A 228,093-nucleotide genomic window follows, 5' to 3' on the forward strand; every position below is an offset into this window, starting at 1 on the left:
GAACGCGTCCATCGCGCGCCACGCGAAGGCGACGCGGCCGCGGAGTTCGACCGCGTGGGCGGGCAGCTCGACGTGCTCGTACGCCGCGCGCTGCTTGACGGCGTCCCCGGCACCGACCGTGTACCACGCCGTCGGCCCGAAGTCGCGGTGGCGAGTGGTGTGGTCGGTCGGCTCCAGCACACCGTCGGCGACATCGCCGAGGGGGAAGTAGGCGACCGGGTACCGGCCGGGTTCGTGCAGGAGCACCACGTCTTCGCTGTCGGCGATCCACGTTCCGCCGAACCGCACGCGCATCCGGCGGCGCAGCGGCTCGGCGAACGGCATCCGCTCGGGCAGCGGATCCGGGACGAGGAACCGCCCGACCGCGCCGGGTGCGAGCGGTCCTTGCTGCCAGGACAGGCCCATCGGTTCCTTCCTTTCCACTTCGCCGGACACCCCACTCTGCTGCACGCGCCACGCGGGACGCATCCGCCAGTGGCTAGCCACTCGGCGAGGTACGGTGGGCCGGTGCGGATGCCGTCGGACTCGTCCGGTGCACGGCGCGGAGCGGAACTGGTCGGCCGGCGCGCCGAATGCGCGGTGCTCGACGCACTCGCAGCCGACGTTCGCGCGGGCCGCAGCCGCACATTGGTGGTGCACGGCGAACCCGGTATCGGCAAGACCGCGCTGCTGGGGCATCTCGCCGGCGCGCCGGGCTGTCGCGTGGTGGCAGGTGGCGGCGTCCAGTCGGAAATGGAGGTCGCCTACGCCGGGCTGCACCAGGTGTGCGCGCCGCTGCTCCGCCACCTCGGCGAGCTGCCGGAACCGCAACGCGCGGCACTGGGCGCGGTGTTCGGGATCAGCGCCGGGCCGGCACCCGATCGGCTGCTGGTGAGCCTTGCCGTGCTGAGCCTGTTCTCCGCGGCCGCCGAGCACGGGCCGCTGCTCTGCCTCATCGACGACCAGCAGTGGCTCGACCGCACGTCGGCGCAGGTCCTCGCGTTCGTGGCGCGAAGGCTCGGCGCCGAAGCCGTCGGGTTGGTGTTCGCGACTCGCGACGCCGGTGGTGACCTCGCGAAGCTGCCGCGCCTGCGCGTCGACGGCCTGCGCCCGGCCGACGCCCGGGCCCTGCTCGACGAGGTGCTCCCGGGCCCGATCGACGCCCGCGTGCGCGACCAGCTCGTGGCCGAGACCGACGGCAACCCGCTCGCGCTCCTGGAACTCCCCCTCGGCCTGACTCCGGCCGAGCTGGCCGGCGGGTTCGGGCTCCCCGGCGCGACGCCGTTGCCGGGCAGCATCGAAGAGGCCTTCGGCCGGCGATACCGCGCGCTCACCGCGCCCGCTCGGCTCGTGCTGCTCACCGCGGCGAGTGATCCGTCGGGTGATCCCGCGCTCGTCCACCGCGCGATCGCCGGACTCGGGATCGAAGCCGGCGCCGCGACGATGGCGCACGAAGCGGGATTGGCCGTCTTCGGTACCCGGATCCGGTTCCGCCACCCCCTCGCGCGCTCCGCCGTCTACCGCTCGGCCACCCCGGCCGACCGGCTCCGCGTGCACCGCGCACTCGCCGATGCCACCGACCCGCGGGCCGACCCCGACCGCCGCGCCTGGCACCGCGCTCGGGCCGCACCCGGGCCCGACGAGGAAGTGGCCGCCGAACTGGAAAGGTCGGCGAATCGCGCCCGGGTCCGCGCCGGCCTCGCCGCGGCGGCCGCGTTCCTGCAGCAGGCGGCCCACCTGACTCCCGCCCCCGAACGACGAGTGGGTCGAGCGCTGTCCGCCGCGCACGCCGAACTGGCGGCCGGCGCGCTCGAGGCGACCGTCGACCTGCTCCTCCTCGCCGAGGCCGGGCCATCGACCGACTTCCAGCAGGCGGAGGCCGGCCTCATCCGGGCGCAGCTGGCCTTCGTCACGAACCGCGGCAGCGACGCGCCCCTCCTGCTGGTGAACGCCGCCCGGCGGCTCGAATCGGTCGACCCTGAACTGTCGCGGGCGACCTACCTGGAAGCCCTGTATGCCGCGATCTTCGCCGGGCGCCTCGCCGGCCGGGGCGGGGACCTGCTGGAAGTCGCGCAGGCCGCGGGCGACGCGCCGCCCCCACGACACGAACGACGCGCGCCTGACCTCCTGCTCGACGGCCTGGCGGCGACCATCAGGCACGGTTGTGCGGCCGGGTTCCCGGTCCTGCGTGAAGCGCTGCGGGGGTTCGATTCCGGCCTGACCGTCGAGGAGGAGCTCCACTGGCTGTATCTGGCGAGCATCGTCGCGCTGCGGATCTGGGACGACGGCGCGTGGGACGCGCTGTCGGCCCGCCATCTCCACCTCGCGCGCGACACCGGCGCGCTGAGCGAGCTCCCCCTGGCGCTGACGTCGCGCTCGTACCTGCTGCTGTTCTCCGGTGACCTCGTCGCCGTGGCATCGCTGAGCGACGAGGTCCGCGCCATCGAGGAGCTGACAGGGAGCAACCTCGCCCCCTACGGCGCGCTGGGCCTGGCCGCGTTCCGCGGCGACGAGACGGTGGCGCGAATCGTGATCCGAGACGCCGTCGGCGACGTGACCAGCCGCGGCGAAGGGGTCGGGATCACGTTCGCGGAATGGGCGACGGCCGTGCTGGGCAACGGCCTCGGCCACTACGCCGAAGCGTTCGAAGCCGCGCTGCGCGCCGTCGAATACGACCACGATCCCGGGCAGCTGGTCTGGGTGCTGCCCGAACTGATCGAGGCCGCCGTGCGCAGCGATCACCACGACCTCGCGCTCGACGCACATGCGCGCCTGGCCACCATGACGAGCGCCGCCCGCACCGACTGGGCGCTGGGCATGCAGCTGCGCGGCGAAGCCTTGCTGTCCAAAGGAAAAGTGGCCGGGGACCTCTACCGAGAGTCGCTCGAGCACCTCGCCCGCACGCGGATGCGCGTCCAGCTCGCCCGGACCCACTTGCTCTACGGCGAATGGCTGCGCCGCGTTCGCCGGCACCTCGACGCGCGCGAACACCTGCGCACCGCCCACACCCAGCTCGACGCCATGGGCATCGGCGCCTTCGCGGACCGGGCCGCGCGCGAACTGCGCGCCGCGGGCAGCCCCGTCCGCAAGCGCGTCGACGCCTGCCGCTTCGACGAGCTGACCGCCCAGGAAGCCCAGATCGCCGCCATGGCCCGCGACGGCCTGTCGAACCCGGAAATCGCGACGCGGCTGTTCATCAGCGCCCGCACCGTGCAGTACCACCTGCGCAAGGTGTTCACCAAACTCGGCGTCACCTCCCGCAGCCAGCTCGTCCAGGCGCTACCGCACTGAACTCCGCCGAGTGCACGGACGCGCAAGACCCCCCGATGCCTGGTCCGAGGGCGGTGCGTGACGTCTCTTGACGGCCGCCTCCCGGGCAAACCGAAGGCCGGGTCCGACGCAGCGCCCCGGATCCGGCCGCCGGTCGGTCAGACGGCGACCGGTACGGCCGTGACCGGGGCGTTCCAGCCGATCTCGTGGCCGGTCAGCCAAGCCGCCTTCTCCGGCTTGGCGAACAGCTTCATCGCCACCGGGAAGAGCAGGTCCCGCAGGACCCGGCCGAAGGCGCTCGCCGTTTTGCGGTTGTTGGTGCGTTCGGTGTCCTTCATGACGCGGTCGATGCGCGGGCGGCGCAGGGACTCGAACGCGGCGAACGCTTCGTCCGCAGTCGGCAGGTCGCGCAGGCAGCGGGCCACCTCCACGGCGTCCTCGAGGGACAAGGACGCGCCCTGGCCAGAGCTCGACGACGGCGCGTGTGCCGCGTCGCCGATGAGCGCGATGCGGCCGCGGTGCCAGGTCGGGACGTGCGGGAGGTACTCGGAAGCCGCCGTGAGCACCAGTTCCCGCGGTGCGACCGCGTCGATGATCGACGGGACCGCAGAATTGTCGGCCGCGGCGAGTTCGCGGAACCGGCGCAGCCATTCGGCATTTGGCGTTTGCTTCATCTGCGCGACGGTCAGCGGCTCGGCGCTGGGCAGGTTGATCCACCAGAGGGCGTCGCCGTCGTCGAAGACCTGGTAACCGAAGAAGGCGTGCTTGCCGAACACCATGTGCGTCTCGCCGTGGGTCGAAGGCAGGCCGGTGTCGCGGGCCCAGCCGCCCGCGCTGTTGAGGCCGACGAAGCTCGGCTCCGGGGCGTTCGGGTCGAGCTGGGTGCGCACGGTCGAGCGGATGCCGTCCGCGCCGATGAGCACGTCCGCCCGGGCGCCGGCGCCGTCCGCGAAGTACGCGGTCACGCCGTCGGGGTCCTGCTCCGCGCGGACCAGCCGTTTGCCGTGCTCGTACCGGATTCCGCGCGACGTGGCCTCGTCGTAGATGTTGCGGTACAGCTCGGCCCGAGCCACCGTGCGCGCTCCCTCGACGGGAAAGGTCGCCAACCTTTTGCCGGTCCCGCTGCGTAACACCATGCTCGTCATCGGGACACCGATGTCGTCGACGATGTGGCCGGCGTCGAGCACCTCGAGCGCGCGCCGGCCGTTGGGCGCGATCGACAGGCCGGCGCCGACACCGTCGGCCGTCCGCTCGTGGGCCTCGTGGACGACTGCTTCGATGCCGGCCCGCTGCAGGGCCATCGCGGCCACCGGGCCCGCGATCCCGCCGCCGATGATCAAGGCCGTCGTCACCTTGCCGGTCATGTCACTTCTCCTCGTAGAACTCGCGCCACATGCGGCCGTAGCCGCCGGGCTGGTTGATTTCCCCGATGAACCGCCGGACGAAGTCCAGCTCCGTGGTCAGCATCGCGACCCGGAACTCCTCCTCGATCAGGAACAGCCGGCTGACGCCCTCGGCCAGCGAGCGGTCGATGACGCCCCGCGCTTCGGCGATCTGCTCGGCCAGCTCGTCCGCGCGGATACGCAGCCGCGGCACGACCTCACTCGGCGGCAGTCCGGCGACCAGCGACAACGCGGCGATGAAGCTCGGGTACTCGCGCTGCGGCTGCTCGATCAGCTCGCACAACCAGTCGTGCAGTTCGGCGCGGCCGGCGTCGGTGAGCGCGTAGACCGTGCGCTCCGGCCGGGAGCCGTCCCGCTCGGTTTCCCACGGGGCGACGAAGCCCGCCTTGGCCAGCTGCTGCACGACCATGTAGAGCGAGCCGTGGTTGTACTTGATGGACCGCTCGTCGCCGTTCGACTTCAGGGTCCGCCCCAGCTCGTAGGGGTGCATCGGCTGCCGGCTCAGGTACGCCAGCACCGCCAGCCCGAGCAGGTTGGACACCTTCCGCCGGGTCGCCATCTCATCCTCCGCAGGTCTGTTCCGATCCGTACGAGTACTATCCAGGATCGACTAGTCAGGGTCAACTAATTGATACCAACTAGCTGGACGGGCAGCAGCTGATAAGACGAGGTTGAGGCGGAAGAGCAAGTGTGGCGACGTGGGTGTCGAGCGCGCTTGCGCCGTGGACGCAGCCGCGCAGGGCTGCCCGGATGATCACCGGGGCGCCGACGCGGTCGAAGCCGTCGTCGGCGCCCCGGCCGTCGGGTTGGCACCCTGCTCGTCCGGTCACCGGACCCGAGGAAACGCGTCGCACCGTGGGCGGGAGCGAGCTGCTCGTTCGCGCCGTGGCCGAGACCGGCGTATACGGACCGGCCGCGGCGCCTCGGGAATCAGCGACGAGCGGGGGAACCGTCCACAGTGCTCGGTGGTCCGGGCCGGTCAGGAAGCCGTGGTCGAACGGCTGAGCTCCTCCCAGGCGCCGGCGTCGGCGAGCACGGCTTCGTGGTGGTTGCGCAGCCCCTCGAGCGCGTCTTCGCCGAGGAGGAAGTGCAGCGGCGGGTTCTCGGCGTCGAGCACCTCGAGGATCGCCGCGGCGCCCTTCGCGGGGTCGTTCGGCTCCTGCCCCACCACGCTCTTGACCATCCGCCGCAGCTCGCCCGAGGTCGCGTCGTAGGCCGGGTTCTCCGGGGTCCACTGCAGACTCGTGCTGAACTGGGTGCGGAACATCCCCGGCTCCACCACCACGACCCGGATGCCCAGCGGGGAAAGCTCGATCGACAGCGCCTCACCCAGTGCCACGAGCGCGTGCTTGGTGGCGTTGTAGCCGCTCAGGCCCGGGAAGGTCATCACGCCGCCGAGCGAGCTCATCACCACGATCGTCCCGCTCCCCTGCTCGCGCATCACGGGGAGGACGGCCTGGGTCAGTTCCACCGCACCGAAGTAGTTGACGTCGAACATGCTGCGCAGGTGTTCGACCGAGGTTTCCTCGACAGCACCGATGACGCTGATCCCGGCGTTGTTCACCAGAACGTCGATGCGGCCGAACACGGCCAGCGTCGCGTCCACCGCGGCGCGGATGGATGCGGGGTCGGTGACGTCCATCGCCGCGGTGCTGATCCGGTCGCCGCCCGCCTGCGCGAGGTCGGCGAGGGTCTCCGGGCGGCGCGCGGTGGCCATCACCTGGTCACCGGCGGCCAGTGCGGCCCGCACGAGCTCCCGGCCGAAGCCGCTCGAGCAGCCCGAGATCAGCCAGACGCGGCCCGGTGTGTCGTTCGTCATTCCCATGCCTTTCACGTTGGTGTTTACCGAGGTCAATGGTCGTCTCACCACCTCCGAGCCGTCCAACACCGGTTACCTGTCGTAGTTGTAGGCTTTTCCTGTGACCCCTGATCTTCGGCAGCTGAGGTATTTCGTCGCTGTCGCGGAGGAGTCCAGCTATACGCGTGCCGCCGAACGGCTCATGATCAGCCAGCAGTCGTTGTCCCAGCAGATGACGCTCCTGGAACGCATTCTCGGCGTGAAGCTCCTCGACCGCGACACCCGGGGCACCAGCCTGACGGCGGTCGGCGCGTTGTTCCTCCCCGAGGCTCGCGCGGTGCTCACCCGGGCCGACGAAGCGTTCGACGTCGTGGCGCGGGCCGCGCGAGGTGAGGCAGGCAGCCTCTGCCTGGCTTTCCTCGCCACCACCACGAACTACCTGCTGCCTCCGGTGGTGCGGGCCGTCCGGCAACGGCTCCCGGAACTCCGGCTGACCACGGAAGAGACGTCGATCGCCCTGCTGGTCGAGGGGCTGCGGAAAGGCCACTACGACGTCGCGTTCACCCGGCCGCCGCTCGTGAGCGGCCTGGAAACCCGGACGCTCGTCAGTGAGCCGGTGTGCGCCGTGCTGCCCGAAGGGCACCCGCTGGCCGATCGCGCCGAGCTGAGCCTCGCCGAACTGGCCGGCGAACGCTGGGTGCTGACCCCGCGCAGTTCCTGGGAACCGTGGCACGAGGCGTTCGACAAATCCTTCCAGGCGGCCGGATTCGTCCCCGATGTGGTCCACCGGGACGCGAGCGTCCAAGCGCTGCTCGCACTCGTCACCGCCGGAGTCGGCATCACGCGGCTCGCCCGATCGGCGGGCAGCCTGCGCCGCACCGGCGTGGTGTTCGTGCCGATCACCGGAGAATTCGTGTCGACCGAGATGGTCTGGTTGTCGGGCAACAACTCCGCGGCGTTGCGAGCGCTGCTGGACGTCGTCACCGAGGTGGCCGCCTCGACCGACTTCACCCAGGCGGGCTGACTGTCCGGCTCCGAACGCAGGGAAACCGGCGAGGGGCGCTCAAGCCACTGTGGACGGTCGCGCGAGCGCGCCGTCGGTGTGTGCGGTTTTCGCAGGAGGCCGCGTCAGGCGATGGCCGCGTATGCGCTGACGTGCTCGACGTGCATCCGCACGAGCAGCATGCCGGGAACGCTGTTGCGTTCGCCGAACTCGACGGCGCGCTCCTGGCCCATGTACCGCGCGGCGATGTTCGTCGCCCAGGTGCGCAGTTGTCCGGGGTCCTCGGAAATCTCCGTGTGTCCCCACAGCACCGCGTGGGAGTACGGGGGTATTTCGTCGTCGATGCACATCGCGGCGCGTCCGTCGCGGGTGAGGTCGTGGGCCTTCGCGGTCACGTTCTCCGTGGTGAAGACGAGGTCGTCACCGTCGAGGAGGAACCACACGGGTGCGATGTGGGGGCCGCCGTCCGCCCGTACGGTGGCCAGCTTGCCGGTGCGCGTACCTTTCGCGATGAACGCCTTCCACTCGTTCTCTTCCATTTTGGTCATGCCGTTCAGCATCCGTCCGCGCCGCAGCCGAAGCAAGGCGGCCGGCGCCACGGCCGAAGACCTCCCCGTGCCGCCGGAGCCGCCATAAACTGGTCTCTCGGCGGGAGCGAGCCGGCGACGCCGGAGAGCTGGTGGACGGAGGCGATCGGGTGCTGCTGGGCCGGCATCGGGAGCGCGCAACGCTCGACAGGCTGGTCGAAGCCGTGCGAGCGGGGCGGGGTCGCGCACTGCTGGTGGTCGGCGAACCCGGCGTGGGCAAGACGGCGCTGCTGCAGTACGTGGCCGCACACGCCGGCGAGTGCCGGGTGCTACGCACGGCCGGGGTCCAGGCCGAGATGGAGCTGCCGTTCGCGGGCCTGCACCAGCTGTGCGTGCCGCTGCTGGACCGGCTAGATCGCCTTCCGGCCCCGCAGCGTCAGGCGCTGGGCATCGCCTTCGGCCTGACCGAGGGTCCGGCCCCGGACCGGCTCCTCGTCGGGCTCGCCGTGCTGGGGCTGCTGGCGGAGGCCGGTGCCGAGCGCCCGCTGCTGTGCCTCGTCGACGACCTGCAGTGGCTGGATCGCGCTTCGACCCACGCGCTGGCGGTCGCGGCACGCCGGTTGTTCGCGGATTCCGTGGGCCTGGTCTTCGCGACGCGAAACCGGGAGCCGGGCGCCGTGCTGGTCGGGCTCACCGAACTGCCCGTCCCGGGATTGCCGGCCGGCGACGCTCGGGCGCTGCTGCGGGCGGCGCTGCCGGGACCGGTGGACGAGCGCGTGGTGGAGCAGATCGTGGCGGACACCGGGGGGAATCCCCTGGCGTTGCTGGAGCTTCCGCGGAACCTGCCGCCGACCGAGCTGGCCGGCGGGTTCGGGCTGCCGGCCGGCCGGGTGCTGCCGGGCGGGGTCGAGCCAGCGTTCCGCCACCGGGTCGCACGGCTGCCGGAAGCGTCGCGGCGGCTGCTGCTGGTCGCGGCGGCCGACCCGCTCGGCGACGCGGTACTGGTGTGGGACGCCGCCGCACGGCTGGGGGTGGGCGTGGACGCGGCGGTCCCGGCCGTGGCCGCGGGGCTCGTCGAGTTCGGCGCGCGGGTTTCGTTCCGCCATCCGCTCGTGCGCTCGGCGATCTACGACGGCGCCACCGAGCGGCAACGGCGGCGGGCGCACCGGGCGCTGGCCGAGTGCACGGACCCCACGTCCGACCCGGATCGCCGGGCCTGGCACCGCGCCCGGGCCGTCACCGGGCCGGACGACGAGGTTGCGGCCGAGCTGGAACAGTCGGCGAGCCGCGCGCAGGCACGCGGCGGTCTGCCCGCCGCCGCGGCGTTCCTGGCTCGGGCGGTCGAGCTCACCCGCGACCCGGCGAGGCGGGCCGAGCGCGCGCTCGCCTCCGCGCGGGCAGCACTCGACGCGGGCGCCCCCGAAACGGCGCTCGGCCTCTTGTCGGTGGCGCAGGCCGGCCACCTCGGCGACCTGCACCACGCGAAGGTCAACCTGCTCCGGGCGGAGGTGGCGTTCGCGGTCAGCCGCGGCGCGGAGGCGCCGATGCTGCTGTTGAAGACGGCTCAGCAGCTCGAGTCGTTCGACGCGCGCCTGGCCAGGGACACCTACCTGGAAGCCCTGTCCGCGGCGCGGTTCGCGCTCCACCTCGCCGTCGGCGGTTCTGTCGTGGAAGTGGCGGAGGCGGCTCGACGCGCTCCCGCGGCACCGAAACCGCCCGTCCCGGCGGACCTGCTCCTCGACGGCCTGGCCGCTCGTGACACGGGAGAGCTCGCCGCCGGCAGCCACCTGCTGAAGCGCGCACTGCGCGGGTTCTGCGACGCCGCCGACGCCGGCGCGGACGACTTGCGCTGGCTCTGGCTGGCCGGCACGACGGCGCCCGATCTGTGGGACTACCGGAGCTGGGAGCGGCTCGCGACGCACCACGTCGAGCGAGCTCGCGCGGCCGGGGCGCTCACCACGCTGCCCTTGGCCGTGACCTCGCGGGTGGCGGTGCACGTGGTCCTGGGCGAGCTGGCCGAGGCGGCCCCGCTGGTGGGCGAGATCGACGTCCTCGCCTACGCGATCGGAGTCGGGCTCGCGCCTTACGCAGCGGTCATGCTGGCCGCCTGGCAGGGCCGGGCGGAGGAGACCGCGCGGCTGGTCGCCGCCACCCGCGGTGAAGTGCTGGCCCGGGGGGAAGGCGCCGGAGCACAGATTTACGCCTGGGCGGAGGCGCTGCTGGGCAACAGCCTGGGCCGCTATGGCGACGTGGTGGCCGCGACCGACCTCGTCGAGCGCGAGCCACTGCTGGTCGGCGCCGGTCTGTGGATGATGGCCGAACGCATCGAAGCGACAGTCCGAAATGGACAGCCGCGGACGGCCGCCAAGGCGTTGCAGCGGCTGTCCGCGCACACCCGGGTCAGCGGCACGGATTGGGCGCTCGGCATCGAGGCGCGGTGCCGGGCCCTGGGCACCGACGGCACGGTCGCGGAGGACAACTACCGGGAGGCGATCCACCGCCTCGGCCGGACGCGGGTGCGCGGCGAACTGGCGCGAGCCCACCTGCTGTACGGCGAGTGGCTGCGGCGCGGCCGGCGGCGACGCGCGGCGCGCGAACAGTTGCGCACCGCGCACGACCTGTTCACGGAGATGGGGATGACCGCGTTCGCCCGCCGGGCGGAGCGTGAGCTGCTCCCCGGTGGGGACCTGCCGCGCCGGCGCGTCGCCGGAGGAGGTCAGGAGCTCACCGCGCAGGAGGCACAGATCTCCTGGCTGGTGCGCGAAGGCCTGTCGAACGCCGAGATCGGGACGCGGTTGTTCCTCAGCCCGCGCACGGTGGAATGGCACCTGGGCAAGGTGTTCGGCAAACTCGGCGTCACGTCGCGCAAGCAACTGCGCGCCTTGCCGCGGCCGGCGGAACCCGGGTACGCCCCAGGGACGGCCGGGGTGTCACCCGGGTTCGGGTCCGACCGGCCCGGTCCACCGTGAGGGCATGACTTCCACGCCCAAGCTGCACACGGCGTCGCGAACTTCAGCCCCGGACGCCACCGAAACCACCACGGCGCTCGTCGTGAACGGAGAACCGCGGGTGGTGGTCGCCGACACGCGCGTCACCCTGCTCGACGCCCTGCGCGACCGACTGGGTCTCACCGGCACCAAGAAGGGCTGCGACCAGGGCGCGTGCGGTGCGTGCACGATCCACGTCGACGGACGGCGGGTGCTGTCCTGCCTGATGCTGGTGGCGCAGTGCGAAGGCCGCGAAGTGACCACCATCGAAGGACTGGCCCGGGACGGGCGCCCGCACCCGGTGCAGGACGCGTTCGTCCGCCACGACGGGTTCCAGTGCGGCTACTGCACGCCCGGCCAGATCATGTCGGCGGTGGCGCTGCTGGCCGAGGGCCGCGCGGGCACCGACGAGGACGTCCGCGAGTTCATGAGCGGGAACCTCTGCCGCTGCGCCGCGTACCCCCACATCGTGGCCGCGATCCGTGAAGTGGCGGACACCGGAGGCACCGATGCGCACCTTTGAGTACGTCCGGGCGTCCGGCGTCGCCGACGCACTCGCGGCCGCGCAGCACGCCGGCTCTGCCTACCTCGCCGGCGGCACCACCCAGCTCGACCTGATGAAGGACGGCGTCCTCGCGCCCGAGCGGCTGGTCGACATCACCCGGTTGCCGCTGCGCGGGATCGTGCGCACCGGCCAGGCGCTGTACGTCGGCGCGCTGACCACGATGGAGGAGCTGGCAGCGGACCCGATTGTCGTCCGGCGGCTGCCCGTGGTGCGCGAAGCGCTCCTGCTCGGAGCCTCCGTGCAGCTGCGCAACGCGGCCACGGTCGGGGGCAACCTGTTGCAGCGCACGCGGTGCCGGTACTTCCGCGACCCGGCGGTCACCGCTTGCAACAAGCGGGCGCCGGGCTCCGGCTGCGCCGCCGTCACCGGACCCGCCCGGATGCACGCCATCCTCGGCGTGAGCGAGCGGTGCATCGCCCTGCACGCGTCCGACCTCGCCGTCGCCCTCGTGGCGCTGGACGCCTCGGTGCACGTCGAGGCCACCGGGGGCGCGCGCAGCGTGCCGTTCACGGAGTTCTACACCGAGGCGGGCACGGCACCGGAGACCGAAAACGTGCTGGCGCCCGGAGAACTGATCACCGCCGTCGAAATCCCGCTCCTGCCGGAGACCGCGCGCTCGGGCTACCTGAAAGTACGCGATCGGGTGTCGTACGAATTCGCGCTCGTCTCGGTGGCGGCCGCACTCGAGGTCGAGGACGAGGTCGTGCGCACCGCGCGGATCGGACTGGGTGGTGTGGGCTCGAAACCGTGGCGGTCCACAGCGGCCGAGGACGCGCTGCGCGGCTCACCGGCGAGCGTCGAAAAGTTCCGCGAGGCCGCGGCGGCCGCGGTCAGCGGGGCGTGGACCGTGCCGGGCACCGCGTTCAAAGTCGAGCTGGCCCAGCGAGCGCTGGTCCGGCAGCTCCTGACGGTTTCGGAGAGTTCCCCATGACCACCACCCCAGCACTGCCGTTCATCGGCACCGGACTGAGCCGCGTCGACGGGCCCCGCAAGGTCAGTGGCCAGGCGCCGTACTCGTCGGACTTCAGCGCACCCGGGCAGGCACACGCCGCCCTGGTGCAGAGCACCATCGCGGCGGGACGGATCACCGCGATCGACACCGCCGCCGCCGAATCGGCGCCCGGCGTCGTGAAGGTGTTCACCCACTTGAACGTGCCCGCGCTGGTGCGGGGACCGATGACCCCGCTGGGGACGTCACCGCCGGCACCGTTGCAGGACGACCGCGTGCTGCACCACGGGCAGCACGTCGCGCTCGCGGTCGCGGAGACCCGGGAACAGGCGACCGCCGCGACCGCGCTGGTACGGGTCGAGTACGCGGCCGAAAAACCGATCCTCGACCCGGACGATCCGCGCGCGGTCACCGTCGACAACCCCTGGGGCCTGGACCACGAGCGCGGAGACCTCGATGCGGGTCTGGCCGCAGCGCACGTGACAGTGGAGACCGAGTACACGACGTCGGACAACACGAACAACCCGCTCGGCCTGTTCGCCACTCTCGCCGAATGGGACGGCGACCGGCTCACGGTGCACGATTCGACGCAGTGGCCGTCGATGGTGCGCGAGACGCTCGCGGCGGTCTTCGGCGTGCCGGAAGAGTCGGTGCGGGTGCTCAGCCCCTTCGTGGGTGGCGGGTTCGGCGCCGGGCTGCGGGCGTGGCCACACGTGATCCTCGCCGTGCTGGCGGCCCGCGAACTGGGCCGTCCGGTGAAGCTCGTGCTGACGCGGCCGCAGATGTTCACCTCGGTCGGCCACCGGCCCCGAGGCGCCCAGTGGGTGCGGCTCGGCGCGAGCGCCGACGGCCGGCTGCTGGCGCTCGAGCACCGCAGCCGTTCCCTGCTGGCAGCCGAGGACGACGACTACGAACCGTTCGCGGCCGGATCGGCCGTTGCCTACGCCTGCCCGAACGTGCGGACCACGGACCAGCAGGTGCGGGCGAACCTGCCGGCCCCGGTCTCGATGCGGGCACCGGCCGAGGCGCAGGGGAACTTCGCGCTCGAATCGGCGATGGACGAGCTGGCGGTGGCACTGCGCATGGACCCCGTGGACCTGCGGCTGCGCAACTACGCCGAGGTGCACCCCGGGCTCGACCTGCCGTGGTCCGAGAAATCGCTGCGCGACTGCTACACCGTGGGCGCCGAGCGGTTCGGGTGGTCCCGGCGCGCCGCCGAGCCCCGGTCCTCGCGCGACGGGCACTGGCTGGTCGGGCAAGGCATGGCCGGCGTCAGTTATCCCTGGTACCAGGCGCCGTGCCGGGCTCGCGCGACCGTCACGGCCGACGAGCGAGCCACCGTCAGCAGCGCGGCGATCGACATCGGCACCGGGACGTACACCGTGATGACCCAGCTGGCGGCCGAACTGCTCGGCCTGCCAGCCGATCGAGTGCGCTTCGACCTCGGCGACACGGACCTGCCGAAAGCACCGCAGGCGGGCGGCTCCGGCCTCACCGGCGCGCTGGGCTCGGCCGTCCACGACGCCTGTGCGCGGCTGCGCGCAGCCGTGCTCGACCTCGTCCGCGACGACGCCGCGTCGCCGCTGCGCGGTCGCGATCCCGCGGACGTGGTCGCGGCGGACGGCCGGATCCACCTTCGCGACGAACCGGGGCGCGGCGAGAGCTACGCCGCGGTGCTGGCCCGCCACGGACTGCCGGAGCTGACCGCCGAGGGGAGCAGCACTCCGGCCGATCCGCGGCGGCTGGGGATGGCCCCCGCGGGCGCGTTCGGCGCCCACTTCGCCGAAGTCCGGGTCGACGAGGATCTGGGCCTGATCCGGGTGACGCGCGTGGTGTCGGTCGTCGACGGTGGCCGGATCCTCAACGAGAAGACGGCCACCAGCCAGATCATCGGCGGCGTCATCGGGGCAATCGGCATGGCGTTGTTCGAGGACACCATCACCGATCCCACGACCGGCCGCATCGCGAACGCGACGTTCGGCGACTACCTGGTCCCCGTGCACGCGGACATCCCCGACATCGACGTGACCTTCGTCGGCGAGCCCGACCGCATGAACCCCATCGGCACCAAGGGAGTCGGCGAGGTCGGACTGGTGGGCGTGGCGGCCGCGGTCGCCAACGCCGTGCACCACGCGACCGGCATCCGCGTGCGGTCCCTGCCGATCACCCTGGACGCACTGCTCTGACGAGAACGGGCGGACGAGTCACGGCATCGAGGCCGTCCCGATCAGCTCGCGGTCAGCAGCGCAATGCGCTCCTGCACAGTGGCGGCAGCCTCCACAACGGACTCCACCAGCCGCGCGCGACGGCGCTCGAAGCGCATCGGGGTCGTCGAGATGCTGTGCGCCGCGACGGCCTGGCCGGCGGCGTTCCTGACGGGCGCTGACACGCACCGGATCTCCGGGGTGATCTCCCCAGGTCCAGCGCGTAACCCTGGCTGCGGATGGCGGCCTTGCGATCGCGCCGGCGCACCTTGCCGGGCACGGTGGACGGGACGGCTGATGGCGCCGGGACCACGGGCGCGCGCTCGGTCAGCCCCGGGCCGGCGCGGGGTTCGCTGTGGCGGTTGGTGGTCCGCCACCGCGACAACGGCGCCCTGACCGGCAGCCGACCGGCGAAGCAACCGCCGGTCGCTCGCCGGCGAGCTCAGCTCCCGCCGCCATGGTCAGGTTGGTGAGGACAAGCCCGGATCAGTCAGGGAAGCAGGGTCTCCGCGAGCCGCTTCGCCACCCGGAAGGGCTGGGCGTCCTGCGAAACCACCGACCTGACGGCTGCGCCCTCCAGCAGGAGCATCAGCTCGTCAGCGCGGTCCGCGCCGAGGCGCTTGAGCTGAGTGTCCAGGTAGCCGTGCAGTGCGGTCTTGTGGTGGCGGACCACTTCCCGGACCGGGTCCGCGGGATCGGGGAATTCCGAGGTCGCGTTGAGGAACGCGCAGCCGCGGTACCCGTCGCGGGACAGCCATGCTTCGTACGCGTCGAACACCGCCAGCACGCGCTCGCGTGGCTCGTCGTGCTCGGCCGTGATGGCGTCGATCTGCTCCTGCCACCGCCGGTCGCGCTCGCGCAGGTAAGCGACGACCAGGCGGCTCTTCGAGCCGAAGTTGCCGTACAGCGCGGCCTTCGTCACGCCCGCCTCGGCCGCCACCGCGTCGACGCCCACGGCGTGGATGCCGTCGCGGTAGAACAGCGTCGACGCCGCTTTGAGCACCTTCGCTCCGGCGTCGCCTGGGCGGGTCCTTCCCACGTTGCCCTCCATACCGGTCGGTTTACCCGATGAACTGTGGTGATGATACCACCGCTTGACAGCAGACAGACCTGTCTGTTGGGTAGGGCCATGGTGACCGGGACGGAGGGCAAGACCGGCCGGTGGTGGCCCACCGCCGCGGTCGGCGCGGGGGTGATCGCCCTGTGCTACGGGTTCGCGCGCTACGCCTACGGGCTCTTCGTACCGCGGTTCAGCGAGACGTTCGGGCTCACGACCGTCGCCGTCGGGGTGCTCGGTGGCCTGTCCACCGCGGGCTACGGCCTCGGACTGCTCGGGTCACCGAGAACGTCGGCGTGGTCCGCGCGCGGCACCGTGCTGCTGGCCGGAGCCGCGGCCACCGCGGGGCTCGCGCTCATGGCCGTGGCGCCGAACGTCGCGGTGTTCGGCGCCGGGATCGTCATCGCCGGCGGCAGTGCCGGTCTCGTGTCGCCCGGTGTCGCCCAGCTCATCGGCGAGACCGCCGGCCGGCGCGTCCGTGCCCGGGCGCAGACCTGGGCCAACACCGGCACCGGGCTCGGACTCGCGGCATCGGCGTTCACTCCCCTGCTCCTCTTGGGCTGGCCCGCGATCTGGGCGGCGTTCGCCGTGCTCGGCGCGGCGCTGACGCTGATCGCCTGGCGGACCCTGCCGCGAACCGACCCCGCCGAAGTGGTCACCGGCTCGGCTCACGGCGTGCTGCCGCTGGTGCTCAACTCCGTCCTCATCGGAGTGACGAGCGCGCCCTACTGGACGTTTTCGAGCTCCCGGCTCACCGAATCCGGCCTGAGCCCGGTTGCCGCGACCTGGTGCTGGTTCACCATCGGCGTCGCCGGGCTGCTCGGCGGCTCGGCGGGCCGGGTCGCCGAACGCGTCGGGCTGCGAGCCGCCAACCTCGCCACGTGGACCCTCGCCGCGGCCGGCATCGCCGTTCTCGCCCTGCCCGATCCCGGGCTTCCCGGAGCACTGGTGTCCGGCGCGCTCTTCGGGTGCACGTACATGGCGCTGACCGGGCTGTGCATCCTGTGGGCCTCCCGCGTCTTCCCCACGCGACCCGCCCGCGGCGTCACGTGGTCCTTCCTCGGCCTCGGCATCGGCCAGACGGCTGCCTCCCCTCTGGCCGGCGCCACGGCCTCCGCGATCGGCCTCGCCGCGGTGTTCGGTTTGACCGGCCTGGTGGCGCTGATCGCGTGGAGTCAAGTCCATCCCCGCGCCGCACCGCCCGAGCACCGCGGTGTCAGACGACTCCGGCGGTGATCAGCTGTTCCCAGATCACGCTCTGGTCGACGACTTCCACGCCGAGCTTCTCGGCCTTGGTCAGCTTGCTCGCCCCGACGTCGGCGCCCGTGATGAGCAGGTCGGTGCTCGCGGAGACCGACGAGGCGGTGGCGGCGCCGGCCGTTTCGCAGAGCCGCTGGAAGGTCGGGCGAGCCACTTTCTCCCCGGAACGCGGGTCGCTGATCGCGCCGGTGATCACGACCGACTTGCCGGCCAGGGGCGCGCCCGCGACGACGGCGGGCGGGAGGTCCTCCTCGAGCACGTCCAGGGAGACGCCGCGCTGGCGCAGCCGTTCCAGTTCGGGGCGCAGGCGCGTGAGGTGCTCGATCAGCGACGCGGCGACCTTCGGCCCGATGTCCTCCACGGCCACGAGCCCGTCGACACCGGCCTCGGCGACCTCCTCCAGCGAGCCGAACCCGGCTCGGCACAGCCGCGCGGCGGTGCCTTCGGAGGCCATCGGGATCGCGAGCCCGATCAGCGCCCGGCGCAGCCCGACCCGGCGGCCGGCGTCGATCGACTCGATCATGCGCGTGGCCGAGACCTCGCCGATGCGGTCGAACTCCAGCAGCCGCTCCTTGGTCAGCTGGTAGAAGTCCGACGGGCGCTCCAAGATCCCTGTCTCCGCCAGGCGTTCGATCCACACCCCACCGATCGCGTCGATGTCCGCGGCCGCCCGCGAGGCCCAGTGGATCAGCCGCCGCACGGTCTGGGCCGGGCAGGCGACGTTGGTGCAGAAGAGTTCGCGGCTGTTGCCCTGTTCGGTCAGCGGCTGCCCGCACGACGGACACCGCGTGGGCGCGACGACGTCCCGCTCCGCCCCCGTGCGCTTCGACGCATCGAGTACGCCCGCGACGAACGGGATCACGTCCCCGGCACGCCGCACCAGCACGGTGTCGCCGATCTTGATGCCCCGGGCGCGGATCACCTCCTGGTTGGCCAACGTCGCGCGCGTGACCGTCGTCCCGCCCACGAACACCGGCTCGAGCCAGGCGACCGGGGCGATCTTGCCCGTCTTGCCGACGTCCCAGACCACATCAGCCAGTACGGTCGTCTTCTCCTCGGCGGCGAACTTGAACGCCAGCGCCCCGCGCGGTGAGCTCGACCGGGTTCCGGCGGCGGCGTAGGCATCGCGGTCGGCCAGCCGCAGCACGGCACCGTCCAGGTCGTAGTCCAGGTCGTTGCGCTGCCGCTCGATCTGTGTGATCACCGTCTGCGCAGCGTCGGCGCCGGAGCAGCGCCGCATGTCTGCCGCGGTGAACCCGAGCGCCCGCAGACCGTGTTCCAGGTCGGGATCCGCGCCCTTGGGGTCGGTGTCCAGGTCGAAGGCGAAAAACCGCAGCCGCCGTTCGGCGACGGTGGCCGGATCCTTCGCCCGCAGGGTGCCGGCCGCGGCGTTACGCGGATTGATCAGCGGCTTGTCCGGGTGCGCGGCGTTGTAGGCCGCGAACGTCGAACGCAGCATCACCGCCTCGCCCCGCACCTCCACCCGGCCCGGCGCGTCGACCCGCTCCGGAATCGCGTCGGTCAAGGCCCGCACCAGCACCGTCACGTCGTCTCCGGTCGTCCCGTCGCCGCGGGTGACCGCGCGCCAGCCGCCCCTGCTCGTAGACCAGGGCCAGCGACAGCCCGTCGAGCTTCGGCATCACCACCGGCTGGCCGGTAAACCGGTCGAAGAAGGCCGCGACCTGCTCGGGCCGCGTCGCCTTCTCCAGTGAGAGCGTCGGGCGCGAATGCCGGATCGGCGCGTGCAGTACCGCCGGCGCACCCACCTGCTCCAGCGGATTCGGGTCCGGCGCCAGCTCCGGGTTCGCCTCGATCAACCCGCGCAGCTCGTCCTCGACCGCGTCGTACTCCGCGTCTGCCAGCAGCGGCGAACCGTGGTAATAGGCGTCGCGCAGCACCACGACCTGATCAGCGAGTTCCTGAATCCGCTCCCGAGCATCCACGAGCCGGAACGCTACCCGCGCCCACCGACAAATCCGTCCCGTGCACGGGTTCCGGCGCACGTCGGTGCGGTACCGGGACGTCAGCGCGGACCTGGTGCGCCCGACGACCGGCCGGGACACCACCGGCCGTCGGGCGGGTCTTGGGAGCCGGTCAGCTCGCCGCGGACAGCGTCGTCAGTTCCAGCCACATCCGGCGGTCGAGCAGGAGGTCGATGTCGGCCCAAAGCTCGCGTACGACATCGCGCCGGCACGACGGGGTGTCCTCGATCCGCTGGCGCAGCAGGGCGATGTGCTGGTCCACAGCGGCGAGGTCCGGGCACGGATACTGCGTACCGGTGTGCCCGGTGACCGTGGTGAGGTCCTCAGGGTCGGGGACCCGAGGAGACAGCTCGTTGTTCGATGCCATGAGAACAGCGTCGCATCGTCGCCGCCCGAGCACATTGCCGCCAGCGGCCGTTGCGCGCTCGTTGCTGGCGGGAATACCCGGGTACCCGTCAGCGGGTATCGCCCGTACCGGCTGGCGGCCGCTCACCGGGTACGGCTGGCTGCAATACGGCCCCGAGAATACGGCCTCGAGCCGTCATGATCCATTGTGGACCACGCCGCGGTCGCCGGGGCAGGGTATAGGGGGACGGTGGAGGGGGGAAGGAGCCGCGATGATCACGGACCCCACGCTCGTCCGGATCGGCGAGGCGGTGCAACTCGGGCACGGAGGCGGACGGGAAGCCGCTCGCCTCGCGTTCGCGCGGATCTGGGCCGAGATCGGTGGCGAGCGGGGAGACCCCCTGCACCGTTGCACGCTCGCGCACGCGATGGCCGATGTGCAGGATGACGTTCGTCAGGAGCTGCTCTGGGACCAGCGCGCGCTGGCGGCCGCCGGCCTGCTGACCGATGCGCGAGTGGCGCAGGCCGGAGTGCCGCTTCCGGTGGCCGCGTTGTACCCGTCGCTGCACCTGAACCTGAGCGAGTGCCACCGCAAGCTCGGCGACCTCGACCGAGCTCGTGAGCACCTCCGCCAGGCGCAGGCCACGATCGGCGCGCTGGGCGACGACGAGTACGGACAGCTGATCAGGCAAGGCCTGGAGCGGATCGCCGCTCGGCTGCGCTGACCTTCAGGACCGAGTCCGGGAAGGGCCGAGCAGATCCCAGCGATTTCCGGCGATGTCGCGGAAGACGACGACCTGACCGTACGGTTCCACCCGGGGCTCGGTGACGAACTCGACCCCGGCGGCTCGCATGCGCCGGTAGCTCACGTCGAAATCGTCGACCCGCAGGAAGAAGCCGACGCGTCCGGCGTGCTGCTCGCCGATCGCCTCGGCTTGGCGGTCACCGTCGGCGCGAGCGAGGAGGATGCCGGTCTCCCCACCTGGCGGGCGGACGATCACCCACCGCTTGGGACGGCCGTCGTTGGTGCGCGACGGTGCGTCTTCGGCCAGTTCGAAGCCCAGTGCGTGGGTGAAGAAGGCGATCGCTTCGTCGTAGTCCTCGACGAGGATCGCGGTGAGCTGCAAGTACGCCATGGAGGTGATCCTGGCCGGGTCCGTTCCCGGATCGGGTGCAGCAACCCGGGCGTGTCGCCGCTGCGCCTGACCAGCCACGACCGACGGCTGGATCACTGGGCCGGCCCACTCGCGAGAGCGACGCCGGCGGTCCGGCCGTCCGGGACTTCAGGAGCCACCCTGTCGGTCGGCGCCGGTCATGCCCGTCTTCGTCCGGCCGCACCTGACCATCGGGTCGATCCGGATCCGGCCGCCCGTCCGACTGCGGGCCACGCCCCTCGCCACGAGCCCGGCCGCGTGCTCGCGCTGCAGGTCAGGGACCCGTGCTCGGAATTCATGCGTACGTCGGCGCCCTGGCCGTCGCGTCCGGCGGCCCGGCATGGCAAGATTCCCGGGTGACCGGAGGTTCCGATTCCGAGATCGTCCTGGCCCCCCTGGACGAGCAGGCTCTGCCGCAGCTGCTCGACGTCGCGGTCAAGGGCGCCGATCCGCTCGACGTGATGCCGGAGGTGGACGGCCCACCGGGCTGGACACCCGAGCGGCGTGAGGCGTTCCTGCAGTTCCACCGGCGGCGCTCACTCAACCCGGACACTGCGACCGAGACCGCCTGGACCATCCAGGTCGGCGGCACCATCGTCGGCGCCGCGCGGCTGCACCCCGTCCACCGCGGCAGGTCGGTCGAGATCGAGGCCAGAGTCTGGGTCGCCCGCTGGGCCCGGGGCCGCGGGATCGGCAAGTGGGTCACCGAAACCCTGATCGACGCGGCCCGCGAAGGCAACGGCGGCCGGTACGTCGCTTCGACGTCCACGGACAACAAGGCGGCGCAGCGCCTGATGAAGTCGGTCGGCGCGAACATCGAACTACGCGGCGACGACGTCGATTCACACCTGGACATCTAGCTTTTGAGGGTCCTGCCGCCTTCCGGGGCCACGACGGGAACAGCCAGGTCACCGAGCGAGCCGGGCCGCCTGGCCGCGCCGGGCAGTAATCTTCGGCAGTGGACAGCCACAACCCACCACACCAGCAGTTCTTTCGAGAAGAACAGCGCGGCGGGGCCTACGCGCCGCTGAGCGACAGCGCCCCACACACCGGCATGCCGCGGAACGGACCGGCACGGCGCGCCCTCGTGCCCGGCTACGTCACGATCTTGCGACCGGGACGGCGCCGGCCGTGGACCGCCGCCTGGTCCGAAGAGCGCGGTGGCGAGTTCCTGGACACGTTCGACGCCAAGACGCTCGAAGAGGCGTTGCGGTGGTCGTTCGGCCAGACGACCGAGGTGTTCATCCAGGAGTCGACGGGCGAACTCACGCGGGCCGAGCGATGGCCGGAGATGGGCTGAGTGCCGATCGCGGCCCGCAGGTGACCGCAATGGGACCAGCCGGCAGACCGGTGGGTGAAGCCGCGATCGCGGGTATGGCCGGCCGCGGTCGGCCATACCCGCGCATACGGTTACCCGCCGAAGGTCTTCGTCGCCGGGTGAGTGGCCAGCGCGGCCTGGTTGAACGTGACGGCCACCCCGTGCCCCCGCAGGCGGGAGGCGCGCTGGTCGATCTTCCAGCCGTCGATCCGGACGCCGATGTCCCGGTGCCGGATCTGGTCGCCGGCCAGCTGTACCCGGGTGGAGCTCGACTCGCCGCCGGCCAGGTTCAGGTAGTTGTCGCTGAACGTGGCCGGCAGGATGCGGTCACCGGTGCGGGTGTCGTAGACCTGCAGGTGCAGCATCAGCGCCACGGCTCGCCCGATGTTTTCGACGTCCACCGTCAGCTCGAGGCCGTCGCGCCCGCTTTTCGCGCCGGCCACGACGGAAACGGCGGCCGCCGGCGCGTCGTTCAGGCTCACGAAACCCGCGGGCCGCGCCGGGTTCTCGATCCAGTAGAAATTGCGGACGAGTTCCGCGCCGTGCGAATCCTTGAACGAGAGCCGGACGAAGGCGACGTCGGAGGGCGCGCCGGCCAACTGTGGAGCGATGGTGCCGAGCACGGTGTGGTCGGCCGCAGCCGCCCCGCCGACGGGCAGGGATGCACGGGCGAACGCCGTCCCGTCCAGGTCGTGGAGCGTGACGGCGACGGTGCCCTGCACCGCCGTGCGGGTGTGGTTGGCCACCACCACGTCGAGGGTCTGGCTGTTCAGGATCACGTTGACCCGCCGGCACGCGTGCCGAACCGCGTAGAACGACGAATGCGCCTCGAGATCGTGGCTGTACATCTGCCAGACGAAGCTGGGCTGTGCGGGATTCGTCATCCACATGATGACGCCGGTGCGCGGGTACGGCTTACCCGGTGCGGCAGTGCCCATGTTCGCGGTGTGCGCCTCGTAGATCGCCTTGATGCACTCGTAGTTCATCAGCTGGGACTTGCGCGCGAAGTCCGGGAGGTTGCGCAGTTCGCCGTAGCGCTGCGCGGTGAGCTGCAGGTAACCCGCGCCACCGCCGTTGCCGCCGTTGCCGTTGACGTCGCGGTCGGCCCAGGAGTCGTCCGGGCGCTCCCACGACGCCTCGGGGAGCATCTTCTTGATGAACTCCAGCGTCGGGATGGAGTACGAGCCGACCTCGTTGTGGAACGGCGGCCAGTGCGTGCCGTCGTTGAGGGAGAAGTGGGTGCTCGGGGTGACCCAGTGGTACGGCCCGCCCGAGCTGTACCCGGCGATCGCGTCTTTGCCGGTGTCGCCGGCCGAACTCGTCAGCGCGGCCCGCTGCGGGTCGAGTTCAGCGACCAGCGCGTCCAAACCGTCGATCAGCGGCTGAGGCGGCGGACCCTCGTTGCCGCCGCACCAGAGCAGGACCGACGGGTGGTTGCGGAACCGCACGATGCAGTCGCGGATGTTGTCCAGGTCGCGGGCGACGTTCGCCGGCGGCGGGCCTTCGGTCGAGCAGAAGAAGTCCTGCCAGACGAGGATGCCGTACTCGTCGCACGCGTCGAAGAAGTCCTCGGTGCTGCTTTGGCCGTTCCAGTTCCGGATCAGGTTGAGGTTGGCGTCGTGGTGCAGCCGCACCTGTTCGCGCAGCCGCTCCCGAGGGATGCGCTTGAGCGCCTCGTCCAGACCCCAGTTGCCGCCCATCACCAGGATCGGCTGGTTGTTGACGGTGATCGCCAGGCACTCGACCGGGGAGCCGGACGGTGACTGGATCGGCCTGGTGTACTCGATCCGCCGGACGCCGAAGTCCACCGTCCGCTCGTCGTGGACCTGGCCACCGGACTCGACGCCGATCGTCAGCCGGTAGCGGTAGGGGTCGCCGTAACCGTTGGGCCACCACAGCTTCGGGCGGGTCAGCCGCAGGGCGGCGAGGTCTTTCGGCGTCAGCGTGATCGAGGACGAGCCGGGAGGCACGGTGACGGTCCGCGCGAAGTCGTGACCGTCGAGGGACCCCTTCACCAGCACGGCTTTCGCCCCGTCGAACGCGCTGTCGAGGGTGAGGTCGACGGTGATGTCGGCCGTGCGCAGATCGGCCGAGAGCGTGGGGTCGACGTGCACGTCGGTCAGCCGGACCGGACCGGTGGTGGACCAGGTGACCGGTTGCCAGATGCCGAGGTCCCGGTCGGGGATGGTGGGCAGCCAGTCCCAGCCGGCCGTGCAGAAGAACGTCGGCCCGTTCTTCAAGGTGATGCCCGTCTTGCCGCCGTTGCGCCCGCCGCGGGTCACACCGCTGGCGTAGCTCGGCAACGACGGCTGTTCGGCGTAATCCAGTTTCCCGACCAGCACCGCCAGATGAGCCGCGCCGTCCGCCTTCGCGACGATGTCCGTGACGTCGAAGACCCCGCGTTTGAACGCGCCCTCGACGGTGCCCACTTCGGTGCCGTTGAGCCAGATGGTGCCCAGGTAGTTGATGCCGTCGAACTGCAGCCAGAACCGCTGGTCCGGGATCAGCCGCGGCACGGGGAACGCGACCCGGTACCAGTAGCCGGTGTCCTTGAGGGTGTCCGGGATCGTATCGGTCACGATGCGGCCATACAACGGATCCGGGTACTCGCCGTTGGCGATCATGCTCGTGAGCGGCGTGCCCGGCACGACGGCCGGCTTCAAGCCGTCGATGCTCTGCGCACTGGCCAGCCGGCCCCCAGGGGCCGTCGTGCTGTCGGCCGCCGTGAAGGTCCAGCCGCTGGTGATTTCGTCGCCGTCGAGGTGGAGGGGATTCTTGCCCGCGGTGCCGCCCGGCGCCGCTGCGGCGACGCCGGACAGACCGAGCGCGCCGAGAACACCACCACCGGCGACGGCGATTCCGCCGGACAGGAAACGTCTGCGATTCAACTGGGTCACGTCGCTCCCGATGTTTCTTGACAACGTTGTCAGCCCTGATCTGAATTCCAATGCTCGTCAGGCGTCGGTTCCCTTGTCAAGCGACCTTGGGAGGTTTTGCGCTCGCGGCGAAATCTTGTCGAGTGGACAAACCCGGTCGGCAAACAGGAAGTCGAACCGGCATTTCTTCACCCCGCGTGATGTGCCCGCCAATTGCGAAATACCCGGTGGACTCGCGTTCCACTGTGGACTTCACCCGAAGGCCGGCACCACGCTGTCGCCCGCGCGGAACGGGGCGGCAGCGTGCGGGGGACCCGCCGGTGCCTGCCCGAGGTCGGATGGCCGGTCAGCCGGCGAGCACGGCCTTCATGATCTTGACGATGACGAGAACCATCGCGACGGCCAGGTAGGTGCGCAGCGCACCCATCCCGATCTTGCCCCCGGTCGCCATCGCCGGCCGGGTCAGCTCGGTGAGCGGCGGCATCAGCCAGTCCTCGCGTCCGGTCCGGTCGACGGGCGCGGCCGCCGTGCCGCTACGCCGGCCCCGCAGCGCGTAACCGCCCGCCGCCACGCCTGCCCCCGCGCAGGCGGCGACGATCCGCACGATCTGCCCCGCGGCGCCGCCGGGGTAGAGCACCGCGACGGTCAGCACGATCGACAGGGTGACCAGGACGTCCACCACCACCGAGGTGAACACGGTGGTGGCACGGCCGTTGACCCGGGGCCCGGCACCTGCCGGTCGTTGCAGAGCAGCAGCAGGAACACCGTCGCCGAGGCAGTAGCAGCCTGGCGAGGGTCTGCACTCCTTCGGTCACCAGCCCCAGCGGCGAGCCGGGGATGAGCACGATCGTCGCGGCAAGGGCGATGAGCCCGGCGTAGACGGCGCAGAAACCCTCGGCCCGCTTGATTCCGCGGTGCAGGGAGTGCTTGAGCCCCAGCACGTCGCCCAACGCGTAGGGGCTGGACAGCGACAGCGCGAACGCGCCGATGATCGAGGCGTCCAGCAACGCGACGGCGAACAGCGCCCCGACGGTCTTGCCCGCGTACGCAGCCAGGCCCTTGGCGAGGCCGGTGCTGTCGGTGAAGTTCCCGAAGTCCTTCGTCCCGGCGAACGCCGCCGCGCTGAAGCCGGTGATCGCCGTGGCGCCGACGACCACGATCACGATGCCGATCCACAGATCGGCCTTCTCGTACCGCAGGAACCGCGGGGTGATCCACTTGCCGATCACGTAGGACTGCCAGAAGAACGGCTGCCACGACGCCACGATGGTGCCGACGATGCCGATCACCAGCAGCATCAGCGCCGCCATCCCGTTCGAGCCGCCGGGCAGCGACGGCACGGAGAAGCCGCGGGCCAGCTGCCCGCGGGTGCGCGGCCACGGAGATCGGGATCAGCAGGAGCGAACCGAGGCAGAAGAGCACCGCGGCGCGATCGAAGCGGCGGAACGACCCGGTGAACGCCGCCGCGATGATCACCGCGGCGGTGTCGGCGCTGCGGGCAAAGGGCCTACCGGATGCCGGCGAAGATCGAAGACAGCGGAACGAGTACGCGAGAACGGGGTCGACTTCGACCCGGACTACTGCTGCCTGGCACTGCCCTCACCTCCACCCGCCACGGGCGACGGCCGGCCACCGGCGCCGAATACATGACACGGACGCCCGCCCGCGGTCGAAATAAAAGCGGCGCACCCCACACGTCGTAAGAGCTTTGGCACTGCCCGGCGTGTCCCGTCTCCCGACGGGAAGCCACTTCGGGTCAACCCCTTAGCCCGGGGAAACCTGTCCTGACCTTGGGCGTCTCTCGACGTCGTCAGATCAGTGGCCTGTGTCCGGACCTAACGAGGTGCCTGTCGAAACCTCGGTCAGCGTAGGTCCCGAACCCGATCCGGCAAACGTGACAGCGCGTACACAACGCCATTCTGTTCGAACGTCTCGGACAAACACGGCAAAGGGATGCCCCGATTCTTTTCCAATGTTCTCTTCGCGACGAATTGACGCCGTAAGGCGGACGTCTACCCGAGGGTTGTCGGTAAGTGCGGTGGCATGGTCACCGTCTCTTCGACAGCGCGGATGCATCAAGCCTCGACGTATAGAACGTTATACAGTGTTCTGGCTCGCCGCCGGCAGAGGTGGTCTTGCCCGAGCGGCACGTGCCCCCACCGCCGCATCCACGACTCCGGTCAGCATCAATCGACGTGACGCAGGGCCGGCCACAGCTGCGACCAGTCGCCGTGGGGTTGCCGGCAGAGGTAGATGTCCGGATCGCCGGCCCGGTGCCACGCGAACCAGGCGATGGTTTCGACGACGAACCGGGCCGCGGCCGGAAGGTCCGGCACCGCGCGCAGCGCACGGGAACGGATCCGCCGGCTCAGGTAGTCAGCGAGGGTGGCCAGCAGCGCCCTGCGGCGTTGCACGAAGTAGTACTGGGCCAATTCGGGCAGGTCGGGGCACACCGCTCGACCAGGGCCAGCAGCCGCCGGTCGCGTTCGACGAACCCGTACAGTTCGTCGACGAGGGCGCCGAACTCCTCGGCGACCGCCGGGGATCGCGGCCGGCGGCCTGCCGCCGCGGTCATAGGTGGGAAAACTCTCCTGATCGGTGGCCCAGCCCTCGACCAGGGCCACGATCTCCTCCGGGGTCGGCGTGGGCACCGGCGTGTCCAGAGCAGCCATCGACTCCGGCTGGATCAGGCGAAGCAAAGCCAAGTACAGCAGCGCTCCTTGCACTCGGCGTAGGTGTAGATCACACCGTGGCTGAGCCCCAGGGCGGCCGACACGTCGGACACCCCGGCGGCCTTTTTCAGCAACACCGTCGCCGCGGCTTCGGCGATCTCCCCACCGGCCGCGCGAGCACCCGTCCTCGCACTCCACCAGTTATTGAGTGACTGACTCAGTCAGTCAACACCAGGCTCGCGAATCGCGGGACGGAGTGTGACGGGAAGTCCGCGAGGTTCGTGGCGGCCCACCGCTCACTCGGACGGGTAACATTCACCGGCCGGATGCGTCGGCCGGGCGGGCACACGCAGCTGACCGATCTTGGCCCGCGGAAGGTTATTCTGGGCGCGCAGTCGTGAAGGAGTCCGCGGTGCTGAGTGACGACGAAGTGCAGGAACTGGGCAGACTTGAACGCGCCCTGCGGGCCGAGGATCCGGGTCTCGATCGCCGGCTCGCACGGATGCGGCGCGGCGGGCCTGCCTCGCTGCACGTGGTGCTCGCGCTCTCGGCCGTGGTCGCCGCCGCGGTTGCCCTCGTGGCCGTCGGCGACCTGCTCGGCGTGACCGCGTGCCTGGTCGCCGGGTTGCTGCTCACTGCGACGGTGCCCGCACTGGGAGTAGCCTGGTGGGCGCGCCGCTATTACTGCCGGTATTGCGCAGGGAAATGGCCGGCGCCTGCCGATTCGTGCCCACGGTGTGCTCGCCCCACTGCCGCTTGACCCATTCCACTGGGCCGATTTCGCTGGGCCGATTTCGCTCAGCGCGCCGATTCCGCGATGCCGGACTACCCTCCCGAGGTGTCACACATGACACCGGCGCGGAGCCGGTGAGTCGCGGAAGGAGTGGTGATGGTACACACAGAAAAAGCCGCCACGGTCGAAGCGACGGCTGCCCGCGAAGATCCGGGTGCACACATCGCCGACCCCGCCCCGCTGGGTCTTGCCGCCTTCGCGATGACGACTTTCGTGCTCAGCGTGTTCAACGCCGGACTGATCCAGAATACCGCCCTGGAAGCCGTCGTGCTTCCCTTGGCGTTGTTCTACGGTGGACTGACCCAATTCCTGGCCGGAATGTGGGAGTTCCGCAAGGGCAACACTTTCGGCGCGCTGGCGTTCAGCTCGTTCGCGGCCTTCTGGATGGCCTTCGCCGCCTACGTGAAGTTCGTCGAGCCCGCGCTCGGGGCGGGCGCGGCGACAGCGACCGGCTTGTTCCTGCTGGCGTGGACGATCTTCACGGCCTACATGACCGTGGCCGCTGCTCGGGTCAACGGCGCCGTCATGGCCGTGTTCGTCTTCCTGACACTGACCTTCCTGTTCCTGACGATCGGGGAACTGGCGGGTGCACCGACCATGGCGCAGGTGGGTGGCTGGCTCGGTCTCGTGACGGCCGTACTCGCGTGGTATGCCTCTTTTGCCGGGGTGGTCAACTTCACCTGGAAGCGGACACTGCTGCCGCTGTTCCCGCTGTCGCCGGCGACGCACCACTGAAAGACGTCACAACGCCCAAAGGGGAGCTATGCCGCATATCGCGCGGTCAGCTCCCCTTTGGCCATTCTGCTGAAGGCCGTGATCCCGGCGGAAATGACCATCGAGCACAAGGTCACCTTTTCGAAGCGCAGAGGCCGGGCACGAAAGGGAAACGGATACTGACCTCCGACGCGGTTCAGGGCACCATCCACGACAGCACAGGCGTGGACTGCAGGTAGACCAGCACGCACATCACCGCGAGGAAGAGCACGCTCCAGAGGAACACCCGGCGGAAAAGGTCACCCTCCCGCCCGGACATGCTCACCGCCGCCGCGGCGATGGCGAGGTTCTGCGGGCTGATCATCTTGCCGAGCACCCCGCCGGACGAGTTCGCGGCAGCGAGCAGGGTGGCGCTGAGTTCGGCCTTCTGCGCGGCGACCACTTGCAGCGCGCCGAACAACGAGTTCGACGACGTGTCCGAGCCGGTCACGGCGACACCGAGCCAGCCGAGAATCGGTGAAATGAGCGCGAAAATCCCGCCGGCACCCGCCATCCACGTACCGAGCGTCGTCGTCTGCCCGCTCGCGTTCATGACGTAGGCGAGCGCGAGCACGGCCATCACGGTCACGATCGCCGGAGCCAGCTGCCGATACGTGGCGAAGTAGATGCGCAGCGCGGTCGCGGGCCGGATGCGGATCACGGGGATGGTCAGCAGGCCGGCGATGATGAGCAGCGTGCCGGCCGCGGCGAGCCAGTCGAACTTGAACATCGGCAGTGTCGACACCTTCCCGCTCGCGGAGGTGATGTGCAGCCCCGGCCAGGCGAACGTGCGCGTGACACTGGCCAGCGCGTGCTGGATCGCCGGGATCTGCGCGAGACCGAACACCACGATGATGATCAGGTAGGGCGAGTAGGCGCGGAACACCTCGGCACCGCTGTCGCGACGGCCGACGCCGGTGCCACCATCGCCACCTGTGCCCGAGGAACGGTCGCGGGCCGGCCGGGGACCCTGGCGGTCGACCGTGGCCGTCGAAGTCGCCGCGCCCGCGCCGCTGCGGGTGACCTCGGGGGTACCGGCCTCGCTGAACCCCTCGACCGGCCGCCAGACCCGCAGGAACAGCACGATCGCGCCCGCGCTCAGCAGCGACGCGACGATGTCGGTGAGCGGCGCGCTCACGTAGTTGGAGATCGCGAACTGCGCCACGGCGAAAACGACCCCGCAGATCAGCGCGGCGGGCCAGGTCTGCCGGATGCCGCGGGTGCCGTCGATGATGAACACGAGCGCGAGCGGGACGACGAACCCGAGCAGCGGGGTCTGGCGCCCGACCATCGCGGACAGGTCGTGCAGCGGGAGGCCGGTGACGGTGGCCAGCGTCGTGATCGGCACCGCGAGCGCGCCGAAGGCGACGGGTGCGGTGTTGGCCACGAGCGCGACCACCGCGGCCTTCAGGGGTCGGAAGCCCAGCGCGATCAGCATGACGCTGGTGATGGCGACCGGGGTGCCGAACCCGGCCAGCGCCTCGAGCAGCGCCCCGAAGGAGAACGCGACGATCACACCCTGGATCCGCTGGTCGTCGCTGACCCGGGCGAACGAGCGGCGCAACACGTCGAAGTGTCCGGTCTCGACGGTCATGTTGTAGATCCAGATCGCGTTGATGACGATCCACAGGATGGGGAAGAACCCGAACGCGGCACCTTCGGCGGCCGAGAGGAACGCCGGGCCCGCGGGCATCGGGTAGACGAAGATCGCCACCCCGAGCGCGACCGCGAGTGAGATCAGCGCCGCGAGCCACGCCGTCATCCGGAGGATGCCGAGCAGGACGAACAACACGATCAGCGGGATGGCCGCCACGAGCGACGACCACGCGAGCGAACCCGCGACGGGATCGAGAATTTGCTGGTACATGCGTCACCTCACCGTTGAGGACGACAACCTGGGTGTGCCGGCTCAGGTCCCGGAGCGGGACCGTCCGACCGCGTCCGCCGGCAGGCCGCGGATCGAGGCGTCGAGAACCTCGACGGTGTGGGCGACCCTCAGCTGCGCACCGAGCCGCTCGGCGGAGGCGGCCAGCTGCATCAGGCAGCCCGGGTTGGCCGTCACCAGCAGGGGTGCTCCGGTGGCGAGAACGTTGCGTGCCTTGCGATCCCCGAGCTCCCCCGCGGCCTCGGGCTGAAGGATGTTGTAGATCCCCGCGGAACCGCAGCACAGTTCGGCTTCGGCGATCTCCCGCAGCTGGAGGTCCGAGATCTCACGCAAGAGCGCGCGGGGCTGCGCGCGGATGGCCTGCGCGTGCCCGAGGTGACAGGCGTCGTGGTATGCGACCATGACCGGCAGCGGGTGACGGGTGGCCACCGTTCCCCGCTCCACGAGAAATTCCGTGATGTCACGGACGTTCTCCGCGAATCCACGCGCGCGCTCGGCGTAGGCCGGATCGTCGGCGAGCAGGTCCGCGTACTCCTTCATCGCCGAACCGCACCCAGCGGCGTTGACCACGACCCGCTCGACCCCGGTGGCCTCGAAGGTGTCGATCAGCTTGCGGGCGAAGGACTGCGCCTCGTCCTCACGGCCGTTGTGGACACTCAGCGCACCGCAGCACCCCTGCCCGGCCGGCGCGATCACGTCGAAGCCTTCCGCGGTCAGCACGCGGGCGGTCGCCGCGTTGACGCCCGGGAAGAACTCCCGCTGCACGCACCCCAGGAGCAGGCCGACGGTGCCCCGCTTCGCACCCTGGGCGGGGAGGCGTTCCGGCACCTGCTCGAACGGCTCGAGTTCCGGTGCGAGCGATTCCAGCGCCGCCAGCGTCGGGAATGTCCGGCGCAGCAGGCTGCCGCGCCGCAACCAGCGGCTGAGGCCGGTGGCTTGGTAGGCCCGCAGCGGACCGCGCAGAGCGTGCAACCGCTTGGCGTACGGGAAGACGCTGAAGATCGCGCGGCGCAGCAGCCGGTCGCGGGCAGGGCGGTGGTGCCGCCGCTCCACCTGCGCACGGGTGGCTTCGATGAGCTTGTCGTACTGCACCCCGGACGGGCACGCGGTCACGCACGCCATGCACCCGAGGCAGGCGTCGAAGTGCTGCACCATCTCGGGTGTCATCGGCTCGCCGCCGAGCCCCATTTCCATCAGGTAGATCCGCCCGCGCGGCGAGTCCATCTCCTCGCCCCACAACGTGTAGGTGGGGCAGGTCGGCAGGCAGAACCCGCAGTGCACGCAGTCACCGACGAGCTCCGCCGACGGCGGGTGGTGGTCATCGAAGGCAGGTTCGGCCATCTAGATCCCTCCGGCGAAGCGACCGGGAGCGAGCCGGTGCTCGGGGTCGAACTGGTCTTTGACCCGGCGCATCAAAGTGACGCCCCGCACGGGCCCCCACGGGTCGAGCGCGGCCTTGACCGCCGGCGGAGCGTCCAGCACGACGACGTCCCCGCCCCAGACGGCCGACCGGTCGCGCAAGGCCTGGACGAGTTCGGCGACCGCAGCCGGGTCGGCGGTCCCCGGCACCGCGGCATACAGAAGACCGACGCCTGCCGAACCACGAACCGGAACCGGCAGCCCGTGCCGCCGCGCCTGCTCGTCGAGCGCGTTCAACAAGGCCGGTAATCCGGTGATCTGGTGCGTGAGGCGCAGCGCCACATCTCCTCGCTGCCACGGGGCTCGGCCCCACCACTCCGGCGCGGTTTCCTGTGCTTCCGCGCCGTTGCCGAGCAGGTCGAGGAACTTCTCGACCCGGCCGGCGACTCCCTGCGGGATGCCCTCGACGAGCACCGCGAGCGCCCCCGTCGCGCCGGCCGGGCGGTCGAGTTCGACCGCGTTCGGCACCAGCTGGGCGTGCAGCACTCGCCGCAGCCGCTCGTACGCGACGCCGACCGAGTCCACCGGTATCACGACCCAGCGGGCCACCACCGGCTGCGGGTGCAGCCGGAACACCGCCTCGGTGACCAGTCCGAGTGTCCCCCAGGAACCGGCGAACAGCTTGCCCAGGTCGTAGCCCGCGACGTTCTTCACGACCTTTCCGCCGGCCTTCGCCACCACGCCGTCGGCCCGGACGACCGTGATGCCGATGAGCAGGTCGCGCACCGCGCCGTGGGAGAACCGCAGCGGCCCCGACGCGGCGGTCGCGATGAGCCCGCCCACCGTTCCGGCACCGGCCGCACCGGGCGGCAGGACCGGATCGACCGCGAGCCGCTGCCCTGCGGGGGCGAGGCGCTCCTGCAGCGCCGCGAGGCGGAGGCCGGCGTCCACGTGGACGACGAGATCCCCGGCGCTGTGCTCGACGACGCGGTCCATGCGGCCGGTGTCCACGACCAGGTCCGCCTTCGCGGGCCGCTGCCCCCAGCCGAGTTTCGTCCCCGAGCCGCGGACGACGACGGCCAGGCGGCTGCCGGCGGCGATCCGCATGACGTCCGCCGCTTCCGCGGTGCTGCCGGGCGCCGCGACGAACGCCGGCGCGATGCCGTCGACCTCGTCCCCCGCTTCCGCGGGCCGGGCGTGTTTTGCGGTCGCCGCGCAGAGCGCGTCGAGCACCTCCGCCTCGGTCCGGGTCATCAGAAGACCTCGGCGATTCCGGCTTCCTGCAAGGGATGCGCGCCCTTGTGCCGGCCCGGCACCTCACCGCAGAGGCGCGGGGTCGGGAACACCTTGCCGGGATTGGCGAGTCCGCCCGGGTCGAAGGCACAGCGCACCAGCTGCATGGTGTCGAGGTCCTCCTCGGTGAACATCCGCGGCATGAACTTCGCCTTGTCCGATCCGACGCCGTGCTCTCCGGTGATCGAGCCACCGTGCTCGATGCAGAGGTCCAGGATCGCCCCCGAGACCTCCTCCGCGCGCTCGGCTTCGCCGGGCACCCCGTCGTCGAAGAGCACGAGCGGGTGCAGGTTGCCGTCTCCGGCGTGGAAGACGTTGGCGACCCGGACACCGCTGGTGCGCGACAGCTCGGCCATCCGGCTCAGCACCTCGGGCAACGCGGTGCGCGGGATGACGCCGTCCTGGACGATGTAGTCGGGGCTGATCCGCCCGACGGCGGCGAACGCCGACTTGCGCCCTTTCCAGAACAGCGCGCGCTCCACGTCGTCCTTCGCGATGCGGATTTCGAAGGCCCGGTGTGCGCCGCAGTGCCGCTCGACCTCTTCGAATTGCCGCTCGACCTCGTCGGCCGGTCCGTCCAGCTCCACGATCAGCACCGCACCCGCACCACCGGGGTAGTCGCAGTGCACGGCGGCTTCGGCCGCCTCGATCGCCAGCGCGTCCATCATCTCGATGGCCGCGGGCACGACTCCGGCACCGATGATCTCCGAAACCGCCGCGCCGGCGTCGTCGGTGCCCGGGAACGCCGCGAGCAGCGTGCGGACCGCTTCCGGCAGCCGGGTGAGGCGCACCGTCACCTCGGTGGCAACGCCGAGCGTCCCTTCCGAACCCACGATGGCCCCGAGCAGGTCGTACCCGGTCGGATCCGGCGCCTTGCCGCCGAGTCGCACGGCCTCGCCGTCGGTGGTCACGAAGGTGATCCCGGTGACGTGGTTGGTGGTGAACCCGTACTTCAGGCAGTGCGCACCTCCCGAGTTCTCCGCGACGTTGCCACCGATCGAGCACACCTGTTGGCTCGAGGGATCCGGCGCGTAGTAGTACCCCTCGGGGTTCGCGGCCCGGGAGACGTCCAGGTTGATCACCCCTGGCTCGACGACCGCGCGCTGGTTCTCCCGGTCGATCTCGATGATGTGGCGCATCCGCGAGGTGACGATGAGGACCCCGTCGGCGCGCGGCAGCGCACCACCGGAAAGGCCCGTGCCGGACCCGCGCGCGACGAACGGCACGCCGGCCTCCGCGCAGGCGCGCACCGTCTCCACGACGGCGGCCGTATCTTGAACGAGCACGGCCAGCGCGGGCATGACCTTGTAGTGCGCGAGGCCGTCACATTCGTAGGTACGCAGGCGCTGGTGATCGTCGATGACCGAATCGGGACCCAGCGCCGCCCGCAGGCGCTCGGCCAGCGCCGCGATCCCTGGTCGCACGTCTTGTGGCTCGTAGGTCGTCATGCGCGCCCTCCCAGCCCGCTTGACTGCGAATACGGACGGCTTTCCGCGCTACGGAAAGTACACTCTGCCTTCCGGAACCGTAAGACCCTCCGGAAGGCAAGTCAACTCGGGACGCCACCGACCCGTTCCCGCGCGAGCCCCGCCGCGCCGGCGTCTGCCTGGCGGTGGTGGTTGCCCGCGGCCGGCGAGCAGCATCACCCGGCGGCCTGGCGCCGACGGAAACCGGCTGGTGGGCAGGCGTGCGCTACCCGATGACGCGCCGGATGCCGGGGCGGGCGGTGATCACGACCGAGCCGCCGCAGCTCCAGCACTCGACGGCTGCCCCCGGTGGCGTCCGCCCGGCGACCTCGCACCTGGCGCATTCCCATGCGGTGAGGACGACGTACTCCATCGAACCGTCGTCGTCGGACTTGGCTTCCACGAGGCTCCACCGGTTTCTTGATCAGCATTGGTTCGACGCCCGCAACGGCAGCCAATGCAAGTTGACGAAAGATAACGAACCGATATACCTTACGTCAAGCCGGAACGTGGTTTTTCGTTGCCCTTGACATTCCCGCGCGACCTGCGAATACGCTGCGAACAGCGCGATCCCGTTCGAGTCGCTGCGTGGGGTTTGTGCCGCCCTGGTCTCGGGAGTGGCCGAACGTCCGGGCGAACCGGCCCAGACCGTCACGGAAAGTAGCCCGCAAGCAGGGCGATGTCGCGGCGCCACCGGCCGCGGAGTCGGGCGTGAGCGCGCGTGGCCGGAGCCGTCGAGGCTTGTCACCCGGGGCGGGATACAGGTCGCGCGACTACGACAAAGGCATTGTGCAGAATTTCAGATTTCTCGACGAACTCGGGTTTTGCGTAATCGAGGCGTCGGTTTTTCCACCGGCCGCCGCCGATCTGACCAGGAGCTTCATCGGTTGCCGACCCGAGAACGGCGGGCGAACCTGATGAACGGCCGGCAACCAGAGGAGAGTTCGCATGCCAGAAATCGTGTTCAGCGTCGACCAAACGAAATCCATGCGCGATCAGGCGGTGCCGGGCCACAACCGGTGGCACCCGGACGTGCCGGTCGCCGCCATGGTCCGTCCCGGGCAGGAGTTCCGCGTGGAGTGCCGGGAATGGACCGACGCGCAGCTCGGCAACAACGATTCGGCCAACGACGTACGCGACGTCGACCTGAACCGCTGCCACATGCTCAGCGGGCCCATCGGCGTCGAGGGTGCCCAGCCCGGTGACCTGCTCGTCGTGGACATCCTCGACCTCGGCCCGGTTCCTCAGGAGGTCGGCGACGCGCCGGGGCAGGGCTGGGGCTACACCGGGGTGTTCGCGAAGGCCAACGGCGGCGGATTCCTGACCGACTACTTCCCCGACGCTTACAAGGCGATCTGGGACTTCCACGGTCAGCAGGCCACCTCGAGGCACCTGCCGGGCATCCGCTACACCGGCATCACCCACCCCGGCCTGTTCGGCACCGCGCCTTCCGCCGAACTGCTCCAGCGGTGGAACCGCAGGGAGCAGGCGCTGGTGGACCGCGAGCCCGACCGCGTACCGCCGCTGGGCCTGCCGCCGTTGCTCGAAGGGACACTCGCCGGAACGGCCGACGGGTCGACCGCCGACCGGATCGCCCGCGAGGGCGCCCGTACGGTGCCGGCGAGGGAGAACGGCGGGAACCACGACATCAAGAACTTCACCCGGGGGTCGCGGGTCTTCTACCCCGTGTACGTGGACGACGCCAAGTTCTCCGGCGGCGACCTGCACTTCAGCCAGGGCGACGGCGAAATCACCTTCTGCGGCGCCATCGAGATGGGCGGATTCATCGACTTCCACGTCGACCTCATCAAAGGCGGCATGGAGAAGTACGGCATCACCACGAATCCGGTGTTCATGCCGGGAAACGTCGAACCCCGGTATTCCGAGTTCCTGTCCTTCGTCGGCGTCTCGGTGGACCGCGAGACCGACGAGAACCTTTACCTCGACGCGACCGTGGCCTACCGCAACGCCGCCCTCAACGCGGTGGAGTACTTCAAGAAGTGGGGCTTCACGGGCGAGCAGGCCTACCTGCTGCTCGGGTCTGCGCCCATCGAAGGCCGCATCAGCGGCATCGTGGACATCCCCAATGCGTGTTGCACACTCTACGTACCCACGGAGATCTTCGACTTCGACGTGCGCCCCACGAGTGAAGGGCCGGTGAGTGCCGATCGCGGCCAGTGCGCGGTCACGTCCTGACCGTCACAGCGACGCCGACCTTTCTTCGGTTGTCAACGGAGAGCGGGGAAACGCCCGGCTGGCAGTCCAAGTCGGGCGTTTCCCTGGTGCTGCGCTGCACGGGCCCGCGGGGCTCGACGAACGTCACCGGTCGCGCGGAACCGGTTCGGACGCTGTTCGCACTCGCGGGACGCATCCACCGCGACGTCGGCAATCACCGTCCGGTTCCGCATTGCCGGGTGGGTCGCCGCGGTACGGTGCCCGGGCACGTTCCGTCACCTGACGGAACCCAGAGTAAGGGAACGTGACTGCTCGGCGTCGTGCTGCGGTCATGACCGCGCCGCTCCGCGATGCGCAGATGATGTGGCACAGTCGCATCCCGGTGCGTACCGACACCGATTTCCCGGATATCCCTGACCTGCCGGTATTCGCAATGGGCGAGGAGAAGCAGCGACACGTCGAGCCGTCGGCGGCCCCGGCATGAGGGCCTTGGTTGGTTGCCGGGATTGTGGTCCCCCCTGCGGGTCTGCTTGGTGGGTCCGGGCTGGAAAGCCGGGCCGCATGCTGTCCCAGCCGCCGGGTCCGGCACGGAACGGGGCGCCGCTGCCGTTCATCCAGGTCGACCGGCCCGTCGACCCTGACCATTCGACGCGGACCCGTGCAGCCCGCTCGCCAGGGACCGAGCCGCCGCCGTCGTGGCCGACCCACCCGACGACATCCGCGCGAAGATACGAAACAGCCCACCTGACTTCGGCTACTCGTGGACCGACCACGGCGGTGCGCTCGTCTCGGCATCGAAGCCGATCGACAGCCCGAAGACCCTCGCCGAACTGTCGGTAGAGAATGGCGAACTCGACCCGTGGACCGAGACGCCGATCGCCGGCCTCCCCGCAGTCATCTACCACGTCTTCCTGTTCACCGACGAGTGCTCCGGCTCCGCCCAGGTCACCGACGATCAGATGCCCGCCTTCGAACTGTGCGGGTGGCGGTGGGCTGGTGGTGCGGGACGCTGGCCAGGTCTAGCCGGCCTGTCTCGCCGTGGCGCCGGGAGCGGTTGACTCCTTTGCTGGCGCATTGGCGGGAGATGCCCATCTCACCAGCGACATGGGCGAGCGGGCGGGTCTGGCAACGCGCAACGAGAGCGGCCCTCGACAGACAGCGGGCATTGTGGTGCATGGCTCGACGGACGAGAGGCTCGCACTTCTTCGTCCTGCCGCCGAAAGACCCGCCCCATGCTCAGGCCCCGCCAGCCGACACCAATGTCCTGACCCGCAACGGCTAAGAGTTGCCGGCTGCGGGCGCCGGAGGCGGGAAGCGGGTAAGGCGCACGCCGGGGATGAGGTGCGTGCCGGCTGCGTCGAGGGCGACCCACACCGAGCGGGGTCGCAGGCCCGGCTCCATGTCCAGCACGGTGCCGCGATCACCCGCGTACTGGCCACTGACGACCTCCACCGAGCTTCCGGTGGGGAAGTGCCGGTGATCGTCGTCCCGCCCGGCGGTCTCGGACGGCTTGTCCATGAGCGAATGCCCGATCAGGGGGCGAACGGCGGTGGTGCCAGCGCTTCGGAGACCGCGCGCGCGACCCGGGTGGTCAGATCGGGGTCGGCGAGATCCGGCAACATCCGGTCGACGGGCGTCAGGCTCGCGAGTGCGTGGGCGGTGGCGCGATGCACGCCGAACCGCTCGATCGCCGCGCCGTCGGCCTCGCTGACCGGCGCCGTTCCGAGCGCACGCACCAATCCCGGGAGTGCCAGCAGGTGCGCGACCGGATCGCCCGCAGCCAGGACTTCGGAGATCACGTCGACGCCGGCGTCGAGGTCGAGGTCGGCTGCGGCGCCGGCGAGGTCGATCACCGCGTCGACGTCCCGGGCGATGACCGACAGCGGAAACGCTCGCGCGTCCTCGGTGCGCCACGAAGAGATGTCGCCGACGCCGCACGCCATGAGCAATGGCAACAGCACCGGCACCGCCGGACTGCCGGTGACCACAACCCTGGCGTTGAAGGGCGCGACGGCACGACGACGCAGCGAGACGAGTGTCATCGCGACGAGTGCGATGGCACGGGTGTCCTGCTCGGTGATGATCCGGCTGCAGCCTTCCCGCGCCAGATCACGTTGCACGGCACGGGCGCGCCCCGGCTCCGTCCGGGCGAGGAAGATCGTGCTTATTCCGGCGGGCAGTGCGCGGATGGCCGCGGCGAGGTCCTCCTCGTCGCGTGCGGCGACGGCAACGGCCTGGGGGTTCAGCGCTGTGTGTGCACGCAACAGCCCCGCATCGGATTCGAGCTCGGCCAGCACCGCGCCGGCCTCGTGTGCCCGCATCCAGCCCGAGGCGCTGCCGTCACCGACGATCGCCAGCCCGGACGCGGTCGCCACCGTGCCACTCGTCATTCGCTGAGTGCTGCTCGGTCGTCGGCCGGCGCAGCCAGTACGTCGGGCCGCACCAACCCGGCGGTGTCGACGTCGTGCTCACCGGCGAGGTGCAACAGGTCCGCGAGCCGGCCGCGGTGGAGATCCGCCTCGTCCGGCTGCCCAGCTTCCGCCGCGGCGATCGACGCATCCTGCGCCGCGACGATCCCGCGCCGCAGCTCGCCGACGAACTGACTCTCCACCGTCGTTCCCGTCCTGCCCAGCTCTTCAAACACATAATGTTGTCAATTTCGTATTTTTGCAACTCTTCGGCAGTGTGACGCCTACCAAATCCGGCACGGCCAACGGTCGGCACGGGATCCGGCGAGGAGCGCCGCGGTGATGCGATTGACCAGGGAACGGGCCGCAGGGTGGTCCAGATGCCAATCAGGCGCGGCCTCGGCTGCGAGCACGTTCGCAACGGTGCCGTAAACCTCCGAACCGCAGGTCAGCTGACCGCTCCGGGCCGCGGCCGACAACACCCCGGCTGCGGCGTACGGGGCGGCGTGGGCATCGCCGCGCGTGATGACCACAGGACCGGTCGCCGCCCGCGGGGCGACACCGCCGAGCACATCGATGATCACGTCCGCGTGGGCTGCGGAACCGGGCGCTGAGCCGGCCGCGTTCCACAGCACCAGATCACCCACACCCGAGGCGACGAGCAGCCCCGCCAGGGCCGGCAGCTGCCGGGAGCCGACCGCGAGCACCTTGTTGTCACGCGCGACTCCACCACGGCCGGCGAGGGCTGCTTGCGCGGCCGCGGCGAGGGCGATGGCCATGGCGTCGTGGTCGGTCACGACGCAGCCGCCACCCCATCGCCGTGACCGGCGCTGGATGTCCTCGGACCGGGCTGGTTCGGCGTGCGTGAGAAAGACACACCGGTAGTCGCGCGCTACAGCCTGCACCCGGGTCGCGAGCTCGTCGCCGCCGTCTTCCCCGACCGGGCACACGTCGACCTGAAGCCCGGTGAGGTAGCGGAGCAGGTTGGCGTAGCCCGTGAGCACGAGCGCGAGCGTGGCAGTGCCGTCGACCACGGTGAGGGCGGAGCCGTCCGAGACGACGGCGATCGCCCGCTTCGCGTCGCCACGACCGGCACGCCTCCCCGGGAAATTCACGGCCTCATGTTGTGCATGGTTGAAGAATTTTGCAACTTCTACACACCTTAAGTGCGGCACGCCTGCGAGGTCGAGACCGCTGTCGGCGTCGAAGCGGTTCGAGCTGGTGATGGCGCAAGGTTCGCTGAGCCGTGCCCGCTCACGTCGGCAGCGCGACATCGACGAGGTTGGCGGCGCGCACCCACTCGGACTCGCGGTCGCCAGCTGTCGCTTCCGCTTGCACCGGCATGCACTCCGGCTCGGTGTACGCATCGAAAACGGACGAGCCGGCGACCACGCCGCGCCGGCACAAGCGACCTGCGGCGTCCCCGCGCCGCCCGCCCGGCCGCTACTGCCCTGGTCCCCCGCAAACGACTTCGCATCGGCGACCACCACTACCGCCCCGGCTCCTGCTCGAGACTGCTCACGCCAGGTCAAGCCCCCAACCCCGGCGCCATGACGCCGAGGGCGCGCCGCCCGCAGCGCAAACCCTCGGCCGGGGTAACCCCGCGGGGACAGCAACCGGCGTGCGGCGCAGGCCGCCACCGCCGGGCGCGACCCGGCGAAGCTCCCCACTCGAGTCACACTTTTGCTAGGATTAGAAAATTCGCAACAGTGCAACTGCTGTGCCGGGTGCCAAGATGGTGTGGACGGGGAGGACGATCGACGGCATGACCACGACGGCGGCGTCGCGTGGGCAGCGGCGAGCGCGTGAGGAGCGAACCGGGTGAGCAGGCCCCTGTACCAGTTGAAAGCCGAGTTCTTCAAGACACTGGGGCACCCGGCGCGGATCCGAGTCCTGGAATTGCTCAGTCAGCGCGAGCACGCCGTCGCCGAGATGCTGCCGGAAGTCGGAGTCGAGCCCGCGAACCTCTCCCAGCAACTGGCGGTACTTCGCCGGGCCGGCCTCGTGACCACCCGTAAAGAAGGCTCCACCGTTTTCTACTCGCTGACGAGCCCTTACGTCGCCGAGCTGCTGGCAGTGGCCCGCCGGATCCTGACCGGCGTCCTGTCGGGACAGATCGAGCTCCTGGAGGATCTGCGCACACCGGCCGCCGATCGTTGACGCCTGGACCGTCGCCGTTCCCACGGGGAAGCACGGCCTGCACTGTGCGAGCAGGATGACGTCACCGCCGGTTCGGCCATGCTGGTCATCGCGGCACCCGTTCGCGCAGGATGGCTTCGGCGCCGCGGGCGAGCTCGAGTTCTTCCCGGGTCCGCACGATCAGCACGGGTGCCGCCGAGCCCGGCGCGCTGATGACCCGGTCGGCGTCGGTGCGCTCCAACGGGGCCACGCGCAGGCCCAGTACGCCGAGACCGGCGGTGACAGCGGCAACCACCTCCGGCTGGTACTCGGCCACTCCGCCGGTGAACACGAGGGCATCGAGCCGATCGAGGTTCGTCGCCAGGGCGCCGATCTCCCGCCGCAGCCGGTGCACGTAGACCTCGACGGCCAGTTTCGCGTCCGGATCGCCGGCCGCGGCCGCGACCAGCGCCGAACCCAGATCACCGCTACCGCCGCACATGCCCGCGATCCCGGACCGCTGGTAGAGCGCCTCGCTCATCTCCTCCGGCCCCATCGGCGCCGTCTTCATCACGTGCAGCAGCAGCCCCGGGTCGATCGAGCCCGATCGGGTGGCCATCGCAGGCCCCTCCAGCGGCGTGAACCCCATCGACGTGTCAGCGCTCGCGCCGTCACGCACGGCAGTGACCGACACGCCCGCGCCGACATGCGCACACACCAGCTGCAGATCCGTTGCCACCTTTCCCAGCAGGACCGCGGCGCGGCGCACCACGTAACCGCACGACAAGCCGTGGAACCCGTAACGGCGCAACCGGCCCTGCCGCGTCCACGCACGCGGCAGCGGGTAATGCGCGGCGGCAGCGGGCAGGCCCGAGTGGAACGCGGTGTCAAAGCACGCCACCACCGGCACACCGGGCAACAGAGCCCGCACCGCGCGGGCCACCGACAACGACGCGGGCTGGTGCAGCGGCGCGAGCGGCACGAGCCGCTCCAGGTTCGCCAGCAGGTCGTCGGTCACCAGCGCCGGCGCCTTCTGCGAGCCGCCGTGGACGAAACGAACCGCGACCGCGTCCGGGCGCGCCCAGCGGTGCACCGCATCCAAGACCAGCCGCGGTTCGGTCAGCTGCCACGCCGTCCAACCCACGGCGATGCCGTCTTCGACCAAGGCGGCTTTCAGGTTCGACGAACCAGGATTAAGGGTCAGGACTCGCACGGTCACTCCTCAGTCCGATCAGCCGGGTAGACGGGCAAACGGATCAGTGCTGTCACTTGCTCCAAGTGCACGCGAACGTCGTCGACGGCCACGCGCCTCGCGACGCGGTGCGCTTTCCGTCCTCAGCAGACTCTTCGATCCGCGCCTGATCGTCCGGCCAGGCGGCGACGTTTGGCGGCCGGGAACCGGGCGGCAGTCCCGGCATGCTCACTCCTCTCCCCCGCTTTCGATCCGGAAGCCAGGAAACGCCGTCGCGTGGATCGGCCGACGCGGCCGGACTGCCCGAAGGCGAAGGTCTAAGGTCCCGCGTCACACCACGCGGACAACCGGACGTACCCAGCCATCGAGCACCTCGGCTTTGGCCTTGAAACCGGTTTCATCCCGCGCTCGGTAGCGCGCCGGCCGTCACTGTCCGATGGACGGGAAACCGCACAACCCCCGGGACAGGGCAGGAAGTCCCTTTGCGGCGGTGACGAAATCAACCCCGAGACGCGCCCTCCGCTCCTAGTGCCGCCGGTGCACCGCCATCGATCCTGGAGCTCCACGCGCACCCTGAGGAGGATCGATGACGCAACAGCAAGCACGGGCGCAAGACCTGCTCGGCGACCGGTTCGCCCCGCACCCGCACTTCTCGCTCGTGCGCCACACGATCGTCGACGCGCCGGTCAAGGACACCTACGCCGCGGCCCGGGACCTCGACCTCACCGACATCCACAGTGGACTGCTGACCGCGGCAGAGCGGCTGCGCGAACTGCCCCAGCGCTGGCGCGGCACCCGGCACGGCCCGCCGCGGCAGCCGACCCGCCTGACGGTGGACGACCTCGACAGCGGATCGGACTGGACGCTGCTCGGCGAGCACCCCGGCACCGAGTTCGCGGTCGGCGTCGCCGGGAAGTTCTGGCGGCCCGTCATCACCCTGCGGCGGGTCGAACCGGAGGACTTCGAGAAATTCAGCGAACCCGGTTACGGCAAGCTGGTCATCACCTTCGGCGTCCGTCCCTACGGGGTCCACCGCAGTCTGCTGACGATCGACTCCCGCGTGCAGCTCACCGATCCGCAGAGCTGGCTGAAGTTCCGCCGGTACTGGCGCGTCGCCTACCCGTTCGCCCGAATGGCCCAGACCACCCTGGTGCGCACCATCGACCGGGAGGCACGCGAGCGGTCGCTGGCCACCTACAGCCGCGACGACTGAGCCGTCGGTTCGGGCCGGTCTCCGCCACGATTCCGGCGGGCGAACCGGCTCAGCGGTCGCCGTGGCTTCGGCCTCCGCGACGGGCGGGGCGGCTGCCCGTACCGAGACCCACGCAGGCTTCCGCGCGAGCGCCGGACGACTCAGGAGCGCGACCGCTTCGCAAGCTCGGAGTACCACTCCCGCTGCCACCGCCCGGCGCGGTACCGGTTGAGGGCTAACGCGGCGCCGCCGTAAACCAGCGCGAGCGCCAGGCACGTGACGAAGTACAACCCGATCGCCGCACAGACCGCGTTGACCACCGCAGCGACGGCGGACAGGGGCGCGGCGACGGGGGCGCCCGAGCGGTCCAGCCAGATCGGGACCTGATCGCCGCGCCGGCTGCCGGCGGGGGCGTCCACGAGTCCGAAGTGGCGCTCACCGCCGGGGCCGGACCACATCGCGTCGGCAGGCGCCGGAGGGCGGGCCTCGCCGCTGCGGCCCGCGACGGAGTCCGGCGGGCCGTCGGCGAGCAACGTCGCCGTCGCCGGCCGGCGTTCGCCGAGCTCGCGCGCTGACTGCTGCTTCTGTGCGACGGAGAAGGCGGAGCCGGCCGTCGCCAAGGCCGGGACCGCCGCGAGCGTCAGCAGGACCACCAGGAGCAGCAGGCCCGCCTGCACCCGGTCCGACGTCCGCGCCACCGAGCCACGGCCGGGCACCAGCAGGTGCCGCCACCGCGGCCGGCGGTTCGCCGGCGGGTTCACGTCTCGCACCTCCCCTTTGCCCGGGCGTGCTCCCTCCAGCTTGGGCCGCGGTCCGGGCCGGTCGAAGAGCCGTTGTACCCGGCGCGACGGGCCGCCGGTCCTCACGGCCGAGGCCGGAGGCGGCTCATCCGAGGACCGAAGCCCCTTGGCGGGCCGGCGCCGCGGCCGTCAAGGTCGAACCGGGCGCTCACGAACGGAGAACCACCATGGAGACGCGTGACATCATGTCCACGCCGGTGCTCGCGGTGACGCCGTCCGCGTCGCTCGCGGAGGCCGCGCGCGAGATGCTCTGCCGCGGGTTCACCAGCCTCCCCGTGGTCGACGCCGGTGGCAGGCTCGTCGGTGTCGTGGACGAAGCCGACCTCGTGCGGGCCGGTTTCCCGGACCCGGCCCGGGAGCTCGGTAACGCCGACCGCCGTGCCACGCCGGCGGCCGGCTCCGACACTGTCGAAGCCGTCATGCACACCCCCGGCGTGGCCGTGCCCGCCGACCTCGATCCGGCCGAGCTCGCCCGTCGCATGACGGACGCGGGTGTACGCGCGCTGCCCGTCGTGGAGCACGAGCTGCTGGTCGGAGTGGTGACGTTCCAGGACGTACTGCGCGTCCTGCCCGCCGCCGGGCAACCCTGAGCCCGCCGATCGGCGGGCCGGGACGGCAGCGTGCTCGGGCGACGCAGGGGAGCACCATCGCCCCGCACGTCCGGCGGCGCCCCGAACGCGACGCCAAGACCCTTGGCCGGGCGCCGCCGTGGCCGGTCCACTTCGGACATGGAACTCACCCGATGGCGTGGCAGCGCAGCAGTGTTCCCGCTTCCGAAGCGCACCGACCGAGCCCCTCGCGGAATTCCGGGACGCGCCGAACGGCCCGGTCTGCGCCCACGGCGATCCGGACACCGGGCTGATCACCCGCGTCGGCCGACCTCCTCGTCGTCGGCGCCACGGCGCGCGGCCTGGTCTGGCAGCGTCTCCCAGGCGTGCGTGCACCGCTCCCGCTGTCCCGTGGTGGTCTCGTGATCCCCGAGGATGCCCGCAGCCCGGCACCGGCGCGGTGTGCCGGCTGCTCAGGCGTTGGCGCCCGGCCACCGCCACTCCCGCACTTCCGGCAGGTCTTCCCCGTGCTCGGTGATCCACCGGCGATGCCGGTCCTGCGCCTGGGTCATCCGCTGGCGCAGCACGCCGGCGGTGGAGACAAGTCCCGGGACGCGGTCGAGCACGTCGATCACGAGCTGGAATCGGTCCATGCGGTTGAGCACCAGCATGTCGAACGGCGTTGTCGTGGTGCCGTGCTCGGTGTAGCCACGGACGTGGAGTTCGGCGTGGTTGGTGCGGCGGTAGGCCAGCCGGTGGATGAGCCATGGGTAGCCGTGGTAGGCGAAGATGACCGGCCGGTCCGGGGTGAACAGGGCGTCGAACTCGCGGTCGCCCAGCCCGTGCGGGTGTTCAGCGGCCGGTTGCAGCCGCATGAGGTCCACGACGTTCACGACCCGCACGGCGAGGTCGGGCAGCTCGGTTCGCAGGATCGACGCGGCCGCGAGGACCTCCAGTGTCGGGGCATCCCCGGCGCAGGCGAGCACGACGTCGGGCTCGCGGTCGAGGTGCGTGCTCGCCCACTCCCAGATCCCCACACCACGCGCGCAGTGCAGCGCGGCTTCCTGCGGGTCGAGCCAGTCCGGCGTCTCGTTCTTGCCCGCCACGATCACGTTCACGTAGTCACGACTGCGCAAGCAGTGCGCGGCGACCTCCAGCAGCGTGTTGGTGTCCGGCGGCAAGTACACGCGCACGACCTCCGGGCTCTTGTTCGCCACGTGGTCGACGAACCCGGGGTCCTGGTGGGAGAAACCGTTGTGGTCCTGCCGCCACACGTGCGACGTGAGCAGGTAGTTCAGCGACGCCACCGGCCGCCGCCACGGGACAGCGCGGTGGGTGCGCAGCCACTTGACGTGCTGGTTGGCCATCGAGTCGACGATGTGCACGAACGCCTCGTAACACGAAAACAGGCCGTGGCGGCCGCTGAGCAGGTACCCCTCGAGCCAGCCCTGGCACAGGTGCTCCGAGAGCACCTCCAGCACGCGGCCGTCGGGTGCCAGGTGCTCGTCGGGCGCAGCGAGGGGCAGCTGCCACGCTTTTGCCGTGACGTCATACACGGCGTCGAGCCGGTTGGACGCCGTCTCGTCCGGCCCGAACAACCGGAAGTTCGCGCTCTCGGCGTTGCGCCGGAACACCTCACGCAGGAAGCGGCCCAGCGCCCGCGTCGGCTCCGCGGACGTCGCACCCGGTTCGACCACCGGCATCGCGTGCTCGGCGAGGCCGGGGAGGTCGAGCGGACGCAGCAGCACGCCGCCGTTGGCGTGCGGGTTCGCGCCCATGCGCCGGTCGCCTCGGGGAATCAACGCCGTGACCGCCGCGGTGGGGCGGCCCCGCTCGTCGAACAGCTCGTCGGGCCGGTAGGACCGCAGCCACTCCTCCAGCGCCCGCAGGTGCTCCGGGTCCTCCCGCACCCGCGCGAGCGGCACCTGGTGCGCGCGCCAGGTGCCCTCCACCTGTCGTCCGTCCACTGTGGCCGGTCCGGTCCAGCCTTTCGGTGAGCGCAGCACGATCATCGGCCAGGGCCGCGCCCGGCGACCGCGGCGCAGCACCGCCAGATCGGCGACCACGGCGTCGAGCGCGGCCGCCATCGCCTGGTGCATCACCGCGGGTTCGGCGCCCTCCACGTACGTGGGGGCCCAGCCGGCGCCGCGCAGCAACGCGTCCAGCTCGGCCGGCGGGATCCGGGACAACAGCGTGGGGTTGGCGATCTTGTAGCCGTTGAGGTGCAGGATCGGCAGCACCGCGCCGTCCCGGCCCGGGTCGAGGAACCGGCTCGCCTGCCAGCTCGTGGCCAGCGGGCCCGTCTCGGCCTCACCGTCGCCGACCACGCACGCGACGAGCAAGCCGGGGTTGTCGAACGCGGCACCGAAAGCATGGGCGAGCGAGTAGCCGAGCTCACCGCCTTCGTGGATCGACCCCGGCACGTGGGGGGAAACGTGACTCGGTACGCCACCTGGGAAGGAGAACTGCCGGAAGAGCCGGCGCATGCCTTCCTCGTCACGCGGAACTTCGGGCCACAGCTCGGAGTACGTTCCTTCAAGCCACGTGTGTGCCCGGAGGGCAGGTCCGCCGTGCCCGGGACCGGTCACGAACATCGCGTCGAGGTCGTGGGTGAGGATGGCGCGGTTGAGGTGGGCGTAGACGAAGTTCAGTCCCGGCGAGGTCCCCCAGTGCCCGAGCAGGCGCGGTTTGACCTGTCCAGCCACGAGCGGTTCCCGCAGCAGCGGGTTGCCCATCAGATAGATCTGCCCCGCCGCGAGGTAGTTGGCCGCCCGCCACTGCGCGTCGAGCTGAGCCAGCTCGACCGGGGACAGCGCTGCCGCCGTGGTGTCGAGAGCCGTCATCGCTTCGACTCCGGCCGCACCACCAGCACCGGGCACGAAGCGTGCTGGATCAGCGCCTGGCTCGTGGAGCCGAGGAGCATCCCGGCGAACCCGCCGCGCCCGCGGCTGCCGACGACCACCAGCTGGGCCCGCTCGGACTCGGCGAGCAGCGTGTGCTGCGGCCGGTCCCGGACCAGTGCCCGGCGGACCTCGACGTCGGGGAACTTCTCCTGCCAGCCCGCCAGCCGCTGCGCCAGGAGCCGCTCCTCCGTCGGCGCGATCGATTCCGGCTGCGGCATCAACCGGGCGGTGCCGGCGGTCGAGTCGTACGTGACGTCGTTCCACGCGTGCACCGCGACGAGCGGGACACCGCGGAAAGCGGCTTCTTCGAACGCCACCGCGATGGCGGCTTCGCTGTTCGGGGTGCAGTCGACGCCGGCCACGACGGGGCCGTCCGGCACGCCCGGACTTTCGCCGTGCCGGCCGCGGACCACCGCCACCGGGCAGTCGGCGTGGCTCGCGACAGTGGCCGCCGTGGCACCGACGAGCATGCCGGCGAACCCGCCGGTCCCGCTCCGGCCGACCACCACCATCCGGACGCGCCGCGACCGGTCGAGCAGACCGGCAGGCGCGGCTGTGTTGAGCACCTCCGTGCGCACGGCCAGCGACCCGTCGATCGAGAGCGCCAGCTCCCGCGCCTTCACGACGATGCGGTCACCCTCCTGCCGGAGCTGCTCGACGAGCACCTCGCTCCCCGCCAGCCCACTGCCGTAGTAGAGGGCCGGCACCTGCAGGCAATGCAGGACCTCCAGTTCAAGTGCCCGCCCGGACACGAGCCGCGCGGCCCAGCGCACCGCGTCGTCCGCGCCTTGCGATCCGTCGGCTCCGACCACGACCGTGGTGCTGGTGCGCGTTGTCATGACCACCGGTCCTCTCCGGCCGAGACGGTTTCCGCGCCGACGACGCCGGGCACGGCGAGCGCGAGCAAGGTGGCGACGTGCCGATCGGTCTCGTCGTCGAAGCGGTCGGCGATCCGCACCAGCCCCTCGTGGACCTCGACCTGCCAGCGGCCCGTCCCGCCGTAGATCTCCAGCCGGTGCCGCACATCCGCCGCGATCGCCGAGTCCGCACGCGCCAGGATCCGCACCACGTCGCCGCGCGTGACGATCCCGACCACACGGCTGCCATCGACGATCGGCATCGCCCGGATCCTCGCGTCGACCAGCGCCTGGCACAGGTCGGCCACATCGGTGCCGGAGGACATCGCGGTGACCGGCGCGGTCATCACCTGCGCCACCGTCGTGTCGACCGGTACGGGGGGTTCGGGGCGCAGGTACGCCGACCGCGCGTCGGCCGGGATCCGGCCACGGATCAGGTCCGCTTCGGTGACGATGCCGACGAGACGTTCGTCTTCGTCGACCACCGGCAACGCGGTGAAACCATGCCCGGACAGCACTTCGGCGGCCTCCTTGGCCGGAGCCCACGGGTGGACCGTCACCACCGGCGCGGACATCAGGTCTCGTGCACGCATCGGGTTCTCCTTTTCCCGTGGAGTGCACTGAAAATAGGCAACCGGCGGGGCCCGACACGCCGGTCCGGAGTCACCCGTGCCGAGGACCAACGTCCTCACCCGCGCCGCGGCACGAGCGTCCGCAGCTGCTCGCGACGCGCTGTCGAGCCGATGCAGGCAGCCCTCGGATTCGAGTGCCTCCGGGCCTGCCGCGAGACGAATTCCGTTCCCACCTCACGCTGGTGTTGCGCGGATCGCTGCGGGCTCCGTCGGCAGGGTGTCGACCGGGCTGGTGGCTCCCGGGAGGGCCGAAGCGTGTCGACCGGGACTGGGGTTTTGGCTGGGGCAATCGGGAGCCGGCAGCGCCGTGACGGCGGATTTGGCATGCTGGGCGGGAGGGCACGGGCCGGCGGCTGCACCACCGCCACCGGCCGCAGAGGCGGTGCCACCGCACGGCCGGGGGAGGTGACGGCGACAGCGATGAGTGAGCTACAGGAACAGATCCAGCGTCACCTCGATACGCTCGTCGGCACCGGTGCGGAGACCGGCCTGCAGGTCGCGGTCTATCGGGATGGCGTGCCGATCGTCGACGCGGTAGCGGGCACGGCCGACCCCGTCACCGGGCGGCCGCTCACCTCCAGGACACCGATCTTCAGCTTCTCCACGGGCAAGAACGTGGCGGCCACGCTCGCCCATCTGCTCGTCGCGCGTGGTTTCCTCGGTTACGACAGCCCGCTCACGGACCTCTGGCCCGAGTTCGGTGCGCACGGCAAGGCCCGCGCGACGCTGCGACACGTGCTGACCCACACGGCGGGTCTTCCGGCCCTGCCGCGCGAGATCACCCCCCGCGAGCTTCCCGACTGGTCCGGGGTGTGCGCCTCGCTGGCCGCCGCCGAGCCGCGGTGGCGGCCCGGCACCGCCATGGGCTATCACGCCTACACCTTCGGCTTTCTCATCGGCGAGCTGGCCCGCCGCGCGACCGGGCGGCCCCCGTGCGACCTGCTGCGCAGGTGGATCACCGCGCCGCTGGGGATCGAGGGGCAGCTCTACTTCGCCGCTCCGGAGGAAGCGCTGCCGAGGTTGGCGCGTCTGGAGCAGGCGCGCGGATGGCCGGCCGGCCCGGACGATGGTGACGCGATCCTGGCACCGTGGGAAAGCCGGCCGAGTGCCGAGTTCGACAACAACGACGAGATCCTGGGCGCCGACATACCGTCGGTCGGCATCGCCACCGCGCGCGGCCTTGCCGCGATGTACAACGCCGTCCTGCAGGGCGAGCTCGTGGACTCCGCGCAGCTGGCGGAACTGTCCGCGCTCGCGTTCGAGGGTACGGACCAGGTTTTCGGGCCTCCGGTGCGGATGGCGCTGGGCTTCCCGATCGGCCGGATCGGCGCTCCTGCCTGGGAGAACTCCGTGGCGTTCGGCTGGCCGGGCGGGGGCGGGAGTTACGCCTACGCGGATCCCGCGCACGGAGTCACCTTCGCGCTGACGAAAACCCGGCTGGTGCCGGACTTCGACACCGCGCTGTCGGTCACCTCCATCCTGGCCGGCCACCTCCCCGGGACCAGCTGACCCTTCCCCGGACGCGCCGGGGCGGAATCCGGAACGAGCACAAGGAGAAGATCATGTCCAGTCAGCCGGCCGTCGATTCGACCGCGCCGCACACCAGCCTCTGTCGCCCGTTCTCCTCGCCGGGCGCCGGCCCGACGCCGTGGGAAGCGACGGAGGGGGCACTGCGCCGGATCCAGAAGTTCCAGCTGTGCACGGTGCGCCGGGACGGGCGCCCCCACGTGACGCCGGTGCTGGCGATCTGGGCCTTCGGCGCGATGTGGTTCCCCACCGGAGACAGCGAGCAGAAAGCCAGGAACCTCAGCGTCAACCCCCGCTGCGCGCTGACCACCGGAACCGACACCCTGACCGGCGTGGACCACATCGTCGAAGGCACTGCGAGCCTGGTCACCGACGAAGCCACCAGGAACGCCGTGGCGACCGCGTTCGAACAAGCCTACGGCTGGCACCTCACCCGCGAGGACGGAACCTGGTACCAACTCGGCGACGCCGTGCGGACCGGCAACGTTCAGCTCTACCGGGTCCAGCCGGACAAGGGGTTCGCCTTCGCCATCGGCAGCGAGTCGTCCCAGACCCGCTACCAGTGGAGCTGAGGCGAGCCGGGCTCACCCCGAGCGCGCCGCACGACGGCCGAGCAGCCACCCCAGCACACCCGCCACCACGCCGGCGATGCCCGGCACGAGGGCCTTGCGCCCCAACGGAACCACCACCGTCCGCGCAACATCGAGCTGGGCGGGCTCCGGTGCCCCGGCACCGGTGATCAGACCTTTCAACCGGCCGGCGAACTCCGCGATGAGCGTCGCGCTCACCTCCGCGATCAGGCTGCGGCCGAATTGGGCCGCCCGGCCGCTGATCGCCATGTCCGTCACCAGGTCGACGCGCGTGCCCGAGCCCGTTGCCCGCAACGTCGCGGTGATGGTCGCAGCCGCGGTCCCGCTGCCGCGTTCTTCCCGGCCCCGCGCCTGGATCACCGCGCGGTGGTCCAGCTCGTCGCGCTCCAGGAACCGGGCGTTGCCGCGGTACTTCGCCGTGATGGGCCCGATCTTCGTGGACAGCCCGCCCCGGTATTCACCCTCCACGACGTCGTCGAGGTGCGCGCCCGGCAGGCACGGCGCGACTTTCCGCAGATCCTGCAGCAGCCGCCACGTCTCGTCGATCGGCAGGGGGACCTCGAAGGTGTTCTCCAGCTTCATGACTGCTCCCGCGATCCCGTGCCCGCGGGCCAGTAGGGCACCGCGGCCAGCGTGGTGCTGTGCATCTCGGCGACGATCGGGCCCCCGGCCTCCGATTCGGCTTTCACCCGTTTCCATTCCGGATCGGCCTGGAACGCCGCCCACGCCGCGGACTTCGCTTCCGCGTCGGCGAACCGGAGCAGGTAGACGAGCCGGCCGTCGTCCGTAGCGTCGGTCCAGAAACCCACGACCTCGAGGCCGTGCTTGGCGAACAACGGCAAGGTGTGCTCGGCGAACCGGGCGTGCAGCGCGGCGGCGCGGCCCGGCGCGGCCACGTACTCACGCAGTTCGTGCAGCATCGGTGTCTCCTTCCGCTCGCCGGACGGCCTCGGCGACCGCCCGGGCGAGCAAGGTTCCGGCCACGTCCCGGCGGTACGCGGCCGTGGCGTGCAAGTCGCCGCTGGGCCGGACGTCGTCGCGGGCGGCGTCCGCCGCGCGGGCGGCGACCGTGGCCGTGGGCGCGGCGTCGATCAGCTCCGCTTCCGCGGGGCGGCACCGGTGCGGGATCTCGTCGACCCCGCTGAAGCACACCCGCGCGTCGGCGATGCGGCCCTCGGCGCGGCGAACCTGGACGGCGACACCGACGAGGGCGAAGTCGCCACGCCTGCGGCCGATCTCCACCACGGCCGCGCCGCTGCCGGGTGCCGCGCGAGGGAACCGGATCCCGGTCAGCAGCTCGTCCGCAGCCAGCGCCGTGGTCAGGTGGGTGCGGAAGAAGTCGGCGGCGGCGATCTCGCGGATTCCGCACGGACCGTGTGCCACCAGCTTCGCGTCCAGTGCCATGGCCACTGCGGGCAGCTCGGCGGCCGCATCGGCGTGGGCGAGACTGCCGCCGACCGTGCCGCGGTTGCGGATCGGCGGGTGTGCGATGTTCGGCAGCGCGGCCGCCAGCAGCGGGGTGTGCGCGGCGACGGCCGCCGAGTGCTCCGCCTGCGCCTGGCGCACCATCGCGCCGACCACCAGCTCCCCGGGCGTCCGGCGGATCTCGGTGAGGCTCGCGAGCCCGCCGATGTCGATCACGTGCTCGGGCCGCGCCAGCCGGAAGTTCAGCAGCGGCACCAGGCTCTGTCCGCCGGCGAGGACCTTGGCCTCGTCCGCTTTCGCGGCGAGCAGCGCCACGGCCTCCGCGACGGTCTCGGGGCGGTGCAGGGTGAAGTCGACCGGCTTCACGACAGTTCCAGCAGGGCCGCCGCGGTGCCGCCGAGGATCAGCGACCGCTCGTCCGGCTTCAGGTTGGCGGTCTCCACGACCGCACGCGGCGTGAGATCGCCGATCGGGAACGGGTAGTCCGAGCCGAGCAGGACCCGCCCGGCACCGGTCTTCGCCACCAGGAACTCCACAGTGGACGGATCGAACAGCACGCTGTCGAAATACAGGTGGCCGAACGATTCCACCGGGTCCGCCGTGGAATCCCGGTGCAGCAGGTGGTTGCGGGTGAGCCGGCCGAGCACGTACGGCAGGGCCGCGCCGCCGTGCGCGACGATGACCTTCACCCCCGGGTAGCGGGCCGGGATGCCCGCGTAGAGCAGACGAGCCAGCGTGACGGTGGTGTCCTCGAGCCGGGCGAGGCCGTTGACGAGCCCGAAATCGGTGTAGCGCTCGCTCGCGCCACCGAACCCGGGGTGCAGGAACACGATCGCGCCGCTCACGTCCGCAGCCTCCCAGAACGGCGTGAACGCCGGATCGTCGAGTTCGCGGCCGCCGGCCCGCGTGGCGATCATGACACCGGGCACGCCCGCCGCGCGCTGTGCGGTCAGCGCGGCCGCCGCCCGCGCGGGGTCCTGCAACGGCACGGTGCCCAGCGGCAGCAGCCGGTCGTCCTCGCAGGCCTGCTCGACGATCGCGGCGGTGAGGTGCTCCGCCCAGTCGGCGCCCTCGGCGGCGGGCAGCTGGTAGCCGAACACGTCGAGCCAGCCGCCGACGAGCTGGCGCTCGATGCGCTGCTCGCCGAGCCACGCGCCGCGTTGGGCCAGATCGGTGAGTCCGGGTGACACGGGCCTGGTCGGGGGTCCGTCCACGAAGGACACGACGTGGCTCTCGCCGTGCGGTTCGACCCGGACGTTCGGGAACCGGGTGCGCCCGGCGGCCAGGTCGGCCAGCAGCGCGGCCGGCACCAAATGGGCGTGGACGTCGATGGTGGTCATGGGGTCTCCAAAGAATCGTGCAGCGCGTGCCACACATCGCTGGGCTTGATCGGCAGGGACGTGATCGGTGGCGCGCCGGTCGGGGCGAGAGCGTCGTTGACCGCGCTCGCCACGGCGGCGGGTGCGCCCATGTAGCCCGCCTCGCCCGCGCCCTTCTGCCCGAGCGTGGTGTACGGCGAGGGCGTGCAGTGCTCGGTGTCCACGATGTGCGGCACCTCGTGCGTGCTGGGCAGCAGGTAGTCCATGAAGGACTGGGTGAGCGGCTGGCCCTCCTCGCTGAAGGCGAACTGCTCGTACAACGCGACGCCGATGCCGTGCGCGGTGCCGCCGTAGACCATGCCGCGCACCACGTCGGGGTTGATCACCGTGCCGCAGTCGTGGGCCAGGTAGTACGCGTCGAGGTCGACGTGGCCGGTGCCGGGGTCGAGCACGGCGAGCACCACGTGGGTCTCGAACGAGTAGCACGGGTAGAGCTGCACGCGCCCGTCCGGCGAGGTGAGCGTGCCCGAGCGGGGCGTGTGCGCGACGTGCACGACCTCGAGGCCCGGCTGCATTCCCTGGGGCATGAGGTGTTGCTTGCGGTGGGCGATGGCGACGAGTTCGTGCCAGCCGAGCCGCCGGGACGGGTCGGCGCGCACGGTGAAGTCACCGCCGTCGTAGTCCAGCTCGGTCTCGGCCACGTCGAGGTTGTGCGCGGCGATGCGGCGAAGCGCGGCCTTCAGCTCGTCGGCCGCCCCGCGGATCGCCGCGCCCAGCACGATGGTCATCCGGCTGCCGACCGGGCTCTGCGACGGCATGCCGGTCAGCGAGTCCGCCCGGATCACCGCGATCGTCGCCGGGTCGCGGCCCAGCTCCTCCCCCACCAGCGTGGCGACCATCGTGTCGTGGCTCTGCCCCGCCGAGGACAGGGACACCACGGCGGTGACCGCGCCCGCGCCGTCGACCCGCAGCCGGCAGGCCTCCGGGAACGTGGTCTTGTCGTTGCCCGGGTGCATGATGTTCTCGAAGATCGCGTTGCCGCCACCGGGTTCCAGGCAGGTCGCGAGCCCGATCCCCGCCAGCTTGCCCTCGGCGCGGATCGCGTCGCGGCGGCGCACCAGCCCCGGCAGGTCGGCCAGGGCGATCGCCTTGTCCAGCACCGCCGGGTAGTCGCCGGAGTCGTACTCGGTGCCGCTCGGGATCCGGTACGGGAATTGCTCGGGCCGGATGAAGTTGCGCCGCCGGAGCTCGAAGCGATCCATCCCGAGCACGCGGGCGGCCGCGTCCACGGCGGACTCGATGGCGTAGTTCGTCGGCGCCTGCCCGAAGCCGCGGACTGCGACCTGGCCGGTCTTGTTGGTGGTGACGGCGGTCGCCGTGTAGGCGGCGACCGGGATGCGGTACGGGCCGACGATCGCGCCGATCGGCTTGGCCAGCTGCAGCGGCGAGCGGCCGGGGTAGGCGCCCTCGTCGTCGATCACCGCGATCCGGATGCCGGTGAACTCACCGGCACCGGTGAACGCCAGCTCCACGTCGAAGCTCCGGTCCGGGCCGTGGAAGTCTCCGCCGTGCATGTTCTCGGCGCGGTCCTCGATGAACTTCACCGGCCGGTGCAGCAGCCGCGACAGGTGCCCGGCGAGCACCGCGTGCTTGATGCCGCGCTTCACGCCGTAGCTGCCGCCGACGTCCACGTCGAAGTGCACGCGCACTTGGTTGCCGGGGATCCGCAGGGCCGAGGCGAGCTGGTCGGGGAACTGCGGCATCTGGATGGAGGCCCACACGTCGAGCAGGTCGCGGTCGGCGTCCCAGCTCGCAACCACCCCGAAGGTCTCGAGCGGAACGGTGGAGTTGCGGTTCCACCGGACCCGGGTGCGCACGGTGTGGTCGGCGTGCTCGAACGCCTCGGCGACCGCACCCCACGTGAACTCGCGGTGGGCCATCACGTTCGTGCCCTGGTCCGGGTGCACCAGCGGCGAGCCCGGCTCGATCGCCCGCTCGGGGTCCATGACGGCGGGCAGCTGGTCGTAGTCGACCACCACGAGGTCGGCGCCGTCCTCCGCGACGGCACGCGAGGTGGCGACGACCGCGGCGATCCACTCCCCCGCGTACCGCGTCTGCTCCACGGCGAGCGGCCGCCAGTCCACGCCCTCCAGGTCGAGGTACTGGCGCAGCGGATCGGTCTCCTTGGCCAGCTCCGCCCCGGTCAGCACGGTGACCACGCCCTCGAGCGCGAGGGCCTCGCTCGCGTCGATGCCGGTGATCCGCGCGTGCGGGTGCGGGCTGGTGACCAGTCCGATGTGGAGGGTGCCGGGCGGGGTGATGTCGGCGACGTAGCGGCCGGCACCGCGCACGAACCGGCGGTCCTCGCGGATGCGGCCGGGTTTCGAGACCCACCGGTGATCAGTCATGCGCGACCGCCTCCTCGGCCTGGCGGCCCGCGGCGAGCGCGACGGCCTCGCGGATCTGCACGTACCCGGTGCAGCGGCAGATGTTGCCGCCCAGCGCCTCGTCCACCTCCTCCTTGCTGGGGTGCGGGGTGCGGTCCAGCAGGGCCTGGCACGAGAGCACCATCCCGGGGGTGCAGAACCCGCACTGCAGCGCGTGCGTGGCGCAGAACGCCTCCTGCACCGGGCTCAGCGCTTCGCCGTGGCCCGCGCCCTCGATGGTGGTGACGACGTGGTCGTCGGCCTGCGCCGCGAGCACGATGCACGAACGCACGGGCGCGCCGTCCAGCAGCACCGTGCAAGCCCCGCAGACCCCGTGCTCGCAGCCCAGGTGCGTGCCCGTCAGGCCCAGCTCGTCGCGCAGGAAATCCGCGAGGCTCGTGCGCGCCGAGACGACGCCGCGGCGCGACTCGCCGTTCACCACGAGGTCGATCTCATGCCTGCTGCCCACTGCGGCCACCTCCTTCTCCCACTTCGGCGAGGAACCCACGCGTCAGGCGCGTGAACTCCCGGGGGTTTTCCAGGACGGACAGGTGCCCGGCGTCCGGTACCACGGCGAACCGCGCCTTCGGTATCCGCTCGGCGATCCGGTCACTCAGCTCACGCGGCGTCTTCGCGTCCCGCTCGCCCCACAGCACCAGGGCCGGCGCCGTGATGCCGGCGAGCACGTGGTCGAGCCGGGCACCGAAGCAGGTCTCGGCGGACGCCGCGTACGCGGCGGGCCGCATACCCGCGATGGCGGACCGGACCGACTCGGCGGTGTCCGGCAGCGGGTCGACGGTGAAGGTGCTCGACACGTAGAACTCCGCCAGCGCGGCCATGTCACCGACCCGGCTCGCGAGCCCGGACGCCTTCACCCGCGCCGGTTCCGGGTCCAGCTCGGCGAAGCTGTCGGCGATCACCAGCGCCGTGACGCGTTCCGGGTGCCGGGCCGCGTAGCCGATGGCCTGTACACCGCCCATCGACAGCCCGACCAGCGTCACCTGGTTCAGTCCCGCGTCGGCGCGCACGCGCTCCACATCGGACACCCAGTCGCCGACCGAGAGCGGCGCGGCCCACGCGGAGCCGCCGTGCCCGCGGGTGTCGGGGACGAGCACCCGGTGCTCGGCGGCCAGCGCCTGCGCGCACGCCGTCCACAGCCGGTGGTCGGTGCCGAGGCTGTGTAGCAACAGCACACCGGCCCGAGCGGCACCGCCGGAGTCGAGGTAGGTCAAGGCGGGCGTGCCGCCCGTGGTCCGGGTGCCGAAACCGTCGATCACTCCTGCGTTCCTCCCACCTGCGGGGTCATCTGGTCGAGCACCCGCGTGCGCAGCTCCGCCAGCTCCTCGGGCGTCGGGTCGGCGGGCAGCGTGATGTCGTCGCACAGGTGCCCGGGCGGGCGCAGCACCAGCACGCGGTCGCCGATGGTCAGCGCCTCGGTGATGGAGTGGGTGATCACCACGCCGGTCTTGCCGTTGTCGCGCACCAGGTCCACGAACTCCTGGCGCAGGGCGACCGCCGTCACCTCGTCGAGCGCCGAGAACGACTCGTCGCACAGGATGATCTCGGGGGCCACGGCGAACGCGCGGGCGAGCGCGACGCGCTGGCGCTGCCCGCCCGAGAGCGTGTGCGGGTAGCCGTCTTCCTTCCCTTCGAGGCCGAGCCTGCGCAGCCAGTCCCTGGCCCGCGAGTCCCATTCCTGCTTCGGCACACCGGCGAACTTCATGCCCGCGCAGACGTTGTGCAGCACGGTGCGCCAGGGCAGCAGCCGCGGGTCCTGGAACACCACGGCCATCCGGCCGCGGAACCAGCCGAAGTCGGCGAACGGGTCGTGCTCGAACACCCGCACGGAGCCGCCGGTCGCTTCGGTGAGGCCGAGGGTGAGGCCGAACGTGGTCGACTTGCCGCAGCCGGTCACGCCGACGATCGCGACGATCTCGCCCTCGCGGATGGTGAAGCTCAGGTCGTGCATCGCGTGGTGGCCGGGGAACACCTTGTCCACGTGGTCGAACTCGATGACGACGGGCTTCTCGAGCTGGGTGGTCATCACTTCAGTCCTTTCCGGACGCGAGGATGGGCTTGGCCTGCCCGCGCTCGCCCACCGCGGGCCGGTAGCGCAGCACCCGGTTCTCGATCAGCTCGATCACGCCTTGCAGCACGAGCATGCAGACCGCCAGCAGCAGAGTCCACGAGATCACCGAGGCCATGTCGAAGAGCTGTTGCGCCGTCAGCAGTTCCGCGCCGACGCCGATGGTCGCGCCGACCAGTTCGGCGATGAGCACCATGCGGATCCCGAGGCCGAGGTTCACCTTCCACGCGGTGAGGATCCCCGGGGTGATCGCGGGCAGCGTGATCTCCCGGAACAGCGCCCACCGGGTCGGGCGGAAGGAGCAGGCCATGTCCCGCAGGTCCGCCGGGATCGCGCGGTAGGAGTCGTGGACCTGCATTGCGAACCCGGGCAGGGTCACCAGCACCATCACGAACCAGACGCGGATCTCCACGTCGGCGAACCAGATGACCGCGATGATCACCCAGGACAGCGAAGGGATGCCCTGCACGAACCGCACCAACGGCAGGCAGAACCGCGACACCAGGTCGTTCACGCCCATCAGCACGCCGAGCACGGCGCCGGCCGCGAACGAGCTCGCGAGTCCGATGAGGACACGCGCGAGCGTCGTGCCCAGGCCCAGCAAGGAATCCGGGGTGCTGAGAATCGCGCCGAGTTCCTTGAGCACGCTCGGGATCGTGGGCACGGCGTAGGCCGGGGTGAACCGGGACACGATCGCCCACACGCCGAGCAGCACCACGATCAGCACGAGCACGCCGGGATCGAGCAGCCGGCGCACGCCGCGCCGGTTCGCGGCCGGCGCGACCGCGGAGGCTTCCAGTGAGGTCGAGGACGCGGCTGGGGACAAGGGGGGAGCGGACATCACAACTCCTGGTAGACGAGGTTCGCGGGCGGCGTGTCGGTGAGGTAGCCGGTCTCCCGGCCCGCCTCGAGCACCGCTTCGATGCCGGTGGCCAGTTGGGCGGCGGGTGCGAGGTGCAGGCGCAACCGGCTCGGGTCCTCGATGAGCTTGGCCAGCGGCCCGGCCTTGCCGCGGGGCGTCGCCTTGGCGATGATCGCCGCGGCCGCGTCCGGGTTGGCGGTGGTCCACTGCGCGGCCGTCGAGTAGATCCGGTACAGCGTGGCGACCGCGCCGGGGTTCGCCTTCGCCCAGTCGCTGTGCGCGGCCAGCCCCAGGTACGGGATCTGCCCGGTGCCGAACCGGCGCTGCCACTCGCCGAGACCGATGTCCAGGGTGCGGATGTCCGGCCTGGTGGCGACCAGTGACGAGTAGGCGGGTTCCCAGATCTCGACCGCGTTCGCCCGCCCGATCAGGGCCATCGTGGACAGCCCGGCGGTGGTCTGGTTGATCAGCTCGGCGTCGTGCAGGTCGAGGCCGCCCTGTCGGGCGAACCATTCGAACATCGCGTGGTTCGTGGTGCCCGTGGCCGCAGCGAGGCTGTGCCCGCGCAGGTCGGTGAGGGTGTGGAGGCTCGGATCCGACGTCACGACGGCGGTGAAGTAGTCGAACAGGTTGAACAGGTAGGTCACGTCGACCTGGCGTTCGCGGCGCAGCGCCTCGGACAGCAGCGCCGCGCTCGCACCGACCTGGTAGTGGCCGGAGGCGAACTCGGTGTTGTAGTTGTCCGGTGTCGCGTAGGCGAAGTCGATGTGCAGGCCGTGCGCGTCGTCGAAGCGCTTCGCCTTGATCACCGCAGGCAGGAACGCGCCGAGCGACGGTGCCCGGAATGCCAGCACGGTGATCGTCTGTTTGCCGTTGACGGTGTGCAGGCCTTGCGGTGCGCCGCACGCGGTGGTCAGCAGGGCAGCTGCACCGCCGGCGAGCGCGGCTCGTCTGCTCACGGGTTTTCCGGGCAGGCTGAAGGAAACGTGCCTCATTGCACGTCCTTTCGTGGTGTCTCAGTTCTGGGTGGCCCCTCGGCCGGTGACCAGCACGGCCGGCCCGCCCAGCGCGGCGGAGACGCCGACCGCGGCCTCGACGGTCGCCGAGCGCAGCAACTCGAACCGGTCGTCGCCGAAGCGCTGCTCGGGCAGGCACACCCCGACCGAGGCGATGACCTGGCCGGTGTGGTCACGGATGGGCGAGGCGAGCCCGCCGACCCCTTCGCGGTAGCTGCCCCGGTTGGTGGCGTAGCCGTCGACGCGCACCTGGTTCAGCAGGGCGCGCAACGCCGCGGGATCGGTCGGGGACTTGGCGGTGTACTGCGGCAGCGGGCCACTGAGCACCTCGGTGATCTCGGCCTCGCTCTGGTACGCCAGCAACGCACGCCCCGTGGCGACGCACGTCGCCGGGCAGCGCCTGCCGACGTGCGACACGGCGATGATCGGGTGCAGGCTGTCGAGCTTCTCGACGTAGACCACGTCGCCGTGTTCGTAGACGCCGAGGTGGATGGTCTCTCCCGTGGCCTCGTTGAGCGCCTTGAGGTACGGGCTCGCGGTGGCTCGCAGGTCGAGGTTCTTCGCCCACAGGCTGCCGAGCTCGAAACAGCGCACGCCCGCCGAGTAGAGCGAACTGCGCTGGTCCTGCGTCACGTAACCGCGGTGCTGCAACGTGGCCAGCAGCCGGTGCACCGTGGCCTTCGGCCCGCCCACCCGCTCGGCGATGGCCGTGAGGCCTTGCGGGCTGCCCGCACCCACGAGGAACTCGATGATGTCGAGACCCCGATCGAGCTGAGCACTGCCCGGATCGGAGTTGGACCGCTGTTCCATGTTTGGACCGTAGGTGGAACACCTGGTCCGCGTCAACCCGCTTCGCCGTCGCTCGCGGGAGGTTGCGCGAGCCCGTGCGTCTCGCCGGCAAGGTGCGGCGGCGCGTCAGGGCGGTGTCGGGGAAACGTCAGGCGGCAGGCCGACGGTGGTCGCATGATGAACAACAGCAAGTCTTCGACCACAACGCAGTGGACCGGCCTGGTGCCGGTCGACGACACGGCCCTGGCCGTCACCGACACCGGTGGTCCGGGTCTCCCCCTCGTTTACCTCAACGGCCAGTTCGCCACCCAGGGCTACTGGCGGCGGGTGCTGGCCGAACTCGGCTCCGAGTTCCGGCACATCACCTACGACGAGCGGGCGCGCGGCAAGTCCAAGCGTTCGGCGGACTACTCCTTCGCGGTCGCCGTCCGCGACGTCGACGCCGTTCTCGCCGCTCGGGAGGTGGACCGGGCGCTCGTGGTCGGCTGGTCCTACGGAGCGTTCGTCGCGGCGCACTGGGCCAGCCGGAACCCGGACCGTGCGCTGGGCGCGGTCTTCGTCGAAGGCGCCGAACCCTACGACTGGCTCGACGAGGCCATGGAACAGCGCATCCGCAGGCTGTTCAAGCGCATGGGCTGGTTCCTGCCGCTGCTGTGCCCGACCGGCCTGGCCCCGCGGATGAGCGCCGCCCAGCAGGCAGAAAGCAACATCGAACTCGGCAAGCTCTCCCGCGAACGTGAACTCGGCCCCGCGCTGGACCGCCTCACTGTCCCGGCGCGGTACGTGCTCGGGTCCGGAACATCGTTCGGCGGTAAGGGCGACGAGCAGGAACGCATCCGCGCCGGCGTCGGCGAGGTGACCGACCGCAACCCGACCACCAAGGTCAGTGACAAGGTCTCGAGCAACCACGGTGCGATCCTGCGCAAGGACTTCCGGGCCGTCGCCGACGCCGTCTGCGAAGTCGCCGCCCTCGATCGCGCAGGTCGATGACGACCCGCCGGTCGGCGACGCGACCGACCGGCCGGCGCACTCGCGGACGACGACGGGCCCTCCCGGGAGTCAAGACGAGGCCGATCGCCTCGCGGGATCGCTGAGCTCCACAGCACCCCGGACCCCACCGGCGCCGTGATCGTGGCAGACCACGACTCCGGCGTCCTTTTCGGACAGACGCCGCCTGCGGCTTACGGCGGCCGGCTCCCGCGTCATGGTCGTGTGCTGGCCTGGGCCGGTTCTCGGGTGGCAAGCTTGGTCCGGCAGTGGGCGAGCGCCGCACCCGGCCCCTTCGATGTCAGGCCGGCCCGTAGGCACGCGACCGGAAGAGTTGCGAAGCCGCACCCCGTCCTCCTCCACCGTGATCGCGACTTGATCGCGTCAGGCGAGCCGGCGTCGGTTGGTGCGTGGCTACCGCCTCGAAACCCGCGAGAAGCCGCAGGGCGGCGGGCGCAGCGTGAACCGGTTCCGCGCTCTGCCCGGCCCGGAAGGTGTTCTTGACGCGAACCTGACGCCCGGGTCCCGCGGCCGTACCGCGCCCCGGGCTAGAGTTCCCGCGGTGCCGGCCAGGCCGTCGGCCGCGGCGACGAGGAGGGGTTCCCTGATGGAGGTCGATTACCGGCGGGCCGTCGCGCGGGTGCTGGAGGCGGTGGCGCCCTGCGTCGGCGCCGGGAAGGTTGCCGATTACATCCCGGAGCTGGCCACAGTGGACCCGCGGCAGTTCGGGTTCGCGGTGGCCACCACCGACGGGCAGGTGCACTGCGCCGGTGACGCGGACACCAGGTTCTCGATGCAGAGCATCTCGAAGGTGTTCACCCTCGCTCTGGTGCTGTACCGCGACGGCGAGACCATCTGGCGGCGAGTGGGCAGGGAGCCGTCCGGCAGCCCGTTCAACTCCCTCATCCAGCTCGAGCTCGAACGGGGAATCCCGAGAAACCCCTACATCAACCCCGGCGCGATCGTGGTCACCGACCAGCTGCTGGCCGACGGCGGCGACGGGTTCGCGACCCTGCACCGCCTGCTGCGCACCGAAACCGGCAATCCGGACCTGGACGTCGACGACGTCGTCGCGGCGTCCGAAGCAGGTGCCGGCCACCGCAACCGCGCCCTGGCCCACCTCATGGCCGGCTTCGGGAACATGGTCAATCCCGTCGACGACGCTCTCGAGCACTACTTCCGCCAGTGTTCGGTCGCCATCACCTGCCGCGAACTCGCCCACGCCGGCCTGCTCCTGGCCCGCCACGGCATCCGCGCGGACGGGACCAGGCTGCTGGCCCGCTCCGACGTCCGGCACCTCATCGCGCTGATGATGACCTGCGGAACCTACGACGCCGCCGGCGAATTCGCCTACCGCGTCGGCTTGCCTTGCAAGAGCGGTGTCGGAGGCGGCATTCTCGCCATCGTCCCCGACCACTGCGCCGTCGCTGCCTGGGGACCGGGCCTGGACGACCACGGCAACTCCGTCTCCGCCACCGCCGCGCTCGCGGCTTTCGCCGACATCACCGGCCACAGCGTCTTCTGACCGCGGCGCTGGTGTGGCGGATGCCGGGCGTGCGGCTCTTCGACGACGGCCGCGCGCTCCCGGAGAAGACGCTCGTCCCGATCGACGACGACATGCGCGCCACGTGACCTCTTGGTCGCGGGCCGGGCGTCGGCTTTTTCACGCCGAGCGGTGAAACCGGAGAGGTCACAGCGTCCCCCGTGCTCGCACGCGGACCGCGCCGGCACCGGCGTCCACGACGACGCCCCGTTTGTTCATCCCGCGTTCACGCCGGCGGCGTCCAATAAGAGTCTTCGCAGACCGGTGCATCCAAAGCGCACCGGCTGGAGGCGGCCATGCACGAACAGACGATGGACGTGATCGCGTCCGGGCAACTGGATACCCAGTCCGCACATCTGAAGACCCGGCCGGCGCGGCACTACCCCGCGATCGACCCGTCGGTGGTGCGGGACCCGGTCGCGCACGTGCGCTCGCGCTTCGCCGGCGCGCGGATCCACGCTTACCCGCCCATCCTCGTCGAGCGTGCAGCGAGGTCCGCGCTGGAGCGGCCGGCCGAATGTCACGAGAGGTAGCCGGCACGAACTGGTGCAGCGCCGGCTGCGGTTGAGTGCGCCTCGTCGCCGGGGTGGCACGTCGGCCTGCCGGGTGATTCGCCACCCGGCAGGGAGGGCCGCGCCCGGGTTGTGCGAAAAACCCGGCGTGGCGGACTGCGGGATGGGGATGGCACAGGGCCCGATCGCGCGGTGTGGGAGCCCGGCCGGTGCACAGCGCAATGCGCTACGCACGGGCCGGGTGCCCAGGAAGGGCGGCCCGTTCTCGAACCAGGCGTCACCCGCGCCGAGTGAACCGTGGACTGTGTGCACCGCGGCCGAGTTCCTTCCAGGCCGACAAACCTGGCCGTCCCGCCGCAGCGGGCGGCACCGGCCGCCACTGGCCTGCCGCCCCGAATTCGCCAGTTGTCCTTCGGCAGGCAGCCCGCGGACAGCCAGACCGCGCAGGGGTGGTCGTCGGTGTCGCTGCGGCCCGCCTCTACCGCGAGGACGTGGTCCGTCCACGGGTGAAGCCCGCCGGCGGGTACCGGTTCCGCCAGGACCGGGATGGGCGAGTCCACGACGACGGCGCCGGCCGGGCCGCAGCCGAGTGTGTGGATGGCGGCCACCACCGCGGGGGCGCGCCCGGCGAATAGCTGACCGGGAGCAGGCCGGAGACGAAGACGCTGGAGCCGGCCGCGCGGGCACGGACGGCCTCCGATCCGGCCGTGGTTCAGCGAGCCTGCAGCCCGCCGCCGGGAGTCCCGCCTCCGTGGCACCGACTTCGGCACGGCGGACGGTGGCAGGGGGCCCGGCTGCGCCCGAGGTCGGGTTGCGGGTCGGGCCGCGGACGGCCTACGCGGGTTTGCCGGCGTCGATCCAGCGGCGGAAGACGGCGACCTGCTCGTCGGGCCATGCTTCGTCGCACGGCATCGTGCCGGCTTCGAGCCGGTCGAGGATGGCGTCGGCGTTGGCCGAAACGTCGTCGAGGGACCAGAGGTCGAAGGCGAAAGTCATCGCGTCGCGGTCCTGCTCGCGAAACAGTGGCTTGATGTCCTGCTCGAAGTGCATCGGCTAGTCCTCCCTTGCGGTTGTGCCTGCCTTGTCGCCGCCGTTCGCGGAGCGACCGGCGGTGTCGCAGAAGTCCGAGGCGTCGCGCACCGCGTTCGTCGAGCAGCACCCCGGCGGATTCCCCGATGCGGTACGAGGCCGTCGTCTTCGTGGCAGAGCCCGAACTTCCCTGCAGCACAGTGAACACCTCCGTGTCGGACGAGTGGTGAAGGCGCAGGCGACAAGGAAGCCCGAGCACCCACCCCTCTTCCCGGGACCGACGGACACACCACCCGGCCGGGTGGTGAGCGGTGGCGAGGCACCGCTTTTGGCCAGGACCGGGTTAGCATGGCGAATTCGCCTGGGGAGGAGGGGGTCGGTGACCATGTACCAGCTGGTGCTTTCCGCGGACGCGCAGCGGTGGACGATTCGGCTGCACGAGGACGTCACGGTGTTCACGTGCACCCCGCCGGCCGGGGCCCACGCCGTGGCCCAATCGCTCCCCCGGGTTTGGGACGGTCGCGGGCTCGGTCTGCCCGCGCACGAGGTGCCGACGTTCGCCACAGCGCTCGGAGCGGTCATGAAGCAGCCCGTGTTCTGGCGGGCCTACCGTCGCGCCGACCAGCGTCACGCGCAGCCCTGGGCCGAACCCCACGTCGACCCCGATGACGGGTTCGTCTACGTGTGCGGGCCGTGCCGGGACTCCTCCGAGAACGTCGGCTACCGACCGGTGAACAGCTTCACGATCGCCCTCGCGAACGTGCGTGCACTGCGGATCCGGATGGCCGCGCACCTGAGCGACCGTTTGGTCACTGCCTGATCGCCGGCAGGACAGCCGAGGCTGGGCACAGTTCGCTGACGGTGAACCGCGGAATCGGGCGCGCGGCGAAACGCGTTTGAAAGACATGAACAACGACAAGGCGGAGCCGGACGCACTGGACGCGTACTCGGCAATCGTCACCTCCGTCGCCGCGCAGCTCACGCCGCGCGTCGCGGCCTTGAGCATCCGGTCGCGGGCCGGAGAAGCCGCCGGGTCGGCCGTCGTCCTGACCGGCGAATCCCACCTGATCACCAATTCCCACGTCGTCTCCGGCGGCACTCACGGCACCGCGGAGTTCGCCGACGGCACTGTCGCGCGGTTCGACGTCGTCGGCCGCGATCCCCTCTCCGACATCGCCGTGATCCGCGCCGACCGGAAAATCCCCGCCCCGCCGGACTACGGCGACGCCGACAACCTCCTCGTCGGCTCCCTCGTCGTCGCCGTCGGCAACCCGCTCGGCCTCGCCGGCACCGTTACCGCGGGCGTGGTCAGTGCCCTCGGCCGCAGCATGCCGGCGCGCACCCGCACCGCCGCACGGCTGATCGAGGACGTCATCCAAACCGACGCCGCGCTGAACCCCGGGAACTCCGGCGGCGCACTGGCCGACAGCCACGGCCGGATCATCGGCATCAGCACCGCCGTCGCCGGCTTCGGCCTCGGGCTGGCCGTCCCGATCAACGCCACCACGCACCGGATCATCCACGCGCTGATGCACGACGGCAGAGTCCGCCGCGCGTACCTCGGGCTGGTGACCACTCCGGCACCCCTGACACCGGGTCAAGCCGAACGATTCGGCCAGCGCACCGCGATGCGCATCGTCGAGGTGGTGGAAGACAGCCCCGCCGCGCGCAGCGGACTGAAAGCGGCCGATTTGGTCCTCGCCGTCGACGGAGCCGCGCTCGGCAGCGCCCAATCACTCCAGAAACGCCTGTTCTCCGAGGCGATCGGGCAGCAGATGGAGGTCACCGTGCTCCGCAACGGCGCCCTCGTCGACGTGATCGCGGTACCGGCCGAACTCTCGGACTGACCAGGAGAGCACCGGAACCCTCGGTGAAGGAACCTTTGCGATGTTCCGGCGCAGCAACGGTTTCTCCCAGAGTTCGCACCGCTCGGTCCACGAAAGATCGAGCAGTCGGGCGGCTCCCCTTGGGCCCCGACGCCCGCCCGACTGCTCGCCAGCCATTCTCGGGCAGACAACCGGCAGGCGACAGAGACGAAGGTCCTCACCCACCAATCTGTGGGCTCGTGAATAGTTCTCCGCGGGCGAAATCCGCGCAGTCCCCCGAATCGCATTGCCGGCACCGGGTTCGGATTCGTCCGTGGTCTCGACGCTGCCGACGATGTGGCCGGACGGTGAGCGGCGGGGTGGCCGCGGTCGCCGCGACGGCCTCCGCCGGCTCCGGCGCGGACCTTCGCCCGACCCGGTCACGGTGCGTGCCGGCCTGCGGGGCGGGATTCCTCGCCGTGGTGGAGTTCGCTGATCCAGCCGCACACCCTCGCGCACATCGCCGGCTCGGTCCCGCGGGCGTGGCCGACGAGGCGATCGCCCGACCACCGCATGGCGGCGACGACGCCGGGCCGAACCGGAGTCAGGCCGATCCTCCAGAGATCGCCCCTCGCTCGCCTTGCCATTCGGCCGTGGCCCAGCGACCGCTGGACGGCCGGCGGATGACGGTCCACTCCGGCTCACCGGCCAACTGGTCCACGGCCCGCGGCAGCGACCTCCGCCGGGGGCGCCCGTGCGCCGGGGCGGTGTTGTTGTCAACGCTCATCCGAGTTTCCTCGGTTCACACATTTTCACGTCGCGCCGCGAACTCTGACAGGTCGGCGCGCCCGCGGGACTCGCCTCGCGGGCGCAACGGTGCGGCAGTGCACGATCACGACCCGTTGGTTCGTCTGCTGTTCACCCGATCGGCGTGTCATGAAGGGCTCGTGGACCGTGCAGGCAAGGCTGCACCGGACCGGAGGCGGCGACGCACAAGCATGAACTCGCGCACGTCCGAGCAACCGGACACCCGGCTAGCGCATCCGGACGACCCGCACCCCGGCCGGGCCGCGCAAGCCCCGGGGGTCAGTCTCATTCACCCGCGTGCACTCATCCGGCAGGAGACAGCGATGCCAGTGACAGCCTCGAGCGAAACAGCCACCAAGAGCGACGTTCGCCCGTTCGCGATCGACGTTGCCTGGGCCGTCTGGGCGCAGCCGCAGACCTTCGCGGAGAAGGTCCGGGCGCCCTTCAGGTCGCTGCGGTGAGCGCGATGGCCACGTTGCCGGTCGAGGGCGAGCTCCCGGACTTCGACGGCGCCACCGCGTGGCTCAACTCCGAACCGCTGACGCCGGACGGCCTGCGCGGCAAGGTGGTCGTGGTCCAGTTCTGCACCTTCTCCTGCGTCAACTGGCTGCGCACGCTGCCCTATGTGCGGGCGTGGGCCGAGAAGTACCGTGACGACGGACTGGTTCTGATCGGCGCCCATTCGCCGGAGTTCCCCTTCGAGCACGATGTGGAGAAGGTCCGGTCTGCCCTCGACGGGATGGGCGTCACCCATCCGATCGCGGTCGACAACGACTTCGCGGTCTGGCGCGCGTTCGACAACGCGTACTGGCCCGCCTTCTACTTCGCCGACACCGAAGGGAGGCTCCGGCACCACCACTTCGGCGAGGAGAACTACGAACGCTCGGAACGGGTCATCCAGCAGCTGCTCGCCGGCGCGGGCAACGACGATGTCGACGAGAACCTCGTCTCGGTCGAGCCGAGCGGCGTGTATCTCGCCGCGGACTGGGACACGCTGAGGTCCCCGGAGACCTACGTCGGCTACGGCCGGGCGAGGGGCTTTGCGTCACCTGGACCCGTCGAACCCGACCACGGCCGGGTTTACGCCGAGCCGTCGAACCTCGCGCTCAACCACTGGGCGCTCTCCGGCGACTGGACGGTGGGCAGCACCGTCACGACTCCCAACGAGCACGCGGCCGGATCGTGTTCCGCTTTCTCGCGCGGGACCTCAACCTCGTGCTGGGCTCCTCAGCGGACGGCGAGCCCACGCGCTTCGTGGTGACGATCGACGGGAAGCCACCGCAGGGTGCCCATGGGCTCGACGTCGACGAACGGGGTGCCGGCGCCATCCTCGAGGAGCGGCTCTACCAGCTCATCCGCCAGGACGGTCCGATCATCGAGCGCACCTTCGAGATCACCTTCGCCGACGCCCGCGCCCAGGCCTACGTGTTCACCTTCGGCTAGCCACGTCCACCGGCATCGCGTTCCGACCGCGACGCCGAGATCACGGCGCGTGCAGCGCGGACTTCATCTCCGCCAGGTAGGAGTTGTAGTCGGCCTGCGCGAGCACGGGATGGCTCCACGCGGGAGCCCACTTCGCCGGGTCCCAGACGGCGGCGTCGTTGGCGACGTCGGTGCGGATGGACGTATGGTTGGTGATCTTCACGACCGCTTCCTGCCCGGCCTTGGACACCATCCAGTCGTCGAAGAGCCGGGCGGCGTTCGGGTGCGGTGAGTTTTTCACGATGTCGATCAGGCTCAACGAGGCGGGCAGCGGCGCGGCATTGGCGAAATCCAGCTCCGCGGGTGTCTTCCGCTTGAGCGCGGAGGCCTTGTAGCCGTACGCGGTTGCCGCGACGAGCGGTTCGCCGGCCTGGACGTTGGTCAACGACGCAGTGTGGCTCTGCACGAAGCGAGGCGAGTTCTGCCCCAGCGCCTTCAGCAGTGCGAGCGCTTTGTCGTGTCCCATCGAGATGATGAGGCTGTCGTACCAGTTCACCGCATACGGGTCGATCGAGAACTGCCCCTTCCACTGCGGTCGGGTCAGGTCCTCCCACGACTTCGGTGCCGTCAGGCCGCGCTGGCGCACCACGGTCGGGTTCCACGACAACACCGTGGTGAGCACGTACACCACACCTTGGTAGCCGTTCGGCAGCGTCAGGCCCGCGGGCAGTGCCGGCGCGTCCTTCGGCTGGTACGGCTGCAGCGCCCCGGCTTGGACCAGCTGGGCGATCTGCGGCCCTTCGCCGGAGACGACATCGGCGTTGTACTTTCCGCCGCGCTGCTCGGTGATGATGCGCTGCGGCAGTTCGGACGCACTGGGGCGCAAGGCATTCACCTTGACCCGAGGATAGCTCTTGGTGAACTCCGCGATGATGGGCTGCACGTCGGTGTCCGCGAACGTCGTGTACCAGACGACGCCCCCCTCCTTCGCCGCGGCAGCCGCGAGCTGGTCCGGGGTCAGCTTGTCCGCCGCCGCCTGCGCGGCGGAGTCGTCGGCTTCGCCCGTGCCGCAGCCGGCGACGCCTCCGAGCGCGAGCAGCGCGGTGAACACGGTGGTGAGCGGCCGCCGGATCGAACGCCAAACGTTCATTGCCGTTCCCTTCGGTGAGGGCGGCCCGTCGGTCGGCAAGGGCGGCAGCCCACCTCGTCGTGACTGCGGAAGCGGTGCGCCTCAGTATGGACTGATGGTAGGACTATTTGTCAACCAGCCCGAAAGCGTCCTGGAGGGCGTCGACATCGATGGCCTGGCGGTCCCGGCATGCAGACCGCGAAGGCTGCGCGGCCTGAGCGAGCAGGTCGGCGTCGCGGGACCCGGCCACGTCGAAGATCGCCTTCACCGGTTACAGCGCGGCTGCCCGCGCGAATCCACCACCGCGGTCCGCCTCCCCGGAGCCCGGCGTAGAGCCCCCGGTCACCTTCGCCCACCTGCACATACGTGCTGTCCTCAGTGCGGCGAAGCTCAGCCGAGCAGAGCCGCCGTTGAAGCACGGGCCCGGCAAAATTTTGCCCACCACCGATCACGTCCCAGCGTGGCGGGCGGAAACAGCGTTCGGTGAACTCCGCGAACACCGCTTTCCGGTGCGCCACGGTTTAACGTCGATCCGTAAGGCGGCTGCCGGTTCCCAGGGTCCGCACCGGAGGGTGCGGCGAGGCGGCCGCGACTCGTCCCGAGGACAGCGGAGGGAGGTCGTGTGACCAGTCCCAGTCCGCCGGCCGACCTCGAGGCTCGAGCCGCGGTGTCCCCGGCGGCGCGCCGCCTTCCCGCGCGGACCCGGCTGGCCGTCGTGGCCGCCCGGTGCGCCGCCGCTGCCTCCCGCCGGCTCGGGCTGGGCTCCGGGGGTGTCATCGGCGGCCGGATCGCGCTCGCCGTGGACCCCCGCGCGTTGCAGCGCCTCAGCCACGGCCGCACCGTCGTGCTGGTGACCGGCACGAACGGCAAGACGACCACGGCCCTGATGCTCAGCCGGGTGCTGCAGTCGCTCGGCGACGTCGCGTCCAACGGCGATGGCGCGAACATGCCCGGCGGCGTGGCGGCAGCGCTGGCCGCGAAACCGGATGCGCCCGTGGCGGTGCTGGAGGTCGACGAGACGTACGTCCCCGCGGTCGCCGCCCAGATCCGCCCGACGTGCCTGGTGCTGCTCAACCTCAGCCGCGACCAGCTCGACCGGGTCGGCGAAGTGCGGAAAATCGAGCGCGAACTCCGCGCCATCGCCGCGGCTCTGCCGGAGTCGACCGTGGTGGCCAACTGTGACGATCCCCTTGTCGCCTCCGCAGCTCTTGCTTCGTCGCGCCCGCTGTGGGTCGGCGCGGGACAACGCTGGCACGACGACGCCGTGGCCTGTGCTCGCTGCGGCCGAACCGTGCAGCGTTGCGCCACCGAGTGGCGTTGTGCGTGCGGATTCTCCAGGCCTGCTCCACAGTGGACGCTCACCGGCGATGCGCTGCGCGGCGCCGGGGGAACGTCGTTCACCCTCGACTTGCTCCTGCCGGGGCGGGCGAACGCCGCCAACGCGGCCATCGCGGTCGCCACCGCCGAACGCCTCGGCGTGGCACCGGAAGTCGCCCTCGCCCGATTGCGCGCGATCGGGGACGTCGCGGGCCGCTACCGGCGCGCCGACCACGAGGGCCACGCGGTGCGCATGCTGCTGGCGAAAAACCCCGCCGGCTGGCGGGAGACCCTGCCACTGCTCGATCCGCACACACCGGTCGTGATCGCCGTCAACAGCGGCGAAGCCGACGGACGCGACACCTCCTGGCTGTGGGACGTGCCCTTCGAACAGCTGGCCGGCCGCCCCGTCATCGCGGCCGGCGAACGCGCGACCGACGTCGCCGTGCGCCTCACCTACGCCGAAGTGCGGCACACGCTCTGCCGCCGCCCGCTCGCCGCGGTCACGGCCCTGCCACCCGGCCCCGTCGAGCTCATCGCCAACTACACCGCCTTCCGCGACGCACACCACCAGCTCGGCCATGGCTGACTCCGGTGTGGCCATCGGCCTCGTCCTGCCCGACGTCCTCGGCACCTACAGCGACGGCGGCAACGCCCAGGTCCTCCAACGCCGCCTGCAATGGCGCGGGATCCCCGCCACCGTGATCGACCTCCGCCACGACGACGCCATCCCCGCGAGCCTCGACGTGTACCTGCTCGGTGGCGGTGAAGACGACGCGCAAGCACTCGCCGTCGACCACCTGCGCACCCACCCGGGCCTGCAGCGGGCCGCCGCCCAGGGCGCCGTCGTGTTCGGTGTCTGCGCGGGTTTCCAGGTCCTCGGCACCGAATTCACCACCTCCGACCGCACAACGCACACCGGACTGGGGCTGCTGAACGCGACCACCACCCCCGGACGGCGGCGCGCGATCGGCGAGATCATCGTGGACGTGGCGCCGCCGGTCGGCCCGGAGCCGCTCACGGGCTTCGAGAACCACCTCGGGCGCACCCGGGTGGGCGCCGGTAGCCGGCCCATCGGGACGGTGCGCGCCGGCGTCGGAAACGGCGACGGCAGCGAAGGAGCCGCTACCGGGCGAGTGCTGGGGACCTACCTGCACGGCCCCGTCCTCGCCCGCAACCCCGCGCTGGCCGACCTGATGCTCGGCTGGGCCCTCGGCGGGCCGCCGGCCGCACTGGACCTACCCGAGGTCACTGCGCTGCGGGCGGAACGCCTGCGCGCAGCCAAACACGGCCGGGGGAAGTAACGACCGGGCCGGACGGGTTGCTCCGGCGGCGGGCACCCGGGCGTTCGCCGGGTCGCCGATGTTCAGCTCCAAGGTCAGCGCCCGCCCCGATGATGTAGCACCCGGCTACATCATGGCGAACACACGTTCGAATTCGGGACGCTGCCCGTCATGACACAACGTGACTCCCGAGGGCGGCTGCCCGCTGCCTATCGGCGGCTGTGGTGGGCATCGGCCGTGGACAACGTCGGAGATGGCGCGGCCGCCGCCGCAGTCCCTCTGCTGACCGTGATGATTTCTCGTGACCCGGTGCTGGTTTCGCTCGTCTCGGCGTCGAGCTACCTGCCCTGGCTGCTGCTGTCGCTGCCCACCGGAGCCCTGGTGGACCGGTCCGATCGGACGGCCCTGATGTGGCGATCGCAGGCTCTTCAGGCCGCGATCGTCACGGTGGTCGCGGTGCTGATCTGGCTCGGCTGGATCGACATCGCGGCCTTGGCCGTCATGGGCTTCGGACTCAGCGCGTGCGAGGTCGTGTTCGCCACCGCGTCACTGGCGGTCCTGCCGGACCTCGTCCCCGACGCGCTGCTGCACCGGGCCAACGCCAACCAGTACACGATCGCCAACGCGGGCCGGCTGTTCATCGGGCCGCCTCTCGGCAGCGTCCTGTTCGGGGCCGGCGCGGCATTGCCGTTCGGGGTGGACGCGGGCTCGTTCGCGCTGTCCGCTGTGCTGCTGGCGAAGCTTCCGCGCCGCCCGCGGACCCGCACGGTGCAGCCGCCGCTGCGGGCCGCGGTGGCCGAGGGCGTACGCTGGCTCGCCGGTCATCGGCTGCTGCGCACCTTGGCGGGTTTGCTGGCGGTCAACACGTTCTGCTTCCAGCTCGGCAACGTCACCCTCGTCCTGCTGGCCACCGAAACCCTGCACGTCGGCGGACGCGGTTACGGTCTGCTCCTGGCCGGGGCCGCGGTGGGCAGCGTGCTCGGCGGGGTGGTCAACGCACGCGTCCTCGCCAAGATCGGGGCGCTGCCCGCGTTGCTCACCTCGCTGATCGCCAACGTCGTCATCTTCGTGCTCATCGGCGCCGGCCCGAACGCGGTGGTGCTCGGTGCACTGCTCGGGTGCAACGGGTTCGCCACCACGCTCGGGAGCGTCGTCACGGTCAGCCTGCGCCAGCAAGTGGTACCCGCGCAGTTGCGGGGACGGGTGCACAGCGTCTACCGGATGCTCGGCTGGGGACTGATGCCGCTGGGTTCTCTCGCCGGCGGCCTCGTCGCCGACGCGTTCGGCATCCGTGCCGCGTACCCGGTCGCCGGCGCGTTGCGCGGTATCGCCTTGCTCGTCGCCCTGCCTGCCATCGTCTCGGCGATGCGGGCGGCGCGCACCTGCGACTGACCAACCCACCGCCGGACGGGATCCGCACCACACGGTTCACGTCGGGGTCGGCGCCGGCGGCAGCCACAACCCGGCGTAGATCTCGCTGAGAACGGTGGGAAGCAAGGCGACTGCCGTGGCCCGGCCGTCCGGGGCCAAGGTCAAGCCGGCCCAGATGGTCAGCGTGACGTCGCCGGCCGGGTCGTATCCGATGAACGAGTTGAACCCCAGGAGTTCACCGCCGTGGTACCACATCGCGGCGTTCGGCGCGAAACGCTGGTAGGAGATTCCGTACCCGTACTTCTGCCCGTCGGGCGCGTTCGGGTCCTCGGGCTGCAGGCTGTCGAGCCATTGCCGCTGGAACTCGGCGTTGAAGACCTTGCCCGAGGTCAGTGCGCGGATCCACGTCGCCATGTCGTCCGAGGTGGAGATGGCACCCCCGGCGGCGGTGGCGTACGACGGATTCTGGTGGGTGTAGTCGGTGGGCTGGAGGGTTCCGGCCCGGGCGGCTGCCTGCAGGTCAGGCGGGTACGGCAGGTCGACGAACGCGTCCGCGCTCCCACCGTAGCAATAACCGTGCGAGTAGCGCTGGGGCATGGAGGTGTCGGTGGCCGTGGGAAGCGAAGTCTGCCGCAGGCCGAGCGGCCCCCACAGCCGCTCCTGCATCTGCTGCGCCAAGGGGCGCCCGTCGACCTTCTCGGCCACCAGGCCCAGCAACGCGTAGTTGGTGTTGTTGTACTGGTACGCCGTGCCGGGCGGGAAGGGCGGCGGGCGCCGGAACGCCATGGCCAGCACGTCCTGAGGTGTGAAGACTTTCCCCGGGTCGGCGTCCAAAGCCGCCGCCAGCTCGGGTGCTTCCGTGTAGTCGTAAAGGCCGCTGCGCATCTTCAGCAGCTGCGCGATGGTGATGGTGTCGCCGCCCGGCACGCCGGAGACGTACCGCGACACCGGATCGCCGAACCGGAGCTTGCCGTCTTGGGCGAGGAGCACGATCAGCGCCGAGGTCATGGTCTTGGTGTTGGAGGCGATGCGGAAGTGGGTGTCCGCCGCGGGCGGTGTGCTGGTACCCAGTTCCGTGGTGCCGACCGCCGCCGTGAAGGTGCCCTGCGGGGTGCGCAGCAGCACCGCCGCCCCGGGAACCATCAGCTCCTTGGCGGCAGTCGCCACGGTCGCCCGGAAAGCGGCCGGGTCGATGGGCTTCAGCGCGGACTGCCCCGGTCCGGCACCGGTCGTCGCGCCGGGCCGCGGCGGCGCCGGCGAGGTGCCGGGCGGCGTCGTCGGTGCCGACGGGGTGCATCCGGCGATCGCCAGGGCAACGCCGAACGCGAACCCGGCGATCCGCCGGGAACGCCCTTTCCGCGGGGGAAGTCCTGCGTCACGTCGGCTCGGTGGCGGCTGCGCTCGGGATACCCTCATCGTGGGTATCACCGTCTCCGCCCCAGAAGTCCGGTACTGCGCCGAATCGCCGTCACGCGCCGTCGTGGAAGCCGAAAAGCCTAGCAGCCCTCGCTTTCCGCGCTCAATGCCCGGTGAGATCATTGCCGGCCAACGGCTCGGCCACGAGTGCCGACCTGCGGCGACGTTCCCGGACGACGCGCCGGCCGAATCCGGCGATCGCGAACCGGCACGGCGCGCACCCGATGCCGGACGCCCGCGTTCATCGAAACCGCTCCCGGGCCACGACTTCAGCACCGTCGCATCCCGAACCGCGACGCGAGTCACACCCGTACGTCCACTGTGGCCGGTCGACGAGTGAATCGTGTCACCACGGTGAACGCGGACCTCTCAGCACTCGTGTCATTGGTGTCGTGCGCCGTGGCTCGGCCAGCACATCTCCTGTCGAAAGGGGCAAAATCATGGTCCAGAGCGTCGACTTGCCTCGCGGTGAGCTGAACCCGCCGACGGATCCGAACCCCGGACGCCGCCGGCTGGCCGGCTTGCTGCGGATCCTGTTCGGGGTCGTGTGGGCGATCGATGCCGCCCTCAAGTGGCGGCCCGATTTCCTGCACGGCAGGGTATTCGCCCACCAGTTCGGGATCCACGACGAGATCACCACCCCGGTCATCCGCCAGTGGATCGACTTGTGGCAGCACCTCGCCTCAGTGGCCCCCATGGGACTGGGCGTCGCGACGGCCATCGTCGAAACACTCATCGCGGCGGCTCTGCTCACCGGCACGCTGTCCACTGTGGCCTACGTCGGGAGCGCCGTCTACTCATTCGGGATCTGGTCCGCGGCGGAAGGGTTCGGCCTCCCGTGGTCGGCGGCCGGCGCCACCGACATCGGCCCGTCCATCGGCTACATCATCGCGGCCCTGCTCCTGCTCGCCGCTCCGGGCAGTGCCACGTGGAGCGTCGACCGCGTACTCCGGCCGCACCTGGGCAGATACCGTTGGCTGAGCGCCGTCTGAGTCCGACGGCCCATGCCGGTTGCAGCTACCAGGAGTGTCCGTCCGATGTGGATCGACCGGGCAGCGCGATACCGCCCACCGCGGCACGATGCCGCTGAGGTGCGAGCACTCATCAGGACCGCAACCGTCGAGCCGACTTCCGTGTCCGTGTCGGCTTCTCTCAGCGGAGTGTCCGCGATCCGCACGGTGGTGCTCCGGCGATGGCCGTCGCGAGCACGCGGTGGTCGATGTCCTCGACGCGCGCGCAGCCGGTGAGGGCCATCGCCCGGTCGAGTTCCGCGGTCAGCACCTGCAACACCCGCTCCACGCCCGCCTGCCCGCCGGCCGCGAGCCCGTACAGGTAGGGCCGGCCGATCAGCACCGCGCGAGCCCCGACGGCCACCGCCGCGAGCACGTCGGTGCCGCGCCGCACACCGCCGTCCAGGTACACCTCCGCGCGGCCCGCGACTTCGGCGACCACATCGGCGAGTGCCTCGATGGTCGCCGGCGCGCGGTCGAGCTGGCGGCCGCCGTGGTTGGACACCACGATGCCGTCGGCGCCGTGGTCGAGCAGCACGCGGCAGTCGGCCGGGCGCAGCACGCCCTTGACCACGAGCGGGCCGGACCACCACGCGCGCAGGTCGGCGAGGTCCCGCGCGGTCACCGGGTACAGGCTGCGCAGCAGGTCCCGCTGCATCGCGTGCGGGCTGATCCGGCCGTGGCGCGAGCCGCGCCGGCGCACGTGGCCGCGCGCGATGTCCACTGCCCAGCTCGGGCGCGTGGCGCAGTGCAGGGCCATCCGGGGCCCGAATCGCATCGGCACGGTGAACCGGTTGCGGCGATCCCGTTCACGGTTGCCGAACACCGCGCTGTCCACAGTGACCACGAGCGCTCGGTACCCGGCCGCCGCGACGCGCTCGAGCAGCGCCCGCACCGCCGCGCGGTCCGGCCACAGGTAGAGCTGGTACCACCGCGGGCCGCCGCCCGCGGCGGCGACCTGCTCGAGGGTGAAACTCGCGACCATGCCCTGGACGTAGACGGTGTCGCGGGCGGCGGCCGCGCGGGCGACGGCCACCTCGCCGTCGCCGTGCAGCACCCGCGCCGCGCCGGTCGGCGCGAGCAGGACCGGCGACGCCACCCGGTCACCGAAGACCCGCACCGCGGTGTCGCGCTCACCGGGCACGGCCAGTGCCGACGGCAGCAGCCGTACAGCACGGAACGCCTCGACGTTGCGCCGCACCGTCACCTCGTCCTCGGCGCCGCCTTCGATCAGGTCGAACACCGGGCGAGGGACCCGCCGGCGAGCGCGTTGGCGCAGCTCCGCGATGTTGCCGGCGCGCTTCACCGCTCACCTCGCGCGTACCGCGCCAGCCGGCGGGCCGCCGCCTCGATCGCCCGCGCTCTCCCCTGCCGCGTCGCGCCCGCGATGTGCGGCGAGAGGAAGCACCCCGCGGCGGTCCACAGTGGATGCTCCGGAGGCAGTGGCTCGGGGTCGGTGACGTCCAGTACCGCCAGCAGCCGCCCGGAGAGGACCTCGGCGGTCAGCGCCGCGGTGTCGACCACCGTGCCGCGCGCGGCGTTCACCAGCACGGCCCCGTCCGGCATCCGGGCGAGCAACCCCGCCCCGGCCAGCCCGGTGGTCTCGGCGGTCGCGGGCACGAGCAGGACCACCGCGTCGGCGTCGGTCACGAGGTCGGCGAGCGCGGTCACGGGGTACACCTCGGGGCGACCGGTGCGCGCGACCACCGTGACCGCCGCCCCGAGCCCGGCGAGCTTGTCACGAGCGCAGCGGCCGATCGACCCGGCACCGATGAGCACCACCCGTGCCCCGGCCAGCTCCGCGCTCTCCGCACGGCGCCATTCCCGCCGGTGCTGCTCGCGCACTGCGGGCAGCAACCCGCCGGCCAGCCCGAGCAACGCCGCGGCGACCCACTCGGCCACCGCGTTGTCGCGCGCACCGGCCGGCCGGCTCAGCCGCACCCGGTCCGGCAGGTAGGGCTCGAGCCACTCGGCGCCGGCTATCAGCGTCTGCACCAGCCGCAGCGCGGGCAGTTCGCCGAGCACCGGGAGCAGGTCGGTGCGCTGGTGCTCGAGCACGAGGAACTCGACCTCCCGCAACGCTCGCACCGCGGCCGACCCGCCGGACGAGGGCTGCGGGACGACGCAGACCCGCCCCGGCGCGGCAGCGCGCAGCGCGAGCAGTGCGTCGTCGGGCCCGGAAGCCACGACCTGACTCGTCATCGGCCCAGCTCGGCCAGCCGCTTGTCGAACTTGTGCAGCTCCTCGACGCCCTCGTCCCCGATGATCACGTTGTCGCACACCCAGTGGCAGAAGCCATCGAGCACGTAACGCGGGTGGCAGGCGAGGTTCATGCCCGCTGCCAGCACCATCGGCTCCTCGGCCCGGATCAGCGGGCGCTCGACCAGGTCGGTGCCCTGGCCGTGGCAGTGCAGCCGCAGCTCCTCCGGCCGCCCGTTGTCGCGCAGGAACTCGTTGTACTCCGCCCAGACGTCGGCGGGTGCGGCACCGGGACGCAGCAGGCCGTAGCAGAACCGCTGCGCCCGCAGGCAGAACTCGTACTCCTCGGCGATCCGGTCCGGGACCCGGCCGACCACGCCGGAGCGCCCGATCTCGGTGTACATCCCGCCCGGCCCGTTCACCTCCACCATGAGGTGGAACGCGTCGCCCTCGCGGATCACCCGGTGCTGACTGTGCGGGTGCGCGATCCGGCCGGGCTCGCCGAGCGGGGTCGAGACGCACCAGTAGATGCCCTGCTCGCTGCCCAGCGACTGCGCCGTGTGCTGCGCGACGGCGGCCACGTCGCTGTCACGCATCCCCGGCCGAAGTGCCTCGAAGGCCGCCGCGATCGCCGCGTCCTGCAGCTTCGCGGTGGCGCGCACCAGCTCCAGCTCCTCACCGGACTTGAGCGCGCGAACGGCGTCGACGACGTCCGCGGCCTCGGTGAACGTCGCCGCGTGCAGTTCGCGCTGCAGGTACTCGCCGAAGGCCATCGGAATCGTGCCGGTGCCGACCCACCCGATCCGGCCCGAGGCGAACGCCCGCAGCGCGTCGAGCGCGAGTTCCGCGCCGTCGTAACGGGTGTAGGACACCGAGCTCATGTACGGACTCGCCAGCGCCCGCCCGACGCCGCGCAGCACCGGGTCGCCGCCGGGATCGACCACCAGGTCCTCGCCCCGGGCGCCGTGCCGGATGATCGTCATCGGCTCCTCGCGCGGGAAGACGACGGTGACCGGGTAGCCGTTGGTGGCCGGGATGTCGGTGAGATAGCGGACGTAGCCACCGACGTAGTCGTTGTTCGTTTGCGCGACCAGCACGTCGATCCCACGATCGGCCATGCCCTCGCGGATCGCGCGCCACCGCCGGTGCAGCTCGGCGGTGCTCACCGGGTGGTTCAGCCGCTCGGACAATGCGGTTCCGGTCATCGGGCGGCTCCCGTGTTCGTGCCGCTGATCAAGGTGAGCACGTCCGTACGCAGCTCGGTGAACCGCGGCAGGGCCTTGGTGGTCACCTGGTTGCGGGGCCGGGGCAGGTCGACGTCGAGCGTCCGCAGCACCGTCGTCGGGCGCCCGGACATCACGATCACCCGGTCACCGAGGTACACGGCTTCGTCGATGTCGTGCGTGACCAGCACGATCGTCAGTCCGGCGTCGTGGCGCACCCGCAGCACCAGATCCTCCAGGTCCGCGCGCGTCTGGGCGTCCACGGACGCGAACGGCTCGTCCATGATGAGGAACTCCGGCCGGTACGCGATGGCCCGCGCGATCGCGACCCGCTGCTGCATCCCGCCGGAGAGCTGCCACGGATAGCTGTCGTCGAAGCCGTCCAAGCCCACCTCCTCCAGCGCCTGGCGAACCGCGGCCCAGCGTGCCGCGCGGTCGCGGATCTTGTTCTTCAGCGGGATCGCGACGTTGCGGCCGACCTTCGACCACGGCATCAGCGAACGGCTGTAGTCCTGGAAGACACACGCCACCTCCGGCGGCGGGCTCTCGATCACCTTGCCCGTCTCCGTGAGCACGACCTTGCCCCCGGACGAGGGCAGCAGCCCGGACAGGCAGCGCAGCAGGGTGGTCTTGCCGGCGCCGGACGGGCCGACGATCGTGACGAACTCGCCGGCGTTCACGGTGAACGAGATGTCGCGCAGAACCTCCAGCTCGCTGCCGGCCGAGCGGTAGGACTTCCTCAGGTGTTCCACGGTCAGCATGTCAGCTCTCCCCATCCTTGGTGTACCAGCGCAGCAGCCGGCGTTCGACCAGCACGAAGGCGCCGTTGAAGAGCACTCCGAGGATCCCGAGCAGGAGCATGCCCGCCCACATCTGGGACACCTCGAAGCTCTGCTGGGCCTGCAGCGTGACGAAGCCGATCCCGTTGGTCGCCGCGACGAGCTCGGTCACCACCATCATCACGAATGCCACGGTCAGGGCGATGCGCATCCCGGCGAGGATGTTCGGCGCGGCGGCGGGAAGCTGCACGTGCAGCACCCGCTGCCGCCGCGTCAGCCGGTACGACTGCGCGGCGTCCTCGAGCTCCCGATCGATGGCCCGCACCCCGTCGATGGTGTTGAGCAGCACGGGAAAAACCGTGACGAACGCGGTGAGCACGATCTTCGGCAGGTCACCGATCCCGAGCAGCACGATGCTCACCGGGACCAGCGCGGTCGCGGGCAGGGCCCGGCAGAACTGCAGTGCCGGGTCGAACGCCCGGTGCAGCAGTGGCAACCGTCCGAAGAGGACACCGAGCGCGACGCCGACGACCGCGGCCACGCAGTAGCCCAGCAGCATCCGGCCGGCGCTCGGCAGCACGTCGGAGGCGAACCGGCTGAACAGCCACAGCTGCTGGAACGACACCAGGATCGAGCGCAGCGACGGCCAGAACGGCGAGGTGCTGCCCAGCGAGGCGAACCACCAGGCGAGCAGTGCCGCGGCCGGCACGACGAGTGAGACGAGCCACGCCGTGAACCGGCGCCCGGTCCGGCGTGGACGCACCACCGAAGTCATCTGGCCTCCTCACGGTAGGAGATGTGCCAGCGCAGGAGCCGGCGCTCGATCGCGAGCAGGCCGACGTTGGCCAGGACACCGAGTACACCGACGACGAACACGAGCGCGTACATGCTCGGGTAGACCGCGTTGGAGGCGTAGACGGCGATGTCCGCTCCGATCCCCCGCACCGACGCGATGATCTCGACCGCCACCACCACGACCAGCACGTGCGACGCCGCGAGCCGCACCCCGGTGGCCACGAACGGCAGCACGGCGGGCAGCACCACGTGCCCGAGGCGCTGGTGGGCCCGCAGGCCGAACACCCGGGCACTGTCGCGCAGCACGTCGTTGATGCCGCTGACCCCGTAGAAGGTCTGGAAGAGCATCGGCCACAAGGCGCCGACCATGCCGAGCAAAGTGGACACCCGCGGGGTGGCGCCGAGCAACAGCAGCAGCAGCGGCAGGAACACCACGGCGGGGACGAACCGCAGGAAGTCGAGCGGGTAGTGCACGAGCCGGTACAGCAGCGGCACGGCGCCGAGCGCGACGCCGAGGACCAATCCGGCGACCGCGCCGCCGGCCAGCCCGACGGCGACCTGCTCCAGTGTCGCCATCAGGGCGTGGACGAACCCAGCGGTGGGAATCAGGTCGACCAGCGCCGCCCCGATCGCGCTGATCGGCGGCACCTCCGGCGGCAGCCAGCCGGCCCGGGCGATCAGTTCCCACAGCACGAGGATGCCCAGGCTGGTCAGCCACGGGAGACCGCGCAGCAGCCACGGCCGGGAAGCCCGGCGCTCGGCTGCGGCCGCCGGCGCCGGTGCGTCGAATCCGGCGGGCGCGGGGGCCAGGCCGGTGGGGGTCTGCTGGGTGCTCATGGCACGACGTAGGTTCCGTACGCGGGCGCAGCGGAAACCACCCCGTACTTGACCGTGAACGCCGCTTCCTTCTCGATCACCGCACGGCTCACGTCGGCCGTGTAGCGCGGCAACGGGGCCTGGGCCACGAGCGCAGGATCGGCCTTCGTCTGCTTGACGATGGCCGAGCGGGTCTCGTCGGGATGGGCGTTGGCGTACTCACTGGACTCCCGCACGGCGTTGCGCCACCTTTCCACGATACCGGGATGCTGGTCGATGAAGGCCTTGGCCATGTAGAACACCGTGTTGTCCGCGTCCGGATCGTCGAACGCGATGGCCGGCGAGTCACCGATGTCCCGGAAACCCTTCTTCCGCAACGCCGTCGCGTACGGCTGGGCCGTGCTGATCGCGTCGACCTTGCCCTGTTCGAGCGCGGTGATCTGGTCGGGGAAGGTGAGCTGGACCAAGTGGACCGACGACGCGTCGCCACCGGCCTTTTCGATCGCCTCCCGCATCCAGAACTCCCAGCAGCACTTGAGCGAGTTCACCGCGACCGTTTTGCCCGCGAGGTCCTTGAAGGACCGGATCGAGCTGCTGCCGGCCACCATGGTCTGGTACTGCGCCCCGGCCGCGGCCGACCGGTCGGCGACCGCTCCCGACACGATCTGCACGGGGATGTGCGAAGCCGCCGCGATCACGACCGGTGAGATGCCACCGAGGGCGACCTGCTGCTGGCCGTTGATGACCTGCGTGATGGCGCCCGCACCGGTGGCCGCGCGCCCGATGGTGAGGTCGATGCCGTTGCGGGTGAAGAACCCGTGCTGCTGTCCCACGAGGATCGCGGTGGACGACTGCGATGCCGCGACCCCGGCCGTGACCGGGATCAGGCCGCCGGTCGACCCGCCGCCGAGCGTGTTGGTCGCGCTGAGCGCCCCGCACGCCGACAGCAGGAACATGGCCGCGGTGAGCACCAGGCACGCGAATTTGCGTCGATACTTCACGGTTGGCTCCGTTTCGCCGGTGAAACGAGTCAAGGTCCATGCGGGGCATCGGAAAGTGCCCGTCGAGGAGAAGAAGTGTGCCCTGTATCGTACGCCGCGCACGGGCGCACGGATACACTTTTCTCGTGCGGTTACTGGGAAATACTTGCGGTGACCACTTCGGACACCCGTGGTAGCAAGGCGAGTGCATTGTCCCGGTTGACGGCGGCGCGCTGCATTTCCGACAGCGGATACGCGTCCAGCTGCGCGGTGAAGTACTGCGAATTGTCGCCGCGGGCGTAGGGCCAGTCGCTGCCGTAGAGCACGCGGTCCGGACCGGCGAACGCGAGCAGGCTCGGCAGGGTGTCCGCGTTGGCGGACAACGCTGTGTCGAAGTAGAACGTGCGCAGGTCGCGCAGGAAGTTCTCGCGCGTGACGACGTGTCCCGCCGCACCTTCGGTGAGACTGGCCATGCGGTGCGCCGCGTACGGTACGAACCCGCCGGCGTGCGAGAGGATCATCCGCATCCGGGGAAACCGGGCCACCACGCCGTGGCGCACCAGGTTGAGTGCGGCGCGGGTGGTGTCGAGCAGGAAGTCGGCGACGAACGGCGGCACGCCCGGTACGAGGGGACCGGGTGGCGCGGTCGGGTGGACGAACACCACGGCCGCCCGCCGGTCCAGTTCGGTCATCAGCGGGTCGAAAGCCGGGTCGCCGAGGTACACGCCGTCCACATTGGCCAGCAGGATCACGCCGTCTGCGCCCAGTTTGTCCAAGGCGTAGTCCACCTCGGCGAGCGAACCGTCCACATCGGGCAGTGGCACCGAGGCGAAGAACCCGAACCGACCCGGGTGGTCGCGGACCAGCCCGGCGGAGAACTCGTTGACCTGCCGTGCCAGTTTCCGTGCGTCGGCGGCGCCACCGCCCAGGTGGACACCGGGACGCCCGACGGAGACGACGGCGGTCGCGATGCCGAGCTCATCGAGCAGCTCGAGTGCGGTGGCCGGGCTCCACGCCGGCGTGGCCTGCCCGCCGAAGTAGCCGCTCGCGCGCAACGCATCCGCCCACACCGGGGGCACGATGTGGTGGTGGGTGTCGATCCGGCCGGTGGTCATGTCAGCACCTTCCCTTCCGTGGCGGCGGCACCGAGCCGGGCTCGGGCCCGGGTGAAACCGCGTGGGTTGTTCCAGCCGAGGACGCCGGTGATCCGGCCGCCGGCCGCGTGCGCCGCGACGAACTTGCCGTCGGCCATCGCGCCGTCGACCACCGTCAGCTCACCGTCGGTGAAGGTGCCCGCAGCCTGGATCCGGATGTCGCCGGCGTGGGTCCAGAAGAAGTGCGACGGCGCGAACGGCTCGTCGTGCCCGAGCAGGTTCAGCGCGGCGCGCCGGCCCTGCTCCGTGGCGTTCATGCGGTGCTCGAACCGCCGGTGGGTGCCTGTACCTGGGTCGTGGTTGCACGCCACGTCGCCGGCCACGTACACCCGATCCGCGGCGCGGCAGAACACGTCGCAGCGCACCCCGCCGCGCAGGTCCAGTCCGGAGCCGGCGAGCCACTCAGTGGCCGGTTCGGCGCCGACCGCCGCGACCACGAGATCCGCCGCGAGCGTCGTGCCGTCGGCCAGCAGCACCGATCGGGCGTCCGCGGCCGCCACGCCGACACCCATCCGGAACACCACGCCGTGCCTCTCGCCCGCCGCGCGCACGAGCTCACCGAGCACCGGGCCGAACTGCCGGATCACGGGAGTGGGCAACGGATCGACGACGGTCACCGCCGAGCCGAGCGACCGCGCGGCCGCGGCGATCTCGACGCCGAGGAACCCGGCGCCGACCACGACCGTGCGCCGAGCCGACCGCAGCCGCTCGCGCAACAACAGCGCGTCTTCGACGGTGCGCAGGTAACACACGCCGGTCGCGCCGGGCAGCCGCCGCGGGCGCACGCCGGTGGCGACCACGAGCCCGTCGTACCCCACCGCGGTCCCGTCGTCGAGCCGCACGCGGCGGCCGGGCAGGTCCAGCCCGGTCGCCCGCCGGCCGAGCCGGGTGTCCAGCCCGAGCTCCGCGACGCTCTCCGGCTCGCGCAACGCGAGCCGGTCCGGTTCCCAGGTGCCGAGGAGGACCTGCTTCGACAACGGTGGGCGGTCGTACGGCGCATGGGACTCCGCGCCGATCAGCGTGATCCGGCCGCCGAAACCGTGCTCGCGCAGGCTCTCCGCCGCGGTGAGGCCAGCCGCGCCCGCACCCACGACCACCACCGCGCGCATGTCCGCGCTCACCCGCCCGACACGGCCAGGCGGATCGCCCGCGCGGGACAGATCCGCTCGGCGCTGCGCACCGCGTCCTCTTCGGACGAGGGCACGTCACTCACGCGCAACACGACGATCCCGTCGTCCTCGCGCTGGTCGAACACCGTGTCCGACAACAGCACGCACTGCCCGGACGCGATGCACTTCTCGGCTTCCACTTCGACCTTCATGCACTGGCTCCGTTACCACTCGACGGGCATCGCGAACAGCCCGTAGAACACGTTTTTCGTCTTGAACGGCAACTCGCTCACCGGCGCCGCGAGCCGCAGGCCCGGCAGGCGCCGCAGCAGCGTGGGGTACACCACCTGCAGCTCGACGCGCGCCAGCGGCTGTCCGAGACATTGGTGCACCCCGTAGCCGAAGGTGAGGTGGTGCCGCGCGGACCGGGACAGGTCCAGCTCGTCGGGTTTGCCGCCGAACGCCTCCGGATCGCGGTTGGCCGAGTCGTTGGCCGCGACCACGCCCTCGCCCTTGCGGATCAGCGTGCCCGCGACCTCCACGTCCTCGAGCGCGACGCGCCGCCGGCCGTAGTGCGTGATCGTCAGGTAGCGCAGCAACTCCTCGACCGCGTTCGCCACCGCCGCCGGCGAAGTGTCGGCCTTCAGCGCGGCGAGCTGGGCGGGGTTCTCCAGCAACGCCAGCGTGCCGAGGGCGATCATGTTGGCGGTCGTCTCGTGCCCTGCGCGCAGCAGGAGGTTGAGCATGTTGATCAGCTCGTCGCGGCTCAGCCCACCCTGGCGCTCGATCTCGAGCAGGTGGCTGATCACGTCTGCCGCGGGCTCGGCGGATTTGCGCTCGACCAGCTCGCCGAGGTATGCACGAATCGTGGCGAAGGCCTCGAGCGCGTCGTCCGCGCTGGTCTCGCCCGAGATGAGCAATCCGCTCTGCCGCTGGAAGAACTCGTGGTCCTCGTACGGTACCCCGAGCAGCTCGGAGATCACGCCCGACGTCACCGGCAGCGCGAACCCGGTAACCAGGTCGGCGGGCGGCGGGCCGGCGGTGAACTCGTCGAGCAGCTCGTCGACGTGCCGCTGGATGCGCGGCCGCAGCGCCTCGACCCGCTTGATCATGAAGTCCCGGGTGAGCATCCGGCGGTGCGTGGCGTGCTCGGGGTCGTCCATGTTGAGGAACGTGGGGTGCTTCTGCCGGGTCACGGACACGCCCGCGCTGTGGCTCGGGAAGCCCGGGTTGGTCATGTCCGCGCTGAACCGAGGGTCGGCGAGCACGTCGCGGACGTCGTCGAAGCGGGTGACCAGCCAGGCGATCTTGCCGTCCCACAACCGCACGCGGGAGATCGGCTCCTCGGCGCGCAGTGCGCGGAACTCGGCCGGCGGGTCGAACGGGCAGCCCGGCGGCCGGGACATCGGGTACTCGGGGATCGGCTGCCCGGAAATCTCTGTGGTAGTGATGACGCACCTCCGACTTGGCTTGAGCGGCCCGGAAAAGCGGATCAGCGGTCCGCGCGGACGGGAGTGAGCTCGGCTGGCGGCACCGGGCCCGCCCCCGCGCCCAGGGTCGGGCAGACGACCGCGCCGGCGGCGCTGACTCCGACCGTCAGCTCGCCGACCCGCGTCACGGCCGCGGTCACCGAGTCGCCGTCGTGGATCGCTCCGACGCCGGCGGGGGTGCCGGTGCTGATGACGTCACCCGGGTGCAGCGTCATCACCGACGAGACGTATTCGACGAGCGCGGGCACGTCCCAGATGAGGTCGCGGATGTCGGCGTCCTGGCGCAGGGCCCCGTTCACCGAGCAGGTCAGCCGGAGTGTCTCCAGTGGACCGACCTCGTCCGGCGTCACCAGCCAGGGCCCCATCGGCGTGAAGGTGTCGAACGACTTGCGGGTGGAGCGGTCCTCCCCGCCGCGCATGGTGATGTCGAGCAGGCACGTGTAGCCGAACACGTAGGACAGGGCGTCGGCCGCGGGCACCTCGCGGGCCGTGCGGCCGATCACCAGCGCCAGCTCACCCTCCTGGTCGAACCGGCGGTCGCTGTAGGGCAGGCGGACCACGTCGCCGGCACCGATGAGCGACGAGGGCGCCTTGAGGAACACGCCGAGCGAGCCGACGTGCACGCTCTGGCTCATCTCGGCCTGGTGGTCCACGTAGTTCACCGGCGCGGCCACGATCTTGGTCGGGTCCGGCACCGGCGGCAGCACGCGGACCTCGTCGAGCGGGATGCCGGGGCCGTCGCCGAGGGGGATGTCCACCGCAGGGGCCCCGGACGCCTCGATGAGGCGCCGCATCGGGCTGAGCCCGGCCGGTCCGCCGGTGCGTTCCGGGGCGACCTCGCGCACCACGCCGCCGGCGACGACGCCGACCCGGTCGAGGCCGTCGCGGGCCCGGTAGCTGAGCAACTTCATCGTCGGCTCCTCGGGTGTCGTGCTCAGGACGAAAGGACGGCGGATTCCGCCGCGTACAACCAGTCCAGCTCGCTGTAGTCCGCCGGGTGCCGGGCGCGCAGGTAGCGGTCGCGCAGCCCGAGCGTGACCGGGTCGCCGGTGTGCCAGACCTGCCCCCACAGCCGCGCCCGCGTCTGGCACAGCCCCGCGCGCGGGACGCGCACGGAGTCGTAGGACTTCACGGCCTTCCCGACGTCGGTACCGCTGCCCCGGAGCGCCTCGCCGAGCGCCAGCGCGTCCTCGAGCGCCTGGCACGCTCCCTGGCCGAGGTACTGCAGCATCGGGTGCGCCGCGTCGCCGAGCAGCACGGCCCGGCCGTGCACCCACGTGACCAGCGGGTCGCGGTCGTAGATCGGCCAGCAGCGGCCGGTCTCGATACGCGCCACGTGCCGCTGCACCTGCTCGCACGCCTCCCCGAACCGGCCGAACAGCTCCTCGACCGGCCCCACCGGCTCGTCGCCGCGGCGGAAGGTGTCGCTGCGGAACACGGCAACCTGGTTGTACAGCTCGCCGCGGCGCACCGGATATTGGATGAGGTGCAGCCCCGGCCCGACCCACAGCACCACGTCGTCGTTGCTGACCTCGGTCCGCACCTCGCTCATCGGCAACGCGCCGCGATAGGCGACGTACCCACTCGGCACCGGCCGGTCGACGGAGACCAGCGTGCGCACCACGGAGTGCAGCCCGTCGGCGCCGACGAGCAGCTCGGTCCGGTAGGTGGCGCCGTCCGCGCAGCGCACGCCGGCGCTGTCCTCGTCGGCCCACGCCTCCACGACAGTCCGGTTGTTCTCGAGCCGTACCAACGGTTCCGCCCGGCAGGCTTCGACCAGAATGGACAGCAGATCGCTGCGATGCACCACCACGTAGGGGTAGCCGTAGCGCTCGCGGAAGGCACCGCCGAGATCCAGCGTGGTGAGCGGATCGGCGGTGATCGCGTGCCGCATCACGCCGTACCGCGGCAGCACCGCGACCTCGAGCAGTTCGGCGAGCAGGCCGAGCCGGTCGAGCATCCGGATCGCGTTCGGGCCGAACTGCAGGCCCGCGCCGATTTCGGTGAATTCGGCCGCGCGTTCGAGCAGGTGCACCTCGCGCCCGGCGCTGGCCACGGACAGCGCCGCGGCCAGCCCGCCGATCCCACCACCGACGATCAACGTGGGCAGGGGTGTCGTCGACATCCGTTCAGCACTCCCGTTCTCGATAGAGGCCCAGTGCTTCGAGCACGGGTGCGTCACTGACGCTGAACACATCCAGGTGCTCCTCGGCGGCAAGGCCGTAGGGAGCCCAGGACGGCACCGCGAAGACGTCCCCCGGTGCGAGCGCGAAGCGCTGGTCACCGATCAGCACTTCTCCGGCGCCGGCCAGCACGGCCCCGACCCGCGACCCGGTCTGCCGGGTCGTGCGGCTGCGGCTGCCGGCGCGCACGCGCCGCATCTCGCAGCGCATGGTGGGCATGACGTCGGCACCGGTCTGCGGATTGGTGTAGCGGATCTGCGCCTCCGTCCCACCGGTCGCCGCCAGCTGCGCGGCGAGCGCTTTGTCGGTGCCGGCCCGCCGGTACACGAGCAACGGCGAGTGCGCAGCCTCGTGCCGGGCCTTGCCGAGCCCACCGGGCACGAGACCCGGGCCTGCGCCCCAGAGCCGTTCGGCGGCCGAGTCCGGATCGCTTCGCGGGCCACCCTGGGTATCGGCGCCCTCCTCGAAGAACACCGCGTCCAGCGCGGCCACGACCGGCAAGTCGAGCACGTCCAGCCACATCATCGGCTCGGCGCCGGGGTTGTGGTGCTCGTGGAAGGTCATGCTCGGGGTGAGCACGAGGTCGCCCGTCGCCATGGGCAACGGGTCGCCGTCGACGAGGGTCCAGGCACCTTCTCCGGCGAGGACGAACCGCAACGCCGCCGGGGTGTGCCGGTGCGCGGGCGCACGCTCCCCCGCGCCCAGGTACTGCATTCCGGCCCACATGGTGGAGGTCGCGTACGGCGCGCCCCCGAGACCGGGGTTCGCGCAGGCCAGCACCCGGCGGTCGCCGCCGCGGTCGATGCCGACCAGTTCGCCGCTGCGAGCCGCGAGCGTGCTCAGCGCTTCGGCCCGCCACCGGTACGGGACGGTCCGGGGCACCGGCTCCGGCGTCAGCAGACCGGAGAGCTTCCACAACGGCTGGAGATCGGCTGCCGCCACGTCGCCGTACAGCTCGTCCAGCCGGCCGTCCTGATCGGTGAAGCGTGATGTCGCCATGGGGGTTTCCCTCCGCATGCCCAACTTGATTAGTACGTGTACGTACTATGTTCCTCGACGCTAGACGCCGGTTTCAAGGCAGTCAAGGGCCTTGGCGAATGAACCGGGGCGGCGGCCAGGCCGAGATGGTACGGATACGGCCTATCTCGATTCGCTACAGTGAACTGGTCAAGAAGGGGATTCTCGTGCGAAACACCGCCATCGGCAGCAGCCCGCCTCCCCGCGCACCGGGACCGGTCACCCTCGCGCTGCCGCCAGACACGACGGCCGGGCACCTCATCCGCCGCGCCCAGCAGGCGCACACGGCGCTGTGGTCGGCCGAGGTCGGCGCCGAAGTCACCGGCCCGCAGTACGCGATCCTGAGCGCGCTCAGCCGCCGCTCGGGGGTCGACCAGGTCACCGCGGGCCGCGCCGCGTCCTTGGACAAGTCGACGACGGCCGACATCGTCGAGCGGTTGCGGCGCAAGGACTGGGTCCGCCGGGACCGCGACACCGGCGACGGCCGCCGATACCTGCTGTCACTGACCCCTTCGGCCAAGGCGATGCTGCCGGACCTCACCGGCCGTGTCGAAGCCGTGCAGGACCGGCTGCTGCAGCCACTGGGCCCGAACCTGCGGCGCAGCTTCGGCAGGCTGCTGGGCCAAGTGGCCTACCGGGGATCGGTGCCCGCGGCGGGCAAAGACGAGGACGAGGACGTCGAGGTGCTGCGCCTCAGCTCGACGCCCGGCCACCTCATCCGGCGGGCCGAGCAAGTGCACGGCGCGCTCTGGAGCCGGCACGTCGGCACACAGCTCACGCCCTCGCAGTACGCACTGCTGTGCAGCCTCGTCTGGCGCCCGGCGATCGACCAGACGGCGGCCGGCGAGATGGCCTCGCTCGACAAGTCCAGTGCCGCGGACATCGTGGCGCGATTGCGGCGACGAGGCTGGCTGCTCGACACCCGCGACGAAGCCGACCGGCGGCGCAAGCTCCTGGTGCTCACCGACCTCGCGCGCGACACGCTCGCCGGGGTGACGCCCGCGGTCCAGACCGTTCAGCACGAGCTGGTGGCCCCGCTGTCGCCCGCCGATCAGGACAAGCTGATCAGCCTGCTGCGCCGCGTTGCCTACCAATGACGGTCCGGTGAGGACTGTGGCGGCCACGGCCGGGTGCGCCACGCTCGGCGCTGGTGCCCGCGATGCTCGTTTCCAGCCGGTAATCGATGAGTTAATCAGGTAAGCTCTGAGTTAATTGCCGGATCGTCGAGAAGCCACACCCGGACTGGCCAGTGTGGACACTCGCTCGCCCCGCGGCCGAGTTCGCACAGGCGTCGGAGATGCCGACGGGTTCCGGCTTGTTGACCGGATTGTTGGTTTTGCTGCCCTTGGCGGTGCCGGGTGCTCATCTGGACCTCTTCCCGTGGTGGACCGCCGCCTCGCCGTACCAGCCGGTCATCCCTTCACTGCGCCACAGCAATCGCGCTTTCGGCGCCGCGCCGTTTTGGAGTTGTTGAATCGCCCCGCTTTCCGCGGTCTTGCAAGCGTCCCTGGCCTGCCCTCCAGCAACGCCTGGAGCATGGCCGAGCGTTCGTGTTCACGTGCGCGGATCCGGGACGCCTGTTGTTCTCGGTATCCCTCGATCGTCGCCTGGGTGAGGTGGTGCACGGCCTGCCACACGGTCGATCCCGCGTCAAGGAGGTCGCCGTCCGGCACGATGCCACCGGCCCGGTTCTCCTCCACCCGAGCCTGCCAGAGGAAACGCATGCTCTGTCCTGGGCCATCACGCCTGGGGAAGCTGCCGGCATGCTCGGTGTCGGTTTCCGGGGGAGCTACGTGGTCGTGGCCGCAGAACTGGCCCCGGCCGGCCAACGGAGCCTGCCCGGGACCGACGCGACGCTGGCGTCGCGCGGAATCCGGTCAGCGTGGCTGGTCACGCCCGAAGCGCAGGTCGGCATCGTCGCCGTACCGGACGAAACCCGCCGCCGCGACCTGGTCGACGCGCTCCGGGCCGAGGCGACCGGACCGATCGGGGTGTCACCCCCCGTTCGACGATCCCGCTTCGGCCGCACTCGGTTTCCAGCTGGCCAACATGGCGCTCGCCGCCACTCTCCGGGAGCGTGGGCTGGTCACTGTCTTCGACGACGAGGCGTTCGCGGTGACCGCCGTCGCGGCTGCCCCGGTCACGGGCCCGGCGGCCGACCGGATTCTCGCCGGCCTCGACGCCGCTCGGGCCGAGGAGCAAGATCTGCTCCTGCGCACCTTCCTGGCCTGGGTCGCCGACGACGGCCACGTGGCGCAGACGGCCGGGAAGCTGTCCTGCCACGCCAACCCGATCCGGCGCCTGCTGCGCCGGTTCGAGAGCTACACCGGCAAGAGCCTGGCCAAGCCCCGGGATCTCGCCGAACTCTGCCTCGCCGTCGAAGTCCGCATCCGGCTTACCCCCGGCACCGACCGCCGCTCTCCCCCGGTCGTCCCCGGCACCGTCGATCGCCTCACCGGATAGGGAGGTTCGGCGGTGTGGCCGGCTTGATCGCGGTGACGCCCGCGAAGGGTGCCTCCACTGCGTCCCGGTGAGCCGAGGCGGTCGTGCGTGTTCTCCTGCCGTGGCGGAGTATGTGGGCATGCTTTCGTATCCGATGTGGCGCCTGCGCAGGATGACCGTCGAGATCCCGGGGGTGCGGGCGTGAACGAACAGACAATGGCCGGAAGCCGACTGCGGGGCTACGTGTCGCACGGCGCGGAACTGCGCTCCGGCGAGCTCAACCCGCGCACGTACCTGGAAGAGACGCTGACCCGCATCGCCGAACTCGACGGCGTGGTGGGCGCGTTCGTCGTCGTCAACCGAGAGGGCGCCCGGCGCGCCGCCGACGAGTCGGCGAAGCGCTGGGCCGATGGGCGGCCGCTGTCGCCGATCGACGGCATGCCGGTCGCGATCAAAGACATCATCGAGACCGCCGACATGCCGACGGGTCAGGGTTCGCCGCTGTGGGAGGGCACCGAGGGGAAACGCGATTCCGCGAGCGTGCACGCGTTGCGCGAGGCCGGCGCGATCATCCTCGGCAAGACCACCACGACCGAATTCGCCTCGAAGCACCCGTGGCACGAGACCACGAATCCGCATGACCCGAAGCGCACGCCGGGCGGCTCGTCCAGCGGCACCGCGGCAGCGGTCGGCGCCGGCATGGTGCCGGCGGGCCTCGGCACCCAGCTGATCGGCTCGATCCTGCGTCCGTCGAGTTTCTGCGGCGCGGTGGGCTTCAAGCCGACTGTCGGCGCCATCAACCGGAGCGGTTCGCACGACCACTTCAGCCAGAGCTGCCAGGGCTCGATCGGCGCGACGCTGGCCGACACCTGGGCGGTGCTGCGCGCCATCGCCGACCGCGCCGGCGGCGATCCGGGCTACGGGGGCCTGGCCGGCGAGGTGGACTTCACCCAGCGCACCAAACCGGTGAAGCTGGCGGTCCTCGAGACCGGCGGGTGGAGCGCGACGACCGAAGGCGCCCGGCGGGCGTTCGCCTCGCTGAAGCACCGGCTCCAGGAACAGGGCGTCGAGGTCGTGGGCCGGGCGGACGACGACCGGATCGAGACCGTCGAGCAGGCGGTCGCCGAGGCGCTGCCGCTGACCACGGCGATCGTCGCCTGGGAAGGTCGCTGGCCCCTCAACACCTATGCCGACCTGGACGCGAGCAAGCTCAGCCTCGACGCACGCGACCGGCTGAAGACCGCCGAGGCGATGACGCAGCAGGAATTCCGCGAGCTGCTGAACCAGCGCACCGCGGTGCGCGCGACCTACGAAGAGGCCGCGGCGAACTACGACGCGATGGTCACCCTCGGCGCCTGCGGTGCCGCGCCGGTCGGCCTCGGTTCGACCGGCAACGTCGCGATGAACGTGACCGCGTCACTGCTCGGCTGTCCCGCCCTGACCCTGCCCGCGCTGGCCGACGAAGGCCTGCCGCTCGGCCTGCAGCTCCTCGGACGCACCGACCGCGATGCGGCGCTGTTCGACGTCGCGAACTGGGTTGCGGGCGAGGCGCTGGGCCGTCCCGACCTGGTGGGCCGGGTGGCGTGACCACGCCTCATTCTCCACTTGTGGAGGACGACTGCCGGTCGTGGCCGGCTGACTGGGCCGGCTGGACTCGTCCGGCCGGCCCGGTCAGGGGCTGGCCGATCTTGTGGATGAGGTCGCGTACCCGCTGGTGGATCTCGTCGCGGATGGGGGCGGATGTCGGCGAGGGTTTTGCCCGCGGGGTCGTCGAGGTGCCAGTCGAGGTAGGTCCTGCCGGGGAAGACGGGGCAGGTGTCGCCACACCCCATGGTGATGACGACGTCGGCAGCCTGCACGGCGCCGGTGGTCAAACCCTTCGGGGTTTCGGCAGAGAGGTCGATGCCGGCTTCGGCCATGCCTCGACGACGGCGGGGTTGAGCGCGTCGGCGGGTTCGGACCCGGCGGAGCGGACCTCGACGCGGTCCCCGGCGAGGTGGGTAAGGAACGCGGCGGCCATCTGGGAGCGGCCCGCGTTCTGCACGCAGACGAACAACACCGACGGGCGCGAGGTCGTCATGGGCTGCTCTCCCGGAGGGTGCCGGCGCGGGCGGCGCCGAACAGGACGGTGACGAGCCCGAGGCCGACGGCGGCGCCGACGACCTGGGCAACGATGAACGGGACCACGGAGGCCGGGGCGATCCCGGCGAAGGCTTCGGTGAACGCGCGTCCGATGGTCACGGCCGGGTTCGCGAACGAGGTGGACGAGGTGAACCAGTAGGCGGAGCCGATGAAGGAAGCGATCGCCACGGGCGCGTGCCGCTCGCGTCCGGTGCGCCCGAGGCCGAAGATCAGGAGGAGCAGCCCGGCCGTCGCGACCACCTCACCCAGCCACAGGTGCCCGCCGAAGCGGTCGTGCTCCGACCACTCCACCGGCGGTCGGCCGAACGTCGCGTTCGCCAGGACGGCGCCACCGACCGCCCCCGCGAGCTGCGCCGGCACGTACCCGGCGACCGCACGCAGGGTCAAACCCCCGCGGTATGGCGCCCCGTGTACCAGGCGGCGAGGGAGACCAGCGGGTTGAAGTGCGCGCCCGAGACCGGTCCGAGCAGCGCGATCGGCACTCCGAGGCCGAAGACGGTGGCCAGCGAGTTCGCCAGCAGCTGCACGCCGACCTCGGGCCGACAGGGCGACCGCCTGGATCCCCGAGCCGACCACCACGGCCACCAGCGCCGCCGTGCCCACAGCCTCGGCGGCAGCGCGGCGGGCGAGCGAGGTGTTCACGCTCCGGCTCGCTGCGGGGTCCGCAGCACGGCCGCGAGACGCTCCATTGTGGACGGAAGCGCCGAGTAGTACACCCAGGTGCCGCGCCGTTCGCAGTCGATCAAACCGGCCTGCCGCAACAGCTTCAGGTGATGCGAGATCGTCGGCTGGGCCAGGTCGAAGGCCGGCGTCAGCTCGCACACGCACGTCTCGCCACCCTCGCGCGAGGCGATCATCGACAGCAGCCGCAGCCGCACCGGGTCCCCGAGCGCCTTGAACACCTTCGCCAGCTCGGCGGCATCGGCCTCGCCCAGCGGCGCCGAGGCCAGCCCCGCGCAGCAGGCGGCGGGCTGGTCGACCAGCTCTTGCATCGACATGCTTCTATCTTGACGTTTGTCGATCCAGGGCGCAAGGTGGCATCCACGACCATCGATACAAGTTGCTGGAATGTCCCGGTCGGGACCGGTGAGGAGAGGCGTGATGAACGAGCCGAACACCAACCTGCGTGAGACGGTGCGGCAGCGCTATGCGGCGGCCGCCGTCAAGGTCACCGAAGGCGGCGCCGCGTGTTGCGCGCCGGAGCCGCTCGAGGTGGACGAGAACTTCGGCGCCACCCTCTACGCCGCCGACGAGCGCGACGCCCTGCCGCCCGAGGCCGTAGCGGCGTCGCTGGGCTGCGGGAACCCGACCGTCGTGGCCGATCTGCGCCCCGGGGACCGGGTGCTGGACCTTGGGTCCGGTGGTGGCATCGACGTCCTGCTCTCCGCGCGCCGGGTCGGTCCGGCCGGTAAGGCGTACGGGCTGGACATGACCGAGGAGATGCTCGCCCTGGCCGACGCGAACGCCGCCAAGGCCGGCGCGACGAACGTCGAATTCCTCAAGGGCACCATCGAAGCCATCCCGTTGCCCGCGAACACGATCGACGTGGTGATCTCCAACTGCGTGATCAACCTGTCCACCGACAAGCCCGCTGTGTTCGCCGAAACCTTCCGCGTCCTCAAGCCCGGCGGGCGCCTCGGCGTCTCCGACGTCGTCGCCGACGACCACCTGTCCCCCGCCCAACGCGCCGAACGCGGCGACTACGTCGGCTGCATCGCCGGCGCCCTGTCCTTCAGCGAGTACCGGACCGGCCTCGAAGCGGTCGGCTTCACCGACGTCGAGATCACCCCGACCCACCCCGTCGCGGACGGCATGCACTCCGCCATCGTGCGCGCGGTCAAGTCGGCCGCCGAGCTACCCTTGACCACGGCCGCAACCTCCTGCTGCGGTGTCACCGGCTGCTGCTCCCCCACCGACCCCGTCACCACCGCCCACGCCAAGCCCGACGCGGGCTGCAGCTGCCGGCACTAGATTTCAGCGCGTGCGGTTCACTGATCGGCGTCGTCGCATTGACGTCCGCCGATGAGCATCAGCGGCCCGTCGGGATGAGCACAAAATCCACAATGGACGGACATCAGAGGCTCGCCGGTATCACGGCACTTGCCACGGGCGGCCAGGTCACCCTGACCTGCACCACCAAGCGCCACGATGCCGGCTTGGGGCGCCGACTTCGACGGCATGCTCGGCAACGGCACCACCATCGACAGCCTCGCGCCGGCGCCCGTCTTGTCGCCCGACGACTCCGGCCCCCTCACCGGCGTCACGTCGATCGCCGCCGGGCGGTGGCACAGCCTCGCGATCGGGCGGGTTCCTGACCACTCGCGCCCCCGAAGTCCAGCGGCCGCTTTCCTCACTTCGACTTCAGCCGGTCAGTGAGTTCGCCGGCCGGGTGAGCCCGAGGTTTTCCCGGAGAGTCCCGCCGGAATACGAGGCGCGGCAGACGCCGCGCTTGCGCAGCTCGGGCACCGCCAGGCGGACGAAGTCTTCGAACGCGCCGGGCAGGTGGGTGGCCGCGACGACGAAACCGTCGCAGGAGCGCGATTCGAACCAGTCCTGCATCTGCTCGGCCACCTGCTCGCCGGTGCCCACGAAGCGGGGGCCCTGCAGCAGGGTGGCGCGCTGGCCGGCCAGCGTCCGGAGGGTGAGCGGCCGATCGCCGAGCTGCCGCTTGACGCTTTGGACCAGACCGCGGATGCCGGACACCGAGTCGATCAGCTCGTCGGTGATGACGTCGTCGAGGGAGTGGCCCGAGAAATCGTAGTTCATCAGCTCCGACAGCAGGGTGAGCGACGCCATCGGATCCACGAGCTGCTCGAGGAACATCGCCTCCTTCTCCTTGGCGATCGTTTCGGTCTCGCCGATGACCGTGTACACCATCGGCAACAAGCGCACCTTGTCGGCGTCGCGGCCCGCGGCGGTGATGAGTTCCTTTTGCTCGCGGTAGTGATCGATCGCGCGCGCACGATCGGGATCCGCGGTGAAGATCAGGTCGGCCCACCGTGCGGCGAACTGCCTGCCGCGCGCGGACTGCCCCGCCTGGATGATCGGCGGCCGCCCCTGCGGCGGACGGGGCACCGTCAGCGGGCCTCGGACGGAGAAATAGCGCCCGCGGTGGCGGAGTTCGCGCACCTTGTCCGGGTCGGCGTAGAAGCCCGCGGCGCGGTCACCGACGATCGCGTCGTCCTCCCACGTGTCCCAGAGCTTGGCGACGACCTCGATGAACTCCTCGGCCCTGTCGTAACGCTCGTCGTGCCCGAGGTGCTCTTCGATCCCGTAGTTCCGTGCCTCCGCGTCGTTGACCGACGTGACCACGTTCCACGCGGCGCGGCCACCGCTGAGGTGGTCGAGCGTCGCGAAGGCCCGCGCGACATGGAAGGGCTGGTAGTAGGTGGTCGAGTAGGTCGCGCCCAACCCCAGGTGCGAGGTCGCTGCCGCGGCCGCGCCGAGCACCGCAGTGAGGTCCATTTTGATCGGACGCGCACCGTGGCGCACCGCCTCGGCCGGAGAATTCCCGTAGATCGACGGGATGGCCAGCCGGTCGTCGAAGAACATCAGGTCGAAGGTGCCTTCTTCGAGCACGCGTGCCACGCGCTGGTAGTACCGCAGATCGAGGTAATCCGGCGCGGCGCTCGGGTACCGCCATGAACCCGAGTAGACGGTCACATTGGACGCCTGCATGAACCCGACCAGAGCCATCTGGTCGGCACGTTTCGCGGACATCGCCGCTCCCTTCGAAAGAGTCAGTGGGCGTCAGTCGAACTCGTGGAACGCGCGGCGGTAGTAGATGGACGGTGCCTGCGGCCAGACCCGGGTGCGCTCCACCCGGCCGATCAGGATCGTGTGATCGCCACCGTCGGGTCTCGCGTGCACCACGCAGTCGAGCGCGACGCTCGCCTCCGCCAGCACAGGCAGGCCGTTGGCGTCGGCCGCGAACCCGGCACCGGCGAACTTGTCCACGCCGCGGGTGGCGAACCGCACGGCGAGCGGGACCTGGCCGGCGTGCAGCACGTGGATGACCCACCGCCGGGCCGTCGTGAACACGGGCCAGCACTGAGCGCTCTTGTTCACGCACGTCAGCACCAATGGCGGGGCCATCGACACCGAACAGAACGAGGACGCCGTGAAACCCCACCACTTCCCGTCGTCGTCGGTGGTCGTCACGACCGTCACCCCGCTGGGGAACGAAGCCATCGCCTCGCGGAACAGATCCGCGTCCTGATCTTCCCGGACGGCACTGGACATCAGCACTTCCTCACAACCCGAGCAGGTCGGCGGTCTGCGCGATGGTCGCCGCGTGGCGCAGGTGCGCCGCGTCGACGAGCATGCCGTCAAGGCCGGCCGCTCCCCTGCCTTGCGCCTCGGCCTCGCGATACGCCGCCACCAGCCGGCGAGCGTGCTCGATTTCCTGCGGGGTCGGCGCGAACACGGTGTTGGCGATGTCCACTTGGGCGGGGTGGATGGCCCATTTCCCGATGTAGCCCATCGCGGCGGCACGCTCACACGCGGCGCGGTAGCCGTCGCTGTCGCGGTAGTTGGGGAACGGTGCGTCGATCGCGTCGATGCCGGCCGAGCGAGCGGCGACCACCACGCGCGCCCGCGCGTAGTGCCACATGTCGCCCGGATATTCGACGAACGGGTCGAAATTCGTGTCCACGCGGGCTCCCTGGGACGCCGAGAAGTCACCGGCGCCGAAGATCACCGCTTCGAGACGGTCACTCGCCCGCACGATCTCGCCGACGTTCTCCAGCCCTTCGGTTTCCTCGATGAGGACCTCCAGCCCGATCCGCTTGCCGAGCGCCAGGGTTTCCTCCAGCTGGGTCAGCAGCGTGTCCACCCACCACACGTCGCGTCCCCGGCGGACCTTCGGCACGATGATCACGTCGAGCGCGTCCCGCGCCTCGGTGACGACCTCGATGACGTCGCCGTGCGCCCAGCGCGTGTCCACGCCGTTCATCCGGATCGCCCGGGTCGTGGTACCCCAGTCGAGCTCCCGCAGGGCACGGGCGGCTTTGCCGCGCGCCTTTTCCCGTTCGGCGGGGGCGCAGGCGTCCTCCAGATCGAGGAAAACCAGATCGGCGCCGGACGCCGCGGACTTCGGGAACATCCAGTCGTTGCTGGCGGGCGTGGCGAGTTCGGACCGCCGCGGCCGGGCCACCCGTGCCATCAGATCACTCCTTTCGCGACCAGGCCGGCGATCTCCGCGTCGCCGAGACCGAGCCGTTCGCGGTAGACCTCGTCGTTGTGTTCCCCGATCCGCGGGCCGAGGTGATCGATCCTTCCCGGCGTCGCGGACAACCGCGGCACCGGCGCCTGCACTCGCATCGCGCCCAGTTCGTCATCCGCGATCCGCGGATAGACGCCCCGGGCGATCAGGTGCTCGTCGGCCACGAGCTGTTCGGCGTTGTACACCGGGGCAGCGGCGACCTCGGCCTCCTCGAACACCCGCATCGCGTCGTCGAGCGTGCGGTCAGCCACCCAGTCCGCGACGACCTTGTCGATCTCCGCGGCGTTGCGGAGTCGTTGCTGCGCCTCGGCGAACCGGGGATCGACGGTCAGGTCGGCCCGGCCGACCGCGCGCAAGGCCCGCATCGCGACCGTCGGAGCGCTGCCCGACATCGCGAGCCAATGCCCGTCCTTGGTGCGGTAGACGTTGCGGGGAGCGCTGATGTCCCAGCGATTCCCGGTCCGCCCGGGCACCGTGCCGAGCTGGTCGTAGGTCAGCACCGGCTGTTCGATCAGTCGCGCCAGGGGCTCGACCAGGTTCACGTCGATCAACTGGCCGGGTCCATCGTGGACGTCACGGTGGTAGAGCGCCATCATCACCGCGTAGGTCGCGTTGAGCGCCGCCACCCCGTCGGCGAGCATGAACGCCGGCAGGGTCGGCGGGCCGTCCGGCTCGCCGGTCAGGTGGGCGAACCCGCTCATCGCCTCGCCGAGGGTGCCGAAGCCGGGCCGGTCGGTCTTGGGGCCGCCGGCCCCGAACCCGGTGACGTGCACCATGATCAGGCCCGGGTTGACGCTCGCCAGATTGGCGTGGTCCAGCTCCCAGCGGTTCAACGTGGACGGCCGCAGGTTGATGACCAGGACGTCCGCATCCGACACCAGCCGCCGCAGCAGGGCGCGACCCTCGTCGAGGCGAAGGTTCAGAGTGACGGATTTCTTGTTGCGTCCCAAGCTTTTCCACATCAGGCCGACGCCGTCCCGTTGTGCGCCCCACTGGCGCACCGGGTCGCCGGAGCCCGGCTGTTCGATCTTGATCACCTCGGCGCCGAATTCGCCGAGCCACGTCGCCACCAGCGGTCCTGCCGCCAGCGTGGCGGCGTCGATCACCGTCAGCCCCGTGAGCGGGCTCGTGTCAGCGGTCATGGCCACCTTTCACCCCTGCGTTCTCCCGAATCCGGGTCGGCCCGCTCACCCGCGTACGTGGTGTGCTCCGCATCCCGAAGCCCCACGCCAGCGCTCCGACGAGCGCGAGCCCCGCGGCGAGGATGAGCGGCGCCAGGAATGAACCCGTGGCGTAGACCACCGCGCCGGTGACGATCGGACCCAGGATGCCGCCGACGTTGCCGATCCCGTTGATGAAACCGGTGGCCGAGCCGGTCAGATCCAGCTCACGGACGATGTCCTGGGTCGCCGCCCACACCGCGCCGTTGGCGGTGATGATCCCCGCCGTGGAGATCGTCAGGCACCCGATCGCGACCGCGGCCGAGGAGGCCAGCGCTGTCCCGACGATCGCCAGCGCCGCGACCATCCCGCCCACGAGCACGATCTTCCGGGCGTTCAAAGTGGACACTCCGCGACGCAGCGCGAAATCCGACAGCCGCCCGCCCAGGATGCCGCACACGAAGGCAACCGCCCACGGGATCGACGTGGCGAATCCGGATTTCAGCACCGTCATGTTCCGGTCTTCGATGAGATAGCTCGGCAGCCAGGTGATGAACGTGTAGAGGATGTAGAGCAGGCAGAAGTACCCTGCGGTGATCGCCCAGATGTCGCGGTGCCGGGCGATCCGGCCCCACGGGGCGCGCCCCTCCTGCTTGGGTGGCTCCTGATCCCGCAAGATCAGCTGCCGCTCGGCCTGGGTGAGCTTGGTGTCGTCGAGCGGGTGGCGGTACCAGGCGTACCAGATGGCCGCGACGAGCAGGGACAGCACGCCGGTGGCGATGAACGCGCTCTGCCAGCCGAACCCACTCACCAGGTATGCCAGCACGGGCGGGCCGAGCGCCGAACCCAGCGCCACTCCGGAAATGAACATGCTGCTGCCGGTGGCCCGTTCGGACTTCGGCAGCCAATCCGCCAGCGTGCGGATCGCGGCCGGCGCGAACGGTGCCTCTCCGACGCCGAGCAGCAACCGGGGCACGAACAACGTGCCCGCCGAGCGCACGAGTGTGGTGAGGAAACTCGACACCGCCCACACCAGCAGTGCGAGCGAATACAGCACCCGCACCTGGATGCGATCGACCAGCATGCCGGCCGGGACGTTGAACAGGGTGTACGTCCAAGTGAAACTCGACAGGAGAAGTCCCATCACCGCCGCATTGGTGTGGAACTGCTCGGTGAGAATCGGTGCCGCGATCGAAAGGTTGACTCTGTCGATGTACGCAACGGCCGTGATGATCAGGACGAATGTCGCAACCAGCCATCGACGGCGGCCCTTGAACATAAACGCTCCTCGCACTTCGTTGTGCCGGACAGGTGTTCGCGGAAATCAGGTACGTGGAGGTGCGGCCGAGCCGCCGGTGAGCAGGTGCGGAGTCACGAGGTGTGGTCCCGGGCGTGGTCCCGCGAGCCCGGAGTGCCGTGCGTCCAGCGCTTCGATCAGCAGTTGCGCGGCCCGCCGGGCGAGGCCCGGGTAGTCCACCTGGATCGTGGTCAGCGGTGGGTCCGCCAGCGCGAACCACATCGGGTCGCCGTACACCACAAGGGAAAGGTCGTCGGGAATCCGGCGCCGGTCCGCCCGTACGGCCTGCGCCGCACCCACCGACAGTGATCCACCACCGACGACGAGCGCGGTGATGTCGGTGGCCAGCAGTTCTTCCGCGGCGGCGTAGCCGTTCTCATGGGTCGGTTCGCGCAGCCGCGTGGCCATGCCGTCCGGGTCGAGGCCGGCCAGTTCCATCCCCCGGCGGATGCCGCGCAACCGCACGGCACCGTTCGACAATTCCTCCGGTGTGCCCAGGTACCCGATGTTCGAGTGCCCGAGCGCCGCGAGGTGCAACACGCTCTCGACCAGCACCTGCTCGTCGTCGCTGAACACACCCGGCGCTTCGATCCCCGACGCGCGGTGCAGCTCCACCACCGGGAGCCCGCCGAGCAACCGCCGGGTTTCGTCGAGGACCCCCGTCGTCGGCGAGATCACCAGCCCGGCGATCCGGCTGGCGACGAGCTCGCGCAGCTGCCGCAGCTCCTGCACCGGGTCGTTGCCGGTGACCGTGAGGATCATCTGCGTGCCGTCCGCGGACAGCAGCCGCGCGCATTCCGCCGCGACTGCGGAATACGCCGGCGTGTCCACGTACGGGATGACGAAGCCGACGAAGGCACGACTCGTGTTGGCCGACAGCGCCCGGGCGAGCCGGTTCGCGACGTAACCGCGGGACTCCGCATGGGCCCGGATCCGCTGGGCCAGCTCGGGACGCACCGCCGTGCTGCCGTTGAGCGCCCGGGACACCGTCGCCGTGGATACCCCGAGCTCACGCGCGAGATCGACGACACCCACCGAACCCCTGCGCCGCTGCTGGGCAGTCATCACCGAACCTCCGGCCTGTAAAGGTTTGCAGAAATCGATGAAAACGTTTACATCGCCTGTGAACAATCGTCGCATCCAGCGCGTTCGCGAGTCAACCGCCGTCAGGTGCGGCGTCGGATCCGTGGCCGTGTCGCGTGGCGGCCGGGCAGTGAGGTCGCACCGGCGGGCCTGGCCGGGTTAAGGATCGACGCGGCGGTCAGGCTCCGGGGACGTCGAGGGCGGCGAGGTTGTCGGCGGCGGGGTGCGCGCGGCCGGCCGGTCCTCGGGCATAGGCGCGCAGCAGTCGCGTGGTGATGGCACTGATCGCGGTGTGGGCGGTCTTGTCGGCGTGATCCTCGGGGCAGGTGGGGTCCAGGGCGCAGATCCAGTACTGGGTGCCGGCCGAGAAGACGGCGGCGCCGCCGGCCGTGGTGTAGTAGCTGGCATCGGCGAAGTCCAGGCGCCCGCGGCAGGTCACCGGCGAGTGGAAGAGGATTTCGATCGGACGGGGGGTCGGCACCGAAAGATCCACGCGCTCGTACTCGTTCCCGACCAGGCCGGGGAAGCTTTGTCCGTTGTGGACGATCCCGGACAAGAGCCAGTTGGTCTGGTCGGCGGCGACGAGAGCGCCTCGCGCCGGGTTGCAGTGGTAGAAGTTACCCAGCAGAACGCTTTCCGGGCGCGGGAAGGGAGGTGACCGCCACTGCGGCGTGGCTTCCGCCGGGTCGGTGACGTGGTAGGGGTCCTCGGTGAAGGACTTGTAGCCGACCTCGAGCCGATCAGTCCCGAGCGGTGTCGGTGCGAACCGGATGTGCCGGTAGATCTCGTTGCCGCCGAGGAACGCCAGGTTCACCCCCCGGTCGCGGGCGGCGGTGGTGTTCTGGCGCATGGCCGTGGACCAGTACTCGTCGTGGCCGAGGGTGACCATCGCGCGCGCACCGTCGAGCAGGTGCGGATCGCGGTGGAGATCCGCGTCGGTGGCGTAACCCAGCGGCAGCCCCAGGTTTTCGGCGAACCGGACCAAGGGCAGTTCGAACGACAGGAAGTCGCCCGCACCCTGCATGCCCTTCGCTTGGTACGGCCGGTCGAAGGACACGGCACGCGAGCGCGCGGATTTCTTCCCGCTCGGCGAGTCGTACAGGCTGTAGCCGCCCCACCGGTTGTAGGCCTGCCAGGTCGTGACGGCGTTGAGCAGCGCGATCTTTCCCGCGTTCGAGCGAGTTCGCACGGTCAGCGGAACGAATTGGGCCGCGCCGTTGTCGCCGTCCAGCCGCAGCAGGTAATCACCGGGCTGCCAGCCCCGCGTCGGCACCTCGAGCGAGGGCCGCCACGGCGCCACGACCGTGCTGGTCGGCGGCTGCACGATCGGCGGCGCTTGCACGGATCCCGCCAGCGACGGTGACGTCCACACCCGCTGGGCTGCCGAATCGCGGTAGGCGCCCATCCGGAACGCGGTCACGGTGTAGTGCGCCGCGGTCGTGCTGACGAACACGCGCACGGTCGCGCCGGGCAGCACACTGGCGTGGTCGGCGAAGCCTTCGATCGCGTGGGCGGGGCCGGGCTCGGTGATTTCCCAGCCTGGCGTACCCGGCTGCTGGGCAACAGCGGGCCCGGTCGGCCCCGTGGCCGGCTTCGCGACCGGCGACGGGGGCGTGGCCGGCGACGCCGTGCAGCCTGCCGTCAGCAACACCGCGACCAGCACCGCGGCGCACGACACCTTGGACGCCTTCACCCGGGCCAGTGTCGGCCCGCCGCCACGGCGGCGGCAAGCTCCGTCCGGTGATGCGAAATCCACACTGTCGCCACGATCCGTCGGAGAATGCCAATCGCATCGAACTCACCGGGAAGACAGCGCTGCGCGCGGGGGACCTCGCGGGCCGCGAGCGCACCGTCCGGTGCCGAAGTCACCGGAAGCGCCGAGGCACCCGGCTCCCTCGACGTGGCGATGATCGAGTCGACGACTGTCGAAGCCCCGCGCCGCTAGGCGCGCCCGATCTCCACGGCCGGGAGGCCCAGGTGGCCCCGCAGCGTGTCGCCCTGGTAGTCGTCGCGGAAGCGGCCGTGTCCGCGCAGGATCGGGAGCAGCAGGTCGTAGAAGCGGTCCAGGCCATGGGGCCGCAGAGCGGAGGAGAAGACGAACCCGTCGACAGTCCGCCGGTCGATCGCGTCCTCGATCAGATCGGCGACGGTCTGCGGCGAACCGACGAGGTGGTCAGCAGCGCCTCGTCGAAGACGCGCTGGACCTGGCGCATCATGGAAAGGTTCTCGTCGCCCGCGATGGCCTTCAGCCTGGCGAAAGCCTTGCGGGGGTCGCGTTCGCCGCGGAGGCGGTTGGCCGTGAAGACATCGGCGACCGCCCAGTCGGGTTCGAGGTCCGGCAGCGGACCGTCGACGTCGTACGCCGACAGGTCGCGGCCGAAGTAGCGGCCCAGGTAGGTGTGCACCATGGCGGGCGCGGTCAGGGACCGGCGGATCTCGGCGAGCTCGTCGGCGGCTTCGGCGTCGCTGCCGGCGACGTGGACAAAAGCGGCGGCCATGATCTTCACCGCCTCCGGGTCGCGCCCACGCGCGGCGATCCGCTGCTTGACGTCGGCGTAGAACGGCTGTCCCGCTCGACGGATTCGAACCCGGTGAACACCAGGGCGGCGCCCGACGCGGCGAAGTCGCGCCCGGCAGGCGACTCGCCGGCCTGCATGAGCACCGGGTGTCCCTGCGGGCTCGGCGGGAGCCCGGCATCCGTCCTGACGTCGAAGAACTGCCCGTGAACAGACACGCCGTCCGGGCCCGAGCCCCAGAGCCGCTTGAGCAGGTCGGTGAATTCGGTCGCTCGGGGGTACCGCTCGGCCCGGGGCACCTCGCCGGCGGTGAAGTTGGCCGCGGTCCCCGGCGCGGCGGAAGTCACCAGGTTGCACCCGCCGCGGCCGCCCGAGATCGCGTCGAGCGAGGCGTACTGACGCGCTGGCTCGTACGGGTCGTAGTAGCTGGTGTTGACCGTCGCCATCAACCCGACTTTCGAGGTGACGGCGGCCAGCGCCGAGTACATCGTCAGCGAGTCGAACCAGCCGGCCGAGTGCGCCTCGACGACTTCGCCACCGGCCTCCGGCAAGCTCAGCGTCTCGCCGCAGAACATGAAGTCCACCTTCTCGGCCTCTGCGGCGGCGCCGAAGTGCCGGTGCGCGGCGAAGTCCAGCACGTCACCGGCGTCGCGATGGGCCCACGCGACGGGCTCACCGGTGCTGTAGAACCCCGACCCCAGCGGGGTCCCCACGTTCGCCACCCTCGACGAGGCACTGGGCATCTCCTGAACCTGGCGCGCCGCGGCGTCCCCGTGCTTCCGGGAACGGTACCGCCGGCTCGGCACCACCCCACCACGGTGACTCGGCGGTCCGGCTCAGCAGAGGAGCGGCACGACCTCAGCCTCGCGACCGGGTAGCCTCGACTCCCGCCGCTCGGCAGCGGTCGGAGTCCGCCTTCACCCGGTGGCTGTCGGCCTTCCGCTGGTGCTCGGCGGCAGCGGCGCCGCCGCGGTGGGCGGATTCTTCGTGCCGATCAGCAGCACGGTCGTGGGCACGAGCCGAACTGAGCAGACCGTCCCGAAGCCGAGTACGGGCAGCCGCTTCGCGCCGACGGGCGTTCGACAACTCCGCGTAAGCCCTCACCACCGTGCTTTGGCGCTCGTACTCGTGGGCATTGGCTTCACCGGCGCCGGATCCGTCCGAACCCGTACGCCGTTGCAGCTCGCTCCTCCACTGGGACGCCCGGTGCGCGCGTGCCGCCGCGTGCCGCGCAGCTTCACCTGCGGCCACGCCGGGATCGCCGGACCCGCTCATCTGTCCACTGTCCCACGAATCGACCCGGCAGTCCCCGCGACCAGGCGTTATGGGGCGAAGCTGGGCCGAACGGGCTACCGTCGATGCCTGGTGCCCGGGCCGGGTGCGACGCGCGCTCAGCGCGCCGGCGAGAGGCCCGATGGCCCGGACGAGGACACAGTGGACGGCCACGACTTCATGCGCGTCTCCGCCGCCTTTCGATCAACCTGACCGGTGAGTGCGCCGAGATCGCCGACACCTTCATCACTGCCCTCGACGAGCGCGGTCGGCCGCGTCGGGCCCGGCTGGTGTGTGGTCGTGATGACCGTGCGGACACTCGCGGAGCTATCACCGAAAACCCGCGCGGTGTGGGACAAACCCGCGACGCGCACGTCGGCGATCCGATCACGTGGACTCGCCACGATCCCGGCGAGCCGCAGAGTTCGCCCAAGGTCGCCGGCAAGATGCTTCAGCCGCAGTACTCATCCAGCCGCGTGACTTCGCGGGGGCTTCGGATCGCGAACCGGTTGAAATCCCCGCCGTCGCGGCGGTTCGTCGAGGGTTTCAGTCGACGTTCCAGGGCTCGTAACATGGGCGCGATCGGTGTAGGGAGCAGCCATGGCCACGGTCGATACCTCCGGAAAGCAAGAGCAACCACGGGCCACGGTGCGCCTTCCGTTCGGGGCACCCGAGGTGAAGTTGCCGCGGCTTGCGTTGCCGGCGCGCGATGAGGTCACCGCGGTGCTGGACACGGCCCGCTCGTTCCTCCCGCCGCCGCGGCAGATCGTCTACTTCGGGGCGTTGGGGGTGCTGACCGCGGTGGAGCTGATCGAGTGGCCGGTGGCCGTCGCGATCGGCGTGGGCACGGCGGTGGCCGGACGCGGCGCTGAATCCCGGGCCGCCAAGCCGGAAGAGCGGACCGCGCCGAAGAAACCGGCCGAAATGCAGCGTGCGCCACAAGAACGCGTGCAACTCGCCGGCCAGCCCGAGACCGCGGGGGCACACCGGCCGACGAAGCCGGTGACGGCGGGAAAGCGGCCGACGCCGGCCGGCCAGCCCGAAGTAGCGGGTGCGCACCACGCGCTGGCGGAGCGCACGCCAAAGCAGGCGGCGCAGCCCGCGCCCGCGAAGCCAGAACCGGCGCCCGTGCAGAAAAGATCCCCGGCGGAGCCCACCCCGGCGAAGTTGCAGCCGACGGCACCGGCACCCGCCGGCGCCACTGCGAAGCCCGCCCAGGCCAAGCCCGCCCAATCGAAGCCGGCCGAGCAGGACGGCAATCCCGCGCCCGGCGGCGAGTAGCGCGTGCGACTGCCCGATCCGTTCGGCCTCGTCCGCGCGGTGGCCGAGCCGATCGCCGCAGTCGTGCGCGGTGCGGCCGCTCCCGGGAGACGGTCGTGGACCTCCGGCGAGCGCACCCACCTGGAGGTGCGCGGCCTGCACGAGCCGGGCCACGAAGCGGCAGCGCGGGCGCTCGTGCGCAGCCTCCGCGAACAGCCCGGCGTCGGGGACGTCGCCCTCAACGCGGCGCTCGGCCGGGTCGTCGTCGAGCACGATCCGGAGGCGACCGGTGTCCGGGAGCTGGCCGACGTGATCTCCGCGGTCGAGAAGGACTGGGCTCTTCGAGGCCGCGCGGCGACGAGTGACGTGCACCCGGGGAACCCAGTACCGGTCCTGCGCGAGGTGGCCGCCGTGGGAGCCAACTTGCTCGGGCTGTCCTACGCCGCGCTCGGACGGGTGCTGCCGGTGCCGGCGTCGCCACCGTTGGTGTCCGCGGTCGCCTCGCTCATCGACTCCACGCCCGCCCTGCGAGCCGGCGTGGAGTCGGTGCTGGGCCGCTCCGCCGCCGACACGGTCTTCGCGGCCGGTGGCGTGGTCAGTCAGACGCTGGCGCGACGACCGGTCGGTCTCGCCACCGACGCGATCTACCGGTGGTGCCTGCGCAGAGAAGTGATCGCGCGCCGCGACGCCTGGGAGCAGTGGGAGCCGGAAACGGAGATGCACCGGCATTTCTCAGTCCCGGCGGACGCGGTGCGGCGGCCCCGGCCGTTGCCGGCGGGGCCGGTCGAGCGGGCCGCGAACGCAACGGCAACGGCCGGTCTGGCGGGCGCGGCCGGCGTGCTGGCGGCGAGCCGGAACAGCGACCGGACGGTCGGCGTGCTGCTCGCGAGTGTGCCGCGGGCCGCGAAGCTCGGCCGCGAGGCGTTCGCGGCCCAGGTGGCCACCGACGCTTCCGCTGCCGGCTGCTTGGTGCTGGAACCGGCCGCGCTGCGGCGGCTTGACCGGGTGGACCGCGTCGTACTCGACACTTCACTGCTGCGCACCGGTCGCCAGGTCATCGGTGAGGTCACGCTCACCGGCGCCGCTGACCGCGACGAGGTGCTGCGCACGCTGTACGACCTCCCGGATCCGCAGCACCCCGGCAACGGATCGGGGGCGTGGACGGTGCACGAGCGGACCGGCGTGCTGCACGTGCGGCACGAGGGGAAAGTGGTGGCGCGAGCGGGGCTGGAGGACGAAGGGCATCCGCTGGCCGAAGCGGTCACCGCCGCGGCACGGCGAGCCGGTGAGGTCATCGAGGCCGGCCCGGACGCGCTGGGCGAGCAGGTGCGGACATTGCAGGCCGGCGGCCACGTCGTCGCGGTGGTGTCGGCTCACGCGGCCGGGCTGGCCGGGGCGGACGTCGGCCTCGGGGTGCCCGACGCCGGCGGCGGCGTGCCGTGGACCGCGCACGTGCTGTGCCCCGGGCTCGCGCAGGTGTGCACGGTGCTGGACGCGGTCGAGCCCGCGCACCGCGCCAGCCGGTACAGCGCGGGCCTCTCCCTCGCCGGATCGGCGCTCGGCGCGCTGTTCGGGGGTTTCGGCCCGCCGTCGACCGCCGCTTCGCGCGGATCGTTCCCGGTCCATTTCGCCACGCTGCTGGCGCTCGCCACCGGGACCTGGACGGGGGCGGAGGCCGGACGGCGGCCGGAGCCGATCCCGCTCGACCGCACGCCGTGGCACGCGATGTCACCCGAAGCCGTGCTCAGCCGGCTCAAGACCAGCGAAACCGGGCTCGCCCCGGAGTCGGCGGATCGTCGCCGCACCGCGGGCCGGGCCGAGCCCGAGGGGATCGGGCTGGCCCGGGCCTCGGCCGACGAGCTTGCCGGGCCGCTGACCCCGGCGCTGGCCGCCGGTGCCGGGGTGTCGGCCACCCTCGGCTCGATCACCGACGCCGTGCTGATCATCGGTGTGCTCGCCCTGAACGCTCTGATCGGCGGTGCCGAGCGGCTCGGCGCCGATCGCGAGCTGCACCACCTGCTCGACACCAGTGCGCTGCAGGTGCGGCTGCGCCGCGCCGGCGCCGCGACGACCGCACGAGCCGAGCAACTCGTGCCCGGCGACGTGATCGAGCTGCGCCCCGGCGACGCCGTGCCCGCCGACGGCCGGCTCCTCGACGCCTACGGGCTCGAAGTGGACGAGTCGAGTCTCACCGGCGAATCGCACCTCGTCGCGAAGAGCGTGCCCGCTACCGCGGCCGACGCCGTCGCCGATCGCTCGTCGATGCTCTACCGCGGCACCGTGGTCGCGGCGGGCCGCGGCACCGCGGTCGTCGTCGCGACTGGCGAACGGACCGAGGCCGGGCGCACCGCGCAGCTGGACGGGGCTGCTCCCCCGCTCACCGGTGTCGCCGCCCGGCTTTCCGAGCTGACCCGCGTCACGCTGCCGGTGACCCTCGGTGCGGGCACCGCGTTGCTGCTGGCGGACCTCGCCCGCGGCAACGCGATCAGCCAAGCGCTCGGCCGGGCCGTCGGGCTGTCGGTGGCCGCGGTGCCGGAAGGCCTGCCTTTCGTCGCCACGATCGCCGAGCTCGCGTCGGCGCGGCGCCTCGCGCGCCGCGGGGTCCTCGCCCGCAGCCCGTCGACGATCGAAGCGCTGGGCCGGGTGGACGTGCTGTGCTTCGACAAGACCGGCACGCTCACCGAAGGCCGCATCCGCCTTCGCGAGGTCTCCGACGGCACCACCGGTCGCGGCCCGGACGAGCTCACGCCGCGGCTGCGAGACGTGCTCGCCGCCGCCGTCCGGGCGAGCCCGTGGCAGGCGGTGGGCGAGCCGCCGCATCCCACGGACCGCGCCGTGCTCGAAGCGGCCGCTGCCCACGACGTCGGACCCGAGCGCGGTGCGGCGGAGCTGACCTGGCTCACCGAGCTGCCGTTCGAGCCGACCCGTAGCTACCACGCGGCACTGGCCGACACGCCGGACGGTCCGCTGCTCAGCGTCAAGGGCGCCCCGGAGGCGGTGCTCGCCCGCTGCACCCGGCCGGACGGCGACCTGCTCGGAACCGTCGATCGCTTGGCGCGTCAGGGATTGCGGGTGCTCGCGGTGGCCGAGCGCCGGGTGCCCCGCGACGGGATGCACCGGGCCGAGGAGACCGAGCGCTTCGAGTTGACCGAGGACGACGTCCACGACCTGACCTTCCGCGGCCTGCTCGTCCTCACCGATCCCGTCCGGCCCACCGCGGCGCGCGCCGTGGCGGAACTGGGCCAGGCGGGAGTACGCGTGGTGATGATCACCGGCGACCACCCCAGCACTGCCGCCGCCATCGCGGCCGAGGTGTCGCTCGACGACGCGGCGGCCGTCGTGACCGGTGCCGAGGTCGACGCGGCCGACGACGACCAGCTCGCCGCCCGGATCGCGGATGCCACGGTGTTCGCCCGCGTCAGCCCCGCGCAAAAGGCCCGCATCGTGCAGCAGCTCAACGACCTCGGCCGGGTCGTCGCGATGACCGGCGACGGCGCCAACGACGCGCCCGCGATCCGGCTCGCACACGTCGGCATCGCCCTCGGGGCCACCGCGACCCCCGCCACCCGCGAGGCCGCGGACCTGGTCGTCACCGACGACCGGATCGAGACGATCACCGACGCCATCGCCGAGGGCCGCGCGATGTGGGCGTCGGTCCGGGACGCACTGTCGATCCTGCTGGGCGGCAACCTCGGCGAAGTCGCCTTCACCGTCGGTGCGGGCCTGCTGAGCACTCGAGACGCCCTCAACGCCAGACAACTGCTGCTGATCAACCTGCTGACCGACGTCCTGCCCGCGATGGCCGTCGCCGTCCGCCCGCCACCGCGCGCGAGCGCGGAAGACCTGCTGCGCGAAGGCCCCGAAGCCTCACTCGGCGCGGTCCTCACGAAGGACCTGATCGCCCGCGCGTCGACCACCGCCGGCGCGGCACTCTCGGGCTGGCTCGTCGCCCGGACGGTCAGCACACCACGGCAAGCCAGCACGGCGGGACTCGTGACGCTGGTCGCGGCCCAGCTCGGCCAGACGATCGCCGTGCGCGGCCGCACCCCCCTCGTCGTCGCGGCCGGCGCCGGCTCCCTGCTGGCCCTCGCGACGATCGTCCAGACGCCCGGCGTCAGCCGCTTCTTCGGGTGCCGCCCGCTGCTGCCGCACCAGTGGGCGCTCGCCCTCGGCGCGGCGGCGACCGCGACCGTCGCGCAGGTCGTCGCCCAACGCGTCCTCGCCCGCGCGTGAACCACCGGATTTTTCGCCGCGTTCACGGTGCCGCAAGCCTGATTCCGCCTTTCCCTCATCCGCGGCGGGTTTCGTCCCCTCGACACCCCCGTGACCTGAGGAGACCACCATGGCCGAGTTCATCGCCACCGTCCTCGCCAAGCTCGGCGCGAACCTCGTCGAGTCGCTCGTGCTCAAGCTGGCGCAAGCCTGGTTCACCCGTGCGTTCACCCCGGCTACCGCCTGAAGCGGGGCTCTACCGCTCCGCGGCAGGGAAGAGCGCGCCCGGCGTACTGGCGGGAGTCCGCAAGGGAATGCGGCCGGAACCCTCGGGCACCGGTGGCGGACCGGCTCAGGTGAACCGGACCGAGCCCATGACCGCGTGGCCGGGGATACCGGCGGTGGCGGACTTGCCGGAACGCGGCACCCCCGCGATCCACAGCTGCCCGGTCGTGGCCGTCGCGAGGCCGAACGCGACAGCCCCGTTCCGCATCCGGAACCTGACGGTGCTGCCGTCGGGCAGGACAGCCCGGCCCTGGAGACGGACGAGACCACGGCCGTTGATCCTGATCGGCCGGTCGAGCACCACGGCCAGCTCGGTCCACGTGCCGGCCGCGAGCGGAGCGCGCAGCCGCACCGCGCGGACCACCACCACCAGAACGAAAAAGCCGAGGAACGCTGCGAGGAACACAGCCCCGCCCCGGGCCGCCTGAAGGGTCCGGTCGCCCGGCAGGTCCGCCGCCGTCCAGCCCGCGAGGACGGCCACGACGCCGTACACCGCTGCCCCGTACCAGCACAGGCGTGCGGCGTGGCGCCGATAGGCCGTGAGGACCGGGTCGAGCCGCGGCGAGGCCGGTTCCCGGGAGCCGACCGGCACGACCGGCGCGCCGGGCACCGGGCCGTCGACGATCCGCGCCGCCCCGAGAACTCCGGATCCCGGCAGCGTGACCATCGCCCGAGCACCCAAGCGCAGCAGCCACAGCCGCCGCTCGCCGGCCAGCTGCACCTGCAACGGTGCGGGCATCCTGGTGCGCAGCCACCGGCCGTCGGGCAGGCGGACGCCGACCTCGCGGCCGGCGGCGACCACCCCGTCCGGCGCGCAGTCGACCGGTTCGAAGCGGACCCGCAGGAACGGCACCATCCGCCTGAGCGTCGTCAGAATGGCGATGGCCACGACCAGGACGACGCCGAAGAACACGACGAGGAACAGTGGCGCGGCGACACCCACATCGCCGAAGAACAGGGCTGTCCCACCGGCCACGAACGGCAGCGGGAAAACCAGGCTCGCCCCCGCTCGGCGGCGCGCCGCAGCGTGAAGCTCGCCGAACACCGGCAGCGCACCGGCGGGCACGCGCGGGTCCGGCTCCCAGACCCGGACGCGATCGGACTCCGGCCGAACAGTCATCTCTCTCCCCCACGGGCGCGCAACGTCACCCATTCTTCAGTACCCGGGCGAACGGCGTTACGTCAGGTGCGACGCTCGACGATCGGGCCCTCTCGCCTCGCACCGAGGGTGAGACCGACGAGCGGCCGCGAACGCCCTGGGCAGTGCTTACCCGTCAGGCCGGTGCCGGCCTCAGCCGCGGTCGGTCCAGTGCGGGAGCCGGATTCCGTGGAGGTTGCGGTATGCGGCGGGTTGTGACGGCTGCCAGCCGGCGCGCAGTTTGCCGGGGATGCGGTAGACCTGGACGGCGAGCGGGCGGCACACGTCGATCGGGTCCTTCGCGTCCGGGCCCCACAGCGGCACGGACAGGTCGCCGCCCGGGCAGGTCGACAGGGCGCACAGCAGGTCGAGTTCGGCGAAGAACTCGAAGAAGTCGCCCACCTTAGTACTCCAGCCGCACTTCGTGATCTTGCTCTGATAGGTTCTCGGTCTTGTGTGGGTGGATGAAGACGTCTCGGCGTGGGCGGCGGGCCTGGAGGGGTTGTTCGGGCGGGTGGCAGGCCGGTTCTTCCGGCCCGAGCCTCGCCGACGTGCCCGCGCTTACGTGCGAGGCTTGTTAGCGCCGTTGGCGGACAAGAACGGCTGGACCCTGGCCGAGATCGCGGGAGACACAACCCCGGATGGCATGCAGCGGCTGCTCAACGCCGCCGCCTGGGATGCCGACGGTGTCCGCGACGACGTGCGGGCCTATGCCGTGGAACACCTCGGCGGCCCGGACGGTGTCCTGGTCGTGGACGAGACCGGATTCCTCAAGAAGGGCACCAAATCCGCCGGGGTGCAGCGGCAGTACTCCGGGACCGCGGGCCGGATCGAGAACTGCCAACTCGGCGTGTTCCTCGCCTACACCACAACGAAAGGACGCACTCTCGTCGATCGCGAGCTATATCTGCCGAAATCCTGGATCGCCGACCGCGAGCGTTGTCGCGACGCGGCGGTGCCGGACGAGGTCGAGTTCGCGACGAAGACCACGCTGGCCAAAGCGATGCTCGCCCGCGCGTTCGCGGCCGGTGTCCCCGCACGATGGGTGACCGCTGACGAGGCGTACGGCCAGGACAACAAGTTCCGATCCTGGCTGGAACAGCGAAACATCGGCTACGTGGTCGCCGTCCCCCGCAGTCAGCCCTTGCCCGCCGGCGGCTTCGCCACCGCACGAGCGGATCACCTCGTCGCCCAGGCACCACCCGAGATCTGGAAACGCCGCTCGGCGGGTGACGGCGCCAAAGGACCACGACTCTACGACTGGGCCACCGCCACGATCCCCACGATCGGCGAGCACACCCCCGACGGGTGGACTCGACGCCTGCTCGTCCGTCGCCAGATCACCCGCACCGGAGTGGAACCCGAACTCGCCTACTACCTGTGCTGCGCCCCCGCGACCACGCCGGACGAGGAGCTGATCCGGGTCGCGGGGGCCCGCTGGGCCATCGAGGAATGCTTCCAGACCGCCAAGAACGAAGTCGGCCTTGACCACTACCAAGTCCGGCGTTACGACGCCTGGTATCGCCACATCACCCTGGCCATGCTTGCGCACACCTACCTCGCGGTCACGGCAGCGGTGTCCCCAAAAGTCCTGGCCGCGGCCTCATCCCGCTCACCCTCGGCGAAGTCCGCCGTCTGCTGGCACATCTGATCCACACCGCACCACACTGGCGTCCGATCCTGACCTGGTCACACTGGCGACGACGTCACCAACACCGCGCGAAGACCAGCCACCACCAGCGAAGACAGCACAAATATCACGAAGTGCGGCTGGAGTATTAGTACTGCAACGGCAGTTAGCGGTGTTGTGGTAGATCATCGTTGTGGTGGTTGATGTGGTGATGGAGCAGCTGGATCGGGTGCACGATCGGATCGGGGGCCGGTTCGCGCGGTCGGAGCCGCGGGCTCGGGCGCGGGAGTATGTGTCCGGGCTGGTCGCGGGCTTGGAGCGGAAGAACGGGTGGACGCTGGCCGAGCAGGCCGGTGAGATGTTCCCGGACGGGATGCAGCCCATGTTGCGCTGGGCGGATTGGGACATCGACGGTGTCGGCGACGACGTGCGCGACTACGTGGTCGAGCTTCTCGGCGAGCCGGGCGGAGTGCTGATCGTGACGACACCGGCTTCCTGAAGAAAGGCACACGCTCGGCCGGCGTGCAGCGGCAGTACTCCGGAACCGCCGGGCGGATCGAGAATTGCCAGATCGGAACCTTCCTGGCCTATGCCTCCGGTGGCGGGCATGCGTTGATCGACCGTGTGCTGTATCTGCCGGAGCCCTGGATCGCCGACCTCGCCCGGTGCCGGCAGGCGGGGATCCAGGGGGGCGCGAGTTCGAGACCAAGCCGCGGCAGGCCATGGCAATGCCGGCCCGGGCTTTCGCAGTTGAGGTGCCGTTCGGCTGGGTCACCGCTGATGAGGCATACGGGCAGGTCAAGTACCTGCGGTTGTGGCTGGAAACCCAAGACGCCGCGCAGGTGCTGGCCACCAAGGTCAACGACACCCTGGTCACCACCGGCGGCACCGAGGCCCGGGCCGCTGAGCTCTTCCTGACGCCCATCCTGCTCGGCTCGGCGGGCATCGGCGTGACGATGCTGATCGCCGCCGTGGTCAGCACCGTCGGCGTCGCGGTGCCGGTGGTGCTGGCGCCGGAGACCCGGGACCAGAGCCTGGCCGAGGCGAGCAGCAGGTAGCCGGGTGGCGGCGCGCCTCCGGCCGGAATCAGGCCGAAGCGGGACCACTTTGGAAGCTGTCGCGTCCACTGTGGACAGATGGGTGCTCTCGAGCGGAAGCGGTAGGCAACCGCCGCGGGCAAGCCCGCTGGTGTGAGGTGACTGTTCTGCCACCACGCACTGGTATACCGTCGCACCGTGCCTACACAGGTCGAAGCGCTGCGGAACTGACGTCGGCCGATGTTCACGGGCCGCCGCGACGAATGTGCCACACTCGACCAGCTCATCGGAGCTCTCCGGGCGGGTGAAAGCCGTGCGCTGCTCGTGCGAGGCGAACCGGGCGTCGGCAAGACCGCGCTACTGGACCAGCTCGCGGAGCGAGCGACGGGTTGCCGCATCACGCGGGCGGCGGGGGTTCAGTCCGAGATGGAGCTGGCGTTCGCCGGGTTGCACCAGTTGTGCCTGCCGATGCTGGGACGGGCGGGTCGGCTGCCGGTACCGCAGCGCGGGGCGCTGCTGACGGCGTTCGGGCTGAGTTCGGGGCCGGCGCCGGACCGGTTCCTGATCGGCCTCGGGGTGCTGGGCTTGCTGTCCGACGCCGCCGAGGAACGGCCGTTGCTGTGCCTGATCGACGACCAGCAGTGGCTCGACCGCGCTTCGAAGGAGGTGCTGGCGTTCGTCGCCCGGCGACTCGACGCGGAGTCGGTCGGCATGGTCTTCGGCGTGCGTGATCCCGGGCAGGAGCTCTGCGGGCTGCCGGAGCTGGTGGTCGGCGGCCTGCCGGACGCGGACGCCCGGGAGCTGCTGGCCTCGGTGTTGCCCGCGCCGCTGGACACGCGGATCCGAGACCAGATCGTGGCGGAGACCCGGGGCAATCCGCTGGCGCTGATCGAGATTCCGCGCGGATCGATGCCGACGGAGCTCGCGGGCGGATTCGGGCTGCCCACTGTGGTGCTGCCCTCCGGCGGCGTCGAAGAACGCCTGCGCCGCCGGATGGGCAAGCTGCCGGCCGAGACCCACCGCCTGCTGCTGCTCGCGGCGGCCGACCCGACCGGCGACCCGGCACTGGTGTGGCGGGCGGCGGCGTGCCTCGGCATCGCACCGGAGGCGGCGGGGCCCGCGGTCGAAGCCGACCTGGCCGAATTCGACGTCCGGGTGCGGTTCCGGCATCCCTTGGTGCGTTCGATCGCGTACCAGTCGGGCTCGCTCCCGCAGCGCAGGGAAGTCCACCGTGCGCTGGTGGCGGCAACCGACCAGGATTTCGACCCGGATCGCCGGGCCTGGCACAGGGCGCAGGCCGCCGCCGGCCCGGACGAGGATGTCGCCGCGGAGCTGGAGCGCTCCGCCGGCCGGGCGCGGACGCGGGGCGGCGCGGCCGCGGCGGCCGCGTTCTTGTGGCGGTCGGTGACGTTGACCGTCGATCCGGTCCGGCGAGCCGGCCGGGCGCTGGCCGCCGCGCAGGCCGAGGCGAAGGCCGGGGCGTTCGACGTCGCTGTGGACCTGCTGGCACTGGCGGAGGCGGGGCCGCTCGACGACCTGCAGCAAGCTCACTGCGAGCTGCTCCGGGCCCAGCTCGCGTTCGCCACCAACCGCGGGCGGGACGCGCCACCGCTGCTTCTGACCGCGGCCCGGCGGCTCGAGACGATCGATGCCGACCTGTCCGGCGAGACCTACCTGCAGGCGCTGTCGGCGGCGATGTTCGCCGGCCGCCTGGCCGAACCCGCCGGGGATTCGAAGGCGGTGGCCGGCGCCGTCAAAACGGCGCCGCGGCGGGTGCGCGCACACAGGGCGCGCGACCTGCTCCTCGACAGCCTGGCCGGGCTGTTCACGCAGGGGTACGAGGCGAGCCTGCCGTCGCTGCGCCGCGCCGTCGCCGCGTTCGGCGCCGGGCTGCCGGCGGAGGAGCAGCTGCCGGCCCTCTGGCTGGTGTGTGTCGCCGCCCTCCAGGTGTGGGACGACGAGCGGTGGGACGCGCTGTCCCGGCGCTACGTCGACCTCGCGCGGGAGACCGGCGCGCTCAGCGAACTCCCGCTCGCCCTCAGCATGCGTGCCCACTTCCTCCTGTTCGCCGGCGAGCTGCCCGCCGCCGCGTCGATGGTCGGCGAAGTCGCGGCCGCGGCGGAGGCGACGGGCTGCCGGCTCGCGCCGTACGGTGCGATGACCCTGGCCGCGCTGCGCGGCAATCCCGCCGAGGCGCTTCCCCTGATCGAAGCCGCCACCACCGACTTGCAGCCACGCGGGGAAGGCATCGGGATCTCCGCGGCCGAGTTGGCGACCGCGCTGCTGTGCAACGGTCTCGGCCACTACGAGGAGGCGAGGACCGCCGCGGGGCCGGCAGCCGCACATTCGCTGGACCTCGGCATCTCGAACTGGGCCACCGTCGAGCTCGTCGAAGCGGCCGAACGCAGCGGTGAGCACGACGTGGCGCTCGACGCGCATCGCCGGCTCGCCGAGGTCGCCGAAGCCGCCGGCACCGACTGGGCGCTGGGAGTGGCGGCCCGCGCGGGTGCGCTGCTGGCGGACGGAGCGGGCGCCGACCGTCTCTACCAAGAGTCGATCACGCGCCTCGGGCGCACGCGGATGCGCACCGAGCTGGCCCGGGCCCACCTCCTCTACGGCGAGTGGCTGCGCCGGGAGCGCCGCCGCTTGGAAGCTCGCCGGCAGCTGCGCATCGCCCACGAGATGCTGGAGACCATGGGGATGGCGGCGTTCGCGGAACGGGCCGGCCGGGAGCTGGCGGCGACCGGCGAGACCGCTCGCAAACGGACCGTCCCGGTCACGAACGTGCTGACCGCCCAGGAGACCCAGATCGCCCGGCTGGCCCGCGACGGGCTGTCGAACCCGGAGATCGGCTCACGCCTCTACATCAGCTCCCGCACGGTCCAGTACCACCTGCGCAAGGTGTTCAGCAAGCTCGGCATCAGCTCGCGCCGGCAGCTCGACCAGGTCCTGCACTAGTGACTGGCCAGTCCGCCTGTGCACCGGCGGATACGAAAGCCTCCGGCCCAGCCCGAGAATGGGCGCCAGCGCAGGACGACAGCTGCGAGGAGAGGCCATGCCGTTCGTCATTGTCGGCAGAGAGAACAGCGCCGACATCAGGGTCCACTACGCCGACCACGGCAGCGGCCAGCCGGTGGTGCTGATCCACGGTTATCCGCTCGACGGGAACTCGTGGGAGCGGCAGGAACGGGCGCTGCTCGCGGCCGGCTACCGCGTCATCACCTACGACCGCCGCGGGTTCGGCAAATCCAGCCACCCCACCACCGGCTACGACTACGACACGTTCGCCGCCGACCTCAACACGCTGCTGGAGCAGCTCGAGCTGACCGGCCTCGTGCTGGGCGGCTTCTCGATGGGCACCGGTGAGGTGACCCGCTACCTGAGCCGGTACGGCTCCGCTCGGGTCGCGAAGGCGGTCATGTTCGGTGCGATCCCGCCGTTCCTGCTCAAGACTTCGGACAACCCCCTGGGCGTGGACGAATCCGTGTTCGACGCCATCAAGGAGATGGTGGCCCGCGACCGCTACACCTGGTTCGAGCAGTTCCTCAACGACTTCTACAACGTCGACGAGCTCGCCCCCGCGCGGATCAGCAAGCTCGCCTGGCAGGCCTCTTTCACCGTGGCCGCCGGCGCTTCCGCTTACGCCAGCTACGCGTGCGTCGACACGTGGCTGACCGACTTCCGCACCGACCTGCCCAAGATCGACGTACCGACCCTGGTGGTGCACGGCACCCAGGACCGGATCCTGCCCTACGAGGCGACCGCGAAACGGCTGCCCGGATTGATCGACGACCTGACGCTCGTCGCCGTCGACGGTGGGCCGCACAACGTCGGCTGGACCCACCCCGACGAGGTCAACAGCGCACTGCTGGACTTCCTCGCCAGCCGCCCCGCAGCCGCTGCGTGACCACTTGCACCGCGCACGGCACCATCCCGGCGGTGGCGGCGGCCTTCCTGACCGAGCGGTGTCCGCCCGTCGTCTGGTGGACGAGCTGCTAACTTCCGCGCCATGGTGGACCGCAGCGACAGCACAGCTCTCCGGACCTTGCTGACCGACGCCGAGAGCGGCGTCCTTCTGTTCGGCATCACGCCGCCCCGCCTGAGCGCCGCTCCCGAGCGGATCCGGGAAATCACCGCGGCCACGTTGGCGCGCTTGGACTTCCTCGATGTGGATGGTCTGGCGCTGTACGACATCGACGATGAAAGTGATCGCAATCCGGCGGAGCGGCCGTTTCCCTACCTGCCGACCATCGATCCCGCCACCTACCACGCGGAGTACCTCGCCGGGTGGAACCGTCCGGCGGTCGTCTACCGGTGCGTCGGCAAGTACACCGAGGCACAGCTGCGGAGCTGGCTGCGGACTGCTGACCCGGACCGCGTGCTCACCGTCTTCGTCGGCGCGTCTTCGAAGGACAAGGCGGTGCGGACCGGCCTGGCCGAAGCGCAGGCTCTGCACCGGGACGTCCGTCCGGATCTGCTGCTCGGCGGCGTCGCCATCACCGAACGCCCCGAAGAGCACCTGCGCCTGATCACCAAACAGCAGGCGGGCTGCGCGTACTTCATTTCACAGGTGATCTACAGCGCTGACGCGGCGAAGAGCATGGCATCCGACTACTACTACACCTGCCGCGAGCGACAACTCGAGCCGAAGCCCGTCCTCTTCACGCTCTCGGTCTGCGGCTCGGTGAAGACGCTGGCGTTCCTCAAGTGGCTCGGCGTCCACGTCCCCCGCTGGCTGGAGAACTCCCTGCGCCATGCCGACGACACGCTGGCCGAGTCGTACGAGCACTGCTTGACGAACGCCCGGGACCTGATCGCCTTCTGCCGCAAGCTCGGCCTGCCGTTCGGCTTCCTGGTGGAGAGCGTGTCCATCCGCAAAGCCGAAATCGAGGCCTCGGTCGCCCTCGCCGGTGAGCTGAGCGGACTGCTCGGCCGGGGCAAACCATCCGCGTGAGGACGGGCATGAACGGCGTGGCCGAGTCCGGTGATCGTGGTTCGGCGGGCCATTCCGCGACGACCGATGGAAAGTGATGACCGCCGGCCGTCACCTTGCATCGTGCATCGGCTTCGGGATCGGTGGCTCAGTCCTCGCACGGTGAGCGTGGCCACGAGCTGCCACGGCTGGTGATCTCCGGACCGAAGCCGGCTGTGGCCGCGATCGTTTCCTCCCCGGAGGGATCAGCCTCGAGTGGCACGGCGTGCCCGCGGTGGCCGAGTTATGTTTGAGGGTCCGACGAGGTCGCCGCGGGGTCTGTCCGATCAGGTCGGCGTGGCGGCGGTGGAGCGCGTGGCGGTGGTGCGGGATGTTGCGGGACCGGCACAGGGAGCGGGTCGAGTTCGACCGCTTGGTCGACGCCGTGCGGACGGGCCGGAGCCGGGTCCTGGTGGTGCGTGGCGAGGCCGGTGTGGGCAAGACGGCTTTGCTGGAGTACGTCGCCGAGATCGCCCGGGAGTGTCAGGTGGTGCGGGCGGCCGGGGACCAGGCCGAGGCGGGGCTGGCCTTCGCCGGCCTGCACCAGGTGTGCGCGCCGCTGCTGGCTGGGCTGGCGCGGTTGCCGGTGCCGCAGCAGGTCGCGCTGGAGACGGTCCTGGGCCTGGGCACCAGCGCGAACCCGCCGGATCGGTTCCTGGTCGGGTTGGCCGTGCTGAGCCTGCTGGCGGAGGCCGCCCGCGAGCGGCCGCTGGTGTGCCTCGTGGACGACACGCAGTGGCTGGATCAGGCGTCGGTGCAGGCGCTGGCGTTCGTGGCGCGGCGGTTGTCGGCCGAGTCGGTGGGCATGGTCTTCGCCCTGCGGGAGCCGGACGAGACCGCAGAGCTGGCGCGGCTACCGGACTTGGTGATCGGTGGTCTGCCCGCCGACGAAGCACGGGCGTTGCTGGGCTCGGCGCTGCGGGGACCGCTGGACCCGCAGGTGCGGGACCGGATCCTGGCCGAGACGCGGGGGAACCCGCTGGCGCTGCTGGAGCTCCCGCGCGGGCTGAGCCCGGCCGAGCTGGCGGGTGGGTTCGGGCTGCCCGGTGCCGAAGGGCTGCCGAGCCGGATCGAGGAGAGTTTTCACCGGCGGTTGGCGCCGTTGCCGGCCGAGACGCGGTTGCTGCTCCTGATCGCGGCCGCCGAGCAGAGCGGCGAGGCGGCGCTGCTGTGGCGCGCGGCCCAGCGGCTCGGCATCGGGGCCACGGCGGCGGCACCGGCCGAGGAGACGGGCCTGGTCAGCTTCGGTCCGCGAGCGCGGTTCCGGCATCCGCTGGTGCGTTCGGCCGTCTACTGGGCCGCCTCCCCGGAGGATCGGCGCCGCGTGCACGCCGCGCTGGCCGCGGTCACTGACGCGGAGCGGGATCGGGATCGGCGGGCGTGGCACCGGGCTCACGCGGCCGAGGGCCCGGACGAGGAGGTCGCGGCCGAGCTGGCCCGCTCGGCCGGACGGGCCCAAGCACGCGGGGGCGTGGCCGCGGCGGCCGCGTTTCTCGAGTGGGCTACGCGCCTGACGCGCGACCCCGTCCAGCGGGCCGAGCGAGCGCTCGGCGCCGCGCAGGCCAAGCACCAGGCGGGCGCACCGGATGCGGCGCTGGAACTGCTGGCCACCGCCGAGGCGGGTCCACCCGACGAATTCCGCCGGGCCCGGTGCGATCTGCTGCGCGCCCAGATCGCGTTGGTCACCAGGCGCGGCCGCGACACTCCGGCGCTGCTGCAACAAGCCGCCACCCGGCTCGCGCCACTGGACGCGCGGCTGGCTCGCGACACCTTCCTCGGGGCACTGGAGGCGGCGGCGTTCGCCGGCCCGCTGGCCAGTGGCGGGGGTATCCGGGAGGTCGCCGAAGCCGCGCGGGGAGCGCCCCCGGCCCCGGAGCCGCCGCGCCCGCTCGACCTGCTGCTGGACGCTCTGACCCGGCAGATCACGGAGGGATACGCGGCCGCCGTGGCGCCCCTGAAGCGCGCGATCGGCGCGTTCCGCAACCCCGGCCTCGCCCCCGAGGACGCCCTTCGCTGGACGTGGTTCGCCCTGGTCACCGCGCGGAATCTGTGGGATGACGAGACCTTCGACCTGCTCACGCGCCGGCACGTCCGGATCGCCCGGGACACCGGCACGCTCGCCCAGCTCCCCCTCGCCCTGCAAACGCGCGTGTGCGCGCAGGTGATCGACGGCGAGCTGGCCGAGGCCGCGCCGTTGCTCGAAGAAAGCGACGCCGTCGCCGCGGCGACCGGAATCGAGCTCCCGCCCTACGGCGGCCTGCTGCTCAACGCCTGGCAAGGCCGGGAGACCGAGTTCCACAACCTCAGCGAACCCGTCGTCGCGGGCGCGGCCGCGCGGGGCGAGGGCATTGCCCTGGCCGCGACGGCGTGGACGAGCGTGGTGCTGTACCTGGGGCTGGCCCGCTTCGGCACCGCGCTCAGCGCGGCCCAGCGGCTCATCGAGTCGGACAACCCGGGCCAGCGGTTCGTTTCCCAGTGGGGCGCTGCCGAGTTGATCGAGGCGGCCGTCCGCACCGGGGCCCGCGACGTCGCCGCCGGGACGTGGACCTGGTTCTCGCCGCTGCTGCGGGCCGCCGGCACCGACTGGGCGCTGGGCATCGAGGCCCGCTCGCGCGCGCTGCTGACCGACGGGCCGGCCGCCGAGGACGCCTACCGCGACGCCATCGACCATCTCGCCCGCACCCGTGTCCGCCCCGACCTGGCCCGGGCGCGCCTGCTCTACGGCGAGTGGCTTCACCACCAACGCCGCCGCCGCGATGCCCGCGACCAGCTGCGCGCCGCGCACGACCTGTTCACCACCATGGGGATGGCCGGCTTCGCCGAACGCGCCGCCCGCGAACTCCACGCCACCGGCGAGACCGTCCGCACCCGCCGCACCCGGACCCGCAGCACCCTCACCGCCCAGGAAGCCCAGATCGCCCGCCTCGTCCAGGACGGCCACACCAACCCCGAAATCGCGGCCCGGCTGTTCCTCAGCCCCCGCACCATCGAAAGCCACCTCACCCGCATCTACGACAAGCTGATGGCACCGCCACGCCCGCCGAAACCGCCGTCTCCTCCGGCGCCACCGCCACCCCCGTCGCCGCCGGCGACGTAACAGTCCGCGACGGCGTTGCCCGCGGGGTGGTCACCGACGGACTGATCGATGCGCCCGGGCGGTCACGAAGAGCGCGCGACGAATCGGGACAGCACTGCTCACCCGCCGGCGCCCGGTCCCCTCGCGGTCCCGGCGCGCGCGGTACTGGTGGAGGCCTCACCTCGGGCAGGATCCGCTCGGTGCCGCACCACTCCCGGAGCACCGGGTTCCCGTGCGCGATCTGTACCTGGTGGGGCCAGTGGCCGATTGCCGGACGCCGGGGACCGGCTGGTGTCAGGGTGCTCGACTCCGCAGGTTCCGCAAAGCCGGCTGGTTCAGGGCGGGCCTCGACGCTCCACCGAGATGGAGGTCGAGCGGTGGAGCGGACCAGCCAGACCTCCCGCGCTGAAGACGGGGCTCATCGACTCGCGGGTGAGATCGCGTTGATCGTCCGGTGAGAGTCTGTTCTGATGGACGTGCGGTGGGTCACAGGTGCTGGGTCCCACGCCGAAGTCGCGGCCACCCGGTCGCGCCCGCGTTGCGGCCGGTCCCCGATCCGCCGACCTCGACAACGTCCCACCGACACCTTGGAGCAACCATGCCGCGTCCCTACGCCAGCGGAGTCGTCGCCGCACCCGTCGACAAGGTCTGGACCCACGTCCGCGCCTTCGGCGACCTACCCGCCTTCCTCACCGCCATCGGACAATGCCAGATCGTCGAAGGCACCGACGGACAAGTCGGCGCCGTCCGCAGGCTCACCCTCGCCACCGGCGGCGACCCCTTCGACGAACGACTACTCGCCCTCGACGACCCCACCCACACCCTCACCTACACCTTCACCGGCGCAAACCCCTTCGGCGTACGCCGCTACACCTCCACACTCCGCCTCAGCCCCATCACCGACACCGGAGACACCTTCGTCGAATGGTGGGCCGAATACGACGCCGACGCCAGCCAAGAAGAACAACTCAACCACACCTTCGCCCACGACGTATACGCCACCGGCATCGACGGCCTCCGACAACTACTCGCCTAGCACGACAAAACCTGATTGATCCGGATAGGCGAAGACCTCCGGTGTGCAGTGGAGCTGCCTGCCGGCATCCGCCCACTCACCGGGGGTCTTCGTGCTCCCACCCGCAACGCCCCCGTTGGCCGGTGCGCGTCTTCTGTTCTGTCCTCTCTGGACAGTCCACGGCAGGGTGTCGGATCCGAAGCGCCATTGTTCCGATTCGGCCGTTTTGCCTGATTGCGGGTAGGTGGCGGACTCACCACGGAAACACGCCCGTAACACCGCCCGGTTAGCTTCCTGCGGCTGGCTGCTGGTGAGACGAGGAGAGTCCGAGCGTGGTGGATACCGGAAGCACGGCGTGGTTGCTCGTCAGCGCGGCGCTGGTGATGCTGATGACGCCGGGGCTCGCGCTGTTCTACGGCGGGATGGTCCGCGCCCGCAGCGTGCTGAACGTGATGGCGATGACCTTCATCTGCCTCGCGACCGTCGGCCTCATCTGGGTGAGCTACGGGTATGCGCTCGCGTTCGGCACCGATTGGTTCGGCGGGCTGCTCGGCGATCTGCGGCTGGCCGGCCTGCACGGGGTCGCGGAGCAGACGGTGGGACCGGCGGGGAACAAGGTGCCGCTGTTCGCCTTCGTCGCCTTCCAGATGATGTTCGCGGTGATCACGGTGGCGCTGCTGGCCGGCGCGATCGCCGAGCGCGCCAGGTTCTGGACCTGGACGGTGTTTTCGGTCGTGTGGGTCACGCTCGTGTACGTGCCGGTGGCGCACTGGGTGTTCGCCCCCGACGGGTGGATCGCGACCAAGCTGCACGTGCTGGACTTCGCGGGCGGCACCGTCGTCGAAGTGAATTCCGGGGCCGCCGCGCTGGCGCTGGCGATCGTGCTCGGCCGCCGGCACGGCTGGCCGAAACAGGCCGCCCGGCCGCACAACCTGCCGTTCGTGATGTTCGGCGCCGGTCTGCTGTGGTTCGGGTGGTTCGGCTTCAACGCCGGCTCCGCGCTGGCGGCGAAGAACCTGGCCGCCACTTCGTTCTTGAACACCACCGTCGCGGGCGCGGCCGCGGTGCTGGGCTGGCTGCTCGTCGAGCAGTTCCGCGACGGGAAACCGACCACCCTCGGCGCCGCGTCCGGCGCGGTGGCCGGGCTGGTGGGGATCACCCCCGGGTGCGCCTACGTCGAACCGATCGGCGCGATCGCGATCGGCGCGGTGGCGGGGGTGGTGTGTTCGTTCGCGGTGGGCCTGAAGTACCGGTTCGGGTTCGACGACGCGCTGGACGTGGTCGCGGTGCACGGCCTCGGCGGGTTGGTCGGGACGCTGCTGATCGGCCTGTTCGCGACCGTCGGAGTGGATCCGCACGGCGTCGACGGCCTGCTCTACGGCGGCGGATTGGACCAGCTGTGGCGCCAGGCGGCCGGGACGTTCGCGGTACTAGGGTATTCGCTGGTGGTGACCTTCCTGATCGGCTGGGTCATGCACAAGTTCATGGGATTCCGGCTCGACCGCGAGGCTGAGATCGACGGTGTCGACGAGGCCGAGCACGCCGAAGGCGCGTACGAGCTGGCAGTCCAATCCGGACGCCGGGGGAACGCGCCCGCCGGCATCCTGGGATCGCACCGGCCGGCGCGCGAGGAGACTCGATGAAGCTGTTGACCGCCGTCGTCAAACCGTTCGTGCTGGACGACGTCCGGGTTGCCCTGCAGGAACTCGGCATCGCGGGGATGACGGTCACCGAGGTCCGCGGCTACGGCCGGCAGAAGGGGCACACCGAGCTCTACCGGGGCGCCGAGTACACGATCGATTTCATCACGAAGTACCGGCTGGAGATCCTCCTTGACGACGACCAGGTCGACGACGTGCTGCGTACGGTGCGGGAGACCGCGCACACCGGCAAGATCGGCGACGGCAAGATCTGGGTGACGCCGGTGGAGACCGTCGTCCGCGTCCGCACCGGCGAACGCGGACCCGACGCGCTGTAGCCCGGCCCGGGTTCAGCGGCGAGGTGCCGCTGTTCGATCCATTGTGGACACTCCGTACCATGCCGGGTACACGATCTCCGGCCGCTGGATCAAGCACGAACAGCGGCGGCCGCGCCGCTCTGGACCGGCTGGCGGCCCACGCCGGCAGCCGGCGACCGGCTCATCGAGCCCGCGCGGTGCGGCACCCTCCGCCCGACCGGGGCGTACACGTCACCTGTACCGGGTGATGTCATGAGCGATCCGCCGCGTCGAGCCTGGCACTGGTGGGTGCGTCAGCGCACCCACCGGCAGCATCGGGCGGCGCACCGATGACGTCCGCCGGCACGACCGTGGAGGGCAAGGTGGCTCGGCTTTCCGGCCCCCGAGAGCCGAAGAGCCACACCGTCGTCACGGAGAGGAAATCCCACACCACGAAGAGCCCGATCGCACCACGTGGCGCGGCTGCCACCAGAGTCGGACGAGCGCCGCCATAAGGAGATCCGCGCACCCGACACCCTCTTGGGGCCACCTGCGGGCACTGATGAACCCATCCGGTCGCACTGCACGAGGACAAGAGGAGGTGGCGGAGGGCGATGTTGTCCGAAGCGGTTCCCGCCGCGCTCGGTGCGGCGATCTACCCGCCCGCCTTGCTGTTCATCGCGTTCCTGCTGGTGAACCCGCACCCCCGGAAACGGGCCCTGATTTTCCTGGCCGGCGCCGCGTTCATCACCCTCGGCTTCGGCTTCCTCTCGGTGTTCCTCCTGCAGAGCAGCGGAGCCGAGAGCACCAAGCACCGCACCGTGCCGGCCTGGATCGACCTCACCATCGGGATCGTGCTGGTGGCCTTCGCCGTGGTGGTCCACTTCCGGCCGCCACGCGGGCCCAAGGCCGCCAAGAAGCGCCGTGAGATCGGCGTGATCGGGTTGCTGGGCATAGGCCTGCTGATGTACACGCCGACGGCGCTGTACCTGGCTTCGCTGCACGCCGTCGCCAAGATGCACAGCAGCCTGGTGGTGACGGTGCTGAGCATCATCCTCGTCGCCGTGATCTACATGCTGCTGATCGAGATACCGATCATCGCCCACGCCATCTGGCCGGAGCCGACGATCCGCTGGGTCACGGTCGTGAACACCTGGCTGGCGAAACACGGCCGCACCATCATCGTCGTCGTGGCGGCCGGGTTCGGCGGTTACCTCATCGCGTCGGGCATCGCGCACCTCGCGTGATCGCCGGCAACGGTCACGGCTTGCCCGGATCAGCATCCACGAGAGCGCCGACGACCTGTTCCCGGTGTTGCGGTGAATCGCGGACGGTGCGGCTCATCTCGACGTGCAGGAACCCCGTGTCGTTCTCGGCGGCGGCCTTTCCCTGGACGTTCGTGGCGCCCTCCAGGCCCGTGCACCGGTCTGCCCAGGCGCGGCACACGGCGAAGCCGGCCGCCGTCAGCCGGTCCGCAGCACGGTGAGCGGCACCGCCGGCGGCGGCGGCGCCCGACGACAGCACGATGTCCGTCGACGCTAGGTTCTGGTCGTCGAAGCCGTGCAGTTGCACCTGGGTCAGCCCGCGGGCTGCCAGCGCAGCGGCGATGACGTGGAACACCGAGTCCTCTTCGTGGGCGACGTCGGCGTGGCTGTCATCGGCCTTCCGGTGCGCCCCCGCGACCAGCAGCACCGCGCCGGGCACGCGCCGGAACAGGTCCACGCCGAACAGCTCCGTCCGCAAGTCGAACCCCGGGTGCGGCACCTCGACGACCAGCGACGGCGGCGCCGAGCGGTCGATCACGTACATCCCCCACGCACGCTCGGTGCCCGGCTCGTTCGTCGCGATCGTGTACGACCGCCCGGTTGCCGCGTCGACGCGGTCCTGAACCGAGAAGCCGAGTTTCCGGAAGTCACCACCGTCCCGGCGGTCGAGCAGCGCGGTGAGGCCCGCGGCGGCCGTCCGCCGTTCACCGGCTTTCGGCGGGCGGTACGCCTGGTCCGCGGACAGTGCTGCGGTGAACTCCGTGACCAGCGTGTCCAGACCGGTCCCCGGCACCGGCCCGGATGTCTGGGGGGCCGGCCCGGCTGCGGGCATCAGCAGGAGGGTCAGCGCCAAAGCCAAGGCAAGGACGACACCGACCACACTGAGTAACGTCCGGCGCGACCTGATCACCGCATGCAGTGTACGGATTCCTTCCACCCGCCAGCATTGCCCCCGTTTGCCGGGACCAGCAGCCTTGTAACGCTACTGTCGGTTTCGTTGATACGTTCATGAAACCCGAATGGGTGGAAATGTTCCGCGAACGGCCGGAAGGCCGGCGATCCTGTCGGATCGAGCGACTGAAAGGGCCTCGGGAGACCAGGTGAACCGGCCGATGAACTCCGCCGACCGTGCTGCGCGACTACGCGATCAGATCCCCGAGGCGGGTTTTCCGCGCGGGGCCGGGGTCGCGTCGGCGACCACCTTCGTGTTGCTGGTGCTGGTCGCCCTCTTCACGGCGGTCTACCTCTCGACGGCCGGGCCGCTGGCGCTGATCCACGCGAACGACGCCGCGGGCGCGGTTTCGGGCGAGGTCGCCGCCGACCAGCAACGGGCGACCACCGCGCTCGCCCAGAGCGCCGCGACTTCGGCCTCCTCGGTTGCGGACGATCTGCAGGTCGCCGCCAGTTCCGGCGTGTTCGACACGGCCGACGACGCCGCGCTGCTCACCCGGCTCGGCGAGACCTATCCGGACTGGCGCGGCACGGCCTTGTACGACCCGGCGAAGAACAAGGTCCTCGCGGCCCACGGCGAGCCGGTACCCGTGGAGACGTTGCGCGGGGTCGCGGTCGTCAAGCTGACCCTTCGCCCGGTCGCCCGTCCCGGTGGCGCCCCGCTCGTGCTCACCGCGTTCCCACTCGGCGGCGCCCGAGCCGGACGGCTCCTCGTCGTTTCGGCGGCGCTGCGCGAAACAGCCGGAGATCTGAACAAAACGGCGCGGCAGCAGGTCCGCCTGGTCACCACCGACGGCACCGTCCTGCACTCCCTCGGTACCGCGGTATCCGAGCAGGACACCGCGGCGCGGGATCTGCTCACCCGCGCCGCGAAGGCGGCCGCCGCGGGCCAGTCCGGTGTGCTCACCGGCGACGCCGGTGGTGAGCCCGCCCGGCCGACGGCCCCGGTCGTCACCTACGCGCCGGTGACCTCGGACGAGATAGGCGGGACCCTCGGCCTGTCCGTGGTGTCCCTCAGCCGGGTGCCGGTCGAGCCGGTGCCCGCCCGCTGGCCCGGCCTGATCCCGGCGGCGGCACTCCTCGGTTTGGCCTTGGCCGGTTTCCTGCTGCTGCGCCGCGCGATCGTCGCACCGGTCCGGCGCCTGCGCACCGACGCGCTCGCCGTTGCGTCGGGCGTGCTCGCCGGGCGCGTCCGGCAGTCGCGGATCCGCGAGGTCAACCGGGTGACCACCGCCGTCGAGCGCTGCCGGGCCAAGCTGCGGCGGCGGAAGCCGGCGGCGCGTGTGCGGCCGTTGCTCTCTGCGCAGTTCGTGATCGTCGCGGTCTCGCTCGCGTTGCTCGGGTGGTCGGGTGCCGTGGCGGCGACGCTCGGCCGGCAGCACGCCGAGGTTTCACCGGCGCTGCTCAGCGAGCACGGGGTTCGCGTCGCGCGTTCGGCTGACACCCTGCGCCGAAGCCTCGCCGAAGGCCTGACCGATCTGCGCTCGCTCGCCCGGCTGGCCGCGGGGAAGCAGCCGGATCAAGTGCGCGGCATGCTCGGTCAGCTGGCCGACAGCGAAAGCCGCTTCCGCAGCGTCTACGTCGCCGACGCGCAGGGCCGCGTGGTGCTCCAGGCCGGGCGCGAGTCGTTGCGCGAGCCCGGGAAACTGCCCGCCGGCGAAGGTCTGCGCCAGCACAACACCAGCGGCCGCGTCCCGGTCGTCTACGCGTTCACCCCGCTGCCCGGCTCGGCGAACACCCTCGTCGGCGAGTACGACGTGCCGCGCATGGCCGAGCTGCTCGGCTCCGCGGGCGGCCGCGTGCGCGTCGTCGACGAAGGGAAGCGCACCATCGCCGACACCCAGGGCTACCTGGCCTTCGCCCCGCTCACCGAGCCAGCTCTGGTCAAGAACGTGGACGCGGCGCAGTCCGGAAAGGACGCCCGCGAGACGACGTCCGCATCACTCGTCGCGGCACAGCAGCTCTCGGCGGGGGGCACCACCGCCTCGTTGAAGTGGGTTGTCGTCGCCGAACAGCCGATCGGTTCGCTCGGTCTCGCGGACAACACCGTCCGCGACGGCGCGCGCGTGGCGGCACTGCTAGTCGCCGTCGTCGCGCTGCTGCTGTTCGGCTGGCACCTGCTGATCGTCGTACGGCCGTTGCGCCGCGTCGGGGACGCCGCAGCCCGCATCGCCGCCGGCGACACCGGCGACGTCGTCTACCCGCAGCGCCACGACGAAATCGGCACCATCGCTTCGTGCGTCGAGATCTGCCGGCAAGCGCTGGCCGAAGGCGCGGATCGCCTGGGTGAGGTCCGCCGTCCGGCCGGCGCGGCGACGGACAAGACCGAACTGTTCCAGCGCGTCCGCCGCGAACCCGGCCCGCGGCGGGGCAAGGCGAGGGCCGCGCAGCCGGAACCGGCTCCGGCTCGCAAGCCGGCCCGGACCGACCACCGCGACCGGGGCGAATCGGGGCCGCCGCGCGACGAACGGCGTCGTGAGCCGACCGGACCGCAGCGGCGGCCGCCGGTGCGGCAGCAGCTCCCGGCAGCTCAGCCGCGCACGCAGAACCCGCCGTCGGCCCGCGCCCTGACCGCGGAGGAGCAGGCCCGCCGGGATTACCTGCGCTGGCTGGACGAAGCCGGAGTCTGACGTGCTGTTCCTGTACCTCGTGCTGCTGCTGGCGTCGGCGACCTTGCTGATCGCGGGAATCAACGAACAACGGCAGCACTACAAGCACCTGCACAGCATCCCGACGCGGGTGCTCGTGAACGGCATCCGCGGGAAGTCGTCGATCACCCGGCTGTGCGCGGGCGCCCTGAGGGGCGGCGGGCTCGTCACCACGGCGAAGACCACCGGCACCGCGGCGCGGTTCATCCACCCGGACGGGAGTGAGGAACCGGTCTACCGCAAGTTCGGCATCGCCAACGTCGTCGAGCAGATCGGCATCGTGCGCCGGGCCGCCGCGTACCGGCCGGACGCGCTGGTCATCGAATGCATGGCGGTGATGCCGGACCTGCAGGAGATCAACCAGAGCAAGCTGATCCGCTCGAACATCGGCGTGCTGTGCAACGTCCGCGAAGACCACCTCGCGGAGATGGGCCCGACGCTCGACGACGTCGCCCGCTCGCTGAGCCGCTCGATGCCGGTCGGCGGGATCTGCCTGACCGCGGAGCGCGACCGGCTCCACATCCTGGAGGAGGAGGCGGCGAAGCGGAACTGCGAACTCATCGCCGTCGACCCGGAGTCGGTCACCGACGAGGAGATGCGCGGCTTCAGCTGGATCACCTTCAAGGAGAACGTCGCGATCGCGCTGGCCGTGGCCGACCTCCTGAAGGTCAACCGCACCTCCGCCCTCGAGGGCATGTGGGCGGCGCCGCCGGATCCGGGTGTGCTGCAGGTGCACCAGTACCGGGCGGGGCGGCGGCTGCTTCGCTTCGCCAACGTGTTCGCCGCGAACGACCCGGAATCCACCATGATGAACATCGACCAGCTGCGCCGTCAGGGCGCGATCTCGGACCCGCTGCACGTGATCATCAACTGCCGCCCGGACCGCGTCGAACGCAACGGCCAGATGGGCGCGCTCGTGCCCCGCATCGCTCCGCGCCGCGTCGTGCTCATCGGTGAGCCCACACGCAGCGCCCGCGTCGCGATCCCCGCCGAGTGGCACGACCGCGTGGTCGACCTGGGCGGTGCACGCACCCCGCGGGACCTGCTGCGCGGCATCGTCAGGGGCACGGAGCCGGAGGCGTCGCTGGTCGCCATCGGCAACATCCACGGCCAGGGGGAATTGCTCCTGGATGAACTCGCGAAACTGGAACCCGTCGCCTGATGCTGACCACCTCCCTCGCCCCCGAGGTCGCCACCGTGGGGCTCGCCATCGGCCTGCTGTTCTCGCTGGTCTGCTACCTCACCACGAACCTCTCCCCCGGTGGCATGATCACGCCCGGCTGGATCGCGCTCACGATGGTGGAGGACTACCGGCGGGCGGCGATCATCGTCCTCATGACCGCGCTGACCTACGGCGGCACGAAACTCCTGCAGCGGATGGTGATCCTCTACGGCAAGCGGCTGTTCGCGGCGGTGGTCCTGCTCGGCGTCGTGTTGCAGACGACGTTGCTCATCGTGCTGCAGGCCGACTTCCCGCTGCTGTTCGTCCACCAGACGCTCGGCTTCGTCGTGCCCGGGCTGGTGGCGTACCAGCTCGTCCGGCAGAAGCCGGTGGCGACGATCATCGCCACCGGTGGAGTGAGCGTCGCCAGCTACGCGATCCTGATCAGCGGTGTGCTGGTCGGCCTGGTCCCCACGGTGTGAGGTGCTGATGCGCAAGGCAATGCGAATCGGGGTGCTGGCCGCGATCATCGCGGTTTCCGGCACGGCCGCGGTCTACGTGGCGACCCGGGACGACAACCAGATCATGGCGGTGTCGGCGTCCTCCGTCTCGGCCGGTGCCGCGCTGACCGGCGGCTACACCTACGAGCGGCTGGACAATCCACCCCGGACGGTCGTGCGCGACTCGGCGGGGGTCCAGCTCGCGTCCTTCACCGACGGGTCGCGCACGGTGATGCTCACCGGTCCGAGCCGGACCTTCACCGAGCCGCGGTTCACGAAGGTGTCGGTGACCTCCACCGCCTGGATCCGCCTGGCTCCGCAGGAGTGGCAGGCGGGCGCGGAAAAGCAGAAGTGGTTCACCGACTGGCTGCCCAAGACCGTCGGCGACACCTCTCCGGACGTCCTCGCCATCGCACTGCAGTACACCGACGGCGCCGCCGACCGGATGGCCAAGAGCCTGCGGGTGGGCGGCGACGCCAGCTTCGGCCCCGACAGCGCCGAAGGCCGGCTGGAGAAGTCCGACTTCTACGACTACCTCGGCGTCGACTGGGACTTTCCCGGTGGCGTGCACGAGAATGCGGAGCCGATGCGGGCGCGGTCGCTGGACTGCTCCGGGTTTGTCCGCATGGTCTACGGCTACCGCTCCGGGTACCCCCTGCTCGGCACGAACACCGAGGGCCCGGGCCTGCCCCGGCGGGCGTGGGCGCTCTCCGAACTCGGCCCGGGCACGGAGGTGATCCACGACGAGAAGAAGCAGGTCACGAACTTCAGCGAGCTGCAGCCCGGCGACATCCTGTTCTTCAACCTGGAGCCGCAGCTCGGGCCGAAGGTGTCGCACACGGGCATCTACCTGGGCATCGACAGCGACGGGCACCGCCGCGTCCTGTCCAGCCGCAAGGTCGCGAACGGCCCGACCTTCGGCGACGCCGGCGGCGTGTCCCTGATCGACGGTTCAGGGACGTACGCCAAGGCATTCCGCGCCGCCAAGCGGCTCTGATCCCGTTCGGACGGTTACCCGGGGATCACGCCGGCACCGTAAGCTCGCGCGTTTCGGGAATCCCCACACCGACCGGACTACAACGCGCTACCGCTGATCGTTCCGGCTCGTTGCGAAGAGACGGTCGAAGCTGAGGCGAAGGCGTGGACGGGCGAGAGGGCCGGCAGCGGGACGGCAGCCGCGGCGGCGAAGACGGAGGCACTCAGCGGCGCTTCCCAGCCCAGGAACAGGGCCATCGACACCGCGAACACCAGCAGCAGCGCCGCGCCGGCCCGCGCGGACCAGCGCACGGCAACGCCGGCCGGCAACGTCAGGCCCAGCAACGATTCCGCGGCGGTCGCCACCCACACGGCGGCGTCGAGGAGCCCGCCGGGCAGGTGGGGCGCGAGGTTGTGTGTGTAAGCGGCGAAGTCGCCCCACACGACGGACGCGGTGTGCGCGGTCCCCACCAGCCGAACCGATCGGCGACGGCGGAGCGAAACCCGGCGGCCAGCGCGAGGCGGGCGAGCACCGTCGCGATCGGGCACCCACGCTCACGCTGGCTCACGGAATTCCGGCAGAAGACCGTCAGAAGCCCCCCGTATCCTGGTCGCTCACCGCCCCTCACTCCACCTCGCTCCAGCCGCGGACCACGCACGACGGGGAGCGGCACGATCGACCCGGCATCCGCTGCCGAAGGGCCGGTGACGGCGTTCCCCGGCGATGGACGCGGCGTGGTCCGCCGTCGCTAAGGTGGGCTTTCCCGACGCGCACAGTGAGGAGATGCCGAGATGTCGCAAATGCTGCTGCCGCTCGACGAATCGTGGTCGACCGCCCTGGCGTTCGCCGCGCACCCGGACGATCTCGAATACGGCACGGCATCAGCCGTCGCGCGCTGGACCTCCCAGGGCAAGCGCGTCGTCTACTGCCTCGCGACGAGCGGCGAAGCGGGCATCGACACCATGGAGCCCGACGTCGCCGGGCCGGTTCGCGAGGCCGAAGAGCGCGCGGGCGCGGCTGTCGTCGGCGTCGGCACCGTGGAGTTCCTCGGTCATCCCGACGGTGTCCTGGAATACGGGCTCGGGCTTCGGCGCGACATCGCCCGCGCCATCCGCAGGCATCGGCCCGACGTGATTGTGACCGGTAACTACCACAATCGCTGGGCTTCCGGCGCCCCGAACCACGCGGATCACCTCGCGCTGGGCCGGGCCGTGCTGGACGGCGTCCGGGACGCGGGCAATCGCTGGGTGTTCCGCGAGTTGGTGGGTGAAGGCCTGCAACCGTGGCAGGCACGCCAGATCATCGTGACCAACAGCCCCGAAGCAACCCACGGCATCGACACGACGGACTTCCTCGAGCAGGGTGTCGCTTCCCTGAGCGCTCACACCGAATACCTGCGCGGACTCGGCTCGGGCGAGATGGCCGATCCGAGGAATTTCCTCGAGTCCGCGGGGAGCGAAGCGGGCCTGCGGCTCGGCGTGCGCTTCGCCGTCGCCGCCGAGGTCCTCGAGCTCTGACGGGGGAGGTCGTCGAGCGCGTCGTCGAGCGGCTGACGGCCCGCTTCGGCCCGCGTCGCCACCTGCGGTGCGCGAGCTCGGCAGGTTGACCACCCTCGAGTTCGACCCCATCATGAGCGGGGCCGGCGATCAGGCAGCGGAGGGAGCAGTCCCGCTGATCGTTCAGCAGACACAGGGAGGTGTCGTGGCAAAGGCGAGAGCTCGCAGCGGCAACGTTCCCTTCACCGCCACCAGCTTCATCGGCCGGCGTCAGGAACGCAAGGAGATCCGCGACCGCTTGGCGGGCGGACGGCTGGTGAGCTTGATCGGGCCAGGCGGAGTCGGCAAGACCCGATTGGCGTTGCAAGTCGCCGACGACGTGAACCACCTCTTCGAAAACGGCGTGTACTTCGTCGAATTGGCCGCCGTCTCGGACGGAGGCGAGGTACCGGCCGCAGTCATCCACGCGCTGGGCATCGCCGACCAGTCGAATCGTGACGCCACCGCGAAGCTCATCGACTACCTCCGCGATCGCGAGCTCCTGCTCATCCTCGACAACTGCGAACACGTACTCGGCGGGGCCGCGGCGCTGGTCGACGAAATTCTGCGACACGCGCCCTCGATCCGAATCTTCGTAACCACCCGCACGTGCCTGGCGGTGACAGAAGAATTCCGCTATCCCGTACCTCCGCTCACCGTGCCCGATGACGCGGAGCCGGTCAGCGTCGAATCCTTGCCCCAGTTCGAGTCGATCCGGCTGCTCCAAGAACGCGCAGAGGCTGCCTCCCCCGGTTTCGTCCTCACCGAACGCAATGCTGCTGCGGCGGCGCGGTTGTGCATTCAGCTGGAGGGAATTCCGCTCGCGATCGAACTGGCGGTCGCCCGGATGCGCATTCTTTCGCTCGACCAGATCCTGGAACGGTTGACCGACCGATTCGGGCTGCTCACCATGGGAAGCCGGTCGGCCGCACCGCGCCAGCAGACCCTCCGATCGCTCGTGGACTGGAGTTTCGAACTCTGCACGAAACCGGAACGCGATCTGTGGGCCCGCCTGTCCGTGTTCGCGGGGAGTTTCGACCTGAAGTCGGCCGAAGGCGTGTGCGGCGACGGATCCGCCGAGGACAGCGACCAGCCCCCGACGCCCACGCTTGATCTCTTGAGCTCCCTCGTGGACCAGTCAGTCCTCGACGTCGAAGGCCAAGAATCGTCGACGCGCTTCCGGATGCTGGAAACCATCCGGGCGTACGGCGCAGAGGTGCTCGCCCTGACGGGGCACTCGGAGTGCTTCCGCGGCCGCCACCGCCGGTACTTCCTCGACGTGGTCAATGAGCTGGCCCGTACCTGGTGTGGACCCGGCCAAGCCTCCGCGGCCCAGTGGATGCGCGTCGAGCGCGAAAATCTCCGAGCCGCGTTCGAAACCGCCGCCCCCGGCGACAATGACCAGCTCGAGCTGATCGCCGGCCTGCGATACCGCTGGTACGCGGACGGATACCTGGCCGAGGGTCGCGCCTGGGCGGACGAAGCGCTCGAGGCACCCGGCGGTGACCGAGCGCCCACGCCGGCCCGGGTGAAAGCGCTGTGGGTCGCGGCCAGGGTGTGCCTGCTCCAAGGCGACCACGAGGTGGCAGCACGGCGTCTAGACGAGTGTGAAGCAGCGGCACAGCGGCTTGACCTCGCTGAGGCGGCGGCCCACTGCCTCGGCCTGCGGGGACTCGCCGCCCAGCTTCGCGGCGACCTGACCGAGGCCGAGCGGCACTTCGAGGCCGCACTGCGAGAGCTGGCCGACGTCGGCGAAACGGCCGAATGGCTGATGGCGTCCTTCGAATACGCCGTCGTGCTTTCCCTGGGCGGCCGCAGCGAAGACGCCTTGGCCGTCAGCGCATCGGCGCTGGCCGTGTGCCACCACCGCGACGAACGGTGGGCGCGCTCTTACCTGAAGTGGAGCCGAGGCCTGGACCACTGGCTGCGAGGCGACTTCGCCGCGGCGCAGGCGACCGCGCTCGACGCGCTTCGCGATCACTGCGCCTTCGATCCGTCGCTGGGCACCGCTCTGATGACCGAGCTCCTCGCCTGGATAGCGGGATCGACCGGTGAGTTCGAGCGCGCGGCACAGTTGATCGGGGCATCTCGAAGCCTGTGGCAACGCACGGGTACGGAACTGGTCGCGTTCGGACCGAAACTCACCGGCTACCACTCCGCCTGTCTCGGCCGGCTTGAGCGGGCCATGACGCCCCGCGCGCTGTCGACAGCCTTGCAGGCGGGAGCGAAGCGATCCCCGGCGGAAATCATCGCCTACGCCTTGGCGCAACGATGCGCCGATGCGATTCCCGAGAACCAGCCACCGGTACTCACCAGTCGGCAGCAAGAGATCGCGGCCCTGATCTCAAAGGGGCTGACCAGCCGCCAGATCGGAGCGGCTCTGGTGATCTCCGTGCGAACGGTGGAGAGCCACATCGACAACATCATGACGCGCCTGGGGTTCGGCTCGCGCAGCCAGATCGCTTCGTGGTACGCCGGGCAGTCCCTCTGACCGGACGACGAAATCGCGGCACGAAACGGACCGGATTCGACCCCTTGACAACCGCCGTCCGGTGGATTCGGTGCAGTCGTCCGCACCCGGTGGTCGGGTAGCTCCTCGCGCTTGAAGCCGCAGCCACCCATCTACCACCTTATCGTTGCATTATCAGACGTAGCAGTTCAGAGCCGGTCTGTCGCGGGCACCGCGGTCGGCACCCGGTACGGACCTCCGCAGCTTCCGTATCCCCTCCCGTGATCTCCCCCATGTGCGTGGTCCCACCGTGGCGAAGATTACGGGGACCGCCAGGCGGCGACACACGAGTCCAACGAATTGCCGACGTGGGCTGGCGCAGCAGAGTCCGCGTCGGGGCATCCGGCGAAATCCGAAGGAGTCCCCATGGCATCGCATCTCGCGGCCGGACACTCCGTTCACCGGCCTCGCTGGGCGGACACCGAAAACCAGGCAGGCGAGGGCCTCGCGGTGGAAGTCAAGGCGAAGACGGCGATCACCGGCACGATCACGCAGCTGACTCTCGTCCGCGCCGACGGCCGAGAGCTTCCCGAGTGGACGCCGGGTGCGCACATCGACCTCGTCCTCGGACCGGACCTCGTCCGGCAGTACTCCCTGTGCGGCAAACCCGGTGACCTCCGTTCGTGGCAAGTGAGCGTCCTGTACCAACCCGACGGCCGGGGTGGCTCCGCACGTGTCCACCACGAACTGCGCGAAGGCGAATGCATCGCGATCCGAGGGCCACGCAACAACTTTCCCCTCGTCGAAGCACCGCGATACCTGTTCATCGCCGGAGGAATCGGCATCACCCCGCTCCTGCCGATGATCGAGTCCGTCGATCGAGCAGGAGCCGAATGGTCCTTGGTGTACGGAGGCCGCAGCCGGCACAACATGGCGTTTGCCGATGACCTGAAACAGACGCACCACGACGGCGTGACCTTGGTTCCGGAGGACACCCACGGCCGCCTCGATCTCGCTCGCATCCTCGGCGGTGTCACGCCCGGTACCGAGGTCTACGTCTGCGGCCCGGAAGGCCTGCTGTGCGCGGTGGAGGCGATCGCCGCCGAGCGTGACCTCGTGGACCGGATTCACCTGGAGCGGTTCACTCCCAAAACCCCCGCGGACGTACCCGCCCTCGACAACTTCGAAGTCGAATTCGTGCGAAGCGGTATCACCGTCTCGGTCGGACCGGATGAGTCGATTCTCGGCGCCGCGCGGGCGGCCGGCATACCCGCACCGTTCTCGTGCTCGGAGGGCACGTGCGGAACCTGTGAAACGAACATCGTGTCGGGCCTGGTCGACCACCGCGATTCAGTTCTCAGTCCCGCGGAGCAGCGGGAGAACAGCACGTTGATGATCTGCATCAGCAGAGCCGCGTGTCCCCAGCTCCGGCTCGACCTCTGATGGCCCACCGAAGAAAGGACAGCCGCCCATGGACAGCGCCGTCACCAGCAGCAATGAACCACCGACGGGGTGCCCGGTCGCCCATACCGCCGCCGGATTCTCGTTCTTCGGCCGTGAATACCAGGAGAACCCGGGAGCCTCGCTGGCGTGGGCGCGCGAGAGTCAACCGGTGTTCTACAACGCCGACTCGGACTACTGGGTCGTGACGCGGCACGAAGACGTGAAATCGGTCTTCAGCCAGTTCAACCGGTTTTCGGCGGCCATCACCCTGACGCCCGTCACGCCGCCCTCCGAGGAGGCACAGGCACAGCTCGAGAAGTACGACTTCGCGCCCTGCCCCGTCCTCGCGGATTCCGACCCGCCCCAGCACCGGCAGTACCGCCGGCTGAACGCTCCGGCCTTCATGCCCGACCGGATCGACCCGCTCGCACCCTACATCCGGAAGACGACGAACGATTACATCGACCGCATCATCGAACGGGGCCACGCCGATCTCGTCGCCGACATGCTGTGGGACATCCCGTGTCTCGTCGCGTTGCAGTTCTTGGGGATTCCCGAAGAAGACGTCGACACCGTGCGCAAGCTGGCCACGTCCATGACCGAATTCGTCTGGGGACGACCGGCCGCCGAGGAGCAGGTGCGTGCCGCCGACGGCTTGGGCCAGTTCTGGGCGATGGGCGAGCGCGTCATCGGGAAACTCAAGGGACTCGACGATCCGCCCGGGTGGCTGGGCCACGCGATCAAGATGCAGCGCGAGCACCCGGACGTCATCTCCGACACCTGGCTGCAGACGAACGTCATGGGCGGCGCGATGGCGGCCCACGAAACCACGACGAACGCCACCGCGAACGCGATCGTGACCCTGCTGAGGAACCGCGACCAGTGGGATCGCCTCTGTGCCCAGCCGTCCCTGATCCCCGCGGCGGTCGAGGAGTGCCTGCGCCTCAACCCCTCGGTTGCTGCCTGGCGCCGGGTCGCGAAGGAAGACGTGCAGGTCGGCGACGTGACCATTCCCGCGGGCGGCAAGATCCTCATGGTGATCGCGTCGGCGAACCAGGACGACGCGGTGTTCGACGATCCCGAGCGATTCGACCTCGACCGGGACGCCAAGGCGCACATCGCTTTCGGTGCGGGCACGCACATGTGCCTGGGCAACCACCTCGCCCGCCTCGAAATGATCATCTACCTGGAGGAACTGACGCGACGCCTGCCGCACCTGACTCTTGACCAGCAGGAGTTCCACTACGTTCCGAACACCTCGTTCCGAGGTCCGGCGTCACTGCACGTCAGCTGGGACGTCGAAAAGAACCCCGTCCTCGCCTGAACGGCGTGGCGCGCCCAGCGCTCGCCGGCTCTCCCGAACGCCGCGAACGGAGAAGACACGCATGACCACCGACTCCCTCGACTTCTCGGACACCAGGGCCTGGCCGTCCCTGGACCGGCTCGCGCCGGGGTTCGACGGTTACAAGGCCGCCACGTCGAGCAGTGTGGCCGGCCGCGAGATCGTGTTCACGAACTCGCAGGGCAGCTGGGTGTCGCATCGTTTCGGCACCACCACCGTCGAATGGAGCTACGAGCCGGGAGCCGACGACCCGCACCCCGTGGTCTCCGGACGGGACGACTACGAAGCCTTCGACGTCGCGGAAGGGTTGGTGTACACACAGTTCCACCACCGTGAGGACGTGCCCGACACCGCGGTCAGCCTCGTCCTCGACTTCGACCGCGGACGCAGTCTCGCCGTCGTGAGCACGATCGGAGCTGCGAGCGAAGACCGGACCAGGGTGCGCCACACCTTCCTGCCCGGCCACATCGAGGGACTGGAGCCGCGCGAACCGGAGCCGGCACCCACGACCGCCCTTGTGGGTCGGCGAGTGCGGTGGGCCTACAGCGCCGAACACAGCTACGAGCACGTCTACGTTGGACCGCATTCGTACAACTGGCGCTGCCTGGCGGGGCCCGCGGCCGGCCTGGCCGGCACCGAGGAGTGTACGACCTACCGGATACGCCCGGGGATCTACGTCTTCACCTCCCGGGAAAAGGTGATCCCCTGCGCATCGGTCACCATCGCCGATCTCCGCGACACCGCGTCCCCGCGATCGTACGGGGCCGTCTTCGGGCTGGACGAGACCGGTGAATCGCCGACCCACTTCACCTTCGGCGCGGTGGGCGAACTCCTCGGTCACCCGGTGCAGGAACACGATCCCTCCTGACCGGCCGGTACACCACACCCACTGACCGACACCGACAACCGCCGCGGACGCACCTCGCGCTCGCGCGATCCACAACCTCCTGAAAGGACTTCCCAATGGGGATTGTCAAGTCACGCTGCTGCTGGGATCGGGGGTGAGGCGTGGTAGTTGGCGTTGTCGCGGAGCATGGCCCACAGGACGTTCAGGCGTCGGCGGGCGAGGCAGAGCAGCGCTTGTTCATGTCGTTTGCCTTCGGCGCGTTTGCGCCGGTAGTAGGCCTTGGAAATCGGGCAGCCGGGCAGGCTGGCCGAGGCGGCGAGGTAACAGGCCCGCAGCAAACCGCGGTGGTAGCGGCGAGGCCGCCTGAGGTTGCCGCGGATCCGGCCGGAGTCGCGGGGAACCGGAGCCAGCCCGGCGTAGCCGGCGAGACGGTCGACCGAGCCGAACGCGGCGATGTCCCCGCCGGTAGCGGCGAGGAATTCCGCGGCGAGGGTCGGGCCGAACCCGGGCAGGGTGAGGATCACGTCGGCGTAGCGGTGCCGGCGACATCGCTCCTCGATCATCGCGTCGATCTCGGCGATTTCCGTGTTGAGGGCGATCACCGGCTTGGCCAGCCGTTCGACCATCGCGGCAGCGAGTTTCTGCCCGGGCAGCGTGGTTTGTTGCGCGGCGGCGGCTTCGATCGCCGCGTGGGCGACCGTGTCGGCTTTGCGGACCTTGCGGTTGTGCAGCCAGTGGATCAGGCGTTGCTCGCCCAGACGCCGGATCGCGTCCGGGGTTTGGTAGCCGGTCAGCAGCACCAGGTGTCCTTTGCGGGACAACTCGAGGCTGCGTTCCAGCGCGGGGAAGTACTCCAGCAGCTGGTGGCGGATCCGGTTGATCGCCCGGGTGCGGTCGCAGACCAGGTCGGTGCGCCGGTTGGTCAGGGTCCGCAGGTCAACCGCGAGTTCGTCCCCGGCCCGCAGCGGGCCGAGGTCGCGGCGGACGCGGGCCTGATCGGCGATGACGAACGCGTCTTTCTCGTCGGTCTTGCCCTCGCCTCGGTAGGTTCCGGCGGCGCGGTGGACCTTCAACCCGGTGATGTAGACCAGTTCTTGACCGTGGTTGACCAGCAGGCCGATCAGCAGCGCGGCACCGCCGGTGTTCAGGTCGATTGCCCACAGCACGTCGGTGTCGACGGCCGCGACGTCGGCGATCAGGTTCAGCAGTTCAGTTTCGTCGTTCTGGACTCGCCGGGACAACAGCCGTTCTCCGTCGTCGTTGATCACCACGCAGTGGTGGTGTTCCTTGCCGATGTCCACGCCGGCCCAGATTCGGGGCACGACCACCTCCATCACTCACCAGAACAGTTCACCCACAGACGACCACGCCGACGATGTCCTACACAGCGATCAACGCGTATCCCAATTAGCGGTCGAGTCGTCGCGAGGGACCGGGCGGCCAAGTCCTTTCAGCCTTGCCAACGGCGACGCCATGCAAGCCATACCCGGAGCCCCAGGGCCCACCGATCCTACGAATGACCAGTTCAGACCCAACAAAGAAGGTAGGACACACGCCATGTTGGCCAAAGGCAACGTCAAGGTCACCGATCTCCTCTGCGCCACTCCACCCGCGATTCCCGAGGGATCGCACGCGATGACCCAGCTCGTCGAACTCCCGCCGGCCGACCCGGGACTCGCGCCGCACCGCCACTCCGGACCGGTGTTCGGTTATGTGCTGGAGGGCAAGATCCTCTTCGAGCTGGAAGGCGAAGAACCCCGGGAAATCGTTGCGGGCGAGGCGTTCTGGGAACCGGGTGGTGACGTCGTGCACTACCAGGTCGTGAATCTGGATCCGCACGCTTGGACCCGGTTCGTCGCGGTGTGCGTCTGCGCTCCTGGGGTGGAAATGATCACCATGCTCGAACCGGAGGAGATCGTGGCTCGCGATCACCTGCGGCACCCCAGCGCGCGCCGGCACCAGGGCTGACCGCCGTCGCGACCAGACGCCCGGGCGATCGAATCGAAACGAGGATCCATGTCAGTACTGTCGCGACGGCCGGTGGCCGACATCGTCGCCCGCAGGTTCGCCGCCAAGATCAACGCCGCGATCCACCCCGCGAGCGAACCCCGGTTCGCCGAAATCACCATCAGTACACGCGACATCAGCGTCGAAACGCGCCACGGTCCGGTCGATGCGACGATCTACTTCCCCCCGTCACCGACCGGCACGCCCGGCGTTTACGTGAATGCCCACGGCGGCGGCTTCGTCGTGGGACGCCGGGAACAGGACGACGCCTGGTGCCGTTTCCTGGCCGCCCATGCCGATGTCGTCGTGCTCAACACGGACTACGCGCTGGCCCCGCACAACCGGTTTCCCACCCCCGTCGAACAGTTCTACGACGTGGTCCGGTGGGCGTCGGGACCGGAGCGTGACTGGGACGGCACCCGGTTGTGCGTCGGCGGCCAGAGCGCGGGAGGCAACCTGTCGGCGGCCGTGTCGCGGATGGCGCTGGAGAACGACGGGCCCGCCATTTCGTTGCAGGTTCTGCATTACCCGCCCCTCGACATCGTGACCCCGCCCTCACGGAAGCGGTCGCCGCTGGGCCCGAAAGCAGTCCTGCAGCCTTGGCTGTGCGAGGTGTTCGACACCGCCTACGTGCCCGATCGCGCGCGGCGCCGCCACCGGTTCGTCTCGCCGGCATGGGGAGACAACGCCGCCGGCATCGAGGGCATCGCACCGGCGCTCGTCATCACCGCGGAGTTCGACCGGCTGCGCGATGAAGCGAAGCGGTACGCGGACAAGCTCGAAGCCGCCGGCGCACTCGCCGAATACATCGAGGTGCCCGGGGTCGACCACGGTTACGACATCATGACCAACGAGACCGAGGTGATCCGCCGGATGTACGAGGCGATAGCAGCGCACGTCGGCCGTGCGATCGGCTGAAACTCGGTGTCGGCGTGCGGCTTCCGGGAGCTCCGTCTGCTACCGCGAAGCCGCGCGACCGACGGTCCAGCGCGACCGGAAGCACCAACCGCCTCGGCTCTGAAGGCATCCGCCGCCAGACCGCTTGCCCGTGAAAGGCCCACTGAGGTGAACCACACACCCGCACAGTCCGCCGCGTCATGATCCAGGATCTCTTGCTGCGCTGGATCGTCACCGCCCTTTTCGTCATCAGCGCGACCGAACGCGGGTACTGCATTGCCGCCGGCCGCCTTCCGCCGACGGACCTCGTCGGAAATTCGCTGCAGGCTCTGATGGCCATCGCGATGGCCGTGATGGCCTGGCCGGGCGGCGCCGGCCTGGCGGCAACCGGCCCTCTGCTGTTCTTCTTGCTGGCGGCCCTCTGGTTCCTCGCGGTCTCCGTAGGCCGCGCAAAACACCGTCGGGCCAACGCCTATCACGTGATGATGATGCTGGCGACGGCCTGGATGTACGCGGCGATGGGCGGCGGACTCCTGCCGGCTCCGCACGACGTCGCCAGTGCCGATGGCCGGCACGGTTCGTCGTCGATGCCCGGCATGGACATGCCCGCCATGGAGACCGCACCCGGCGCCGGCGGTACGCCGCCATTCTTCACCGGGCTCAACTGGCTGCTCACCATCGCGTTCGCTGTCGCTGGGGCGGGGTGGTCGTGGTGGCTTTTCGTGCGCCGACGGACCGCGCCGTCTCCGCCGGGCCGGGTGCAGGCCGGTATCGCGGCGCAGGCGGTGATGGCAGCGGGCATGGCCATCATGTTCGCCGTGCTGCCGTAGGGCTCAGGCCACCGGTTGGGCTTCGGCAAGCTCGCCGGCGAGAAGATGATCAGTCCCTGAACCGCGCCGGTGCCGCAAGACGCGGCGCGCGCCCACCAGAGCGTGGACGCTGATCAGGACCCACACGGAGTTCGCGGCGACCGCGGGCCACGAGCTGCTGGCCGCCGCCGAGACGGCCAGCAGCGCGGCGCCCGACAGGTTGAGCGACTGGAACGTGGCCGAGTCCGGTGCGACCCATCGGCGCGACACGAGTCCGTAGGCCGCCGCGGTACCCAGGGCGCCCGCCCACCCCGCCAGTTGGGTGGCCAGGGACAAGATTTCCTCCATGCCGCCATGGTGACCGGCGATGTGGGTGCAGCGCAATCGAACTTATCTGCTCCAGGGGTTAAGCTCTGCTGAATGCAGATCGATCCGCGCCGGCTCGCCGTGCTCCTGGCCGTGCACCGGGCCGGCGGCGTGCTGGCGGCCGCCGAGGTCCTGCACCTGACCCCGTCCGCCGTGTCGCAGCAGATCGCCCGGCTCGAGGAGGCGACCGGCACGGCGGTGCTGGACCGCCAGCCCAGCGGCGCCGTCCTGACCCCCGCCGGACGAGTGCTGGCCGAAGCGGCCGAACACATCGAAGCCGAACTCACCGACGCGCGCAAAGCCCTCGCGGCGCTGCGGGAAGACGTGACCGGCACCGTCGTCGTCGCGGCGTTCCAGACGGTCATCCGCACGCTGCTGATCCCCCTTGTGCACCGGCTGCAGGACCAGTTTCCCGGGCTGGATCTCCTCGTCCGGGAGATGGGCAGTGACAAGGCCCGGCACGCACTTCGGTCGGGGGCGGTGGACGTGCTCATCCTGGAAGCCGAGCACCCGGACGGGCACACCGCAGCGCCCCGCGGCACCCGGGACGTTCCGGTGCTCGAAGAACCTTGGCTCGTGGCCATGCCGGCCGCGATGGCCGATCCGGTGAGCACAGCCGACCTGGAGCACCTCCCGTGGCTCGGCGTCGACCCGGACGCGCCGGCGGCGCTCGCCGTCACCGAGCGAGCGCGCCGCGGGCTGCCGGCAGCACCTCCCCCGTTGCACAGCTACCACGACTACAACGTCGCGCTGTCGATGATCGCGGGCGGTCTGGGCATCGCGATCCTGCCCGCGCTCGCGATGCGCGGAGCACTGCCGGAAGGCGTGAAAGCGGTGTACCTGCCCGGCCTGGGGACGCGCACCCTGATCGCCCGCCACCGCACGACCCGCTCCGAACCGCGGAAAGAGGTGCTCACCGTTCTCGACGCGATCATCAGCCTGGCCGCCGAGCTTGACCCGAGCGTGCCGTGGACCGGGGAAACGAGCGCGGGAACGCCGGCCGGCTAGCGTCCGGCCGCAATCGGGGTCTCGTCGCGGAGCCAGCCGATCTCCGCAGAGCTGTGCACCGCGCCGGAGGTCTAGTCTTCGTTGCCCTTCTCACGCGAAGCCTGCACACGCGCGATCCGCTGGGAAGTACGGCGGAGATGCTTGGCCATGATGTCGCGGGCCTTCTCGGCATCCCGCGCGCCGATGGCCTCCACGAACTCGCGGTGCTCGCTGGTGCCCCGGTGGCCCATCAGCGGCGCGGCGACCTGGGCCTCGCGCAGCGACATCAACAGCGGGCCGTGGAACGAATGCACCAGCATCTCGATGGCGGCGTTGTGGGCGCACTTCGCCACCCGGACGTGGAACGCGGCCGACATCTCCATGCTGTACTCACCGCGCTTCAGGGCCGCCTGGTGCTCGCGTGTCATCTCGCGCAGTTCGTCGACGTCCTCTTCGGTCGCCCGCTCGATCACCATCTCGATGATGCCGAGCTCCACCACCTGCCGGGCCTCGATGACCTCCGGTGCCGTCATCGGCGAGAGGGTCACCAGGTCGGCCAGGTTCGCACCGAGCTTGGTCGACGAGGGCGTCGTGACGAACGCGCCGCCGCGCGCGCCGACCCGGATCGCGACGAGGCCGGCCGCCTCCAGCACGCGCAGCGCCTCGCGAACGGTGACCCGGCTGACGCCCATCTGGTCGCACAGGTCGCGCTCGCTGGGCAGCCGATCGCCGGGACGCAGTTTGTCCGCGCGGATGAGCGAGCGGATCTGCTCGACGATGACCTCCGACATCCGGCTCGACGACACGACGTCGAACAGCCCGCTGTCCGCCCGCGGAGCCGCCGCGGATCCACCCCGCCCTGCTGGTGCCATGCGCAGATCCTCTCACAGGACCACGGAAACCTCCCTGCCGAAGCGCCCGATCAAGGGTTGACCCGCAGCTGGAAGGCGCCTTATGGTCGTATCGTCGTTCGGTCTAACCAATAGACCTACCGGGAGACAAGGGCACGAGAACAACCAGGAGGCACCGTGAGGGAATCCGTCGCGCTCGCCTGCCGGGTGCTCGCCGCGACCGGCCTCGTCGAGCACGTGCTCGGCCACATCAGCGTCCGGATTTCGCCGGACGAACTGCTCGTGCGCTGCCGTGGCCCGCGGGAATCCGGCCTCCGCTACACGACGGCCGAGGACATCCGGCCGGTGCCGCTCCACGGCACGCCCGAGACCGGCGCCTGGAGCGTGCCCAACGAGCTGCCGATCCACACCGAAGTGCTGCGGCGCCGCCCCGGCGCGACGGCTGTGGTCCACGCGCACCCGCCCGCCGTGGTCACCATGTCACTGGCCGGACTGCCGTGGCTGCCGCTCTTCGGCGCCTACGACATCCCGGCGGCGCGGCTCGCCGCCGACGGCATCCCCGTGTGGCCGCGCTCGGTGCTGGTGAACGACCACGACCTCGCGGGGCAGATGGCCGAGGCGCTGGGCGAGAAGCCGGTGCTCGTCCTCAGTGGACACGGGCTGGTCAGCGTCGCCGGCGGCGACCCCGAGACGGCGGTGGCCCAGGCCGTGCTGCAGGCCATGGCCGTCGACTCGCTCGCCCGGCACACGCTCGCCGTCGCCCACGCCGGTGGGAAGCCGGTGGCCATCCCCGACGAGGACCTCGCGCTCCTGCCCGATCTGGGCGGGGCGTTCACCGTCGCGACCATGTGGCGGCACGTGGTGCGGCGCACCGAAAACCCCTGAAGTCCCCGCGAGTACGACAAGGAGAGCAGCAGTGCGTGACGAGTACCTGAAGGGTGTCCTGGCCAGCGAGAAGAAGAACCTCGACTCCTCCGAGATCGCGGCCCGCGACGAGTTCAACCGGCAGCACCCGCCGAACAAGGGCCTGGTCGTGGAGGACGACCTGCGGAAGATGGAGCTGCCCGCGCGGCCGTGGCGCAACAACCGCGGCCACTACTTCGACCTCGCCGACTACGAGGTGCTGAGCGCCCACATCTCAGAGCTCAAGCCGGGCAACAACTCCGTCCGCCACCGCCACACCACCGAGGCCTACCTCTACGTGGTCAAGGGGCACGGCTTCTCGCTCATCAACTACGACGACGAGCCGATCGAGGTCGTCGAATGGCAGGAGGGCACGCTGTTCGCGCCGCCGCGGTGGGCGTGGCACCAGCACTTCAACCTCGACGGCAACGACACCGCCCGCTACCTCGCGATCCAGGACACCGGGCTGCTGCGCACCATGCGCCTGCACAACATCGAGCGCCACGGCGTCCAGCTCTCCCCCGAGGAGGGCAAGAAGATCCTCGACGCCGCCGCCGAGGCGGGCACCACCCACGGCTCGCGCAAGTAACCGGCCTCCGGCCGTGCTTCCGGCGACCGAGGCGGGAGCACGGCCAGGGCCACGAACCCATCACACGTGAGGAGCGCCCGTGTCCGAATGGCTCGACCCGAACGTCGCGACATCCTGGCTGGAACAGGACAAACTCGTCGGATTCCTCGTGCTGCCCCGGCGGATCGCCGCCACGCTGGTGGCGGGCGACCGGCCGCGGACGAAACTGGTGGCCGACATCGGCAGCGGCCCCGGTGACTTCCTGGAGGTCCTGCTCGATCTCTTCCCCGCCGCGCACGGCATCTGGACCGACGTCTCCACCGTGATGGCCGACACCGCCCGGACGCGGCTCGCCCGCTACGGCGACCGCGTTTCCTACCAGCTCACCGACATGACGGACCTCGCGGAGCTGCCCGGCGGCCTCGACGTGGTGATGACGTCGAGGGCCAGCCACCACCTGGATCCGGCTCAGCTGGCGCGGTTCTACACCGAGGCGGCCGAGCACCTGGCGCCCGGCGGCTGGCTCCTGAACCTCGACCACATCGGGCCCGGCCCGGTGTGGGACGCGCGGCTGCGCGCGGTCCGCAAGCAGCTCATCCCGCCTTCCGACAAAGCCGGAGCCCACCAGCACAACGACGCCCTGCCGTCGGTCACCGACCACTTCGACGGGCTCGCGAAGGCCGGGTTCAGCGACGTCGAAATGCCGTGGCGCGGCCTGTACACCTGCCTGTTCACGGCTCGCCGTGACGGCTGAGGCGTCCGGCCGGCTCGCCCGCCTCCGCTCCACGCTGAGCGGCCGGGAGTGGGCGTCGCTGGCCGGCATGGCCACGGTCATCCTGCTGCTCAACCTCGTCGGCTGGGGGGTGCTCGGGCTCGTGGTGGTCCCGGCGCGCCATGCCCTGGGCGGGGGCCAGATCTACGGCATCGGGCTCGGCGTCACGGCGTTCACGTTGGGACTGCGGCACGCTTTCGACGCCGACCACATCGCCGCCGTCGACAACACCACCCGCAAGCTGATGGCCGAGGGCGGACGGCCGTTGTCGGTCGGGTTCTGGTTCTCCCTCGGGCATTCGACCGTCGTGTTCGTCCTGTGCCTGCTGCTCTCGCTCGGTGTGCGCGCGCTCGCCGGTCCGGTCGCGAACGACTCGTCGGGGCTGCACCAGGTGACCGGCTTGATCGGCACCTCGGTGTCCGGTGTGTTCCTCTACGCCATCGGGATCGTCAACCTGGTGGTGCTGTTCGGCATCCTGAAGGTGTTCCGCGAGATGCGCCACGGCCGGTTCAGCGAGGCCGAACTCGAAGAACACCTGGCGCGGCGCGGGGTGCTGAACCGGCTGCTGTCCGGCGTGACGAAGGCCGTGCGCAAGCCCTGGCACATCTATCCGGTCGGTGTCCTCTTCGGACTCGGGTTCGACACCGCCACCGAGGTGGGCCTGCTGGTACTGGCGGCGGGCGCGGCGGCGTTCGCGTTGCCGTGGTACGCGATCCTCGTGCTGCCGGTGCTGTTCGCGGCGGGGATGACACTGTTCGACACCGCCGACGGCTGCTTCATGAACTTCGCCTACGGGTGGGCGTTCGCGAAGCCCGTGCGCAAGGTCTTCTACAACCTCACCGTGACCGCGCTGTCGGTGGCCGTCGCGCTCGTCATCGGGACGATCGAACTGCTGTCGATCCTTACCGACCGGCTCGGGATCGTCTCGGGCCCCCTCGCCGCGATCGCCGACGTCGATCTGAACAACGCCGGCTTCGCGATCGTCGGGCTGTTCGTCGTGACGTGGCTCGTCGCGGTCCTCGTGTGGCGAGTCGGCCGGATCGAGGAGAAGTGGTCGGCCCACCTCTCCCCCGACCCCGACCGTTAGGTGCCCGGCCCGTCGAACAGCTCCGCCACGCCCGCGACGGTGATGCCCTCCATCACCTCGCGGGCGGTGTGCGCCACCGGCAGGGCCTGGCCCACGCCGCCGGCCATGCGGAACGCGTTGGCCAGGTCCTTGCGGTACCAGGTGAAGCGCATCAGTTCGAGCTCGGCGAGGGTCGTGCTCGCGGCCGGTCCGTCGAGCAGGGCCGGGCGCAGCTTCGCCGGCTCGACGCCGAGGCTGCGGCCGAGCCGCATCGCCTCGACGATCGCCGTGATCTGGCCCCAGTGGCACAGGTTGTTCACCGTCTTGCCGACCTGACCGGAGCCGAGCGGCCCAAGGTGGTGCACCGCTTTCGTCCACGGCGTGAGCGCCGGGCGCACGCGGTCGAGCACGGCTTCGTCACCGCCGACCAGCAGGGCGATCTCGCCGTTCTCCGCCCCGCGGACGCCACCGGTGAGTGCCGCGTCCAGCACGGCCACACCGGTCCCCTCGGCGTCGAGGGCGACCCGGTGACAGGTCTCGGGCGTCACCGAACTGCAGATCAGCAGCACGGACCCGCGCTTGGCCGCGGCCAGCACGCCCGCCGACACCTCGAGCACGTCCTCATCGGACGGGACGATCACGAGCACCACGTCGCACTCGCCGAGCTCCGCCACGGACGCGGCGGCCCGCGCGCCCGCGCCGACATATTCGTCCACTGTGGATCGTTCCCGGTCGAACACCACGGTGTCCACTCCGGCGCGGACGAGGTAGCGGGCGATCGGCCCACCCATCGCCCCCAGCCCGGCCACCCCGACGCTCCCGGCTCCCTGGTTCGACATCAGCACCTTCCTTCCCCGCGAAACGCGGTCGACGAAAAGGGCCTGCCTCGCGGCGAAACACGAGACAGGCCCTGGGAACGGACGATCAGACGGACGTGGCGGCTTCGGCCAGCTCGCCGGTGTACTCCGGAGCGTTTTCGAAGTAGTGCACCTTGTCGTAGCCAAGGTGCTTGAACATGCGGTTCTGCGCGGAGAGCAACCGCAGCGGGGTGCCGTCGGCGGCGAAGTGCATGGCGATCGTGTTCTGCGGTACGTAGAGCGTGTCGCCCTTCTTGATCTCGTGCCGGGTCGCCTCCTTCGCGACCCGCGCGTAGTACTTCTCCGCGATCTCCTCCTGCACCTCCCAGTGCAGCGAATAACCGGAGCCGTCGAGCACGTAGAGGATCTCGTCGGCCATCTTCCAGTGCTTGCCCGAGTGGCTGCCGGCCGGAATGTCGAGCTCGAAGACGTCGACGGAGAACTGACGCAGGTCGGTCCGCTCGGGACTGTTGAGCACCCGGACGCGGCCCATCGGGGTGGTTTCCCAGACCGTGTCCTCCTGGCGCACCACCTTCTTGCGCTCCAGCACACCGTCGGTCCAGATCCGTGACCAGTCCTCACGCTCGCCGAACTCGTCCGGCCGCTCGATGGGGCCGCTGCGGCCCTGCTGCAGCAGGCCCAGGAACATCCACGTGCACTTGGCCTTCATCACCAGGGCGACGGCTTTTTCGTCATAGGGGTTGTAGTGCCGGTGCACGGAGTCGGTGTGCACGAAGACCAGCTCCCCGGCCTTCCAGTCGTAACGCTGGTCGTCGTGGATCTCGTAGCCGGCACCCTCGAGGATGTAGAAGGACGCCTCGTTCTGGTGACCGTGGCCGCGGTTGGAGCTGTGCGGCGGCAGCTCGACGAAGTGCACCTGCAGCGTCTGGGTCAGGAATTCCTCGTCCCCCGGCCCGACCCGCCACCACGTGCGGGACTTCTCCGAGTCACCGGAGTGCGCGACCTTCGCGTCGTCGACCACGACCGAGTCGTCCCGGACCCGTTCGGCGGCCAGCTGGGCCTGTCGGAACTGACCGAGCCCGTAGGTCTCAGAAGTCAAGCCACGTACGAACACGCGTCCCTTCTTGCCCATGTGCGTTCCTCGCTTTCCCGCGCCTTGGCGCTTTTCGACGGAGGCAGAAGACGTTCCTCCCGGACCGCTGCCCGGGTACGCTTCGAAGTATAGGCCTAACTGTCCTACCAATCCAGAGACGAGGGCCCGGGAGGCTTCGTTGAGCGACATCCACCTCAGCATCGCGACCACCGACTACGACCATTTCCGCGACTTCCGCACCGGCGCCGTGCGCGCTCAGGGCATCGACCACACCTGGTCGATGCTGAGTCATCACGAGATCTTCGCGCGGTTCACCGCGAACCGCGAGTGGGACGTGGCCGAATTGTCCTTCGCCAAGTTCAGCACCCAGATCACCCGCGACGAACCGGACATCGTGGGACTTCCGGTCGTCTGCTCGCGGTTGTTCCGGTTCGGCGCCTTCTACGTCAACCGCCACAGCGGAATCCGCTCCGTCGAAGACCTGCGCGGCAAGAAGGTGGGCTCCCCCGAGTGGGCCCACTCGGCGGCGGTGTACATGCGCGGCTGGCTGCACAACGACATGGGCGTGAAACTCGACGAGATCGAGTGGTACCAGGCCGGCGCGAACGCCCCGGGCCGCGTCGAGAAGGTCGAGTTGACCCTGCCGGCCGGCGTGCGGCTCACCCGCGTCGCCGATCGGTCGCTGTCGGACATGCTCGCCACGGGCGACCTCGACTGCGCGATCATCGCCCGGCCGCCGACGTGCTTCCTCGAAGGCCACCCCGACGTCGTGCGCTTGTTCCCGGACTACCGGGAAATGGAACAGCAGTACTACCGGGACACCGGCATCTGGCCGATCATGCACCTGATCGCGATGCGCCGGCAGGTCCTCGACGAGCACCCGTGGGCGGCGCGCAATCTCTACAACGCCTTCCTGGAGTCGAAACAGCGCAGCGTCGAACGACTCCTCGACCCCGCCGTTTCGCGCTACCCGCTCCCCTGGCTCGCCACGTACGGCCGCGAGATGCGCGACGTCTTCGCCGGTGACCCGTTCCCGTTCGGCATCGAACCGAATCGCGCCACGTGGGAACAGCTGCTCACCTATGCAGCCCAGCAGGGTATCGCGCACCGGCTCGCCACCCCCGACGAAATCTTCCCCGACGGGATCATGACGGAGGTCGTGGTCTGAACCCCACCGAACTAATCGGCCATTCGGCCCTGGGTTTTCCGCCGGGCTTTGACAGAATGGCTGCCACTTCGCCGCAGGCCGAGCCCGCCGGCACCCGCCGCGCCCCGGCCGCGCCACCCTGCGCGCGCGGTCCGAAGTGGATCTGCGGGACGAGGATTTCGATCCGGAACAGCATCGGTTCCAACGGTTGACAAATGGTCATACCATAGGGCCATACTGCTCGAACCGAACGGCCCGCCGCCTCAGGCACCGGGCCCTTCGGCACCCGAAGCCCTGCGACAGTTCCGCACTCACATCGAGGTGAGCCCGCCTTGTTCCGGTAGGCGGTCCCCTCACCGAAGGGAACCGCAATGCACAAGAGGCGAAGCATCCGGCGAACCGTTTCGGCCGTCCTCGCCGGCGGCCTGGCGCTGACGATGGCCGCCGCGTGCGGCTCCGACGCCGCCGGCTCCTCCGGCCAGGCCCAGACCGCCGCCGACAAACTCACTCCCCAGCAGCTCGCCGCGGAAGCGGCGAAGGAAGGCCAGGTGGTCTGGTACACCACGTTCGCCGACGCCGACGTCGCGCCGATCATCGCGTCGTTCAACAAGGTCTACCCGAAGATCAAGGTCAACGCCCTCCGGCTGAGCGCCGACAAGATCCCGCCCCGCGTGATCACCGAACAGCGCGGCGGGAAGTACAACGCCGACGTGGTCTCGGGTGACTCCCCGCAGATCGCCCAGCTCCTGCAGGCGGGTGCGCTGCAGCCTTACCACCCGGTCGACGCCGCGCCGCTGCCCGCCGGGCTCAGCCTGCCCGACGGCTACCAGGGTGTCGTGTACGCCGTCACCACCGTGCTCTCCTGGAACCCCCAGGTCCTCAAGCAGAAGGGCCTGACCGCGCCGAAGTCCTGGGAGGACCTCACCAAACCCCAGTGGCACGGCCAGTTCTCGATCGACCCCGGCGCGGTCAACTGGTACGACAGCCTGATCGCCGCGATGGGCCACGACAAGGCGCTGGCGCTGCTGAAGGGGCTCGGCAACAATGCGCCGGTGTTCGTCGAGAGCCACACCCAGTCATTGACGAACGTGCAAGCCGGCGAGCCGCTCGCCGCCGCGACCGCGTACGGCTACAAGGCGTCCAGCCTGAAGAAGAAGACACCGAACACCCTGGACTTCGTCAACGGCACCCCGCTGCCGGCGTCGCTGAACCTCATCGACGTCGTGAAGAACTCGCCGCACCCCAACGCCGCCCGCCTCTTCGACGACTGGATGGTCTCCAAGGCCGGGCAGCAGGAGATCGTCGACGTCACCAACCACACGTCGGTCCGCCCGGACGTCACCAACGACTCGAAGGTGTGGGACGAAACGAAGTGGCCGGCCGCGTGGGGCCACCCGAACCTCTCGCAGGCGGACTACAACAACGAGCTCGCGGAAATGAAGTCGGCCCTGAAAGCACCGTGACTCGCAAAGGCCGCGGCGGACGCCCCCGGCGAAAGGACCAACGATGACCCTGCTGGACACCCGACCCGGCGACCCGGCACCCACCGAGACCGGCCGGACCGCGGCGACCCCGCGCCCCCGGTCTTGGCGGTCCCTGCTGCAGCCGCGCTACCTCACGCTCGCCATCGCGGCGATCGCGGTGGCCTACCTCGCGCTGGTGCCGGTCGGCACGATGATCTACGCCAGCCTGCAGACCTCGTTCCTCGGCACCGGCGGTTCGGTGTGGACGCTGCAGAACTATGTCGCCACCTTCACCTCCGACGGCTTCGGCACCCTGGTGCTGAATTCGTTCCTCTACGCCGGGGTCACCGCGATCGTGTGCACGGTGATCGGCTTCGGACTGGCGTGGCTGGTGAGCCGGACCAACACGCCGTGCAAGGCCTTCGCGCAGCTGGCTGCGCTCGTGCCGCTCATCGTGCCGGGCATCCTCAACACGGTGGCCTGGGCTCTGCTGCTCTCGCCCGAACGCGGGCCGCTCAACGGCGTCCTGCGGTCACTGGGGCTGCCGATCTTCAACATCTATTCGATCCCCGGCATGGTGTTCGTGCAGTCCATCCACGTCGCACCGGTCGCGTTCCTCATGGGCACGGCGGCGTTCAGCTCGATGGACTCCTCGCTGGAAGAGGCCGCGCTCGCGTCCGGCGCCTCCCCCGTGCGCACGTTCCGGGTGATCACGCTGAGGATGGCGCGGCCGGCGATCCTGTCCGCCGCGCTGCTGATGTTCATCCAGACGATCTCGACGTTCGAGGTGCCGCAGCTGATCGGCGTGCCGGGCCACACCTACGTGTTCGTCAGCCGGATCTACAGCGCGTTGCAGGCGTTCCCGGCCGACTACGGCACGGTCGGCGTGATCGGGGTGTTCGTGCTGTTCATCGCCTCGATCGGGCTGGTCCTGTCGCAACGGCTGAGCCGGCGCTCCGCGACGCAGACGATCACCGGCAAGGGATTCCGTTCGACGGTGCAGGACCTGGGCAAGTGGCGCTGGGCTGGGCTGGGCGTGTTCATCCTCTTCTTCCTCGTCGCCGTCGTGCTGCCGCTGGCGATGCTGATCTGGTCGTCGCTGCTGCCCGGTTACGAACCACCGTCGCTGAAAGCGCTGGAAGACCTGAACTTCGGCAACTACGCCCAGATCTTCCGGCAGCCGGCCCTGATCGACTCGGTGCGCAACAGCGTCGTCACCGCGGTGAGCTCGGCGCTGATCGTCACGGCGCTCAGCGCCGTGGTCGCCTACATCACCGTGAAGACGAAGGTGTTCGGCCGGGGGCTGCTCGACGGCCTCGCGACCGTGCCGATCGCCGTGCCCAGCATCGTGATGGGCGTCGGCATCCTCTACTGGTACCTCGCCGCGCCGCTACCGGTGCACCTGTACGGCACGCTGACGATCCTCGTCGTCGCGTTCGTGACGATCAGCCTGCCGTATGCGATGCGGTACCTCGTGCCGGGCATGTCGCAGATCAAGGACGAACTCGAAGAGGCGGCGACCGCGAGTGGCGCGTCCTGGAACCAGACCTTCCGGCGGGTGTTCGTCCCGCTGCTCATGCCCTCGCTGCTGGCGGCGTTCCTGTACACGATGATCGTCGCGTTCCGCGAGATCTCGGCGGCGATCTTCCTGTATTCCTCGGGCTCCGAGGTCGTCTCGGTGAGCATCTACGACCTCTACTCCAACGGCTCGTACCCGGTGGTCGCCGCGCTCGGCGTGGTGATGGTGCTGTTCCTGACGATCCTCGTCGCCGGTGTCCGGCTGCTCGGGCGCCGGTTCGGGATCCAGGGCGCGAATCAGAGCTGAGCAGATCCGACAACAACCCCCGCAGGAGAGTGGGATCCGAAGATGATCAGGCTGACCGGACTGACGAAACGATTCCCGGGCCGGACCGTGGTGGCCAACGCGGTCGACGGGATCGACCTGGAGATCGCCGAGGGCAAGCTGGTGACCCTCCTCGGCCCCAGCGGCTGCGGAAAGACCACCACGCTGCGGCTGATCGCCGGGCTGGAACGCGCCGACGCCGGCGCGATCGAACTCGACGGCAAGGTCGTTTCCGACCCGCGCAACGGGGTGTTCGCCGGCGCGCACCGCCGGCCGATCGGGATCGTGTTCCAGTCGTACGCGATCTGGCCGCACATGTCCGTCGTGCAGAACGTGATGTTCCCGCTGCGCGTCGGCAAACCACGAGCCCGGACCGCCCAAGCGCGGCAGAAGGCGCTGGACGCGCTCGAGCTCGTGGGCCTCGCCGACCTGGCCGAACGCCCGGCCCCGGCCTTGTCCGGCGGCCAGCAGCAGCGCGTCGCGCTGGCCCGCGCCCTCGTGCGCGAGCCGAAGGTGCTGCTGCTCGACGAGCCGCTGAGCAACCTCGATGCGGGCCTGCGCGACCGGATGCGCGACGAAATCCGCGCCGTGCAGCAGCGGCTCGGCATCACCACCGTGTTCGTGACGCACGATCAGGACGAAGCCCTCGCGGTGTCCGACGACGTGGTGGTGATGAACAGCGGATCGATCGTCGAACGGGGCAGGCCGCAGGAGATCTACGCGCGGCCCCAGCAGGAGTTCACCGCGCGCTTCCTCGGGGTGTCCAACACGCTCACCGGTGTCGTCACCGAAGTACAGGAGACCGGTGTGTGCGTACAGGTCGGGCCGGGCAGGCTGACCTGCCGCGCCAATCCCGAGTTGAGCGCCGGCGACACGGTCAGCGTGTTCATGCGGCCGGAGAGCTTCGGCTTCTCCCGCAAGCAGCACGACGCCGAAGCCTGGAAGGGCACCGTGGAGTTCAGCATCTACCACGGTGACTGCTGGGACTACTACGTGCGCCTCGGTGACGACGTGCTGAAGGTCCGCGTCTACCGGGAGAAGGCCGGTCTCGCCCACGGCGATCCGATCTTCCTGCAGCCCGAGCCCGAGGACGCGATCGTCCTGCCCGCGCATTGACCCGAGAGGAGCCTGGCCGCCGATGAGCGCCCCGTATCCCCTGTCCGATCAAGCCCCCGGCGTCCCCGCACCGCTGCCCGGATTCGACTACCCGGCTCCGCGGTTCCCGGGGTACCTCCTGCAGGAGCGCACCGACGACCTCGAGGAGCTGATGCCGCTCGCGCGGGCGCACGTGCGGCGCCGCTACGGCCGGTCCGCGCTCGGCGACGTCCGGCCCGGCGACGAGCTGCTGCTTGTCACGTTCCCGCACCAGCACGAGCTGGTGTTCCGGGCGATCCGCCAGGCCCTGCTGGAGATCGGCGTCGAGCGGGTCGACCGGATCGACGTCACGGACCTCGGCATGGAGGTGAAGGAGTACAGCGCGGCCGAGGGCTGGCGGGAGATCACCGACCGGCTGCCGCCGATGATCGAGGAGGGCATCGAGTTCAACGTCGCCGCCGCGGCGCTGAAGCGCTTCCTCGACGACCGGCCCGGTTACACCGGCGTCTACGCGGGCGAAGCGGGGCGCTCGCACTGGAAACGCGCCGCCGGCAAGCGGATCCGGAACAACTGGGTGTACTCGACCTACGAGGACTTCATCTCGCGGGCCAACGGGATTCCCGACGAGATCTGGCGAACCGTGGACCTGATGGTCGTCGACGCGTTCCGCGACGCCGCCGAGGTCCGCATCACGAGTCCGGAAGGGACGGACCTCGGCTGGCAGGTGACACCACAGCAAGCGGAGCTGTGGCCCAAGGGCGCCTACATCTCGGGGCACATCCTCGGCTCGACGATCCAGGGCATCCGGTTCGGCCACCCGGCCGAGACGTTCCTGCGCGAAGCGAAGACTCTCATGCCCACCCTCAACGGGGTGATCGGCGGGACCAGCAACCACACCGGTTACTTCCCCCACGCATCGGTGACCATCGAGTCGGGGATGATCACGAAGATCGAGGGCGGCGGCCGCTACGGCGAGCTGTGGCGCGAGGTCGTGGAGCGCTACCGGGACACCCACTACCCCGGCTTCCCCTACCCGGGCTGGGCGTACTTCAACGACGCGTCGATCGGCACCAACCCCAAGAGCTACCGCCAGATCGAGACCCTGTGGAAGTACAACGACTCCTGGACGAACCTGCCCGAACGCGCGCAGGCCGGGGTGATCCACTTCGGCTTCGGCGCCGAGCACTGGGATCAGACGTTCCTCGCCTACGCCAAGGAGAACAAGCTGCCGACGATGCACTTCCCGCACGTGCACAACCTCTTCGCCACCTACGAGATCCGCCGTCGCAGCACCGGCGAGTGGGTGAAGCTGATCGACAAGGGGCGGATCACGGCACTGGACTCCGAGCGCGTGGTGCGCCTGGCCAGCAGCCTGGGCGGCACGCACCACCTGGAGTACGACTGGATCCCCGCGGTGCCGGGCATCAACTACCCCGGTGACTACCACCGGGACTACGCACCCGACCCCGTGTCGTGGATCCGTCGCGAGCAGACCGGGGAGTTCGCCCGATGACCGCACCGTTCTACCTGCCGGCCGGCGACGAGGTGGACCTGTTCCGCGCGGCGTACGACCAGCGCATCCCGGTGCTGCTCAAGGGTCCCACGGGCTGCGGCAAGACCCGGTTCGTCGAGTACATGACGTGGGAGATCGCGAAGCAGCGCACAGGGACGCCGCCGGCCGAGCCGCTGGTCACGATCACCTGTCACGACGACCTCACCGCGGCCGACCTCGTCGGGCGGTACCTGCTCTCGGCCGAGGGCACGACCTGGCTCGACGGGCCCCTGACCCGGGCCGCTCGCACCGGCGCGATCTGCTACCTCGACGAGGTGGTCGAGGCGCGCAAGGACACCACCGTCGTGCTGCACGCGCTGAGCGACCACCGGCGGAGGCTCCCGCTGGAACGGCTCGGCACCGAGGTGCTCGCACATCCGGACTTCCTCCTCGTGGTGTCGTACAACCCCGGCTACCAGGCGACGAGCAAAGACCTCAAGCCGAGCACGCGCCAGCGGTTCCTGGCCATCGAATTCGGCTACCCGGACGCCGACCTGGAGGCCGAGATCGTCGCGCACGAGTCCGGCGTGCCCGCCGACGTGGCTGCGGCGCTGGCCGCGCTCGGGGCCCGGATCCGCAACCTCGACGCGGCCGACCTCGTCGAGGGCCCGAGCACCCGGCTGCTGGTGCACGCCGGCGCACTGATCGGGCGCGGGGTGGCACCGCGGCGGGCGTGTGATCTCGCGCTGGTGCTGGCCACCAGCGACGACCGCGACGTGCAGGACGCCGTCCGCCAAGTGACGCACGCCGTCTTCGCGGCATGACGGCGGCGCTGGCACAGCTGACCGGTTCGCTGTCGCTGTACTACCGAGCGTTGTGCGGGCGCGGCTGCGAACTGGTGCCTTACGACGACGATGGCGAGTTGCGCCAGCACCCGGACACGGCGACCACCGTGCGGCTCCCGTCGCACGTCCACTCCGGACCGTCGTGGTACCGGGTGGCCGTGACGCACCGGGCGCTGCACCACGAACTCGGCACGTTCGAGCTGGCACTCGAGCGGCCGGAGCCTTTCTTCCGCCGGCTGCGCCCGGCGAGCCTGCGCGGCGGGCTGGACCGGTTCGCCGGCCTGTTCCCGAGGACGGCGCTCGCGGTCGAGGTGTTCACCGTGCTGGAGGACCTGCGCGTGGACAACGCGGCCCTGCGGCTGTTCCCCGGTCTTGCCGCGGCGTACGAGCGGGTGCGGGAACACGAGCTGGCGACGCGGCCGGACCTCGCCGCACTACCCGCCCGCTCGGCAGCGGCCGAGGCCCTGGTCCGCTTGAGCCTGGGCGCAGCCTCGGTCCGGCTGCCGCGGTCCCTGCGGCCGAACGTCGCCCGGCTGGCCGCGGTGGCCCGGGTGCTCACCGACCCGCGGTCCACTGTGGAATCGACGGCGGAAGCGGCGATCCGATGCTACGGCGTTCTCGCGCGCCTACCCAATCTCGAGCCGGCCGCGGGGCCGGGGCAAGACCTCTCGCTCGTCGACGACTCGTCCGATGTGGACTTTCCGGTCACCTTGCCGGAGGAGGAGTTCCGGCTCGAAGGTGACGAGGTGTTCGACGTCCGCTTCGTTCCCGTGCGCTACCGGGACGTGCCCGGTCCGCGCTATCTGGGCTTGCAGGCCTCCGGCATGCCGCTCGCCGAGGCGATCCTGCGGATGACCGGCGAGGAAACGGGCGCGGCCGACGAGTTCACCGAACGCTCGCTGGCGGCCGAGAGCGGACAGGTCGACGTCACGACGCCTGCGCGGCCGCCGGATCCGCTGCCGCACGACCACGGCCCCGACCTGGAGGATCACGACCACGCCGAATCCGGGCCGGTGCACGCGAGCGGACGGCACGAGTTCGCGTACCCGGAGTGGGATCACCGCGCCGGCCGGTACCTGGCCGACTGGTGCCTGGTCCGTGAGAAGCGGCCCCGCTCGGGGCGCAGCGCCCGCGGGCACCACGAGGCGCTCAGCCGGAACCGCGCGCTGCTGCCCGCGCTGACCGCACAGCTGGAACGGATGGCGCCGCTCGGGCGCCGCCGGCGTACGCGCTTGCGCCACGGCGACGACCTCGACCTGGACGCCTGCGTGGAGGCTATGGCCGACCTGCGGACCGGGCGGACGCCGCGGGAAGCCGTGTACAGCGCGCTGGAGCCAGTGGCCCGCGAGGTGGCCGTCGCGTTCGCACTGGACCTGAGCTCGTCGACGGCCGAACGCCTGCCCGAGCGCGCCGACGGCGTCCCCCGGATCCTCGACCTCGAGCGGGAGTCGGTCGCGCTGCTGCTGGAAGCGCTGGAGCGGGTCGGCGACAGCTACGGAATCTACGGCTTCTCCGGCACCGGCCGCGCGGACGTCGTGCTGTCGGTCGTGAAATCCCTCGACGAACGGCGCACCCCGGCGACCCTGCGCCGGCTCGCCGGGCTCGTGCCGCAGCACACCACGCGCATGGGCCCGGCCATCCGCCACCTCACCCGCCGGCTCGCCGCGCACGACGCTCCCTCGAAGCTGCTCATGCTGCTCTCCGACGGCCGCCCGTTCGACCTCGACTACGGGCAGCAGTACGGGGAAGACGCCGTGCTCGACTACGCGCTCGCCGACACCACCCGCGCCCTCACCGAAGCTCGCCACGCCGGTGTCCGGCCGTACCTCATCACCGTCGACCCCACCGGCGGCGACTACCTGCGCACGATGTGCGACCCGGACGAGTACCACGTCATCACCGACCCGCGCGACCTGCCGGCCGCCCTCGCGCGGCTCTACGTCACCGCGCGGCGCGCTTAGCCGACTCGACGCGGCTGCGTCTCAGTGCGGCTGCGAGAGGTCGCCGGGGCGGAACGCCTCCAGCGTGGTGCTGACGGGCGCGTCGAGCTCGGCCTTGTGCTCGCGCGGGTAGACCCAGCGCAACGCGGCCATCGACGCGGAGCCGGTGAACCCGCGCTCGTAGAAGATCTTGCCGTCGCCCTGGTAGCCGGAAACCGAGTACTGATCGCCTTCGTCCTTCCGGTAGGTCACCCGCCCGCCGTCCGCTTCGGCCTGGGCGACCGCGGCGGCCAGCGCCCGCGCCGAGGACTGGTCCGAGTTGCCGCCCCACACGGTCAGCGTCGCGTCGAGGTCGGCGTTGGTGAACGTCATCCCGTCCCCGTTAGCCGGAGCGCACGGCACTGGGAGGTAGCCCTCGGGAATCCGCGCGGTGAAACCGAACCGGGCGTTGGTGTACGTGGTCGGGTCCCCGGAGTGCGGCGGTGCCGGTGCCGACGACGACGGAGGCGCGAGCGAGGACGAAGCCGGCGATTGCGAACCAGACGGGGCCGACGCCGGCCTGCCGACCATCGCCAGCAACTTCGGCAGCAGGAGGTCGCCGAGCTCGCCGTACGGCACGGTCACGGTCTCCTGCCCGCTCGCCGTGTCGCAGCCGAGGTCGTACCAGAGGATGTCGAACTGGACTCCGGTCCCGGTGAACCCGAAGGCCGCGCCCGGCACGTGGTCGCCGCCCGCGCCGCGGTCCGCGGCGTCGATGCCGACCTGGCGGCCCTCCCCGTCGACCTCCGGCACGCGGCAGAACCCGTTTTTCGTGTGCGGTTCGAGCCGCCGGGTCAGTGTGGTCATCCCGGCCGCGGTCAGCACCTCCGGCCGGAACACGTCCTTGGGGCCGAGTACCTGCCCGGTGCCGAGGTCGGCGTTCACCGTTTCGGGGAACCGCCAGGTGGAGTGCGACAGCACGGACGAGTCGAGATCGTGATGGTAGCGCACGGAAAGCACGCTCGGCGTCTGCAGGAGGATCCGCGCCGTCGAGTGCACCGCGGCCGTGTCGCCGGTCTCCTGGAACCGGTCACGGTAGCCGGACACGCCGTCGCGGATCGTCTTCAGCCGCTTGTCGACCGGTGCGCGCAACGCGTCGTTGAGCCGTTGCCGGACCGCGGGATCCGAACCGCCGGACACCTGCGGGAACTGGAGGTCGTAGGTGACCGGCAGCGCCTGATCGTGTCCGGACAGGGTCTGCAGGCTGACGGTCAGTGCCGCCGGCGCGGGCGGTTCGTCGTGGTTGCCGAAGATCGCCACTCCCCCGGCGACCAGCGCGCCGACGATCAGCACCGAGGCGGCGATCTTTCCGGCGAGCACAGCCGTCGCGCCCGCCCCGGTGCCCGTGGCCGGCACCCCGGCCGCGACCGCCGCGGTGCCGGCGCCGACCGGCGCGGCGGCCGTCCCGGCACCGGCCAGCAGCGCCAATGGCGTCAGTGCGGTCAACGCGGCGGCCGACGTCGCCAGCCGCTTCCAGCCCCGCTTCTCCCAATTCCTTCCGTAAGCCTTGCGGGCGACGGTTTCCAGCTCCGTCACGAACGCGTCCGCCGTCGCCGGCCGCCACGCCGGGTCCTTCGCCATGCCCCGCGAAATCAGGGCCCGCAGCGCCTCGGGCACGGCGTCCAGCGGCACCGGCGCCGCCTGGTGCAGCGCACGCAGCCCGTCGGCCGTGTCCGCCCGGAACGGCACGTCCCCGGTCACGCACTGGAAGAACACACAGGTCGCCGCGTACACGTCGGTGGCGGGCAGCCCGGGCTGCCCGGACCACTGCTCCGGCGCCAGGTACGACGGTGAACCGGCCGTCAGGCCGTGGTGACCGTCCAAAGTGGCGAGTCCGAAGTCGACCAGCTTCGACTCGCCTTCCCGCGACACCAGCACGTTTCCCGGTTTGTAGTCGCGGTGGACCACGCCGGCCGCGTGCGCGTCGGCGAGGCCGAGCAGTGAGCCCTTGAGAACGGCCAGCGCCGACTCGGGAGCGAGCACCTTGCCGACGCCAGCAGCGCGCGCAGCGACACCCCGGGCACGGCCTCCATCACCAGCGCGGCGCTGTCCGGTGTCTCCACGAAGTCGAAGAGCCGGACCACGTGCGGGCTCCGGACACCCGCCAGCAGCCACGCCTCGCGCCGGAACCCGTCGGCGATCCTCGCGTCGGCGAGGTGCTCCGCGCGCAGGTACTTGATCGCCGCCATCCGCCCGGAGTCCTCGTGCTTGGCCAGCACGACCCGGCCGAAGCCACCGGTGCCGAGCACGTCCACCTCGGTGAACCCGGGCACTCGCCAGGTGTCGCCCATCCCCGCCCCCTCCGCGAACCGCGGAGGACATCAGATCACGACGGACAGCTCCGCACTACCGGAATGTGGCTTTCAGCGCGAAGTCGTCACGTCACACTCGGGTGAGGGCCGGCTGACGCTCGGAGGTCACGCCGGCTTGGCTTCCTCCGCCCTCGCCCGGGCGTACCGGCGCACCGGGTTCGCCCGGCCGAAGTGGCCGATGGCGAAGGCGGCGGTCGCGAGCCCTCCGATCATGAGCGCCAGCGCGGGACCGGCCACCGCCGCGACGGCGCCGATCACGGTGTCGCCGAGAGCGGGGCCGCCGCGTGAGGCCATCTGGTAGATCGCAGAAACCCGCCCACGCAGCGAATCCGGCGTCTCGAGCTGCACCGCGGCCTGCCGGATCGTCGTGGCCATCGCGTCGAAAGTGCCGAGCAACAGGCACGCCACCAGCGCTAGCACGAGCCCACCCGCCCAGGCGAGCAGGACCGCGCTCAGACCGTACGCGATCGTCGAAGCCAGCAGGACTTTCCCGAGCCGCGCGCTGCGATCGACCACGCGGAACACCGTGTACGTCGCGATCAGTGCTCCCGCCGACGGTGCGGACGAGAGCAGCCCGTACGCCGTGGCCCCCAGGTGGAGCCGGTCGATCGCCAGCGTGGGCAGGAGGACCCGGTACGCCGCGAAGACGGTCGCCACCAAGTCGAGCAGCACCATTTGCCACACGATCCGTCTGCTCAGAACGAACCGGACCCCCTCCACGAACTGCTCCCGCAGCGTGATGTGCTCCCCCGACCCCGGGAGGTGCGGGATCCGGAGCAGGGCCAGGGTGATCATCAGGAGCAGGTAGGTCACCGCGTCGACGGCGTACATCAGGCCTGGCCCGCTGACGGCGATCAGGACACCGGACAGGGCCGGTCCGAGGAGCACAGCCAGTTCCCGAGAAGGATTGAGCAGTGCGAAGGCCTGCGGCAGCTGCGCTCGCGGAACCAGCGCCGGGATCAGGGCTTGCCGGGCGGGCTGGTCGAAACTGGCCGCCGCCGTGGTGAGCACGACGGAGCCGACGACTTGCGCGACGTCGGCGTGACCGGCGAAGCTCGTCGCCGCGAGCGCGAGCGCCACGACCATGGCCACGGCTTGCGACCACTGGAGAAGCTTGCGCCGATCGACCCGGTCGGCGTACACGCCCGCCAACGGGCTGAGCACCACCAGCGCCACGACCTGGGCGGCACCCACCAGTCCGGTTTGCGCCACCGAACCGGAGAGTTCGTAGACCTGGTACAGATTCGCCGCGATCGTGCCGCGGCTGCCGATCTGCGAGAGGACAACGCCACCCCAGTAGAAATCGAAGTCGCGGTTGCGCAGGACCTCGGCGACCCTCATCGGGCGCCGCCGTGGCGTTCACGGTCGAGACCGAGCCGGATGGTCGTCACCGCTTCGGGCACACCTGCCTCCTGGGAGCACGACCCGGCCCCCGGGCCGGGATGGACGGTCGACATGCCATATTGCCTTATGGTCTAACCAAAAGTCCATACTTGCAGTAGGGTGCCCGGCGAACCACAATGCCGAAGGTAAAATGGTCCGGCCAATCAGGAGGCTCGGTGTCGACGAAGACCACGACGAAGACAAGCCATTACCACCAGCAAAAGGCCCGGCGGGCGAAGTTCCTGGAGGATTGGCGCGCGAACCACCGCACGATCATCCGGAGCGAGGACGTCACGCTCGCGGAGACCGCGCGGGGCATGCGCACCGGCGTCTACATGGGCGAGGACGGTGACAACCCGACGCGCTCCATCGACGCGCTCGTGCACGAGGTCGACCGGGGGAAAGTCACCACGATCCACCGGCACTCCTGGGACGCCATGGTGTTCGGCATCGGCGGCGAGGGCTGGCTCGAGATCGACGGCGAGCGGGTGAAGGTCGCTCCCGGCGACTCGGCCCACATCCCGGCGTGGGCCTGGCACCGTTCGGGCAACGACAACGACGCGACGTTCCGCTACCTCACCTTCTCCAGCGAGCCGCTGCTCGCCACGATGGGCATGTCGATCCTCGACGACCGCGGTCACGAGCCGGTCGAGAACCTCCCTGGCCGGCCCGAGTTCAGCGCTCCCGATGCCGAGGGCGACGACGCCTACGCCCGCCGCCTGCGCCGTCTCGGCAAGGAGCAGCAGAAACGCCGCAGCGGCCGGCTCCACACCGATTGGGACGAGCTCGAGATGCTCAACACCCCCCGCGGCACGCGTACGACCTTCCTCCTCGACCGCGCCATCGGGTACCAGGCTTCCGGCATCACCATGGCGATGTTCGAGATCGGGCAGGGCCGGCAGCAGTCGATGCACCGGCACGCCGGCGAGGCGTGGCTCTACGTGGTCGAAGGCGAGGGTCACTCCTACCTCGGCACCGAGCCCGAGGGCGGGGAGAACCACCCGTGGAAGAAGGGCGACCTGATCGTGGTCGACCACTTCCTGTGGCACCAGCACTTCAACGACTCCCAGGAGAACACCGCCCGGGTGGTCCGCATCCACATGTTCGACAGCCTGCTCGAGACGATGCGGGCGCTGATGGACCCGCGGGTTCTCTTCGAGGAGCCGCCGGACCACATCCGTGACGCCCAGGCCGGCGACGTGAACACGGTCGTCTGGCCCGAACTCGACCGGCCGACCTGGCCGTGAGCGATCGGACGCTCCCTCCTGGGGTCATCGGGCTGCACGCCCTTCCTTCAGACCACCACGACGGGCCGTGGGACTCGATGATCGTGCCGCCGGGCACCAAGGAGAGGCTGCTCGGCGCCGCGTTGCTCGTCCTGCGCCAGGGCCGGCTGCTGAACGGGCTCTCCGGCGCGCCGCACGGCCTGATCATGCTGGCCGGACCGCCGGGCACGGGAAAGACGACGCTCGCGCAAGGGCTCGCGCAGGCCGCCGCGCTGAAAGTGGCCGAACGTGGTGCCACCACACTGGTCGAGGTCGACCCGCACGCGTTCCCGAGCGACATGCTCGGGGAAAGCCAGCGGGCCGTTTCGCGACTGTTCCTCGACACCCTGCCGGAGCTCGCCGCGCGGCGACCGCACACCGTGGTGCTGATCGACGAGGTCGAGGCCCTCGCGGTGCGCCGCAGTTCGGCGTCGTTCGAAACGAACCCGGTCGACGTCCACCGCGCGACGGACGCCGTGCTGTCCGGTCTCGACCAGCTGCGCGCTCAGTGCCCGAACCTGGTGCTCGTGGCCACGACCAACTTCATCGACGCCGTCGACGAGGCCGTGCTCTCCCGGGCCGATCTGGTCATGAGCACGACACTGCCCGGCGACGAGGTGATCGAGCAGATCGTCGCGTCCTCGCTCGACGAGCTGGCCGAGCAGTGGACCGAGCTCAAACCGCTTGCCCGGGACGCGAACCTTCGCGCGGAGCTGGCCAAAGGGCTGCGGGGCCTCGACGGCAGGCGGGTCCGCAAGACGATCCTCGCCGCGCTGACGATGCGCACCGAGGTCGCCCTGGACCCGAATCGGTTGACGGCCGACGACCTGCGCCGCGCGACACAGTTCGAGGCCTGACGAAAGCACGCGCGGTGCCGGGTCGCGACCGACCCGGCACCGCGCGTTTCCACGGCTTCGCCCGCGAGCTACTTGCTCCCAAACGCCTTGTCCACAAAGGACGAGTCGATGAGGGACGCGAGATCGACCTTGTCCACCCCGTTCACCGAGCCCTCCAGTGACTGCTGGGACGACTTGAGCTGATCCACCGTCGCCACCGGGGGGTCGGTGAGGACCTCGGTCGAGTAGTACTTCCAGGTCGCGTCGAGCGCACGCTGGTCGGTGACCCCGAGGTGGGCACCCAGGATCTTCGTCGAGTACGCCTCGTCGGCGCGCTCGCGGTCGAACCCCTTCTTGAGACCGGCCATGAACTTCCCCACGACATCCGGGTGGTCCTTGAGGTAGTCGGACGTGCTGGAGATGCCCACGTTGATGTTGGGGATCTTCTCCTTGGCCATGTCCATCACCATGTGCAGACCGGCGTCTTCGAACTTCAGGCTCGCCGGCGGGTGCGTCGCGGAGGCGTCGATGGTCTTGGCCAGCAGCGCGTTGTTGACGTTCGTCACCGAGCCGAGGGGAACCAGGTTCACCTCGCTCGGGCTGATCCCCAGCTTCTTCAGCGCCAGCAGAGTGCCGATGTACTGGGATCCGCTCTTCGTGGTGTAGCCGATCTTCTTGCCCTTCAGCTGCGCGGCGGTCGGCACGTTCGCGTAGATCTGGTACGGCAGCACCGGGGTGAGCGCGGCCAGCACCTTCACCTCACCGCCGGCGGCGGTGCCGGCCACGATCTGGGACCCGCCCATCGACGCGAGCTGCGTCTGGCCGGAGATGAGCGCCGGGTACCCCTGGTTGCTGTCGAGCTTGATGAGCTTGACGGTGAGCCCTTGCTCCTTGAAGTAGCCGGCCTCCGATGCGATCCACAAGGGCAGTTGGTCAGCGACCTCTTCGCTGTAGCTGACGGTGAGCACACCATCGGCCCCGGCGTCCGACGAACCGCCGCAGGCGGTGAGGGACGACGTGGCGAGCGCCGCGACGAGGGCGACGCCGAAGGCGCCAGACTTGAACTTCATTGTTCTGTCCTTCTGGGAATGGTGGTGGGGAAGGGAAACGCAGTCAGTCGTTGCTCGGGCGCCAGGCCGCGAAGTGGTTCTCGACCCGGCGCAGCAGCGAGGTCAGCACGACACCGGCCGCGGCGAAGATGAACAGGCCGGCGAAGACCGTGGCGGTTTGGAACTGCTGGCCGGCGGTGCTCATCGTCATGCCGACGCCGTGCTGCGCACCGCTGAGCTCGGCCACGAAGACACCGATCAGTGCCTGGCCCACCGCCAGCCGCATCCCGCTGGCGATGAAGGGGACGGTGCCGGGCAGGGCGACGGTGCGGAACAGCTGGAGATCGCTCGCGCCGAAACACCGGGCCACGCGCACGGCGCCCTGTTCGAGCGAGTGGACACCCTGCGCGGTGTTGATGAGCACCGGGAACAGAGCCATCAGGAAGACGATCGCGATCTTCGACGAGCTGCCGATGCCGAGCCAGATGATCAGCAGGGGCGTCAGCGCGATGCGCGGGGTGGCGTAGAGAAAGTTGACGAAGGGGTTGAGCGCCCAGGCGATCCGTTTGTACCAGCCGATCAGCAGCCCCAGCGGCAGGCCGACCACCACCGCCAGTGCGAGGCCGGCCAGCAGTTCCTGGGCACTGGTCCACAGATCGATCCCGATCTGCCCGCCCTGGATCAGCGACCCGAAGGCGTTGATGACGTCGACCGGCCCCGGAAGGATCAGCTGCGGCTGCAGCCGCAGCAGCGCGACGACCTCCCACGCGATCAGCACGACGACGACGGCGCCGATGCCCCACAGGCGCTGCTCGCTGAGCCACGACGGCAGCCGGCGGCCCGACGCCCGGCGGGCGCGCGGGCGGGGGCCGGACGGACGGGCTTCGATCCGCGGAGCCGGTTTGTGCGAAGAGGTCACGCTCATCGGGCTCCTTCTTCCTGGCCGGCGCCGGCCTTCGCGCCGTAGAGCACGTCGGCGATCTCGTCGCGCAGTTGTGCGAATTCCGGCGTCCGCCGGATCTCGTGCGAGCGCGGACGCGCCCACGGCACCGTGATCTCCTTGACGATGCGACCGGGTCGCGGGCTGAACACGCAGACCCGGTCCGCGAGGAACGCGGCTTCGGTGATGTCGTGGGTGACGAACAGGGCCGTCACGTCGCGGGCGGCGCAGACCCTGAGCAGTTCGACCTGGAGCACTTCACGGGTCTGGGCGTCGATCGCGGCGAACGGCTCGTCGAGCAGGAGGATCTCCGGCTCGACCGCGAGCGCGCGGGCGAGGTTGACCCTGGCCTGCATGCCGCCGGAGAGCTGAGCCGGGTACTGCTGCCCGACACCGGCCAGCCCGACCAGCTCCAGCAGCTCGTCGGCGCGCTTCTTGGCCGCCGGTTTCTTGACCTTTTTCGTGAGCTCGAGGCCGTAGCTGACGTTGGCCTGGACGGTCCGCCACGGCAGCAGGTTGGCGTGCTGGAACACCATCGCCCGGTCGGGCCCCGGACCGGGGATCGGCCGGCCGTCGAGCTCCAGAGCGCCCTCGGCGAGCTCGACGAACCCGGCGACCGCGTTGAGCAAGGTGGTCTTGCCGCAGCCGGAAGGCCCGACGAGGCAGACGAAATCCCCCCGCTCCACCGTCAGATCACACTGCTCGACGGCCGTCGTCACCTCTTTCGACCCAGGCTTGGCGTAGTCGATCGCGACACCCCGGGCCTCGAGGTGTGCGATCCCGCCCGTGGCCCCCACATCGATGTGCGCAGCATCACGGCCTGCCGTGCTAGACAGTGCCGGCTTCTCTCGGCTCAGCATGGGTGGGAGCGTAGGACTAATTGTCAGTCCAAAGCAATGGCCCAGTCAAGTTTTCTGGCCGGACGGTGACCGGCCGGAGCAGAGCAGCCACGTCTGACCAGGCCTAGTGCGGTAAGGTCAGACCATTGACTGTTAAGCTACGGTGCATTTCCGGCATCGACAATGATTAGGTGGGAACATGGCTGCAACAGGGCGCGGCGCGAAGGACGACCTCTTCAGCCGTGTGAGCACGTCGCGCGTCTCCCAGGTCATCGTGGATCAGATCAAGGTCCTGATCCGCGACGGCTCCCTCGCGCCCGGCGACCGGCTGCCGAGCGAGCGAGATCTGTGCCAGCGCTTCGGCGTGAGCCGGGTGACCGTGCGTGAGGCGCTTCGCGTACTCGAAGCTACCGGGCTCGTCACCATCCGGGTCGGAGCGCACGGCGGGGCTTTCCTGACCGCGCCCAGCACCGACCGCGTCGGCGAGGGCCTGGCCGATCTCCTTTCCATGTCCGTGCTCACCGCGGGCGAAGTGACCGAGGCGCGCAAGATCGTCGAGATCGGCGCCCTCCCCTTGATCGTCGAACGGGCGACCGACGAGGACATCGACGCGCTGTTCAAACTGGTCGAGGAGGGGCAGGCCGCCGTCGACAAGGGCGCGTATACAGTGGACATTTCGGCGCGGTTCCACATCCGGCTCGCCGAATGTGCCCACAACACCGCACTGACGATGCTGATCCAGAGCTTCCACGGACCGCTCCTGATGTCCCTGCGGGAAGCCCGGGAGCAAGCCCCCATCATGGGCAAGCGCGGGACCGGCGAACACCGTGAGCTCGCCGAGGCGATCCGCGACCGCGATCTCGCAGCCGCCCAGCGCGTGATGAGCGAGCACATCGCCCGGACCGCGCAACGCGTATCGCACGACGCGGACTAGGGCCGGAAAACCTCCTACCAGCCTGTGGGACACCCCTCGCACCGCACGCCGGGTTCCGCTAAGGTCTAATGGTCTAGCCAACGGAGGAGCCATGGCGCTGAAGGGAAGCGGCACCCTGGTGGTGGGCGCGAGCCAAGCGGGAGTGGAGCTGGCCGCGTCGCTACGCAAGCTGGGTGCTCCGGGACCGATCACGTTGCTCGGCGGGGAAACCCGGCTGCCCTACCAACGGCCACCACTCTCCAAGGCGTTCCTCAAAGGGGAACTGCCCGAGGACCGGCTGGCGCTGCGCGGCGCTGACTTCTACGCGGCTCAGCAGATCGAGCTCGTCCGCGGTGAATGGATCGACGAGATCACCCTCACCGATGCCGGCCTCGGTAATGGCTTCGCGGTCCTGCGTTCCGGGCGGACGCTGGATTTCGACCGGCTCGCCCTGACCACCGGAGGCACCCCACGGCGCCTCCGGATCCCGGGCAGCGAGCTCGCCGGCATCCACTACCTGCGTGACGTCGACGACGCGGTCGCGCTCCGCCACGACCTCGCGGCGGCCCGCGACGTCGTGGTTGTCGGCGGGGGTTTCGTGGGGCTGGAGGCCGCCGCGGCCGCCACGGCCGCCGGCAAGAACGTCACTGTGGTCGAGGCAGCCGACCGGCTGCTCGCCCGCGCCGTCGCACCGGAAATGTCGGGCTTCTACCTCGCCGCACACCAGCGGCGCGGCACCGACGTCGTGCTGTCGACCGGCGTGACCGCACTCCTGGGCCGCGACCGCGTGACGGGTGTCGGGCTCTCCGACGGCCGCACCCTTCCCTCGGACGTCGTCGTCGTCGGGATCGGCCTGGTCCCGCGCACCGAGCTGGCCGAGCAGATCGGGCTCGCGTGCGCCGGCGGGATCCTGGTCGACGAGTCCGCCCGCACCAGCGTTCCCAGCGTGGTCGCCGCCGGCGACTGCACGATCCTCGCGCACCCCGATCACGGCACCCTGCGCCTGGAGTCCGTGCCCAACGCCATCGCGCAGGCCAAGACGGCGGCCGCCAGTCTGCTCGGCCTGGCCGCCCCGGTCGCCGGGATCCCGTGGTTCTGGTCCGACCAGGCCGACCTGAAACTCCAGATCGCCGGGATCAGCAGCGGCTACGACCAGACGGTGCTGCGGGGTGACCCCGGCAGTGAACGGTTCTCGCTCTTCTACTACCGCGGCGGACGCCTCATCGCGATCGACGCCGTCAACGCGCCCCGCGACTACATGGCGGTGCGCAAGCTGCTCGAGGCCGGGCGCACCGTCCCGCCGCAAGTCGCGGCCGACACCGAGGTGGCGCTGAAGGAACTCCTCCGCGCGGCCTGAGGCCGGGTGGCTCGCCGGCGGGCGACCGCGCCCCGCCGGCGAGCTCACCGAAGTCCGCGGTTTCAGATGACGAAGGATTCCGTCGACTCGGGCGCGAACAGTTCTCCGGCGGTGCGCAGGCGGGACGAGAGACCCTGTTCGTGGTGATAGCGGAGGAACACGTCCAGAACGTGCCGGTTGGCGTCCAGCCCGTACGACCAGTAGTCGTCGCCGAGCAGCCGGCGCGCGTCCTCCACGTGCTGGTTGAACCACGGCTCCATGAAACGCAGAGCCGAGGCGTCGTAGATCCGCGCGTACGCCTCGTTCTTGGCCGCCGTGAGCGCCTTGGTCAGTGACTGGGCGGCCCATGGGTGGCGCTCGTAGATCTCCCGGCGCAGGACGACGACGTGCATGATCGGGAAGATCCCGGTGGCCGCGTAGTACTCCTTCTCGGCCGCGACGGTGTCCGGGAACAGCCGGGCGACGCGACCGTCCCCCAAGACGAACGAACTCGGAATCCGAGGGCTCTGCAGGGCGTCGATCTCCCCGCTCGCGAGCATCTCCGACAGTGTCCGTCCGTCCGGAATGGACTGCAGGTCGAAGCGGGTCGAGACGGCGCCCTTTTCGATCCTCCCGGGCGTTTCCTGCCCACCGGTGAGATAGGTGACCGAGTCGAGCGGTACGTCGTGGCGGTCGGCGAGGATGCCACGGATCCACACGCCCGCGGTGAGCTGGAATTCGGGCGTGCCGATCCGTTTGCCGCGAAGGTCGGACGGCTTCTCGATGCCGGCCGACGTGTTGATGAAAACGCCGCCGTGGCGGAACATCCGCGAGGTGAAGACCGGCAGCGCCACGAACGGCACCGGGTCGCGATCGAGCGAGGCGACGAACGTCGAGAGTGACATCTCCGACGCGTCGAACTCGCCGTGGCGCAGCATGCGGAAGAACGTCTCCTCGACCGGGAGCCGCAGGTACGTCAGGTCGATGCCGTCGGGCCGGATCGATCCGTCCTCGACGGCGCGGGTGCGGTCGTAGTCGCCGCACGCGAACGTCAACGGGAGCCGGCTCATCGGGTCACCATCCCCGGGGCGGCGGGCCGCCGATCACAACCAGCGGCGGGCCGCCGATCACAACCAGTGGCGAGCCGCCGGTCGAGGCGCGGGTAGACCCGCCGGGCGTTGCCTTCGTAGATCGCTGCCAAGTCCTCGCCGGCCAGGCCGGTGCGGTCGACGTACCGCTTCGTGTCGTCCCAGGCGATACCGGTTTCCGGGTCCTCACCGCGAACCGCGCCGAGCATCTCGGACGCGAACAGCACGTTCTGTGCGGGCAGTACTCCGAGCAAGAGGTCGATGCCGGGCTGGTGGTAGACGCAGGTGTCGAAGAAGACGTTCGGCAGGAGTTCGGCCGGGTCCGGCCAGCCGTTGCGCATCGCCAGGCCCCGGTAGCGCCCCCAGTGATACGGCACCGCTCCCCCGCCGTGCGGGATCACGAAGCGCAGACCGGGGAACCGGTGGAAGAGCTTCGAACCGAGCAGCTGGGCGAACACGCTGGTGTCGGCGTTGAGGTAATGCGCGCCGAGGGTGTGGAAGTTCGGGTTGCACGCCGACGAGACGTGCACCATGGCCGGCACGTCGAGTTCCGTCAGGACCTCGTAGACCGGGAACCACGATTCGTCGGTCATCGGCTTGCCTGCCCAGGTTCCGGACGGGTCAGGGCTGAGGTTGACCCCCACGAAGCCGAGTTCTCCGACGGTCCGGCGGATCTCGGCCAGGACGCCGCCGAGGTTCCCCCCGGGTGTCTGCGGGAGCTGGGCGACCGGGGCGAAGTGCTCGGGGTACAGCTCGGCGACGCGGTGGACGAGGTCGTTGGACGCGCGCGCCCAGGCGTCCGCGACGCCGGCGTCCTCGACGTGGTGTGCCATGCCGGAAGCCTTGGGGGAGAACAGCATCAGGTCACCGCCGCGTTCGCGGAGAACCCGCAGCTGGTTGTCCTCCACGCTTTCGCGCAGCTCGTCGTCCGAGACCGGCGCCAGTGCCACCCGCTCGCCGGCCAGCTGTGCCTCGCGAAACCGGTTCAGCGCCGCCGGAGCCGTCGTGTAGTGACCGTGGATGTCGATGATCACCGGTCGCGAACCTCCTTGAGGTACTCGTCGTGTTCCAGGTACCGCAGGCCTTTGCGGGCGAGCCGTTCGCGCATCGAGTTGACGTCGAGGCCGAGCTCGCCTTCGGCGTAGCGAGTCCGCAGGCGCGCCTCCTTCTCCTCCCGCGCCGCCGAGGCTGCGAGAACCTCGTCGGCTTCGGCGCGGCGCACGACGACCACGCCGTCGTCGTCGGCGACGATCACGTCACCCGCCTCGACGAGCTGCCCGCCGCAGATGACGGGGGTGTTCACCGAGCCGAGCGTTTCCTTCACCGTGCCCTCGGCCGACACGGCCCGGGACCACACGGGGAACGACATCGCCCGCAGCTCGGCGATGTCGCGGCAGCCGGCGTCGATGACCAGCCCACGGACCCCGCGAGCCTTGAGCGAGGTCGCCAGCAGCTCACCGAAGTAGCCTGCGTCCGACGGCGACGTCGGCGCGACGACGAGCACGTCGCCGGGCCGGCATTGCTCGACGGCCACGTGGATCATCCAGTTGTCGCACGGCGCCACGCTCACGGTCACGGCCGTCCCCGAGACGTGGGCACCCGGGTAGATCGGGTTCAGCGCGGCGGCCATCAGCCCGCGGCGCCCCTGGGCTTCGTGGATGGTGGCGACCCCGAACCGGCCCAGGCCGTCGCGCGTCGCGGCACCGGCCGTGGGTGGATTCGTCACGACGATCCCGGTCATCGGACGACCGCCCCGCCGGCCTGCCCGACCATCGAGGGCATCAGGGAGATGTGGATCGCGTCCTCTTCGGTCTCACCGGCGAGCACGCGGATGGCGTGGTCGACCTGGTCGATGCCGTAGCGGTGGGTCGCCAGCTTCTCCAGCGGGAAGCGGCCCGACGCGAGCTGCTCGACGGCGAGCTCGCAGGCCCGGAACGAGTGCCCGCGCGCGGACTTGATCGTGATGGCCTTCTCGGTGATCTTCTTGACGGGGAAGTCCGGGAACGCGGCCAGCTCACCCTGGATGAGGAGCGTGCCTTCCCGTCGCTTGAGGACGTCGACCCCGAGCAGGACCGGTGCGGTGCCAGCCCGCGAGGTGCAGTCGAGGACGATGTCGACGCCGCGGCCGGCGGTGAGGTCCATGATCTTCTCGCGCGGGTCTTCGGTGAGCACGTCGACGACTTCGTCCGCGCCGAGTTCCTTGGCGAGCTCGAAGCGGTGCTTGTCGCGCGTCGTGCCGGACACCACGATCTTCGACGCGCCGGCCGTCTTCGCGGCGACGAGCTGCGAGAGCCCCTGCTGGCCCGGACCCTGGATCAGGACGGTGTCGGCGTACCCGACGCCGGCGGTGAGCAGTGCCCACTCGATGCCGTTGGACAGCGGCATGACCATGCCCGCGAGCTCGGGGGTGATCGTGTCGGGGATCTTGTGGAGCACGGAGTTCCACGGCAGGTACATGTACTCGCTGAACCCGCCCCAGAGCGTGCCGGGGTTTTCCGCGGAGGTGTAGCCGAAGCGCCGGCCGTCGGGGTTGGTCCGCCAGTCCGTCGCCTCGCAGTGCCGGTACTCGCCGAGGCGGCACCATTCGCAGCTGAAGCACCCGACGTAGTGCTCGACGAAAACCCGGTCGCCTTCGGCCAGTCCGTGGCGCTCCCTGAACCGCCGCCCCGCCTGCGCGATGACGCCGACGTTCTCGTGCCCCATGATCACCCGGCCCCGGATCACGGCGGGTGGATTGGCGTACATCTTCACATCCGTCCCGCAGATCCCCGCGACCTCCACCTGCAGCAGGGCGGAGTCGTCGTCGATCGACGGCAGTGCGAACTCCTGCATCTCCGTCGTGCCGGGCGCGACACGCACCGCCGCTTGCACAGTCCGGACCATCGGCGCTCCCTCGTTGAACGAACCTCGTTGACAGAACCTCGTTGGCAGAATGGACAGCCCAATATACCATCGGCGTGTACGTCACGAGGACGAGACGAGGACCGAATGGCTGAGCACCTGCTGACCGTGACCCGGACCCAGGGCAACAACCGCGCACTGAAGGAAGGCGAAGTCGCCCCCGCCGGTTTTTCCCTGGCCTTCAAGGAAGAACCGGTCCTCGTCGACGGGTTCCGGCGGATGGTCCGGGAGCTCGCGTACGACGTCTGCGAAATGGCGCTGACGACCTACCTCACCGCGCGCGAGCACGGCGTAAGGTTCACCGCGCTCCCCGTCTTCCTGGTTCGCGGGTTCCACCACGGCGCGATCCTCGTGCGGAAGGGGTCGGGGATCACCGAGCCCGGCCACCTCGCGGGGAAACGAGTCGGCGTCAACCGCGGGTACACGGTCACCACCGGCGTCTGGGCGCGCGCGATCATGGCGCTCGAACACGGTCTCGACCTGGACTCGGTCACGTGGGTCCTCAGCGGCGACGAGCACGTCGAGTCCTACCGCCCGCCCCGGAACGTCGTGCCGGCCGGCCCCGGGAACAAGCTCGCGGACATGCTGCTGGCCGGTGAGCTGGACGCCGTCGTGAACGTCAAGATCGACTCGCCCGAGGTCGTCCCTTTGATCGCGAATCCCGAGGAAGCCGGGTTCACCGCGCTGCGCGAGCGCGGCTTCTACCCCGTCAACCACCTCGTCGTGGTCAAGGACGAGGTCCTCGACGCGCACCCCGGCGTCGCAAAGGCCCTGTTCGACGCGTTCGCCGAGTGCAAGCGGCGGTACGTCGAGCAGTTGCGGGCCGGGGTCGCCGAAACGGCCGACGACCGGAGGTACTCCCGGGTGATGGCCGAGACCGGAGACCCGCTCCCCTACGGCATCGAAACCAACCGCGCTGTCCTGGAGCTGCTGGCCGAGCAGGCGCTGGCGCAGCACATCCTGACGAAACCGGTGGCCGTCGAATCGATGTTCGCGCCCGCGACCCGCGAACTGGTGGGCTGAGCCGTGCGGATCGCGATCGCCGCCGATCACAACGGCGTCCGGCTCAAGGCGCGCCTCGCCGCCTGGCTCACCACCCACGGCCACGAGGTGGACGACCGCGGCTCGCACAGCGAGACGGAGCTTGTCGACTACCCGCCGCTCTGCGCCGACGTGAGCCGGCGGGTCACCGATGGCAGGGCGGATGCCGGTGTCATCGTCGGAGGGAGTGGACAGGGCGAAGTCATCGCCTGCAACAAGATCCGGGGCGTCCGCGCGGGACTCGGGCACACCTCGTTCATGGTCGAGATCTCGCGCGGCAACAACGACGCCAACGTGCTCGTGCTGGGCACGAAGGTGATCACGGACGACGAAGCGGAACGACTGCTCGCACTGTGGCTGTCGACGCCGTTCAAGGGCGGGCCCCACCAGCGGCGCGTCGACCAGATCACCGAGCTGGAAGCCTGACCTCCGGCCGGAGCGGGGCGGCTGTCGGGATCTCGACGGCGATCGCGTCGCACAGTTCCAGGCCGCTCACGTGAGCCAGCAGCATGCGCAGCGAGTTGCCGTGGGCGACCACGAGCACCGAACGGCCCGATTCCAGCCGCGGCATCAGCACTTCCAGCCAATACGGCCTCAGCCGCTCGTGCAGCATCTCCAGGCTCTCCCCGCCGGGAGGCACACCGGCCGGCGACCGCCGCCAGCACGCGACCGATTCGGCACCGAACCGGGCCCGCGCGTCGGCGCGCCGAAGTCCTTGCAGGACACCGTAATGACGCTCGACGAGTGCGGCGTGGCGCTCCACCGCCACTCCCGGCGCGAGCCGGCTTCCGACGATCTCGGCGGTGCCGGACGCCCGAACCAGGGGTGAGGCATGCACAGCGTCCGGGCACCAGCCGGCGAGCGCGGCCGCGGCGGCGTGCGCCTCGAGGACACCCGCCGGCGTCAGCGGGACATCGAGGTGCCCGGCGAAGACATCCCCCGCGTTGGCCGTACTTTCACCGTGGCGAAGCAGGACCAGTGGGGTCACCGGTCTCGCCCGCGCAGGAACTCGAGGACCCGCGCGGGCGCGGTGGCGGCGGTCTGCTCGGCGACCGGGACGTCCCAGTACTCGTGCACCGGCAGGCATTCCTGGAGGTAGCGGGCGGCCGAAGGGGCGTGCGAGGTGTCCTGCCCGGGCACGATCAGCGCCGGGACGTCACAGCTCATCAGCTCCTCGGGCTCCACGCCCGGGACGGTGTCGCGGTCGAACAGACCGCGCACGGAGCCGGTCACGAGCAGGTCGTACCGCGCCGGATCGAGCGCGGCGTACTCCTTGGCGAAGTCCTCGTCGGTGCGCAGCGGCGCGGCCCACGGGCCCACGCGCGGGTCGCTGCTGAAGCCGGCGGTCGTCGACTGAGCCAGGCCGACGACCGCCGGCAGCCCGTGCTCGGCGACGTAGGCGAGGTGCCGGACGAACCGGCGGTGCTGCGCCATCCGGTAACGGGGCCCGCCGGCAGGCGAGAACAACACCATGCTGCGCACCCGGTCCGGCGCCGCGACCGCGAGCGCGGCCGCGGTCGAGCAGCCGACGCACCCGCCCATGGTGTGCGCCTCGTCGATCCCGAGGTGGTCGAGCAGCCCGAGCGCCTGGCGGACGTACCCCGGCCAGTCCAGGCGCTCGACCCGGCCACCCGAGCGTCCCGATTCGCGCCGGTCGAACACGATGCAGGTGTAGTCGGATGCCAACGCGTCGACGAAGCCGAGTTCGCGATACCGCCCGAAGCTCGTCCAATTGTCCAAACTGGAGTCGAAGCCGCCCGGGCTGAACATCAGCAGCGGCGGGCCGTCGCCGACAGTCCGGTAACGCGTGGCGATTCCTTCCAGCACGGCGACGGGCATGCGCGCACTCCTCAGCTCCGTGCCCTCTGGTTCTGGGGCACCTTGATCCCGCCGCGGATCTGCCGCCCGCCCCGGATGTCCGCGGCGCACTCGGTCAGGGCGTCGAAGGCGAGCCGGGCGACGTTGGCGTAGGTGTCGACGTCGGCGTCGACGTTGGCCGCGTTGTAGCCGATGGCCGCCGTGGCCAACCGGATCCGCCCGTCGAGCCACGGACCGCCGCCGAACCCGCCTAGCACGGGAACCGCCACGGCGTCGACCACCGCCGGCCCGACAACCGGGCCGGAGTTGGTGAAGTTGAGCGCGACCGCACCCGCCGATTCGAGCCGCCGGGCTTCGGCGACCAGCTCGTCCAGCATCTCGTCGGGCACCTGTGCGACGCTGGCGGCGGAATACTCGATTCCGTACTTGAGCGCGGTCTGCGGCGTGATCCCGAACTGCGCGAAGACCGGAACGCCCGCCCGGGTGACCGCCTCGACCGCCTCCGGGAAGTCGGCCGCGCCGTCGAGCTTCACCAGGTCGACGCCTGCCTCCTTGACCAGCCTGATCGCCGCGTCGACGGCACTGGCCGCACCCCGCTGAAGCGGGCCGAACGGGAAGTCGCAACTGAGCAGCGCCCGCCGAACACCCCGCCGGGCCGCCTTCGCGACGACGAGCACCTCGTCGAAGGTGATCTCGAGCGGATGGGACTGCCCCCACAGGTTGACCCCGACGGTGTCGCCGACCGACACGATCTCCACGCCGACCCGGTCGACGATGCGGGCCATCTGGTAGTCCCAGGCTACGAAACACACGCTCTTCTCGCCGCGCCTCTTCATCGCCTGAAGCGACGGGACGGTGACCTTTGTTTCGTTTCCCCGGCTCATGCGCGCGTCGCCCTCAGCAGCTCGAGCAAGTCGTCTTCTTCGGCGGGCACCAGCAGGATCCGGGCGTGGGGACGCAGCGAAAACAGCGCCTCGTTCGCGATCTGGTCCGGCGTCACGACCAGTCCCGCCGTCATGATGCCGCGTACCGTGCACGCCGCACCGATGGTGGCGGCCGCCTCCGCGTTCTCCCCCGTCGTCGAGACCAGGACGACGGTGTTACTGTCCCGCAGTTCCTCGGTGAGCGCCACCCGGTCGCCGGCCATGGTGACGAGTTCGTGGCCGGACCCGGAGACCGAGTAGAACCGCGCCTGCGCCCACGACTCGGCCGAGGCGTGCCGGACGATGCGCTCGGCCGTATCGTCGAGCGCCACCACCCGCGTGTTGCGGGCGGCGGCCAACGGGTAGTCGATCCGGAAGGCCGCTTCCTCGGCGGTCGCCGCCCGGGCGCAGCTGCTCACCAAACCACGTTGCGACACGTCGTTCCCCACCGTCTCAGACCGTTGTCTGCGGGACGCCCGGCTTGGCGACCATCGCCTCGCCGATTCCCTCTACAAAGGACTGGTCGGCGGGCAGCACGATGGCGACCGAGCGGACCTTCTGGTCCTGCGGGCGGTTGCCGACCGGCTCGACGCCCTCGTCGGCCAGCGCCAGCGCCGCCTTGCGGAGCTTCTGGCGGGCCTTGATGATGCCCGCGTCGGTCGCGACGAGGCGTTCCTTGGTCCGGTCGACGATCGGCCCCATCGACTCCTGCAGGGACGAGTCCTGCAGCGCGATGCCCTTGATGCCGGAGTAGGTCTCCCCGCGCCGCTGCGCCTCGCGGTCCATGAGGTAGTCGTTGTCCTTGTTCGCGAGCGGCCGGTAGTTCTCGTCGTTCGCGCTGTGCACCCCCAGGCCCGCCCGCATGGCGGACACCTCGTCGCTCTCGAGCTGGCGCGTCGGGTGGTAATCGAAGCTCCAGGCCCAGCAGTTCTCGTCGTCGATCGGCACCCAGAAGTGGCCGTGCAGCGGGTGGTCGGCGCGCGGGGGGACCATGGTGAAGTTCGGCAGCACCCACGGGGTCACCCGCCAGTAGTAGTGCCCCTCCTCCGCGCTGCGGCGGGCACCGATGAGCAGGCCACCCTCGTAGTCGACGACTTCGAAGAACGGCTTCAGGTCCGCCCGGTTGTAGGCGTTGCCTTTCGAGCCTTTGAACAGCGGATCGCTGTCCAGGCTGCCCGAGTGCAGGAAGGTGACGTGGCTCGAGTCGATGCCCCCTTCCAGCGCCTGCAGCCAGTTGCACTCCTGGAAGCGCTTCGAGGTGAACGCCTGACCCTCCGGGACGGTCACGAATTCCCATTCCGGGAGCGGCGGCTGCGTCTCGGGGTCACCGAGGTAGGCCCACAGCACATCACCCCGCTTGACCATCGGGTACGACTTGAGCTTGACGTTGGCGCAGAAGTTGCTGGTCTCGGGCTCGCTCGGGACCTCGATCGCCTGACCGGTGTAGTCGTACTTCCAGCCGTGGTAAGGGCAGCGGAGACCCCCCTCCTCGTTGCGCCCGAACCAGAGCGAGACGCCGCGGTGCGCGCAGAACTCGTCCATCAGGCCGTACCGGCCCTGCGAGTCCCGGAAGGCGATCAGCCGCTCCGAGAGGACCTTGACCCGCACGGGCGGGCAATCGTCGGCGGGCAGCTCCTCGGCCAGGAGCACGGGCTGCCAGAAGCGCCGGAACAGGCGGCCCATCTTGGTGCCCGGCCCCGTCTGCGTCAGCAGTTCGTTGATCTCTGTTCGGAGCACGCTGAAGTCCTTTCACACCGGCGACCACGAAGACGCTATAGGATTGAATATCAGACCATTGAACCACTGGCAATGGCCAGTTGCCCGTCTCGAGGTCAGACGACCTGCTCACCAGGCACGTCGACGATGAGCCCGTCGAGCTCCGGAGTCACCTCGATCTGACACGAGAGGCGGCTGCCGGCTCGCCGGTCGCCGACCGCGAGATCAAGGAGGTCGTCTTCCATGTCGCCGGCTTCGCCGACCTGATCCAGGAATTCCTCGCGGACCCACACGTGGCAGGTGCCGCACGAAAGGCAGCCGCCGCACTCGCCGACGATCCCTGGCACCCCCGCACGCACGGCCGCGCTCATGACGCTCTCCCCCACGGAGACGTCGACAGCCCGCTCCCCGCCGGCGTCGTCGACGTACACGACCTTCGGCATAGCCCACTCCTCGACTCTGTCTAATGGACTTACCAATATACCGGTTCGCCCAAGGGGCGCAAGACACCGAGGTCCTGTGGAGCCACCGCCCCGAGATCAGTCCACGGCGGCTCGCAGGCCCGTGCACACCACGGAGCCCGCCCCACCCCCATTCGGACCGACGCACAAGTTGATCTACAAATTGCGCAACCTGCGACCTTTGACCGATTGGCATCGTCTTGTTGATATCTGCGCGAATATGGTATTTTGTCACCGAGCAAAGCATTTTCTTACGAGGGTCTAACAGGCGCGGTGACGTGTCCGAGGACACTTCTCTCATCGCGGGTGTCAGCGGTTTCCCGGAGTACCGTCGGAGACGTCGGGGCGCGCCGACGGAATATCCGGAAGCAGAATTCGAGAAGGAGAAAACAATGGGTTCTTTCAAGCCGGTTCCCCGCGACCACTGCGAAACTCGACGCGATGGCCACTACGACCGCAACCGGCGGAACGACAAGAACCGTCGTTACGGTCGCTGATCCCGAGCTGAAGATCAGGGCGAGCCAGTCCTGATCCGAAAAGAGGGGGGAAGGGCCGGCGCGTTCGAAAGCGCCGGCCCTCACTCCTTTTCCTGGAGGCGGGACAGGAATTTAACACCCGGTCCCGGAACGATGCGAAACGAGGTGCTGTGTGACCGCCCTGACTCCCGTGGTGGGCGCCGGCGGCAGCTACACCACCGACGCGAAAAGCCGGCCGAAACCGTCGTCGGTTCGGCAGGCATTTCGCCGGTTCTGGCCCTACGTCCGCGGCGAACGCCGTCTGCTCCTCCTGGCCGTTCTCCTGCTGGTGCTCAGCGCGGCCACGGAGACCGTGGCGATCTGGACCTTCGGCGCGATCGTCGACAACGCTCTCACCACCGGCGACCTCCACGGGTTCTGGCGTCCCGCTTGCCTCTGGGTTGTCATGACCGCGGTCGGGGCCTTCGCTTCGTTCGGGGGCGGCGTTCTGACTTCCGTGGTGACGGAACGGTTCCTGCTTCGCCTGCGCGACGCGGTGTACGCGCACCTGCAACAACTTTCCCCCGACTTCTTCGCGCGGCACGACACCGGTGATCTGGTCGCTCGCGTGACGAGCGATGTCGAAATGGTCGAACAGCTGACCGCGTCGGGGACGGTCGAAACCATCAGCTCGGTCGTGACCGCGGTGTTCTACGGCGGCGCCGCACTGGTCGTGTCGTGGCACCTGGCGCTCACCTCGTTCCTCCTCGCCCCGCTGTTCGTGCTGGCGGCCCGGGTGTTTTCGAAGAGGATCAAGGCAGTCTCCCGCGACGAGCGCGACTACAACGGCATGATCACCACGGCCGTTCAGGAAAGCCTGACCAACCTGACGCTGGTGCAGGCGTACAACCAGCAGCGGACCGAACAGCAGCGGTTGCACACGCACGGCGCCGCTTGGATGCGAACAAGGGTCCGCGAAGCCCGGGTGTCCGGAGCCTACACACCGTTGGTGGACATCACCGAGGTCACAGCGCTGCTCCTGGTGGTCGGCGGAGGGATCTGGGAAATCAGCCAGCACCAGCTGACCGCGGGTGGCGTGCTGGCCTTCACCGCGTACCTCGGTTACCTCTACCCGCCGCTGCGCCGGCTCGGCGCCCTGACGATCATGGTGAACGCGGCCACGGCGAGTTCCGACCGCATCACGGAGTTGCTGGACACGAGGCCGATGGTGGTCGAGCATCCGCACGCCCACGTGCTGGCCCGCTCCGATGGTGAGATCAGCGTGGACCGGGTCAGCTACCGCTATCCGGGTGCCGATCGGCCGGCGCTGGCCGAGCTGTCGTTCACGGTGCGCCGGGGCCAATTGGTGGTCATCACCGGGGCCAGCGGCGCCGGCAAGTCGACGATCGCCAAATTGCTGCTGCGCTTCGCCGACCCGTCGTCGGGCAGTGTTCGGCTCGACGGTTTCGACCTTCGTGGTGTCACTACCGAATCGTTGCGCGAACAAGTGACCCTGGTGCTGCAGCAGACCCAGGTCTTCCACGGCACCGTGCGCGACAACATCGCCTACGGACGGCCCTCGGCCTCGGACGCCCAGATCGTGGCCGCGGCGATCGCGGCGGACGCACACGAGTTCATCTCGGCCCTGCCGGACGGGTATCAGACCGTACTGGACAGCGCCGGCAAGCGGCTTTCCGGTGGGCAGCGGCAACGGCTGGCGATCGCCAGGGCCATCGTCCGCGACGCGCCGGTCCTGGTGCTGGACGAGCCCACCGCCGGGCTCGACGCGGGTGCCGTCCAGCGGGTGATCGAACCACTGCGCCGGCTGGCCGGCGGCAGGACGACGATCCTGATCAGCCACGATCTGTCCCTGGCTCCAGCCGCCCATCGCATCCTGATGCTGGAGCACGGTCGGCTGGTCGAATCCGGACGGCACGAGGATTTACTGGACGCCGACGGACCGTACGCCAAGCTGTACGCGCAGCATCGTGCTGAAGCGAACCCCTCCCCCACATCGCCACGGCTGCCGGCGGGCCCGCCGGCAAGACCGACGGCCGGTGTTCTCCAGCGGCCCGGCCGGCGCCCCGGGACCGAACCCGTCCGCTGGCGGATTCAGGGCCGGCTCTTCGAACCAGAGGAAGGCCCGTCGCCGGCGCTGGAAACCGGGCGCCGTGGTGGCGGGTGAAGATGCCCGGCACAAGACTCCGTCCGATCGCGCAGGCCGAGAATGCCGTCGACGGTGCCGTAGAGCGTAGGGAACGCGCGGGTACTGGTGTAGTTGACGATGCCCTTCTGGCGTATCCCCCGCGGCCTCAACTAGCCACCCACCTCAGCGCACCTACAACGCAAACGCTGCCGTCGACGGCGCCCGGATCAATGCAGGGTCTCGGTGGACGCGCCAGGCGCGTCAGCGCGAGCCGTATCGTCGGCTGGACTGGGCTTCCTCCACCCGCGCGCCGCGCCGGGCCGGCAGCTGTTCCCGTGGACCGCCGGACCCGGCAACCTTCACAGTGCGCGCAGCGCGTGCTCGCCGCGGGCTAGTTCTTCGCCGCCCGCCCCAGCCGCAGCGCGGAGACGAGGAAGAAGATCCCGCCGAGGACCGCGTAGCCGGCGAGGGTCGTCAGGGCGGCACCTTCCTTTGTGGACTGAATGACGAACGTCGTCCCGGCCACCACGGAGATGCCGCCGCTGAGGATCATCGGCCACTGGCCACCCATCCCGCGGCGCGCGATCCCGACGGCGAGCTGGACCAGACCCGCGACGACGGCCCACACGCCCCACACCCGCAGCACGCCGGGAATGCCCGACGAGGCCGCGACGGCCAGCCCGACGGCGGCGAGCAGGCTGATCACGAGATTCACGTACAGCCCGGCGACCGGCTTGGTCGTGCGCGCCGAGCGAGCGTCGACGACCGCGGCGGCCACGTCGAACACCGGGTACAGGACCAGCAGCGCGACGCTCACCGGCCCGAGCGCCGACGCGGCCGCGAACAGCAAGCCCGCCCACACGACGGCAAAGGCGAAACGGGCCAAGTACAAGCGCCGCAAGGACAGCGCGACGCCGGTCGGTTGAGCGGCAGTGGTGGTCACGGTAGCTCCTAGTAGATAGAACGTTCGGTCTTCCTGCGGTGAACTATTGCAGCGCTCGCTCACTGAAGCAAGACCGAACGTTCTATCTGCTACGCTGGCGCCAGCGATTCGAGAGGCGGCCGCAATGGTGTCCGAAGCACGTTCCCGACTGCTCGCCACGGCGAGCCGGCTGTTCTACCTCGAAGGACTCCACTCCGTGGGCGTCGACCGGATCATCTCCGAGGCGTCCGTCACGCGCGCCACGATGTACCGGCACTTCCCGGGCAAGGACGACCTCGTCGTCGCCTACCTGCAGGCCGCCGACCAGCTGATCCGCACCCAGGTCGAGCAGGCCCGCTCCGGCGCCGCCTCGCCGGCCGACGCCGTCCGCGCGGTCGCCGCATCCATCGCCGGCGACATCCGCTCACAGGGCTTCCGCGGCTGCGCATTCCTCAACGCCGCCGCCGAGTACCCCGATCCCGCTCACCCGGTGCACCAGGCCGTGCTCGCGCACCGCCAGTGGTTCCTCGACACGGTCACCGACCTCCTCGCCGCCACCGGCGCCCCCGTCTCAGCGGCCCGCCACTTCGTCCTGCTCCGCGACGGCGCGATGGCCGCAGGCTGCCTCACCGACCCCGAACCGGTCTGCGACACGTTCCTCCTGGGCGTGGAGGAAATCCTGAAGCACCGGGGAACCCGCTAGCGCGGCACCCGGTTCCCCACCCCACCGCCGAAGCGACCAATACGTTCCGCCGATCTCCGCACGGCCGCGGACCGCATCGGACGCCGAGGACAAGCGGCACGACTTGGTACTCCTTTTCCGGCCGGTGATCGCCCCGGAAAGGAACGAACGATGCGGTTCATTCGTCAGCGTCGGCGCGGGCCGTCGTGGCGTCGTGCTCGGCGTGGCCGGATACGGCACCCGACGAGCCTGGGCGGAGGGCTGCGCGATGAGCCACGTCGACAGGCGCGGCTGTGTACCGGCCGGCTGGTTCGGCTGAACCCGGCTTCCCGCGAGACCCGGTGGTCGGCCACGCCGACTCGCGCCAGGACCCGCTCATCCGCTGCGGGTGAGGCAGCCGGGCGCGGGTTCGCGTTTGCTTCCAGCATGTCCACACTGGAAGTGACCCGCGAAGAGCTGCTCACCCGCGAGGAAGCCGCGAACCGGTTGTCGACGCTGGCGGCGGCGCTCGCCGGCGGCGAGAAGGTCGTCGTCCCGCTGGGCGGCAGCAAGGTGAAGGTGCACGTGCCCGACCACGTGCGCTGCGAGATCGAACTCGAGGTCGACGGCGACGAGGTCGAACTGGAGATCGAGCTGAAGTGGCCCGCGCAGGGCCACGAGGAGCACTGACCCGCCGGCCTGCGGCCCCACGGCACGGTGCGGCAGGTCGCCGCGCCGTCACCGAATGGCGTCCTCGGCGCGAACTTCACCAGCGACCCGGCCAGGTGAGCTTCGCCGAGGCCGTCACCGTGATCGGCTACCGCGCGCGGAACTGCGACTGTGGGTGCAAAGCTGTACCGGGGGCGCTCGACGGCCTCGACCGGCCCGGCCGGCACACCGCGGCCACCGCCCGGTGGCTGACCTGCACCCACACCACCTGGGCTGTCCAGTGTGGACATCCGCTCCCCACATCGCCATCCCCCGGCGACGACCAGGCATCCCTCGACCACATCCCGTCCAAGCCGGGGGCCGATCAGAAAGTTCAGGCAGGCTCCGGCAGAGGTGACCGGCGTTCGCCTCCGCGGTGTCCCCCCGAGGTGTGGGCGCGACGGCGAATTGTCGGTAAGGTGATGACGGTGCCGACGTGGCGATTACGGGATTTCCACGACGACGATCTGGACCGCGCCATCCAACTCTGGGATCAGGACCGGCAGGCGGACGATTCGCCTCCGGTGTTTCCGATTTCGGAGGTCATCGCCGCGACCCGGACCGGCGACCTCGTCGTGGTCGCGGCAGTCGGCGACGACGTCGTGGGCATGGCAGTCGCGCAGGCCCAGGGGGAGCGGGCGTGGATCGTGGGGATGGCGCTCGCGCGGATGTGGCGCAACCGCGGGATCGGCAGCTCTCTCCTCGGCGAACTCGAGCGGCGCCTGCGGGTGCAGGGGATACGCCGGATCAGTGCGCTGCTGCCTCCCGGTGCGACGGGAGCCACGGCCCTGGACAACTCCGGCTACCTCGCTCGTCCCGGGTTGACCTTCTACGAGAAGGTCGAGCATCTCGGCGCCAGCGACGCAGGTCTGCTCGCGGAACTCGGCGGACGGGTCCTCCCGCGGGGACTGTGGACCGATCTCGCCGGCATGGAGCACGAGAAGGAGACCATCGAGCGGCGGATAGTGCTGCCGCTGGCCGAGCCCGCGGTGGCAGAGAGGTACGGCGTCACTCCGCCGAAGGCGGTCGTCCTCTTCGGTCCGCCGGGCACCGGCAAAACGAGCTTCGCCAAGGCTGTGGCCTCCCGGCTGGAGTGGCCGTTCGTGGAGCTGTTCCCTTCCCGCCTCGCGTCGGTGGGAGCAGGTGGTCTGGCCGACTCGCTGCGGGACGCGTTCGCCGATCTGGCCGCGCTCGAGACCGTCGTGCTGTTCATCGACGAAGTCGAGGAGATCGCGGGCGTGCGGTCCGGACTGGCCGTCGATCCCGGCCACGGAGTCACCAATGAACTGCTCAAACTGATCCCCGGCTTCCGCGACCACGACAACCGCTTGCTGATCTGCGCGACCAACTCCGTCCGCTCGCTCGATCCGGCGTTCCTGCGGCCGGGCCGGTTCGACTACGTCATCCCGGTCGGTCCCCCGGACCCGGCGGCTCGGGCAGCGATCTGGCGACGCTACCTGGGACCGGCGGCCGGAGGTGTGGACCTGCACCGGCTGGTGGAGGCGAGCGAGATGTTCACGCCCGCCGACATCGAGTTCGCCGCCCGCAAAGGCGCCCAGGCCGCCTTCGAACGCGAAGTCGTCCACGGCCGCGGCGCCCCCGCCGGCACCGAGGATTACCTCGCCGCCATTGCCGACACCCGGCCCACACTCACCGATCAGGCCATCAACGAGTTCCGAGAAGACATCGAAAAGTACCTGCGCATGTGATCGTCGCGCTCCCCAACTTCCGCAGGTATCCCGCCGCGCACTTCGGCGTCGAGCACGCATTGCCGCGGCGGAGAGGAACAGACCATTCGTGCCGTCGGAAATGTTCAGGTTTTGTGATCCGTTCGGCTTTCGCCGACCCTCGCCGGCAGATTGACGACTGACAACCAACGAAAATCCGGGGAACATTCCAGCCGGAGCCCGGGTCACGATTCAAGCGGAGTTGACAGCTCCTGCCAGGCGGCGGGGACGATACGTGCATGACACCTCGGACAGGCACTCCTGAGAGTTCGGCGAAACCGCGACTCGTCCTGTTCACCCTCGCCGCGGGTCAGTTCCTCATGGCGCTCGACAGTTCCGTCATGAACGTGTCGATCTCGGCGGTGGCCGAAGACGTGGGCACAACGGTGACCGGGATCCAAGGTGCGATCACCGCCTACACCCTCGTGATGGCGATGTTCATGATTCCCGGTGGCAAAGTGGGCGAACTCATCGGCCACAAGCGAGCGTTCACCATCGGCTGTTGCATTTACGGCTGCGGCTCCCTGACGACAGCGCTCGCGCCGAGTCTGCCGGTCCTGCTGCTCGGCTGGTCGTTCCTGGAAGGGATCGGTGCGGCGCTGATCCTGCCGGCGATCGTGGCGCTCGTCGCCGGCAACTTCCGCGCTGAACGGCGGCCGGCCGCCTACGGACTCGTCGCCGCCGCGGGGGCCGTGGCGATCGGGATCGGACCGCTCATCGGAGGCATCGCGACAACCTATTTCTCCTGGCGCTGGGTCTTCGCCGGTGAAGTCGCGATCGTGCTCGGCATCCTGGTCCTCGCCCGCCGCATCGCCGACGCGCCGCGCGAGAGGCGTCCGCGCATAGATCTCGTGGGCGCCGCGCTCTCCGCTCTCGGACTCGGGCTCTTCGTCTACGGGGTACTCCGCTCCGACGAATGGGGCTGGTTCCGGCCGAAGCCCGGCGCGCCCGCCTGGCTCGGGATCTCGCTCGTTGTCTGGATGATGCTGGCGGGCCTGCTCCTGGTCTGGCTGTTTTTCCACTACGAGGCCCGCCTCGTGGAGCACGACCGGGAACCACTCGTCGACCCGGCCTTCCTGCGGAACCGGCAGCTCACCGGCGGCCTGACGATGTTCTTCTTCCAATACCTCGTGCTGATGGGCGTGTTCTTCGTCGTACCGCTCTACCTGTCCGTCGCACTCGGCCTGTCCGCACTCGCGACCGGTGCGCGCATCCTGCCGCTCTCCCTGACGATGCTGGCCGTCGTGGTCTTCATCCCGCGGGTCTTCCCGAAGGTCTCGCCACGACTGGTGGTGCGACTGGGGGTCCTCGCGCTGCTCGTGGGGGCGGTGGTCCTGATGGCCGCGCTCGACGCGGACGCCGGGGCGGAAATCGTCACGATCCCCCTCCTGCTGATCGGACTCGGCATGGGAGCGCTGGCGTCTCAGCTCGGGGCGGTGACCGTGTCCGCGGTGCCGGACAGGCAGAGCGCCGACGTCGGCGGCATCCAGAACGCCGTCACCAACCTCGGCGCCTCGATCGGTACCGCACTCGCCGGGTCATTCCTCATCGCCGCGCTGACGACCTCGTTCCTGACCACGATCGAGCAGAACCCGGCGGTACCGGCCGAAGTGAAGAGCCACGCGGCCGTCGAGCTCCAGAACGGCGTGCCCCTGCTGTCGGACACCCAGCTCCAAGCCGCCCTCGACGCGGCAGGCGCGAGCCCGGACGTCACCCAAGCGGCGCTCGACGCCAACGCCGCAGCCAGGCTCGACGGCCTGCGTGCCGCGCTCGCCGTTCTCGCCCTCACCACCATCCTGGCCCTGTTCTTCACGAACCGGATCCCGACCACACAACCCCGCTCGAAGAAACCGTCCTGACCACTTCCGGCAGAACCCGCCCGCGCCTGCCCGCGTCCCGCCGCGACACGCCTCCTGGGTGCTGCGACCGGCTCGTCGCTGGTCCGGTCAACGGTTTCCGCGCACGGCAGTGGCAACGGTGACGATGGCGCCCACCAGCCGGGATTCCGTCCGGTACCGCGCTGCCAGCTCGGCGGTCGGCGCAACGGTGGTGGCCGGCGCCGCGGCGAGGACGGTGGACCAGACGTCCGCCACGGTCGCGCACGGCACCGGCTGCCGGCCAGGCATCGAGACGGTGAAGCCGTCCGGGCGACCGGCGACCCGGAGCTGGTTGCCCGCGGCGGCGCACAACGCGTCGATGATCTGGCCGGCGATCAGGTTGCCCCGGGTGGTGCGACCGTCCGGGAACACCGGGTCGGTGACCACCGACCGGCCGCAGGCTCCGCACACCTCGAACCCCTTCCTCACAGGCGGCTTCAGGGCATCACGTCGCCGGAGTTGGGCCCCAGCGTCTGCCCCACGAACAGGTTTCCACCCGGGTCGTCGGCCAGCAGCAGGGCCGCGGGGGCGACCTCCTCCGGCGTGCCGAACCGGCCCAGTGGCAGCTCGGCCCGCTTGGCCACCTTCCACGCCTGGGAGATGCCGTCGACCAGCGGGGTTTCGATCGGGCCGGGAGCGATGGCGTTGACCAGCACGTTGTCGGCCGCCACCTCCAGCGCCACGGCCTTGGTGAAGCCGATGACGCCGGCCTTGGCGGCGCTGTAGTGCCCGAGCCCGGTGCCACCCTTGAGGCCCAGCTGCGAAGAGATGTTGATGATACGGCCCCATCGCTGGGCGCGCATCGGCTTGAGCACCTCCCGGCTGCACAGGAACACCCCGGTGAGGTCGACCGCGATGGTCTCGTTCCACACCGCCAGGTCCATGTCCTCGGCCGGCGACTCGGTGAGCAGCCCGGCCGAGTTCACCAGGACGTCGACGGTGCCGAACTCGGCCCGCACCACGGCGAACGCCGACCGCACACTGTCCTCATCGGACACATCCACCGCGGTGACACCGGCGCCGGCGGTCCGGTCGAGGACGACGACCCGGTCGCCGTTGTCCCGGAACGCGGCTGCGATGGCCTTGCCGATACCGCTGGCGCCGCCGGTTACGACGACGGTCCGGCCACTCGCGCGCTTCATGCGCGCATCCGGACGGTCAGGCCACCGTCGACGACGATGGCCTGACCGGTCACGTAGTTCGCGGCCGGTGACGTGAGGAACCCGATCACGTCGGCCACCTCCTCCGGCCGGCCGACGCGGCCCCACGGGATGTCGTCGCCCGCGCGCCGCAGCCCGTCCGGACCGAGCGAGTTGACCGGGTCGAGCGACTGCGGCGTCTCGATCAGGCCGGGGATCGCCGCGTTGGCCCGGATCTGCCGAGGCCCGAGCTCGACCGCGACGCTGCGCACCAGGCCCAGCACCCCGGCCTTGGCCGCGGCGTAGTGGGCGTGCTCCTCCCAGCCGTAGACGCCGCCGGCGATCGAGGACACCGCGACCAGTGCGCCGCCCTCGCCCATCCGGGTCGACCCGGCCCGCAGTGTGCGCAGCACCCCGGTCAGGTCGACGTCGAGCATGTCGTGCCAGCGCTCGTCGGACAGGTCGGCCAGCGCGGAGTTGCGCAGGATGCCGGCGTTGGCGACCGCGTAGTCCAGCCGGCCGAACTCGTCCACCGCGCGTTGCGCGAACGCTTCCACCTGCTCGGTGCTGCGCACGTCGACCTCGTGGACCACCGCCTTCCCGCCGGCCGCCTCGACCTGCCGCAGCGTTTCGGCCGGGTCGTGCGGGTCGCCGGGGAACGTGCCGATCACCGTGTGCACGCCACGCTTTGCGTAGTGCACGGCCAGGGCGCGGCCGATGCCGCTGGCGGCGCCGGTGACGATCGCCGCTTTCGGCTCAGACATTCGGGTGGTCCTCTCGCAGGGCGGCCACGGGCGGTTTGGCACCGATCATCAGCACCCCGGAGACCAGGGTGCCGAGCGCGCCGACCCACAGGGCCGCCGCGCCGGTGCCCGCGCCCGCCGCGACGGCGGTGAACAGGGCGCCGCCGATGATCGTGCCGGGCTGGCTCATCGCACCGATGAACGACGTTCCGGTGGCCCGGCAGCTGACCGGGTAGCACTCGGCCATGAAGTACTCGATCGCCGCGTACGGGCCAACCAGGAAGAACAGCCCGGCGCCGTAGGTCAGGATGATCACGAACGAGCTGCTCGCGGCCGGGCTGAGCATCAGCGCGAAGCACAGGCCGGAGATGATCCAGCCGATGATGATGGTGCGCTTGCGCCCGATCCGGTCGCCGAGCCAGCCGTGGAAGACGTAACCGAAGTAGCCGATCGCGTTGATCACGATCAGCATCCAGAACGCGCTGGACAGCGAGACGTCCTTGGCGTTCTTCAGCACCGAGCTGCCGAGCACGCTGAAGATCGCGATGCCGAAGAAGTTGAGGATCCAGGCCAGCGACAGCACGATCGTGTTGCGCCGCAACGCCGGCTCCCACAGCCGCTTCAACGGCGAAGCCGAGGAGTGCTCGACTCCGTAGGAGGCCGCCAGCGCGTGCGCGTCGTCCGTGCGCCCGCCCTTCTCCAGCTCGGTCAGCTTCTGGTGCAGCTCGAACTGCGGCGTCTCGCGCAGCTTCCGCCAGATCACCCAGACCACGATCGCCGCCGGGACCGCGGCCATCACGTACAGCGCCCGCCAGCCCAGCGAGTCCAGGAAGACGAACGCGAGCGCGCTGGAGAGCAGGAAGCCCAGCGGCCAGCCACCCTGGATGAACGAGTAGTAGAACCCGGGGCGCTTGCGGCGTTTCTCGTCCTCGGTGACCTGGTAGACCTCGTTCATGTAGGTCGCGTTCACCGCCTGCTCGGAGAACCCGAGACCGCCGAACGAGCGGATGACGGTGATGATCACGCCGCTGACCGCGCCCAGCGCGGCCGGGATCACCGCGGTCAGGGTGGAGATGACCGCGGTGCCGCCGATGGTGGTCATCATTCCGCGGCGGCGGCCGAGCCGGTCGATGATCGGGCCGATCGCGAAGCACACGATCGCGGTGCCCACGGCGATCCAGGTGTTGATCTGGTAGGCCTCAGGTCGCCTTCCGGGAGAAGACCGGGAATCTGCGCTTCTCGTCGACGGCCGGCGCCGTCAGGTCGATGGGTTTGACGGATTCGACGCTCACGACCCGGCTCCCTTCCGCGGGTTGCGGGACAGGAAGGAGTCGGCGATCTGGTCGAAGGTCAGCCAGCTCACGCCCTCGTGGCCGTTGATGTGCTCGATCAACCGCTCCAGCATGAGCAGTACCTGCGGCCGCCCGGACACGTCCGGGTGGATGGTCATGGTGAAGGTGGCCTGGTCCATCTCCCGGTAGACCCAGTCGAACTGGTCCTGCCAGGTCTGGCCGAGCTCGCGCGGGCTGACGAAACCGTGCGAGTTCGCGGACGCCTTCACGAACATCATCGGCGGCAGGTCGTCCAAGTACCAGTTCGCCGGGATCTCCACCAGGTCCGTCTCCTCGCCGCGGACCAGCGGCTTCATCCAGGTCTCGGCCGGCTGGGCGTAGTCGATCTTGGTCCAGCTGTCGCCGACCCGGACGTAGTACGGCTCGAAGTCGCGGTGCATCAGCGAGTGGTCGTACTTGATGCCCCGCTCCAGCAGGATCTCGTTGGTGACGGGGGAAAACTCCCACCACGGCGCCACGTAGCCGGTGGGCCGTCGACCGGCGACCTTCTCGATCAGCTCGATCGAGCGGTCCAGGATCGCCGTCTCCTGCTCACGCGTCATCGCGATCGGGTTCTCGTGCGAGTAACCGTGCGCGCCGACCTCGTGCCCGGCGTCGACGATCGCGCGGGTCAGGTCGGGGAAGGTCTCGATGGAGTGGCCGGGTACGAACCACGAGGTGGTCAACCCGTAGCGCTCGAACAGGCGCAGCAGCCGTGGTCCGCCGACCTCGCCGCTGAACATGCCGCGGGAGATGTCGCACGGCGAGTCCTCGCCGCCGTAGGAGCCGAGCTGGCCGGCCACGGCGTCGACGTCGACGCCGAACGCGACCTGGATGTCTTTCGTCATGAACAGGCCTTTCCTGGAATGGGGAACAACGGGTGCGGGCGGAGCAGCGGAGTCAGGGTTCGCCTCCCCTCCCCGCGAAGGCCGCCGCGATGTCGTCGCGGGACCACCCGAGCCGCAGGAGTAGCGACAGCAGGACGAGCGATTGGGAAGGGCGCAGCAGCCCGGCCGGGATCGCGCCCGCGGCCAGCAGGTCCTTGCCGCCGCCGGCGCCGTACACCGGAACGACCGGGCCGGCGTGCACCCGGGTGCTGGTGACCACCACCGCGCCGCCCGCGGTGGCCTCGGCCACCGCCTCGCACAGCTTGGGGTTGGCGTTGCCGATTCCCGTGCCCTGCACCACGATCCCGGCCGCACCGGCGGCCAGCGAGGCGCGCAGGTGCGCCGCATCGGCGCCCGGGTAGGACGCCACCAGGTCCACCCGGCAGCCGGTACCGCCGTCGGGCAGCGGCAGCGGCTCCGGCCGGTCGCCGGCCCAGCCGTCGCGGCCGTCATCCGGATTGCTGAACGCGTGCGCCAGCAGGGTTTCCGACTTGCGCACCCCGCGGGCCGGGAACACCTCGCCGGCGAAGCAGACCAGCACCCCGCGGTCGCGGGTGGCCGGCGCCCCGGCCAGGGCCAAGGCGCGGGCCAGGTTGCCCGGACCATCCGGGGCGGGCGCGTCCGCGGCCCGCTGCGCGCCGGTGAAGACCACCGGCCGCGGGTCGGCGTGCACCAGGTCGGCGAGGAACGCCGTCTCCTCCATGGTGTCGGTGCCGTGCGTCACCACGACCCCGACCACCGACGGGTCGGCCAGCGCCTCGCGGATCCGGGCGCAGACCAGCAGCATGTCGTCCACGTCGAGGGTGTACGAACCGACCCGCAGCACGTCGACCACCCGGACCGGCAACGGGTGCGTACCGCCGGTGCTGCGCAGCAGGTCGCCGGCGCCGTCCGAGGCGACGGCCGCACCACCGAGCTCGGCGCGGCTCCGGGAGGAGATGGTGCCGCCCGTCGCGAGCAGCACGACGTGCTCGCCCCGCTCGCTCGTCAGGCTCGTCGTCACGGCCGGTTCACCTCCGCGCATCGTCGGTCGCCGCTACCCAATCGATTGGGTATCGGCGGCTGCGGCGTACCCAAACGTTTGGGTACAGTGGTGGGGACTGTACGGTGTGCGTCGAACCAGGGTCAACACCCAAAGTGGAGAGGCGGTGGGCGCGGGCGTGCCCGAAGCGAAGGCAGCGCGTGAGGACGATGGCGCGGGCGTCCCGGACGGGGCAGCCGTCGACCGCGTGCCGACCCTCAAGGACCTGGCCCGGCGGCTGGGCATCCACCCGTCGACCGTCTCCCGCGTGCTGAACTCCGACCCGGAATCAGCGCGCGGCGCCGCGTCCGACGCCACCGCGCGCCGGATCCGGGAACTCGCCGCCGAGCTCGGTTACTCGCCCGACCCGCAGGCGTCCGGCTTGCGCACCCGCCGCACCCGGCTGCTCGGCGTGGTCGTGCCGCGGCTGTCCGACCTGGTGCTGGCCGTCATGTATGAGGGAGTCGAAGCCGAGGCGGCGACCATCGGTTACTCCTCGTTCGTCACCAACTCCCGCGACGACGTGGACGAGCAGCGCCGCAAGATCGAGCTGATGCTGGCCCGCCGGGTGGACGGGCTGATCATCGGCGACCGGCACCTGGACGTCGACGTGGTGCTGTCCGACCTGCGCCGCCGGGCCGTGCCGTTCGTGCTGATGAACCGCCGCCACCCGGAGATCCCGTCGTCCGCCTGCGACGACACCCGGGGTGGCGAGCTGGTCGCCGAACACCTGTGGGACAAGGGGCACCGGGACGTCTGCGTGATCGCCGGCGAGCCCTACGCGACCACCGGGGTGGACCGCACTGCCGGTTTCGTGCGGCGCTGGCGGGAACTCGGCGGCGAAATCGGCGACGGCGACATCGTGCTGTCCCGGTTCGACACCCAGGGCGGCCGGGAAGCAGGCGAGAAGATCCTCTCGTCCGGCCGCCGGCCCTCGGCGCTGTTCGCGGTCAACGACTTCGCCGCGATAGGTGCGATGGGCGCGCTGCGCTCCTACGGCCTCACCGTCGGCCGGGACTGCGCGGTCGTCGGCTTCAACGACACCTCGCTGGCCGCCGAACTGCCGATCCCGCTGTCCTCGGTGCGCTCCCCGATGTTCGAAATCGGCCAGACCGCCGTGCGCCTCCTCCGCGCCGTCATGCGCGGCGAGCCCGCCGAATCGGCCCGCCTCACGCCGACGCTCCAGATCCGCGAAAGCAGCAGCTGACCGGTCCACTTGCGACAGACGCGAGTGGGAGCCGCCCGCGTTGCCGGAGGATCACCACCGAAGCCGGCGCACCGCGCTCCTGGGTGATCGCGCCCAGCCGCGCACCCGAAACCGGGCTCCAGCCGAACAGGCGTCCTCACCACCCTCAAAAGCCGAGTGCGCGCCGGACCTCGGCCAGGTGCCGCCGCGACACCGCGACGGTCTCACGATCGGGCCCGTCCAGGACGAGCGCGAATCCGCCGTGGAAGGTCGGGGCGATTTCGCGCACCCGGTGCAGGTTCACCACGTAGTGCCGGTGCACGCGCAGGAATCCGTGGGGCGCCAGCCTCGTCTCCAGCCGGCCCAGAGTGTGGTTCAGGGCCCGCAGCCGGCCCCGGTCGGTCAGCAGCCACACGGTCTTGCCCTCGGCCTGCGCGACCCGGATCTCCCCCGGGGCCATGAGCAGGATGTGCCCGCAGTGGACGCCGGCGAGCCGGAACACCGGCGCGTCGGCGGCCTCGGTCGCCGGCGGTGCGTGCGCGCTGCTGGTGAGCAGCGTGCCCATGAGCTGTCCGTCGTGCTGAATGGGCTGGACGGTGATCGGGCACCCGTCCTCCGCGCACGCGGCCAACCGCAGCGCGCTGGCCCGTGCGCGGGAACCGAGCACGGCGTGCCCGACTTCGTTCGCCGCCACCAGCCGCCCGCGCCGGTCGATGACCGCCAGCGGCCCGGCGCCGGCGGCGGTCCGAGGTCGCAGCGAGCCGGGCAGCTCGGTGAGCACCTCATTCCGCCGGCGACGCAGACCATGGCCCAGCTCCTCGGCGCACCAGTGCAGCCGCGCGATCGCGAGCGCCGCCAGCGGACGGCGATGCACCAGGAACGCGAGGACCGCGCACGGCCGGGGCCGCTCGGGATCGGCCACCGCGACGCCCGCGCCCGACCAGTCGGCCAGGTCGCCGCGCCAGTGCTCCGGACCCGTCACCTGGGCTTGTCCGTCGAGCAGCGCGGTGCCGAGGGCATTGGTACCGCGGCTGTTCTCCGACCAGTCGTGTCCCGGCGCGAGCTGGTGCGCGGCGGCGAGCGCGACGGCCGAACGACTCCCGAACACCGCGACGACCCGCCCGTCGCCGGCCGCGACCGCCACCACCCCGTCCGTTCGGGTGAGGTCGGCCGCCAGCGAGCGGGCGGCCGACACGACGGTGCGCGGAGCCTCGGCAACCGGCTCCGGCGGCGGCGTGTCGGGGGCGATGCCGTAGACCTCGCGGCAGCGCTGCCAGGACGCCTCGATCGCAGGCCGGATCGCGGCACTGCCGTTCGTTCCGGGTTCGTGGCCGCCGGCGCCGGCCTGCTCACCGTCCACGCCGACCTCCTCGCGTTCGGGCGGCCCCCTGAACAGACTAGGACGGACCTGGCCGGCCGGGATAGCGCCCGTGTGCTGCCGCCCGGGCAGACCGATGATTCCGGCCGATCCGATGACCCGATGCAGGGAGGTTTCGTCATGGCCATCGACTTCACCCTCACCCCGGAACAACGGGAAGTCCAGGCGAACGCCCGTGCCTTCGCCCGCGACGTACTCGCGCCGGTGGTCCGCGCGGCCGACGCCGAGGCGGACCCGTTGCGCGCCTTCCAGATGACCAAGGAGGCCTACGTGCGGGCCTACCGAGCCGGCATCGCGTTCTGCATGCTGCCCGCGCAGTACGGTGGCGGCGGTCTGTCCAATGTGGACCTCATATTGGCCGCCGAAGAGGTGTGCGCCGTGGACCCCGGTTTCGCCTGCACCCTCCTGGTGAACGGCCTGGGGCTGTTGCCCGTCTGGTACTGGGGCAGCGACGAGCAGAAGGAACGCTTCCTGCGCGCGGCCACGTCCGATCCGACCGGCGAGTACATCGTCGGGTACGCGGTGAGCGAGCCGGCCGGCAGCCCTGGCGGCACGGCGAACTTCGACGCACCCGATGCGTCACCCGTCGGAATCGGTGTCACCGCCACGCTCGATGGCGATCACTACGTGCTCAACGGCCGCAAGTACTGGCCGTGCAACGTCGCGGGCTGGGACGGGCAGGGGGCCAACGCGAGCATCGTCGTGGTGCGCACCGACCCGTCGAAGGGCGGCACCGAGGGGCTTTCGGCGATCATGGTCGAGCGCGGCACCCCTGGGGTCAGCTTCAACCTCATCAGCAAGATGGGGCATCGGCTCACCCCCAACGCCGAGATCGTCTTCACCGACGCGCGTGTTCCCGCGAACAACCTCGTCGAGGGCACTCGCGGTAACGGCGACCTGCTGATCAACCGCAACTTCGCCTGGTCGGGTCCGGTGGCCGGGATCGCGGCGGTCGGTGTGGCCCGAACCGCGTACGAGTCCGCCCTCGAGTGGGCGCGGACCTACACCGCGGGCGGCCCGAGCCCGATCATCAACTACCAGAACGTCGGGTACGTGCTCGGGGACGTCGCGGCGCGGATCGAGATGTGCCGCTGCTTCTGCTGGAAGACCGCACACTTCCTGGACCGGCACGACTACCACGGCGAGCTGATCGGCGCGATGTGCAAGATCCAATGCACGGAGCTGATGTTCGACGCGGTCTACAAGTGCATGCAGGTCGTGGGCGTGAACAGTCTGGACAAGCAGCACGAGTTCGAGAAGCTGCTGCGCGAGGCCGCGGTACTGCCGCTCTACGACGCCGGCAACTTCGGCATGCAGCGCCGTCGCGTCCACGGCGTGCTCGCCAGCCCGGACTACGACCCGCGGGCACTGATGGACAGCGAATTCGTGCCCTTCACGAAGTTCATGGAATCCATCGACACGGTCCCCGCCTACCCGGAGACCCCGCTTCCCGTGTGACGGTTGAGCGCCCGGGTGTGTCCCGACGCACCCGGGCGCCGGCCTGGCGGGACCGGTACCGGCGACGTCGCCCCGGGCCGCAGCGTCGAGCAGAAGGGGCGTCGCCCGTTGCGACACCTCTTCCGGCCCGGCGCCGAGCGCGCCGGCGCGGGTACCCGGCGAGCAGGAAGACCAGACCGGAAGACCGGGAGGGGCCACCGGGGAACATCCACGCGCCGGGGAGGCTGTCATTCGCGCGCGACGGCGGCAGCAGCATGCCGGCGGCGCACGACCAGGTAGGCGACAGAGAGCAGGACGAAGAACGGGACACCGGCCTCCCAGGCCGGCTGCAACCCGTCGATGAACGGCGTGGACAGGGTCACCGCGACGAGGAAGAGGATGGCCAGCGGGACGGTGACACTCGCTCCCCACAGGCGCACCGACGAGTCGGGCAGGCCGTGGGCGCGGCGGTCGCGGCGGAACTTCCAGTGGGTCACCAGGATCAGGATCCAGACCACGAGCGCACCGAAGATCGACACGCCGAACAGGGCGACGTAGGCGCTGTCGGCCGCCGCGACCGACACGATCGCGGCCAGGGCGAGGCCGACGGCGGACAGGACGAGCGCGTCCCTCGGCACGCCGGATCGGCTCAGCCTGCCGACCCTGGCCGGGGCGTAGCCGTCCTGTGCGAGTGAGTGGAGCATGCGGGTGGTCAGGTACAGGTTGGTGTTGGCACTGGAGAGCGCGGCGGTGAGCACGACGAAGTTGGTGATCGCAGCAGCAGCGGGGATGCCCGCGCCCGCGAAGACGCGCACGAACGGACTCGCGGTCACCGTGCCGTCCTGCGAGATCTCCGTCCACGGCACGACGGTCAGCACGATGGCGATGGCCAGCACGTAGAAGAGCACCAGGCGCAGCACCATCCTGCGCACCGCTCGCGGCACGTCGCGCACGGGATCGGCCGACTCGGCCGCGGTGATCGACACGACCTCGGTGCCGATGTAGCTGAACAGCACGAACACCATGGCCAGGAACAGGCCGCCGAGGCCGTGCGGGAGGAATCCGCCGTGGGTGGTGAGGTTGGCCAGTCCGGCCGGCGGCGCCTTGGGCAGGCCGACGAACACGAGCACCAGGCCGAGCAGGATGAACACGATGATCGCGGCCACCTTCACCGCGGACAGCCAGTACTCGGCGGTGCCGAAGAACGTGACCGCCGCTGCGTTGGCGGCCAGCACGACGACCGAGAACACCACGACGGGCAGCCACAACGGCAGCGACGGCCACCAGAACTGGACGTAGATACCGGCGGCGATGACCTCGCCGCCGACCGCGATCACCTGGATCGTCCAGTACGTCCAGCGTTGCACGAACCCGGCCCAGGGACCGAGGTAGGTGTGCGCGATCGCGCCGAACGCGCCCGCGGTCGGGTGCACGACGACCATTTCCGCCAACGCCCAGGCAATGACGAGGGCGACCAGTGCGCAGATCGCGTACGCGATGATCGTGCCGGGGCCGGCCTGGGAGATGGCCAGGCCCGAACCGAGGAACAGGCCGGTGCCGATCGCGCCGCCGAGGCCGATCATGGACATCTGCCGGCCCGTCAACGACCTGCGCAGTCCGCCGGAATCGCGTTCCTCCATCGTGGACACTCGTTCCTCCGTCTTGCCGGCCACCGGCGTCTGTGACTGCGTCGAACGGTGCTTGGCAGCATTCGCGGTCGGGGTGCCGCTGTCAATAGTGTCGCCGAAATCCTTCAGCCGGGTTAAACGTTGGAGGTGCGGCATGATCTCCCGACTCCGGAACGCGTTCGCGCGACCGAGCCGGACACGGTGGTACGGCTGGGTTTTGCCGATGGCCGTGGTGCTCACCGAAGGCGTTTGCCAAGCAGTGATCAGGCGGTGCGCAGCAGATCCTTGTGCGTGTGCAGGGCGGCGAGCAACCGGTCGATGTCCCCGTCGGTGTTGTAGCAGTGCGGGGACACGCGCAGGTTGCCGCCGCGCGAGGACACCACGATCCCCTCGGCGCCCAGCCGCTCGACGAGCTGTTCGGCGTCGGTGGACGCGATGGCGACCAGCGGGCCGCGGTGCGCGTGGTCCTCCGGCGTTGCGACGATGCCGCCCATGCCGGCGACCTCGCCGATCAGCCGGTCGTTGAGCCGTTCGACGTGTTCCGCGGTGCGTTCGACGCCGATCTCCAGCATCAGCTCGACGCCGGCGATGGCCGCGTAGACCGACGGGATCGGCGGCGTACCCGACTCGAACCGCCGCGCGTTGGGCGCGGGCCGATACTCGCTGATCTGCATGGCGTTGACGTCGATGTCGGCGAACCAGCCGGTCACGGTGGGCACGAGGTGGCCGGTGGTCGCCGGGTTGGCGTAGAAGTAGCCGATGCCGGGCGAGGCCAGCAGGTACTTGAGCGCGCCTCCGGTCACGAAGTCGACGCCCAGCGCGCCGACGTCGATCGGCACTGCGCCGGCCGACTGGTAGGCGTCGGCCAGTATGAGCGCGCCACGCGAGTGCGCCAGCTCGGCGATCTCGGCGAGGTCGAGCCGGCTGCCGTTGCGGAAGCAGACGTGCGTCACCGACACGATCGCCGTGCGCTCGTCGATCGCGGCGGCCAGCCGGTCGAGCGAGAGCGTGTTGTCGGGCTCGGCCGGCACGTGCACGACGCGCGCGCCCCGCCGGGCCTGGGCGTGCCAGATCTGACCGATGGTCGGGAACTCCAGATCGGTGGTGACGATGGTGTCGCGCTCACCGAAGTCCAGCGCCGAGGCCAGCGAGGCGACGCCGGCCGAGGCCGAAGTGGTCACGGCGACCGAGTCCGGTTCGGTGTGCAGCAGCCGCGCGAACGCGCCTCGCGCGCGTTCGGACTGCTCGACCCAGTGGCTCCACAGCGAGCCTTCCGCTTCCAGGCTGTCCAGGTAGCTGGTGTAGGCGGCGCGGACGCTGTCGGCCAGCGCACCCTGGGAGCAGCTGTTGAGGTAGACGCGGTTTTCGAAGATCGGGAACCGGTGACGGATGCTTTCGCCCAGCCCGGTGGATGTGTCCTTCATGTCAGCGACCGCGCCCCGATCCGACGGTGAGTTCGTCGTGGATGTGTTGTGCCGCAACGCGTTGTTCGGCGCGGTCGGCTTCGGACGGTGTAACGCACTCGTAGGTGCGGCCTCGGGTGATGACCTGGACGGGCCGGTGCAGCGCGCTCAGGTCCTCCGTGGGATCGCCCCGCACGGCGACCACGTCGGCGGCCAGCCCCTCGGCAAGCCGACCGGTGACCGAGCCGAGGCCGAGTGCGGTCGCGGCCCGATGCGTTGCCGCGGCGAGCACCGCGCGCGGCGACATGCCGGCGTCGGCCAGCACGTCGAGGCCGTCGGCGTAGTTCTCGAACGGGACGAGGCCGATGCCGGCGTCGGTGCCGGCGACCAGCTCGACCCCGGCGGCGAGCATCCCCCGCAGGTTCGCGAGCAGCGCCTCTCGCTCGTCCCACGGGCAGAAGTACGGGTCGGCCAGGCATGCCGTGTTCATGGTGGGGCACACGGCGATGCCGGCGGCCGCGATCTTCGCGGCGATGCCCGGATCGAACCGCGATCCCTCTTCGGTGACCCAGCCGCAGTGCTCGATCATGTCGACGCCCGCGTCGACCGCGCGGCGAATCCCCTCGACGCCGAGCGCGTGGGTGGTCACCGGCAAGCCGAGTTTGTGCGCTTCCTCGACGCAGGTGCGCAGCTCCTCTTCGGTGTAGCGGGCCTCCCAGGGCCTGCTGCCCGCGGTCATGAAACCGCCCGTGGCCATGATCTTGACGACGTCCGAGCGCTGCTTGGCCCTGATCCGGACCTGCCGCGCGACCTCCAGCGCACCGTCGGCTTCGCCACCCATCCGCCACGCATGCCCGCCGGTCACGGTGATCGGCGCGTTGGCCACGAGCAGGCGGGGGCCGGGCACGAGGCCGGCCCGCACGGCGTCGCGCACGGTGCTCGCGACCTCGCCCCGGCAGCCGAGATCACGGGCGGTGGTGATGCCCGCGTCGAGCAGCCTGCGCGCACTGTTGATCATGCGGCAGGCCAGTTCGGCGTCGCTGCCGGTCAGCTCGCTGCCGGTGGCCGCGGCCGAACCGTCCATGGCCAGGTGCACGTGGCAGTCGATGAGGCCGGGCAGTAGCGTCACATCGCCCAGTTCGAGCAGGCGCGCGGACGAGGTCAGCTCGTGCGGCAATTCGGCGAAGCGACCGACGGCGACGATCCTTCCGCCGTGCACGGCCAGCGCCCCGTCGGAGATCAGTTCGGCGTCCGCGGCCGGCAGCATCCGGCCGGCGCGCACCACGAGGTCGGCTTTTTCGGCTGGCATTCAGCTCCTCCCGCACCAAGCTCGCGTCCGAGCATAGGGCGGCCTTTAACACCGGTCAACGCGTTCAACCCCATTGACATCGGCGTGCGAGCGCCGCACCCTGAGGTACCCCATCGGCGCGGCGCGGGCACCCAGGGAGGCCACCGTGCAGGCACTGTCCGAGCAACCACCGATCCGTCGCCGCCGCCGGCACCGGCTTCTGCTCTTGGTGCCCTTCGTGTGGTGCATCGCCGCGGTGCCGTGGGCCGGCGCGGTGCAATACGCCTTCGGCCACGTGCCGTTCCTGCTGGTGTGGATGGTGGCCGGAGTGATCGTCGGAAGCGCCGCCATCGGCGGCGTCTACCTCATCGACCGCCGTCACGGCGTCCTCGATCAGCCGTAGGCATTCCGATGACGTACCTCATCGCACTGGTGGTCAGCGTCGGCTCCATCGCGGTCGGCGCCCTGCTCGCGGCCCGCGGCAGGCGGGTCGACGTCACGGAGTGGGCGGTCGGTGGCCGCCGCTTCGGCAGCTACCTGTTCTGGTTCGTGCTCGCGGGCGAAACCTTCACCACCTTCGCCCTGCTGGGCGCGTCGCAGACGGTTTACGCCGACGGCGCGCCGGGTTACTACGTGCTCGGCACGGTCGTGCTCACGTCGGCCATCGGCTACTGGGTGGTGCCCAGGATCTGGCGCGCCGGCAACCGGCACGGCCTGCTCACCGAGGGCGACTACTTCACCAGCCGCTTCGACGCGCCGTGGCTGGGCGCGGTGCTGGCACTGTTCGGCATCGTCGGGCTGCTGTTGTACTCGGAGGTGCAGCTCACCGGGCTGGCCCTGATCTTGCGCACCCTGTTCGGCGACGGCATGTCCAACACCTGGTACGTGATCATCGCCGGCGCCGCGGTCGCCGCGTTCGTGCTGGCCGGCGGGATGCGCAGCGTCGCGTTCGGCTCGGTGGTCAAGGACCTGCTGCTGCTCGTCGTGCTGCTGGTGATCGCGGTGACGGCGGCCAATGCGGCGCAAGTGGACGGTTGGGGCGGCATCTTCGACGCGGTGGCGCGGAAACACCCGTCGGCGGCGACACTGCCGGGCACGGCCGGCGGAACCTCGACCAACACCTGGTGGTGGATGAGCTTCCTGCTGCTCACGCCGATCGGCGCGTTCGTGCTGCCGCATTCCTTCCAGGTCTCCTACACGGCCAGGGACATCGGCACGATCCGACGCAACCAGATCGTGCAGCCGCTGTACTCCCTGTTCTACATCCTGATCATCGTGATCGCGCTGGCCGCGCTGCTCGCCCAACCGGGCCTGAAGGGCGCGGACGCCAACGGCTCGCTGCTGCTGTTCGTGCGGGACCACTCCCCCGGCTGGCTGGTCGGCCTGCTGGCCGGCGCCGGCATCCTGGTCGCGCTCGTGCCGACCGGCGTGCTCCTGCTGACCTGCGGCAGCCTGTTCACCCGCAACGTCTACCCGTTGCTGCGCAAGGAGCCCGGCGACCGCGAACAGCTGCGGGTGAGCCGGATCGCCGTCGTCGTGCTCGCCGTGCTGGCCGTGGCCGTCACCGCGACGCAGAACAGCGCGCTGGTCAACGTCATGGTCAACGTGTACAACGCGATCGGCCAGCTCGCGCCGGCCTTGTTCCTGTCGCTGCTGTGGCGGCGGATCACCGCGCTCGGCGCGCTGTGCGGGGTGATCGTGGGCACCGCCGGCATCGTCCTCCCGCCGTTGAACGCGGCGCTGCTGTCGCTGTGCCCGCCCGGCACCGTGATCGGGCTGCCCGCGCTCGTGCTCAACACCGTGGTGACCGTGCTCGTCAGTCTGGTCACCCGGGCGCCGGGCCCGGCCGCGATTGCCGTCGGCCTGCCCTCCGAGACCGTCGACACGGCGACGCCGAAGCCCGTCAGCGAGCCCGGTTGATCCGGCTGCGTGCGAGGATGACCACGTGGTAGGCAGCAGGATTCGAGAACTGCGGGCGGCGCGTGGCCTGACGGTCACCGAGCTGGCCCGGCGCGCCGAGGTGTCCACCGGGCTGATCAGCCAGGTGGAGCGGGAGCTCGCGGACCCGAGCCTGGTCACCGTCCGCAAGATCGCCAAGGCACTCGACGTGCCGTTGTTCAGCCTGTTCGAGGAGTCCGAGACCGACGACGTCGCCGTGGTGCGCCGGCACACCCGCATGCAGATCCAGTCACCCGGCGGGATCCTGTACTCCCGCATCTCGGCCGGCCGCGGTCGGCTGGAAGTGCTGCAGGGCACGCTCGCCCCGGGCACGGCGTCGGCAGACGAACCGTGGTCACATCCCAGTGAAGAGTGCGCAGTGGTGATCGCGGGCAAGCTCGTGGTCGAGGTGGCCGCCACCGAACGCGCACTCGACGTCGGCGACAGCTGCTACTTCAACTCGCGCCTGCCGCACCGTTACGTCAATCCCCACCGCAAACCGGCCGAGTTCATCATCTCGATCACCCCGCCCAGCTACTGAGCCGTTTCGCCAGGCGCCTGGGGCGATCGACGAGATGCCGGGCCTCCGGCTGCCACCCGTCGAGCGTGGCGGTGATGCGCTGCGGCCGTGTCTGCGCGACCGTGGCACTCTCGCGCGAGGCCTGGCCGACGACCCGTCGCGCCTGCTGACTCGCTGCTCGCTCGTCCTCCGGTGCGTCGGAAACCAGGTTGTCGAGCCGACGCCGCCCCCCGCGTCGGACAGGCGAACACGCGGGGTCTCCCGCCGGCGCTGCGTACGTAACCTTTCCGTAGTTCTTCCGAAGCGAACGCCGCGGGCGCGCGCCACTCTGAGCGAGTACGAATCACCACCGCACGAGAAAGGAAAACGAAGGTGCGCAACACCTTGAGCGAGCTCGGCGCGCTGCACTTGATCCGGCCGACTGCCGGCGCCGCGCCGCACGCTTGGGCCGCCTGGCACGAGCGCCGCGCGCTCGTGCTCGACGCCCTCGCCGCCGACGGCAGCACGCTGGCTGCCACCTCCGCCGCGGCGGCACACCGCAAGGCAGCAGAACTGCGGGAAGGAGCCGGCGGCGCACCAGCGCGACCCCGGCCGCCGGGTGCGCCCTCTCCCCGAACCGGGGCGTGAGCGAGGACTTGATTTTGCCTGCGCCCCAGTCACGCAGACGTCCTGCGGGACAGCCCCAGACGACGCGCAGACGGCATCGGCCCCAGCGGCACCGGCTCGCCGGCTGCGCCCGCCGGCCCGCTCCACGGTCCCGAAGAACCCGGCACCACACCGCTGCTCGGACGGTTACCTGCTCGGACTTTCCACACCGGAAACACTTCTTCCCACGGCTGGTCTCACTCGGCCACGCCGGCACCCCGGTACCCCTCGTTGCGCGATGCGCGGGCCCTTCCCGGTGGCTCTCCCCAGGGCAATCCTGCGAAGTAGGCGGGAATTCACGTAATCCGCATCGCAGCAGAACGGGACTCTCCACAAAGGACTCGTTCGCGGCCAGGCCCCGGCGGCCCTCGTCGATGATCGCTTCCCAGAGAATCCGCAGATCGATGCGGAAGGCGTGCAGCAATGCGGGCAACGGCAGCCGCTGGCGCGCCCGGACCCGCCCTGCCTCGGCAGCCGCGTCCGCGATCGCCGGCGGGATGGGCCGGCCCGCGGCCCGGGTCAGCGCCAGCGTCCGCCGCATCATGGCAATCACATCCGCCCGGCTGACCTCGGACGTCGCGTACTCCGGTTCGTCGGCGCGCAGCCGGTCCACCGCACGGTGCACGAGCTCGTCCAGGCGAGTGTCCAGCACGCGTCCCGCGACCAGCCGAATCGCTTGGTGAGGATCGAGTTCCGAGGGCGGCATGCCCACGTCCTTCCCGCAATCACCCACCACGTCCCGCCGCGCGACGACCGCTTCCCGCAGGCGTGCCGATCGTGCCGGACCGCCCAGCCAGGAGGCAACTCCGCCGCGTCGCCCTCGAGCTGGTGCGCCACCAGCGAACGCGGGTGTTTGCTGGGCGGGGAACAGTCCCGGCAGCGGGCACCCTGCCGGGGTTGACGAGCCTGGTGCCACGGCACCCCATAACGAACATTCATGACCTGAGACACCGTGCACCGCGGCGGTTTTGGGGATCATGGTCTCCGATGATGTGGCGGATCGACTCACCGACAGCCGACACAACGGCGCGCCGGGTCAAGCCGGCCCAGGCGCCTCGTCCGGCCCCGCTGTGGCCGGACGCCGTCGCCCGGTTGTGCCCGTGTCGCGGCCGGTCCCCGATGCGCCGACCTCGACAACGTCCCACCGACACCTTGGAGCAACCATGCCGCGTCCCTACGCCAGCGGAGTCGTCGCCGCACCCGTCGACAAGGTCTGGACCCACGTCCGCGCCTTCGGCGACCTACCCGCCTTCCTCACCGCCATCGGACAATGCCAGATCGTCGAAGGCACCGACGGACAAGTCGGCGCCGTCCGCAGGCTCACCCTCGCCACCGGCGGCGACCCCTTCGACGAACGACTACTCGCCCTCGACGACCCCACCCACACCCTCACCTACACCTTCACCGGCGCAAACCCCTTCGGCGTACGCCGCTACACCTCCACACTCCGCCTCAGCCCCATCACCGACACCGGAGACACCTTCGTCGAATGGTGGGCCGAATACGACGCCGACGCCAGCCAAGAAGAACAACTCAACCACACCTTCGCCCACGACGTATACGCCACCGGCATCGACGGCCTCCGACAACTACTCGCCTAGCACGTCCGGGCCGAGTCAAACGTGACGGTCGCCGAGGTCTACGCGAGGATTGACCCCCTCGGCGACGTCTGCGGGGCACTGGCGACGCGACGACGGCGGGCTTGAGCCGCCTATACCGAGCGCTCAACCCCGAGCCACCCAGCGCCAAGGCGAGCTGCGACAAGCGGTGACGCCATCACCCGTTTACCCGGTCTGCGGCGGCGTGTCCGGCAAGGCGTGTTCGACGGCCGGATGCGCCGCTCGCCGGCGGACGACGGTCGCCGTGAGAGCTGCGGCCGCGGCCGCGGTGGCGGCTAGCAACACGAAGCCGAGCCGGTAGGAGCCCGTGGCGCCGAAGACCACGCCCATGACCAGAGGTGGGAAGAAGCCGCCCAGGCCACCGGCCGCTCCGACGACTCCGGTCACGGCACCGACCTCGCCCGGTGCGACCAATCGCGCCAAGAGCGCGAACACCGCACCGGTTCCGGCGCCGAGGGCGCCGGCGATGCCGAGGAAGAGCAGCGTGCCGACGGGCATCAGTGGTAGTTCGAACGCGGCGGCGAGCGCCAGGACACCGACCACGGTGAAGGCCGCGACGAGGATCTTCACCGGATCGGCGCGGTCGGACAGCCAGCCGCCGACCGGCCGCATCGCGACGGCGAGCACTACGAAGCCGGCGGTGCGCAGAGCTGCGTCCCCACGGTCGAGACCGAACGAGGTGACGAGGTAGGTGGGCAGGTAGACGCTGAACGCGACGAACCCCCCGAACGCCACCGCGTAAAGAGCGGCGAGCTGGCCGGTCGCCCCAATTCGCACGGCAGAACCCAGCCTGCCGAGGAAAGTCCCGGCGGCACGCTGGCGACCCGGGCGGTCCCGCACCACGACGAACGCGAGCACGGCGTACCCCACGAGCAGGCCGGCGACCAGGTCGAACGGAAAGCTGCTTCCGAAGGCTTTGGCCAGCTGAACGGTGGAGAACGCCGAGATGGCGGTCCCGACCATCCCCACGCCGAAGATCCCGAGGGCCAGCCCGCGGCGTCGCGGTGGGTACCACGAGTTCACGAACGGGACGCCGATCGCGAAGGTGGTGCCGCCGAGGCCGAGGAAGAAGCCGCCGACGAGGTAGCCGGTCAGCGAACTGGCGCCGTGCCCGAGGTAGAGCACCGGGATCGCGGTGAGCAGGGCGACGACCGGCTACATGAGCCGGGCGCCGAGGCGGTCGGTGAGCGCGCCGACCGGGATCCGCCCGAGTGAACCGACGATGACCGGGAGAGCGACCAGGATCGCCTGCTGCACGGAGGACAGGTGCAGTTGTTCACGCAGCGTTGCGCCCAGGGGTGACAGCAGAGCCCATGCCCAGAACGTGACCGCGAAGCCCGCGGTGGCCATCGCGAGCATCATCCCGGGGCGGTCGGCCGGTCGCACGGCGGAAGGGTGATTCCGCCGGCGGGACGGGGATTTCGTCACGGTCGGCTCCTCCCGGTGTGAACGGTCGCCCAGCCGCCGGGACGACGTCGCTTTCATCGTCGCCATGAGCCGACGGAGCGGAGAATGGTCGTTGGGCTTCTGAACAAAGGCCCTTCGGCATGGCTTCCGGACGTCCGTCCTTGACGCAGACCACGACTTCACGACCGGCACGCAGCGGGTGGTCCTCAGCCACCCGCAAAGGCCCCCGACACGTCCGGCGCGGTTGACGTGTTCCCCCGGTCCAGCTCCGCGGCCGGCTTCCACTTGAAGAGCAACCTCCCGCCATCGCGGTGGACCAAAGTGGACGACGCTACTGCACGCCGGCGAGGTCACGGGAGAATCCGCCGACGACAGCATCACCGCTGAGCAAGTGAACGAATTTTTCCCCCGCCGGGCTGAGGCTTCCCGGCACGTACGAGAGCTGCTATTCCTGACTTCCCAGCCCGCAGGAACGAGTGGAACCGGCTTCCGACACCCGGAACATTCGCCCGTTGATGGTTTCCATCGGGATCCGCAGGAAGTGTGAGCGTTCTCCACCGGGCCATGGCCGGTGGCGGGGTTCGGCCAGCGTCACCAGCTCGTCGATTTCGGTGATCGAGTTCGCCTTGCCGAGTACGACAACACTCCATCCGGTGCGGTTGACGGGGTCGATGCTGTCGACCTCGAACGCGACCACTTCGTCGACGAGCTTGGCGATCGACCCGGTGCGGCTGCACCGGACGATGATGTTTCCCTCGTGCACCAGGAAGTTGACCGGTCGGATGGCGGGCACCGCGTTCTCGGAAAACACCAGCCTGCCCACCGGCTGGGTCGACAGCAGGTCGATGCATTCCCGTGGGGTCAAGGGGCGCAACTCGGTCATCGTCGATCCCGGTGGTCGGCGGAACAGCAGGTTCACCGTTGAGCGTGCCCGCCTGCACACAGCGGCGGCAGGGCAAGAAGTCCTCGACCCTCGGGACAGTCGGCCGGCATCCCGCCCGCTGCCGCGGTGTCCGGCCGTACCACTGGCTCATCGACCTCCGCACACCTCAGCTCCGCTGACAGCGCCGGTCGGCGACGCCCTGCTGAGGATGGTCAAGCACATGGTTGCGCGGACATCGGGCACTAGTGTCGTGAGTCGTTAATTAGTTGGCAGTATGCGGAGAGGGTTTCCAGGATCTGGTCGGCTGGCTTGGTCCAGACGAACGGTTTCGGGTCGGCGTTCCATTCGTTGATCCAGCACCGGACGTCGCGTTCGAGTTCGGTGACGCTGCGATGGGCTGAGCGGCGCAGCTTGCGGTTGGTCAGTTCGGCGAACCATCGTTCGACCAGGTTCAGCCAGGAACTGCTGGTCGGTGTGAAGTGCAGGTGGAACCGCGGGTGCCGGATCAGCCATTCCTTGACCTTGGGTGTCTTGTGGGTGGCGTAGTTGTCCAGCACCAGATGCAGGTCCAGGTCTTTCGGGACCGCGGCATCGATCAGCTTCAGGAACCGCAGGAACTCCTGATGGCGATGTCGACGGTAGTGCTGTGCGATCACCGAGCCGCTGGAGATGTCGAAGGCGGCGAACAGGCTGGTGGTGCCGTGCCGGACGTAGTCGTGGGTCATCCGTGCCGGGGTGGTGGGCATGATCGGCAGAATCGGTGCGGTGCGATCGATCGCCTGCATCTGGGATTTCTCGTCGACCGCGAGGACCAGCGCGTTCTCGGGTGGGCTCATGTAGAGGCCGACGACATCGCGGACCTTGTCCACGAATTGCGGGTCCGTGGACAGTTTCCAGGTCTCGATCGCGTGCGGTTTGAGCCCGAATGCCCGCCAGATCCGCGAGATCGCTGACTGCGACATCCCCGTGGCCGAGGCCATCGAGCGAGTCGACCAGTGCGTGTCCTGGCCCGGCGTTTCCTCCAGCGTCTTGGTGATCACCGCGTCCACCCGCTCGTCAGTGATCAGGCGCGGCCGGCCAGGGCGAGGCTCATCCGACAAACCCTCCAGCCGGTCTTCGGCAAACCGCGACCGCCATTTCGACACCGTGTTCCGTGAGACACCCACATCCCCGGCGACCTCGCCGATCGACCCGCCCTCGGCGCAGCGCAACACAATCCGGGCTCGCAACGCCAGCGCCTGCGCGGTCTTGCGGCGACGCGCCCACCCGGTCAACACCGACCGTTCCTCATCAGAGAGCACCACGGGGTCAAGCTTCGGGCTCGGCATCACCACACCCTACAGCTGCCCACGAACTACCGACTCAGGACACTAGCGTGCCTACGCACGAGAGCCGTTGTTCGGGGTGTTGCCGGCCCGCCGCGATCGCCGGCGGCGGGAGCGGCTGGTGCCCGACGCGGATGCCGACGTCGAGGCCCGGGGTGACGCGTTCACCGCGTCGGCGGCCCTGGCCGAGATGGCGGCACCGCTACCGGCGGGGGACCACACCGGAGCAGACCCAGACCGCGGCCGTCGCGCAGTGGCTCGCGGGTGGCCTGCTCGCCGGGAAGGTTCTTCCCCCCGTCGAACTGCCGAAGAGCCTCGACCTCTTGCATTGACTGACTTACTCCGGCCGGCTTCATCGGGCCTGCCCGTCACGGGAATGAAGGGCGCCGTCCGCACGAGCCTTCTCGGCAATGGCCTGGAGGGCGGAGATGTGCTCGGCGAGGGTGGCGCGGCCGGTGGCGGTGAGGCTGAGCCAGGTGAGGGGGCGCTTGCCGACGTAGCCTTTGCGGACTTCGACGTAGTCGTTCTTGGGCAGTGTCGTCACCTGTTTGGACAGTGCCGAGTCGGTGACCTTCACCGAGTCCCGGACGAATCCGAACTCGGCCCATTCCGCGGCGGCGAGCAGCGAGACGATGGCCAGTCTCGTCGGATCCAGCAGGAGCTGGTCGAAGCCGGCCACGGTTTCAGTCCCTCTCCTGCCGGCGCAGCAGCCACAGCTTGAACCTGGGGTCCAGGACCACGATGTAGAGCCCCGCCAGCGCACCGTAGTAGACCTCGCCGTGCGGAACGGGGAACAGCTCGGCGACGACGGCGACGGCGACCCCGATGCCGAGGATGGGCGCGATGCGCAGCAGGCGCTCGCCGACGGACAGGCTCCGGTCCGATACCAGCACCGGGCGACCGAGCAGGGTGCCGCCCGCCCGATGCTCAGGCCGAGTGCCAGCACGACGACAAGACCCAGCAGAGCCCAGCCCACCCAGGCTTGCGCTGCCGGGAGCAGGTCGCTGGCCGCGCAGCCAAGGAAGACGGCCATGCCGAAGGTGATCGAGAGCCACCGAGAGCCCACGACGGACGTGATCACCCGCTCTCGGCTCTCGTGGATCGTGCGTAGCGCCGCCACCGCTTCGTCCGGCGCGGGCTCGTTCACCATCGTCGCTCCCTCGTCGGTTCCGCGCGCTTCGCCGCGCGCAGGGTCAGCCACTGGTCCACGGCCACTCACCCTCCCTCAGGAAAGTACTTGCCTGAAGAGAAACCCAGTCTGCGCTTTCCAGGTAGGCAAGTACTTTCCCAGGAGAGGGTGATGTGAGGGCGGCGCACCGGTGGATCCACAGGCGCGGGTCAGCCCGCCGTCCGTGTGCGACGGGGCCGGAACTGGGACGCGGGTGTGGCTCGCCGGCCCTTCCATCCGGTCGGCAACGCATCCACACGAGCCGCCAGCGGCCATTTTGCGCTGTTCGTCCCATTCAAGGATCGATTGTGCTCTACTGCAGGCGCACCCACCCGAGAGGATCTTGCGCTGTGGTAGCCGAGCGGATGAACGCGACCGACCAGGCCGCACCCGCGGTCGACGTGTACGACCTCGACTTTTTCAGGTCGACACAAGCAGTGGATCGCGGCGATCGAGAACCGAGACTCGACGCCGGTATGGCTTGGTCACAAGACCAATGAGGGACACCAGGCAGCACTGGTGGGCACCCTGCCTCACACTGCTTTCGCGCCCGGTACGGCACCACTGGAGTGGCGCGCGCCCGGTATGGCACTCGGCAAGCTGATGGGCGTCGTCGAGCCGGCGGCGCCCGGTGCGTATCGCGCCACCCTCGGCAGGGCGGTACAAGCACACCTGACCGAGCGGGCCTCCGACCTGTCCAGGTGGCCACGTGTGACGTGGACGGTGGACGGTGCCCGCGTCCAGGCGGCGGTGCTGCACTTCGCGGGAGCCTGGCTCGCTCTCACCGACGAACTGAGTGATGCCTACCTCACCACCGTCGGGGTGGGGCTTTCACCCGGCGATCTGATATTCCGTAAAACGTACGGTGAAGGATACGGGGTCGACTTTTCCGCACCTCTCACCATCGCCCAGCTCCACCGGCTCCCCGTCGAGCAGATGCCACAGCCGACCCGGCCTCACCCGGACCTGCGCCGACTCGCCAAGATCGGCCAAAACGCGAACCAGCGCACCAAGGGGTGATCACCTGGATGGCGGTAACACTCACTCCCCCACGCTAGCAGTTTTCTACCTTTAAATTTCGAGTCGCGCAAAGAAAAGGACTCGGTCGTCAATCCGGCGTTCGCCGGCTTTTCGGGCAACAGGCTCCACAATCGCCGCGCCAACGTCGACATCCGCCGACACCGCCAATCAGTACTACATCATCACCGTCGCCAAGAACGCACCGGGAAGCCCCGAATCGAAGGTGATCGACAACCCGCGCCTGGACAACACGCGAAGCGGCCGCGGCAAAACACCTCGAGGCCGCACGACAGCCGGAGCGCGCAGAAACCACCAGAGCGCCCTTCCGACGGCCAGCGTGCTTCGGAGACCCTGGTCCGACCATGTCGGTCTTCGCCGCGAAGCGAGGAGGCGGGGAAGCCGGATTCCCGGTTTCCCCGCCTCCTCAAAGCGGATTCAAGCGATTCAGCTCAGCGTCACCGCGACGTCGTCGATCACGAACGACGTCTGCAGGGAGCTGTCCTCGGTGCCGGTGAACTTCAGCGCCAGGGTGCCGCCAGCGGCCGCCGAGACGTCGATCGTCTTGAGCGCGTACCCCGTGCCCTTGTTCAGGTTGGAGTAGTTGCCCAGCGTCGTGCTGCCGTTGGTGACGGTCAGCTTGTCGTAGGCGGTCGTGGTGGTCGTCTCCGCGGTGTCGATGTGCAGGTAGAACGTGAGGGTGGCGCGGCAGCCGGCCGGGATGCTCACCGACTGCGCGACGGACTCGGTGTGCGTCGAGCCGTAGCCGTCCAGGTAGGCGCTATAGATGCCGCTGTGCGCCGGCTCACCCGAGGACGCCCACTGGCCGATGGTGCCGGTGGTGCCGGTCCAGTTCGCGCTGCCGGACTCGAAGCCGCCGTTGACGAGCTTCTGGCCGGAGCAGCCGCCTGTGGCACCGACAGTCCACGCGAACGACGCCGTGCCGGTCCTCCCGGCCGAATCCCTCGCCGTCACCGTGACGTTCGAGGAGCCCGCGGTGGTCGCGGTGCCCGAGATCGTGCCGGTGGAGGCGTTGATCGACAGGCCGGCCGGCAGTCCGGTGGCCGACCAGGTGTACGGCGCGGCACCGCCCGAGGCCGACAGCGGCAGGTTCACCGCGGAGCCTGTCGTGGTCGACTGGTTGCCCGGGTTGGACACCGTGACGGTGCCGGTCGCCGAGCACGTCGGGTCACCCGACTGCGCGGGGACGGAGATCGCGTTCCACGCCGCCTTGACGGTGTCGAACTCGGTGCAGCTGCCCGGGAACAGGTTCTTCGCCGCGGTCAGGGTCCAGGTGCGGTACTTCAGGTACGAGCTGCCGGAGGTCTTGAGCAGCATCGCGTTGTAGAAGATCTTCACCGCGGTCTGGACACCGAGGCCGGTGACCGTGGAGTTGTTGCACGTCGTGCTGGTCGGCTGTCCGTTGGGCGGGTTGGTACCTTCGGCGAGCAGGTAGAACCAGTGGTTGCCAGGGCCGGCGGCCGCGTGCACCTCACCGCCGGGGACCGAGCTGTCGTAACAGTTCTTGTCGCCCAGCGCCGACGGGTTGTACATGTTGCGGATCGGGCCGGAGCCGACCAGGTTGACCTGTTCGCCGACCAGGAAGTCCGGCTTGTCGTAGGGCGCCGGCTCGTTCGCGAACCACTCGGTCGAAGCACCGAAGACGTCCGCGACGAACTCCTGGGTACCCGCGCCCGAAATGCCGCCGGGCGTGTGGTCGTCGATGCCGTGGCCGTGCTCGTGCGCAACGACGTCGATCGAGCCGATCCACTGGTTCTGCGTGTTGTGGCCGACCTGGACCTGGGTGCCGTCGTAGTAGGCTTGCTCGTCGTTCAGGCCGACGCGGATCGGCCAGCCGCCGCCGTTGCCGTCGAAGCCGTTGCGGCCCAGCCACTGCGAAAGCATCTTGTTCTCGGTCTGCGCCGCGAACAGCGCATCGACACAGCCGGTCTCACGACTGGTGGCGTTGCCGTTGCCCCAGCTGTCGTCCGGGCCGCTGAAGGTGGTGTTGGTGGCCGCGTCCTGGCAGGACGTGCTGGTGATGGCCGGGTCCTTCATCGTGTAGTTCGAACTCGTGTGCGTGGTGTCGAGGTGCACCGGGTTCGGGCCGTTCCACGCGCTGGTGCCGTCACCGTTCATCACGTGCTCCTGCGTGTGGAGCACCTTCCCGGTGGCCGCGTCGACGATGACGTCGAGCCGGCTCGGGCCCTCGGCGTCGTGCCCGACGGCGGTGCTCTTCCACGCGAGCCTCGGCGACCCGAGCGCGTAAACGACCTGCTGAGCCGGGCTCACACTGTCCACCGAGGACAGCTGATGCCGGGCGGTAGCCTCGGCCGCGGCCTTCGTGACGGCCGGGACGGTCGTCGCGAGGTTGATGGTCTGGTCCTGTGCGACCGAGGTGCCCAGCACCTGGCCCGTCGAGTTGGTCGCGACGACGAAGTCACCGCCCACCACGGGCAGGCCCCTGTAGGTGCGCTCGTACGGGATGTACTGCAGGCCGTTGGTCGAGGAGATGGCCTTCTGCTGCACGAAAACGTCGTCCGCGCTGGCGTGCAGAGCGGACGGGCGGCTCGCGACGAGACCGGCAGCTGCACTGACAGCCATGGCCTGCGCGCTGGGCACGGCGTTCGGGGCCGCGTTCGGGGTGGTTTGCGCCTGTGCGGTGCTGGTGATGCCGAGCGCGCCGACTAGTACGCCGGTCGCGGCCATGACGGCAGAACGTCTCAGATGCATGGCGAGGGATCTCCTCCGGGCAGGGTGAACCAGACCCGGGTGCGAGGCCGGGCCGTGGTCAGGGGAGCGGGAAGTGGTGCTCTGGAACGGAAAACAGAATCCGGCGCCCGGGCTTCGCGAACAAGCGACTAACGTACGGTCTTGTTGAGACGTCACGAACTCGACCAAAGCGGCAAATACTCTTGATTGGTCATTTCGGGCGCGGCAACTCCACTGTGGCGCCATTCGGGTGGCACTCGTTCGTCGGTTGACCCATCGCCGGTGAAGACCCACTCACCCCACTGCCGATGCAGTACTGGCTGCGCTCCCAGTGAACCCGAACTGGATCAGCGGGTCGGCGTCGGCCAGCGCGTCCTCAAGGTTCACACTCGGGGCCTATCGGCGCACCCGTCGCCGATGGAGGGATCCGACCGTCCCCTCGGCGGCGTCTGCTTTGGCGACCGAACCGTGGCCGGGTTCCAGGCAGCGTGGCCACCACGCAGACTCGTCGACGAGCGCACGCACCAGGATGGTGGTGCCGACGTCGGCGATGGGCCCCGCACGGGTTGCTGGAGGTGCCGGCCGACTGCCCAGCTCGACCGCGAGACCGACGGTTGACTCTCCACTGGCTGGAGTCCCTACTCTGACGATGCGTCACCGCTGCCTATCCGTCATGCCAGGAGGGAATATGGCTGATCGAAGTGAGACCTGGGATCGCGCACTGATCGACGCGGAGCGGGCACCCGCCCACGTCCATCCGCTTCGCAGTCGACGGCGGTGCTCGTGACACGCTGTCCCGAATGCGGAGCCCTCGCGCACACCCATTCGTGTGAAGAGCTCTTCCACACGGTGCTCGCGCTCGACCACTCCCGGCGCCCGCCATGGGGCCCCCTGCACGGGGTCACGGTCTCGTGCTTCCTGCTCCAGCATCCCAGCCGCCTGCCCGCGCCCAGGCGGCTCCCCTGCTGGGAGATCTTGCACACTTACCTCGGCGAAGGCGTCTTTGCCACCGCACGGCTCACCGAGCGGTCCCGCCGCGCCAACTCCCACCGCAACGCCGGTTCGGCACCGGCGGACACCGTGCCCGACGTGCCAACCCCGTCCGCTACTCCGTCACCCACCTCATTCAGTGTCACCATCACCGACGTCGCCCAAGACGGCACATTCCCCGCCGACGGCTTCCCTGAACGCGTCACCGCCTGGGCCAAGGCCACTGTCACCGCATGGCGCGCGCTTGTCATTGCGTAGGGAAGACTCGTTCCTCGACGATGCCGGCTCAGTCGGGTTCGCGGCTTCCCTCGGGTCTGCGTGCGCCGAATCCCGTCTGAGCCGGCCATCGACCGTGGTGGCCGCCGACAGTCGGAATGGGATCACGCCGTGGCCGAAGTCCAGACGCCCTGAAACCCTCTTATCGGGTAGCCAAAGACATCAAGGAATCTGCTCAAACGGTCGGCAATCTTGTTCACGACCTTCCCGAAAACCGCGTTGAGCGCGGGCTGCTGGTAGTCCTCGTGCTTGAATGCCCACATGGTGATCACTTGGCGCCCCTCCTTGAACAGCAGGTGCGAGCTGCCGTCGGTGGGCACCCAGCAAGTGTCGCCGTCTCCGAGCTTGGCCTTGGTTTCCTCCATGGGCGGACCACTCGGCCCGATGGCGTGCGGGTGGCGTTGCACGTGGTTGGAGTGAGTTGCACCGTCGAGGTTGTCGTGCGTGTCGATCTGAACCGTCAGCCCATCCTGGTTGACCAGGTTCCCGGTGTTGGCATGATTCATGCGGTAGCAACTGCTCCGCACATATTTCCACGGCCCCCCGCCACGATCCTGGGGATCGGCGGTGAACGGCACCGGACCGATGGATGACTGTTCCTGAACCCGGCTGGCTGCGGTGTCGTCGGTGAAAGGCAGTGCCCAGTCTTCCGACCGATACACGTCACATGCGTTCGGCGCGTTCCAAGGAGCCCCGAACCTGTATTCGGACACCCCACCTTGCCGGGACCGGCGGCCGGCTTGCCGGCAACCTGATCGATCAGAAACTCGTGGGCGTCCGGCGGGCTGCTGGCTGACACCCCGACTGTCCGCGGAGGTGCCGTAATCACTGGCGTGCATATCCAACGTGGCCCAGTACTGGTCACCACCCCAGAAGAAGTACACCTGATACTCATCAGGGTAGACGAGAGTCCCCGTCGTCACACAGATCTCCATGTCACCACGGGTCTCGTGACCGACAGCGCGGGACTGGACGCGCTGTTGCGCCTCAGGGTTGGTGGCGAGGCGCCAGATGGTGTCGCGATCGCTCGACAAGTCGTCGCTCTCATACTGTTTCCGGTCGATGCTCAGCGTGAGAAGGTACTTGTCATCCTTGCCCGTCATCAGCCACTCGGATGCGGGTTCCAGTGAGATGTGGATCCCGGACGGATCGTACGTGACAGCGCCAGGGGCCGGTGGACCGTCAGCACAGTGAACTTCTTCTGCGTGAAGGTTTTCTCGCGGTTGATCATGAATCCTGCTTGCTGCATCAGGAACAGGTTCATGATCGCGCACGCGTCGTAGCCGGACTGCCCGGCGTACGTCATCACCTTGGCCGGAGCCGTGGTCAGATTCTGAAGGGCAATTCCGGTCTCGACCTGTTTCGCCTCAGGAGAGTGGTCCGGGTGAGCCCACCCGGCGATCGACGAGCTGCACCCGGTCGTCATCAGCAGCGCCGATACGCCGGGACAGGCCCACATCCTGGCCTCCTTGGAAGCCTTCACCCAAGAACCCGCCCTTTGACTTTTTCAGATGTTGAAATGCCAATACTGCGGTACACCTTGCACACTCACCTCACGTGACCACTCCGAGGTTCGCGTCGTGGTCAGGCTCGCCGCGTGGTTGGCCCGGGTTGACCGGCGGCAGCACCAGGTAGCGAAACCGCGGCAGCAAGTCCGCGTACCGCTCCCTGAGCACGTTGTCCGACACGATGCTCCTTCTTGTCGGTGCGTGATCACTCACATTCTGACCGGTGGTGCCTGATCTGATCGTCAAGACGCGCGAGGAGCGCGTTTCCACACTCGACCGATACCGCGCCACGACGAGACGTGTGAAGCATCCGTCTAGTTCCTCACTGGACCTGCATGGGCTGGCTGGCGTCAGGCCGGACCGTTCGCTGGGAACAAGAACGGAAGCGGGCCATCGCCGCACCCGCGCCGCCTCAGCCGGTAGCCGACCAGATCCGCGGGCAGCCCCATCCGAAGCCACGCCAGACCCGCGGGCCTCGTAATCCACACGTCGGCCGGACCACCTGGCCCTCGCTACCGGCCAGACACTCTCAGATCGCGCGTTCCCCCTTACGTTCGATCCGGGCTCGGACCGCGCCAGTCATCCCGCGTCGAAGACCAGGCAAAAGGGGTGACCGGCCGGATCGAACAGCACCCGCACGTTCTCCCGCGGCTGGGACCCCGCCACAGTGGCACCCAGCGCGACCGCCTCATCGACCGCCTCGGCAAGGTCACCGACCTGGAAATCGAAGTGGATCATCGGCCGTTGTTCACCCTCGACCGGAGGCCAGGTCGGGGCCCGATAGCCCTCCGCCTTCTGGCACACGAAAAACGGGCCTTGGGCAGACGCGGCGACGATCGCCGCGCTCGGCTCCTCGTGGACGACCTGCCAGCCGAGAAGCTCAGCGTAGAACCTGGCGAGCAAACCTGGGTTCGGCGCTTCGATGGCTGTGCCCCACCACATTCCAGCAGCACGAGATTTCATCCCGACAGTCTCGCCGATGTCGGGCCTCGGTGTCTCGCACCGTCGCAGGACCCGCGAGACCCGCCGGGTGTCTTCTGTGCACCGGGCTGTTTCCCGACGATGGCAACGCCGGGGCCCGTTGTCGCGCGCCGCCTGTTTCCGACGGCCCGACTGGACGCGCTCCCCCGGCTGCGTGAAGGTCGCGAAGTCAGCTATCGCCGCGTTGCCCTCAAGTGGTCGCGTCACATTCGGTTTGCGCAGGCGATGCAGATCCGCGTCGCCGGCAGGGCCGTCAGCCGGCCCTCCGCGATAGGGCCGCCGCAGCGTTCACAGACCTCGTAGACGCCGGCGAGCACCCGCTCGGCGGCTTGCTCAAGCGCCGCGAGCTCGTCGTGAGCTTGCCGCAGCAGTGCCTGGACCTGCGCCCGCTCAAAAGCGATCGTGGCGCCTTCCGGATCGTGCTCATCGTCGCCACTGGTGAACTCCGACGACGCCACGATCTCGTCCCGCTGACGTGCCAGCGCCGCAGCCAACTGCGCGGTCTCGGACCGCGCCGTCTCGACCAACTCCATCGCAGTGCGCTTATCCATGACGGACAACCAGCCGCAACCTGAACCGCTCACGCCACGCCACGACCAGCCCCCACACCGCAACCACCTCCAGGAGCCGACACCAGGTGTCCTCACCCGCAAGCGGCACGCCCACCCTCGAGCAACCATCGCGCAGCCCGCTCAACCCACGACGCACCATCGCCCTTCCCGTCGCCGACCGCTGCCTCAATCTCGACAAGGACCACCGGCGAACCCTTGAGACGATCCGCGCAGGTACGCCGAGACCATACAGCCGCCGCCCAGCCGAGCGCAGCTTCCATGACGAGGCGCCCATGAAGACCTGCGCGCGTTCCGCGGACACCTGCGCGCCCGTCCCCGCACATTCGCGAATGGCGAACCGGTCGGCCGGCTGCGCGGCGGGACTCCCCTCCGTCGGCCGACGTCGGACTCGAGCCTGGTGGTGGAGACGAGACGCCGCTCGTGGTTTGAGCTGGATGATCGCGCGAGATTCGTCTGCGCCAGTTCGTCGACCAGACTCCCCACGTGGATGGGAGCACGCCGAGCTGGTTCGGTCAACGAATTCACCCCGATCAGCCCCAGGCTGGTCGGCACCAGGGCCGCCGCGCCGAGCCCCCGACCGACGCGCGCGATGCTGAACAGGGCCGGGTTGGCGAAAACGGCGCCTCCGAACAGGAACGCAGTCTGTACCGCGGATCGTCGTCTCCGTTTCCCAGCCGGCCGGCTGACGATCAGCGCCGAGCCGACGCCGACCAGGAGACGCCAGCCGACAACGGAGGGCAACGTCGGCGCGGCCCTTCCACAAGGGCCGCGCCGATGGCGTCGGTGAACGCGCGTCGTCTGGCTGCTGCCATCCGGCGGCTGCGAAAACACCCGCAAGCTGGACCTCCGACAATAAATTTTGTCTTGACACCTTCAGTAGTCGGTGCAAAGGTTCTCGCAGGGCGCACGTGCGGTGCTTGGGACCCGGCAGCCGCCGAACTCGCCGGACTCCAGCGTCACTGGACGACCTGAACCGCACGACCGCGAAAGCACCAGAACACCCACGGCTGGAGGACCCGATGCGCAAGTTGATCCTGGGATTTTATGTCTCGGTCGACGGCAAAAGCGCCGATGCCGACAACGGAATCCGCGACGTCATGATGGCGATAGACGACTCCGAGCAAGAGGAGTACTTCGTCGACCAGCTGTGGGAAGCCGGGGCCTTCCTCATGGGCCGCAACACCTTCCAGGCCATCGCCGGGTTTTGGCCCACGTCCGACCACCCGTCCGCCAGGGCCATGAACGAGATCCCGAAGGTCGTGTTCTCCCGCACCCTCACCACCGCGGACGAATGGGGTGAAACCACCATCGTGAGCGGCGACACGGCCGAAGAGATCGCCAAGCTCAAAGCCCAGCCGGGCAAAGACCTGGTCGCCGCGGGCGGCACCGAGTTCATGCACTCCCTGATCAAGCTCGGCGTCGTCGACGAGTACCGCCTGTGGGTCCTCCCCGCCGTCACCGGCAGGGGCGCCGCTCTGTTCCCCGAACTCGACGAAGCCGTGCGGTTGCGCCTGGTGAAGAGCACCACCTTCCCGTCCGGAGTGCTCGAACTCCGTTACGCACCGGCCGACAAGTAGGGCCCCCACTGATGGCTGCCTGATCCACCGCGCCCGCCGTTAGCTGCGCGCAGAAGACACCTCGGCGTCGGCCTCGCGCACGCACTCCGAGAGCCGGCCACGCCGAGACCGGCGCGGCGTTGAAGGCCTTCCGGCGGTCGAGCTCAGATCCCTGGTGAGCACCGCCCAAGGCCAGGCGGGCCGCACCGTGCCGGTGTGGTTCACCGGCCTTCTTGCAGTCAGTCTTGGCGAGACCCCTTGCCTTCAGCCCGGCACGGCACGTAACTTAACCCCCCTAAGAAAGGGGTCCCGTGCAACGCAGGCTCGTGAACCGGCGCCGCGTGCTGTCCGCGGCGCTCGGCACAGGGGCGGTGCTCGCGACAAGCGGGTGCCGGTGGGCGGCGACAGGATCGGCTGACGCGGGCGGGTCGGACGTGCTCCGGATAGCGCAGCTGGCCGACATCGCCCCCAAGAGCATGCTCAGCCAGAATCCCAACGACTTCGCGCTCACGCGCCTCGTCTTCGACCCGCTCACCGAGTACGACCACCACACGCTGCAGCCGCGCCCAGCGCTGGCGACGGCCTGGGAATGGTCCGACGCCGGGCGCACCCTCACGCTGCAGCTGCGCGAGGACGTCACGTTCCACACAGGGCGGCCGTTCACCGCCGAAGACGTCGCCGCGTCGATCCACGCCATCCAAGACCCGGCACGCTCTTCGCAGCTGGCCACCACCGCGGCGCTCGTCACGGACCTGAGCCCGCAGGGCGCGCACCGGATCGCACTGCGGCTGAGCAAGCCGGCGGGGAACCTGTTCGACTTGTTCGAGCTGATGCCGATCGTCGACCGCGAGACCTTGGCGGACTTGGCCAGTGGCAAGCAGATCGTGGGCACCGGACCGTTCCGGTTCGCGAAGTGGACGCCCGGCGATTCGGTCGAGTTCACCCGCAACCCTCGGTACTGGAAACCGGGTCTGCCGCACCTGTCCGGAGTGCAGATCCGCACCATTCCGCAGCTTCAGTCCCTCGTGGCCTCGTTGCGCACCGGTCAGAGCCACCTCGTGCCCGGGCTGAGCCCCGTCGACCTGCTGGGCCTCGCCGGGGACGACCGGTTCGCCACCACATTCACCGACACGTCCGACAACGCGTGGTACCTCGGCTGCAACCTGCGGGTCGCGCCGCTCGACCGGGCGGAGTTCCGGCAGGCGTTGGCCTACGGCATCGACCGGGCCCGCATCCGCGAAGTCGTGTTCCGCGGCGCGGGCA

Annotated in this window: 208 protein-coding genes, 8 pseudogenes and 1 riboswitch (2 of these 217 running past the window's edge); of the genes and pseudogenes, 95 read left to right on the forward strand and 121 right to left on the reverse strand. The window is 70.3% G+C overall.

Going from position 1 to position 228,093, the window contains the following annotated elements; genetic code table 11:
• A protein-coding gene (locus tag I6J71_RS23115; RefSeq protein ID WP_239155213.1) for a DUF427 domain-containing protein crosses the window boundary here: on the reverse strand, positions 1-423 show its beginning. Its footprint begins 450 nt before the window's first position; the window shows 423 of its 873 coding nt (coding positions 1-423); it begins with the start codon at positions 421-423; the stop codon falls past the left edge of the window.
• Between the two features lie 90 nt (positions 424-513).
• Here I6J71_RS23115 and I6J71_RS23120 point away from each other — a divergent pair, with 90 nt between their 5' ends.
• Complete coding sequence (locus I6J71_RS23120) at positions 514-3,270, forward strand: LuxR family transcriptional regulator (protein WP_204097201.1); 2,757 nt, start codon at positions 514-516, stop codon at positions 3,268-3,270.
• A 137-nt stretch (positions 3,271-3,407) separates the two neighbouring features.
• On the opposite strand, the gene I6J71_RS23125 is transcribed toward I6J71_RS23120, so the two are convergent.
• The 3 genes from I6J71_RS23125 to I6J71_RS23135 all read right to left on the reverse strand — a co-directional run bounded on the left by I6J71_RS23125 (position 3,408) and on the right by I6J71_RS23135 (position 6,477).
• On the reverse strand, positions 3,408-4,613 hold the full coding sequence (locus I6J71_RS23125) for an NAD(P)/FAD-dependent oxidoreductase (RefSeq protein ID WP_204096603.1): 1,206 nt from the start codon (positions 4,611-4,613) through the stop codon (positions 3,408-3,410).
• A 1-nt stretch (position 4,614) separates the two neighbouring features.
• Complete coding sequence (locus tag I6J71_RS23130) at positions 4,615-5,211, reverse strand: PadR family transcriptional regulator (protein ID WP_204096604.1); 597 nt, start codon at positions 5,209-5,211, stop codon at positions 4,615-4,617.
• 420 nt (positions 5,212-5,631) lie between these two features.
• Entirely contained in the window at positions 5,632-6,477 is an 846-nt protein-coding gene (locus I6J71_RS23135; RefSeq protein ID WP_239155215.1) for an oxidoreductase, read from the reverse strand.
• 94 nt (positions 6,478-6,571) lie between these two features.
• On the opposite strand from I6J71_RS23135, the gene I6J71_RS23140 reads away from it, so the two are divergent.
• Positions 6,572-7,474, forward strand: coding sequence for a LysR family transcriptional regulator (locus I6J71_RS23140; protein WP_204096605.1), 903 nt, complete (start codon positions 6,572-6,574; stop codon positions 7,472-7,474).
• 104 nt (positions 7,475-7,578) lie between these two features.
• Here I6J71_RS23140 and I6J71_RS23145 read toward each other — a convergent pair whose 3' ends face one another.
• Positions 7,579-8,001, reverse strand: coding sequence for a PPOX class F420-dependent oxidoreductase (locus I6J71_RS23145; protein ID WP_204096606.1), 423 nt, complete (start codon positions 7,999-8,001; stop codon positions 7,579-7,581).
• Between the two features lie 131 nt (positions 8,002-8,132).
• Here I6J71_RS23145 and I6J71_RS23150 point away from each other — a divergent pair, with 131 nt between their 5' ends.
• The 4 genes from I6J71_RS23150 to I6J71_RS23165 are packed head-to-tail and all read left to right on the forward strand — an operon-like array spanning position 8,133 to position 14,667.
• Positions 8,133-10,949 carry an AAA family ATPase gene (locus I6J71_RS23150; protein ID WP_204096607.1) on the forward strand — a complete coding sequence of 939 codons (2,817 nt, stop codon included), beginning with the start codon at positions 8,133-8,135 and terminating at the stop codon, positions 10,947-10,949.
• Positions 10,950-10,953: 4 nt separating this feature from the next.
• Positions 10,954-11,490, forward strand: a complete 537-nt coding sequence (locus I6J71_RS23155) for a (2Fe-2S)-binding protein (RefSeq protein ID WP_204096608.1) — start codon at positions 10,954-10,956, stop codon at positions 11,488-11,490.
• Positions 11,477-12,463 carry a xanthine dehydrogenase family protein subunit M gene (locus I6J71_RS23160; protein ID WP_204096609.1) on the forward strand — a complete coding sequence of 329 codons (987 nt, stop codon included), beginning with the start codon at positions 11,477-11,479 and terminating at the stop codon, positions 12,461-12,463. Before I6J71_RS23155 ends, I6J71_RS23160 begins: the two co-directional genes overlap by 14 nt.
• Positions 12,460-14,667 carry a xanthine dehydrogenase family protein molybdopterin-binding subunit gene (locus I6J71_RS23165; RefSeq protein WP_204096610.1) on the forward strand — a complete coding sequence of 736 codons (2,208 nt, stop codon included), beginning with the start codon at positions 12,460-12,462 and terminating at the stop codon, positions 14,665-14,667. The genes I6J71_RS23160 and I6J71_RS23165 overlap by 4 nt, the downstream gene beginning before the upstream one ends.
• A gap of 41 nt (positions 14,668-14,708) precedes the next feature.
• Here I6J71_RS23165 and I6J71_RS23170 read toward each other — a convergent pair whose 3' ends face one another.
• A complete protein-coding gene (locus I6J71_RS23170; RefSeq protein ID WP_204096611.1) occupies positions 14,709-14,870 on the reverse strand; it encodes an IclR family transcriptional regulator C-terminal domain-containing protein in 162 nt (53 codons plus the stop codon).
• A gap of 305 nt (positions 14,871-15,175) precedes the next feature.
• Entirely contained in the window at positions 15,176-15,724 is a 549-nt protein-coding gene (locus tag I6J71_RS23175) for a TetR/AcrR family transcriptional regulator (protein WP_204096612.1), read from the reverse strand.
• Between the two features lie 90 nt (positions 15,725-15,814).
• Here I6J71_RS23175 and I6J71_RS23180 point away from each other — a divergent pair, with 90 nt between their 5' ends.
• Entirely contained in the window at positions 15,815-16,978 is a 1,164-nt protein-coding gene (locus tag I6J71_RS23180; RefSeq protein WP_204096613.1) for an MFS transporter, read from the forward strand.
• On the opposite strand, the pseudogene ligA reads toward I6J71_RS23180, so the two are convergent.
• A pseudogene (gene ligA, locus I6J71_RS23185) lies at positions 16,959-19,068 on the reverse strand (NAD-dependent DNA ligase LigA). The gene I6J71_RS23180 and the pseudogene ligA sit on opposite strands and share 20 nt — an antisense overlap.
• 28 nt (positions 19,069-19,096) lie before the next feature.
• The gene (locus I6J71_RS23190) at positions 19,097-19,351 is read right to left on the reverse strand and encodes a hypothetical protein (protein ID WP_204096614.1); all 255 of its coding nucleotides are present in this window, start codon (positions 19,349-19,351) and stop codon (positions 19,097-19,099) included.
• Positions 19,352-19,601: 250 nt separating this feature from the next.
• On the opposite strand from I6J71_RS23190, the gene I6J71_RS23195 reads away from it, so the two are divergent.
• Positions 19,602-20,054 (forward strand): hypothetical protein, encoded by a 453-nt coding sequence (locus I6J71_RS23195; protein WP_204096615.1) that lies wholly within the window; start codon positions 19,602-19,604, stop codon positions 20,052-20,054.
• A 3-nt stretch (positions 20,055-20,057) separates the two neighbouring features.
• Here I6J71_RS23195 and I6J71_RS23200 read toward each other — a convergent pair whose 3' ends face one another.
• Positions 20,058-20,465, reverse strand: coding sequence for a VOC family protein (locus tag I6J71_RS23200; RefSeq protein ID WP_204096616.1), 408 nt, complete (start codon positions 20,463-20,465; stop codon positions 20,058-20,060).
• A 374-nt stretch (positions 20,466-20,839) separates the two neighbouring features.
• On the opposite strand from I6J71_RS23200, the gene I6J71_RS23205 reads away from it, so the two are divergent.
• Complete coding sequence (locus I6J71_RS23205) at positions 20,840-21,343, forward strand: GNAT family N-acetyltransferase (protein ID WP_239155217.1); 504 nt, start codon at positions 20,840-20,842, stop codon at positions 21,341-21,343.
• Positions 21,344-21,441: 98 nt separating this feature from the next.
• Complete coding sequence (locus I6J71_RS23210; protein ID WP_204096617.1) at positions 21,442-21,783, forward strand: hypothetical protein; 342 nt, start codon at positions 21,442-21,444, stop codon at positions 21,781-21,783.
• A gap of 110 nt (positions 21,784-21,893) precedes the next feature.
• On the opposite strand, the gene I6J71_RS23215 is transcribed toward I6J71_RS23210, so the two are convergent.
• The 5 genes from I6J71_RS23215 to I6J71_RS49870 all read right to left on the reverse strand — a co-directional run bounded on the left by I6J71_RS23215 (position 21,894) and on the right by I6J71_RS49870 (position 27,486).
• The gene (locus I6J71_RS23215; protein WP_204096618.1) at positions 21,894-24,698 is read right to left on the reverse strand and encodes a glycoside hydrolase family 2 TIM barrel-domain containing protein; all 2,805 of its coding nucleotides are present in this window, start codon (positions 24,696-24,698) and stop codon (positions 21,894-21,896) included.
• 325 nt (positions 24,699-25,023) lie between these two features.
• Complete coding sequence (locus I6J71_RS48715) at positions 25,024-25,161, reverse strand: hypothetical protein (protein ID WP_239155219.1); 138 nt, start codon at positions 25,159-25,161, stop codon at positions 25,024-25,026.
• A 49-nt stretch (positions 25,162-25,210) separates the two neighbouring features.
• Positions 25,211-26,017: a divalent metal cation transporter gene (locus tag I6J71_RS23220; RefSeq protein WP_239155221.1), complete on the reverse strand. Its 807-nt coding sequence runs from the start codon at positions 26,015-26,017 to the stop codon at positions 25,211-25,213.
• 342 nt (positions 26,018-26,359) lie between these two features.
• Positions 26,360-26,527, reverse strand: a riboswitch (M-box (ykoK) riboswitch).
• A 336-nt stretch (positions 26,528-26,863) separates the two neighbouring features.
• Positions 26,864-27,130 carry a hypothetical protein gene (locus I6J71_RS23225; protein WP_204096619.1) on the reverse strand — a complete coding sequence of 89 codons (267 nt, stop codon included), beginning with the start codon at positions 27,128-27,130 and terminating at the stop codon, positions 26,864-26,866.
• Between the two features lie 233 nt (positions 27,131-27,363).
• Positions 27,364-27,486, reverse strand: coding sequence for a hypothetical protein (locus I6J71_RS49870; protein ID WP_255570903.1), 123 nt, complete (start codon positions 27,484-27,486; stop codon positions 27,364-27,366).
• Positions 27,487-27,761: 275 nt separating this feature from the next.
• Between I6J71_RS49870 and I6J71_RS23230 the strand changes: the two genes are divergently transcribed.
• Positions 27,762-28,109, forward strand: a complete 348-nt coding sequence (locus I6J71_RS23230; RefSeq protein WP_204096620.1) for a DUF3040 domain-containing protein — start codon at positions 27,762-27,764, stop codon at positions 28,107-28,109.
• Between the two features lie 129 nt (positions 28,110-28,238).
• Positions 28,239-28,877: an acetate uptake transporter gene (locus tag I6J71_RS23235; RefSeq protein WP_204096621.1), complete on the forward strand. Its 639-nt coding sequence runs from the start codon at positions 28,239-28,241 to the stop codon at positions 28,875-28,877.
• Positions 28,878-29,052: 175 nt separating this feature from the next.
• Here I6J71_RS23235 and I6J71_RS23240 read toward each other — a convergent pair whose 3' ends face one another.
• The 5 genes from I6J71_RS23240 to I6J71_RS23260 form a co-directional block, all read right to left on the reverse strand.
• Positions 29,053-30,762 (reverse strand): L-lactate permease, encoded by a 1,710-nt coding sequence (locus I6J71_RS23240; protein WP_204096622.1) that lies wholly within the window; start codon positions 30,760-30,762, stop codon positions 29,053-29,055.
• Positions 30,763-30,804: 42 nt separating this feature from the next.
• Positions 30,805-32,121, reverse strand: a complete 1,317-nt coding sequence (locus I6J71_RS23245) for a (Fe-S)-binding protein (protein ID WP_204096623.1) — start codon at positions 32,119-32,121, stop codon at positions 30,805-30,807.
• Complete coding sequence (locus I6J71_RS23250) at positions 32,122-33,393, reverse strand: FAD-binding oxidoreductase (protein ID WP_204096624.1); 1,272 nt, start codon at positions 33,391-33,393, stop codon at positions 32,122-32,124.
• Complete coding sequence (locus tag I6J71_RS23255) at positions 33,393-34,880, reverse strand: FAD-linked oxidase C-terminal domain-containing protein (protein WP_204096625.1); 1,488 nt, start codon at positions 34,878-34,880, stop codon at positions 33,393-33,395. The genes I6J71_RS23250 and I6J71_RS23255 overlap by 1 nt, the downstream gene beginning before the upstream one ends.
• A 244-nt stretch (positions 34,881-35,124) precedes the next feature.
• Entirely contained in the window at positions 35,125-35,301 is a 177-nt protein-coding gene (locus I6J71_RS23260; RefSeq protein ID WP_204096626.1) for a hypothetical protein, read from the reverse strand.
• Between the two features lie 545 nt (positions 35,302-35,846).
• On the opposite strand from I6J71_RS23260, the gene fmdA reads away from it, so the two are divergent.
• From fmdA to I6J71_RS23275, 3 genes are all read left to right on the forward strand, one after another.
• Positions 35,847-37,094 (forward strand): formamidase, encoded by a 1,248-nt coding sequence (gene fmdA / locus I6J71_RS23265; protein ID WP_204096627.1) that lies wholly within the window; start codon positions 35,847-35,849, stop codon positions 37,092-37,094.
• Positions 37,095-37,404: 310 nt separating this feature from the next.
• Positions 37,405-37,557: a hypothetical protein gene (locus tag I6J71_RS23270; protein ID WP_204096628.1), complete on the forward strand. Its 153-nt coding sequence runs from the start codon at positions 37,405-37,407 to the stop codon at positions 37,555-37,557.
• A gap of 211 nt (positions 37,558-37,768) precedes the next feature.
• On the forward strand, positions 37,769-38,131 hold the full coding sequence (locus tag I6J71_RS23275; protein ID WP_204097642.1) for a hypothetical protein: 363 nt from the start codon (positions 37,769-37,771) through the stop codon (positions 38,129-38,131).
• Here the strand turns inward: I6J71_RS23275 and I6J71_RS23280 are convergent.
• The 5 genes and pseudogenes from I6J71_RS23280 to I6J71_RS23300 form a co-directional block, all read right to left on the reverse strand.
• A pseudogene (locus I6J71_RS23280) lies at positions 38,022-38,249 on the reverse strand (leucine zipper domain-containing protein); the annotation flags it as partial. The gene I6J71_RS23275 and the pseudogene I6J71_RS23280 overlap by 110 nt on opposite strands.
• Before the next feature lie 102 nt (positions 38,250-38,351).
• Positions 38,352-38,591, reverse strand: coding sequence for a hypothetical protein (locus I6J71_RS23285; RefSeq protein WP_204096629.1), 240 nt, complete (start codon positions 38,589-38,591; stop codon positions 38,352-38,354).
• A 14-nt stretch (positions 38,592-38,605) separates the two neighbouring features.
• On the reverse strand, positions 38,606-39,463 hold the full coding sequence (locus I6J71_RS23290; protein WP_204096630.1) for a hypothetical protein: 858 nt from the start codon (positions 39,461-39,463) through the stop codon (positions 38,606-38,608).
• Positions 39,460-39,684, reverse strand: a complete 225-nt coding sequence (locus I6J71_RS23295; RefSeq protein ID WP_204096631.1) for a hypothetical protein — start codon at positions 39,682-39,684, stop codon at positions 39,460-39,462. The genes I6J71_RS23290 and I6J71_RS23295 overlap by 4 nt, the downstream gene beginning before the upstream one ends.
• A gap of 81 nt (positions 39,685-39,765) precedes the next feature.
• The gene (locus I6J71_RS23300; protein WP_204096632.1) at positions 39,766-40,755 is read right to left on the reverse strand and encodes a hypothetical protein; all 990 of its coding nucleotides are present in this window, start codon (positions 40,753-40,755) and stop codon (positions 39,766-39,768) included.
• A gap of 547 nt (positions 40,756-41,302) precedes the next feature.
• Between I6J71_RS23300 and I6J71_RS23305 the strand changes: the two genes are divergently transcribed.
• A complete protein-coding gene (locus I6J71_RS23305) occupies positions 41,303-41,641 on the forward strand; it encodes a helix-turn-helix transcriptional regulator (protein WP_204096633.1) in 339 nt (112 codons plus the stop codon).
• A gap of 85 nt (positions 41,642-41,726) precedes the next feature.
• Here the strand turns inward: I6J71_RS23305 and I6J71_RS23310 are convergent, their stop codons facing one another.
• Positions 41,727-42,812 carry an acetate/propionate family kinase gene (locus I6J71_RS23310; RefSeq protein ID WP_204089243.1) on the reverse strand — a complete coding sequence of 362 codons (1,086 nt, stop codon included), beginning with the start codon at positions 42,810-42,812 and terminating at the stop codon, positions 41,727-41,729.
• 565 nt (positions 42,813-43,377) lie between these two features.
• Between I6J71_RS23310 and I6J71_RS23315 the strand changes: the two genes are divergently transcribed.
• Entirely contained in the window at positions 43,378-44,004 is a 627-nt protein-coding gene (locus I6J71_RS23315) for a hypothetical protein (RefSeq protein WP_204096634.1), read from the forward strand.
• 140 nt (positions 44,005-44,144) lie between these two features.
• Here I6J71_RS23315 and I6J71_RS23320 read toward each other — a convergent pair whose 3' ends face one another.
• Positions 44,145-44,744, reverse strand: a complete 600-nt coding sequence (locus tag I6J71_RS23320; RefSeq protein WP_204096635.1) for a hypothetical protein — start codon at positions 44,742-44,744, stop codon at positions 44,145-44,147.
• Positions 44,745-44,950: 206 nt separating this feature from the next.
• Here I6J71_RS23320 and I6J71_RS23325 point away from each other — a divergent pair, with 206 nt between their 5' ends.
• Positions 44,951-45,373, forward strand: a complete 423-nt coding sequence (locus tag I6J71_RS23325) for an HPP family protein (protein ID WP_204096636.1) — start codon at positions 44,951-44,953, stop codon at positions 45,371-45,373.
• 431 nt (positions 45,374-45,804) lie between these two features.
• Here I6J71_RS23325 and I6J71_RS23330 read toward each other — a convergent pair whose 3' ends face one another.
• From I6J71_RS23330 to I6J71_RS23340, 3 genes are read right to left on the reverse strand one after another with little or no spacing between them, the layout of a single operon-like run.
• Positions 45,805-48,174, reverse strand: coding sequence for a phosphoketolase (locus tag I6J71_RS23330; protein ID WP_204096637.1), 2,370 nt, complete (start codon positions 48,172-48,174; stop codon positions 45,805-45,807).
• Positions 48,171-49,073: a universal stress protein gene (locus I6J71_RS23335; protein WP_204096638.1), complete on the reverse strand. Its 903-nt coding sequence runs from the start codon at positions 49,071-49,073 to the stop codon at positions 48,171-48,173. The genes I6J71_RS23330 and I6J71_RS23335 overlap by 4 nt, the downstream gene beginning before the upstream one ends.
• The gene (locus tag I6J71_RS23340; RefSeq protein ID WP_204096639.1) at positions 49,070-49,684 is read right to left on the reverse strand and encodes an HPP family protein; all 615 of its coding nucleotides are present in this window, start codon (positions 49,682-49,684) and stop codon (positions 49,070-49,072) included. The genes I6J71_RS23335 and I6J71_RS23340 overlap by 4 nt, the downstream gene beginning before the upstream one ends.
• 459 nt (positions 49,685-50,143) lie before the next feature.
• Here I6J71_RS23340 and I6J71_RS23345 point away from each other — a divergent pair, with 459 nt between their 5' ends.
• Positions 50,144-51,232: a serine hydrolase domain-containing protein gene (locus I6J71_RS23345; RefSeq protein WP_204096640.1), complete on the forward strand. Its 1,089-nt coding sequence runs from the start codon at positions 50,144-50,146 to the stop codon at positions 51,230-51,232.
• A 53-nt stretch (positions 51,233-51,285) separates the two neighbouring features.
• Entirely contained in the window at positions 51,286-51,822 is a 537-nt protein-coding gene (locus tag I6J71_RS23350; protein ID WP_204096641.1) for a pyridoxamine 5'-phosphate oxidase family protein, read from the forward strand.
• A gap of 12 nt (positions 51,823-51,834) precedes the next feature.
• Here the strand turns inward: I6J71_RS23350 and I6J71_RS23355 are convergent, their stop codons facing one another.
• The 11 genes from I6J71_RS23355 to I6J71_RS23405 are packed head-to-tail and all read right to left on the reverse strand — an operon-like array spanning position 51,835 to position 61,784.
• Positions 51,835-52,422: an SRPBCC family protein gene (locus tag I6J71_RS23355; protein ID WP_204096642.1), complete on the reverse strand. Its 588-nt coding sequence runs from the start codon at positions 52,420-52,422 to the stop codon at positions 51,835-51,837.
• On the reverse strand, positions 52,419-52,760 hold the full coding sequence (locus tag I6J71_RS23360) for an NIPSNAP family protein (RefSeq protein ID WP_204096643.1): 342 nt from the start codon (positions 52,758-52,760) through the stop codon (positions 52,419-52,421). The genes I6J71_RS23355 and I6J71_RS23360 overlap by 4 nt, the downstream gene beginning before the upstream one ends.
• A complete protein-coding gene (locus I6J71_RS23365; RefSeq protein ID WP_204096644.1) occupies positions 52,741-53,631 on the reverse strand; it encodes a xanthine dehydrogenase family protein subunit M in 891 nt (296 codons plus the stop codon). The genes I6J71_RS23360 and I6J71_RS23365 overlap by 20 nt, the downstream gene beginning before the upstream one ends.
• Positions 53,628-54,605, reverse strand: a complete 978-nt coding sequence (locus I6J71_RS23370) for an amidohydrolase family protein (protein WP_204096645.1) — start codon at positions 54,603-54,605, stop codon at positions 53,628-53,630. The genes I6J71_RS23365 and I6J71_RS23370 overlap by 4 nt, the downstream gene beginning before the upstream one ends.
• Positions 54,602-56,992, reverse strand: a complete 2,391-nt coding sequence (locus I6J71_RS23375; protein WP_204096646.1) for a xanthine dehydrogenase family protein molybdopterin-binding subunit — start codon at positions 56,990-56,992, stop codon at positions 54,602-54,604. Before I6J71_RS23375 ends, I6J71_RS23370 begins: the two co-directional genes overlap by 4 nt.
• Entirely contained in the window at positions 56,985-57,479 is a 495-nt protein-coding gene (locus I6J71_RS23380; RefSeq protein WP_204096647.1) for a (2Fe-2S)-binding protein, read from the reverse strand. The genes I6J71_RS23375 and I6J71_RS23380 overlap by 8 nt, the downstream gene beginning before the upstream one ends.
• Positions 57,463-58,287, reverse strand: a complete 825-nt coding sequence (locus I6J71_RS23385; protein ID WP_204096648.1) for an alpha/beta fold hydrolase — start codon at positions 58,285-58,287, stop codon at positions 57,463-57,465. Before I6J71_RS23385 ends, I6J71_RS23380 begins: the two co-directional genes overlap by 17 nt.
• Complete coding sequence (locus tag I6J71_RS23390; protein ID WP_204096649.1) at positions 58,284-59,054, reverse strand: ABC transporter ATP-binding protein; 771 nt, start codon at positions 59,052-59,054, stop codon at positions 58,284-58,286. The genes I6J71_RS23385 and I6J71_RS23390 overlap by 4 nt, the downstream gene beginning before the upstream one ends.
• Positions 59,055-59,058: 4 nt before the next feature.
• Positions 59,059-59,937 carry an ABC transporter permease gene (locus I6J71_RS23395; protein WP_204096650.1) on the reverse strand — a complete coding sequence of 293 codons (879 nt, stop codon included), beginning with the start codon at positions 59,935-59,937 and terminating at the stop codon, positions 59,059-59,061.
• Positions 59,937-60,953, reverse strand: a complete 1,017-nt coding sequence (locus I6J71_RS23400; RefSeq protein ID WP_204096651.1) for an ABC transporter substrate-binding protein — start codon at positions 60,951-60,953, stop codon at positions 59,937-59,939. The genes I6J71_RS23395 and I6J71_RS23400 overlap by 1 nt, the downstream gene beginning before the upstream one ends.
• A 21-nt stretch (positions 60,954-60,974) precedes the next feature.
• Positions 60,975-61,784, reverse strand: coding sequence for an IclR family transcriptional regulator (locus I6J71_RS23405; RefSeq protein WP_204096652.1), 810 nt, complete (start codon positions 61,782-61,784; stop codon positions 60,975-60,977).
• 153 nt (positions 61,785-61,937) lie between these two features.
• Here I6J71_RS23405 and I6J71_RS23410 point away from each other — a divergent pair, with 153 nt between their 5' ends.
• From I6J71_RS23410 to I6J71_RS23420, 3 genes are all read left to right on the forward strand, one after another.
• On the forward strand, positions 61,938-62,753 hold the full coding sequence (locus I6J71_RS23410) for an alpha/beta fold hydrolase (protein WP_204096653.1): 816 nt from the start codon (positions 61,938-61,940) through the stop codon (positions 62,751-62,753).
• 604 nt (positions 62,754-63,357) lie between these two features.
• The gene (locus I6J71_RS23415; RefSeq protein WP_204096654.1) at positions 63,358-64,275 is read left to right on the forward strand and encodes a glutaminase; all 918 of its coding nucleotides are present in this window, start codon (positions 63,358-63,360) and stop codon (positions 64,273-64,275) included.
• A gap of 314 nt (positions 64,276-64,589) precedes the next feature.
• Positions 64,590-64,826, forward strand: a complete 237-nt coding sequence (locus I6J71_RS23420; RefSeq protein WP_204096655.1) for a three-helix bundle dimerization domain-containing protein — start codon at positions 64,590-64,592, stop codon at positions 64,824-64,826.
• Positions 64,827-65,639: 813 nt separating this feature from the next.
• Here the strand turns inward: I6J71_RS23420 and I6J71_RS23425 are convergent.
• Entirely contained in the window at positions 65,640-65,855 is a 216-nt protein-coding gene (locus I6J71_RS23425) for a hypothetical protein (protein ID WP_204096656.1), read from the reverse strand.
• 358 nt (positions 65,856-66,213) lie between these two features.
• Here I6J71_RS23425 and I6J71_RS23430 point away from each other — a divergent pair, with 358 nt between their 5' ends.
• The 4 genes and pseudogenes from I6J71_RS23430 to I6J71_RS23445 all read left to right on the forward strand — a co-directional run bounded on the left by I6J71_RS23430 (position 66,214) and on the right by I6J71_RS23445 (position 69,889).
• Positions 66,214-66,654, forward strand: coding sequence for a hypothetical protein (locus I6J71_RS23430; protein WP_204096657.1), 441 nt, complete (start codon positions 66,214-66,216; stop codon positions 66,652-66,654).
• Between the two features lie 85 nt (positions 66,655-66,739).
• On the forward strand, positions 66,740-67,681 hold the full coding sequence (locus tag I6J71_RS23435; RefSeq protein ID WP_204096658.1) for a S1C family serine protease: 942 nt from the start codon (positions 66,740-66,742) through the stop codon (positions 67,679-67,681).
• A 1,088-nt stretch (positions 67,682-68,769) separates the two neighbouring features.
• Positions 68,770-68,907, forward strand: a complete 138-nt coding sequence (locus tag I6J71_RS23440) for a hypothetical protein (protein WP_204096659.1) — start codon at positions 68,770-68,772, stop codon at positions 68,905-68,907.
• Positions 68,908-69,185: 278 nt separating this feature from the next.
• Positions 69,186-69,889, forward strand: a pseudogene (locus tag I6J71_RS23445) (hypothetical protein).
• Positions 69,890-69,929: 40 nt separating this feature from the next.
• Here I6J71_RS23445 and I6J71_RS23455 read toward each other — a convergent pair.
• On the reverse strand, positions 69,930-71,018 hold the full coding sequence (locus I6J71_RS23455) for an ABC transporter substrate-binding protein (protein WP_204096662.1): 1,089 nt from the start codon (positions 71,016-71,018) through the stop codon (positions 69,930-69,932).
• Between the two features lie 103 nt (positions 71,019-71,121).
• Positions 71,122-71,265 carry a hypothetical protein gene (locus I6J71_RS23460; protein ID WP_204096663.1) on the reverse strand — a complete coding sequence of 48 codons (144 nt, stop codon included), beginning with the start codon at positions 71,263-71,265 and terminating at the stop codon, positions 71,122-71,124.
• Positions 71,266-71,619: 354 nt separating this feature from the next.
• On the opposite strand from I6J71_RS23460, the gene I6J71_RS23465 reads away from it, so the two are divergent.
• The 3 genes from I6J71_RS23465 to I6J71_RS23475 all read left to right on the forward strand — a co-directional run bounded on the left by I6J71_RS23465 (position 71,620) and on the right by I6J71_RS23475 (position 74,989).
• On the forward strand, positions 71,620-72,903 hold the full coding sequence (locus tag I6J71_RS23465) for a MurT ligase domain-containing protein (protein ID WP_204096664.1): 1,284 nt from the start codon (positions 71,620-71,622) through the stop codon (positions 72,901-72,903).
• Complete coding sequence (locus I6J71_RS23470) at positions 72,896-73,618, forward strand: type 1 glutamine amidotransferase (protein ID WP_204096665.1); 723 nt, start codon at positions 72,896-72,898, stop codon at positions 73,616-73,618. The genes I6J71_RS23465 and I6J71_RS23470 overlap by 8 nt, the downstream gene beginning before the upstream one ends.
• A gap of 150 nt (positions 73,619-73,768) precedes the next feature.
• Complete coding sequence (locus I6J71_RS23475) at positions 73,769-74,989, forward strand: MFS transporter (RefSeq protein ID WP_204096666.1); 1,221 nt, start codon at positions 73,769-73,771, stop codon at positions 74,987-74,989.
• A 36-nt stretch (positions 74,990-75,025) separates the two neighbouring features.
• Here I6J71_RS23475 and I6J71_RS23480 read toward each other — a convergent pair whose 3' ends face one another.
• Positions 75,026-76,111: a serine hydrolase gene (locus I6J71_RS23480; RefSeq protein ID WP_239155224.1), complete on the reverse strand. Its 1,086-nt coding sequence runs from the start codon at positions 76,109-76,111 to the stop codon at positions 75,026-75,028.
• A 713-nt stretch (positions 76,112-76,824) separates the two neighbouring features.
• Between I6J71_RS23480 and I6J71_RS23485 the strand changes: the two genes are divergently transcribed.
• Positions 76,825-77,376 carry a hypothetical protein gene (locus I6J71_RS23485; protein ID WP_204096668.1) on the forward strand — a complete coding sequence of 184 codons (552 nt, stop codon included), beginning with the start codon at positions 76,825-76,827 and terminating at the stop codon, positions 77,374-77,376.
• A gap of 160 nt (positions 77,377-77,536) precedes the next feature.
• Here I6J71_RS23485 and I6J71_RS23490 read toward each other — a convergent pair whose 3' ends face one another.
• The 14 genes from I6J71_RS23490 to I6J71_RS23555 all read right to left on the reverse strand — a co-directional run bounded on the left by I6J71_RS23490 (position 77,537) and on the right by I6J71_RS23555 (position 91,121).
• Entirely contained in the window at positions 77,537-78,700 is a 1,164-nt protein-coding gene (locus tag I6J71_RS23490) for an alpha-hydroxy acid oxidase (protein WP_204096669.1), read from the reverse strand.
• Positions 78,697-79,596: an NAD(P)-dependent oxidoreductase gene (locus I6J71_RS23495; RefSeq protein WP_204096670.1), complete on the reverse strand. Its 900-nt coding sequence runs from the start codon at positions 79,594-79,596 to the stop codon at positions 78,697-78,699. The genes I6J71_RS23490 and I6J71_RS23495 overlap by 4 nt, the downstream gene beginning before the upstream one ends.
• Positions 79,593-80,798: an aminopeptidase P family protein gene (locus I6J71_RS23500; RefSeq protein WP_204096671.1), complete on the reverse strand. Its 1,206-nt coding sequence runs from the start codon at positions 80,796-80,798 to the stop codon at positions 79,593-79,595. The genes I6J71_RS23495 and I6J71_RS23500 overlap by 4 nt, the downstream gene beginning before the upstream one ends.
• Positions 80,795-81,577, reverse strand: a complete 783-nt coding sequence (locus I6J71_RS23505; RefSeq protein ID WP_239155225.1) for an ABC transporter ATP-binding protein — start codon at positions 81,575-81,577, stop codon at positions 80,795-80,797. The genes I6J71_RS23500 and I6J71_RS23505 overlap by 4 nt, the downstream gene beginning before the upstream one ends.
• Position 81,578: 1 nt before the next feature.
• Positions 81,579-82,370, reverse strand: coding sequence for an ABC transporter permease (locus I6J71_RS23510; protein WP_204096673.1), 792 nt, complete (start codon positions 82,368-82,370; stop codon positions 81,579-81,581).
• Complete coding sequence (locus I6J71_RS23515) at positions 82,367-83,227, reverse strand: ABC transporter permease (protein WP_204096674.1); 861 nt, start codon at positions 83,225-83,227, stop codon at positions 82,367-82,369. Before I6J71_RS23515 ends, I6J71_RS23510 begins: the two co-directional genes overlap by 4 nt.
• Complete coding sequence (locus I6J71_RS23520; RefSeq protein ID WP_204096675.1) at positions 83,224-84,207, reverse strand: ABC transporter substrate-binding protein; 984 nt, start codon at positions 84,205-84,207, stop codon at positions 83,224-83,226. The genes I6J71_RS23515 and I6J71_RS23520 overlap by 4 nt, the downstream gene beginning before the upstream one ends.
• A 131-nt stretch (positions 84,208-84,338) precedes the next feature.
• Entirely contained in the window at positions 84,339-85,301 is a 963-nt protein-coding gene (locus I6J71_RS23525; RefSeq protein WP_204096676.1) for an amidohydrolase family protein, read from the reverse strand.
• Positions 85,298-86,461: an NAD(P)/FAD-dependent oxidoreductase gene (locus tag I6J71_RS23530; RefSeq protein ID WP_239155227.1), complete on the reverse strand. Its 1,164-nt coding sequence runs from the start codon at positions 86,459-86,461 to the stop codon at positions 85,298-85,300. The genes I6J71_RS23525 and I6J71_RS23530 overlap by 4 nt, the downstream gene beginning before the upstream one ends.
• Entirely contained in the window at positions 86,458-86,661 is a 204-nt protein-coding gene (locus I6J71_RS23535; RefSeq protein WP_204096677.1) for a ferredoxin, read from the reverse strand. The genes I6J71_RS23530 and I6J71_RS23535 overlap by 4 nt, the downstream gene beginning before the upstream one ends.
• 12 nt (positions 86,662-86,673) lie before the next feature.
• Complete coding sequence (locus I6J71_RS23540; protein ID WP_204096678.1) at positions 86,674-87,855, reverse strand: cytochrome P450; 1,182 nt, start codon at positions 87,853-87,855, stop codon at positions 86,674-86,676.
• Positions 87,856-87,941: 86 nt separating this feature from the next.
• Positions 87,942-88,850 (reverse strand): fumarylacetoacetate hydrolase family protein, encoded by a 909-nt coding sequence (locus I6J71_RS23545; protein WP_239155229.1) that lies wholly within the window; start codon positions 88,848-88,850, stop codon positions 87,942-87,944.
• A gap of 23 nt (positions 88,851-88,873) precedes the next feature.
• The gene (locus I6J71_RS23550) at positions 88,874-90,064 is read right to left on the reverse strand and encodes an FAD-dependent monooxygenase (protein ID WP_204096679.1); all 1,191 of its coding nucleotides are present in this window, start codon (positions 90,062-90,064) and stop codon (positions 88,874-88,876) included.
• A 4-nt stretch (positions 90,065-90,068) separates the two neighbouring features.
• Positions 90,069-91,121, reverse strand: coding sequence for a cupin domain-containing protein (locus tag I6J71_RS23555; protein ID WP_204096680.1), 1,053 nt, complete (start codon positions 91,119-91,121; stop codon positions 90,069-90,071).
• Positions 91,122-91,306: 185 nt separating this feature from the next.
• Between I6J71_RS23555 and I6J71_RS23560 the strand changes: the two genes are divergently transcribed.
• The gene (locus tag I6J71_RS23560; protein WP_204096681.1) at positions 91,307-92,236 is read left to right on the forward strand and encodes a MarR family winged helix-turn-helix transcriptional regulator; all 930 of its coding nucleotides are present in this window, start codon (positions 91,307-91,309) and stop codon (positions 92,234-92,236) included.
• Positions 92,237-92,551: 315 nt separating this feature from the next.
• Here the strand turns inward: I6J71_RS23560 and I6J71_RS23565 are convergent, their stop codons facing one another.
• Positions 92,552-92,863, reverse strand: coding sequence for a hypothetical protein (locus I6J71_RS23565; RefSeq protein ID WP_204096682.1), 312 nt, complete (start codon positions 92,861-92,863; stop codon positions 92,552-92,554).
• 39 nt (positions 92,864-92,902) lie between these two features.
• Here I6J71_RS23565 and I6J71_RS51005 point away from each other — a divergent pair.
• The 3 genes and pseudogenes from I6J71_RS51005 to I6J71_RS23580 form a co-directional block, all read left to right on the forward strand.
• Positions 92,903-93,136 (forward strand): annotated as a pseudogene (locus tag I6J71_RS51005) (PucR family transcriptional regulator); the annotation flags it as partial.
• Between the two features lie 52 nt (positions 93,137-93,188).
• Complete coding sequence (locus tag I6J71_RS23575) at positions 93,189-93,602, forward strand: helix-turn-helix domain-containing protein (protein ID WP_204096683.1); 414 nt, start codon at positions 93,189-93,191, stop codon at positions 93,600-93,602.
• Between the two features lie 180 nt (positions 93,603-93,782).
• Entirely contained in the window at positions 93,783-95,168 is a 1,386-nt protein-coding gene (locus I6J71_RS23580) for an amidase (protein WP_204096684.1), read from the forward strand.
• Positions 95,169-95,175: 7 nt separating this feature from the next.
• Here the strand turns inward: I6J71_RS23580 and I6J71_RS23585 are convergent.
• The 4 genes and pseudogenes from I6J71_RS23585 to I6J71_RS23600 form a co-directional block, all read right to left on the reverse strand.
• A pseudogene (locus tag I6J71_RS23585) lies at positions 95,176-95,661 on the reverse strand (arsenate reductase ArsC).
• The gene (locus I6J71_RS23590) at positions 95,658-96,110 is read right to left on the reverse strand and encodes an aquaporin (RefSeq protein WP_204096685.1); all 453 of its coding nucleotides are present in this window, start codon (positions 96,108-96,110) and stop codon (positions 95,658-95,660) included. Before I6J71_RS23590 ends, I6J71_RS23585 begins: the two are co-directional and overlap by 4 nt.
• Positions 96,107-96,250: an aquaporin gene (locus I6J71_RS23595; RefSeq protein ID WP_204096686.1), complete on the reverse strand. Its 144-nt coding sequence runs from the start codon at positions 96,248-96,250 to the stop codon at positions 96,107-96,109. The genes I6J71_RS23590 and I6J71_RS23595 overlap by 4 nt, the downstream gene beginning before the upstream one ends.
• A 111-nt stretch (positions 96,251-96,361) precedes the next feature.
• Complete coding sequence (locus I6J71_RS23600) at positions 96,362-96,721, reverse strand: helix-turn-helix transcriptional regulator (protein WP_204096687.1); 360 nt, start codon at positions 96,719-96,721, stop codon at positions 96,362-96,364.
• Between the two features lie 103 nt (positions 96,722-96,824).
• Here I6J71_RS23600 and arsM point away from each other — a divergent pair, with 103 nt between their 5' ends.
• Both arsM and I6J71_RS23610 read left to right on the forward strand, forming a co-directional pair.
• A complete protein-coding gene (arsM, locus tag I6J71_RS23605) occupies positions 96,825-97,694 on the forward strand; it encodes an arsenite methyltransferase (protein WP_204096688.1) in 870 nt (289 codons plus the stop codon).
• A gap of 177 nt (positions 97,695-97,871) precedes the next feature.
• Positions 97,872-98,099: an RCC1 domain-containing protein gene (locus tag I6J71_RS23610; RefSeq protein ID WP_204096689.1), complete on the forward strand. Its 228-nt coding sequence runs from the start codon at positions 97,872-97,874 to the stop codon at positions 98,097-98,099.
• Here I6J71_RS23610 and I6J71_RS23615 read toward each other — a convergent pair.
• The 9 genes from I6J71_RS23615 to I6J71_RS23655 form a co-directional block, all read right to left on the reverse strand.
• A complete protein-coding gene (locus I6J71_RS23615; protein WP_239155231.1) occupies positions 98,085-99,443 on the reverse strand; it encodes an LLM class flavin-dependent oxidoreductase in 1,359 nt (452 codons plus the stop codon). The two genes, I6J71_RS23610 and I6J71_RS23615, sit on opposite strands and share 15 nt — an antisense overlap.
• A gap of 30 nt (positions 99,444-99,473) precedes the next feature.
• Positions 99,474-99,965 (reverse strand): flavin reductase family protein, encoded by a 492-nt coding sequence (locus tag I6J71_RS23620; RefSeq protein WP_204096690.1) that lies wholly within the window; start codon positions 99,963-99,965, stop codon positions 99,474-99,476.
• 10 nt (positions 99,966-99,975) lie between these two features.
• A complete protein-coding gene (locus I6J71_RS23625; protein WP_204096691.1) occupies positions 99,976-100,887 on the reverse strand; it encodes a CoA ester lyase in 912 nt (303 codons plus the stop codon).
• A complete protein-coding gene (locus I6J71_RS23630; protein ID WP_204096692.1) occupies positions 100,887-102,089 on the reverse strand; it encodes a CaiB/BaiF CoA-transferase family protein in 1,203 nt (400 codons plus the stop codon). Before I6J71_RS23630 ends, I6J71_RS23625 begins: the two co-directional genes overlap by 1 nt.
• Complete coding sequence (locus I6J71_RS23635) at positions 102,079-103,386, reverse strand: MFS transporter (protein WP_204096693.1); 1,308 nt, start codon at positions 103,384-103,386, stop codon at positions 102,079-102,081. The genes I6J71_RS23630 and I6J71_RS23635 overlap by 11 nt, the downstream gene beginning before the upstream one ends.
• Positions 103,387-103,431: 45 nt before the next feature.
• The gene (locus tag I6J71_RS23640) at positions 103,432-104,469 is read right to left on the reverse strand and encodes a LacI family DNA-binding transcriptional regulator (protein ID WP_204096694.1); all 1,038 of its coding nucleotides are present in this window, start codon (positions 104,467-104,469) and stop codon (positions 103,432-103,434) included.
• Between the two features lie 196 nt (positions 104,470-104,665).
• A complete protein-coding gene (locus I6J71_RS23645; RefSeq protein ID WP_204096695.1) occupies positions 104,666-106,180 on the reverse strand; it encodes a N,N-dimethylformamidase beta subunit family domain-containing protein in 1,515 nt (504 codons plus the stop codon).
• Positions 106,181-106,622: 442 nt separating this feature from the next.
• A complete protein-coding gene (locus I6J71_RS23650; protein ID WP_204097643.1) occupies positions 106,623-106,985 on the reverse strand; it encodes a hypothetical protein in 363 nt (120 codons plus the stop codon).
• 5 nt (positions 106,986-106,990) lie between these two features.
• On the reverse strand, positions 106,991-107,716 hold the full coding sequence (locus I6J71_RS23655) for an LLM class flavin-dependent oxidoreductase (protein WP_204096696.1): 726 nt from the start codon (positions 107,714-107,716) through the stop codon (positions 106,991-106,993).
• Between the two features lie 1,159 nt (positions 107,717-108,875).
• Here I6J71_RS23655 and I6J71_RS23660 point away from each other — a divergent pair.
• Positions 108,876-109,556 carry a hypothetical protein gene (locus I6J71_RS23660; protein WP_204096697.1) on the forward strand — a complete coding sequence of 227 codons (681 nt, stop codon included), beginning with the start codon at positions 108,876-108,878 and terminating at the stop codon, positions 109,554-109,556.
• A 3-nt stretch (positions 109,557-109,559) separates the two neighbouring features.
• Positions 109,560-113,768, forward strand: coding sequence for an HAD-IC family P-type ATPase (locus I6J71_RS23665; RefSeq protein WP_239155233.1), 4,209 nt, complete (start codon positions 109,560-109,562; stop codon positions 113,766-113,768).
• Between the two features lie 331 nt (positions 113,769-114,099).
• Here the strand turns inward: I6J71_RS23665 and I6J71_RS23670 are convergent, their stop codons facing one another.
• Both I6J71_RS23670 and I6J71_RS23675 read right to left on the reverse strand, forming a co-directional pair.
• A complete protein-coding gene (locus I6J71_RS23670) occupies positions 114,100-115,152 on the reverse strand; it encodes a hypothetical protein (RefSeq protein ID WP_204096698.1) in 1,053 nt (350 codons plus the stop codon).
• A 171-nt stretch (positions 115,153-115,323) separates the two neighbouring features.
• Complete coding sequence (locus tag I6J71_RS23675; protein WP_370542186.1) at positions 115,324-115,572, reverse strand: hypothetical protein; 249 nt, start codon at positions 115,570-115,572, stop codon at positions 115,324-115,326.
• A gap of 58 nt (positions 115,573-115,630) precedes the next feature.
• Between I6J71_RS23675 and I6J71_RS23680 the strand changes: the two are divergent.
• From I6J71_RS23680 to I6J71_RS23725, 10 genes and pseudogenes are all read left to right on the forward strand, one after another.
• A pseudogene (locus I6J71_RS23680) lies at positions 115,631-116,952 on the forward strand (IS701 family transposase).
• 41 nt (positions 116,953-116,993) lie between these two features.
• A pseudogene (locus tag I6J71_RS23685) lies at positions 116,994-117,711 on the forward strand (IS701 family transposase); the annotation flags it as partial.
• 366 nt (positions 117,712-118,077) lie between these two features.
• Positions 118,078-120,795, forward strand: coding sequence for a LuxR family transcriptional regulator (locus I6J71_RS23690; protein ID WP_204096700.1), 2,718 nt, complete (start codon positions 118,078-118,080; stop codon positions 120,793-120,795).
• Between the two features lie 97 nt (positions 120,796-120,892).
• On the forward strand, positions 120,893-121,744 hold the full coding sequence (locus I6J71_RS23695; RefSeq protein WP_204096701.1) for an alpha/beta fold hydrolase: 852 nt from the start codon (positions 120,893-120,895) through the stop codon (positions 121,742-121,744).
• A gap of 102 nt (positions 121,745-121,846) precedes the next feature.
• Positions 121,847-122,791 carry a methylenetetrahydrofolate reductase gene (locus I6J71_RS23700; protein ID WP_204096702.1) on the forward strand — a complete coding sequence of 315 codons (945 nt, stop codon included), beginning with the start codon at positions 121,847-121,849 and terminating at the stop codon, positions 122,789-122,791.
• A gap of 349 nt (positions 122,792-123,140) precedes the next feature.
• A complete protein-coding gene (locus tag I6J71_RS23705; RefSeq protein ID WP_204096703.1) occupies positions 123,141-125,906 on the forward strand; it encodes a LuxR family transcriptional regulator in 2,766 nt (921 codons plus the stop codon).
• Between the two features lie 577 nt (positions 125,907-126,483).
• The gene (locus I6J71_RS23710) at positions 126,484-126,921 is read left to right on the forward strand and encodes an SRPBCC family protein (RefSeq protein WP_204096704.1); all 438 of its coding nucleotides are present in this window, start codon (positions 126,484-126,486) and stop codon (positions 126,919-126,921) included.
• Between the two features lie 311 nt (positions 126,922-127,232).
• Complete coding sequence (locus I6J71_RS23715; protein WP_204096705.1) at positions 127,233-128,543, forward strand: ammonium transporter; 1,311 nt, start codon at positions 127,233-127,235, stop codon at positions 128,541-128,543.
• Complete coding sequence (locus tag I6J71_RS23720) at positions 128,540-128,878, forward strand: P-II family nitrogen regulator (RefSeq protein WP_204096706.1); 339 nt, start codon at positions 128,540-128,542, stop codon at positions 128,876-128,878. Before I6J71_RS23715 ends, I6J71_RS23720 begins: the two co-directional genes overlap by 4 nt.
• A gap of 572 nt (positions 128,879-129,450) precedes the next feature.
• Positions 129,451-130,083, forward strand: a complete 633-nt coding sequence (locus I6J71_RS23725) for a GAP family protein (protein ID WP_204096707.1) — start codon at positions 129,451-129,453, stop codon at positions 130,081-130,083.
• 13 nt (positions 130,084-130,096) lie between these two features.
• Here I6J71_RS23725 and I6J71_RS23730 read toward each other — a convergent pair whose 3' ends face one another.
• Entirely contained in the window at positions 130,097-131,011 is a 915-nt protein-coding gene (locus I6J71_RS23730; protein WP_239155235.1) for a hypothetical protein, read from the reverse strand.
• A 202-nt stretch (positions 131,012-131,213) separates the two neighbouring features.
• On the opposite strand from I6J71_RS23730, the gene I6J71_RS23735 reads away from it, so the two are divergent.
• Genes I6J71_RS23735 through I6J71_RS23750 form a run of 4 tightly spaced genes read left to right on the forward strand, consistent with a single transcriptional unit; the run spans position 131,214 to position 136,359 of the window.
• Positions 131,214-133,682 carry a HAMP domain-containing protein gene (locus I6J71_RS23735; protein WP_204096708.1) on the forward strand — a complete coding sequence of 823 codons (2,469 nt, stop codon included), beginning with the start codon at positions 131,214-131,216 and terminating at the stop codon, positions 133,680-133,682.
• Position 133,683: 1 nt separating this feature from the next.
• Positions 133,684-134,862: a poly-gamma-glutamate synthase PgsB gene (pgsB, locus tag I6J71_RS23740; RefSeq protein WP_204096709.1), complete on the forward strand. Its 1,179-nt coding sequence runs from the start codon at positions 133,684-133,686 to the stop codon at positions 134,860-134,862.
• Entirely contained in the window at positions 134,862-135,344 is a 483-nt protein-coding gene (locus I6J71_RS23745; protein ID WP_204096710.1) for a poly-gamma-glutamate biosynthesis protein PgsC/CapC, read from the forward strand. The genes pgsB and I6J71_RS23745 overlap by 1 nt, the downstream gene beginning before the upstream one ends.
• 7 nt (positions 135,345-135,351) lie before the next feature.
• Positions 135,352-136,359, forward strand: a complete 1,008-nt coding sequence (locus I6J71_RS23750; RefSeq protein ID WP_204096711.1) for an NlpC/P60 family protein — start codon at positions 135,352-135,354, stop codon at positions 136,357-136,359.
• Between the two features lie 77 nt (positions 136,360-136,436).
• Here the strand turns inward: I6J71_RS23750 and I6J71_RS23755 are convergent, their stop codons facing one another.
• The gene (locus tag I6J71_RS23755) at positions 136,437-136,808 is read right to left on the reverse strand and encodes a hypothetical protein (protein WP_204096712.1); all 372 of its coding nucleotides are present in this window, start codon (positions 136,806-136,808) and stop codon (positions 136,437-136,439) included.
• Between the two features lie 330 nt (positions 136,809-137,138).
• Between I6J71_RS23755 and I6J71_RS23760 the strand changes: the two genes are divergently transcribed.
• The 5 genes from I6J71_RS23760 (at position 137,139) to I6J71_RS23780 (ending at position 143,975) form a co-directional block, all read left to right on the forward strand.
• Positions 137,139-137,855 carry a PIG-L deacetylase family protein gene (locus tag I6J71_RS23760; protein WP_239155236.1) on the forward strand — a complete coding sequence of 239 codons (717 nt, stop codon included), beginning with the start codon at positions 137,139-137,141 and terminating at the stop codon, positions 137,853-137,855.
• Between the two features lie 85 nt (positions 137,856-137,940).
• On the forward strand, positions 137,941-140,364 hold the full coding sequence (locus I6J71_RS23765) for a LuxR C-terminal-related transcriptional regulator (protein WP_204096714.1): 2,424 nt from the start codon (positions 137,941-137,943) through the stop codon (positions 140,362-140,364).
• Positions 140,365-140,748: 384 nt separating this feature from the next.
• Positions 140,749-141,765, forward strand: coding sequence for a PDR/VanB family oxidoreductase (locus I6J71_RS23770; RefSeq protein WP_204096715.1), 1,017 nt, complete (start codon positions 140,749-140,751; stop codon positions 141,763-141,765).
• A gap of 28 nt (positions 141,766-141,793) precedes the next feature.
• Positions 141,794-143,089 carry a cytochrome P450 gene (locus tag I6J71_RS23775; protein ID WP_204096716.1) on the forward strand — a complete coding sequence of 432 codons (1,296 nt, stop codon included), beginning with the start codon at positions 141,794-141,796 and terminating at the stop codon, positions 143,087-143,089.
• Positions 143,090-143,150: 61 nt separating this feature from the next.
• Positions 143,151-143,975 carry a MoaF C-terminal domain-containing protein gene (locus I6J71_RS23780; protein ID WP_204096717.1) on the forward strand — a complete coding sequence of 275 codons (825 nt, stop codon included), beginning with the start codon at positions 143,151-143,153 and terminating at the stop codon, positions 143,973-143,975.
• A 110-nt stretch (positions 143,976-144,085) separates the two neighbouring features.
• Here the strand turns inward: I6J71_RS23780 and I6J71_RS23785 are convergent, their stop codons facing one another.
• The gene (locus I6J71_RS23785; protein WP_239155238.1) at positions 144,086-145,288 is read right to left on the reverse strand and encodes an IS110 family transposase; all 1,203 of its coding nucleotides are present in this window, start codon (positions 145,286-145,288) and stop codon (positions 144,086-144,088) included.
• A gap of 301 nt (positions 145,289-145,589) precedes the next feature.
• Between I6J71_RS23785 and I6J71_RS23790 the strand changes: the two genes are divergently transcribed.
• The 3 genes from I6J71_RS23790 to I6J71_RS23800 all read left to right on the forward strand — a co-directional run bounded on the left by I6J71_RS23790 (position 145,590) and on the right by I6J71_RS23800 (position 147,688).
• Complete coding sequence (locus I6J71_RS23790; RefSeq protein ID WP_239155240.1) at positions 145,590-145,922, forward strand: cupin domain-containing protein; 333 nt, start codon at positions 145,590-145,592, stop codon at positions 145,920-145,922.
• Between the two features lie 48 nt (positions 145,923-145,970).
• Positions 145,971-146,879, forward strand: a complete 909-nt coding sequence (locus I6J71_RS23795) for an alpha/beta hydrolase (RefSeq protein ID WP_204096719.1) — start codon at positions 145,971-145,973, stop codon at positions 146,877-146,879.
• A gap of 179 nt (positions 146,880-147,058) precedes the next feature.
• Positions 147,059-147,688 carry a DUF5134 domain-containing protein gene (locus I6J71_RS23800; protein ID WP_204096720.1) on the forward strand — a complete coding sequence of 210 codons (630 nt, stop codon included), beginning with the start codon at positions 147,059-147,061 and terminating at the stop codon, positions 147,686-147,688.
• Between the two features lie 3 nt (positions 147,689-147,691).
• Here I6J71_RS23800 and I6J71_RS23805 read toward each other — a convergent pair whose 3' ends face one another.
• Positions 147,692-148,015: a hypothetical protein gene (locus I6J71_RS23805; RefSeq protein ID WP_204096721.1), complete on the reverse strand. Its 324-nt coding sequence runs from the start codon at positions 148,013-148,015 to the stop codon at positions 147,692-147,694.
• 72 nt (positions 148,016-148,087) lie between these two features.
• Here I6J71_RS23805 and I6J71_RS23810 point away from each other — a divergent pair, with 72 nt between their 5' ends.
• Positions 148,088-149,041, forward strand: a complete 954-nt coding sequence (locus I6J71_RS23810; protein WP_204096722.1) for a LysR family transcriptional regulator — start codon at positions 148,088-148,090, stop codon at positions 149,039-149,041.
• A 71-nt stretch (positions 149,042-149,112) separates the two neighbouring features.
• Here the strand turns inward: I6J71_RS23810 and I6J71_RS23815 are convergent, their stop codons facing one another.
• Positions 149,113-149,892 (reverse strand): FadR/GntR family transcriptional regulator, encoded by a 780-nt coding sequence (locus I6J71_RS23815; protein WP_204096723.1) that lies wholly within the window; start codon positions 149,890-149,892, stop codon positions 149,113-149,115.
• A gap of 156 nt (positions 149,893-150,048) precedes the next feature.
• On the opposite strand from I6J71_RS23815, the gene I6J71_RS23820 reads away from it, so the two are divergent.
• The 4 genes from I6J71_RS23820 to I6J71_RS23835 all read left to right on the forward strand — a co-directional run bounded on the left by I6J71_RS23820 (position 150,049) and on the right by I6J71_RS23835 (position 153,201).
• Positions 150,049-150,756: a class II aldolase/adducin family protein gene (locus tag I6J71_RS23820; protein ID WP_204096724.1), complete on the forward strand. Its 708-nt coding sequence runs from the start codon at positions 150,049-150,051 to the stop codon at positions 150,754-150,756.
• A 31-nt stretch (positions 150,757-150,787) separates the two neighbouring features.
• Complete coding sequence (locus I6J71_RS23825) at positions 150,788-151,363, forward strand: cupin domain-containing protein (protein WP_204096725.1); 576 nt, start codon at positions 150,788-150,790, stop codon at positions 151,361-151,363.
• A gap of 79 nt (positions 151,364-151,442) precedes the next feature.
• Positions 151,443-152,096 (forward strand): class I SAM-dependent methyltransferase, encoded by a 654-nt coding sequence (locus I6J71_RS23830; RefSeq protein WP_204096726.1) that lies wholly within the window; start codon positions 151,443-151,445, stop codon positions 152,094-152,096.
• A gap of 67 nt (positions 152,097-152,163) precedes the next feature.
• Positions 152,164-153,201, forward strand: coding sequence for a HoxN/HupN/NixA family nickel/cobalt transporter (locus I6J71_RS23835; protein WP_204097209.1), 1,038 nt, complete (start codon positions 152,164-152,166; stop codon positions 153,199-153,201).
• Here I6J71_RS23835 and I6J71_RS23840 read toward each other — a convergent pair.
• Positions 153,198-154,019 carry an NAD(P)-dependent oxidoreductase gene (locus I6J71_RS23840; RefSeq protein ID WP_204096727.1) on the reverse strand — a complete coding sequence of 274 codons (822 nt, stop codon included), beginning with the start codon at positions 154,017-154,019 and terminating at the stop codon, positions 153,198-153,200. The two genes, I6J71_RS23835 and I6J71_RS23840, sit on opposite strands and share 4 nt — an antisense overlap.
• 85 nt (positions 154,020-154,104) lie before the next feature.
• The gene (locus tag I6J71_RS23845) at positions 154,105-155,130 is read right to left on the reverse strand and encodes a cupin domain-containing protein (protein WP_204096728.1); all 1,026 of its coding nucleotides are present in this window, start codon (positions 155,128-155,130) and stop codon (positions 154,105-154,107) included.
• Positions 155,131-155,269: 139 nt separating this feature from the next.
• Here I6J71_RS23845 and I6J71_RS23850 point away from each other — a divergent pair, with 139 nt between their 5' ends.
• The 7 genes from I6J71_RS23850 to I6J71_RS23880 all read left to right on the forward strand — a co-directional run bounded on the left by I6J71_RS23850 (position 155,270) and on the right by I6J71_RS23880 (position 164,937).
• Entirely contained in the window at positions 155,270-156,259 is a 990-nt protein-coding gene (locus I6J71_RS23850) for a hypothetical protein (RefSeq protein ID WP_204096729.1), read from the forward strand.
• Between the two features lie 350 nt (positions 156,260-156,609).
• A complete protein-coding gene (locus I6J71_RS23855; protein ID WP_204096730.1) occupies positions 156,610-157,701 on the forward strand; it encodes an ABC transporter substrate-binding protein in 1,092 nt (363 codons plus the stop codon).
• Positions 157,702-157,744: 43 nt separating this feature from the next.
• Positions 157,745-159,526, forward strand: a complete 1,782-nt coding sequence (locus tag I6J71_RS23860; protein WP_204096731.1) for an iron ABC transporter permease — start codon at positions 157,745-157,747, stop codon at positions 159,524-159,526.
• Between the two features lie 42 nt (positions 159,527-159,568).
• Positions 159,569-160,660, forward strand: coding sequence for an ABC transporter ATP-binding protein (locus tag I6J71_RS23865; protein ID WP_204096732.1), 1,092 nt, complete (start codon positions 159,569-159,571; stop codon positions 160,658-160,660).
• Positions 160,661-160,682: 22 nt separating this feature from the next.
• Positions 160,683-162,152 carry a hypothetical protein gene (locus I6J71_RS23870; protein ID WP_204096733.1) on the forward strand — a complete coding sequence of 490 codons (1,470 nt, stop codon included), beginning with the start codon at positions 160,683-160,685 and terminating at the stop codon, positions 162,150-162,152.
• A complete protein-coding gene (locus I6J71_RS23875) occupies positions 162,149-162,955 on the forward strand; it encodes a CbbQ/NirQ/NorQ/GpvN family protein (RefSeq protein ID WP_204096734.1) in 807 nt (268 codons plus the stop codon). The genes I6J71_RS23870 and I6J71_RS23875 overlap by 4 nt, the downstream gene beginning before the upstream one ends.
• A complete protein-coding gene (locus tag I6J71_RS23880; protein ID WP_204096735.1) occupies positions 162,952-164,937 on the forward strand; it encodes a nitric oxide reductase activation protein NorD in 1,986 nt (661 codons plus the stop codon). The genes I6J71_RS23875 and I6J71_RS23880 overlap by 4 nt, the downstream gene beginning before the upstream one ends.
• Before the next feature lie 21 nt (positions 164,938-164,958).
• Here the strand turns inward: I6J71_RS23880 and I6J71_RS23885 are convergent, their stop codons facing one another.
• The 3 genes and pseudogenes from I6J71_RS23885 to I6J71_RS23890 all read right to left on the reverse strand — a co-directional run bounded on the left by I6J71_RS23885 (position 164,959) and on the right by I6J71_RS23890 (position 168,608).
• Positions 164,959-166,938, reverse strand: a complete 1,980-nt coding sequence (locus I6J71_RS23885) for a serine/threonine-protein kinase (RefSeq protein ID WP_204096736.1) — start codon at positions 166,936-166,938, stop codon at positions 164,959-164,961.
• Positions 166,939-166,988: 50 nt separating this feature from the next.
• Positions 166,989-167,246, reverse strand: a pseudogene (locus I6J71_RS49875) (protein kinase); the annotation flags it as partial.
• Positions 167,247-167,372: 126 nt separating this feature from the next.
• Complete coding sequence (locus I6J71_RS23890) at positions 167,373-168,608, reverse strand: MFS transporter (RefSeq protein WP_204096737.1); 1,236 nt, start codon at positions 168,606-168,608, stop codon at positions 167,373-167,375.
• Positions 168,609-168,826: 218 nt separating this feature from the next.
• On the opposite strand from I6J71_RS23890, the gene I6J71_RS23895 reads away from it, so the two are divergent.
• Together I6J71_RS23895 and I6J71_RS23900 are read left to right on the forward strand one after the other, a co-directional pair.
• Entirely contained in the window at positions 168,827-169,897 is a 1,071-nt protein-coding gene (locus tag I6J71_RS23895; protein WP_204096738.1) for a cupin domain-containing protein, read from the forward strand.
• Positions 169,894-170,772 carry an AAA family ATPase gene (locus I6J71_RS23900; protein WP_204096739.1) on the forward strand — a complete coding sequence of 293 codons (879 nt, stop codon included), beginning with the start codon at positions 169,894-169,896 and terminating at the stop codon, positions 170,770-170,772. Before I6J71_RS23895 ends, I6J71_RS23900 begins: the two co-directional genes overlap by 4 nt.
• Before the next feature lie 68 nt (positions 170,773-170,840).
• Here I6J71_RS23900 and I6J71_RS23905 read toward each other — a convergent pair whose 3' ends face one another.
• Genes I6J71_RS23905 through I6J71_RS23915 form a run of 3 tightly spaced genes read right to left on the reverse strand, consistent with a single transcriptional unit; the run spans position 170,841 to position 173,600 of the window.
• Positions 170,841-171,821 carry an ABC transporter substrate-binding protein gene (locus I6J71_RS23905; RefSeq protein WP_204096740.1) on the reverse strand — a complete coding sequence of 327 codons (981 nt, stop codon included), beginning with the start codon at positions 171,819-171,821 and terminating at the stop codon, positions 170,841-170,843.
• A 43-nt stretch (positions 171,822-171,864) separates the two neighbouring features.
• Positions 171,865-172,725 (reverse strand): ABC transporter permease, encoded by an 861-nt coding sequence (locus I6J71_RS23910; protein WP_204096741.1) that lies wholly within the window; start codon positions 172,723-172,725, stop codon positions 171,865-171,867.
• Positions 172,722-173,600 carry an ABC transporter ATP-binding protein gene (locus I6J71_RS23915; RefSeq protein ID WP_204096742.1) on the reverse strand — a complete coding sequence of 293 codons (879 nt, stop codon included), beginning with the start codon at positions 173,598-173,600 and terminating at the stop codon, positions 172,722-172,724. Before I6J71_RS23915 ends, I6J71_RS23910 begins: the two co-directional genes overlap by 4 nt.
• 178 nt (positions 173,601-173,778) lie before the next feature.
• On the opposite strand from I6J71_RS23915, the gene I6J71_RS23920 reads away from it, so the two are divergent.
• Positions 173,779-174,513, forward strand: a complete 735-nt coding sequence (locus tag I6J71_RS23920; protein WP_204096743.1) for a FadR/GntR family transcriptional regulator — start codon at positions 173,779-173,781, stop codon at positions 174,511-174,513.
• A gap of 91 nt (positions 174,514-174,604) precedes the next feature.
• Entirely contained in the window at positions 174,605-175,849 is a 1,245-nt protein-coding gene (locus tag I6J71_RS23925) for an NAD(P)/FAD-dependent oxidoreductase (protein WP_204096744.1), read from the forward strand.
• 62 nt (positions 175,850-175,911) lie between these two features.
• On the opposite strand, the gene I6J71_RS23930 is transcribed toward I6J71_RS23925, so the two are convergent.
• From I6J71_RS23930 to I6J71_RS23945, 4 genes are read right to left on the reverse strand one after another with little or no spacing between them, the layout of a single operon-like run.
• The gene (locus tag I6J71_RS23930; protein WP_204096745.1) at positions 175,912-176,898 is read right to left on the reverse strand and encodes an ABC transporter substrate-binding protein; all 987 of its coding nucleotides are present in this window, start codon (positions 176,896-176,898) and stop codon (positions 175,912-175,914) included.
• A complete protein-coding gene (locus I6J71_RS23935; RefSeq protein WP_204096746.1) occupies positions 176,895-177,950 on the reverse strand; it encodes an amidohydrolase family protein in 1,056 nt (351 codons plus the stop codon). Before I6J71_RS23935 ends, I6J71_RS23930 begins: the two co-directional genes overlap by 4 nt.
• Positions 177,947-178,657: a 4-carboxy-4-hydroxy-2-oxoadipate aldolase/oxaloacetate decarboxylase gene (locus tag I6J71_RS23940; RefSeq protein ID WP_204096747.1), complete on the reverse strand. Its 711-nt coding sequence runs from the start codon at positions 178,655-178,657 to the stop codon at positions 177,947-177,949. Before I6J71_RS23940 ends, I6J71_RS23935 begins: the two co-directional genes overlap by 4 nt.
• The gene (locus I6J71_RS23945) at positions 178,654-179,799 is read right to left on the reverse strand and encodes a zinc-binding dehydrogenase (RefSeq protein ID WP_204096748.1); all 1,146 of its coding nucleotides are present in this window, start codon (positions 179,797-179,799) and stop codon (positions 178,654-178,656) included. Before I6J71_RS23945 ends, I6J71_RS23940 begins: the two co-directional genes overlap by 4 nt.
• A gap of 105 nt (positions 179,800-179,904) precedes the next feature.
• Between I6J71_RS23945 and I6J71_RS23950 the strand changes: the two genes are divergently transcribed.
• Positions 179,905-180,840 carry an ABC transporter substrate-binding protein gene (locus I6J71_RS23950; RefSeq protein WP_204096749.1) on the forward strand — a complete coding sequence of 312 codons (936 nt, stop codon included), beginning with the start codon at positions 179,905-179,907 and terminating at the stop codon, positions 180,838-180,840.
• Between the two features lie 3 nt (positions 180,841-180,843).
• Complete coding sequence (locus I6J71_RS23955) at positions 180,844-181,284, forward strand: RpiB/LacA/LacB family sugar-phosphate isomerase (protein ID WP_204096750.1); 441 nt, start codon at positions 180,844-180,846, stop codon at positions 181,282-181,284.
• Here the strand turns inward: I6J71_RS23955 and I6J71_RS23960 are convergent.
• The 6 genes from I6J71_RS23960 to I6J71_RS23985 form a co-directional block, all read right to left on the reverse strand.
• Entirely contained in the window at positions 181,265-181,846 is a 582-nt protein-coding gene (locus tag I6J71_RS23960; protein ID WP_204096751.1) for a 2,3-bisphosphoglycerate-dependent phosphoglycerate mutase, read from the reverse strand. The genes I6J71_RS23955 and I6J71_RS23960 overlap by 20 nt on opposite strands.
• Complete coding sequence (locus I6J71_RS23965) at positions 181,843-182,697, reverse strand: alpha/beta fold hydrolase (RefSeq protein WP_204096752.1); 855 nt, start codon at positions 182,695-182,697, stop codon at positions 181,843-181,845. Before I6J71_RS23965 ends, I6J71_RS23960 begins: the two co-directional genes overlap by 4 nt.
• 11 nt (positions 182,698-182,708) lie before the next feature.
• Positions 182,709-183,512, reverse strand: a complete 804-nt coding sequence (locus I6J71_RS23970; protein ID WP_204096753.1) for a 3-methyl-2-oxobutanoate hydroxymethyltransferase — start codon at positions 183,510-183,512, stop codon at positions 182,709-182,711.
• Positions 183,513-183,556: 44 nt separating this feature from the next.
• Complete coding sequence (locus tag I6J71_RS23975) at positions 183,557-184,018, reverse strand: hypothetical protein (protein WP_204096754.1); 462 nt, start codon at positions 184,016-184,018, stop codon at positions 183,557-183,559.
• A gap of 34 nt (positions 184,019-184,052) precedes the next feature.
• Positions 184,053-185,336 carry a Rieske 2Fe-2S domain-containing protein gene (locus I6J71_RS23980; RefSeq protein ID WP_204096755.1) on the reverse strand — a complete coding sequence of 428 codons (1,284 nt, stop codon included), beginning with the start codon at positions 185,334-185,336 and terminating at the stop codon, positions 184,053-184,055.
• 95 nt (positions 185,337-185,431) lie between these two features.
• Positions 185,432-185,758 carry a 2Fe-2S iron-sulfur cluster-binding protein gene (locus I6J71_RS23985; protein WP_204096756.1) on the reverse strand — a complete coding sequence of 109 codons (327 nt, stop codon included), beginning with the start codon at positions 185,756-185,758 and terminating at the stop codon, positions 185,432-185,434.
• 666 nt (positions 185,759-186,424) lie between these two features.
• Between I6J71_RS23985 and I6J71_RS23990 the strand changes: the two genes are divergently transcribed.
• Positions 186,425-188,416 carry an ABC transporter ATP-binding protein gene (locus I6J71_RS23990; protein ID WP_204096757.1) on the forward strand — a complete coding sequence of 664 codons (1,992 nt, stop codon included), beginning with the start codon at positions 186,425-186,427 and terminating at the stop codon, positions 188,414-188,416.
• A 352-nt stretch (positions 188,417-188,768) separates the two neighbouring features.
• Here the strand turns inward: I6J71_RS23990 and I6J71_RS23995 are convergent, their stop codons facing one another.
• The gene (locus tag I6J71_RS23995) at positions 188,769-189,320 is read right to left on the reverse strand and encodes a hypothetical protein (protein ID WP_204096758.1); all 552 of its coding nucleotides are present in this window, start codon (positions 189,318-189,320) and stop codon (positions 188,769-188,771) included.
• 127 nt (positions 189,321-189,447) lie between these two features.
• Between I6J71_RS23995 and I6J71_RS24000 the strand changes: the two genes are divergently transcribed.
• The 4 genes from I6J71_RS24000 (at position 189,448) to I6J71_RS24015 (ending at position 194,254) form a co-directional block, all read left to right on the forward strand.
• Entirely contained in the window at positions 189,448-190,002 is a 555-nt protein-coding gene (locus I6J71_RS24000) for a TetR/AcrR family transcriptional regulator (protein WP_204097210.1), read from the forward strand.
• 405 nt (positions 190,003-190,407) lie between these two features.
• Positions 190,408-190,650: an amphi-Trp domain-containing protein gene (locus I6J71_RS24005; protein WP_204096759.1), complete on the forward strand. Its 243-nt coding sequence runs from the start codon at positions 190,408-190,410 to the stop codon at positions 190,648-190,650.
• Positions 190,651-191,090: 440 nt separating this feature from the next.
• A complete protein-coding gene (locus tag I6J71_RS24010) occupies positions 191,091-192,377 on the forward strand; it encodes an ATP-binding protein (protein WP_239155242.1) in 1,287 nt (428 codons plus the stop codon).
• A gap of 257 nt (positions 192,378-192,634) precedes the next feature.
• Positions 192,635-194,254: an MFS transporter gene (locus I6J71_RS24015; RefSeq protein WP_204096761.1), complete on the forward strand. Its 1,620-nt coding sequence runs from the start codon at positions 192,635-192,637 to the stop codon at positions 194,252-194,254.
• Between the two features lie 87 nt (positions 194,255-194,341).
• On the opposite strand, the gene I6J71_RS24020 is transcribed toward I6J71_RS24015, so the two are convergent.
• The 6 genes from I6J71_RS24020 to I6J71_RS24045 form a co-directional block, all read right to left on the reverse strand.
• On the reverse strand, positions 194,342-194,701 hold the full coding sequence (locus tag I6J71_RS24020) for a hypothetical protein (protein WP_204096762.1): 360 nt from the start codon (positions 194,699-194,701) through the stop codon (positions 194,342-194,344).
• A gap of 8 nt (positions 194,702-194,709) precedes the next feature.
• Positions 194,710-195,414 carry an SDR family NAD(P)-dependent oxidoreductase gene (locus I6J71_RS24025; protein ID WP_204096763.1) on the reverse strand — a complete coding sequence of 235 codons (705 nt, stop codon included), beginning with the start codon at positions 195,412-195,414 and terminating at the stop codon, positions 194,710-194,712.
• The gene (locus I6J71_RS24030) at positions 195,411-196,175 is read right to left on the reverse strand and encodes an SDR family NAD(P)-dependent oxidoreductase (protein ID WP_204096764.1); all 765 of its coding nucleotides are present in this window, start codon (positions 196,173-196,175) and stop codon (positions 195,411-195,413) included. Before I6J71_RS24030 ends, I6J71_RS24025 begins: the two co-directional genes overlap by 4 nt.
• Positions 196,168-197,325, reverse strand: coding sequence for an MFS transporter (locus I6J71_RS24035; RefSeq protein WP_204096765.1), 1,158 nt, complete (start codon positions 197,323-197,325; stop codon positions 196,168-196,170). The genes I6J71_RS24030 and I6J71_RS24035 overlap by 8 nt, the downstream gene beginning before the upstream one ends.
• 117 nt (positions 197,326-197,442) lie before the next feature.
• Positions 197,443-198,333, reverse strand: a complete 891-nt coding sequence (locus I6J71_RS24040; protein WP_204096766.1) for a polysaccharide deacetylase — start codon at positions 198,331-198,333, stop codon at positions 197,443-197,445.
• Positions 198,334-198,385: 52 nt separating this feature from the next.
• A complete protein-coding gene (locus I6J71_RS24045) occupies positions 198,386-199,375 on the reverse strand; it encodes an asparaginase (protein WP_204096767.1) in 990 nt (329 codons plus the stop codon).
• A 145-nt stretch (positions 199,376-199,520) separates the two neighbouring features.
• Between I6J71_RS24045 and I6J71_RS24050 the strand changes: the two genes are divergently transcribed.
• Positions 199,521-200,600, forward strand: a complete 1,080-nt coding sequence (locus I6J71_RS24050) for a LacI family DNA-binding transcriptional regulator (protein WP_239155244.1) — start codon at positions 199,521-199,523, stop codon at positions 200,598-200,600.
• A gap of 145 nt (positions 200,601-200,745) precedes the next feature.
• Here the strand turns inward: I6J71_RS24050 and I6J71_RS24055 are convergent, their stop codons facing one another.
• A complete protein-coding gene (locus I6J71_RS24055) occupies positions 200,746-202,110 on the reverse strand; it encodes a DNA-binding protein (protein ID WP_204096769.1) in 1,365 nt (454 codons plus the stop codon).
• On the opposite strand from I6J71_RS24055, the gene I6J71_RS24060 reads away from it, so the two are divergent.
• On the forward strand, positions 202,078-203,415 hold the full coding sequence (locus I6J71_RS24060; RefSeq protein WP_204096770.1) for an acyl-CoA dehydrogenase family protein: 1,338 nt from the start codon (positions 202,078-202,080) through the stop codon (positions 203,413-203,415). The genes I6J71_RS24055 and I6J71_RS24060 overlap by 33 nt on opposite strands.
• Positions 203,416-203,642: 227 nt before the next feature.
• On the opposite strand, the gene I6J71_RS24065 is transcribed toward I6J71_RS24060, so the two are convergent.
• The 3 genes from I6J71_RS24065 to I6J71_RS24075 form a co-directional block, all read right to left on the reverse strand.
• Complete coding sequence (locus I6J71_RS24065) at positions 203,643-205,034, reverse strand: amino acid permease (RefSeq protein ID WP_204097211.1); 1,392 nt, start codon at positions 205,032-205,034, stop codon at positions 203,643-203,645.
• A 251-nt stretch (positions 205,035-205,285) separates the two neighbouring features.
• Complete coding sequence (locus I6J71_RS24070) at positions 205,286-206,446, reverse strand: aminotransferase class V-fold PLP-dependent enzyme (RefSeq protein WP_204096771.1); 1,161 nt, start codon at positions 206,444-206,446, stop codon at positions 205,286-205,288.
• A gap of 1 nt (position 206,447) precedes the next feature.
• Positions 206,448-207,734, reverse strand: coding sequence for an amidohydrolase family protein (locus I6J71_RS24075; RefSeq protein ID WP_204096772.1), 1,287 nt, complete (start codon positions 207,732-207,734; stop codon positions 206,448-206,450).
• Positions 207,735-207,879: 145 nt separating this feature from the next.
• Between I6J71_RS24075 and I6J71_RS24080 the strand changes: the two genes are divergently transcribed.
• The 5 genes from I6J71_RS24080 (at position 207,880) to I6J71_RS24100 (ending at position 212,417) form a co-directional block, all read left to right on the forward strand.
• A complete protein-coding gene (locus I6J71_RS24080) occupies positions 207,880-208,116 on the forward strand; it encodes a DUF3311 domain-containing protein (RefSeq protein WP_204096773.1) in 237 nt (78 codons plus the stop codon).
• An 8-nt stretch (positions 208,117-208,124) separates the two neighbouring features.
• The gene (locus tag I6J71_RS24085; protein WP_204096774.1) at positions 208,125-209,633 is read left to right on the forward strand and encodes a sodium:solute symporter; all 1,509 of its coding nucleotides are present in this window, start codon (positions 208,125-208,127) and stop codon (positions 209,631-209,633) included.
• Positions 209,634-209,658: 25 nt separating this feature from the next.
• Positions 209,659-210,192, forward strand: coding sequence for a helix-turn-helix domain-containing protein (locus tag I6J71_RS24090; RefSeq protein WP_204096775.1), 534 nt, complete (start codon positions 209,659-209,661; stop codon positions 210,190-210,192).
• Between the two features lie 351 nt (positions 210,193-210,543).
• Entirely contained in the window at positions 210,544-210,798 is a 255-nt protein-coding gene (locus tag I6J71_RS24095) for a hypothetical protein (RefSeq protein WP_204096776.1), read from the forward strand.
• 1,181 nt (positions 210,799-211,979) lie between these two features.
• Positions 211,980-212,417, forward strand: coding sequence for an SRPBCC family protein (locus tag I6J71_RS24100; protein WP_204096704.1), 438 nt, complete (start codon positions 211,980-211,982; stop codon positions 212,415-212,417).
• A 183-nt stretch (positions 212,418-212,600) separates the two neighbouring features.
• Here the strand turns inward: I6J71_RS24100 and I6J71_RS24105 are convergent, their stop codons facing one another.
• From I6J71_RS24105 to I6J71_RS48725, 6 genes are all read right to left on the reverse strand, one after another.
• A complete protein-coding gene (locus I6J71_RS24105; protein WP_370542187.1) occupies positions 212,601-213,560 on the reverse strand; it encodes a nitrate/nitrite transporter in 960 nt (319 codons plus the stop codon).
• A gap of 30 nt (positions 213,561-213,590) precedes the next feature.
• Positions 213,591-213,821, reverse strand: a complete 231-nt coding sequence (locus tag I6J71_RS51010) for a hypothetical protein (protein ID WP_370542188.1) — start codon at positions 213,819-213,821, stop codon at positions 213,591-213,593.
• 466 nt (positions 213,822-214,287) lie between these two features.
• Positions 214,288-214,761 carry a pyridoxamine 5'-phosphate oxidase family protein gene (locus I6J71_RS24110; RefSeq protein WP_239155246.1) on the reverse strand — a complete coding sequence of 158 codons (474 nt, stop codon included), beginning with the start codon at positions 214,759-214,761 and terminating at the stop codon, positions 214,288-214,290.
• Between the two features lie 206 nt (positions 214,762-214,967).
• Positions 214,968-216,053 carry an IS630 family transposase gene (locus I6J71_RS24115; protein ID WP_204092332.1) on the reverse strand — a complete coding sequence of 362 codons (1,086 nt, stop codon included), beginning with the start codon at positions 216,051-216,053 and terminating at the stop codon, positions 214,968-214,970.
• Between the two features lie 349 nt (positions 216,054-216,402).
• Positions 216,403-216,729, reverse strand: a complete 327-nt coding sequence (locus I6J71_RS48720) for a transcriptional regulator (protein ID WP_239155248.1) — start codon at positions 216,727-216,729, stop codon at positions 216,403-216,405.
• A 4-nt stretch (positions 216,730-216,733) separates the two neighbouring features.
• On the reverse strand, positions 216,734-216,943 hold the full coding sequence (locus I6J71_RS48725) for a hypothetical protein (RefSeq protein ID WP_239155250.1): 210 nt from the start codon (positions 216,941-216,943) through the stop codon (positions 216,734-216,736).
• A 794-nt stretch (positions 216,944-217,737) separates the two neighbouring features.
• Between I6J71_RS48725 and I6J71_RS24125 the strand changes: the two genes are divergently transcribed.
• On the forward strand, positions 217,738-218,238 hold the full coding sequence (locus tag I6J71_RS24125) for a hypothetical protein (RefSeq protein WP_204096777.1): 501 nt from the start codon (positions 217,738-217,740) through the stop codon (positions 218,236-218,238).
• Between the two features lie 444 nt (positions 218,239-218,682).
• Here I6J71_RS24125 and I6J71_RS24130 read toward each other — a convergent pair whose 3' ends face one another.
• The gene (locus I6J71_RS24130) at positions 218,683-220,944 is read right to left on the reverse strand and encodes a M4 family metallopeptidase (RefSeq protein WP_204088941.1); all 2,262 of its coding nucleotides are present in this window, start codon (positions 220,942-220,944) and stop codon (positions 218,683-218,685) included.
• 786 nt (positions 220,945-221,730) lie between these two features.
• Between I6J71_RS24130 and I6J71_RS24135 the strand changes: the two genes are divergently transcribed.
• A complete protein-coding gene (locus I6J71_RS24135; RefSeq protein WP_204097214.1) occupies positions 221,731-222,195 on the forward strand; it encodes a DUF5946 family protein in 465 nt (154 codons plus the stop codon).
• Positions 222,196-222,317: 122 nt separating this feature from the next.
• Here the strand turns inward: I6J71_RS24135 and I6J71_RS24140 are convergent, their stop codons facing one another.
• The 5 genes from I6J71_RS24140 to I6J71_RS24155 form a co-directional block, all read right to left on the reverse strand.
• A complete protein-coding gene (locus tag I6J71_RS24140) occupies positions 222,318-223,316 on the reverse strand; it encodes a hypothetical protein (RefSeq protein ID WP_204088942.1) in 999 nt (332 codons plus the stop codon).
• Entirely contained in the window at positions 223,316-223,696 is a 381-nt protein-coding gene (locus tag I6J71_RS24145) for a hypothetical protein (RefSeq protein ID WP_204088943.1), read from the reverse strand. Before I6J71_RS24145 ends, I6J71_RS24140 begins: the two co-directional genes overlap by 1 nt.
• A 70-nt stretch (positions 223,697-223,766) precedes the next feature.
• The gene (locus tag I6J71_RS49880; protein ID WP_255569962.1) at positions 223,767-223,901 is read right to left on the reverse strand and encodes a hypothetical protein; all 135 of its coding nucleotides are present in this window, start codon (positions 223,899-223,901) and stop codon (positions 223,767-223,769) included.
• 399 nt (positions 223,902-224,300) lie between these two features.
• Entirely contained in the window at positions 224,301-224,684 is a 384-nt protein-coding gene (locus I6J71_RS24150) for a VOC family protein (RefSeq protein WP_239153874.1), read from the reverse strand.
• A gap of 221 nt (positions 224,685-224,905) precedes the next feature.
• Positions 224,906-225,235: a TraR/DksA C4-type zinc finger protein gene (locus I6J71_RS24155; RefSeq protein ID WP_204088944.1), complete on the reverse strand. Its 330-nt coding sequence runs from the start codon at positions 225,233-225,235 to the stop codon at positions 224,906-224,908.
• A gap of 1,058 nt (positions 225,236-226,293) precedes the next feature.
• Here I6J71_RS24155 and I6J71_RS24160 point away from each other — a divergent pair.
• Both I6J71_RS24160 and I6J71_RS24165 read left to right on the forward strand, forming a co-directional pair.
• Entirely contained in the window at positions 226,294-226,851 is a 558-nt protein-coding gene (locus I6J71_RS24160; RefSeq protein ID WP_204088945.1) for a dihydrofolate reductase family protein, read from the forward strand.
• Between the two features lie 290 nt (positions 226,852-227,141).
• Positions 227,142-228,093 carry the 5' portion of an ABC transporter substrate-binding protein gene (locus tag I6J71_RS24165; protein ID WP_204088946.1) on the forward strand. Its footprint extends 593 nt past the window's final position, so 952 of the gene's 1,545 nt are visible here — the first part of the coding sequence; its start codon is at positions 227,142-227,144; its stop codon lies beyond the right edge, outside the window.

This window comes from Amycolatopsis sp. FDAARGOS 1241, assembly GCF_016889705.1.
In the GTDB taxonomy this organism is placed as follows: domain Bacteria; phylum Actinomycetota; class Actinomycetes; order Mycobacteriales; family Pseudonocardiaceae; genus Amycolatopsis.

What these genes read in the sequence shown, in the direction of transcription:
- I6J71_RS23925 (WP_204096744.1), top strand. Translation starts at nt 174,605, where the DNA reads ATGGCGCTGAAGGGAAGCGGCACCCTGGTGGTGGGCGCGAGCCAAGCG.
- I6J71_RS23130 (WP_204096604.1), bottom strand. Translation starts at nt 5,211, where the DNA reads ATGGCGACCCGGCGGAAGGTGTCCAACCTGCTCGGGCTGGCGGTGCTG.
- I6J71_RS23505 (WP_239155225.1), bottom strand. Translation starts at nt 81,577, where the DNA reads ATGCTGACCGTGGAACACCTGAGGAAGTCCTACCGCTCGGCCGGCAGC.
- I6J71_RS23800 (WP_204096720.1), top strand. Translation starts at nt 147,059, where the DNA reads ATGATCCAGGATCTCTTGCTGCGCTGGATCGTCACCGCCCTTTTCGTC.
- I6J71_RS24015 (WP_204096761.1), top strand. Translation starts at nt 192,635, where the DNA reads ATGACACCTCGGACAGGCACTCCTGAGAGTTCGGCGAAACCGCGACTC.
- I6J71_RS23360 (WP_204096643.1), bottom strand. Translation starts at nt 52,760, where the DNA reads ATGCTGCACGAACTGCGTGAGTACGTGGCCGCGCCGGGCCGCGCCGCC.
- I6J71_RS23695 (WP_204096701.1), top strand. Translation starts at nt 120,893, where the DNA reads ATGCCGTTCGTCATTGTCGGCAGAGAGAACAGCGCCGACATCAGGGTC.
- I6J71_RS23775 (WP_204096716.1), top strand. Translation starts at nt 141,794, where the DNA reads ATGGACAGCGCCGTCACCAGCAGCAATGAACCACCGACGGGGTGCCCG.
- I6J71_RS23945 (WP_204096748.1), bottom strand. Translation starts at nt 179,799, where the DNA reads ATGGTCCGGACTGTGCAAGCGGCGGTGCGTGTCGCGCCCGGCACGACG.
- I6J71_RS23890 (WP_204096737.1), bottom strand. Translation starts at nt 168,608, where the DNA reads ATGAGGGTCGCCGAGGTCCTGCGCAACCGCGACTTCGATTTCTACTGG.
- I6J71_RS23905 (WP_204096740.1), bottom strand. Translation starts at nt 171,821, where the DNA reads ATGAAGTTCAAGTCTGGCGCCTTCGGCGTCGCCCTCGTCGCGGCGCTC.
- I6J71_RS23700 (WP_204096702.1), top strand. Translation starts at nt 121,847, where the DNA reads ATGGTGGACCGCAGCGACAGCACAGCTCTCCGGACCTTGCTGACCGAC.
- I6J71_RS24025 (WP_204096763.1), bottom strand. Translation starts at nt 195,414, where the DNA reads ATGAAGCGCGCGAGTGGCCGGACCGTCGTCGTAACCGGCGGCGCCAGC.
- I6J71_RS23950 (WP_204096749.1), top strand. Translation starts at nt 179,905, where the DNA reads ATGGCTGAGCACCTGCTGACCGTGACCCGGACCCAGGGCAACAACCGC.
- I6J71_RS24085 (WP_204096774.1), top strand. Translation starts at nt 208,125, where the DNA reads ATGACGTACCTCATCGCACTGGTGGTCAGCGTCGGCTCCATCGCGGTC.
- I6J71_RS23190 (WP_204096614.1), bottom strand. Translation starts at nt 19,351, where the DNA reads ATGGCATCGAACAACGAGCTGTCTCCTCGGGTCCCCGACCCTGAGGAC.
- I6J71_RS23795 (WP_204096719.1), top strand. Translation starts at nt 145,971, where the DNA reads ATGTCAGTACTGTCGCGACGGCCGGTGGCCGACATCGTCGCCCGCAGG.
- I6J71_RS23650 (WP_204097643.1), bottom strand. Translation starts at nt 106,985, where the DNA reads ATGGCCGCCGCTTTTGTCCACGTCGCCGGCAGCGACGCCGAAGCCGCC.
- I6J71_RS23690 (WP_204096700.1), top strand. Translation starts at nt 118,078, where the DNA reads ATGTTCACGGGCCGCCGCGACGAATGTGCCACACTCGACCAGCTCATC.
- I6J71_RS23135 (WP_239155215.1), bottom strand. Translation starts at nt 6,477, where the DNA reads ATGGGAATGACGAACGACACACCGGGCCGCGTCTGGCTGATCTCGGGC.
- I6J71_RS23180 (WP_204096613.1), top strand. Translation starts at nt 15,815, where the DNA reads ATGGTGACCGGGACGGAGGGCAAGACCGGCCGGTGGTGGCCCACCGCC.
- I6J71_RS24115 (WP_204092332.1), bottom strand. Translation starts at nt 216,053, where the DNA reads ATGCCGAGCCCGAAGCTTGACCCCGTGGTGCTCTCTGATGAGGAACGG.
- I6J71_RS23235 (WP_204096621.1), top strand. Translation starts at nt 28,239, where the DNA reads ATGGTACACACAGAAAAAGCCGCCACGGTCGAAGCGACGGCTGCCCGC.
- I6J71_RS23930 (WP_204096745.1), bottom strand. Translation starts at nt 176,898, where the DNA reads ATGAGCCGGCTCCCGTTGACGTTCGCGTGCGGCGACTACGACCGCACC.
- I6J71_RS23345 (WP_204096640.1), top strand. Translation starts at nt 50,144, where the DNA reads ATGAGTGAGCTACAGGAACAGATCCAGCGTCACCTCGATACGCTCGTC.
- I6J71_RS23440 (WP_204096659.1), top strand. Translation starts at nt 68,770, where the DNA reads ATGCCAGTGACAGCCTCGAGCGAAACAGCCACCAAGAGCGACGTTCGC.
- I6J71_RS23720 (WP_204096706.1), top strand. Translation starts at nt 128,540, where the DNA reads ATGAAGCTGTTGACCGCCGTCGTCAAACCGTTCGTGCTGGACGACGTC.
- I6J71_RS23400 (WP_204096651.1), bottom strand. Translation starts at nt 60,953, where the DNA reads ATGAGGCACGTTTCCTTCAGCCTGCCCGGAAAACCCGTGAGCAGACGA.
- I6J71_RS23495 (WP_204096670.1), bottom strand. Translation starts at nt 79,596, where the DNA reads ATGACGAGTCAGGTCGTGGCTTCCGGGCCCGACGACGCACTGCTCGCG.
- I6J71_RS23915 (WP_204096742.1), bottom strand. Translation starts at nt 173,600, where the DNA reads ATGCTGAGCCGAGAGAAGCCGGCACTGTCTAGCACGGCAGGCCGTGAT.
- I6J71_RS23475 (WP_204096666.1), top strand. Translation starts at nt 73,769, where the DNA reads ATGACACAACGTGACTCCCGAGGGCGGCTGCCCGCTGCCTATCGGCGG.
- I6J71_RS23335 (WP_204096638.1), bottom strand. Translation starts at nt 49,073, where the DNA reads ATGACAACGCGCACCAGCACCACGGTCGTGGTCGGAGCCGACGGATCG.
- I6J71_RS24070 (WP_204096771.1), bottom strand. Translation starts at nt 206,446, where the DNA reads ATGAAGGACACATCCACCGGGCTGGGCGAAAGCATCCGTCACCGGTTC.
- I6J71_RS23470 (WP_204096665.1), top strand. Translation starts at nt 72,896, where the DNA reads ATGGCTGACTCCGGTGTGGCCATCGGCCTCGTCCTGCCCGACGTCCTC.
- I6J71_RS23200 (WP_204096616.1), bottom strand. Translation starts at nt 20,465, where the DNA reads ATGGCGTACTTGCAGCTCACCGCGATCCTCGTCGAGGACTACGACGAA.
- I6J71_RS23565 (WP_204096682.1), bottom strand. Translation starts at nt 92,863, where the DNA reads ATGCGTTTCCTCTGGCAGGCTCGGGTGGAGGAGAACCGGGCCGGTGGC.
- I6J71_RS23160 (WP_204096609.1), top strand. Translation starts at nt 11,477, where the DNA reads ATGCGCACCTTTGAGTACGTCCGGGCGTCCGGCGTCGCCGACGCACTC.
- I6J71_RS23480 (WP_239155224.1), bottom strand. Translation starts at nt 76,111, where the DNA reads ATGGTTCCCGGGGCGGCGGTGCTGCTGCGCACCCCGCAGGGCACCTTC.
- I6J71_RS23630 (WP_204096692.1), bottom strand. Translation starts at nt 102,089, where the DNA reads ATGACCGCTGACACGAGCCCGCTCACGGGGCTGACGGTGATCGACGCC.
- I6J71_RS23600 (WP_204096687.1), bottom strand. Translation starts at nt 96,721, where the DNA reads ATGTCGATGCAAGAGCTGGTCGACCAGCCCGCCGCCTGCTGCGCGGGG.
- I6J71_RS23435 (WP_204096658.1), top strand. Translation starts at nt 66,740, where the DNA reads ATGAACAACGACAAGGCGGAGCCGGACGCACTGGACGCGTACTCGGCA.
- I6J71_RS23840 (WP_204096727.1), bottom strand. Translation starts at nt 154,019, where the DNA reads ATGTCGAACCAGGGAGCCGGGAGCGTCGGGGTGGCCGGGCTGGGGGCG.
- I6J71_RS23780 (WP_204096717.1), top strand. Translation starts at nt 143,151, where the DNA reads ATGACCACCGACTCCCTCGACTTCTCGGACACCAGGGCCTGGCCGTCC.
- I6J71_RS23815 (WP_204096723.1), bottom strand. Translation starts at nt 149,892, where the DNA reads ATGGCACCAGCAGGGCGGGGTGGATCCGCGGCGGCTCCGCGGGCGGAC.
- I6J71_RS24010 (WP_239155242.1), top strand. Translation starts at nt 191,091, where the DNA reads ATGACGGTGCCGACGTGGCGATTACGGGATTTCCACGACGACGATCTG.
- I6J71_RS23255 (WP_204096625.1), bottom strand. Translation starts at nt 34,880, where the DNA reads ATGACGACCTACGAGCCACAAGACGTGCGACCAGGGATCGCGGCGCTG.
- I6J71_RS23910 (WP_204096741.1), bottom strand. Translation starts at nt 172,725, where the DNA reads ATGAGCGTGACCTCTTCGCACAAACCGGCTCCGCGGATCGAAGCCCGT.
- arsM (WP_204096688.1), top strand. Translation starts at nt 96,825, where the DNA reads ATGAACGAGCCGAACACCAACCTGCGTGAGACGGTGCGGCAGCGCTAT.
- I6J71_RS23370 (WP_204096645.1), bottom strand. Translation starts at nt 54,605, where the DNA reads ATGACCACCATCGACGTCCACGCCCATTTGGTGCCGGCCGCGCTGCTG.
- I6J71_RS24030 (WP_204096764.1), bottom strand. Translation starts at nt 196,175, where the DNA reads ATGTCTGAGCCGAAAGCGGCGATCGTCACCGGCGCCGCCAGCGGCATC.
- I6J71_RS23410 (WP_204096653.1), top strand. Translation starts at nt 61,938, where the DNA reads ATGATGAACAACAGCAAGTCTTCGACCACAACGCAGTGGACCGGCCTG.
- I6J71_RS23615 (WP_239155231.1), bottom strand. Translation starts at nt 99,443, where the DNA reads ATGTCCGCGAAACGTGCCGACCAGATGGCTCTGGTCGGGTTCATGCAG.
- I6J71_RS23640 (WP_204096694.1), bottom strand. Translation starts at nt 104,469, where the DNA reads ATGACTGCCCAGCAGCGGCGCAGGGGTTCGGTGGGTGTCGTCGATCTC.
- I6J71_RS23375 (WP_204096646.1), bottom strand. Translation starts at nt 56,992, where the DNA reads ATGACTGATCACCGGTGGGTCTCGAAACCCGGCCGCATCCGCGAGGAC.
- I6J71_RS23870 (WP_204096733.1), top strand. Translation starts at nt 160,683, where the DNA reads ATGAGCGCCCCGTATCCCCTGTCCGATCAAGCCCCCGGCGTCCCCGCA.
- I6J71_RS23660 (WP_204096697.1), top strand. Translation starts at nt 108,876, where the DNA reads ATGGCCACGGTCGATACCTCCGGAAAGCAAGAGCAACCACGGGCCACG.
- I6J71_RS24160 (WP_204088945.1), top strand. Translation starts at nt 226,294, where the DNA reads ATGCGCAAGTTGATCCTGGGATTTTATGTCTCGGTCGACGGCAAAAGC.
- I6J71_RS23315 (WP_204096634.1), top strand. Translation starts at nt 43,378, where the DNA reads ATGACGCAACAGCAAGCACGGGCGCAAGACCTGCTCGGCGACCGGTTC.
- I6J71_RS23535 (WP_204096677.1), bottom strand. Translation starts at nt 86,661, where the DNA reads ATGAAGGTCGAAGTGGAAGCCGAGAAGTGCATCGCGTCCGGGCAGTGC.
- I6J71_RS23550 (WP_204096679.1), bottom strand. Translation starts at nt 90,064, where the DNA reads ATGTCGACGACACCCCTGCCCACGTTGATCGTCGGTGGTGGGATCGGC.
- I6J71_RS24155 (WP_204088944.1), bottom strand. Translation starts at nt 225,235, where the DNA reads ATGGAGTTGGTCGAGACGGCGCGGTCCGAGACCGCGCAGTTGGCTGCG.
- I6J71_RS23710 (WP_204096704.1), top strand. Translation starts at nt 126,484, where the DNA reads ATGCCGCGTCCCTACGCCAGCGGAGTCGTCGCCGCACCCGTCGACAAG.
- I6J71_RS23875 (WP_204096734.1), top strand. Translation starts at nt 162,149, where the DNA reads ATGACCGCACCGTTCTACCTGCCGGCCGGCGACGAGGTGGACCTGTTC.
- I6J71_RS23330 (WP_204096637.1), bottom strand. Translation starts at nt 48,174, where the DNA reads ATGACGGCTCTCGACACCACGGCGGCAGCGCTGTCCCCGGTCGAGCTG.
- I6J71_RS23970 (WP_204096753.1), bottom strand. Translation starts at nt 183,512, where the DNA reads ATGAAGAGGCGCGGCGAGAAGAGCGTGTGTTTCGTAGCCTGGGACTAC.
- I6J71_RS23145 (WP_204096606.1), bottom strand. Translation starts at nt 8,001, where the DNA reads ATGACCAAAATGGAAGAGAACGAGTGGAAGGCGTTCATCGCGAAAGGT.
- I6J71_RS23760 (WP_239155236.1), top strand. Translation starts at nt 137,139, where the DNA reads ATGCTGCTGCCGCTCGACGAATCGTGGTCGACCGCCCTGGCGTTCGCC.
- I6J71_RS23810 (WP_204096722.1), top strand. Translation starts at nt 148,088, where the DNA reads ATGCAGATCGATCCGCGCCGGCTCGCCGTGCTCCTGGCCGTGCACCGG.
- I6J71_RS23340 (WP_204096639.1), bottom strand. Translation starts at nt 49,684, where the DNA reads ATGCGTGCACGAGACCTGATGTCCGCGCCGGTGGTGACGGTCCACCCG.
- I6J71_RS23705 (WP_204096703.1), top strand. Translation starts at nt 123,141, where the DNA reads ATGTTGCGGGACCGGCACAGGGAGCGGGTCGAGTTCGACCGCTTGGTC.
- I6J71_RS24075 (WP_204096772.1), bottom strand. Translation starts at nt 207,734, where the DNA reads ATGCCAGCCGAAAAAGCCGACCTCGTGGTGCGCGCCGGCCGGATGCTG.
- I6J71_RS23525 (WP_204096676.1), bottom strand. Translation starts at nt 85,301, where the DNA reads ATGACCACCGGCCGGATCGACACCCACCACCACATCGTGCCCCCGGTG.
- I6J71_RS23500 (WP_204096671.1), bottom strand. Translation starts at nt 80,798, where the DNA reads ATGACCGGAACCGCATTGTCCGAGCGGCTGAACCACCCGGTGAGCACC.
- I6J71_RS24100 (WP_204096704.1), top strand. Translation starts at nt 211,980, where the DNA reads ATGCCGCGTCCCTACGCCAGCGGAGTCGTCGCCGCACCCGTCGACAAG.
- I6J71_RS23555 (WP_204096680.1), bottom strand. Translation starts at nt 91,121, where the DNA reads ATGGCGACATCACGCTTCACCGATCAGGACGGCCGGCTGGACGAGCTG.
- fmdA (WP_204096627.1), top strand. Translation starts at nt 35,847, where the DNA reads ATGCCAGAAATCGTGTTCAGCGTCGACCAAACGAAATCCATGCGCGAT.
- I6J71_RS23405 (WP_204096652.1), bottom strand. Translation starts at nt 61,784, where the DNA reads ATGGAACAGCGGTCCAACTCCGATCCGGGCAGTGCTCAGCTCGATCGG.
- I6J71_RS23420 (WP_204096655.1), top strand. Translation starts at nt 64,590, where the DNA reads ATGCACGAACAGACGATGGACGTGATCGCGTCCGGGCAACTGGATACC.
- I6J71_RS23805 (WP_204096721.1), bottom strand. Translation starts at nt 148,015, where the DNA reads ATGGAGGAAATCTTGTCCCTGGCCACCCAACTGGCGGGGTGGGCGGGC.
- I6J71_RS23920 (WP_204096743.1), top strand. Translation starts at nt 173,779, where the DNA reads ATGGCTGCAACAGGGCGCGGCGCGAAGGACGACCTCTTCAGCCGTGTG.
- I6J71_RS23770 (WP_204096715.1), top strand. Translation starts at nt 140,749, where the DNA reads ATGGCATCGCATCTCGCGGCCGGACACTCCGTTCACCGGCCTCGCTGG.
- I6J71_RS23250 (WP_204096624.1), bottom strand. Translation starts at nt 33,393, where the DNA reads ATGACCCGGACCGAGGCGGAGGTGCTCGACGCGCTCTGCGCGGCGACC.
- I6J71_RS23750 (WP_204096711.1), top strand. Translation starts at nt 135,352, where the DNA reads ATGCGCAAGGCAATGCGAATCGGGGTGCTGGCCGCGATCATCGCGGTT.
- I6J71_RS23745 (WP_204096710.1), top strand. Translation starts at nt 134,862, where the DNA reads ATGCTGACCACCTCCCTCGCCCCCGAGGTCGCCACCGTGGGGCTCGCC.
- I6J71_RS23290 (WP_204096630.1), bottom strand. Translation starts at nt 39,463, where the DNA reads ATGACGAGTGGCACGGTGGCGACCGCGTCCGGGCTGGCGATCGTCGGT.
- I6J71_RS23785 (WP_239155238.1), bottom strand. Translation starts at nt 145,288, where the DNA reads ATGGAGGTGGTCGTGCCCCGAATCTGGGCCGGCGTGGACATCGGCAAG.
- I6J71_RS23845 (WP_204096728.1), bottom strand. Translation starts at nt 155,130, where the DNA reads ATGGGCAAGAAGGGACGCGTGTTCGTACGTGGCTTGACTTCTGAGACC.
- I6J71_RS23120 (WP_204097201.1), top strand. Translation starts at nt 514, where the DNA reads ATGCCGTCGGACTCGTCCGGTGCACGGCGCGGAGCGGAACTGGTCGGC.
- I6J71_RS23515 (WP_204096674.1), bottom strand. Translation starts at nt 83,227, where the DNA reads ATGAGCACCCAGCAGACCCCCACCGGCCTGGCCCCCGCGCCCGCCGGA.
- I6J71_RS24130 (WP_204088941.1), bottom strand. Translation starts at nt 220,944, where the DNA reads ATGGCCGCGACCGGCGTACTAGTCGGCGCGCTCGGCATCACCAGCACC.
- I6J71_RS23545 (WP_239155229.1), bottom strand. Translation starts at nt 88,850, where the DNA reads ATGAAGTTGCTCAGCTACCGGGCCCGCGACGGCCTCGACCGGGTCGGC.
- I6J71_RS23735 (WP_204096708.1), top strand. Translation starts at nt 131,214, where the DNA reads ATGAACTCCGCCGACCGTGCTGCGCGACTACGCGATCAGATCCCCGAG.
- I6J71_RS24065 (WP_204097211.1), bottom strand. Translation starts at nt 205,034, where the DNA reads ATGGAGGAACGCGATTCCGGCGGACTGCGCAGGTCGTTGACGGGCCGG.
- I6J71_RS23395 (WP_204096650.1), bottom strand. Translation starts at nt 59,937, where the DNA reads ATGTCCGCTCCCCCCTTGTCCCCAGCCGCGTCCTCGACCTCACTGGAA.
- I6J71_RS23670 (WP_204096698.1), bottom strand. Translation starts at nt 115,152, where the DNA reads ATGACTGTTCGGCCGGAGTCCGATCGCGTCCGGGTCTGGGAGCCGGAC.
- I6J71_RS23355 (WP_204096642.1), bottom strand. Translation starts at nt 52,422, where the DNA reads ATGAAGCTGGAGAACACCTTCGAGGTCCCCCTGCCGATCGACGAGACG.
- I6J71_RS23165 (WP_204096610.1), top strand. Translation starts at nt 12,460, where the DNA reads ATGACCACCACCCCAGCACTGCCGTTCATCGGCACCGGACTGAGCCGC.
- I6J71_RS23425 (WP_204096656.1), bottom strand. Translation starts at nt 65,855, where the DNA reads ATGCACTTCGAGCAGGACATCAAGCCACTGTTTCGCGAGCAGGACCGC.
- I6J71_RS23985 (WP_204096756.1), bottom strand. Translation starts at nt 185,758, where the DNA reads ATGCCGAAGGTCGTGTACGTCGACGACGCCGGCGGGGAGCGGGCTGTC.
- I6J71_RS23790 (WP_239155240.1), top strand. Translation starts at nt 145,590, where the DNA reads ATGACCCAGCTCGTCGAACTCCCGCCGGCCGACCCGGGACTCGCGCCG.
- I6J71_RS23940 (WP_204096747.1), bottom strand. Translation starts at nt 178,657, where the DNA reads ATGACCGGGATCGTCGTGACGAATCCACCCACGGCCGGTGCCGCGACG.
- I6J71_RS24060 (WP_204096770.1), top strand. Translation starts at nt 202,078, where the DNA reads ATGGCCATCGACTTCACCCTCACCCCGGAACAACGGGAAGTCCAGGCG.
- I6J71_RS23575 (WP_204096683.1), top strand. Translation starts at nt 93,189, where the DNA reads ATGGCGCTCGCCGCCACTCTCCGGGAGCGTGGGCTGGTCACTGTCTTC.
- I6J71_RS24140 (WP_204088942.1), bottom strand. Translation starts at nt 223,316, where the DNA reads ATGACGGGCAAGGATGACAAGTACCTTCTCACGCTGAGCATCGACCGG.
- I6J71_RS23455 (WP_204096662.1), bottom strand. Translation starts at nt 71,018, where the DNA reads ATGAACGTTTGGCGTTCGATCCGGCGGCCGCTCACCACCGTGTTCACC.
- I6J71_RS23725 (WP_204096707.1), top strand. Translation starts at nt 129,451, where the DNA reads ATGTTGTCCGAAGCGGTTCCCGCCGCGCTCGGTGCGGCGATCTACCCG.
- I6J71_RS23195 (WP_204096615.1), top strand. Translation starts at nt 19,602, where the DNA reads ATGATCACGGACCCCACGCTCGTCCGGATCGGCGAGGCGGTGCAACTC.
- I6J71_RS23415 (WP_204096654.1), top strand. Translation starts at nt 63,358, where the DNA reads ATGGAGGTCGATTACCGGCGGGCCGTCGCGCGGGTGCTGGAGGCGGTG.
- I6J71_RS23300 (WP_204096632.1), bottom strand. Translation starts at nt 40,755, where the DNA reads ATGTCGCGCTGCCGACGTGAGCGGGCACGGCTCAGCGAACCTTGCGCC.
- I6J71_RS48715 (WP_239155219.1), bottom strand. Translation starts at nt 25,161, where the DNA reads ATGCCGCCGCTCACCGAGCTGACCCGGCCGGCGATGGCGACCGGGGGC.
- I6J71_RS24150 (WP_239153874.1), bottom strand. Translation starts at nt 224,684, where the DNA reads ATGAAATCTCGTGCTGCTGGAATGTGGTGGGGCACAGCCATCGAAGCG.
- I6J71_RS23350 (WP_204096641.1), top strand. Translation starts at nt 51,286, where the DNA reads ATGTCCAGTCAGCCGGCCGTCGATTCGACCGCGCCGCACACCAGCCTC.
- I6J71_RS23965 (WP_204096752.1), bottom strand. Translation starts at nt 182,697, where the DNA reads ATGCCCGTCGCCGTGCTGGAAGGAATCGCCACGCGTTACCGGACTGTC.
- I6J71_RS23155 (WP_204096608.1), top strand. Translation starts at nt 10,954, where the DNA reads ATGACTTCCACGCCCAAGCTGCACACGGCGTCGCGAACTTCAGCCCCG.
- I6J71_RS23245 (WP_204096623.1), bottom strand. Translation starts at nt 32,121, where the DNA reads ATGGCCGAACCTGCCTTCGATGACCACCACCCGCCGTCGGCGGAGCTC.
- I6J71_RS23635 (WP_204096693.1), bottom strand. Translation starts at nt 103,386, where the DNA reads ATGTTCAAGGGCCGCCGTCGATGGCTGGTTGCGACATTCGTCCTGATC.
- I6J71_RS23325 (WP_204096636.1), top strand. Translation starts at nt 44,951, where the DNA reads ATGGAGACGCGTGACATCATGTCCACGCCGGTGCTCGCGGTGACGCCG.
- I6J71_RS23620 (WP_204096690.1), bottom strand. Translation starts at nt 99,965, where the DNA reads ATGTCCAGTGCCGTCCGGGAAGATCAGGACGCGGATCTGTTCCGCGAG.
- I6J71_RS23610 (WP_204096689.1), top strand. Translation starts at nt 97,872, where the DNA reads ATGCCGGCTTGGGGCGCCGACTTCGACGGCATGCTCGGCAACGGCACC.
- I6J71_RS23125 (WP_204096603.1), bottom strand. Translation starts at nt 4,613, where the DNA reads ATGACCGGCAAGGTGACGACGGCCTTGATCATCGGCGGCGGGATCGCG.
- I6J71_RS23240 (WP_204096622.1), bottom strand. Translation starts at nt 30,762, where the DNA reads ATGTACCAGCAAATTCTCGATCCCGTCGCGGGTTCGCTCGCGTGGTCG.
- I6J71_RS23880 (WP_204096735.1), top strand. Translation starts at nt 162,952, where the DNA reads ATGACGGCGGCGCTGGCACAGCTGACCGGTTCGCTGTCGCTGTACTAC.
- I6J71_RS24040 (WP_204096766.1), bottom strand. Translation starts at nt 198,333, where the DNA reads ATGACGAAAGACATCCAGGTCGCGTTCGGCGTCGACGTCGACGCCGTG.
- I6J71_RS23865 (WP_204096732.1), top strand. Translation starts at nt 159,569, where the DNA reads ATGATCAGGCTGACCGGACTGACGAAACGATTCCCGGGCCGGACCGTG.
- I6J71_RS23625 (WP_204096691.1), bottom strand. Translation starts at nt 100,887, where the DNA reads ATGGCACGGGTGGCCCGGCCGCGGCGGTCCGAACTCGCCACGCCCGCC.
- I6J71_RS24005 (WP_204096759.1), top strand. Translation starts at nt 190,408, where the DNA reads ATGTCCACACTGGAAGTGACCCGCGAAGAGCTGCTCACCCGCGAGGAA.
- I6J71_RS23855 (WP_204096730.1), top strand. Translation starts at nt 156,610, where the DNA reads ATGCACAAGAGGCGAAGCATCCGGCGAACCGTTTCGGCCGTCCTCGCC.
- I6J71_RS23285 (WP_204096629.1), bottom strand. Translation starts at nt 38,591, where the DNA reads ATGGACAAGCCGTCCGAGACCGCCGGGCGGGACGACGATCACCGGCAC.
- I6J71_RS23860 (WP_204096731.1), top strand. Translation starts at nt 157,745, where the DNA reads ATGACCCTGCTGGACACCCGACCCGGCGACCCGGCACCCACCGAGACC.
- I6J71_RS23390 (WP_204096649.1), bottom strand. Translation starts at nt 59,054, where the DNA reads ATGACCACCCAGCTCGAGAAGCCCGTCGTCATCGAGTTCGACCACGTG.
- I6J71_RS23510 (WP_204096673.1), bottom strand. Translation starts at nt 82,370, where the DNA reads ATGACTTCGGTGGTGCGTCCACGCCGGACCGGGCGCCGGTTCACGGCG.
- I6J71_RS23835 (WP_204097209.1), top strand. Translation starts at nt 152,164, where the DNA reads ATGGCCACGGTCATCCTGCTGCTCAACCTCGTCGGCTGGGGGGTGCTC.
- I6J71_RS23485 (WP_204096668.1), top strand. Translation starts at nt 76,825, where the DNA reads ATGGTCCAGAGCGTCGACTTGCCTCGCGGTGAGCTGAACCCGCCGACG.
- I6J71_RS23540 (WP_204096678.1), bottom strand. Translation starts at nt 87,855, where the DNA reads ATGTCCCGGCCGCCGGGCTGCCCGTTCGACCCGCCGGCCGAGTTCCGC.
- I6J71_RS23270 (WP_204096628.1), top strand. Translation starts at nt 37,405, where the DNA reads ATGACCGCGCCGCTCCGCGATGCGCAGATGATGTGGCACAGTCGCATC.